We start from the raw sequence: 230,686 nt of genomic DNA on the forward strand, positions 1-230,686 counted from the left end.
TACTAATGCTAGCTTGTGCTCTGAAATCAGAGTTTCCAGTTCCAGTATTAATACCACTTGTAGCATCAAAATTTGCTCCTCCAATGTTAACTCCTCCAGCTCTATTATCAACTGCCCACAAATTACCGTTTTGAGTTAAAGCAGTAAAGTTTGTTGCAGAAGTTTGTAAAGCCACAGAAGCACTTCCAATATTACCAGTAGTGTTTAAAGTATTTGAAATTTTAGTAGCTACAGAAGTGGCTGTAAGCCTATTAGCTGCATTATCTTGTAAAATATTACTACCAGCTGTGGCTCCATTATTTTCAAGTAAAATGTGGTTAGCTGTAATATTAGCAACCGTAATATCCCCATTCGTAGAATTTGTTTTACCAGCACCGTCACGCATTATAATCTGAACATTTCCAGTACCTGCATTAAGGGTTGTGCCTGCAGCCATTGTTATTGCAGCAGCCCCTGCATCACGCTGTGCATCGACTACCCCATTTGCTAAAGTATCATTACCTATAATTGTTAAATTAGCGTTATCAGTTGTAATATTAGCATTTAATAAAACGCTTCTACCTGCCTGAAGTGTTAAAACCCCACCATTACCAGAAGCATTATTTACTGTAATTGCACTATTTACTGTTATATCATTATTAGCTTGTAATGTAACTGCTGTACCTGTATCTAAAGTATTAGTTAAAAAACTAGGATGCAAAGTTAAAGAACTGTTAGGATATCTACCATAAGTTAACCCATTTCCATTTACTACACCTAAATAAACTTTACCTGTTCCGTCATTTGGAAAACTTGCAACATATCCGTTAAGAGCATCTACTGCTCTAACTAATGATGAATTCCCTGCGCTAGCAGCTGTACCTATAATACTAGTTGCCGCACTAATTGTGCCTCGTGTTACACCGCCCGGGTGACCTAAAGTTACCGCTCCAGCATTAGACGTTGCTCCATTATCCCACCCCGCTGTTCTAACAAGGTAATAACCATTAGCTAAAGCTGTTCCACCCTGCAATCCATCACTTGCAGTTGATCCCATTAAACTATTTGAAGTACTAACCGCACCTATTGTACCAGTTGAGCCATTTCCCCAAGTTACTGCACCAGCGCCAGCAATTGCTCCATTATCAGTACCAGAACCGTAGGCAAGATAATTTCCATCTGTTAAAGCAATAGCCCCATTATTCATATAAAAATCACCTCCAGTACTACCGTAAAGGCTATTAGTTGTTCCAACTGCTTCACCAACGTTATTGTTTACAGTCCTTCCATTACTACCATTAATCCATGTTGCAGCACCAACATTTGTTGTTGCACCTCTATCCCAATTTGCTGAAGAAACCACATAATTACCATTAGTTAAGGCTGTAAGTCCATGCAAACTAACTTGGTCCCCAGCTGTTGCACCATATAAACTATTTGAAGTACTAACTGCTCCTATAGTTTTTGTTCCAGCTGTTGAACCGTCACTCCAAGTTACTGCTCCTACCTGTGAGGTACCACCATTCGCCCAAAAAATACTTCTAACAGCAAAATTACCATTAGTTAAAGCCACAACTCCACTAGCATAACCGTTGCCTCCACCAGTTTGATCTCCAGCTGTGGAACCAACCAGACTGTTTGTAGCATTTACAACATCTTTTGTATTTCCAAGAACATTTTGGCCATTACTACCATTAATCCACGTTGCAGCTCCCCTACTACCATTCCAGCTTGGACTTTTAATTACATAGTTACCATTAGAAAGAACTGTAATTCCACCTCCACCCACACCATAGCTTGCTGCGTTTCCATATTGAGTATTAGACATCCAGACTGAATTAGCTGAAGCGGAGGTTCCACTTGCCCATGTAACGGCTCCAGCATCCGCTGAACCTGCAAATACCCATTTTGGAGAAATTAGTACATAATTTCCGCTTGATAAAGCTGTTATACCTCCACTACTAGCATTATCGTTATTAGAAGTTCCATAAATACTATTAGTTGTACTTACTACTCCAACTGTTTTTGTTCCGGCAGTTGAACCATCGCTCCAAGTAGAAGCCCCTGCATCAAGTATTGCTCCATTATCCCATAAAGGACTCGATACAACAAAATTGCCATTGGTTAAAGCGGTTATTCCACCACTACTTACCTGATCATTATTTGTACTTCCAATTAAACTATTACTACTACTTAAGGTAGCACTTACATTTCCTTGAGAATTCTGACCATTCGCACCATTAACCCATGTTGCTGCACCACGAGCTGTACCTGATCCATTCCAATTCGGACTTGAAATAACATAATTACCGTTAGATAAAACTGTTACACCTCCGCTACCAACTTGACTGTTATTTTCATTACCAGTTTGAGAATATCCAAATACTGAACCAACATTTGCTCCATTTCCATCGCCCCATGTTACAGCGCCTGCGGCAGTAGTTGTAGCAGTATACCAATTTGGACTAATAATAACATAGTTCCCATTTGGTAACGCAACAACTCCTCCACTTCCTACATTCTGATTAGCTCTAGCACCATATAGAGAATTAGTAGTGCTAGTTATACCTACTGTACCCGTATTACCATTCCCCCAAGTAGTACCGCCGCCTTGAGTGAAACCTGCGCTATTCCATAATGGGCTTATTACAACATAATTGCCGTTTGTTAAGGCGGTAATACCGCCACTGCTTACCTGATCACTGGCAGTATTTCCTATTAAACTATTTGTACTACTTACAGTGCCGCTTACACCAGTTGTTCCACTTCCCCATGTAGCAGCTCCGGCATCGGTTACCGTAGCGGTGTTAACTAATGGACTTTTGATTACAAAATTATTATTCCCTGTTAAGGTTATAATGCCGCCGCTACCTACCTGATCACTTGCTCTTGCTCCATTAAAGGTACTAATTAATGCTCCAGAAGTGCCATTATACAAGTAAACCGCTCCTGCATCTGTGGCAATTGCATCATCATTTGGAACAGCAATTACTATATTCCCATTACCTAAAACGGTTACATTTGTGCCAAATGTATTGCCTGCAAGTGGTGAAGGGTCTACTAATTGATAATAAGCAATGCTACCTGTAGTAGAATCGATTGTAATATTCTTTGGATCTAAAAGTAATTTACCTTCGGCGCTACCGGATGCTGTAACATTTCCTGCATAAACAAGCTCATCTTTTGATGAAACTTCAACTAAACCACCTTTACTATTTTTACCTGTTCCATTAACTGTAATATTACCGCTAAATGATGTTTTATTATCTGACCAAACAACTACTTCTCCACCATCTCCTTCAAGTGTAGCATTCGCTGATATTGTAGTACTATGATTTATATTTGTAGTATTTGCGTTTGTTAATTCTCCTTTCCCATGAAAATCACCGCCAATTTTAATTTTACCACCATTATCACCACCATTTGCCTCGATATTAGCGCCATGCAATTCAACGTTACTAGCAGTTATTTCAATGCTTCCGCCTGTATTTTCTTTACCAATTACCTCAATATTACCTGAAGAATAATAATTACCTTTTTCTTCACTTATAACTTTAATTTTTCCACCATTAGCCTCGCCGTTTGCTGCAATATTACCTTTAATACTTTCAATATATTTATCAACAAAGTTTATCGTAATATCACCACCGTCTTTCTCTAATCCATTAGCTTTAATACTTCCTTGATTGATGATATTACGGCTATTAATCTTAATATTTCCACCTTTTATTCCACTTGCATCAAGAGTGCCGGTATTATAAACTCTATCGCTATTAACTGAAACCGATCCACCTTCACTCTGAATTATGCCTTCATTATTGATAAGCTCGCTTTCATAGCCTTCAAGAATAATTTGTCCATTTTTTTCAAGCAAGTTATTGGCCTGAATTAATCCTTGATTGTCAATTGTAGCTCCAATTAATTCACCCTTAGCTTTTCCTGCAATAATTATATTTCCACCATTTGCAATAATAGCAGATTTATTAATTATCATTCCATCAAGAGCTGCTTCATCAATTACTACATTAATTAACCCATTATTATCATAATTAAAGCTAACTTGTTCACCTGAAATTAGAGCTAATTTACCTTCATTAGCTTGAATTTTTCCTTCATTAGTAATTCTTTGACCAATTAGTATTACATTACCTTTTTCTGCTGAAATAATGCCTTTATTAATTATTTCTTTACTATCCCCTATTCCTGCCCATTTATGGTCAATTTGATTTAATGTTGATGCAACTAATCCGCCAACATCTATACGAGCATTTTCACCAAAAATAACGCCATTAGGATTAATTAAATAAACCTGACCATTGGCATTCAAGCGACCTTGAATATCCGATACTTCACTGCCGATAACTTTATTTATTGCAATAGAATCGTTACTGGGTTGTTGAAAGTTAACCGTTGCATTTTCGCTAATACTGAAATTCTGCCAATTGGTAACTAAAGTGTTTGTTTGCTGAATAACGTCCAGTGTTGTAGGTGTGTAATTTAAGGTAGCATTTCCCTGGACTATTTCGCTACCGGAAGGAAGAATATGAGATAAAGTTTCGTTAGCAGAACAAATATTATAATTTGATAGAATGATTGTAAAACCTAGTAAACTAGATAAAATAGTTTTACTCTGAAGTTTTTTAATCATCATATAATACAAATTAATTAATATTTTAACCTTTTAGAAATATTATTATATATTCTGGTTAAAAAGTAAACATTTTTACTAATTTAATTGATTAAAATTCAAAGAAATCTTGTTTTTTTATTTATAACTATTAATGTAAAACTTTAATTATATCTCTAATTTTCCTAAAGACTCGAAAGAATTGCTTTTAAAGAATAAAACGATTTAACCTACAATATAAATAACTTAAAAATGTTAAATACTTTATTTAATCTTTACTTAAAATTTACTTTTTTAAAATTAACTTACTTTTATTTGAGAAATTAAAAGATATAAGTTTATAAATTAATAAAGGTGCATTATAGTCAAATAAATTTTTTAAATGGATTAAGACATATGAAGTGGGTATTTCTAGGTAATATTTTAAATGCAACTGGTTTAAGTATTTTTAATTTTTCAAAATATAAAAGTCAAAATAGCGTAAGCAGGTTTAAAACAAACTTATTTAGTACTCACAATTACACTAATATGCATTTTAAGGCTAATGTTATTAGTAAAAATAATATAAAAGAATTCTCTACAAAAAGAATCTCTACTAATAAAAAAGGGCTTATTAGTAAGGATTTTCTATTATTACGTAAAGAAAATGAAGAATTAACCAATCAAATAGCTAATTTACCTCTGTCTACTCAAATGCAATCTTATTTAAAAATTGATAATAAAACCTTACAAACAATTTTTTATTGTTTTATAAAGCATAATAAATATCAAAATATAAAGGCTTTACTGGATATAAATGCAAATATTATTAATCTTCAAGATGAAAATGGTAATTCAGCTTTACATTATGCTGTCTTAAGTAAGAATACAAAAATAGTAAAATTGCTAATGGATAAAGGAGCTAATTTAAACCTATTAAATTTTGAAGGCTATTCGCCAATTCATCTAGCAGTAGAAAAATCTTTATTTTCGATATTAGAATTACTTTTTTGTTATAGTTTTGATAGAAATAAAATAGAAAAAACGATTAATCTTTTAGATATAGCTCAAAATTTTCATATCAGAGAATTAATTTATACTAAATTTAAAAAAGGGTTAAGCGACCAAAAGCAATATTTAAATAATTTTAAATGTCAAAGAGAGATTTATAATTTAAACTTGGAAAAAATCCATCTACGTTTTAGATGAAGATAAATAAAAAAGGGTTCATACTAAATTAATAAGAACCCTTTTTATAAATATTTTTTTTATTTTCTTTTAATCATCTACATCAAGATTATCATCATCGAACGTAACATCTGAATCTAAATCGCCTTCTTCAACAATTTGCTCCATGTCTTCAGCAAGTTCTTCACTGAGACTTTCCATCATTTGTAAAGCTTCTTCATCGTTATCATCAACCTCATCATCATTAATAAGGTCTCTTTGTAAGCGTTTTTGGAATGATTGAACTGCCATTTCTTTTAAAGATTCAACTTCAATAACTTTGTCACCAATTTCTCTAAGAGCTACTACAGCGTTTTTATCATTGTCTCTTTCAACAAGAATTTGTGAGCCAGAAGTAATTGCTTTAGCTCTTTGTGCCGCTAAAACTACTAGTTCAAATCTATTATCAACTACTTCCGCGCAATCTTCTACAGTAATACGTGCCATATTTTCCCTCTTGTATATATTTCAGGCTGAATTATACCCATTATTTATAAAATATGCAAAATAATTTTAACTAGTCTAGATTTATTTATTAATATGTGTTAAAGTACGCCACAAATTATTTAAATTATTCCTTTATAAAGCTGAAATATTTTATTTAAATTGTTGTAAAATAAAAGAATGGTAAAGTGTAAACGAGTTTATTTTTAGATTTACTAAACGAAGATGGATAAGTATAATACTTTTAAAAACTTATAATATCTTAATATATAAGAATTAATTACTTAATGAGATAAAAAATGCATCCAGAGATTTTTGATAACTCTTTTCCAGCGTTAGATTTAGATACTAAATATATTTTAAGAGAAGTTAACATTGAAGCTGATGCAGGTGAATATTTCATTTATATGAACCATCCTGAAGTTGCAAAATATCTTGCAGAAGAAGATATTCCTCGTTCAATTGAGCATGCAAAACATGAACTTAAATATTGGTATTCCCTTTTTACAGGTAAATATAGTATTTATTGGGCTATTGCAGTTAGAGAAAATGATCAGATAATTGGTACATGCGGTTTTAATAACTGGAATTACAGACATGATAGAGCAGAAATAAGTGTAGATATTAATCCTGATTTTTGGAATCAGGGAATTGGGACAAGATGCGTAAAACTTTTAAACGAATTTGCTTTTAGTCAAATGAAAGTTAAACGTATCCAAGCGACTATTGCAAAAGATAATCATCGCTCAATGCGTGTTTTTATGAAAAACCACTATCAAAAAGAAGGTTTACTTAAAAAATACGCTAAACTTCAAGGCGAGCAAAAAGATTTCTTTATGTTTTCAATGACGAAATAGATTTATTTTATTCTTTGATATTTAGTTGGCTCATCTTCACCAGTAATATCAACGATTTCTCTATTTGTTTTATTATTGTTATCTTGTCTTCTAGTGTATTTACGTTTATTTCTAATAGGTAATGGAATATTTAATTCTTCTTCTTTTATTCTAAAATTATTACTTTCACTATTCTCTAGCTCTTTTCTCATTGTTTTAATGGTTTCTAAATTATTTATACTTTGTGCTAATAATTGTTTAAGTTGTTCATTAGCTTGTCTATAAGAATCCTGTAAACTAATTATTAAATCTTTGCGTTTTAATGATTCTTCTTTTTGCTTTTCTTCATATTTTTTTGAAAGTTCTTTTGAAATAAAGTCGATTAAATTACTTTCGTGCGCAGGTAAACCTGGAAATAAATCTTCAATATTTAAAGAAATTGGATAATAATCATCATTATTATTTTTACTAGAATTTTCTTCAAGCTCTAAATCTTTTTTAATTAAACTCATAAAAATTACATAAAAAAATTATATATAAGAAAAGTATAAATAAATTTTAATAAAGGAAAATACTTTTATTTATATGTAAGTTGTCGAAGGTAATAATCCATTAAGGTTAACGCAAGCATTGATTCAACTACTACAACTGCCCTTATGGCCACACAAGGGTCATGACGACCTTTTACTAAAATTTCAGTTTCATTATATTGTGTATCAATTGTTTGCTGAATTTTAGGAATAGAGCTTGTAGGTTTAAAGGTAACGGTTACATCAATGGTATCACCATTACTAATTCCACCTAAAATACCGCCTGCGTTATTTGTAATAAAGTTTGGTTTACCATTTTGAATTGAAAGTTGATCATTATGTTCACTACCTTTCATTAAACTTGCATTAACACCACTACCTATTTCAATAGCTTTAGCTGCTGGAATGCTTATCATTGCTTTAGCAATTTCTGCATCAAGTTTATCAAAAACGGGCTCTCCTAATCCTATTGGAACTCCAGTTGCAACCACCCTGACCTTTCCACCAATTGAGTCACAATTTTTTCTAGTATTTTCTATTAATTCCAACCACTTAATAGTAATACTTTCATCTGAAGTAAAAAAATTATAATTAAAATACTGATTTGTATAAAATTCTTGTGATTTTAAATCTCCAATTTGAATAAGCTCAGCGTGAATATTTATACCTCTTTGCTTAAGGAAAAGCCTTGCCACACTTCCTGACGCTACACGCATAGCTGTTTCTCTAGCACTAGCTCTTCCCCCTCCATTATAATCATATATTCCGTATTTATGAAAATAAGTAAAATCTGCATGTCCTGGTCGAAAAATACTTTCTAAGTTATTGTAATCTTTAGATTTTTTATCATGATTTTCAATAATCATTGTTAAAGGGGCGCCAGTCGTTTGACCTTTAAAAACCCCTGAAACAATTTTAACTTTATCTTCTTCCTTTCTTTGACTTGTAAGCTTGTTCCTACCTGGTTTGCGTAAATCAAGGAAATATTGAATATCTTCTTCATTAATAGTGAATTTTGGAGGAACACCATCAATAACGCAACCAATTATTTCACCATGGCTTTCACCAAAACTTGTTACCTTAAAATATTTTCCAAATGTATTTCCAGTCATATTATTATTTTTAAAATAATTTTAATAAATATTATATAAGCATAATTTATTATAAAACAAATAATTAAAATATTATTAAAAATATATTAATTTACTTGTAATTTTTAACACAAGAGATTATAATGTACAAAAAATTATTGTAGGTAAAAAATGAGTAAATTAAAAAATATTCAAAGTTTTTATGGGTTAAATTTTAAGGTTGATGATGAAAGCAAACAAATAAAAAGAATATTTATTGGAAAAGATAAAGATGTAACCCTTGAAAATTTTAAACATTCATTAATACGTTAGCAGAATCTTTTAACATTATTCCGGGAGAAAACCCTGATTATGGGAGAATAATTAAGCTAATTAGCGTTCATTTACACCCTGATCGCCTTATCAATATAAATTCACAATTTTACCAAACTTTAAATTTGCCTCCTAAAAATTTAACTAGTGAACAGATAAATATATTTCGTAATGAATTATTTAAAATTCTATTACCACTTAAAGGGTTAAGCGCTGAAACATTTGATCAAACAGCAGAAATACTGGTATTGGAAGCGTTCGGTAAAGAATCTGTGCAACAAAAAACTATGAGAATGCTTCACTCAGTAATTGTTAAAATGAAAACTGATCCTAGTGTTGATCCTTCTGAAGAGTTATTAAGTTTAATAACTGATTTATTTAAATTATATGGTGGAAAGAAAATTAATCAAGAAGACAAGGATTATTTAGAAAAATATGTAAATAAAATCGCTAAAATACTTGAAGCAGATAGAAAGAAAAAAGCTCCTTCTAAATTATTTACTAATTTAGGCACTTTAATTTTTTCCTTAATACCTACAATAGCATTTTCTCAAGGAATATATAAAATATTTTTGTCACAAGCTGCTAGACAAGAAATGTCGCTTAATAGTTTTAGAATTGGATATAGCTTCATAATTTTTAATGTTTTTAATAGCCTTTTTAAAAATCTTAGTGAATATATATTTGAATCTTCAAAAACAAACTTAAATATAGCAAAAGTTTTAGAAAATTATTTTAAAACACTTATAAAAAAAGACGTCTCAAATGAGAGCTATACTGAGTTCCTTTATATGATGCAAGAAAACGCACCTTTTATAAATAAACAAGTAATGAAAGAAATGGATATGATTGGTAAAAAAGGAAAAGGTCCTCATTTACATACTGAAACATATGCAAGGGCAAAAACCTTAAAAGAGCTTAAAGAAAAATATAAAAATAATGAATTAGGTATTGATTATAATCTTTTAAAAGATGTTGTTATTCAGTCTGCAGTAATTTTGTTTGGTTTTTATACAAACGCTTTAACAGTTAACCGTAAAATGAATAATATTATAAAAATACTAACCCCAATTATAGTATACGCGGTAAATAAAACGGTTAAAAATTTAGCCCATTATGATCAATTAGGCTTTTTTAATTACGGTAGTGGAATGTCTCATGTTGATAATATAAATGAGGAAAAAGTTAACAAGTTTATTGAACCAAAAGCTCCTAATGCAGAACAAACTCCTGAACACGCATTATTTAATAATTTAAGAAAACGCGCAGTATATGTTGGTCCTAGTTCAAATAATATCTTATGTTCTCAAGCTACTTTTAAGCAAAAACTTAAAATGATGACTTTACCTGTATGTTATAGAACCAAAACCCAACAAGATGAAGCCTTTGTTTCTAATAATAAGAGCATTATCAAACCAAATTAATAGTAAATTTTAAACTAGGTAATTTATAAAATTGCCTAGTTTAAAATTAAAAATAAATTTCCCTTGCACTTCCCAAAACTTCATAGTAGCAATACGATAAATAATTAAAAGTTACTTTCTTTAAAGTTTAAGGGCTCTTACCTAATATGTATGGTTGGATAATATTTCAAAAGCTTATCGCTTTATACCTAAATATCTTTTTAGGCTTTATTTGTGCACGTTTTTTAAAAGTTGCAGCAAATGATATTGCAAAATTAATATTTTACTTAATTACTCCATTTGTAATATTTCAAGGGTTACTTAAAACAAATTTAGACGAAAACATATTATTATTACCATTTTGTATATTTATTATATGTTGCATTCTTTGCGGCTTATTCTACTATATTGCTGGAAAATATTGGCGTAATACAGTAAGAAATATAGTGGCTTTTTCAGCAGGAACTGGAAATTCTGGTTTCTTAGGCTTGCCTATTGCTATTGGAATTACAAATAATAACGATTATTTAGTTGGAACTTATATAACGGCAACCTTAGGGGTTAGTTTATACGAAAATACCTTAGGTTACTTTATTGCGGCGAAGGGAGAAAATACCGGTAAGGAATGTCTAAAAAGATTAGTAAGATTACCGATTTTATATGCATTTGTTATTGGAACCATTGCAAATTTATATGGATTAAGAATAAATAGCTTACCTGCAAATATGCTTGAGTTTTTAAATTACATGCAAGGATGTTATGTGACGCTTGGAATTATTATTATTGGCATCGCTTTAGGGCAAGTAGAAAAGTTTTCAATAGATTATAAATTTTTAGGCGTAACATTCTTTGCAAAATTTATTTGCTGGCCAATGCTAATGACATTATTTATATTAATGGATAAGTCATTTTTTCATTTATATAATGAGGATATATATGATTTACTCATGCTTATGTCTATTGTTCCACTTGCAACTAATACAGTTACTTTATCAATTTTATTTAAAGTACATCCAGAAAAAGCTGCAACAACTGTACTTGCAGGAGCAATTTTCGCAATGTTTTATATGTCAATAATGATTAATTATGTTATCAAATAATAATACTATAGTTTTAGGAAAAAACGGTAATCTTGCTAAAAGCTTACAAGCTTTAAACGGCAATTTTACTTATATAGGTCATGATCAAATTAATTTATTGGATATAAATAATATTCAAAAAAATCTGTCCATTTATAATCCAAAAATAATTATAAATACTTCTGCTTTTAGGAAAGTTGACCTTGCTGAAACTTGTAAGGAAGAAGCAAATGTTTTAAATCATTTAGCAGTCAAAGAAATAGCAAAATATTGCGAAGAAAATGATGCTACTCTTATTCATATTTCAACTGATTATGTATTTGATGGTAAGAGCCAGATACCATACGTGGAGACTGATCCAGTAAATCCTATTAATATTTATGGTATATCTAAACTAAAAGGTGAAGAAGCTATTCAAAATAATTTGAAGAAACACATTATAATTAGATCTAGTTGGTTTTTTAATGCAATACAAGGATGCCAGAATTATTTCTTTTTAATGTTAAACTTTATGAAGAAAGATAAAGAATTTAAAGCTATTAATGACCAACTCGGGAATCCAACATATACTCCTGAACTTGCTAAAGCAATTTGTAAAATAATTAATAAGCTTGATAATTATGGGATTTATCATTATAGTGGTAAAGATTATGTTACATGGCTTGAGGTAGCTAATAAAATTCATGAATTTGCTATAAAAAATAATGTAGAGCTAAAATGTAATAAAATAATACCAATTTCCACAAAAGACATGAATCAGACTGCTATAAGGCCTTTATTTACCGCATTAAATTGTTCAAAAATTGAACAAGATTATGAAATTCAAACCGTACCCTTTACTAATTCATTAAATGAATGTTTTAAAAAATACATTACGGAGAATGTATGATAAGCGCAGTTACAATTACCTACCACACAGGTCCAATACTTATAGATTGTTTAAAAAATTTATCTGATAACAAATATATAAGCGAGATAGTATTACTTAATAATGGTAATCCAGAAGGCTTTATTGAAACAGTCCCTGAAAAAGTTAATAGTGAAAAGTTAAAAATAATTTCTGGTCATGGAAATATTGGTTTTAGTAAAGGATGTAATTTAGGTGCTAAACATGCAACAGGTGATTATATACTTATAGTTAACCCTGATTGTATTGTAAGACCAGATTTTGATTTTAAAGCTTTACTTGATGCTTTAGATGACCCTAAAATAATGATGTCAACTTGCAGAATTTTTAATAAAGATGGTACTGAGCAAAGAGGAAGCAGAAGAAATATATTAAATCCATATAATGTTTTTTATGGTTTTAACTTAAACAAATCCCCTATTCCTACTGATCCTTTTTACGTAGAAGCTACATCCGGAGCTTTTATGCTCTTTAAGAAAGAAGATTATAATATGCTTGGTGGTTTTGACGAAAATTATTACCTACATGTTGAAGACATGGATTTATGTATGAAAATCAAGCAAATAGGAGGAAAAATTAAATATTTTCCTAAAGTAACAATTATGCACGCATTAAGTACAAGCGATGCACCTAAAAAATTTATTGAACAACACAAGCTAAATGGTTTAATATATTATTATAATAAGTATTTTGGTAACAATTTATTAACGCCAATAGTTCTCTTTCTATTAAAAATTAGATTTTATTTAAGGTTTTCCATTAAGTAACCTTTAAAGGTTAATTTTCGTCTTGCAATTTATTAACAAACAGTATACAAAGATCAACACGTTATTAAACAAATTTAAACCATTACTTTAAATGAATAAGATAGATGCACATGTTGGAAGCAAGCTAAGAGCAAGGAGAACTCTGCTTGGTATAAGCCAAGAACAATTGGGTAGTGTCACTGGCATTAGCTTTCAGCAAGTACAAAAATATGAAAAAGGTCTTAACAGAATTGGCGCCAGCAGATTATATGAATTTGCTAAAGCGTTAAGCGTAGAAGTCGCATATTTTTTTGATGGTTTTGAAGATAACAACTCTCAAAAGCCTAATAGTTTAGGCTCCAATACGCAAATGGGATTTTCTGATAATGATTCAGAATTTAAGTATGATACTAATATACAAATTAATTCTAAAGAAATTATGACTCTTGTAAGAGCTTACACTTCAATTAAAGATAATAAATTACGCAAAAAGATTTTTTCTTTAATTATTACCATCACTAAAAATGCTTTAGAAGAAGAATAGACATTATTTTACTTTATTTTAAAGTATTATAATTATATATTTTATTTCATTATTAATAATATATATATATTTACATGAAAAAAATTGGTGTAATTGCAGGCGATGGTAGCATACCTTTAACGCTTATAAATAATTTACGTAGTCAAAATATTATGCCTTTTGTAATCTCTCTTACGTATGGCAATTTATTATATTGTATTTTGAATTCAATCCCGCATTTGAAGTGCTCAATTGGTGAGTTAAGTAAAGCTATTGAGTTTTTAAAAATTAATTCTATAAAAGAAATAATAATTATTGGTAAAGTATTTAGACCTAATTTTTCATTATTAAAACCTGATAAAGAAGCTAAAAAATTACTTACAAAGATTATCGAAAACAAAGGTGGAGATAATAAAATATTAAGTACAGTTATTAATTTTTTAGAAAATGAACATGATTTACAAATTATACCTGCTCATGAATTCTTGAAAGAATTATTATTAAGCAATGACATCAAAAGTGAAACCGACTCTAATATCAAAGTTGATATAAGTATAGGAATAAATTATTTAAACAAGGCTAGTGAATTTGATATAGGTCAGGCAGTAGTTGTTAGAGATCAGCAAATCATTGCTATTGAAGCTTTAGAAGGCACAGACGAAATGTTAAAACGTTGTGTTAATTTGAATAAAAAGCATAAATATGGCGGCGTTTTGGTTAAAATGCCTAAACAAAATCAGAATATTAAAATTGATCTACCAACAATTGGATTAAATACTTTAAAACTAGCAGATAAAGCAAATTTGAATAGCATTGCTATTCAAAAAAATAAATGCTTCGTAGTTGATAAAGATAAAATTGAAGAATTTATTAGTGATAAAAAATTAAGTTTAATAGTATTTTAATTAATCATTCTATTAAAGTGTTATTAGAAATATATAAAACTTTTATACAATAAATTATAATAGTTTAGTAATTATTGATATCTTTCAACATGAAGCGTTGAGCTATTATCTTGTAGTTTTTCAAATTTTGCTCTAAGACAATGAGGAAATACCTTTGAAACTCGTTCAAAACAAATTCGTTGCGCAAATTCTCTTACTTTTTTATTAATTTCTAGGGTAGTTGAACCTGCATTCAATTCCTTTTCAATTAATAATGTTGAGTATGCTAACTCTTGTTTTAAGTTAGAACTTAAGAATTTTGCTTCATTAGTAATTTCTGATATTTCTTTCAAAACATTTAAAAATAAATGTCCTAAAAGTTGATATTTGTTTTTTATTTCTTTTTTATTAATTTTTTCCTTTCCTTCAACAATAATTTTGTAAGCTGCTATCAATTTTGCAATATCTAACTTATTTTGAAACAACATATACTCAAATGGTTCCGGCATTTCTTTAATTTTTTCAGTGCCATTAATAGGATATGTGTAAGTATTTAAATGAACACCGCTTTCTAATAAAAATTTTGCAACCTCAACTGATTTTACAAAATAAAGAGGCTTTAAAAAACTTACATAATGTTTTAGATTAACATTTTCCTCACTTAAAATTGCTTTCACAAGGTCTAAATTATCTACTTTTACAGCTTCTATTAAAGCATTGGTTCCTTCAAATTTATCATTGGAAGTTTTGGTAAAGGGTGAAGCGTTTACATAAACTTTTGAGGCACCTTTTTTTAATAATGACTTTGCTAATTTGAGATTATTATTTGCTGTAGCGTCAATTAGAGCTTTATTATTTTCTCTTAATGTCTCATAACTTAAGTTATCACCTTTTGACATATAATAAACCATTGTAATTAAAGCATTAAGCATATAATAATACATAATTACAATGATGTAAACTTCTTTATTATTATTACTTTATGATTATATATTTAACAATAAGACATAAACTTAATATTCAATTATAAATAATGTAAAACTTTAAGTTACTATTTCTTATAAGATTTTTGATTAGTAAGCATTTAATATTTCAAATGCTTACCATTAGAACATTAATAATTGCATGTTGCATTATGAATAAAATACTCTATCCACACATAAGGCGATAGCAATTAATACTATATTTAATATTCCTATCATTTTACTTATAAATTTATGCGAATAACCTTTTTTAACCATAATTTGAAAAAAATGTTTGGAATGAGCTTCCCAAAATTTTTCACCGTTAAATATACGTTTTAAAAGTGTGATAGTAGCATCTGTTAAATAATATAGGCACATAATGAATATTGGCCAAAAATACCCTTTATACCCAAGGTCTAAAGCTATAAAACCAACTATGTACCCTAATGAAATACTCCCAACATCGCCTAAAAATATCTTTGAAGGTGGCCAGTTAAACTTTAAGAAAGCTAACGTAGAGCCTACAACAATTGCTGCTAAATATATATTATTTAAATTTTCATTATGCAAATATGAAAGAATACTTATTCCTGTAAGAACTGTAAGTGTATTAATGCTTGAAATTCCATCAATACCATCCATAAAATTATAAAGATTGATAAAATATACATAAGCAAAAATAATTCCTGCTCTTTCAATTGCAACAGGTACAAATTTAGGAACTACTAAATGTATAGGTGGAAAAAAGTAATATACTGTAAAAGTTGCAACAGAAATGTGAATTAATAACCTAATGTAAAACACTATTGATTTAATATCATCTAAAAAAGAAATTAAAGCGAGCAACATTAAACAAGTACAAAAAACAAGCGTATTTGTAAAATTTGGAATATAATAATAATTTACCAAAGGCCAAAGTAAAAAAACGCAAAAAACTATAGCAAGCCCTCCACCTCTCGGAGTTGGACTCACATGATTACTTCTATCAACAGGTATATCAATAACCTTTTTTCTTTTTAAAAACTTTATTAAATAAAAAACTGCCCAAAATGAAATTATGAAAGAAATTAACAATAAACTAATAGCTAGCTCATACATCATTTATTTACTTTCTCCCAAATAATTTCTCAATATCATTTAATTTTAGCTTTATATACGTTGGTCTTCCGTGATTACATTGAGCCGAGAGAGGCGTTCTTTCAATATCTCTTAGAAGTTGATTCATTTCAGGAATACTTAAGCTTTGACCTGCTCTAATACTTAAATGACAAGCTAATGTCTCATAAAAATGCTCAAATGCTTTTTCAAGTGAAGTAATATTTCCCATTTCTTCAATATCTTCGGCGATATCTTTTACTAAATTTGCAAAATTCGCTTTAGTAAATTCTGCTGGCACTTCATGAATAGCTATTATCTCATCGCTAACTATTTCTAACGATAATCCAAGGTTCTTTATGGCATCTAAATTATCATTTAAAAGATGAATATATTTACTTTGCAATTTCACTTCAATAGGAAGCAATAATTTTTGCCTTTTTATGCCACCTTCCTGCAATTGAACTTTATATTTCTCGTATAATATTCTTTCATGAGCCGCATGTATATCAACAATGATAAAGCAATCTTCTGCTTCACTGATTAAATAAGTATTATTTAACTGACACTTAGCAAGGCCTAAAGGATAATTATGGGTAAAAATTGATATTTTTTGCTGTTCTGATATTGGCGGCTGTACGTAAGGTGAAAATATATCTTGTTCTATAGGCATTTTTTCAATTACCATTACATCACTATCCTTTTTTTGCTCTAAAACATTAACAAGTGTAGGTGTGACTTGTGTAATTACAGGAGCATCGGTAAAATTATTTGTCTGAGATTCATTAAAATTTAATTGTTGAGACGAAGTATTGTTTACATTTGTAGAAGTAAAATAACTACCTTGATAATTATTATTTGAAAATTTTATTGGCTTAGGAAATTCTGGCACATTGCTTTCTAAATAATTAAATAAATCATTAGAAAGAGTTGTTGAACTTCTATTTCCACTTTGTTTTAAAGCTTCCCTTACAGTATTAATAAGAATTTTCTTTATTAAATTTATATCTCTAAACCTTATTTCCGTTTTTGCAGGATGCACATTTACATCGATTTCACTATAAGGTAATTCTAAAAATATAACGACACTTGGATATCTATCACTTGCAAGCACATCTTGATATGCAATTTTTATTGCTGTATGTAAATTTTTATCTTTAATAGGCCTTCTATTTACATAAAAATACTGGTCGCTGCTCGTTCTTTTATTAAATGTCGGTAAAGAGATATATCCTGAGATTTTTATAGCTTCTATATCATTTTCAAAATGTATAGAATTATCTGAAAAATCTTTTCCTAAAACGTCTGTTAATCTATCTAATAGACTTAAATTATCTTTACTATCAAAAATAACTCGATTATCGCTTATTAACTTAAAAGCAATATGAGGGTTTGCTATAGCAATTTTATAAACAATTTCATATATACTTTGAGCTTCAGCTTTATCGGTTTTTAAAAATTTTAATCTTGCAGGGACTGCAAAAAATAAGTCTCTAACCTCAATATAAGTACCTATTGGCGAAGAACATGATTTAATTTCTTTTACCACTCCTCCTTCCACAGATAAATTGTTACCAAATTCTTCAGATCTAAGCCTTGAAGTTATAGAAACTCTTGAAACAGAAGCGATAGAAGGTAAAGCTTCCCCTCTAAAGCCAAAATGTAAAATTTTATGAATATCACTTTCATCAAGCTTTGAAGTTGCATGTCTTTCAATAGAAAGTAATAAATCTTCCTTAGACATTCCAATGCCATTATCCTTAATCGCAATAAGGTTTTTTCCACCACTTTCGATATTGATTTCTATTTTTGTAGCTTCAGCATCTATTGAATTCTCTATTAATTCTTTAACAACAGAGAAAGGTCTATCAACCACCTCACCTGCAGCTATAAGGTTAATAATATGAGAGGATAATATTTTTATTTTAGACATTACTTACCAAATATCTTATCCCAAACTGTCTTTTCCTTTTTTCTGCTAGCAATTTCGCCTTCAGTAATAGGTTTATTATCCTTTAGATTTCTTTCAATCCTTTTATTTTCTTCAACTGGACTTACAACTTCAGTTTTATCATTTTCTCTTCTTGCAATACCTTTAAGCTTATTAAACATTCCTGCGTTTTTTGTATAATCGATATGTTTTTGTTCATACAACATTACATCCCTGATATCAGGATTTTTTATTGGTAAATTAAGTTTATTTAAAAAAGATTTTTCACTTTCTGAAAATGAATTAACAGCAAATTCTGAAACTTCTGGCTTATTAATGTTAAAATTATAAGCATCAACAGGATATTGAGGGGGAATAAGGTCGAATTCAGGTGGAATGGTTAAGTCAGGCTGTGAAATCACCTTAAATTCGTCAGGAACTTCCCTTACTAAACCTAAATCTCTTCTTAAACTAGTAGAACAACTAGTAATTAAACAAATTGCACTAATAACAATCAAAACTCTCATTTTCTAACCTCAAATCTACACTTCAGTATTCTTTGTTTTTTTATTCCAAAAAAGATCATATAGGAGAATTATAAAAACACCAATAAAAATCCAAGAATCAGCTAAATTAAAGGCCGGCCAATGATACTCTCTATAATGAAAGTCTAAGAAATCTGCAACTGACCCATTTATAATTCTATCAATAACATTCCCTAATGCTCCACCTACAATTCCTGCAGTTGCTATTGTTAAAATCAATTTATTTTCTTTAATCATATTCCATATTAAATAAGCACTTATAATTAGAGCCAAAAGGGTAAAAATAATTTTTCCATATTCAGGGTTTTGGAACATTCCAAAACTAATGCCATGATTATTAACAGTTACTAAATTTAAAATTGGTAAAACTTCAACCATATTTCCCTTAGATTTTACATATTCAAAAGCAAGCTTTTTAGTATACAAATCCAGAAATGCAGTTACTATTATTATCGTAATAAAAACAATCCAATCTCTTAATTTAAGTTTTAACATAAACTCATCCTTATTTTTAAAATTAGTTTTTATTTTATTAAGTCTTTAGTGTCAATAAATAGAAGATGAAATCTTATTTATTTAAGGTTATAAAATATATTTTTTAACCATTTTTATTGCCTTTTAAGATAAGAAATGTTACGTTAATCATTAAAAAACAGTGAGGGAAATCGTGGCTAGTGATTTTAATGAAAAAGAATTTAAAGAATGTCTAAGTCACTATTCAACTGGTATTGTAATCGTTACTACAAAATATGAAGATAATTTATATGGCTTAACAGTTAATTCTTTTACTTCTGTTTCTCTTAAACCTCCTTTAATTCTCTTTTGTATAGACAAAAGCGCAAGCTCACTTGATGCTTTTTTAAAATCTGATTCCTTTGCAATATCAATTCTTTCTTCGTCGCAGCACGAAATTGCTCAAAAATTTGCAAATTCAAATAATGAAAAATGGAAAAGCGTTAAATATGTTTTTGGCGCAACGGGTTCTCCTATTATACTTCCTAATCTCTCTTTTATGGAATGTGAAAAGTTTGCTACCTATGAAGCTGGTGACCATTATATAATTATTGGTAAAGTTATTACTCTTGAAGTTGAAAAAAGCGAAAAAAAGAATCCTCTTATATATTTCCGTGGTATGTACCATCATTCACCAGAAGCCATTTAATTTTAAGGAGTTTGTATGAATATTATCGTAATTGGTGCAAGTGGCAAAACAGGTAGCCAAATAGTCGATTTTATTTATAAAAGTGAAAAACACAAACTTGTAGGTCTTATAGTTAGTGATAAAAGTGATTTTTTAAATAAAACCCATGAATCGGGCATTCCATATTCTTCTAAATTAGAAAACTACATTAAAAATGCTAATATTATTATTGATTTCTCTAAACCTGAATCAACGTTAAAGCATATTGAAACTATTGCAAAATTTAACAAACCTTTAGTTATTGGTACTACTGGAATTAATGAGAATAGTATGGAAATGATAAGGGAATACAGTAAAAAAATCCCTATTCTTTATTCTTCAAACTTTTCACTAGGAGTTAATTTGCTTAAGGAAGCTTTACAATTTATTTGTAAAAAGCTTGATAATGACTTTGATATTGAAATTATTGAAGCTCATCATAGACATAAAATTGATGCACCTTCTGGCACTTCGTTAAGCCTTGCGAATTCTATTATTGAAGTTATGCCTAATAAAAAAATTATTACAAATGAAAGATTTAACCCGCATAAGCGTGAAGCTAATGAAATTGGAATGGCGGTTGTTCGCGGTGGTAATGTATTCGGTGAGCATGAAGTTCGTTTCATTGGTGACGACGAAGAAATTTTCATAGGCCACACCGCATTTAACCGTAAAACCTTTGCAAAAGGCTCATTAATGGCCGCAGAATGGCTTATAAATCAACCTTTTGGGTTTTATAAATTTAAAAATATACTTTAAAATCCTCTTTCATTCTTTAAAAAACAAGCACTTAAATTAAAACACATTAAATTTTAGTTAATTAATTAATATTTATGCTATAATTAGTAATATATGAAGAAAGTCAAATATTACTAAGGAGCGTAAGCCATGCAAGATAAAAAAAGAAGTTATTTTGAATTGTTTGTAAATGATTATATGTTAAATAATATGATTGAACCTCATTTAAAACTGCATCACTATTACCTTGGTAATACCAAGGTTACACCTAAAGAATTTTTTGATAAAACAGAAAGCATAGATATGTCGTTTGATATACAGATAAAAGATTCTAACGGACAACCTCAAGCAATAACTAATCCAAGTTTTGAAGAATATAAACAATATATACCAGAATTCTTGAATACATTTAAAATAAAGAATCAAAAAGATTTAGATAATTTTAAAGATTTTGGAAAAAAAATAAATGAGTTGAAAAAGAAAGGTTTGAAATATGATGAAATTAAAAAGCATTTAGTAGAAGAAGAATTTAAAGCAATTCATAATGATTACCAAAAAATTGCAGCTAAGGGAGACGCAGCTTCTGCTCAAGAAATTAAAGACTTAGCTAATAGATTCTGTAAGTTTATGAAAGTTTGTAGCGGAAGATATAAGAACGAATTGTATCAAACAGATCAAAGTTTATCACTTGAAGATAGATTTGCCGATATAGATTTAGGCATGGTTCCTAAAGAAAAAATCTTATTAGATAAAATTAATAAGATTGAAGGGCAATTTAAAGAAGACTCAGCTAAACTTAATCAAAGAATACAAATAAATGAGAAAAGCGGCACTTCTTTTGGAGATTTCTTTGTAAAAATGTTTAGAGCCATTTTTGGTTTAAAAACTTTAACTTCAAAAGAATCAAAAAGAATAAAATTACAAAATGAAGCTATGGAATTAACTAAATCTGTACAAGCTAAATTTGAAAAAGCTTTTGATGAAATTACTAAACGTGAAGAAGAATTACAAACACATCCATACAGCATATTCTTCGATGCAGCAAAAAACTTAGATGAAATGTCAATGGAAGTAGGTGAAGGTGTGTTCAAACTTCTAGAATCAGAAGTTGGTAAACAAGCAAATGAGCTTTCAAAGAAAAATGCTAAAAAAGAAGCTAATTATTATCAAAATAAAATTAAAAGTCATACCTCTCCGGTTGAATATGATAAAGATGTAAGCACTATGCAAGATTTCTTTTTTGGACAAAAGAAAACTGTTAAAACTACTGAATTTTCTAACGACCAATTCGGTAAACAAATAAAAGATTTCGGTGAAGGGAAAGAAGCTTTGGAAAGAAAGAAACAAGAACTTATGACTAAATACAAAGTTGGTCAGAAAAAAGGTATGGCTCGCGGTGATGATTAATAATACGAGATCATAACTTAAAATAATAAAGAGCAAATTGTATATCTTTTATAGTTTGCTCTTTTAATTCTTTAAGCGAATCAAATAACATTTCAGGACGAATAAACTGCTCAATTTCAATTTTTACTTCTTTTTTATATAAATCTTCAACTGTTTTATCTAAAATATGAATTTTACACAATTCTTTGTTTAACTTTATTTGATTTATAGGAAGTCCGTAATGAATAATTGCAGGAAGTTTTTTATCTTGGCCTTTAATTTCAACTTTTCCTAAATAAATACCGTATCTTAAAGCTAAATTATCAATATTGTTTAAATTTACTGTTTTAACTTCCAATTCATCATCAAAATTATTCTTTTCTTTAACCACTCCGCTTATAGAATAATTATTACCTAAAAGGTTATTAACTTCTTGAATCTGCCCTAAGCTCAGATATTGCCTAAGTGTTGTTGATGAACAAATTTGGTTTTTCACAGTGATTTTCTCTATCACATCCAAATAAAAGCCATAATATGTAGCCATTGTAGAAAGAAAATCTATGTTTCCTCTCCTGCCCTTACCAAATACAAAATCATAACCCACTACTAAATGTAACACTTTAAGTTTTTCAACTAGGATCTTTTGTATAAAATCTTCTGCACTAATACTTGCAAACTTATTATTAAAGCGTTGAGCAAGTATAAAACTAGGTTTAAACTCTTTAAGCTTATTTATCTTTTCACGCAAACACAAAACTCGCTTATGAGTATGTTTTCCTCTCATACAAATGTTTGGATGTGGTTCAAAAGTAATGATAATAAAGGGTAATCCTTTTTCTTCAGCAAATCTTTGTGCTTTAGATAAAACCTGTTTATGGCCATAATGTATACCGTCAAAATTTCCGATAGCAATTACGGTATCATTATTTATTAACTTAGAAACAGATTCATAATCTCTATATAGCATCTAATTCTAACTATTTACCGTTTGAGCCTTGGTAAATCTTAGATTAAGAAGTACAGGAGCAGAAATGAAAATTGAAGAATATGTACCAATTAAAATACCAAAGAACATCGCAAAACTAAAACTTTTTACAACTTCACCACCAAATAATATAAGCGATAAATTTGCAAGAAGTGTTGTAGCAACAGTTAAAGTAGTTCTCGAAAGGGTATCATTAATACTTCTATTGATAATTTCAGGAAATGGAGTTTTAAAATATTTATGTTTATTATCTCTAATACGATCATATATTACTACTGCATCATTAACCGAATATCCGATTATTGTAAGAATTGCAGCAATTGAAGTTAAGTTAAATTCAAGACCTGTTAAACTATAAAAGCCCATAGTAGCAATTGCATCATGAATAAGCCCTAAAATAGCACCTATGCTATATTCTAAATCAAAACGGTTCCATAAATAAATTAAAATCCCTATAAAAGCCATAATTGTTGCTATAAATCCATTTTTTATTAACTCTGAACCAACTTTTGGGCCAACATAATCAATTTTTCTAAAATCAACATTTTTATACTTTTCCAGCATCATCTGTTTAATATCGGCAACAATTTTTTGCTGATTACCTTCTTTTTCTGTAGCTCCAACATTTATTACTACATCTTGTGGTGAAGAAGAATTGTAAATTGAAACATCTTTAACATTTAAATCACTTAAATTCTCTCTAAGGTTTCCTACGCTAAAATCTTTATCACTAATTTTCGCTTCAATTATTATTCCACCAGCGAAATCAATACCTAAATTTAAACCTTTAGTAAGCAATAACAAAATAGTAGAAATAACAATAAAGGCTGAAACAAAGTAATTAATATATCTATATTTTATAAAATTAATTTTTGTAGTATCTGGGATTAAACGTAGTGGAAATAATTGCATAAAATTACTCTAATTACTTTGTTGTGAATCAAATTTATTTACTTCTGTTATATATATTCTTAATACTTCAAAGGTAATAGCAAAGAAAATTGCTAAATACAAGCTCGACCTTGCAATTGTAACACCAATACCATTAAAAATTAATGAAATTCCTAATAAAGTAATTGTAGCTAAAGCAAGTACTCTAAAGGATTTATATTTATAAATAAGTTTTCCAAGTTTTCTTGAAAGAAATGTCATTATTATTACTGTCACTATTATTGCAATAACAACTAAATACATATAATCAGTAACTGCAATAGCAGCCATTATTGAATCAAATGAAAGTACAAGATCAATAAATACTATTTGCAAGATCACCCCTTTAAAATCGCTTTTAACTTTAACAATTTTAGGATTATTAATAGTTTTCTTAAGGTCATAAAGCTCGCTAAAGCCTTTAATAGTTAAAAATCCACCTCCTAAAATCATTAAAATTGAGGATAGTGAAATAGGCTGATTAAAAATAATAAATAAAGGCTTAGTTAAGTTTTTTATATAAAATGCAATAAATAAGGTAATTATCCTACAAAACATTGCTATTGTTAAACCTATATTTCTTGCTCTTTCACGATCAATTGTATTTAAATTGTGAACTGCAACAACTATAAAAACTAGGTTATCAATACCTAAAATAATTTCTATCCCTAAAATAGTGATAAAACTTAAAAAATTTTCAATGGTAAGAATCTCCATACTAAAATATACTACCAATAATTTTATATTTAGATTATATATCTTTAACGTGAGAAATTAATTTTGTCTATTGAGTTTTATGGATATTGACACATCAAATTTACTTGAGAACTTAAACCCTAAGCAACTTGAGGCTATCACTACAATTGATGGCCCTCTTCTTGTTTTAGCAGGTGCAGGAACTGGTAAAACTAAAGTTTTAACTACACGAATTGCCAATATTATTGATAAAAGGCTAGCCTTTCCAAATCAAATTTTGGCCGTAACATTTACAAATAAAGCTGCTAATGAAATGAAACATAGAATAGCGCAATTTGTTTCTGTAGATGGCCTTTGGATTGGAACATTTCACTCAATATGCGCAAAAATCCTTAGAATTCATGCCTCAAATATTGGCTTAAATACTGATTTTAATATTATTGATGCCGACGATCAAATTAGGCTTATTAAAAATATTATGGAGCAAATCCATGTTGACCCAAAAAAACATAATCCCAAATCAATTTTATGGATAATTAATTCATGGAAAGATGCAGCTTTAAACCCTAATGAAGTTGTACTTGATAAATATAATAGCTCAAATGCAAATCATAGAATTGCAATGCAGATTTATAAGCTATATCAAAATAAGCTTTTTATTTCAAATTCAGTAGATTTTGGAGATTTACTTCTTTACGTTGTAAATCTTTTTAAAAATAATTCAGAAATTTTAGAACATTATCAAAGTAAATTCAAATATATCCATGTAGATGAATATCAAGATACAAATCTTGCCCAATATATTCTTATAAAAATGCTAGCTGAAAGAACCCAAAATATTTGTTGTGTTGGTGATGATGACCAATCAATTTATGGTTGGAGGGGCGCAGAAGTTGATAATATTCTTAAGTTTTCTGAATATTACCCGAAAGCAAAACTTATTAGACTTGAACAAAATTATAGATCTACACAAAACATTCTCGCAGCCGCTTCAGAAATTATTGCAAATAATAAAAACCGTTTAGGCAAAACTTTATGGTCTGAAGGCAATGTCGGTGAAAAAATATTTGTAGCAAATTTATGGAATGACCAAGAAGAAGCCGATTTTTGTAGTAAAATTAGTAAGCATTTAATATATAATGGTCACGAATATTCTCATGCCGCAGTTCTTGTTCGTGCAGGTTTCCAAACAAGGTCTTTCGAGGAAAGCTTTGTTCGCAACTCAATTCCATATAAAGTGATTGGTGGACTTAAATTCTATGAAAGGTTAGAAATTAAGGATGCTTTGGCTTATATTCGTGTAACCATAAATAATAATGATGATTTAGCTTTTGAGAGAATTATTAATACACCGAAAAGAAGTATTGGAAATACTACCATTTCCCAAATTCAAAATTTTGCTCTTGTAAATAATGTCAGCCTCTTTAAAGCAAGTGAAATAATGATTAAAAATCTTATTATTACTGGTAAAACAGCTAAACAACTTGGTGATTTAATAAATTATTTTAAGAAATGGCAGCAAGAATTTGCTGAAAAAGACCATCATTTAGTAGTGGAAGATATTTTAAAGGAATCCGGCTATATTGAAATGTGGAAAAAGCAAAATTCCTTAGAAGCTCAAGGTAGACTTGATAACTTAAAAGAATTATATCGAGCTTTGCAGGAATTTAATAGTATTAGCGAATTTTTAGAACATGTAAGCCTTGTTAATGATAATAATGCTGATATTACAGGAAATTATATTAGCATCATGACTTTACACGCAGCGAAAGGGTTAGAATTTGAAGTAGTATTCCTTCCAGGATGGGAAGAAGGTATTTTTCCAAGTTTAAGAGAAGGTGACACTGCAAATGATCTTGAAGAAGAGCGACGCTTAGCTTATGTTGGGCTTACAAGAGCAAAACAAAAGGTATTTATTACCTTTGTGGCTAGAAGAAGAATTTATAATTCATGGCAAGATTCTGAACCTTCAAGATTTTTACTTGAATTACCTAAGGCAATTTGCCAAAGCTTAAATTATAATTCTATTAGTAATTTTGGGCTTAACAAACCTCAATCAACTACTGAGGTAGCCTCTCCTGAAACTTCAAGTAACACTTTAAGTAACACAAATAATGTTAACAACAACACTATAAAAATTAATCAACGTGTGTCACACAGCAAATTCGGTTTTGGTAGAGTAATTGCTATAAGCGGTGATAACGTTCAGGTAGTTTTTGAAAAGAATGGCATCAAAACAATTAAGCAAGAATTTCTTAAATTTGATTAAACTTATATAAGCTTAATTTATATAATTCGATTTTAAAGCTGGTAATTATTTAAAAGCCTTTGTATAAATAGTATAAATTAAAATTATATACTATTAATATGATGCCAGTTAAGAATTGGAACGTTGATTTTGAGAGTAATATAAATGCAAAACAACAGCCTATTTACGAAAATATTGATTTATTGAATGAAATTGCAAAAAAACTAGCCTCCTTTCAACCTATTGCAAGTTTTGATAAAATTCTAACATTAAGACAAAAATTAGCAAATTTGAATGAGGATAGTTTTATTATCCAAGGTGGGGATTGCGCTGAACCTATATTAAACGACCCTACAACCTATGGTAGAAAAACAGAAGAATTTTTTAATGAAATTACTGAAATTCTTAAAGCTAAATATAAAAAAACTATAAAAATAGCCAGAATTGCTGGCCAATTTGCAAAACCTAGATCTCAAAAATACGAAACAATTAATGGCACTACCTTTGAGGTTTATAAAGGAGATTTAATTAATGGATTCGAATTTAATAAAGAAGATAGAAAACCTGACCCGTTAAGAATGATTAAAGGTTATGAACATGCCAAAAAGATTTACGATTTAAACTTAGATTTTTATACTTCTCATGAAGGGCTACTTATTCCTTATGAAGCAAGCTTAATAAGACAAAAAGATAACCATTACTACTCTTCTTCAGGAGATTTTATTTGGATTGGTAATAAAACGCGTTTTATCAATAGTTATCATATTAAATTATTTTCAAAGGTAATTAATCCAATCGGTATTAAAATTGGACCCAGCACGACAAAAGAAGAAATTGATTTTATTGTAAATAAACTAAATCCTAATAATGAAAATAATAAATTAATATTTATCAGCAGAATGGGTGTTAAGAACATTCACAAGAAGCTCCCTAGCCTTCTTAAATATACGCAAAAAATGAATTATAATATTATTTGGATATGCGACCCACTACATGGTAACACTTATAAAGATGAAAACGATATTAAAAGAAGAAGCTTCAATGATATAATTAGTGAAGTAAAACTCTTTTTTAATATTTGTTCAGATAATAATATTTTACCTTCAGGCCTTCATTTAGAAATGACCTATGAGAATGTTAGCGAATGTGTTAAGCAAAATGAACCTAATGAAGAGCCTTATTTAAGTCTTTGCGATCCAAGATTAAATAAACATCAAACGCTTGAACTTTTAAAATCTTTATAAAAAGTAATTGATTTATTTTAGCAAATTACTTAAGTTTGATCAAAATTATAAATTATAAGGAATTTTAAATGATAAAAAATTTTGGAAATAGAAGTTTCTGCATTATTAAAAACCTTGCTAATTTTACTAAAGAATTTGTTATCGATACAAGTGATTTTATTACAGGTAAAGTCTGGGGTTTTACTAAATTAGAAGCAATAAAATTTACCTCTGCCATTAAAGCAGGATGGTACGAAGATTTAAATACTACCGATTCACCTGAAATCTCTATTAACATTAATACAAAAATAACTGAAATTGAAACCACTTATAATTAATAATTTATGAGCTTAAAAGACCTTGAAGAAGCCAATTCAAGTTTAATGGAAGAATTAGTTGAGCTCATTAAAGCACAAAATAATTATCCTAAATTGCTTGAAGAATATAGGGAAATAATAAAAGATCCCACTTTTGTTTCAAAACAAAATGAATTAGAGCCTAAATCGGATTCTTACTGGTTTCAAATTAATTATAAAGATAAAATAGTAACATTTGAATTAAAACCATCGCTAATTCCAGTTATAAACTCACCTTCTATTAATGAAAGTGATAACGAGTATTTGTTGTAATAATTAGACATAAGCCCTTGCGATGCATAATACACTAACTGAATTTGCACCTGCTTCAATTAAAATCTTAGCGCATTCATTAACTGTTGAACCGGTTGTTACTACATCATCAATTAAAAGAATATTTTTACCTTTTATTTTATTAGAAATTTTTTTATTAAATACAAAAACGTCCTTAACATTTATTTGTCTTTCAGTATATTTTAAATTATTTTGGGGTACAGTATTTTTCACTCTTTTTAAAGCATGAATAACTGGCATATTTATTAAGCGAGAAACATTCCTTGCAAGCAGATTAGATTGATTATATTTACGTTTTATAATTTTCAAATAATGTAATGGCACATAAGTCAAATAATCAAAATTTTTGAATTCGTTAGAAATCGATCTCACCATATAAGTAGAAAAGAATTTACTATAAGAGGTTTTATCAGTGTACTTAAATTTATGAACTGCCTCTTTTAAGTAATCGCCATAATAAAAGATGGCGTGCAGTTTATTATAAACAGGAGACGACTCAATACATCTTGCACATTCTATTTCTTCCCCATAATCATATTTAAGAGGTACTGCACATCTTTTACACTTATTTTTACCAACAAACTCTATTTCCTTAAAACAATCGCTACAAATGGTAAGATGATCTAAAATTATTTTTTGGCAAAATAAACATTTAGGTGGAAAAATAATATCAATAGCTTTAGAAAATATCTTAAAATAGAATTTAAAACTATCTTTAATATGCAAATCTTTGATCGAAAAAGCTTTATACTTCATAGAAAACGTGCTTTAAAAAACATTCAAAGCAATGATTATGATTTTTTGATTAAAATTGCAAATGAAAATATTAAAGATAGATTAAATGATTTTGAAACAAGAGTATTTGATAACGCTTTAAATATAGGCGCTCGATATAATTACTTTCTTGATCTTATTCCCAAAAAAATTAATAAATTAATTACAACTGAGTTTGATTATATTCTAGCCAAGCAAGCAAATTTAAATTTAGTATGCGATGATGAAGCTTTGCCATTTAAAGAAAATAGCTTTGATTTAATATTTAGCGTCTTGAATGGTCATTTTATAAATGATTTACCTGGTTTTTTAAGCCAAACTAAGAAAATCCTTAAACCTAATGGGCTTTTTATATTTATAATTTTTGGTGGTAGAACATTAGAAGAATTAAGAGAGGTTTTTCTAAATTTTGAAATGAACCATAAATCTGGAGTATCTCCTCATATTATCCCTATGATTGACATAAGAGATATGGCCGCCCTTATGCAAAGAGCGAACTTTTCTAAACCAATAGTTGATAATTTTTATATTGATATTGAGTATAATAATATTGTAAAACTAATGCACGATTTGAGATTTATGGGAGAAAGTAATTGCTTACTTAAAAAAGCAAATTACACTATAAATAAAAATGATCTGCCAATTTTAAATGAAATTTATCATAATTTACACGGAATTAATGGTAAGCTAAAAACCACCTTTGAAATAATAACAGCTACCGGATTTAAGGAGTAATAATGGAAAAGAAATACTTTGTACTTGCAAGAAAATATAGGCCTTTAAGCTTTAAGGATTTAAAAGGCCAAGATACAATGGTTAAATTCTTTGAAAGTAGCTTTGCAAACAATCGTCTTGCACATTCTTATTTATTTACAGGTATTAGAGGCGTTGGAAAAACAACAACTGCTAGAATTATTGCTAAATCTTTAAATTGTATAGGTAACGAAGGTGACATTAAATCACCCACAATAGACATTTGCGGTAAATGTATTCACTGTACTCAAATAACTGAAGATAGACACCCTGATATTTTAGAAATAGATGGCGCTAGTAAAACTGGTATTGAGGATATTCAAGATATTATAGATTTCACTAGATATGCTCCAATCTCTGCAAGATATAAAGTTATTATAATCGATGAAGTGCATATGATTTCAATTAAAGCATTTAATGCTTTACTTAAAACATTAGAAGAACCACCTGCACACGTTATTTTTATTTTTGCTACAACTGAACTTAGAAAAATTCCTATTACCATTCTTTCTCGCTGTCAAAAATTTGAACTTAGAAGACTTTCTACTGAAGAAATTAAAGAACATTTATCTAATATATGCGATAGAGAAAAAATTGAATTTGAAGAAAATGCCTTAATGATGATAGCTTCTAGTAGTGAAGGTTCGGTAAGAGATTCTTTGTCTCTTCTAGATCAAGCCATTAACCATAGCTATACTGACAAACGCTATTATATTACAGAGCAAGTAGTTCAAGAACTCATTGGCAGAACTTCTAATAAATTTATGCTTGAATTTTTAAATGAAATTTTAACTGGTAATGTAGAAAAAGTTTTTGAAAAAATTAAAGAATGTGCTCTTAAAGGTGGTGAACCTGTAAGCTTAATTGAATCATTACTTGAATTAACTCACTTTATTACTCTTAGAAAAAATGATTTAAATTCTGAAAACGCAGTTTATTTAAATGAGGATGAAAAGGCATTTGCAAATAATTTAACTGAAAGACTCTCAATGCCGGTTATAACTCGACTTTGGAATATGTTACTTAAAGGATTAGAAGAAGTTCGTAATTCACCACATGAATACATGGCTTTGGAAATGGTAATGGCACGTCTCTGTTTTGTTACCCATTACCCTACCCCAATTGATTTATTAAATAATTCTGAACCCTTAACCTTAAATGGCAATAATAATATAAAATCTACAATTTCCGCTAAAAGTGAAACAGTATCAAGCGCCGTACAGAGAACTAATATTATTCAAGCTAAGAAAGAATTTTCTTCTAATCCAACCTCCTATATCGAAATACTAGATTTATTAGCTAGTCAAAAAAATTATGATTTGCTAAACAATCTTAGGTTCTACGGTAGCTTAGTCAAATTTGATACAAATTATATTGAAATTAATTTATCAAAATTTGAGGAAGCTAATCCTGATGAAAAGCTTATTATTCACTTGCAATTACGTAAGTTTTTAAAGGATCATACTGGTGTTGATTGGGAAGTAATTAAATCAGAATCATTGGGCGATAAACCCATAGATGAACAAGAACAAATTAATTTAATGCAACAAATTGAGCATGCTAAAACTAATAAAAACATTAAAAGTTTGCTTGACAATTTGTCAGGTGCCGAGATAGTTTCTGTGAGTACCGAAGAAACAATCCAATAAATTGAAGGAGATTTAAATGAGCTTTAATATTGGAAAGATAATGAAACAAGCGCAAGAAATGCAAAAAAACATGGCGCAAATGAAAGATAAGCTAGAGCAAACCATTTATGAAGGTACTTCTGGCGGTGGAATGGCTAAAGTTACTATAAATGGTAATGGAATCATTAAATCAGTTAAACTTGATAAAAGTATTATAAATCCTGAAGATCCTGAAATGTTAGAAGATTTAGTAATGGCAGCTTTTAATGACGCTAAAAAGAAAGCTGATTCAGAAGCTGAGGGAATGTTGTCAGGCGCAATGGGTGGAATGCCTCTCCCTCCTGGAATGAAATTTCCGTTCTAGTTGAACTTTTTAACAAAGATTTTAATAATAAATATTAGTGATTTAAATCTGCAATGATTTGTTGATCGATGTTTTTTAATTTATTTTCTTCTTTAATTCTATTGTTTTCTAAAATTTCAATCTCATTAGGTTTTAATTCAAGCCGTGGAATAATATTTAAAGAAAAGCATCGATCAAATAAATTCCGACCGTTAATTGGAATACAAAATGCTGCCGTTAATAAAGACAATATTACAATTAACCCTCCTGCTATGGCAATAAAGATAATATAATCATCAACATTGATCTCATCATCTGGAACGATATCGCTCATAGAATTTCATTTTAAGTATTAGTTACCAATAATTAATACCTTAACCTTGAATTAATTTCAATTAATATTTTTTAATTCTTTACAGAATTTAATTTTTAGTGACATTTTTAACTTTATTATATAAATTTTAGAACTAATCTAAAAATTTAATTAACTTAAATTATTATATTAGCCATGAAAATTAATATTATTCCTAAAAATCACGAGATAAACAAACGTGATGACACAATTTTACAAACTATTAAATCAGGTAATTTTCAAGAACTTAAGTTATTAATTACATTTAAAAACTTAACGCTTTCGTACGATGAAATAAATATATTACATCTTGCCACTGAGTATAAAAAGTTTGAAGCAGTCAAACACATAATTGAGAGTAAAATTGTAGATATAAATTGTAAAACTTCTAAAGGAGTAACACCTTTACATCTTGCAGTAAAAAGTAGGGAAATACATATAGTAGAATTTTTATTAGAAAATGGAGCAAACCCAAATTTAAAAGATGATTTAGAATCAACTCCACTTCATTGTGCAGCTTTACAACCTTCAACAGAAATAGCTAAGTTATTATTAGACCATGGGGCTGACATTAATATTCAAGGTGGTAAGAAAAGAAATATTTTAGGAGATTATGTTTCAGCAAATCAAACACCGCTATATATTGCGGTAAATGCAGATAATAAAATAATGGCAAAGTTCTTTTTAAAGTATAAGCCTAATTTAGAACTTAGAAACTCAGATGAATTCACACCATTAGAAAGAGCAGTGCAAAGAAAAAATTTTCCAATAGTAAAACTTTTAATAGAACATTTAACAATTATAAAAGATCAAAACAGTTTTGAAGATGATCCCCATGAATCTCTCCTTCATAAAGTTGCCAAAATACATTATTCAGATATTAAACTAATAGAATTACTTATTGAAAATGGAGTTCACCCATTATCGCCTAATTCCAGTGGTAATTTGCCTATTCATTATGGCTTTTACTATGAAGCTCATGATTTCATACAAAATTTAATTGAATATGGCAAAAATAATAAACGTAATGTTGGTATTAATATACAAGATAGCATAGGAGAAACTCCTCTTAGTCTTGCTATTGAAAAAAAACTTTCTATTCCTTTTATAAAATTTTTATTAGAAAATAATGCTGATCCAAATATTGGCAATATGGAAAATATTTTTCCAATACACAAAGCTGTTAAAAATAATTTAATTGATAGTTGTATTTTATTACTAAGATACAAAGCTAATATTAATATTAACGGTTATAATTATTGCCAACAAAATAGCGATATACCTTTAAATGCTAAAATCACCCCTCTTCACCTTTTATTACTAAAAAAGCCAAAAAATAGGCTTAAAATGCTAAAAATCTTACTAGTCGCTAGAACAGATTTGAACGCTCAAGATTTAAATGGAAGCACTCCATTACACTACGCTATAAAGAAAAATAATATAAAGGCAGTTGAACTATTACTTACCAATAACCCTGACTTAGAAATTAAAGATAATAAAAATGATTCACCTTTGAAGCTTTCATTCAAATTAAGCGAAAAATATGGAGATAATATTTTTTCCTTAATATGCGCATATAAAATATTTCATAATAATAAAAATGAATATTTACCAGAGTTTTTTATAAATGCTGCACAAAATATTGAAAGTAACCTATTATTTACAAAAAATGATATAATTAAGTTACATAATATTTATGATAAGTGGTTAGAAGCAACAAAACCATTTATGGAAATTTTAAATAGATTAGACTTAAAAACTGATAGATTTGAAATTGCGGCAGATATTGATTCACACGAACAATTGAGTGAGCGTTTAATTTTTGCAAACTTACCGCGGCAAGAGATCCGTGAAACCTTTAAAATATATATTCAATCTAAAAATATTACGGTAAGTGATAAAAATTTTTATGATATTATTAGACAATTTAGTTCTGAATATCGCTTAAGAAAAAAGGATATTTTATTAGCTATATTACCAAAAACTTATATAGATATAATTGAAATAGATTCAGGCGAATTCATAGAAGATGATTTTACGATAATTACTCATAAACCTACTAAAGATATTAATAAAGATCCGAGAGAATTTACAAAAACATTATTTTATCAGTTTATAAAAGATACTAATTATAAAATTAACCCTGAAAATCTTATAGAACTACTAAATAAATTTGCTGAAGTAAGCGAATTGCAAGTAAAAGATGTATTAAAGTCCATTTTACCTGAGATTGAGCTGTTTAAAGTTTTAAATAATCCACAAGAAGATATAATTAAAGCTTTTCGGTATAAAAATGAACTAAACTCAATTAGTACAAGTAAAAATTATTTTGTAACATTAGAAAAATAATTTTTATAAATTTAAATAAGTTATATAATTTTTTATAGAATTATTTGAATAAAAATATTATAGAATTTATATATGATTTCGTTTCGGAGTAATTTTTGAATAACGACCTTGAAAAGTTAATAAATTTATTTTCAAAACTGCCTGGGCTAGGACCACGTTCAGCCAGGAGAATTGTATTACATTTAATAAAGCATAAAAATAAGCTTCTTACCCCCCTTATTTCTACTATGGATGAAGTATTAAATAATATTCAAAATTGTAGAGTTTGTAATAACCTTGATATTTCTAACCCTTGTAACGTGTGCCTTGACAATAGACGTACTCATACACAAATTTGTGTAGTGGAAGAAATTGGGGATCTTTGGGCTATTGAAAAAGGAGGTTTTTTTGATGGCACATATCATGTTTTAGGTGGCACTTTATCTGCAATTGATGGTATTGGACCAGATCAACTTGCCATAGATTCTTTAATAAGAAGAATTGAAAATGAAGGAATAGAAGAAGTCATTTTAGCGAATAATGCAACGGTTGAAGGTAAAACTACTGCGCATTATATTACCGAACGAATAAAAGGATTTAATATTAAAATTTCACGCTTAGCTTATGGAATTCCAGTTGGCGGTGAAATTGATTACCTTGACGAGCTTACTTTATCTGCGGCCATTTCCTCTAGACAAACTGTATGTAGTGATTAACAATGAAACTAGCGTTATTTAATTCTTTTGATTATTTTATTATTATTTTAGTAACCTTATCAGTACTTCTTGGCATTGTTAAAGGTTTCCTTCAAACTTTTTTATCTCTTTTAAGGCTTACACTTTCAATAGTTACAGCTACATATTTTTCTTACCTAGCATTACCCATTGTGCAACGTCATGTGACAAATAAAGATATCGCGGAATACGCAGCTTTTATAAGTACCTTTTTAGCTACTTTCATAATATTATCAATAATTAAATTTTATATAATACGTCTGCTTAATTTTATTAACAAAGGTGCAGTAGATAGAACCTTCGGTGGTTGGTTTGGATTGGTTAGAGGTGTTGTTTTAAGTTCATTCTTATATATTTCAATAATTAGCTTTACAGAAGCCTTACAAATTAAAAATCATGCTTGGCCTTATCAATTCAGCATTAACAATGAACGCTTACCAAAATGGATATTAGGTAGCCAATTAAATAGCCATTTATTTGAAACCTCAAAAAATATAATTGCTGTTTTACCAGAAAACTGGTGGAAGAAAATAGAAGGTTTTTTAATTACCAATCAAGCTCCTGTTAAAGAAACTCACAATGATTTTCAAAATAAACTTCTTGAATCAATATCCCAAATCGGCGAACAGGATAAAATAAAATCTTTAATGGACAGAATTAATAGCGCAAGTCCTGCAGAAAAAGAAATGTTAATGGATGAATTAAGAGAATTTTTTAGTAATGAAGATGTAAATAAAAAACTTTCATATACTAAATACAAGGAAATCCTACGTTTACTAGATAATATAGAACATCCAAAATCTGATTAAAAAATAGGAATATAATGAAACTTAAAAATAAAGTTGCTCTTATAACTGGTGGCACATCCGGAATTGGTAAAAGCGTTGCTATTGAATTTGCTAAAGAAGGTGCAGAAATTATTTTACTTGGTAAATCTATAAAAAAACTTGAAGAAATAGATGATGAAATAAGAAAATATAATTCTAATGGCGCAATTTTGGTTAAAGGAAATGTAAAGGATTTTAAAGCTTTCCCAAGCCTTGCTGAAAATATATTCAACCGCTTTAAAAGGTTAGATATTTTAGTTAGTAATGCAGGTATATTAGGTGAATTAATGCCATTGCAACAAATGTCAGAAGAAATTTTTAATGATGTTATGCAAACAAATTTTACTGCTAATTTTTATTTAATAAAATATCTTTATCCTTTAGTTAAATTATCTTCAAACGGCAAAATGATTTTTACAACTTGTGAACACGCTGTTACTAACGAAGCCTTCTATTCGATTTATGGAGCTAGCAAAGCTGCATTAAATGCAATGATTACAAGTTTTAGTAAGGAAATTGGGAATCCCAATGTTAAACTTCATTTAATTGACCCCGGCATTGTTGACACAAAACTTCGTCATAAAGCCATGCCTGGCGAAAATAAAGAATTACTTCTAAAACCTGAAAATATAGCAAGCAAATTTGTTGAACTTGCTTGCGAAGAAGTAGTTGAAGAACTAGATTATTAAATATAATAATCTAGTTCTTCAACACTTAATGTTTCATTAGCTTGAGTAAATTCTGATTCAGCTAAAGCTTCTTTAATTTCACTACTATCATTCCAGAAATTATCTTCTGTTAATTGAGTAATCTTATTAGCAACCAATTCCCTTTCATCTTCAGAAATATTTAACTTATCACTTTCTAATAATATTTTAATATTTTCGATCGTTCTATTTTCAACATGTATAAAATCTTTCCTATGTTCAGAAAAATAATTAGCGTATTGTCTGCCCAAATCAATGTCAGCGATAGCATTTTGAATAGGCGTTACACCTTCATTATTAGCTTTGTACTTAATACCTTTTTCAAGAAGCCAATTTATGGTTTGTTTACTGTTATTATTATAAACCATTGCATCAAATAAAAGATTATTGCCTTTTTCATTACAAACATTTATATCAAATTTATATATTTCATAAAGTTTACTTAAATGTTCTATTGGATAATCGGAATGATTTACCGTATTAAAAATTGTTTTTGGTAAAAGCTTAGCTCTATAACTATATAACACGTCAATTATTTCAGAATAATCTTCATTCCAAAATCCAAGCGCTTTAGCTATTCCGAACTCATTTTCTTCATCTAATATTGCACCATTATCCAGTAAAACTTTAATTCTGTTAATATGACCATTTTTCGATCCACGGCTTATTTCTTCTAATAAAAGTGTGTTTGTCCAATCATATTTTTTAAAATTTATATCTGCTCCGTTTTCAATTAACACCTTTACAGTTTCAGGAAAATTAGAGTTAAACTCGTTACAAGCATAATGAAGTGGAGTTATATAATTATTATTTAATGAATTTGAGTCGAAACCTAAACTTAATAAAAACTTTATATTTTCAATATTTCCGTTTATCGAAGCAAAATGTAAAGCATTTGCACCATTTTCACTTACAACAAATATATCGCTACCTTTTTCTATTAAAAAATCTAAATCCTTTTTATCTCCATATTGACTTACGATATGAAACAAAGTTTTACCTTGAAACTGCAAAACATCATTTACATTAAATGAATTATTTTCTAGTAATTCTCTTATTTTTTGGCTTAATGTGTGGTTATATACCGACTGCATTATTTCTTCATATAATTTTAAATTATAATTTTCCATGTTACCTCAAGAAACGTAATTAAATATAATAATCGATAGATGCACCTTCACTAATCTCTTCATGATTTAAATCATCATAACTTGAAGCAATTACTTCATCATTCTCAACTTGGTCATTTAAGAGTAATAAATCGCTTAATTTTTGCTGCGCGTTTTCTCTTTCAGCTAAAGATATACTTATACTTTCATCGCTTAAAATAGCTTTAATTGTTTCAATAATTTCATTTTCACGAATTTGATAGAAATCAGTACTTAAATCATTCTTTGCTTTTTCTCTTAAAAGCTGAATAAAATCAATTCCATGTTGTAATGGGGTAGCATTATCGAATCGTGCTTCTAAATTAGCTCCATTTTTTATTAGCCATAAAGCATTATCTTTATAACCATTATTTATTGCATGATGTAGTAAAGAATAACCATTACTATGTGCAGTATTTACATCAAAATTATATAAATCGAATAATTTATCTAAAGTCGTTGTTGAAGTAGTAACCGCATATAAAAGCTCATTCTCATTTATTTCAACATTATATTTATGCATTAAATCAATTAATGATTCATCATTTAATTGTACAATTCGTGAAAATACACTTGTACCATTTTCATCAATAGCATTAACATCAGCACCATTTTCAAGTAGTAATTTAAGCCTTTTATTTAATGAATTATCAATAAAATGTGCTTCCCATAATAAAGGTGTTTCACCAAAATTATTTTTTGATTCAATATTTGCACCGTGCTCTAATAATATTTTTATAGCATTTTCTTGAGCTTTATCAGCTGCATAGAATATGGGTGTTAAACCTAAAGCATCTTTAAATTCAGAATTAAAGTTATATGACAGTAAATATTCTATATTTTCAATGTTTCCTTCTCTTGCTGCCCAATGTAGTGGCGAGCTTCCATTCCAAGCTTCTGCCAAAAAATTTATTCCCTTTCTATCAAATAACCACTCTAATGTTTCTTTATTACCGTAAGCTGCAATTAATATAAAAGGAGTAATTTCTGTAATTCCAATTTTTATATTTACATCCATCCCTTCATTTATAAGATTTTTTATTACCTCATTTACATTGCCTTCATTTATTGCTTGCTGAATAATTGATTTATAATCAATAGAATTTTGGTTTACTGACATTATTTACTCCCACTGTTTTAAGCATTTATATTTAATATGGAATAATAATTTAAAGTTAATGTAAATCTTTTTTTTATTTTAGTATAATTATAAGAATTTACGTTAATAACTTCTTACTTGAATTATTTTTAACTATAAGTTAATGTTTAAAAAACAATATTAGGAATCATATGTTTTCTGAAGAAAGAATTATTTACGTAAATTCAAAAGCAGTTTCATGCGAAGGTGAAAACCCAAAAATAGGTCATCCTAAAATTTACATGAATATGGGTGAAGCCATTGAAGCTACTTGCCCCTATTGTAGTATGAAATTTATTCTTGAAAATCATAATAACGAAAAGAATCACTCATGAGTAGTAACATTCAAGTATACAGATTTAGAATTCGTTATATATTTTACTTCATAAGCATATTTCTTTTACTGCTCAGCCAAACCCTTTGGGTAACTGATTTAAAGAAAATTTTACCAAGTATTTTAAGTATTTTAATATTTCAAATAAGTTTATTTTTTCCAAGAGCAATACCTAGTTTATATTTACTTATATATGGGCTGGTTGAAGATGCAATTTATGGTAATTTATTAGGAACTTCTAGTATTACTTATCTTATTATTATGCATTTAGTTATTCATCATAAACGTAGATTTTTTACCTTTAATTTTCTATTCACTTGGTTAGGTTTTGCTATTTGCATTTTAATAACTACCTTGTTCAATTTATTAATATTCTTAGGTGTTCAGAAAAAAGCTGTTAATTTGGAAGCAATAACAATTTCACAATTCGCTACTCTTTTTATTTTCCCAATGTTTTTCTATATCTTCGACAAAATCATTCATTCTGAAAATCGCTAATTATTATTTTTATGGCTGATGAAAATAAACATTATCTTGGTCATCGTAAAAGAGTTAGAGAAAGGCTAATGAATTCAAGACCTGGAACAATTCCTGATTATGAATTACTTGAAATGATTTTATTTCTTTCAAAACCTAGAGGGGATGTTAAGCCACTAGCAAAAGAACTCATTAAAATTTTTGGCAGCATTACGAGAGTTTTGTGTGCCACACCAAATCAACTTATGACTATAAAGGGAATTGGAGAAAGTACTATTGCTTCTCTTAAATTAATGCATGAAGTTGCTGCCAGAATGCAAAAAGAAGAAATTATAACTAAACCGATCATTGAATCATGGAGCGCTCTTTTAGAATATGCACGTTTAACCATGGGACATATTTCAACTGAACAATTTCGTGTTCTTTATTTAAATAAAAAAAATATGGTAATAACTGATGAATTACAGGAAACTGGAACTGTGGATCACACCCCTGTTTACCCTAGAGAATTAATTAAAAGAGCTGTTACATTAGACGCGACGGCAATGATTTTAATTCATAATCATCCAAGCGGTAACTGCAAACCTTCAAAAACTGATATTATAATGACTGAGGAAATTAATAAACTTTGCAGTTCTCTTGGGATAAAACTTTACGATCATTTAATAGTTTCAAATAATTATCATTTTAGCTTTAAAAATAGTGGAATAATTTAAAATTAATCCACTATTTTAATTACAAAACTTAGGAAGCTTTAGTCATACCTGGGTTTAAAATCTTCGCTATAGTTTTTTCTATTTTCTGAATTTGTACATTTAATGTATTATTTAAAATCGGATGCTTATTTTTACCCGTTTTTAAGGTATCTTGCACTGAAGTAAGTGCTTTATTCAATTCAGCTTGCTCTTGTTTATTTAAACTTGTTTTAACAGTTCCAAATCCCTCGCATAATTTACTTACACTTTTAATAAATTCACTAAACTTAATTTTTCCACTTTTATATTGCTCTACTTTTTCACTTAAAGTTGCAACTAATGATGGTTTTAAAGTATTTTGACTATTTCCGTTTTTACCTACAGGTTTATAGGAATTAAGAGTAGACGTGTTAGAGGCTACATTATTACTTTTTTTAGCAGAAGATTGATCGGCGTTTTCTAAAGTAACATCTATAGCAGTGTATGCTTTAAAAGTTTCTTCTAATTGCTCAGCTAAAAGTTCTATTTCTTTTGTTCCGTTACTTAATGTATTTTTAAGCTCTTTAAAATTCATTTCGTCAATATCTATAGCATCATCAAAATGTTGTTTTGAAATTTTTTCTAAGGCTTCTGCTTCTTTTACATAAACTGCTAACTCTTTCGCATTTTTAACTTTTAAGTAACCATTATTTATAAACTTATTTCCGAGTGTAAAACCTGCGGCCCCTAAACCAATACTACCTACGGCTGCAGCAATTGCAAAAGGACTTAATCCAAAGGTCATGAAAGCAACTGCTGGGCCTGTAAGACCAGCTAATAATAAGGAAGTTGCATTTGCTGAAATTAAAGCACTTAAGGCTTCATTTTTTGCAAGAATCTTTCCAATGTTTCTATCCTGTTCTGAAGTTTTTATATTAATAAGAGTATTAATAAAATCTTTACTTTTTAAAAATTTATCTAAATCTTTCAATGCATCGTTTACAGCCTGTTGCACTAAATTATCATCTTTAAAGTAATTCCATGGCCCAGACTTTAAAGTATCTTTAATATTATTTGTAATAACGCCCTTAATTTGTTTCACAATTTTGTTATAATTTTCTAAATCAGTTATATTTCCTTTAGTGTCAATGCAATTAGCTAAATTCATAAATTCATCAGCTAATTCATCAGTTGAATTTTGTAAGGCAGAATTAAAGGTATTTAATTTTAAGAACTGATCTAAATATTTATATTTCATAATAGAGTGTGAAGGAAAATATTTTTCTTTTAATTTATTAAGTACCTTCAATTTATCCATATCATAAGAAACATGTTCAAGAGCTGCACCAAATGCATTTGAAGAAACAGTTATTAAACATTGCGCATGTAAACTTTTAAGTGTAATCGCAAACTTTCTTAAAAGTTCTTTTTCACCAGTTCCTGTTTTTGAAGCGTTTTCTAAAGCAACCTTTAAAATTTTAAATTCATTTTCTACGTTTCTCTCAAAGCTTTTCAATGATACGTGAGCATTCTTGTTAAATTGTAAGAAACTATTAGCATCGGTACTTTTCTTCATCATTTTAGTTACCATCATTAACGTTTAACTTGCACCTCTAATTTAATTGTAAATGAATTTAGCTTAAATAAAAATTAATTTTTTAACTAATTTTTTATTTTATTATTACTTACTGATCTTTATGGCAAAAAATTTATAACTTAATTAATTACTTTAAGTTTACAATTTTATATTCTGAAAAATAGTGCTTTATCTTATATATTAAAATTAACTTACTTATTTTAAGTAAATAATTTAAAAGTTTATTATAAGTGATTGAGATAATGTCACTTAATAGCTGATATAAATTTAAATATAAAACTTTATACTAATTTTTAGTAACTATTTTTACATTTAATTATAAAATCTATTTATATATTTTTATTTTCGCATTGACCCTTAATTAATTCTTGACAGGTAGCGAAAAAAACCTTAAATTTCCAACGGTTTAATTATATTATTTATATTTATAAATGTCTGGTAATTTTAGCATCCCTCAATTTTCGAATTCAGCACTTATTTTCAAATCTGGTGACGTGTTTTTTGGCAATGGAATTGGTGAAAAAGGTACAAAAATAGGCGAAATTTGCTTTAATACCGGGCTTACAGGTTATCAAGAAACTTTAAGCGACCCCTCTTATTCTGAACAAATAATCACTTTTACCTTTCCTCATATTGGTAACGTTGGATGCAATAAATTTGATAATGATGGTTTAAAAATTGTAGCTAAAGGTTTGATTTTACGCAATAAAATTACCGATCCTTCTAATTTTAGATCAGAAGAACATTTTGAAAACTGGCTTAAAAATAATAATATTACTGGGATATATGGTATAGATACCAGAAATCTTACTAAAAAAATACGTAAAGAAGGTTCGCAAATGGTGGCTATTGTTTATAGCGATAACCTAACTCAAGAACTATTAAACACCTCACTTTATGAACTTAAGGCTACTCCTGAAATGGATGGTAAAGAGCTTGCAAAGCCTGTTTCAACTAAAGAAACTTTTGAATGGAAAGATGGTCTTTACGAAGATGAAAAAATTAATAATGTGCAATTTGATTACACAATTGTCGTAATTGACTATGGCGTTAAGTTAAATATTCTACGCTGTTTAAAATCATTTGGTGTAAAATTAATAGTAGTTCCTGCTGACAGCACATTTGAAGAAATTAAAAAATATAACCCAGATGGTATATTACTTTCAAATGGGCCTGGTGATCCGGCCGAAACATTCAAATATACTGGCGACACAATAAAAGCTTTAATCGAAAACAACCTTCCTATTTTTGGAATTTGTTTGGGCCATCAACTTTTAGGTTTAGCGTTAGGTAGTAAAACATATCATATGAAACAAGGTCATAGAGGAGCAAATCATCCTGTTTTAAACCTTGAAAGCGGAAAAGTTGAAATAAGTAGCCAAAACCATGGTTTTGCAATTGATGAAGACACTTTATCATCTGATGTACTCATTACACATAAATCTCTTTTTGATGGTTCTATTGAAGGAATAAAGCTTAAAAACAAGCCTATATTTTCAGTTCAATATCATCCTGAAGCTTCTCCGGGACCACATGACAGTTACTATTTATTTACACAATTTTTTGAAATGATAAGTTTAAATAAAAAGCTATAAATTAAGGACATTATGCCAAAACGCACTGATATAAAATCTATTTTAGTTATTGGCGCTGGACCTATAGTAATTGGTCAGGCCTGCGAATTCGATTATTCCGGTACTCAAGCATGTAAGGCTTTAAGAGATGAAGGATATAGAATTATACTTATTAATTCAAATCCAGCAACTATCATGACGGATCCAAACGTTGCAGATGCCACTTACATTGAGCCAATTACCCCTGAATATGTTGAAAAAATTATTATTAAAGAAAAACCGGATGCTATTCTTCCCACCGTAGGTGGACAAACCGCTCTAAACTGCGCGCTAAAACTTTACTATAATGGTATTTTAGACAAATATAATATTAAATTAATCGGTGCTTCTCCAAAAGCAATTGAAAAAGCGGAAAACCGTCAGTTATTTAAAGAAGCAATGAGTAAAATTGGGCTTGAATGTCCAAAAAACATCGTAGTTCATTCACTTGAAGAAGCTTTAAAAGCAATTGATTACGTTGGGCTTCCTGCAATTATACGTCCTTCTTTTACACTAGGTGGTTCAGGTGGCGGTATTGCCAGAACTCTTGAAGAATATAAAGAAATAGTTGCATCAGGTCTTGCAGCATCTGCAAATACTGAAGTACAAATCGATGAATCCATAATGGGATGGAAAGAATTCGAAATGGAAGTTGTAAGAGATAAGGAAGACAATAGTATTATCGTCTGCTCAATTGAAAACATTGATCCAATGGGTGTTCATACAGGTGATAGTATAACCGTTGCCCCTGCTCTTACTTTAACTGATAAAGAATATCAAAAAATGCGTAATGCATCTATTGCAGTCTTAAGAGAAATTGGTGTAGACACCGGTGGCTCAAACGTGCAATTTGCTGTAAACCCAAAAGATGGAAGAATGCTTGTTATTGAAATGAATCCAAGAGTTTCACGTTCTTCTGCACTTGCTTCAAAAGCAACTGGTTTTCCTATTGCTAAAGTAGCAGCAAAACTGGCTATAGGTTACACATTAAATGAAATTATGAACGATTGTACAGGTAATACCCCTGCATCCTTTGAACCTGTAATTGATTATATAGTTACTAAAATCCCACGTTTTACATTTGAAAAATTTTCTGAAACAAAAAAAGAACTTTCAAGTTCAATGAAATCTGTTGGTGAAGCTATGGCAATTGGCAGGAGCTTTGCAGAATCATTACAAAAAGCGTTTAGATCACTTGAATATGGTTACAATGGTTTAAAATCGATTGAACCGAGTTTAAATAAAGATGTTATTCGTGAGAAGTTAAAACTACTTACACCTGAAAGATTACTATTAATTGCAGATGCATTAAGAAGTGGTATTTCCTCAAAAGAAATTCATGAAATAACTGAATACGATCCATGGTTTATCGGTCAAATTGAACAAATTGTAAAAATTGAAAAAGAAGTTCAAGCAAAAGGATTACCAACTGACGAGTACGAATTTAATGAAATTAAAAAGATGGGTTTTTCTGATTCGCGTTTAGCAGAACTTACTAATAAATCTGAAATTGAAGTTAGAAAACACAGAATTAACTTAGGTATAAAACCTGTTTTCAAAAGAATTGATACATGTGCAGCAGAATTTGAAGCAAAAACTTCTTATATGTATTCATGTTATGAAGGTAATGGAATCTCCAAAAATGATTGCGAATCAACTCCAACTAACCGTAAGAAAATTGTAATTTTAGGTAGCGGACCAAACCGCATTGGACAAGGTGTCGAGTTTGATTATGCATGCGTTCATGCCGCTTATTCTTTAAGAGATGCTGGCTTTGAAACTATTATGATTAATTGTAACCCTGAAACTGTTTCAACGGATTATGATACTTCAGATAGATTATATTTTGAACCTTTAACTTCAGAAAATGTATTAGATATCCTTGATAAAGAAAATGAAGCTGGAGAATTAATTGGAGTTAATCTTCAATTTGGTGGCCAAACCCCGCTTAAGCTTGCTAAAACTTTAGAAAATTACAATATTCCAATTATTGGCACCTCGCCGCATTCAATTGATTTAGCAGAGGACCGTAAAAGGTTCCAAGAATTACTAAATAAATTAAGTATCAAGCAACCAACTAATTTTACATGTGATAGTGAAGAAGAGCTTCTAAAAAGAACAGCAGAAATAGGTTTTCCAGTAGTTGTAAGACCATCTTATGTTCTTGGTGGCCGCGCTATGCAGGTTGTCGAAAATAAAATAGAGTTAGAAGATTATTTAAATCAATATAGAGAAATATTTGAAACCGGGCCATTACTTGTTGATGAATTCTTAACTGATGCAATTGAAGTTGACGTTGATGCTATTTGTGATGGTAAAGATGTTTATATCGGCGGTATAATGGAACATATTGAAGAAGCTGGAATTCATTCAGGCGATTCAGCGTGCGTTATTCCTCCTCATACATTAAGTCAAAATTTGATTGACCAAATTATTGAACAATCAACTAAACTTGCTTTAGAACTTAAAGTAAAAGGTTTAATGAACGTTCAATTTGCAATAAAAGATGACGTCATTTATGTTTTAGAAGTTAATCCAAGAGCAAGTAGAACAATTCCATTTATTGCTAAAGCTACTGGCGTTCCTGTAGCAAAAATTGCTTCATTAATTATGAGTGGTAAAACATTAAAAGAATTAGGAATTACCGATATTACATATAAAATGCCAGGACAATATACTGCTGTTAAAGCTCCTGTCTTCCCTTTCGCACGATTTTCAGATGTAAATGTTATATTAGGCCCTGAAATGAAATCAACTGGTGAATCAATGGGCATTGATGAAAGTTTCCCTAGCGCTTTCGCTAAAGCTCAAAATGCTGCTGGCGATGACATTCCGTTAGAAGGAAATATTTTTATATCAGTAAAAGATTCAGATAAACCTATAGCCGCTGAATTCGCTAAGACTTTAAGGGAACTTGGGTTTAAAATATATGCAACTACTGGCACGTCAAAATATTTTACTGAAAAAGGAATTAATAATATTTTAGTGAATAAAGTCCCTGAAGGTAGCCCACATATTGTTGAAATGATTGATAAAAAAGAAGTATGTTTAGTAATTAATACAGCTCAAGGTAAGAAAACTCTTGCAGATAGTTATTCAATTAGAAGAACTGCTTTAATGAGGAAAATTCCTCATTGCGTTACAATAACAGGCGCTAAAGCTCTTGTTGAAGCTATTAAATATTTAAAACTTGAGAGAAATAACCTTGGAGTCAAATCAATCCAGGAATATATAAAATTTAACTAATTATAAATATTGATTAATTTACTTGATATCAATTAATATTTATGTATAATTTGTTAAAATTTTATATGGTAGGTAGTTATGTCATTAAGTAAATCTGACGCTTTAATAAAGGCAGTTAGTGAAAACAATATTAAAGAAGCACAAGCTTTAATTGTTGATGAAGCTAATATATATAGTACTGATAACCTTGGTGACTCAACTTTACTTATAGCTCTTAGAAATAAAAACGTCGAACTGGTTTCTATCCTTTTAGCCGCTCATATGTTAAAGGAAAAAATTTTAGATATAAAATATAAAAGTGACTGGGAAAAAGTTTACACTAATTTTAACTTAAATAATCGTTATATAAAAGTTGAATCTTTTGATAAATATAAAGAAATAAAAGAAAAAATTGACGATTATAAAGATCTTTCTGTTCCTCCATCAAAATTAAATATTCAATATACATTAGAGAAAAACCTTCAGGAAAACTTTTTAATTTCTGTTGATGATTATCTAAAATTTATTAAGGTTAATCATGGAATTAAAAAGTTTGATAGTTTAGTAAACGATCAAGCTGCCGATTTAATTAGGTTACAAATATGCAAAAATAATCCTAATACTTCTAGTATAAGCTCAGCAAAAGGCCCTTCCAACACTAAAAAGGGTAATACTGCTACTGTCATTTTTACAAGTATTATCACATTATTAGGTTTATATTTAGCTGTAAGATATTCCAATGCTGCTTTTTCTTTTCCATCCTGCGTTAAGAAAAGATTTATTAATCATAGTGGTAACTTAAAGTTTACATGTGGACTTAGGTCATACTTTGATGAAATGAAAAAAACTTCTTTTCTGGTAAAGAAAATATAATATTGAAATAAGAGCTTTTTTTAGTTAATATCACTGAATTAAATAAGATTATAGTAATCATTAATGCACTAAATGGTTGCTGACATATTAATTTACGCTTACCTTTTTCTCAAATTTTATATTTTCTTGTTTATTTTCTCTATAAAATTTAGTAAAACAATAAGCTGATTGATTATATTATGAGGTTTTTACTATGGATAAATTTCCAATTACAGTTGAAGGGTTTCAAATGATGAACGATGAGCTTAAAGCTCTTAAGTCAGTTGAAAGACCTGCAGTAATTCAAGCAATAGCAGAAGCTCGCGCCCTTGGAGATTTGTCGGAAAATGCGGAATATCATGCTGCTCGCGAAAAACAAAGCTTTATTGAAGGTAGGATTCTTGAGCTAGAAGATAAAATTGCACGCGCTGAAGTTATCGACGTTAAGAAACTTTCTGGTGATAAAATAAAATTTGGTGCTACGGTTACTTTAATTGATGAAGAAACAGAAGAGGAAAAGCAATACAAAATTGTAGGAGAATATGAAGCAAACCTCACAGAAAATAAACTTTCTCTTGCTTCTCCACTTGCTCGTGCATTAATTGGTAAAACAGTAGGTGATTCTATTGAGCTTAACACACCAAATGGAATAAGAGATTATGAAATTTTAGAAGTTAAATTTCTTTAATATTTGTAAAGCTCTTGATTGACCTTTAACTATTTTTAAATTATATTCATATCTAAATATTTATGGAGCATTTATGTCAAATAATAAAGATTATAGCTTAAATTTTGATTTTAATTTAGCTAAAAAAGAGCTTACTGTTGAAGTAATGGATAATGTTAACCACGAAATAGGAAGAATTACATTAAATAATACTCATGTTGAAAATGCAGTTGATGGTAATGAACTTGTTAAAGCTTCAAATTCTCCGAGTTTATTCCTATTCAAACTTTTAAGCCTTAATCATGAAAATGTTTCTTTAAAAAATGAAGATGGTACTGAATTAACTCTTAGAATGGATATTGATAAAAATTTACCAGTCCATTTATTAGAAGATATTAATAATTTTAGTAAAGTATTCCAAAACCCTACTTTTTTAAATGAATATTTCAAAAACCCACATGAAAGTTTTTCTTTCAATGCAAATATTAAACTTGAAGGAAATTACCAAAATAATACTAATGAACTTTCTGAAAATGACAATTTAAACTCTACACTTACTGAGTTAAATTTAGATCATTCAACAGGCTCACCTGCGTAAATGTTATAAGGGCTAAATCCCAATTTAGCCCTAAAATCTTTTTCTAAAATAAAAAAATTACATTATTTAAATTAAATTGTACAAAAGTTATAAGTAATATATAATCAATTTATTATATAAATTAACAATTTAACAAAACTTACAAATATGAAACCAAAAGGTACTGTTGGAATTATTGGAGCTGGTGACATAGGTCTAAACGTTGCTGAGATAATGGCACTCAAAGGACATGATGTAATTATATATAACCGTTACCATGAAGTTGATGGTAAACCTAGCCCCTACTGGCTTTCTAAAATGGGTAAAATAATGGATATGAACGATTCATTACAATTACCAGGATCAGGTATGGTTACATTAACTTATAATCCTGAAGTTTTAAATGGGGTGAGTTATATTGTAATTACTGCCGGTGCAAAAAGAAGCAGTACAGAAGAAACTCGAGAAGAGCTTGCCGGTAAAAATGCTAAAATCCTTGAAGGATTTAAAGATATAATAATTAATAACCCTGAAGCATTAGTTTTAATTGTTACAAATCCTGTAGATTTTTTAACTACTTACCTAATAAAATCTGTTGCTTCACATTCAAATCGTCCTATTGAAAAAGTTGCAAAAAAAATTGTTGGCGTTTCATACGTTGATACAATGCGTTTAAAAAATGCTGTAAAAGAATTTTTAGAAGTTCATTACCCAAAACTTACTAATCCAATAATTGAAGGAATAGCGCTTGGTGAACATGGACCTGCAATGGTACCAATTATAAGTGAAGTAACGGTAAACGCAAAACCAATCACTGAATTCGCAAGTGAAGAACAAATTGAAAATATTCGTCAGCAAACTATCCTTAGAGGTAATGATATCATTAAATTAACAGGCGCATCTTCTGTAATGGGCCCTGCACATGCAGTAATTTATATGATTGATCAAATTGATATTAATCCTAAAGTACAATTACCATGTTCTGTATGGGATGGTAAAAGAGCAATTGGAAGATTAGTTGAATTTTTAGCGCAAGGAGCTCATCGTATAATTAATGTACAAAAGAATGAGCGCGAAAGACAAATGATGACTGATTGTGAGAAAATTCTCGATGAACAATACGCAAAAATAATAAGTCTTATCTCTTAAATTTTATCAATAATTATGTTTTATAAAACCTTAGGTAAAATAAAATGTTTTACCTAAGGCTGACAAACACTTTTTAGATTTTCTTCTAATTTATACTTTTACTTTTATCCGAATTATTAGGCTTTACAGATTTTCTTAAATTAGTATTTAATTTTGAGTCTTCAAGATTAGTTTCTTTCAAACTACCTCTTGATACACTATTTTGCAAAATTTCTTTAGCTTGATTTCCATTCATCGTTTTCTTTTTATCTTCCATTACTGGAATAGAAGGCAAAGGCTTTTTCCCTTTTAAATTTAATGATGGAATTGGAGGTAATTCATCAACAATTTTTGCTTCTGGTACTGCTTCAATAATTTTATTAGTCATTTTATTTAAAACAGTAGTTGGAATAGTTTTGCTACTACTAAATACTTTCTTTTTTAAATTACTTGCAAATTCTTGTCTAATTGCATTCTTTAATGCTACAACGTCTACATCAGGATTTTTATCAATAGCTTTAGTTACAATATTTGAAATATGTTCCTTTAATTTTTTATCATTAGAAAATGCCTTACTATTATTTTTAGGGTTTAAATCTTTTAAAATTTCTTCACCAATAGAATGATTCATAACTAATTTAAACATACCGTTAGTTTTACTTTGTAAACCTTTACTGTCATTGTTGTTATGGAAAAATTTAGCAGCTTGTTCCTGAATGTTTTTTGCATTCCCAATTCCCCCTTTTTGGAGATTGGTCATTTTATTAATAAAATTCATCTGTTCTTTTAATGGTAACTTATCAAAAACTTTTGTTGCTTCCTCTCTAATTTCCGCTAAATAATTTTTATCTGTGATTGGTAACTTGCCACCTATTCCACCATCATTACCATCAATATTTACATCAGATACTCTAGCATTTACAATTTGGTTCATATATTGGTCAATTGCCCAATTTTTCATATAACTTTTCATTGCTTCTTCACGTGTTTCTTTTCTTAAAACACTATCAACTATTTGTTCGTTTTGAATAATCAAGTTAACAATATCTTTATCAACTACTTTTAATACCTTTTGAAGCCTATCTTTATTATCTTTAATTAAAATGTATCTTTCATTTGGGGTAAGCTTTAATGAGTTTAATTTACTTTTATCAATTTCTTCAAAAAATTGCGGATGTTTATTTGCTAAATCTCTTAAACCGCTAAATAATAAATCTCTTCCCGCGCCAATTGCTTGTAAGTATTGTAACTTATTTTCTTCTTCTTGAATTACTCTTGGATTTCCACCAATGCTTGCTGCTTGAAAATTAACACTTGCATCATCAATTTCACGGTAAAGTTCTTGAAATTTTATAGGAAAATCAGGGATAGAGTCAAGTTTAGCGGGATCAATTAAATATCTATTAAATGAATTATTAAAAACTCCCTTTAAATTTTCTACTACTTTATTTTTATATTGATTTGCTGCATCTTTACTCATTTTCTTCTCCTTTATCTATTCCAATATTATTTCTTTTGTTGATAATGTATCCTTACTATCGATTGTTATTAATTTAGGTTCGGTATTTGTATATGACTGGATTTCTAAATATGCTTTTTGAAGATATTCAGATTTAATGTTTACTAAAATTTTTGTGCGTAAAAGCTTATGTTTAAGCTTATCTTTAAATTTCACTTCAAAAATTTGGCTAGCTGTATTAATGATTTTATTTATAAATTTAATATCAACTTTAATTCCCGTTTCAAAACCTTTTAAAATAGCTGCTTTAAAAAATTTTTCTATTTCATGAATTACTTTCAAAGGAAAAATATAAATTTTTGTATTATTGAATGAACTTCTTGCAATAACATTTGCAATTATCTTTTCTTCAAGCCCTATAACATTCATATAACTTTTGAATAAAAAGGTAACTTGATCATTTCTTATTTCTTTAGATGTAAGTAAAATCTCATTAGACTTCTCATAAATATAACTAAGACAATTCTTATAAAAAATATTTTTACCCGTAATTATTTCTTCACAATATATTTTATAAAATTCTACTAAATTAAGACTCGAGATTTTCTCAGTTAAATAATATCTATCGAATACTGATAAACTTTTAAATACTGGAATATTAATAAGAACATCATTAGCAATGTAAGTATTTAACAGATTTGCATATGCATATACTTTTTTAGTAAGCAAATCGTTTAAAAGTATTTCAACTTTTTCTGCTTCCATGAGCAAATCATTTTTCTTAGCTTCTAAAACAATTTTACTCGCGTTTTTTTCAATAATTTGTTCTGCAAATATTTTTTTAACAATATCATCAGTAAGTTTAGTTAAAAGTTCTTCAGGAGTTTTAGCTGCAAGTTTCTGCATGAGAGAAGCAATAACCTTCCCAGCGCTTATTTCAATAAGTTTTATATCATTTAAAAGTTCAGGGTTAGCTTGCTTAGCCATATTTTTCAATAACATTAATATATTAATATTATTATAGTACCATATTATATATGCAATCTCAATACTGAGTATTTCATATAAATATTAAATTATTGAAATATAGGGATAATTATAAAAATAATTTTATCTAGCAGGGCTTTTAAGTGATTGAGTAAGCATTTCATTCATGCCAGGGGTTAAAGGTGGAGTTTTTGGCTCAACTTGCTTAATCGGTGAAACAGATTCAGGATTTTGTATATTATCTAAAGCTCTTGGCACTGTAATAAATGGCTTTACACCGGGCATTGCACTAATTGGCCCCCTTAAATCATTCCAACCTTCAATCATTATGTTAAGAACATCCTTTTCCATGGATAAAAACTGAAGAGCACTTGTAAATTCTGTACCTAAAGTTAAAGCTCCGGTTACAGCAGGACCTTTAGCAATCTGAGAACTGGCCTGATTAAGTAATAAATTTGTTTGAAGTAATTGATTTGGATCAGCAACCATTCATTTTTCCTTAAAATACAAATTTCTTGCGAATTAATGAAATCCTAACTAAGATTCCATATATTTATTATAATATAAGTTTAAATATACCACAATGACAAGATATAAATACATAATTTTCACTGCTCTTTCAGGTCTTTTATATGGTTCAATTGGTTATTTCGGCCATCATATAAGAAATACTGGTATGAGTATTAGTGACATGTTATTTTGGCGATTTATTATATCTTCTCTGCTTATTATTCCTTTTATTGTTAAAATTAATTTTAAAAACTATAAACCTAGTGACATGTTAGGGTGTTTTATAATGGGAATGATTTTTTATGGTATTTCCACATGGTACTATTTCTATTCTGCTCATGAAATTGGCTCAGGCCTTGCAATGGTATTGTTCTATGCATATCCAGCTATTGTTGCTTTAATTAGCGTATTTTTTGGTAAGGAAAAAATTAGTGGCATAGAAATATTATCATTAATTTCTATTTTTATAGGATGCGTGTTAATTAGCGGAAAGTTTAATGATTCTTTAAATGCTGTAGGGATTAGGGCAGGTTTAATCAGTGCTTTCCTTTATTCACTATATATGTTTTTTAGTAAAAAATACGTAAACAAACTTGATTCATATCTTGCTTCATTTCTTGTATGCCTTGGAATTGGTTTTGCATTCTTTTTAAATAATATGATATTTGAACAAAAAATTGATTTTCCTGATAATAATAGTCAATGGCTTTTAGTAATTGCTTTTGCTTTAGTTGGAACAATCTTACCAATTGTATTTTTATTTATAGGAATGAAAGGAATAAGTGCTACTAAAGCTTCAATAATTTCAGTTCTTGAGCCTGTTACCACTTTAATTATTGGGATAACACTACTTAATGAATCTGTTACTGTAATACAATTTATCGGCTCAATAATAATATTAATTGGTGCAACATTAGTTGCTGTAAACCCACAAATAAGTACATTAGGTAAAAACGATGTTAAATAATAAAATTAAAATTGCTCCTTCAATTCTTTCCGCTGACTTTGCTAAACTTGGTGAGGAAATTGAAAAAATCACAGAAGCTGGAGCAGATTATATTCATATTGATGTAATGGATGGCAGCTTTGTACCAAATATAACTATAGGCCCTGACGTTATTAAACATTTAAAGAAGCACACTCACCTTCCCTTTGATGTTCATTTAATGATTGAAAATGTTGATTTCTTTATCCCAAAATTTGCGGATGCTGGAGCTGATATTATAACCATTCATATGGAAGCCTCAACGCATGCTGATAGAAGCTTAAATTTAATTAAATCATTAGGTAAAAAGGCTGGAATTTCAATTGTACCTTCGACACATGAATCAAGCCTTGAATATGTTTTACCACTTGTTGATTTGGTTTTAATTATGACAGTAAATCCTGGTTTTGGTGGTCAATCTTTTATAAATAGCCAACTTAATAAAATTAAGAATGTAAAAGAAATGATAACTAACTTAGGTAAAAATATTGAACTTGAAGTAGATGGCGGAATTAATGATAAAACCGCCAATCTAGTTATTGAAAATGGTGCAGATGTACTAGTTTCTGGTAACTATATTTTTACACATCCAAATGGGTATAAAGAAGGAATTAAAAGCTTAAAGTAGCACCACTCATATAAGCTTCTTCTAATCCATTTTCAAATTCCTCTTTTACTTTATTTTTTAATGCCATTACTCTTTCATCGCTACTAATGAATGGCTGTTTAGAGGTATTTTTAATTTCCTGACGTCTAACTTCTAAAACTGATAAAGTGTAATCTATTATTTGTTGTTTATACTCAAGAATCTCATGTTCTTTAAATAAAACACCAATTTTAAATCTTTCCATTAACTCAATCTGATTATCTTTCTGCTCATCAACCATTTCTTTAAGATTTTTAAAATCAATAATATCATCTTCAATTGAGCGAACATTATCATAAAGCTGGCTTAATTTATCTATTATACTTTTTCTAAATTCAATAATTTCCTTAGATAACTCTAAATTTGATTCATCAATGTGCTTACTTAAAGCCATAAATAACACACTATTATGCTCAGATTTATTGTTATATCTCCAAAGGCTTTCATCTACCTTCATTAATTGCTTAGCTATTAATTCTAAAGTTTCAATACGGTGATCATATATATTATTTGCATTAATAATAAATTCATAAATCGTCGCTAATATTTCTTGATGTTTTTCTTCTAGAAAAAATTTGTTATAATCTTTTTGTGATAATAAATCTTGAGCTTCACAATAAAATATAAATTTTTCATTTTGAAATTGTTGATAATAATATTCTAAAACTTGCTCAGAGAGCTGTTCAATTGACGAGCATTTATCTAAACTTCCTAATAACTCACATTTTATTCCTAAAGCTTTGTTAACTAGATCAATGACTTTATTAATAAACTCGAATCTCTCCTTAGTTTTTTCTTTTTGAATAGCTTCGCTTTTAATATACTCTTTTATAGCAAAAGCACGCTTTTTCATTTTCGCTTCAAGACGCCATTGTTTTAATAATCCATCATAAAGAGATGGCGGCCTATTTTCTAATTTTTCATCTCTTTTTCTTTGTAATTCTTTTAAGTAATTTACATCATCCATTACTAATGCTGCACTGCTTTCAACCGCTTGACGAAATAATGTTTTTTCAGCTTTTTTCTTAGATTTAGTCATAATATCTTACTCTTTTAAATACTAATTTGCTCTTTGATAAAATTGTGATTGATATTTATGCTGTTCGTCCGTATCACGAAATGATTTCGTATTAGTTTTTTGGAATTTCTCAAATCGAGTTACAGCATATTCCATATATTCAATTTTCTGACCTATGCATTTTAATTCTTCTGCTGCGCTTGAAATATTCTCAAAATATTCTTCATCTTTAATCTGCGCAAATTGTTTGTATTTTTTTAAGTTTTTATACAAATTACTATGTTCATCTATAGCTACTTCAATAGCTTGAGTAAAGCTTTCGATATATTCATTTACATCAATATCTGCATCACCAAATTTTTCTACTAATAAACTAATAAGATCTTTTTTAACTTCTGCAAGTTCAGTATTTGTACACATTAATATTGTATGCGTTAGTACATCGGTATCTTCAGCATTTAATTCATCAACGCTACCGCCATTATTTAAAACACTTTTTATTATTTCTAAAACACCCTGCGCTAGAACATAATTATTATTATTAAGTTGCATAAGGATTTCACATAAATTATGCAAAACAGTACTATTCTTGCCTTCCTTATTCACTACTCTAGGATTTATAGATATATCGTATGTATGACCATATTCATCTAAAATTCTAGCCATGTAACCTAAATTAAATGTAAAAAGCTTAACCCTGTTATGTGTGTTTTTTAAAAATTCTTTTATTAAAATATTTTTTACCTTAATCTCAGTTTCTAGCAATTTTCTGCTAAGGCTTGAAGCATCTTCAATATCTGCTCTTAATTGCTTTTTAATTTTCGACATACACTAACACCCACGATTTATTATAAAAAGGTTAATTATTGGTTAATAACTATCCTTATAACCTAAATCCAAACAAAAAACAACCATGATATTAACGCATTATTAATATTTTTGTTACATTATTGTAACTTTAAAGTTAAGTTTTTGAATTTAATGTATTTTTGATTTTTACTTAATTAAAGGGAACTCAAAGAAGTTTCAATTTGAATTGGTCCGCTAGTTAAGCCATTCATAAATTGATGTAAATATGGGTTATCAGTTCTTTCAATTTCTTGCTTGTCACCACAAAATACCATTTTACCCTTATAAAGCATACAAAGGTTAGTAGCGATATGTTTTGCACTTACCATATCATGAGTAATGGTTATGGCTGTAATGCCAAGTTCCTTAGTACATTTAATAATAAGGTCTGCGATTACATTAGTATTAATAGGATCTAAGCCTGAAGTTGGTTCGTCAAAAAATATTATTTCAGGTTTTGCCGCGATTGCACGAGCGAGAGCCACTCTTTTTTGCATTCCGCCAGATAATTCTACTGGATAAAGATCAGCTACTTCTGGCTGAAGACCCACTAAACTTAACTTTTCAATAGCAATTTCCTTAGCTTGTTTAGCAGGCATATTTTGATTTTGTCTAAGTACAAAGGAAACATTTTCCCAAACTTTAAAGCTGTCAAAAAGAGCCCCGCCTTGGAATAACACTCCAATCTTACCCATGATTTCACGACGTTTATCTTTATCTGCTTTATAGAAGTCAACGTTATCATAAAAAACTTTACCGCTATCAGGATGTATTAAACCTATAAGGTTTTTAATAAATACAGATTTACCAGTTCCAGATCCACCAATAATTACAAGGGATTCGCCTTTTGGTATTTCAAGATTAATATTATCTAAAACAACTTTTTCACCGAATGCTTTTGAAAGATTTTTAATAACTATATCAACCATTAATTAGCCTTTAATAAATATTTTAATTTTAAAATTATTTGTTATGATTATGCCCATTTTTAGGTTCATTTGCAATCTTATCTTGAAAGCTAACCTTTTCTTTAGCTATAACTTGATTTCCTAATGTTACCTCTAATGTCATTTCTTTCTTTTCAATTCCATTTTTTATAATTCGTTCTTCAGTTTGATGTAAAATGAAAGGCCCGACCGCTTTAAAATAATGAGTAATTGTATGTTGTGTATTTGCAGACTCAACTTTTACTTTTTTGTCTCTTTCAGAAAAATCACTTTTTTCTTGTTTCGATTTATCTTCATTTATTATATTAGGTTTAATTTCTATTCTTTCAGGTTTATTATTACCAATAAATCTTTCTAGAATTTGTTGATGAAGGCTCATTCTTATTCCATCTCTATTCGGTAAATCAACTCCATAACTTCTTGAAACTTCATTTTTACTTTCTACAGGCGTAACATTTTTAGATGATAAACCATCCATTTTGGTGAGAGATTCAATTGTTGATGCAAAAGCTTTATTCAAGCTATTACTAATTAAATGTGTAGGAATAATATTTTGTTCGATAATTCTACTAGTTAAGCGATTGTAATCAATTTTACTTTCAATATCGATAGATTTTAAGCGTATATTTTCTCTCATTTCTACTTGTAAGCTTTCTGTAATAGCACGAGTAAAAAGCGTTTCTTTTTGTTGAGTTAATCTTTGAGAATTTAAAGCTAAAACTTCTTGCATTCTATTTGTGAATAATTGAGCAAGTGCTTGAATTACTGATTCAGTAGCTTCCGGGTCTTTTATTGGATTTTGCCTTCTACCAAATAATTCATCTATAAAACCTCTTGGTTTAGCCTTCTCTTCTTCTATTTTCTTTTCATCAATATCAATTTTCTTATTACTTTCTTTCTTATTGTCACCTTGTGAAGCATTACCTGCATAAACACGTTTAATAAACCCAAATAAAAATATCTTTTTTAGAATAGATAAAGTTTTTCTAATTTTTGGGTATTTTTTAAGAATTTTTGTATCTATTAAAAATAGTAAATATAAAAGGATAAATAGAGTAAGAAGAGTAAGGAGGATAACAAATAATAATTCAAACATTTCATGACAATTTTTATATTACAAATTATCATTATAACCTTTTTTACGCTATTTGTTAAGATTTATAAATATTGATGAACTAAAAAATATGTCATCAATTTATACATAATATATAAATATCATAAGATTTTGCTAAGCACTTAAAGTAAAACATTAAAAAAAGGAGGGTAATTCCCTCCTTTACAAAATGACTAATCAAAATTATTCATCATCTTGGTTGTCGATTTTTTTGCCTCTACCACCGCTATGGCTATGTGAACCACCTTTAGATCCCATTTTTTTAGCTGCTTCTTTATCACCTTGTTTTAATTTTTTTGCTTCTTCAGAAATTTTTTTATCAGTCATCGTATCCTCCATAATATTGTTTTTTAATATTAGAAATTACAAATATACATGAAGTTAACCCTAAAAGAAGGTTAAGGGATACCCTCATAAAATTATACTTTTTTTGGAGAATCATATAAGAAAGGCAATGTTTAAAACTAATGGAATTGCTAAGAAAGCAAACTAGTTCAAACTTCTTAAGATGATATAATTTTATTAGGCTCACCGTCACCCCCTTTTATAGGTTAACTTATTCCCTAAGAGCTCTTTTATTAGCTACAAAAATAAATTTCGTAGCTAATAAAAGTTAGCTCCGCAAGAGACCAGCTAAAATAAAATTTTAGCATCCATCAAAACAAAGTTCTGAGCTCTCGCTAAATTATCATGCTTATGAATTAGGAAGGAAATAAATTAAAGAACATATGAATACTTACAAAAAATTTATTTCTTATATGTATATATATCTTTCTTTAATTATTTCCTCCTAATAATCATATGCTACACCCTAAAATTTTGATATTCAAGTATAATTTTGCATTTTTTTAAAAAAAATATTAACAAGATAAAAAGGTGTAAATGTTTAAGAAATTGTTTCCAATTTAACGCTTTAACTTCCATCAAAAAACTTAAGGTTTATTAAAGAAGTCTTCTTTAATTCTATATAACACATGAAGACTTAAAGGATGTTCAAGTGGTAATTTTGGGTGATTAAAATTTTCTTTAGGATCATGAGTCATTCCTAACTTTTCCATCACTCTTCTTGAAGGTAAATTTTTTGGAACAGTAAAAGCTAAAACTTCTTTTAATTTTAGATCATTAAATGCAAATTCAAGAACTCTTTTCGCACCCTCTGTTGCAAGCCCCTTTCCCCAATGATCTGATGCTAATCGCCATGCTACTTCCACACATGGAGTAAATGAAGCTTCAAAAGCAACGTTTTGTAATCCTATGTAACCAATAAATTTTTTAGTTTCTTTTAATTCGCAAGCAAACATTCCAAAATTATTATTTTTAAAATGTAATTTAATTCTTTCAATCCATTCATTAACTTCTTGTTTGGTTAAAAGCTTTGGCATAAATTCCATAACTTTAGGGTCTTGATTAATTTTAGCAAATGGCTCAACATCTTCTTCTTTCCATTCACGTAAAATTACTCGCTCAGCTTCTAATTTCATCATGGTTCTCAATTAAAATTTTATATTTCTAAAGTTTTATAGTTTTTAAAATTTATTCTATATAATACCTGTAGGCTTAAAGGGTGAGACTCAGGTAATTTTGGGTGATTAAAATTTTCTTTAGGATCATGAGTCATTCCTAACTTTTCCATAACTTTTCTTGAAGCTAAATTATTTCTAGCTGTGAAAGCAACAATTTCCTCTATGCCTAAGTCTTTAAAAGCAAATTCAAGAACTCTTTTCGCACCCTCTGTTGCAAGTCCTTTTCTCCAATGTTTAGAACTTAATCTCCATCCTATTTCAACGCATGGAGTAAAGTGGGCTTTAAATTCAGGGATATTTAAGCCAATAAAACCTATTAATTCTTTTGTTTCTTTAAGTTCTGCGGCCCATAATCCAAAACCATTATCTAGAATCCCCATATTAGCACCAATAATAAAAGCTTTAGCTTCTTCTAAAGTTAAAGCTCCTCTTAAAAATTTTATTACCTTAGGATCCTGATTAATTTTTACAAAGGCTTCAATATCTTGTTCTTTCCATTCACGTAAAATCAATCGTGGAGTTTCTAAATAAATCATAAAACTCTCCTAATAATATCAATAAATATTAATTTTATTTAGGTAAAATCAAAATAATAAGAAACTAATAGTTAAATTCTTTGTGTTTGCATTAAGAATTCAATAGCTTTTTCAAAGCTTCTTCACACATGCCGTATTTTTTCCATTCACATTCTTCGCAAGCTTTATGAAAAATGTCTAAAGTCATTTTATCTTTAAGGCGAGTTTTAACCTCTTTTGCAGTAAAAATATCACCGCTTTTTAAATCAAGTGCATCAATATAAGCATTATCAAGTTTTTCAATTTTTTCTTGAGTATTACATGAATTTAATGGCGTTTGATTTGGGCAGGCTTTACATATATCATCCAAATCAGTAACAACCTTTATTAATGTATTCTCATTTTCTTTTAAAAAATCTACTATTTTTCCAAAATTTTTTACGAAATGAGAAGAATAACCCTCACCTTTAAATGCGATATGACACATAAAATGGTGAGGTTTAAACTTAAAAATAGCCACGATTATTTTTTAAAAAATGAATTAGGTTTAAGATATCTAATTCCTAAAGCAAGAATTACTGCTTTAATAATTCCTGGAATAATAAAGGGTACTAAACCTAAAGTAATTCCTTTCTCAATTCCAATAAAAAATGAAAGCCAAGAAACACCAAATATAAATAAAATTACAGTTCCAATAAGACTATTGGCTATCATAAAGCCTAAATTATTTAGGTTAATTTTTTCTCTGATTGTAGCCATTAAATAAGCTGCAGCTAAGAAACCAAATAAATAACCACCAGTTGGACCTATTAAACTATGAAATCCGCCAGAGTAATTTGCAAATACTGGTAACCCTAGTGCACCTAAAATTAAATAAGATAAAACAGATTGAATAGCATTTTTGCGGCTATAGGTAAGACCAATAAACATTATACTTACACTTTGTAAAGTAATTGGTACTGGTTCTAGAGGTATCGTAATTTGAGAACATAAAAAAATAAGTAAAGTTCCCATAACAATTTGAGTTAAATTAGAACTAAATATTCTACTATAAGATTGCACTGCATTAATAACTTTACCCATGTGGAGACCTCCATTAAAGGTTTAAGATTTATGGCAATAAAATACCCCAACTTTATAAAAAGTTAGATCGGTAAAGTCAAGCTTTTATATTTTAAAAGAAATGTGACACTTCTAAATTAACTTAGTTTTTAATGTTATTTTTCATTAAAAATGGAAGCTGACAAAGTATAAATACAATTGTAAGTGGAATGGTCGCAAACACTTTAAATTTTACCCACATTTCATCAGAACAATTGCGCCAAATTACTTCATTCATTATCGCTAAAAACAGGAAGAAAATTGCCCACCTTTTAGAAAATTTTATCCAATTTTCTTGAGTTAATTCAAATGGACCCTCAAATATATATTTTACAAGCCCCTTATTACACAAAACCCCTACAGTTAAAACACCTGCTAAAAAAACATTTACAATAGTGGGTTTAAGTTTAACAAAATCAGTGTTCCCACTGAAATATGTAAAGGCCGAAAGAGTTATAAGAATAGTAGTTGAAACCAAAGATACGATAGGTACTTTTTTTGTATTAATATAATTTATTGTAAAACTCACAATAGCAGACACCGTTAAGGCGAAAGTAGCGTAGTAAATTCCATATAATTTAAAAGTTATAAAGAATATTGTTAAAGGCAAGGCTTCATTTATAAATCGAAAAAGATTGGACATTATATAAAACAACAAAAAAACATTGAAAAGAACTTATAAAAATATAAGCTTAACTTAATATACAATATATAAATTTTTTTATCAATAATTATTAGTTTTTAAGGTAAAAATGAAACTTGAATATGCTACTGCTATAAGAGACACCTTAAGCAGGGGTTATAATTTTAAAGACTTTGTAAAAGATTTAGGTGCGGGCGCTGTAGTTTCCTTAGTTTCCCTTCCCTTAGCTATGGCGCTTGCAATAGCAGTAGGACTAGATCCTGAGCATGGTGTTTATACAGCTATTGTTGCAGGTTTCATTGCTTCTCTCCTTGGCGGTTCATACGCACAAATTAGTGGCCCGACAGGTGCCTTTGTAGTTATCCTTGCTCCAATTGTAATTGAATTTGGAGTTAGAGGTTTAATTATTGCTCAAATACTAGCAAGCGTAATAATAATTGTTATGGCCGTATTTCGAGTTGGTTTTATTATCAAATATATTCCATATAGCGTTACAGTAGGGTTTACAACTGGTATTGCTTTTGTACTTTGTATTATTTCCCTTAAAGACTTATTAGGAATAAAAATAGATGGATTTAACGGTTATTTACCTAATAAAATTTTTCTCATTTTTCAAAATTTAAATAAAATTACTTTTGGCGATACTTTTATAGGAATATTAACAATAGCTATAATTAAATTATGGGATAAATTTAAAATACAAAAATTTAAAATTATACCAAGCATCGTTGTTTCTATTGTGACAGTTACCTTAATTACAATTTTTTTAAATAATGCCGGATTTAAAATAAGCACTATTGAATCAGATTTTTCCTACATTGATGATGAAACAGGTAAAAGTGAAAGCGGTATTCCTGACGAACCACCACAACTTCACTTTTTTAATTTTGATAATAGTGATCCAATTTATGCTTTCCCAACATTAAAAGAAATTGGTAAGTTATTGCCGGCGGCAATTATGATTGCGATTTTAGCTTCTTTAGAATCGCTTTTAGCTGCAACTATGGCTGATAATATGACCGGATCAAAACATAACCCAAATAGTGAATTATTAGGAATTGGAACTGCAAATTTATTTTCTGCCTTTGCTCTTGGAATGCCAGCAACAGGAGCTCTTGCAAGAACTGCCGCAAACATCCGAAGTGGAGCGCGCTCCCCTATTTCTGGACTTGCTTGTTCAATATTAATTCTTCTATATGTGTTAGTATTTCATGATCAAATCGATAAAATCCCATTAAGTGCCCTTTACGCAATTTTGATGCTTGTAGCTATTAGAATGGCTGAAATACATGAGTTTAAAAAAATTCTTAAAAGTAAAATTAAAGAAGACATCATTATATTAATTACTACGTTCTTACTTACTGCCATTTTTGATATGGTGATAGGTGTAACAATTGGAGTTATTATAAGTTTCTTTTTAATAATTAAAAAAATATCAGATCATAACCCCGTTTTCATTACAAAAACTACTGATGATAACCTTAAAATTGTTATTAAAGGACCTATCTTTTTTTCTAACACTAATAAAATTTTTAACCAAGATTTAACAAAACACTTGCAATTTAATAAATTAATTTTAGACTTAACAAAGGTAAATATTTTGGATGTTTCTGGTCTATCTGAATTAGAGGGTTTTATAGAAGCAAATAGTAATAAGAACATTTATATTATTGCAAATGATTATGTAAATGATATTATTAGTAAGTTTATAAACCTTAATAATGTTAAGATAATCAGAAACGAAAGTGAAGTGGTTTAAATATGTCAACGGATATAATTACAAGTCAACAGAGGCTTGCAAAAGCTTTAGAGATGCTGGAAACTTATACTAATAAAGCTATAATAAACGCTCAAAAAAAAGGGCAAGATTTTGCTTTTGAACAATTAAAAAGCGAAATAGTTTCTAAAAATAATGAAATAAATGCCTTAAAAGCGGAAAATGAATTGCTAACAAAGCAATTAGCAGACCTTACTGCAAATAAGAAAGAAATTGTAAATGATATTACTAATTCAATAAAACAACTCGATTTAATTATAGAAGCGAAGAAAAATGGCAATAGTTAATATTAAAATTCGTAATAATGTTTATCAACTATCATGTGGTGAAGGTGAAGAACACAGATTGCTCGCTTTAGCTGAAAAATTGAATAATAAAGTAAATGAATTAGCAACTAAATTACCTCGTTCAAACGATTTAATGTTAATGGTAATGGCAGGGTTACTACTTGAAGATAAAGTAGAAGAACTTGAAAACCAAGTTAAAAATTTAATTTCAAAAACACCAATTCAACCTAAAGAAGCTGTAAATGAAGACGCAGTTTCAGATTCAGTAGAAATTATTGCTGAATATATAGAAAACCTTGCATTAAAATTAGATAAAATATATAATCAGTAATGGGGCTGCTTTGATGGTGATTTCAATAGTTCCTGGAACCGATGCTTAACTCATTGGGAGCTGGCTCTTATATAGCTTTGGCTTTATAATATGGCGCCCACCTTAACTTAAGGGTTTGAGAGGTCTTTCGATTTTCACCTCTATAGCGGTCCTATTTTTTATAGTTCCTTACTTCCTAATTTTGCTGTTTCTTCATTAATTTTATTTTCATAATAATATCTAAAGATTTTTGCTGATATTTCATTTGGAAGAGTAGAATTATAGCCTTTTTTATTTAATTCACTAATTTTCTTACTACTTGTTTTTCTAAAGTTTTTTTTAGTGGGTGAAAGTTTTAGAATTCCTTGCTCGGTATTTTCTCGCATAGCTGCTATATTTTCTGAAATATTCCAATTATAGGCTAATAGATCAAGAAACTTTGATTTAAGCACTTGGTATTTTTCTTCCGAAATATTTATATAAGTTTTTACCACATTTTTAAATGTTTTTTCGCGTCCATAAATTATTAGCTTTTTTAACCAAAACAAATACTCCAGATTTTCCTTTTCATTGTCAGGCTTATAAATTCCAAGAAAAAAATCCATAAGTCCCTTAAATTTATTATCTTCCAGTTTTTCTGAATCATATTGCTCAAATTTCTTACCTTTATTTTGTGAATTTTGATGAAAACTAATTTTTTTAGCTACGTAAGAAAAAAAATTAAAATAACCAAAAACATTGAAAGTTTTTTTAATATTAAAATTTTCTTCCTTTGCCTCTAATTCTCTGAGTAACAAACTTTCAATTTTAGGGAATTTGCGTATTTTTTTTTATTTCATTAAATGGTAATATGTAATGCATTAAATCATAAAGCATTTTACCTTTTAAAAACCTTTCTACCACTTTTTCGTTAAGATTAATTCCATTCCTAAGTAATGAAACAAAAGCTAAATTTGGTTTTGAGAAAAGTATATTTGTAAGATTATTTTTATGAATATTAATCCATAAATATTGGTATATTAAGTTAAGTGCTGCAATATTATTGTTATTAGCAATAAATTTCTTAAAAGCTTTGAAGATTGCATTGTTTTCGCCTATTCCATTAAATACACTTTGAATTCTAATTTCAAATAAATCCAATTCTATTAATTTATTATTATTACATAGCTTATCAAACAAATTTACTAAAAAATATTGCGGGACATAACATTTTGCTAATTTAAGAATTCGAAGGTTTTTACTTAATATTGTATCAACAAAATTTTCTATTTCGTTTTTATATTTAATAAATTCAGTAGTTAAAATATTATTTGAAATATTTATATAGTTAAGTTTGTTAAAAGATGGCAAGGATAAAATATACGTAAAATCACTCATTCTAAAGGTTGAATCGAACAAATATAAACTAGTAATTTTTTTTAAACTCAGACTTTCAAAATCTTTTGCTTGCTTACTTAAAAATACACTATTCCATAGCGAAAGGGTTCTTAAGCCTTTACAAAAATTTAACGCTAAAATTAAATCTGAAAAAGCCCCTTCAAATAAATTATTATCAAACAATAATGCATGTGCTTTATTAAAGTTCTCAATTAGATTTATTAAATTATTATACAAGGGAACGCTAAAAAAATTATTGTTATAAATAAGAACTTTTTTAACCCTTAACCCCCACTTTAAAGAAACTATTTCCTTTGAACCTTTTAACTTAGCGAAATTTGTAGAAAACGACATCGCTAAAAGTTTTTGAATAATAATTTGAAAAGACTCTCGACTTTCTTCGGATTTAAAGTTTTGAATTAAAATAGTAATATCATTACATCTATTAGGAATTTTACTAAATTTATTTATAATATATTCTTCCAAATCTTCTATAGTCTTAATCTTTTCCTTTACAAGATTGTTATAATCGAAGCTCAATTCAGTTGAAAGTTTTTCTATAGCAATGCGTTTAGATTCTTTTGAAATTTCCTCATTTTTTGCTTGCATAAATATATTTCTTAAATAATTAATGTAATTTTCTGTTTATTTAATATTTTAATTTTTTTAAATTATAATTACAATAAAATAATAACGAGTGAGAAGTTTAAATAATTTGTATGAGGAAAATATGTTAAATCAGGAAACTTTAGATTTAAAAAACTTATTAGATAATTTTGCAAAAACACAAATTTTAGATGAAGCTACTGCAGAAAATCTAATTCAAAATGGAGCCGATATTGAAGTTATATCATCTGAACTAAATATATTAACTGCTGCAATAAAAGCTAAATCTCTTAATTTAACCCAGTTTCTAATTAATCATGGTGTCAACGTTAACAAATGTATTGATCAAACTAATAGTTCACCTCTATTTCATGCAATTTATAATAAATGCTATCCAATTGGAGAACTCTTAATTCAAAATGGAGCTAACGTAAATCATCAAGATATTGAAGCAAATACAGCCTTTTTCCACCTATTCTTTTTCCGTGACCAACTTGAAGATTGGGTCAATTTATTAATTAATAATGGAGCAGATGTAACAATAGCAAACAGATATGGTAATACCCCTTTACATGTAGCAATAAATTATCCAAACACCCCTATCCCACAGCTTTTAATTAATAATGGCGCAGACAAAGAAGCAAAAAATATTTTTGGAGACACTCCTCTTTTTACAGCAGTTAAAAATAAAAATTTAGCTGGAGTAGAGCTTATGTTAAATAATGGCGCTGAGCTTGATGTTGTGAATAATGATGATATAACCCCCTTGCATTTTGCCGCAGAAATTGGTTGCCCTGTAACCGTAGAAGCTCTTATTAATTTAGGGGCTGATGTTAATAAGCAAGATGATTTAGGAAGAACACCACTTTACAAATCTGCTTTAACAGAAAATTCAGCCGCAGCCGAAGTATTAATTCAAAATAATGCTGATTTAGAATTAACAGATGTTTTAGGTCAAAAACCTATTGAAATTGCTTTTATAATAAATAATGTAGATACGAAAGAAGTTTTTAAAACTTATGTTCCTACTGAAGAATATACTATTTTAGAAAATGAATATAAAGATGAAAATCCGCCAATAGAGAATATTGAAGGAGTAAATAATCTTGTTACTAAAGATTATTTACAATGATTTTTTTCTTTTAATAATTGCATTTCCTATTATAACTATAAATAGTAAATAGGTAAGAATAGAAGTAATTTTGTTTTTATTCATTTCCTGAGCGAAATAAGTAGGCTTACTTATTTCCTGAGGAATATTGGTATAAATAACATCTTCAGTATTAAGTTTTGTTTGTTTCAAAATTCTGCCATAACCATCAATTACTGCAGAAATTCCAGTATTAGCGGCTCTTATTAAAGGTTTACCTGCTTCAATCGCTCTAATACGCGACATATAAAAATGTTGATATGGACCTGAACTATTACCAAACCATCCATCATTGGTTATCATAACAATAAAATTAGCCTGGTTTATTCTTTCAAAATTTTGATGCGGAAAAATTGATTCATAACATATAAGGGGAATAAATTTTCTTCCTTTATCTAAACTTACTAAAGTTCTTGTTGGTTCCCCTTCTAAAAAATCAATTTGACCATCTGTTATTTTAGTTAAATTGATATATTTACTTAGTGGAATATATTCTGCAAAAGGTACTAAATGGCGCTTATCATAGTAATCAAATACATAACCATCGTTAGAAATTACAATTAATGAATTCCATAACTTTAAATCATCTTTTTCATTTTCTTGATGAAACCTAAGCGCTCCTGTAATTAAAAAACCGTTCTCAGGAATTACACCTGAAATATTAGAGGCAAAGCGATCTTGCAATGAGACTAAATATCCAAAAGCAGATTCTGGCCAAATAATAACGTCCCCTTTACTCGCCATTCTGCTTAGCTTAAGGTGCTTGATAACATTATTCATTTTTTCGTCAGCTTTCCACTTTAATTGTTGTGAAATATTTGCTTGTACAACAAGTACTTTAGTGTCTAAATATTTTACTTCCTCTGTTTTAAGACGATTATAACCAAAGCTAATATTTCCTATAAAAATAACTATACTAATAATAAGTGGAAGCAATTTAAATTCAGTAATAGAAATTGTAATTAAAGTAAATATAACAATTGTAATAAAGCTCAGGCCATAAATACCAGTTATAGAAGCTATTTGAGAAAAGTATATATTATTTGCCCAAACATAACCTAAAGCATTCCATGGGAAACCTGTTATTATAAATTCCCTCAATACTTCCATAAGTGTCCAGACACATGCAAAACCAATGGTAAAAGCAACGTAAGAAGGTTGAAATCTTTTTGAAAGTACTGCTGTAAGTGTAGGGTAAAGCGCTAAATAAGCAGGAAGTAAAGTTAAAGCGAAAGGTATAAGCCAAAAATGAGATTTTAAATCAATAGTTAGAGAAATGCATATCCAATAACATCCTCCCATAAAATGTCCTAGGAACATTAATAAATTGGAAAGAAAAAGCTTTTTTAAATTACTTTCAAATCTTATTGAATAAGTATAGAGCAAAAATAAAGGTAACAAAGCTAAAGTAAAAAATATTGGTGCAAAAGCTAGGCTACTAAAAAGCCCTGTTAAAAAATATCCTATATATCTATATTTACTATTATCAATTCTTTGAATCAGCTTTGTTATCATTCTCTACCACGACATGCTTTTAAATATTTATATATTAGGAAACACCAGATTACAATAGAACATAAAAAATAAGTATTATTCAATAATCAATTCTTGCCCTGGTTTAGGAGCTATAAATTCATCTTTTGAAATTTTATTTTTTGCTAATGCTTTTTCTAAATCAATAATTGGCTGGTTATATTCTTCATCTGCTAGATTACTTAAACAATTAAAATGGATTCCCATAGAATATTTACTTTTAAGAAGAATGTGAGCTTCAACTGCTTCTTCAGGGTTTATATGAGAATATTTCATAAACCATGTTGGCTCATAAGAACCAATTGGTAATAAACTAAGTTTAATATTTGAAAATTTTTCTGCAATTTGTTTAAAATGCTTACCTTGCCCAGTATCACCAGCAAAATAAACGCTTCCATCTTTCGATTCAACAACAAATCCACCCCATAATGTTTTATTACGCATGAAAGGCGCTCGACTTGACCAATGATGAGCTGGTACAAAATGTATTTTTAAATCTTTAAACTTTGTAATTTCCCACCAATCAAGTTCAATTACATTTAAATCTTTTTCAATATTTTTTATATATTCTCCAAGTTTTAAGCCCGTTATAAATACCGGCTTAAAAGTTTCATGAAGTCGTTTCATAGTAGGAATATCTAAATGATCATAATGATCATGAGAAATTAAAACTATATCAATTAAAGGTAGCTTCTCAAATTCAATTCCAGGAGCATGTATCCTTTTAGGCCCTATAAAACTTAAAGGACTTGCCCTTTCTGACCACAAAGGGTCTGTTAAAATATTTATACCATCAACTTGAATTAAAACCGTTGCATGATTTACATAAGTAGCTTTGATTTTATTTTGAACAGCTCTTTCTACTGAAGGTTTAATATTTTCGTTTGTCCATTCTGGCCATTCAGGTTTTTTCCTAGTAAATTGCCATTTTAGAAAATCTCCAAAAGTATTGGTATGCGGTTCTTGATTGTAAAAACGTTTTCCATCAAAATGATCAGTTATTTTATATTTATCTTTTTCCATTGCAAATGCATTAAAATTAATAATTAAGGCTAAAAAACTTAATATAAGTCTTAACATAAATAAAAAATTTCCTATAAACAAAAAAATTTCTTTGTCAAAATCAAATTTAATGATATAGAAGAATAAATTAAAGGCAATTCTTTATGTCTTAATGGAGACGTGGCCGAGAGGTCGAAGGCACCGGTTTGCTAAACCGTAGTACGGGTTATACCGTACCGAGGGTTCGAATCCCTCCGTCTCCGCCATAATAAAATACTCCATAAATAATACATTAAACCTAATAAACAAAATTTGACTTCTTGCTGTTGATTGACTTACTCAATTTATCATCATTATTATTCATACCTGTTAATAATATATACGCTTGAATTTTAATGCTTTTTTCATCCCCCCCAATAAGTATTGATATTTAATTTTTAACAAAATTTATTGACAATTATTAATAATAACATATATTATTAATAAATTTTTAAAATTATAATAATGGTTATTTTTATGAAACGATCCCTTGAAATTTTTAGTTACTATTTAACCAAAGCATTCGATTCAGTAATCGACAATTATTACATCTCATATTACTTTCCAAAATCTTTAGACTTAGCAATTTATTTAAGAGTAGTAAGAAATGGCACTGACATTAGTAATTACTCACGCTATGAACTAGCAGAAGGGCTAGGTTACCCTAACCATGCAAAAATTGAATATAATAACCTTCCAAGCGTTGTCGAAATTGAAAAAGCCAAACTTAATGGAAATATGCTTGATGCTATCATTTCTATAGCTCAAAATCCTAAAAAATATCTTTTATCTTCACAAGACCCAATTTTTGGAAATAATACTTACTTACCTCTAAAGGAAAAGGTTTATCTTAGTGAATGCGCTTGTATACATAGCGATAATTTTAATAGATTAGCTAATGAAAGAAGACAGAATATTGAAAATCAAATTATTAATGATAGCATTATACATTTCTCTAAAGAAACTCCTATACATTATTTAGGTTTTGGAAGCGGCAGGCTATTAGGTGAGTTATTTATTGTAGCAAGGTTAATTAAAGCTGGTTATAAAAACTTAAACCTCAATTTTATTGACAATGAGTACTACGAAGAAAATGAGAGTTTAGCAATTTTTAAAGAAATTTTAGAGACAATCGTAAGCCAAGAAAAAATTTCTATAAATATAGCATTCTATTCTGATCTTACCTCTTACAGGGTTAATTCTTCAGAAAATCCTAATATTATCACAGCTATAGATTTTGATGATAAAGACAAAATGTTTGATCAATTAATGGAGTTACATGACATATTATCAAGTAATGGTTTATTTTATTTATCATATTCTGATTATGATTTAAGCTTTAATAAACAAGGTTGTTTAACTTTTAATACTAAAGACCATAGTACACCGCTTTTTCTAAAAAATATTTCTGACCAAATAGAAAATATTGTTGGTAATGTGCAAAATGAAAACAATGAACCTATACGCATCGCTGCTTTAACCAATGAATTTGAAGTACTTCATCGGTATTATTTATTTACCTCCTTATTCAATCCTAGCAAAAAAATTGAACTCACCTTATTAAAACCAAAAGAAAAAGATTATTTTGGAAGCAATACTAAAAAAAATAATAAAGCTTATACAGAAGAAAATTTAGCAAAATTTATTAAATTACTTCGCTCTAATGGTGGTGAATTAAGTGTAATATTTATTGAGGATTTCGATGATTTTAGAAAACAAAACATCCAATCAATTACAAATTATAATATCATTCTTCATCTTGGCTCAAAAAGCAATTTCGCAGAAGAACAAATTGAGCAAATAAAATGGCTAACGTATACTTTCCCAAATGCTACCCATTATTATATGGTGCTAATTTATAACAGTAAGACACGTAACATAAATTTCCAGCATATTTGGAAGTGGGATCAAGTAAGTGGCGTAATATCTTTAGAATCAAAAGAAATACTTTCAATAGGAGCAGAACAATACTTACATAAATTCTATCCTTCGATTGATAAAAACAGCAAAAGATTTGAGATAGAAAATGAAGATAAGTCCGAGAATAAAAACCACGAAATAAATAAATAATTTTTTGGTTTAAATTTAATTATGTAAGCGTATTTTATATAATTTAGACTTTCTATACGAATTTAACTAATATATTATTAGTTAAATAGTAATAAATTAGGAAAATGCCATGTTGTCTCAAACCACTAACATATCCATAAAATTACCATCAAAACCTTCCTTTATAAATAACTCCAATTATTTTATCTGGAAAACACTAAAATTAATTGCTTCATTAGAAAAAGAAGGAATTATTGAAGAAGAAAAACTGAATGTACTAAAAGAGCAATTTAGTAATCTACAGGATGATTTAGAGCGAATTAAATTTGAATGGCAATTGGTAAAAGATAATATTGATAAATACAACTTAAATATTTATGCGGAATTTGAAGAATATGAATTATTATGTGAAACAGCATTAATAATAGGACCATACAGAAATGTTAGTTCTGACTGTTGTGCCAAGTCATTTGAATTAATTCGTTATGGTAAAGCCTCTAATATAGATGATCTATTTATATCTCAACAGACAATTTCTGTTAGAAGTATTGAAATATTAGCTGCAGCAATTGAAGAAAACACTAACCTTAAAGAAATCTATTTTGCAAATAATTGCTTTTCGGATATAGCCTTTTTAAACCTTTGTAAAAGCTTTGCAAATAATAAAAGTATAATAAAAATGAAACTTCCTGGCCTAGAAGAAGCTAAAATGGAATATTTATCTGCTGCTTTAGCATGTAATACTTCAATTCAATTTATAAGTATTTCAGGTTATTATAAAAACCCAGATAAAGTCATTACTGCTTTATCAGAAGCTTTGAAAAAAAACTCTTCACTAAAATATATTGATTTTAATATAGGCATCCTAAAAGATAATCATCTAATAATTTTAGCTGATGCTTGTAAAGATAATAAAATTGAAATTAATTTTAATTGGTTTTCAATTAATAATTCATACTATTCGAATAGAAGAAACCGAAACTATTATTTAATGAATACCGCAACTAATATAATTAATATTGAAGATTTAAAACCCTTTCAAAATAAAATTATAGCATTAGAAAATGAATTTTATAGAGAATCAGTTTTTCAAATTCCTGAATCTGGTGACAATGTATATTTTGCTTATCTTAGTAGTTATAAAAATGAAAAAAACAGTGAAGATGAATATATTTTCCAACCTTTATCCAATCCTTTTAATCGTGTATACAATAGCGTTATAACTAAAACAAGATTTTATTGGGACACTTCACTATTTAGAGAAAATAAAAAAACTAGAATACGCGTTGCTACACCTGAAGAAATTCTTATTATAAAGCAAGGGCTAATAAGCGGTAGAATTGTAATAAATAGTGACACCGATATAATTAAAAAATGTGATAAATTATTAAATTCTCCCTCACCAAAAAACATTACAAATGAGCATATTAAAGAGAGTAAGGGTTATAATTGCGCTATTCAATAATTAAATAATTTTGTAGAGAAATAATCATGCATACAATAACCAATGTAACTACCATTTTAAATCATGAATTCAATGATATTTTAAAAACCGATCCTACTCAGTATGGAATCTACGAGCTTGAAGCAGGTAAATTACTTGTAATGTATAATTCTCTTGGTGTATTTAGAGTCGATTTTCTTGAACACACAGATGTTAAAATTGAACTTAGAGACTTAAAACCTATATCAAATGAATTTTTAAATGACTTAAATCTTCTTTTAGTTGGAACTGATTTTCAAATTAAAATCTGGCAAGAACTATTAAAAATCCCCTATGGTTCCACTTCCACCTACTCAAAAATTGCAAAAGCCATTAACCATGAAAAAGCACACCGCGCTGTTGCGAGTGCTATTGGTCAAAATAAAATTGCTTACTTTGTGCCTTGCCACCGAGTAATTAGAAGTAATGGTGAATTATCAGGGTTTAGATGGGGAACTAACATTAAAAGTGCTCTCCTTCTTAAAGAAGGCGCCTAAAAATAAACCCTAATTGAAAATTTTTAAAACTAAGGTATAATTTATGTCAAAGCGTAAAGCAGAGAATGATGCTATCGATAAACCTTCTCCTAAAAAAAGGAAACTAGATTCTACTCCAAGAACCCCTTATTTACATGATGAATTATTATTCAAAGTTTTTAGTTATACTGACTCAAAAGATATTATTTCTCTTATTAAAACTACAAAATATTTTTTTAATAAAATAGTTAAATTTACAGATAAAGATAATTTTTCTATAACCTCACCTTTTTTTCCTATCTACTTAAAATTCGTTATCTTAGTTTATAATAATCCAAATTATAAAGAACACCTTAGTAATAAATTTTTTAATGAGATTAAGCTTTTAAGTATAGAAAATTTAATAGAACCTATAATCATTAGTATAACCAAAAATCCTAAGGATTTTTCAAGCGTTTTAAACAACATTGAAAGTAATACTTTAATAAAAAAAACAGATATTATTTCACTATTAATAGGCGATATAAATTTTTTAAAAACAATGAAAAAATTTAAAGCAAATTTTTCATTTGAGTCTTCCTTATTTCCTATTTACTTAAATTTTGCATCAGCAGTGGAAGGTAATCAACGCTATTGTGAATTATTTAAAAATAAGCGCTTACATTCTTATATTCTAAGCATGACTTCCCCCACTCTTTTTAAACATCTTTTAGTTTCACTAATAATTGCTTCAAGCGAAACCTTAAAAAATGTAAGCATACACTTAGATAAAAAGATAATTTTTCAACTTACAAAATATTTAGCCGAATATGACCCAATAATTTGTTATAACTTAATTAAAAGCCTAAATGCATTACATCTATTCAGCGATTTAACCTTTTTAAAAATTTTTATTGAAAGTGCTAAACATTCTGAACAAATAAGTTTAGATAAAATTAAAACTCTTGTTAAATGTAACATTTATTTTCCAACGGATTCTGATAGCTTAGAGAATTTTACTCGGGAAATAAGAAATTATTTACTTGATCAAAGAGATAAAGCTGAAGAATTTTTAATTAACCTTGAAAACGCTTCTAATCTCGAAACCGTTTTTGAGCTTATAAAACTATTAAGAATAGAAACCGAGGAAGAACGTTTTATTCAATTCTCAACCAATTTCCTTTTTAACAGTGGAGAGAATTTTAATGTTAATTACGTTATAAGCTTTCTTTTCAAAAATAGAAACTTAACTGATGAAGAAAAAAATCAGAGTATTATAAAGCTAATTGAAGACGGGCATAATTTTTCAGATTTTGAAATTATGGTTTTTGATCATGAAAATCCAGACAATGAACCATATAGAGTTAACTTTTTCACCTACATTTGCTTTACAGGTAATAGAGAATTATTTAGAGCAATTATAAATAAAATTGATAAAAGCTTGTATGTTAATGCATTCTTTGTAGCTATTAAAGAAAATCATATAAAAATAGTTGAAGCTTTTTTAGAAAATAGCATAAACCCAAGGCTTTGTTCAAATAAAGGTGAATCACTCCTTGATTATGCAAGAAAAAAAGAACGACATGAAATTGTTCAATTAATTGAGAATAAAATAAAGGAATTAGATGAAAATTATGCTAAAACTTACCTTTCTAAAAGAGGACAATTAGAACAGGAAAATAAACTTACCAAATGCCCTAACCTTTGTTAAACATTTTAGAAACATAATTTTATTGCGTTACAAATTATATATAATAAGCTTGCAAAGATTAGTATTAACTAAATATGGTAAGAGCCATGAAAGCTAACAATTCCACAATTTCATATTCTACTTCTGTGTCATGCAGCCCTTATAAATTATTTTTTTCTCAAAATAATCCTAACGTACAAATAGCTCAAGCGTTAAGGGAAAAGTATTGCGATGATTTTAAAAACCCTCAATTACGTAAGAGTATTTACACAACTGAAGGGGTATTTAAACAATTAATAGGATCATGCGATAACTTACAAAATTTAACTTTCGAACAAATTGAATTTATTGAGGCAAATTCTGAAAAAATTCATTTATTAATTGGCCAGGGCGTAAATTTTGCCGATATCAAAAATAAATTATTTCCTAAAAATTATCACTCAGATTTTTTTAGAAAAATTGTTAAAAACGCTAATAATATCGTTTGTTTAATTGAAAGCTTAGGTGAGCAAAGAGTTAATCATTTACTCCAAGTTGTAGACAATAACCTAGCAACTTTAATTATTGAAAATGCAGAAAGCTATATAAATTTCTTTAAAATAACATTTGAGCAAGGCTTAACAAATAATCAAGGTTTTTTAAGACCTGAAATTGACGCAATTTATCAATATAACCTTTTTATAGAAAGCAATTTTTACTCTCAATTTAAAATAATAATTCAAAATGATTGGCAGAAAACATTAAAGCTTTGTAAGCTATTTAATACAGATATAAACGGCTTATTAAAAATGAACCCTGTAAATTTAAGCACATTTTATAATAATGACATTTATTACCCTAACCTACAATATTTAACTAATGTATTTAGCGTTCTTGAATTAAATATTAAACCTGAAGATAATAACACCAAAAAATCGCAAAAAATGACTAAAATTGAAGATGCTACCAATTTACCATCGAAAACTTGGCTAGATTTCTTCGCCTATATGGGGAATCGCACTACCGATTCTTCATCTGTCAAAGAAATAATTAAATTAACTACAGAACCTTACATTTCCGCTAGATTAAACTTCTTATTTGAATACAAAGATATATTAATCAGGAATGGTTTTAGTGAACATTTCCTTAGAGATATATTTAAGTATGACAAAGCGCTTACCATTCCTCATGGTGTGTTCGATGGCGTATTATCAACCGATATAAATACTCCAGCCTATTTATTTAAGCTTCTCCCTAAATTTAGGGTTCTCCTTACAAAAGAAGAATTTGATCAAGATTTTAACACTACTTACGTGCATTTTTTTAAACCTGAAAATCAGCGAATAGGCGTAATATTAATTAGAAATTTTGATCTTTTTTATGAATTGAAAAAAACTGTTCCAGTAGAGGAAATTTTTAAAGCGAACCCAAAACATTTATTGGAATATTTTAATACTCAAAGAAAGAATAAAATTGAAAAAGCACCTCAAAATCGTGAATTAAGTTTTAGAGGGTTGCGTGATCAAGAGCAAGATGTATGTTTAAGCTATAGAAGATGAAGCGTATAGTAATCATTGGAACAAGTGGGTGTGGTAAAACTACGTTAGCTAAGAAATTAGGTAAGATAATAAATATTCCTTATTATGATATGGATGATTATTACTGGCTACCTAATTGGGTAGTAAGAGATAGCGAAGAATTTCCAAAAATCATAGATGCCATCACCCAAAATCCATCTTGGATAATCTGTGGTAATTATTCCAAAGTTAATAATATAACTTGGGAAAAAGCCGACACAATTATTTGGCTTGATTATAATATTTTTAGGTGTCTCTATCAGGCACTAAAAAGATCAGTTAAAAATATTATTTATTCAAGACCTCTTTGTGGTGGAAATTATGAAAATATTCGCCACACTTTCTTTTCAAAAAAATCTATTATACTTTGGATTCTAACTACATACAAAAAACGTAAAGCCACTTATACACTTGCTTTTAATAACCAAATTCCTAATAAAACCTATTTAAGATTTAATAATCCTAATAAAACCCGTGTGTGGCTAAATAAAATATAATAAAAAATTCTAAATTATTGATTATTAAGAAATAATTTTTTAACCTAGCTCCTTGACAGAAAATTTAAGATTTTATATTTTTTAAGTTCCCCCTCAACCAAGAGTTAATTTAATATGACAAATGCAATCACAACCCTAAATCATGACTCTATCAACCAGGCTGCAAGTAAGCTTTTAAGTGATTTAATTGAAATTATCCATAGTAATAACATGTCAGAATATTTAATCGAAAGTAAAATGGATAATATTCTAAAATATATTAATGCTTTAAATAAAATTAGTAGTATCTATTTTAAAACAACTAAAGCCTCTAATCTCAAAAACATCCTTCCAAACCTTGAAAAAATTCAAAAAAAACCTGAACCCTCTTCTCCTTCAAATTCTGAAAATGATATAATTGCTAGTACAATTGTTGATGAAATTAAAGAAACAAAAGGTAATTTAAATCCAAAAATTTTAGCAAAATCCGTAATTAATAAGTTACAGGAAAAGAAAATTGCTTATATTCCCTTTTCATACAAAGGCTTTGACGAATTAAAAATTAAGCTAAAAAACATAACTTCACTTGAAGAATTAGATAAAATTGAATTAGAAAGATACAAGCTCTTTCCACAAAGTAATTTTAAAGCATTACAAGACCTTTACGATGAAAAATTTAAAGAGTTAAATCATCTAAACTAATTAAATCATTGAAAACAGTTTAAAAGGCTTTTAAATTGTTTTTATGAATAAAAATATACCAGAAATAATTGAAGCTTTGCATTTTGCGAATGTAAAGGAACTAAAAGAAATTTCCCTTAATTTAGGTTTAAACCCTAAAGGTAAAAAAGGGGAAATAATAAGTAACATTAAACATTTCCTTGGAACTGGAAAGGAAAAAGCACTTAAACCCTTTCCAAAGGAATCAAAAGCTAATTCTAAACTTACTTATCCATTAAGCCCTGGCACCTTAATTCTTAAAGGTGCTTATAAAAATGATCTTAAAACTAGAAATTTTCTAAAAACCTTAATTGGAAATTATTTCCATTTCACAAGCTTTGGCATAGACTGGATTAATGAGAAATGGGAACAAGGTTCTCCTCCAACCTATCAAGAATTTGCCAATTTTTGGAAAGATGAATATCAAAAAAGAAAAGTTGAAAAAGCACCACCTAAAGATGAATGGGCTTATATTAATTTCATTCAAAAAACTCTTGTAAAAAATCCTAGCGCCTCTCATAAAGAAATTACAACTTCCTGGAAATTGCATCGTGAGAAAATGGTTGCAAATGCTTTGGCTTTGCTAAATATACAACTATAGGTTGCAAATATAAAAACTAGCATTTTACGATATTTACATTATTCTTTTAAAAAATATTTAGGGAAATTTGTATGGGAAAATGTATTATTCTTAATGGCACTTCAAGTAGTGGTAAAACTACTGTTTCAAAAGAACTACAAAAATTGTTACCTGAACTGGCACATGTTGAAATTGGTAACATGGCACATTTATATTTTGAAATGTTTAGAGAAGATTATAATCATACAGCAGAATGGGGAGAGAAAAGATATAATCGTCAGATAGTAATTAGAGAAATTTTACTTAACTCCGCCAATTTACTTCTTAAACAAGGTTTTGATGTATGTATTGATACGGTTCTTGATGGCCCTATGCAAATGAACATATGGAGCGTTATTTAAGCTATTTAAAAGATTATAATCCAATATTTATTGGCGTTATTTGTAATTTACCAGTTTTAGATGAACGCGAGAAAAACCGTGGCGATAGACCAATTGGTTTTGCACGCAGCCAGCTTGAAGAAGGAATTCATAATAACCGACCATACAATTTCACAATTGATAACACCAATCTCTCTGCTAATGAAAATGCTAAAACAATTTGCGAGAAAGTGTTTAAATAAATTACCTTATTATACTTTTAGGACAATTCTAGGATAAATTTATAGAATTATCCTAATTTTAGGATATTATAGTCATACACATTTAAATGTAACAATATTAAATTAATCCTATAAATATTATAGGAAAACTAACATGACAATTACTACTTACTTATACGATACATATAAGTTTAATGACATTGCACGCATAATAGACATTAGCAAAGATGAGCGGGGTAATTACCTACTACTTGATTCTACCATTTTTTACCCACAGGGCGGAGGTCAACCTTCTGATATTGGAACAATTTATATTCCTTCTCAAAATAAAGTTATCTTAATTTCTATTGTAAAGCTTATTAATAAGGAAATTAGACATTATACGAAAAATGAAAAATTACCCTTTTCTTTAATTAATCAGGAAGTTCAAATTACAATTGATAGTGATAATAGAATTACAAATGCCAAATACCATACAATTGGACATTTAATTGGTAATTTAGTTGAAGAAATTAACCCAGAAATTAAAGCAATAAAAGGGCATCAATTTCCTAACGAAGCATATGTTGAATTTAGTAACATCTTAAATGCAGAAATAATCCAAAATTTAAAAAAAGATTAGTTGAAATAATCTCTTATAATTTTCCAATTAATTCTACAGAAGTAAGCTTTAATGAACTTAAAGCAAAGCTACCAAATCTTCCTTATGAAGTTCCTGAAAACAAAAATTTAAGAATAATTCAAATAGGTAATTTAAATCCAGTTCCTTGCGGGGGCACTCACATTACTAATATTAATGAAATTAAAGAAGTAAAAATAATTAAAATAAAAAAAAATAAAATATTTTATGAGGTAATATGAAAAGTAATTTTAAGCAATTACAAGATAGCTTTACTAAAAACGTATTTACAATCGATTCTAAAGCTCTAACTTTTAGAATAAATATTGATGAAATAAATAAGGAAATTCGTTTAAAACCATTTCATGCAACATTACTGGGATTATTATTTAATAATCATCCTAGTCCCTTAACCTATGAATATATAGAAAAGGCCTTAAAATCTCATAAAATATCTTGCCCAGATGTTACACGTTTACACCGTAAAATGTCAGAACTTAGAAATATTTTAAGTAAAATGCATCCGTCACTTAAAAACATAATAGAAAACAACAGAGGAATTGGTTACAATTTACCTTTAAATTGGAAAGAACCCTCTACATCCTCAAACACTAATATTGTAAAAATAAAAAACTCTAAACTAGTTTCAGAATTAAAGCTTATTCAAGGTTTAATAGAACATTCTATAAATTTAACATCAAAAGCAAAAATCATTAAACATGATAATAGATTTATATTAAATCGTATTCCTTTTCATGACGATTTAACTTCACTTACGGAAAGTTTTAATAAATCTGAAGTGAAAATTTTAAAAGAATTAAAATCTCATTTTACCGATTTTCATTATATAAGAATTCAATTTATTCTTGCAAAGCTTAGAACATATATTTCACTATGTAGAATAAGCGAGTTTGCAATAACTAAAGATGAATGGTTAGATTGGCATAAAAATGAAGTACAAATAATTTTTCAAGAATTACAAAACTTAATTTTAATGCATGAAAATAAAATTTAACCAAGTCTATTAATTAATTCTCTTTTATTTAAATAAAAACCGATGAAGGCCCCTGCAATTCCACCGAAAATATGCTTTAAACTATGACCACTAATAAAATGGTCTGTTAAAGCAAAAATTTCTTTGTCATAAACTTCACCGATACGAGCAAAAACAAAAAGAATTAAGCTTAAAATTAAATAAGAAGTTTCATTAAATTTATTTGGATAAAACCATAACATTATAGGTACTAAGATTGGAAAAGCCTGAATAAAAATAATTGGCCTTAAATCTGATGAATTATGCGCTTCCGATAATTCCCACCAGGCAACGCAGGTTATGGTTGCAAGAATTACAACAACAATTAATTTGTCACCTAATTTATAGCTAACTCTTTCCAAATAAATTGCATATGTTAAAGCCATTAAAGTTAAGGTTTCAGGTAATCTATCAAAATATAAACTCTGATTATTAGGATGAGTATGATAATAAGCAGAACCAATTCCTGTAAAAACTAAAAATATGAAAAAAAAGGAATAAGCACTAAATTCAGCTTTACTAGCGAATTTTTCATACGTAAATTTTTTATATTTGTTAAAGTAATAAAACCAATAAGCACCAGGAATTATAAACGTTAAATTACTAATTACATTTAGGAAAAAAGGTATATTAAAGAATTCTCTTTTATCAGCAAAATTATTATAACCATGAGGTTGAGGAATTTGCCCGATAAAAAATAAAATTAAAAGTAATATTATAGGAAAAGAAATAAGCAAATAATCTGTTTTTCTAAGACGAATCATAAAATTCTCCTTTTTTAGAAAATTAAAGGGTCCTAAAATTTTAGAACCCTTTAATTTTTACGTGGGAGACGTAAAAAGGTTATTAGTGACCTAAAATTTCATCAAACCATGCTTTGTGATGTTTTTCATCTTCAAAGCCTTTTTTAATGATTTCTCTTGCATCATCCCACATACCTTCATGATCTAATAAACGATCATAAGCTGTATTAGTGTCAATTTCATTGCTTCTCATAGCCATTAAAATTGCTTTATCACCCATAAGGTCTGCGAGAACGACTTTACCTTTAGTCAACCATTGCTTACCGCTTGGTCCATCAGGTGCTTCTTCACCATGCTTTTGAACAAGATTTGTTAATTCTCTTGTATGACGATCATGGTCTTCTTTAAATTGTCTTAATTTTTCTTTGTAATCGTTATTTTCTAATCTATTAATTGCAGCATCATATGCTTCTGCTGCATCGTAATCTAACTCAATAAGATCTTTTACCGCATCTAAGAACTCAGTCTGAGTGCCAACAAGTGTTACCATTGTGTACCTCCTATTAAAATTTAAATTACCAAATGACTCTATTAAAATATAATTAAACATATATTAAAATTAATAATTATGAGCCACTGAATATTAAGTATATCCTCATAAATCTGTAACGCAAACATTAATTTAAAAAAAATGCATTTTTTCGCTTTTAATTATTATATTTTTAACTTTTATTTAAAGTTTTATCATTTTCAATAGGGTTAAAATACGTGGATAAGCTTGATTATCCAGGCTATTAGAAGTACTTGTGAAGCAAGTAAGAAAAAAGGTAGAAAGAATATTCTTTCTACCTTTTAAATTATTAAAGTTTGAATTGCGCTGATTTTCTAATTTCAATTTCTTCCATCTTTTCAACGTTTTCACGTGTAGAAGTAATATCATTATTATTTGCAGCAACTTTTTTCTCTGATGTTTTATCAAGAATTTTATTTAAATCACTTTCTAAAGCAATTAAATAATTATCATAAACTTTTTTAGCACTTTGAATATATTCTAAACTAACATTACCACTTAATAATGCTTTGTTTAATGATAATGATACGCTCTGATAGTGACTAGAATACTCCGCAAGTTTTGAAACTACATCAAAAAACTGTTGTCCTTCTTTACCAAATAAATTTGGTAGCTCATTTGTTTTATAAGCTTCAAGCAATTTACGTGCTTCATTAATATTTGGGTAGTTTACATTATCGATTGAATAACTTCCTAAAATTTCCTGATACCTTTTAATTAAAGTTTTGACATTTGACACAGTGTCTTTTGACTTATCTTTAATAATAAATTTAAGTGATTTTTGAAGAGCAGCACCTAAATGTGATAAAACATAATTATTAGTATCTTTAACAGCTTTAACTTGGTCGGCTGTAAAATCAATTTTAAATTGCTCTTTAATTTGTTTTAAAGCATTTTCGTTAATCATTTCTTTTGCATTTGTTTTATCAAGAGTAATAAGAACTTTTGCACTAGGATCACGATTAACTTTTAAATCAGCAATTGGAACTAAAACAAAACCAACACAATCGTCACCAGCTTTTATTGTGTTAATTAAGTTCTCATCTTTAGTAAATACGAGTGCAGGAACAATTGCATTATCTGGCCTTCTTCCATTAAACCCAGAAGTTTTACCAATAGTATTATCAAGCTTACCCATGAAAGTTATTTTAGTATTAGGATCTTTATTTAATAAACTTAATTTTAAATTTATTTCTTCTAAAGCTTCTCTAAATAAATTTTCTGTTTTAGATACGTCTTTATTATCTGGAAAATCAATTCCTCTTTGTTTTAATTTTTCTCTAATAACTTCTGCAGGAATGCTTTTAACAGCACTTACATTAAAGTTATTTTCTCTAATAACTTCAACCCAAATATCATGCATAGCTTGCGTTAATTTATGGGTATCAAAATTCATTCCCCTTTCTTGTAAATCTTTTGCAGTTGCAAAGCCAAAACATTCTTTAAATCCTGCGAATGGAGCAATATACGCAGTTCTATAATTTTTTGAAAGAGCAAGCCCTGCATAAATTGTCCCGGTTTTTTGATCTTCATAAACAACCCATCCCTCTTCTGAAATATCAGATTTTTCAAATGGATAAACGGATAATGTATCTGAACCTTCAAGTTCATTAAATAAATTTACTTTAGGAGTTTTTTCCGGCCTATTTCTATTTAAAATGCTATTTATTTTTTCAAGAGCCTCAGGATTTTTTTCTCTTAATTCTTTAATTTTACTTTTAAAGGTTTTTCCTTGAAAACTCATTCCCATATCGAAACTTAGAACTTCGGTTAAAGCCTCACGAACGCGCTCTTGGTCATTATTATAAATTTTGTTTAAAATGCTAAGTACTTCATGATATTCATGTAGTTGATTAACATCAAATAAAGTTTCTTTGTTTGGTAAACTTTCAAGCATATTTTTCTCCTGTTTCAAATTCATTGCCAAAACAGGATTAAAAATAGCGTTAAACGTGAAGAATATCAATAATAAAAAATTAAGCATACTATACCTTTTAATAACTTTTTAATTTTTATTAGTGATATTCTAATTCTATGCACTTGGCAAGTTTTGTATAATTCCCCACTTACGTCTTAGATACATTTCAATTTCTCTTCTTTCACCATGAGAAAGCGATCTATTAAAAAGGATAATCTCACCGACATGACATTGATAACATTTTTGAACTCCGGCGTTTGTCTGTGACCCTATTATATACCCTGTAAAATTAGTCAAATTACCTGCATATGCTGTACTTAACCAATTTTGTCTACCAGAACGAGATGGAGAAATTTCAACTTCAGATGAAGTACTAAATTGATAAGGGTTTAAATAATACTCTAATGAATTAGTTGTAGGTGCATTTACAGGAATTCGCCTTGCAACAAAAACTGCTAAATGAGTATCATTATTTATAGCAACATCTGAAGGGCCAGAATCAGTTAATGGTGTTACGGAGTTTGTTAAAGTAGGGTTGGTTGTCCCATCATTTACTACTAAATTTAAATTCATTGAACTTGCAGGTCTTACGACTTCAAAAACCGTTGTCCCACCATTATGTACTCTAAATACCGTTGAAGCAGTTGTAGGTTGAGTTGCAAACTTTACCACTACAAAAAGTGTAAATGCATTATTGAAATTATTTGATGCTCCATCTACAAGACTTCCTGACATATACTGCACTTCGCCAACAGCAGTATTTTGAAAATATAAAAATGGACGCGGATGCCCTTGTACACCATATTGATAAGTAGCGGCTTTTTGAATAAGCCATGGTCTATTCGCTACAACTGCTTGATTTGCATGATTTGCATACCCTGATCTATCAGTCCATGTACTAAAATATTCAGTATAAGCAGCACCAAAAGCGATTTGATCGTGCAAAGCATAATTTGAAATGCTAGGTTTTGCAGCATCAAGCCATAAAATTGGACCTGTATTATATTTAGTTATATCAAGTTTATAGGTATAATTATCTCTACAATTTCCAAGTTTAGTTTCTTGTGTGTCCATTCTAAAATTTAAATATTGCCCATCCGGACATGTACAATCATAACCGCTCGTACTATTTGTAGATCTTGGGTCAGAAATCAAATCTGTGGGACAAAACCTTCCCGCAAATGCCTCTTTCTGACAGAAAAATGCTAATATGATAGAAGTCTGTAATAAGAAATATATAGAATTTTTAAATAATAAAAAATACTTAGTTACAAACATTATTAAACCACCTGTTTGATAAATATTCATTTACTTGCGAAATTTCTTTATCAGTTAAAGCTCTATTATAAATTAGCATCTCACCTAAAAATGATGGCGATATATACATTCCAGCCGCATTTGAAGAACAAGCCATAGTATTTGCACCTCTATGCGATACTCTTCTTCCTGTTAAATATAAACCTTTTTTACTATAAAAATAAAGTGAAGTTCCAAGCATGTTATTTGGAGCAGGTGTAGTACATGTATAACAATATCTTCCTGCTGTTATTATAGGTATATCTTCAATATCATTTTGATCTACATAAAGTTCAAGGTCATAATTCCAGCTTGAAAAAATTAGCATATTATACATTGAAGTACCAACGCCACCAAAATTATTAGTACCGTATTTATATCTAAGGGAGGTATGTTGTGTTGCAGCAAAAGTTCCAGTACATGAAGAAGATATATTTATGATATTTCTATCGTATCCCATTTTTCCCATAAAGAAAATAGTGTAATCTCTTCCTACTCCTCCACTATATATTGCACTTCTTAAATCCACTAATAATTGTTGTGAAGTAGATGAAAAATCTAAACCTCTTTTAGTTGTTGGAATTTGTGTAGTAGTTGTATAAGTAGGTTGGTTAGCAACCGTTCCTTGAGTAGCGTTATAACTACTCCCTGCTTTATTCACTAGTGTTGCTACTCTACTTCCAGCTGCTGGCGCTGTTCCTGTTGCTGCTGGATCTGTTCCGTCATACCACACAACAAGATCTGAAACATCCGTAGGCCTAAATGAACAAATATTTGGTGGATTATCGCACATTTTTCCAATGGCAATAGCGGTACTTTTAATTTGATCAGATAAAGTAGAAGTAACAAAAGCTGTAGTAGAAACTGTATTACTTGAGAAATATTTTGCGTTACTACAAGTAAGTTTAGAAAATATTAAAGGAGCTCTTCCCTTTTTATTATTTAAAAAAGCCACTTTAGTTTTAAATGCTAAAATATCATCAAAACTTGATGTGCGAATATTTTGCATATAAATTTTATTTAATCCATGATCACTATTCTCGTATTCAACAGTGGTTGTTGGGGCAACAGGAGTTGTGGTGTTATTTCTGCGCCACGCATATTGGTCACCATTTGCACCATGGCTTACGATAACATATACAGCACCAAAGTTATTTGGAGGTGAATTACCGGTATTTGTAATTTCTGCACCATTTACATCTACAACGACTATATCACCTTTATTATCTGTATTAGAAAAATCTACAACTGAACTCATTCCGCGTGAAACACGGTAAGTAAATTTTCTGCCCCAGCCATCATAAGCGTAATCATCATCAATTTGTAGCGTCCTTACAGGAACTGCACCAGTATTATCGGTTAATCCTCCTTCACATTCAAGTGAAGTTGTATTGTAAGTTTCGCTTATTCCAAAACTTGCGTTTGTTTCTATTAAATTACCAATAGCAGGACATGGAATAAAACCTCTCTGGTTATAATAATCAAAAATAGCTTGTTCAATTACTTTTGTTTTTCTTAAAGTTTTTGAATAACGCTCTTCTAAATTGTCTTTACCAAGTGTTGCAAGTCCAATTGAGGTAAGTACACCTAGTATTGTAATTGATACAGCAAGTTCTGCTATGGTATAAGCTAATATACTTTTTTTCTTAACAAGAGCCATTCCAAGTCCCACTCGCACATCTACAGTTATTTTCTAAAGCATTATAAGTAGCGCCACCAGGGCACGATTTGTTAGTAGGCATATCACTTGGATATAAAATGTAACATGCTTCTTGTAAATTCCACATTAAGTCGAGTACAGCCTCATCAGCTCTATTTAATGTATAAGTTTGGTTAGTACTGTTTTCATCTTGTCTTGTTATAGTAACTTGTGTAGCGGTAATTAATCCTCTTAAACTTTGTACACCATTTGCATAAGCAATATTAGTATTCATCGCTGCAAGTTGCGTGCTATTATTTTGACATGTAATTAAATCAACAAATTTTATATTTGGATCATAGATTAGATTGTCTAAATCTGTTTTATTTCTGTAAAAGCTTAAATGCTGGTAAGTTGATGAAATTATACCCTGAGTATATATATTATCATTATCAAAATTTTCATCTTCAGAAGCTGTAACACCACCTGCTAACTGAACTCCACTTTGACCATACGCTCCTCTTCCGGCTGGCCCATGACTAATAAGTAAGTAAGCTCCAGTTGTTGAAATTGCTGTACCACTTGTTGCATCATTTATAGTTAGTAATGTTGCAGCTCCATTATTATAAGTTGTTACCGTACAACCAGTTGGGCCACATAAACTACTTGATACTGAATAGGTTATTTTTCTACCCCAACCATCTAACATCATATCGGGGCTTAGACCTAAAGCGGAGGTTGGAACTGACCCGAATGATGCATTACAATTCGTTCCGGTCATATTTTCAACAGCAAATGATCTACCTGTCACAGCATCTCTTGTTCCGAAAGCTTGAGAATTTAATGCAGGACAAGGAAGCCTGCCGAATGCACCGACAAATTTTTCTATTGCTTCGCTTATTTCGTTTATTTTTTGTTTAGTTTCCAAGTATTTTAATGAATGGCTTTTAGCTGAAGGCGCAATCCAAGTTACATATCCTGCCATGATCATTCCTGCAACCATAATAATCAAAGCAATTTCAACTAAACTGAAGCCTTGAGAAAACTTAATACGTTTATTTACTTTTAATAGAATGTTTGATATTATACGCATTGTTTCAAGGTTTAGAAATATAAATTACTCAAAATAAAGCATAATATTATATATTTTTTAAATCAAATATAATTTTTTAAATAAATGAGAATATAACATATGTTACCAAGCGAAATTAGAAATATTGCAATTATTGCACACGTTGACCACGGCAAAACTACTCTTATTGATTCCATGTTAAAGCAAAGCGGTACATTCCGTGAAAATCAGCAAGTTGCTGAAAGGGTAATGGATTCTAATGATTTAGAAAAAGAAAGAGGTATTACCATCTTAGCTAAATGTACCTCAATTAATATTAATGATACTAGATTAAATATCATTGATACTCCAGGCCACGCAGATTTTGGTGGTGAAGTTGAGCGTGTATTAAATATGGTGGATGGCGTAGTATTACTTGTTGATTCTGCTGAAGGACCTCTTCCACAAACAAAATTCGTTTTAACTAAAGCTTTAGGTTTAGGTTTAAGACCTATTATTGTAATTAATAAAATTGATAGATCTGATGCCCGTCCAGATGATATTTTAAATGAAATTTTTGACTTATTTGTTGCACTTGACGCAACTGATGAACAATTAGATTTCCCAACAATTTATGCTTCAGGACGCTCTGGCTGGGCAAAACTTGATTTAAATGAAGAGTCTGATTCATTACAGCCTTTATTTGATACAATTATTAAACATGTACCGGCACCGAAAGTTGATATTAATGCACCTTTTGCAATGCTTGCATCAATTCTTGAATCTGATCCATACCTAGGAAGAATTTTAACTGGTAAAGTTTATAGCGGTAGCATTAAAGTAAATTCAAGCGTTAAAACGCTTCGTTTAGATAATCAACAAGTTGAAACAGGAAGACTTACTAAATTATTCGTATTTAGAGGAATCGAACGTATTCCTGTCGATGAAGTTGTAGCAGGTGACATTGTTGCAATTGCAGGACTTGTTGAAGCAACTGTTGCAGATACAATTTGCGTTCCTGAATGTACACAAGCGATTAAAACAATGCCAATTGACCCACCAACAATGGCAGTAACAATTTCTGTAAATGATTCGCCAATTGCAGGCACTGAAGGAAACAAAGTAACTTCAAGACTTATTCGTGATCGTTTATTTAAAGAAGCTGAAAGTAACGTGGCAATTAAAATTAACGAATCATCAAATAAAGATGCATTTGAAGTTGGAGGTCGTGGGGAATTACAATTAGGCGTATTAATTGAAACAATGCGTCGTGAAGGCTTTGAGCTTTCTGTATCACGTCCACGTGTACTATTTAAGCGCGATGAAGAAACCGGCCAATTACTTGAGCCAATTGAAGAAGTAGTAGTTGACGTTGATGAAGAATATAGTGGCGTTGTAGTAGAAAAAATTTCCCTTCGTAAAGGTGAAATGACTGATATGCGTCCATCAGGTGGTGGAAAAACAAGAATTATTTTCCATGTTCCTGCTCGCGGTCTTATTGGTTACCAAAGTGAGTTTTTAACTGACACACGTGGTACTGGTATTATGAACCGTCTTTTCCATGGATATGCACCACACAAAGGTGAAATCACTGGTCGTAGAAACGGTGTGCTTATTTCTACAGAATCAGGTCAAATTGTTGCTTATGCAATTTGGAATTTAGAAGATCGTGGCATAATGTTTGTTAACCCACAAGAAAAAGTTTATGTTGGTATGATTATTGGCCAACATAACCGTGATAATGATTTAGAAGTAAACCCAGTTAAAAGTAAACAACTAACAAATTTTAGAACAACTTCTAAAGATGAAGCGATAAGACTTACACCTCCAAAAATCTTAACTTTGGAAGAAGCTATTTCATATATTGAAGATGATGAATTAGTTGAAGTTACACCAAAAAGCATTAGAATTCGTAAAGCGATTCTTGATCCTAATGAACGTAAAAAACTTTCTCGTCAAAAAGCGTCGGGTGAAGTGTAAATATAAAAATAATAAAGGCTTAGAGAAATTTAAGCCTTTATTATTTATTTTAAATATTAAAGAGTATAATTAATACCCTCTACTATTTTTCTCTGTACCTTGTACTTTATAAATATATTCAACGCTTTTCTTATTTTTTCCAGTTTTTTTAGTTTTTTCATTAGCTTTTTCTATTATTTTAGCTCTTAAAGCGATTTCTTTAGTATCATCCGTCCCAAGTTTAGCAATTTCTGCTTTATCACTTAATTTATTATCCAAACTTGAAAGCTGCTTTTTATTTTCTTTTAATTTATCGAAAGTTGAATTTAACTTATCTCCAACTTTAGCTAATTCTTCAAGTTTACTATTTAATTTTTCAGAATTAAGCTCTTTTTTAGCACCAAATAAATTAGCTATTGATTTAAAAAAATCTGAAATTTTAGCGGCTATACTTGTATATTCTTGAATAACTTGTTCAGCTTCTTTTTTTTGCAGTTGTGTAAACTTATCTAAGTTGTTTTTTTTACCTCTAACCATAGGATTTGTATCAAGATGTAATATATTACTGCATGCTCTTTCCTGAACACGGTTAAGCCTATCTACTGTTTTGATTAAACTTTTTAATCTATCACTGTCACCATCTGGAAGATTATTAAGTTGTGTCGTTAATTCCTTAGATAACTCACTTAAATTATCACTTACTTTACTCATTAAATTTAAATAAGTATACTCTTTAGATGCGGCTCCGAGAGGAGTGTCTAATTGTGAAAATTTTTTTATTGAGCTATATAATTTTATCGTATCTAAATCACCATTTATTTCTTTTAACTTTTCATTTATTTGTTCATTAGTTAACATAATCAACCTTTAATAATATTTATCTTTTGCCTTATACAAAAATTTATTTAAGAAATTAAAAAGGTCTAAAGACATAATCTTTGACCTTTTTTCTATATGTAACTTACATTTTTCTAGAAGCTGGTGAAGATTCAATTGCTTTCTTTTCAGATTGCATTTTTTCTTCCCACGATTCCTTGTTTCGACGAAATGAGACACCTGATTCTATGGTAATACTTTGCTGCTCCCAAAACTTTCCCTTTAATTTTAAAAGTTTGTTTTGAACGTTATGGTATTTCTGTGAATCTTTTCTCATCCGATTTATATTTGTCATAGGATCCAGAGCTTCGGTAAAAGATTTTATTGCGCTCTTTAAAAAACCCACTATTTTACTTATAATATTTAATGGATTTAATAGACTTTTCTCGGACACTTCCGAAAGCTTTTTGTTACTTTTATTTGATGCACCATTTTTATAGCCTTGTTTACTCGTTATAACCTCTCTAACACTATCATACAAATTTTTAATAGCTTCTTCACCTTTCATCACTTCATCAAAAAACTTACCCATTTCTGCTATTTCACTATCAAGCTTTTTTATTCTTTTATCTTCAAATGCACCGCTATTTATTTCTTTTACAAGAGCATTTATATTTGTTTGTAACTCACTGTAAGCATTTTCAATATCGTTATTAAGTTTTTCTAATGCTTCAAATAGGGTATATTCATTTTTATCAATAGGATTTAATTTTATTTTAGTCTTAGTTAATTCTTTAACCGATAAAAGATGGTTATCAGTCATAAATTTTTGTAATTTATTATATTGATCTTTAATGCTGCTAAATTTTTGATACATTTGTTTCATTTTATTTCTCTTTTGTAGTTATAATTTAATTATTACCTTTATTTATAAATTATTAGTTAATATATTAGATATTAACTAATAATTTATTTTAGATTATTGATTATTAAAGAAAAATAATTTTGAAAAAATTGGTGAATTATTAAAATTTAGATAAAACTTGCGCTAAATTAATTTAATTAGGACTGCATTTGGACATTTAAGATAATAAAAAGGTTTGAAGCTAATAATACAAACCTTTTTATTATAAAAATTAATAACAAATATTAGAGATTTTTGCTTGATAGATTAGGACTATTTACCTTCTCAGTTCTTTCGCTAAAATTTTGACTAGGATTTATAGATTTATCATTTCCTTTAGGGCTAATACTTAATACTTTCTCAAGTTCATCAATTTTAAAGCCATAATTTTTCATTATATTCAAATAGCGTGCGATGGTATGCTGTGAAGCTTTACTAAAATATTTCGCTACTAAATTTTGATTTAAATCTTCCTCACTTAATGTAGGAAGTAAGGTAGCAGCTAAGGTAACTAATATTTTTGATTCATTAATAGATTTAATCTCATTATTTTTATAATCAAGTGATGCAGTAAGTATACTATCAAATAATAATTCCAAAGCATTTAAATGAATAAATTGTGGAGCCTCATTAGGAGCTTTTCGGAACGCCGCATTAGTTAAAAACCCTTTATCAACCAAAAAATTAATAACTGATGTTATAACTATTTCACGATCCTTTCTAGTGAACTTATGCAATTTTAGAAAAATATTTCTTAATAAACCCATACAAAATAAGTGACTTTCATTATTGTATCCTGACTTTTTAAAATGCTCTTCAATTATTTCCTTAATAGCGTTTATTTTTTCATCGGATATTTCTTCTTTTAAAACTAATTTTTCAATTTCCTCAATATGTGCTTTCATAAGCTTCATCCTAAATATGATATTAATATTAATATGAATTTTATATACTAATATTATATTTAGATTTTTCAATATTTATAAATTTATGAGAATTAGAAATTTAAATTTTTATAAGTTAGTTATAAATAAAGAAATTTTAAGAAGGCCTGATTTTAAATTATTATTTAAATCTAGCTATTTAATAATATAATATATCACTTACCTTGCTTGTGACCTTCGCTTTTGCTTCTTTTTTTCTCAACTTCGTTTCTAGTTTGTTCTAAAGAAAGTTCCTTGGCCTTTTTTGCTTCTAAACCATCAATTATTGCTTTTTCTAAAAATGTAGTATCAACTCCCATTGTTTTTATATGTCTTACTAAATCTATAAAGTCTGTTTGAGTATGTGGATGTTTTAACAATGGATCAGCACCTAATTTTATTAATTTTGTTATAAGTTCATAAAAGAAATCTTTTTGTAAAAAAGTTTTTTTTAGTGATTGCTTTAAAATTTCTACTCTTTTAAATGTATTATCTACGGAAGAAGGATGTCCCATTAGCATTCCTGTTAATTCTTTTTGGTCACGCTGCCATTTTTCTAAAATAGGTGAAATAAATTTTATTAAAGGGCTTCTACCAATACTATCTAGCGAATTGAAATCAAATTCATTCTTTGCAAGTTCATCAATAATTGCTAAAATTTTTTCTCTATCCCTATTTTCAAAGTCGAAGTGTGCATGACTCAAAACAGCATTTAAAATATTATCATCACGTAAAGGATGGTATTTATTTAGATCAATTCCCTTTTCCTTTGCCTCACTAATAAGGTTTAAAAGTTTTTCAGTATTAATTTCAATAAAGCTTACACGTGAAAAAAAATTTGAGACAAACACTTCAAAATTATTATCAGCATTTTTTACTTCAAAAATATCTTTCACATGTCTTCTATTATTTGCCTCATTCTTTAACATATAATACCTAAGCTTTTAAATTGCCCTTTATTTAAGTTTAGAGATTTTAATAATTTTTGAAATAAAAAAAGGTGGCGTGAATAAACACACCACCTTAAATATGGGAATAAAAAATTATTAGCTTTTTACAGCTCTATTTTTTACTTGAGAGTCAATTTTTTGTCTTAAGTAACTTACCATTCCATCATAACCTTTTTGAGAGATTACTGAAGTAAATTCTGAACGATGAGTTGTAACCATGCTTATGTCTTCAGCAACTATATCATAGATTTTTGGGTCACCATTTTCAGATGGTTTAACTAAATAATCTACTTTAACGTCAAAATCTTTTTTGCGATCAATTATAGTAGATACTTTAAATCTATAATCACCTAATTCATGTACACCTAAAATCTTAATAACATCTTCATTAAACTGTTTGAATTTAGGCACATAATAATTTACTAAAAAATCTTTGTATAATTCTGCAAATTCTTTTTTTTGCACATCGTTAAGCTTTCTATAATGAGCACCAAGAACAAATTTAGAAATCCAATTAGTATCAACGTTACTAATGAATTTATTACATAACATATTAAACTTTTTTTCATCATTAAGTGAAGCATTAGTGATGATTACTAAAGTATCATGGCTTAATTGTTCAACGAATTCTTTTGCATTTTTACTATCAACAAATTTTGCCATTGCTGGATTTAAGCATGAAACTACTAATACACTTGCTAGAAATATTTTTTTCAACATAATTAACCCTTTCTTAAGTTCATATAATTAAGTATAACAACCTTAATTATTTTTAAAACATCTATTTTTTACAACCTTTTGAGAATAAACACTTTTTACCATCGTATATTCATCAAGTGCTATTGCACGAAGATCTTTAACTTCTTTTAAATGTAAATGCCTATTATGCACTATTCTTACTAATGACCTTGCTGTTACAAAGTCCTTATTTGTGATATATGTATAATTAAATGGATCTGCAAATGCATCAAACGCTAAACCAATTGTACCTCTACCTGAAGATGGCCCTAAAATTGGAATTACAATATATGGCCCTGGTTCTGCACAATAATGTGCTAAGGTTTCATTAAAACTGGCTTTAGCAGGTTGTAAATCTGGTTTCATTGATGCTATATCAAATAATCCAAATAACCCTACTGTTGAATTCACTAAGAACCTCATTAAATTTGTCATAGCGCCTTCAAATTTTCCTTGAAGTACGTTATTAACTAAATTAACCGGCTCACCTAAATTATTAAGCGCACTGTTAACTCTATCTCTTCCCCATAATGGCACAGCTGTTTTATAAATTCTTGCAGCTGGCTCTAATACAACAGTATCTATTGTTTTATTAAATGCATAGATCCCTCTATTAAAACCTTCTAATGGGTCCTTTAGTTCATGATAATTATATCCGTATTCATCACCTTCATAATAATTGAACACATCGTCACTTTTATAATCTTGTGGGGTTTCGTTACTTAACTTTGTTACTATAGAATAAGTAGAATGTGGCAAACCTGCGGCTTTAGACGAAGGAGCTGCAATTAACATTAAGGATATTGTTAACGAACCAATAATTTTTTGCATAGATTAAACAAATATTAAATTATTAAAACTTTTGAGCTAATTACTTTTAAATTTAACAAATAAAAGTTTATATAGCAAGTAAGATTTTAATCTGAAGAGTTTAAGACAATTCCATTACATCCTTCAATTTGTACAACAAATCAAGAGCTTGTCTTGGAGAAAGTTCATCAATTTTTAATCCTGACAGCTGATCATAAATTTCATTATTATTCAGTGTATTATTCGGAATGTTAAAATTTCTTTCTTTATTTTCTAATTGTTTAAGATATTCGTTTGAACGATTAATAACTACTTTAGGGATACCAGCTATATGCGCTACAAATATTCCATATGATTTATCAGCACTTCCAGGTATAACCTTATGCAAAAAGCTTATACTTTCATTACTTTCATCAACTTGCATTGTATAATTCTTTAATTTTGAAAGCTTTTCCTCTAAATTACTCAATTCATGATAATGTGTTGCAAATAAACACTTAGTATTAATCTTATCATGAATATATTCAACACAAGAAGCTGCTATAGCCATACCATCATATGTTGAAGTTCCACGCCCTAATTCATCAATAATTACCAATGATTTAGAAGTTGATTTATTTAATATGGTTGCCATTTCGGACATCTCAACCATAAATGTTGACTGGCCTTTAGCTAAATCATCTGCCGCTCCTATTCTTGCAAATACTGCATCAATGACTCCTATATGCGCAAATTCCGCTGGGATAAAACTACCGATTTGCGCCATAATTGCTATAATAGCATTTTGTCTTAAATAAGTACTTTTACCTGCCATATTTGGACCTGTAATTAAGGACACTCGAGTGTTTGCATCAAAATATAAGTCATTGCCTTGATAAATAGCAAATTTACCCTTGCTAATATTCTTTTCAACTACAGGATGTCTGCCATTTTTTATAATATAATTATCGCTTTCATCAACAATTGGACGAGTATAATTATTTTCCTGTGCAAGTTTCGAAAAACTTACATACACATCTAATTGTGATAAAGCATTTATAGAATTAATTATTGTCTCCGAGTGATTACAAATTTCTTCACATAAAGCATTATAAATTTCATTTTCTTGTGATATAAGCCTATCTTTTGCCTGCAAAATTTCTTTTTCTAAAACTGATAATTCTTCTGTTATAAACCTTGAACAGCTAACTAAAGTTTGCCTACGAATAAATAAAGAATTGTCGTCAAGTTTTTGACTTTGCTGAGGTGTAACTTCAATATAAAAACCCATATTTTCGTTATGAGCAACTTTAAGATTATTCACACCAGTAATTTGTCTGTATTTATCTCGAAGTTCCATGAGTAATTTTTCTGAGTTTTGAAGAAGATTTAGGTATTTGTCACATATTGCATCAAAACCTGGCTTTATAAAACCACCATCTTTTATAGTTATAGGCGGATCATTTTGAATAGCACTGTCAATTTCTTGCATTAACGAATAAATATTTGACGAAAAAAGAGCTAAAATTATATTAAATTCTTCAGGTATTTTCTCTCTTTTTTCCTCTAAAGAGTAATGAAGTTTCATTATAATTCCAATACTTCTTACTAATTCTCTTAACTCACGAGGTCCTGATTTTTTAGTTGCTATACGCGCTAAAATCCTTTCAACATCAGCTAATTGTTCTAATTCTTTTCTTATAAATTCAGAATCCTTCGGATTTTTATAAAAATATTCTACTAAATTTAAACGTTGATTTATTACAGTCGCATCAATTAAAGGGTGTTTTAAGATATTCTTTAATAACCTTGCTCCTCCAAAGGTAACCGTGATATCCATAAGTTTTAGAAGCGTATTCGCTTCATCATTATATGAAGACGTAATTTCCAAATTTTTAGCAGTTTTATAATCAATTTGCATAAAGTTATTTATTGCCTGTTTTTTAGGTAATTCTAACTTTGGTAAAATTGTTTTTTGAGTAATATATAAATATTCAATTAAAGCCCCGCATGCAGAAATTTCAGAACATAAAAAACCTTCAAAAAACTTATCATTATGCAATATATTAAAGTGATATTTTAACTTATGATTGGTTTTGAAATAATCAAAATATGTATCAGCAACTGTTGAAATTTTACTAGAAAACTGGGAAATTACAGGCTGCAAATATTCATTATTATATTGTTTATCGGAAATAAGAATTTCATTAGGCTCTATTCTATTAATTTCATCGAGCAAATTATTCATTGCAACTGTAACAACTTTAAACTCTGAAGTTGTTATATCAACATATGCAATTGAATATGTATTATTTAAAAAACTTATTGCTGCTAAGTAACTTGCACTTTTTGCGGTAAGAAGATTATCTTCAAGAATAGTTCCAGGAGTTATTATTCTTACTACATCTCTTTTTACAACTGCTTTATACCCTCTTTTTTTAGCCTCTTCAGGGGTTTCTAATTGTTCACAAATTGCAACTTTAAAACCAGCTTTAATTAATTTATCTATATATTGATTACAAGAATGAAATGGAACTCCGCACATTGGGATGTCTTGACCATTTTGCTGATTTCTGCGAGTGAGAACTATATTAAGAACTGGCGCTGCCGTTAATGCATCATCATAAAAAAGCTCATAAAAATCTCCCATTCTATAAAAGAGTAAATATTCTTTATATTGTTCTTTTATTGCATGATATTGCTGCATCATGGGAGTGTATGTTGGAAGGGTCATATATATTTTTTTATTTAAGTTTTGACAGGTATAATATTAGAATTCAGAAGCAAATAAAAGTATTTTATTAATTATATATTAATTTTTAATCTCTTAACAATTTTTCTTGTACTGTAAAAATATATTTAAAAAGATTATTAAAAGCACTTGACTAAAAAGTAATTTTGGATATTTTAAAAATCTACATAACTTGAAATGCCGTTATAGCACAGTGGTAGTGCAATCGCCTTGTAAGCGATAGGTCGGGAGTTCGAATCTCTCTAACGGCACCACTTTTCTCCATAAATTTCATTTATATAAGCATTAAAAGTTAATTTTTAGTTAATGAATATTAATACTATTAACATATAAATTGACATTTAGGTTAAAAATGTTATAATTTAATTAATTAATAATATGTATTAAAAATAAATTAAATTTTTAACTTATAAAGCAGAAACTTATGTTAAATTCATCACCAAACCAAGTTAAGCCTTCTTTTGAACAGGTAAAAAAAGATTTAGATACTTTTTCCAGCAAAATGAAGAAAACTTTTATTTCAGATAAATTTAACTCTGCTTTCAGACATTATGGGGTTGTAAACCCACAACTAATTAATGAAAATGATATTGAAAAAATTCATTCATTAATTCAAACTGATTATGATTTTTTAAAAAATCCTGAACATCCAAAGTGGGCTGACCTTTCTGGTAATTATTCATCTACAGTTATTGCTAATTTAAAGCAACTTGTAATAATATATAAAAAAAATACTACTAAAAATATGATATTCAATGAAGTTGTTTATAGTAGTAATGAGGAACTATTATATAATGCAAACATTGATTGGCTATTTTCTTTTATAAAACAAAATGGTTTTATACTTGAAGACAAAAATAATAAAGATTATAAAGCTAAATGGAAAGAAATTACTAATAGATATTCCGAAGAAATTGCTTTAGCTCTTAAGCCCTTAATAGACATTTTTGGAAAAGATATCCCAAAAGATCGTTTAACTCCTGAAAAATTAGGTCAACCATTAAAAGAAGCTTTACGCAAAAACTTTATAAAATACGCTGAAGATTATGAAAAATATAACGACCCTGAATATATTGAATCTATTTTAGAAAAAATAACTTATTTTTTACTTGTTAATAGTGGACAAAATTTACAAGGTGATGGCTGGGTCGAAACCTTAGGTGTTAATACACTCGCATCAGCAGGTTATGATTTAGTAAGTGGTATCGGAAACACATTCGGAAAAATAGGTAATTATTTCTCTCCTTCAAAAGCAGAAAAGAAAAAGGAAGTGCTAACTGAAGAGCAAATTTCTACAAAACAAATTTATGGACTACTTGCCACATACATTAAAAACCTTGATGGAAAATTTACATTAGCTAGAGGATTGTACTCTTTTGGATATGTGAAAGATAAGAATGATTTTGTAAAAAACCTTATTGAATCAAAAGAAGGTAGAGCCGTAATTGGCCAATTAGAAATTTTATTAAGAGAATTATTAAAAACAAATAAAGATAATTTAAAAGAATCGATTCCCTTAATACTTAAACATTATGGTATATTAGATAACATTGTTAATCTTCCTACCGACCCTGAAAAATTAAAAGCATTTGATCTAGAAGCTCTTGCGCGTTTTAAAAAAAGCACTGAACAATTAATAATTGAAGTAATTAATAAAGAAAAATTACTTACAGGAAAGACTTTGCCCAGAGTTTTAGAAATTTTAAATGACCTTAAAAGTGTAAAAAGTCTTAATGGGCGTCAGATTATACATTTAAAAAACAATATTCAAACTTTACTTGGCGAATTTAAAGCTGAAGGGCTCCGTAATGAATTAGGCAAAGTAATTGTTGATTATTTAAATATTGAAAACAAAGAAATTGTTAAAGATTTCTCGCTAGATAAAGATAATAATATTTTTGATATCCTTGATTTTACTCAAGCATTTCCTGAGTTAATTGAAGCAGCTCTTCATTCACATGCTATTAGAAATATTATTGATGCCACATTAAATAACAAAACTTTTGAAGTTGATGAAGAAGATAAAAAATTTATAGCGGATGAAGTTAATAAATTAAACATCGAAGAAAAGGATAAAAAAACTTTAATCGAAAAAATTAATGATAAACCAAATTTTGAGGAAGTTCAAAAATTTTTAATTGGTGAGTTTGAGAGATTAGGAATAAAAGAAGATATAATAAATAAGATAATTACCGATCTTAATAAGAAAAAAACCGAAAAGTTCATGACAAATGAACTTAATCGATTTGGCTCTGAACTTGAACTTAAAGGTGGTGAAGACGGATTATTAAATTATAAGCTTGATTTGGCGTTAAATACGCTACTTAAAGAAAATAACCGCCCTCTTTTTTTAAAACTTATTAATGGAACACTTAAATTCATTAGTAAACCTATTGAAAAGCAACAAGAAGAAGCAGCTCAAAACAATAACGTTAATGTAGATAAAGTAGAAGACAAAGAAGATAATGAAAAGAAAATAGAGAAAGATAAGGCAGAAAACAAATTTACTAAAGCTATTATTAATAAAATACTAAGTAGCTTTGCAAATAAAGGGGAAAATGCAGAATATGCTAGAAACATTATTGAAACACTAAAAGTATATTTATCAAATGATGAATGCAAAAATACTTTAAAAGATACTCTTCCAGTAATATTTGCAAATAATCAAATTTTAGATCTGTTTAAGCAAGAAATGGAAAGTGAAAAAAAAGGGCTTGAAATTGTAGTTGACGAAGAAGAAGCTCAAAAAATTGAAGAGCATAAAGCGCATAATTTCGCGCGAAATGCAAAGATTGAACATTTTAAAATAAAAGCAGAAGAACTAATTATAAAGCTAGTTGATTCTGGAAAATTAGTTGCTTTAATTGAAAATAAAGTTTTGGATGAAGAAACATTTGCAGTTTTAAAAGATATTATGCAAAACTCACCAAATATTAAAGAGTTTGATGCAAATAAATCTAAAAACTTTATATCAAAACTTCTTGCTATTCTTAATGTTATTAATGATAAAGAATTAAATTCTTTATTTACAGAAACAATTATAGCTTATTTAAGCGTTGAAAACTCAAACTTAGTAACCGACTTTAATTTGAATAAGAATTTAAGTATATTGTTTAAATTAATACAAAGTAATCCTGTTTTATTAGAATTAGTTTTAAGTTCAAAAGCTATTAGAAATATTATTGATGATTCTTTAATTACTAAAAAGAAAGCTGAAACAGAAGACGAAAAGAAAAAGCAAAAAGATGAAGCTGTTAAATTTATGCAAACTCAGTTAGAATTACTTGCTACTGAAATTCTAAAAAACCCTAAATTTATTGACTCTTTTGACCGTTCTCTTAAAGCTCTATTTAATGAAGATAATAATAAATTGCTAACCTCTGAACTTATTATTGGTTCTATTAAAATGGCCGTTGAAAGCTTAAAAGCTGAGCCTGAAGCTAAAGAAGAAAACAAACCAAAAGAAGTAATAAATCCTAACAAACCTGACATTGCAAAAGCTTTTGCAAGCAAATTACTTGTAGAACTTCAACGTAATGAGTTTATACCACAAGGATACGCTTTTAAAATGTTTGCCACAATTAAAGAAAGCGTTGTTACATATTTAAATGAAAATAAAAACTCTTTAAAAGAAAGCTTACCTAAAATTTTAGAGAACCTTAAAGTGCTTGAAATGGTTGAAAAGCCAAAAGAAAATGCAAGTGGTAAAGAAATTGCAAAATATTTTGAAAAAATTCAAAGGCAAACAATATTTAAAGAAGATGCTACCAATCTTATTTTAATGTTAGTTGAAAAAGATATTATTTCAAAATTATTCTCTAAGAACTCTCAAGCGCTTGATAACGATACTATTGCTTTGTTATTAAAAATGGTAAGTGAAGGTTTTGATTATAAAAAACTTAAAGCAAATGACATTTTAGTACTTAAAAATGTAGCTATTGAAATTCTTAAATCTACTGATGATGTAGAAGTTAAAGAAGCTTTAGTTAAAACTGTAATAAGTTACATTAACATTGATGATTCTTTATTAGACATTATAACGGTCACTAATAAAAATAAGAATAAGGTCGTTGAATTCAAAGAACGACTAAAGGATTTAATTTCTATTATAATTAATGGTGATACTTTAAATCAGCTTATAGATTCAAATATTTTAGATGAAAACTTAGCAACTATAGCTATTCAATTTATGAATGGTAAATTTCAATTAAGCGAAGAATTTCCTAATGAAGTAATTGAAACTAAAATTAAGCAATTATTGGAATTCTTAACTAAGAAAGTGAACGGACCAGAAACGCAGGAAAATAGTATTATTCAGGATGAATTTATTAACACTGTTATTTCTTACCTTAACATTGAAAATAATGATCTTGTTAAAGATTTCAAATTAAAGAAAAACTTATATGGGTTAGTTAATTACTCTGCTGAAATCCTGCCAGGTTTAGTTAATATCGCTTTAGCTTCTTCAGCTATAAGAGATATTATAAATAATTCTTTAAAAAACCCTTCAGTTAAACCTAAAAATGAAGCAGAGGCAAAAAAGCAAAAAGATAAAGCTAATGCTGATATTCTTAAACAATTAAAAACCCTTAATGATGAATTCTCTGGGACACAAAATGACAAAGTCATTAAAGTTTTTGATGAAGCATTAAATAATATATTTAATAGTAAGAACATAGATAAGAATCAAGAATTACTAAATCTTGGTTTAAACTACGTACGTAAAATGATGGCAGAACCTAAGGTTACAAATGACCAAGCAAAACAACTTACCGAAGCTGAAAAAGCTATAAATAATTCTTACACAAAATTAGGAATGACTATTGCTGCTAGATTCTTTGAAAAACTCGGTAATGGTGGCGATAATTACGCACGTAATTTAATTAATTTAATTAAAAACAATCCTGAAGCTAAAAAGCAGGTTACAAGTATTCTCGGTTCAAGCCTTACAGGACTTGGTATACCTAAATTTGTATATAATGATATCACCCCAATTCTTGAATTCGCTTCAAAACCAAGAAATGCAAGAGCTTTAAAGGGGTTAATTGATAGCCTTAACAGAGAAAGTTCATTCACTCAAAAACTCGCTATGGGCTTTAACGCTTTAAATATTGCAACCCATGCAGCTTTTGATTTTAGCTTTATTAGTTTTATATTTAATGTGATCATAAGCTTTATTGGTTTAATTATTACTTCAGTTTATGAATTTGTTATTGGTAGAAGCACTCTTGGTGAGAATTTAAGTGAAGCTCTAAAAACTTCAGTAAGCTCAAAAGAACTTGCTTTAGCTAACGCTCCAATTGCTGCATCTGTTACTTCACAAGAAGATGTTGGTTCTTTAATTCGTGATACAGATGCATATAAAAAATCTTCTCGTCTATCTCCAACTGGTTCAAGGCTTAGAAACCTTGACTTCAGAGGTGTTACAATAGATTTTGAAATAAATGATAAATCATTTGTTGGCTTTAACTTCAGCGATTCTACTATTGATTTTTCTAAAATGAATAACGTAACTTTTGTTAACACAAAATTTGATCGTGCAAATATTAAATTTGCAGAGTTTAATAAAGAGCAAGTGGTTAGTAAAATAATTAAAGCTATAACCGAAAATAAAATTAAATTCGATAAAACTTCTTTTGATTCACTAACCCAAGCGTGTAAAACTTTATCAAATAAAACACGTCAGAAAGATAGCAAAAGAGCTGAAATCGAGCAAAATGCTTCTATTGGTCCGTTAAGTCACTCTGGTAAAGGACAATAATATTTGAATAAGAAAGAATTAATTCCTCTTCCTTATTTCTTTCCGCATAATATTTTTCGTAAAAGCCACGGGTTTAGAAAAATTGTGGAAAAATAACCAGAAGGCTAAATAATTTATTAATTCTTATTTTACTTCTAATAGCTCATTCCACTCGGTAGTATACCTATTTGAGCGTTTCCCCGATTTCATTTGCCATTCACGTTTTATTCCTTGAGCGGCAAAAAATAAAACTTTCTTTTTCATATTAGAATTAACCTTATCCATAACCGCCATTAATTTTTCATTAGGTTTATGTTCACTAATTAGGGAAATTTGGACTTCAGATTTTGGAATAAAATCAAATAATAATATACCTGCTTTATTATATTTTAATCCTGCAACAAACAATTCTTTTAGTGCTTTTTTAGCGCTGGTTATCATGAATGAAGTATCATCCGTTGGATCAGAAAAAATAATAGTTTTAGACATATAAGAATGATTTACTTTAAATCTGTTAGTTCTAATGTAAATTTGCATAGCTCTCGCTAAACTTTTTTGCTTTCTAAGCTTTAAAGAAGCGGTTGCAATATAATTTGAAATAGCTTCTTCAATATCAGCAATATTCTCTAAAGCTTTTCCAAATGAACGAGTTGAGGCAATTGATTTTTTATTTGGTTCTTCTACATCATCGACTTTAAGGCACTGAATGCCGTTTAATTCTAAGTGTAGCCTTTCTAAAATCACATTATGAATTTTTCTAATAAATTTATTATCCATATTAGCCAAATCAAGCGCTGTGTGAATATTGAAAGCTTTTAATCTTTCAGCAAGCCTCCGCCCTACTCCCCACACTTCACCTACTGGAAATTTTGCTAAACATTCATCAATATTATCACCGTTAATTATGTATAAATAATTACAAACATGCTTTTTAGCAAAGTAATTAGCAGTTTTTGCAAGTACCTTAGTAGGTCCTACACCAATCGAAATAGGAAGACCTGTCCATTTAAAAACTTTATTTTGTAAATCTATAATAAATTCTTCAACGTTTTTAATAGAGCTTAAATCTAAAAAAGCTTCATCTATTGAGTAAATTTCCATTTTAGGACAGTTTTCATAAAGGATTTGCATAACTCTTGCTGACATATCGCCATAAAGTTCAAAATTAGATGAAAACATTTGGACATTATGCTGTGCTATTATGTCTTTAACTTTAAAAACAGGAACACCCATTGGAATATTAAGTGCTTTAGCTTCATTTGACCTTGCAATAACGCAACCATCATTATTTGATAAAACCACAACAGGTTGGTTATGTAGCTTAGGCTTAAAAACTCGCTCACAGGAAACAAAAAAATTATTACAGTCAACGAGGGCAAACATAATAGGTTATTAGAGATTTATTAAATACTAATCTTATTAATAACCAAAATAATCAATAAAATCTATTATTTATTTTCTTCCGAGTCCAGGCTCATTATTTGAAGAAGCAATTCTTGAGGCAAAGCTACCACTTGAACCTAATTGAACACTTTTTAATTTACTAGAAATATCATCAATCTCATTTCCTGTTTTTTCTTCACTTCTAGATTGAGCTTGAATAGTTTCCATACCTTGTTCAACAAGTTTCATAAATTCTTTTCCACCTTCATTGCCTTCAATGAAAAAAGCATCTTTAGTAATTACAGTACCGTTTTCATTTTTGATAATCACCCCTTTTTCTTCTATAATTTGTGTCATAATTTCAGCCTTAGGATCATTTAATATTTTTGCAGCTTTCCAACATTCTAGTGTTGTTTTCCCATATGGAAAAATACTAATTACATTATATCCTTCATTAGATAAATGTTTAGCTATTCCTGAAGAATGTAGCCCACCAACTTTTACAATTACATTTTCACCGTTAGATTTTTTCAATATTTCATTAGCCATAAACTTATCTCTTACATGAATTAATTCTTCTTCAGACATGGCGTTAGGATCTTGGATAATACTTTGTAATTCGTTTAATTTATATTTTAGAGTTTCAAACTCTTTATCGCTTAATGCTTTACTTTCTTCAATTTTTTTTAAAAAATCAGGTTGAAATATTGCGGTGAAGTTATTAAAAATTTTAGTAGGAGAGATAATTGCATAAATTTCCCCTAACAAGTTTTGAGCCTTTCCTTGTCTTTTTTCAAACTCTTCGGCAAGATTATGATTGCTATCAATTTTTAATTCAACGGTCATATCTAAGTCTTTTAACTTTTCTACAACATTTTTAACAGTAAGTAGTGATGTATATTGTAACCTATCAACCACACTTTTTTGAAATTCTATATCACTTTCCCTTATTTCTTTAGAAACATTTTCATATCCTTTACTAAGAAACTCTGTATTTAACTTCACATAAGCAGGGTCATCTATTGAAATTTTTTTTAACTCTTCCAGAGGATTTACTAATGAAGAATTTTTTAAATAATTTTGCTCGTACAATTCAAGACTATCAAAACGATCATGGTTTTCAAAATAAACTCTTTCAAAACCTTTACCTTTTAAATTTTCTAATTGTGAGGCAAAAACAGTTGAATTTTCAATATCATAATGCATTTCACCAACGATTATAGCTGTTTTATTATTTTTCATTTTATGGCCCCATTATTATTCTTTGCATATAATAATAGTAACATAAATTACATTAAGAATTAGTTAATTTGTTAAATATTTTTTAACTTATTGTAATTTCAAGATTTATAATTGTAATTAATTGAAAATAAGAATTATAACCTTCTAATAAATATATTTTTCAATTATTTATTAAAACTTTCTTACCATTCCTGTAACTACTCCCCATATTTGAAGCTGTTGTTCGTTTTCAAAAGTTATAGGTAAATAGTTTTCATTTTCAGGTATTAGCATAATTTTACCATTTTTTTTATAAAGCCTTTTAACTGTTAGGTCATTATCTATAATTGCTATTACTATTTTACTGTGAATAGCCTGAAGGGATTTATCAACAATTAATATATCATTTTCAAGAATTCCTGCGTTTATCATAGAATCACCACCTACCCTTACTAAAAAGCTAGAAGCAGGGTGATTTATAAGATAATCGTTTAAATCAAGTTTTCTTTCAATAAAATCATCTGCTGGCGAAGGAAAGCCTGCCGAGATTTTAGAAGCGCTTATTTCTATTTCAAGTGAACTTAAGTTATTTGTATCAAAAATTTCTTTAACAAATGTCATTTCTTTAATATTATAATAATTTAATATTCTTATTTTAGTTTTATCTTATTTAAATTCATAATACAACCAACTAAAAGTTAAGCAATTTTATTCCTAATATAACTAAAGTGGTTTTAATTGACTCTTAAACTAATACTTTAAATTCCCATTTACAAAATTTAATTTATCATTAAAAAGATATAATAGCATATTTATGAGATACAAATGGGCAAACTTTCTACATCACAATATTTAAAAATTGGTAAAGAGCTTGATGAAAACAATTCTGAACCATTTTATAAAATATTTAATAGCGACAATCCTATTGCGATACAGCAATTGGTAAATACTCATGATTTTTTAATATTTAAAACCGCGATAATACAAAAGAATTATAAGATGGTTGAGGATATTTTAGAATATCTACACAATAATAAATTTTATAAAATCAAGAACAAAGCTTTAGCATGTAGAGCTATATTTTATACTACAAATAACGGCGAAGACTTAAAATGTCAGTACTTTCCTTTTATTTTCGCCTGCAAGGAAGGAGATATAAAATTTTTCAATATTTTCTTACAATTTTGCGCTGATTTGGAAGAAATGCTTTCAACAGGCGAGTATTTAGGATTTGATTTAGTTTGCGAGTATAATCACTTTGAATTAGCCCAGCATTTTCTTAAGATCGCAAAAAACTTAGGCTTATTAAACACTATATTCAATAATAATCCTTATTTTTTTGCTCTTGCATGCAGGCATGGAAATTACGAAATAGTAGATTTACTTATAAAAGAAGCACCAAAAGAAAAAAAACAAATTCTATTTATTTCAAGAGATTTTGAAGGATTAATACTTTCAGTTATACATAAGCATTATAAAGTGGCTGATCTTATTATAAATAATATGAATATGACAAGTTTAGTAAGCTTTATTCATAATTTAGATAAATTTTTTCCAATTACAAAAAATGATAAACATAATTTTATTGAAAGTTTAAAATATATATTACCTAGTGTTTTTGTAGAGATAGAGTATAAGCTCATTAAAAAAAATTATACTATTACACAAATTGAAAACGAATTTCTTAAAATTGTTCAAAAAATAAAAAACTCAAAAGCTGGAAAAAATGTTTTTAAGGAATTTTTTAATTTAGCAGTTTTAAAATACGATATTAACTTTTTATTTGCTACACTTCCTAAGGAATTAAATTGGGAAATAATTTCAAAATCATTAAATTTTCCTAGCAGTTTAAGCTCTTCTCAAAAAGAAACGTTTATTAGGTATTTTATCCATTTTCCTGAAAAAAGAATGCTTGAAGATTCAATGGATTTAGAAAACACTCAAGAAATTCCTGATGATAATTTTAATTCACCTTCTTCGCTCGGTTGGCGTAATATAATAGATATTTCACTTCAAGAGATAGAAGAAGCCCTTTCTTTAAATAATAAATCTTCTTCACAAAAGAAAATTTAGCTGCTAATAAAATGAAAACTATATATAGGAACTTATGGACGATATTTTAATTAATTTTAGTCATTTGATTTTATCTTTAACTGATACACGTATTGTTACGTTAATTGCGACTATTGGATTCTTAGCAATTTCAAAAAAGACTTTTTCTAAAGCTATAATTTTAATTTTAATAACTATGCCTTTAAACGCATATTTAAAATCTATATTTAAAATACCTTTAAATCCTACAATAGGTAAAATAGGCTGGGCTTTTCCAAGTGGTCACATGCAAACCGCTTTTGTATTTTGGGGGATAATATTCTGGGAATACAAAAATATTATCATTCGTTTTTTCGTTGGCGCTTTAATGATTTGTATAGGTTTCGCTTTAGTTTACCTTAGATATCATAATATTATTGATATTTTAGGAGCAATTGGGTTTGGGTTAGTTGAGTTAATGTTATTCAAATTAATAACTAATCGTAAAGATGAAGCCATAGTTCCACTTTTAGGGTTTTTACTTGCCTGGGTAAGTTTATTTTTAATCAATGTAGCGTCTAAATCGCATAATAATCTTTGGCTTGCTTGTGGAGGATTATTCGGATTTAGCACAGGTTACTATTTAACGCTGGCTCAAAATCTCAAATCGAAAACATATATTACCTTACCGCTTGGAGTTGCAGGTGCTGTATTAATTTATTTATTTGCCCCTTATTTGTTAAAACAAGTATTCAAATCTAACGTAGCTATTTTTGCCCAATTCTTTATTTTAACTTTTTGGGTAAGTTTTGCCGCAGAAAAGATAGCTAATATAACAAATAAAATAAAAAATTAACTAATACTACGCGTTATTTATTAAAAAAATTGCAAAAATTAATACTTTAACCCCTATATGATAAATTTTTACTAATAAAATCTCATTAAGTAATTTATAATCATTGCTTTTAAAATCATTCTGAGTTATTTTTTATTAAAAGCGAGTTATGAAAATTGCTAAACTATTTTAAATGTTTGACATTTATGACAGGATATAACGTAATTTTCAAGCCAGGCTTAAATTAAAGAAATTAATTCTTTAGTTTAATTTTTGACTTACGCTCACTTTTTATACTTAACGCCGAACTTAGGAGAATATCGATGGCAGAAGTTAAAGGTACCGTTAAATGGTTCAATAATACAAAAGGTTATGGTTTTATTGCACCAGAAACTGGTGAAAAAGATGTGTTTGTTCATATTTCAGCTCTTCAATCAGCTGGGATTAGAACTTTAAATGAAGGTCAGTCAGTTAGTTTCGATTTAGAAAACAAACAAGGCAGAACTTCTGCAATTAATCTTAAAGTTGACTAAGATTATTAAGTAACACATTATAAAGAGCGTACGAAATCCTATCTCATAGATCAATCATAAATAGACTGTAAGAAAGTTTTAGCCGCGAGGCTAATAGAGGTGTATACTCAAAATTTGGGATTTGATAAAAAAGAAATTAAAGCAAATTTATTAAAAAAAATGTTTTAATTTAGTAAAATCAAATCCCAAACATTTTAAAATCTAAAAAATACAAATTTTCAAAAAGTTTATTTCGTTCTTATCGCTCCCAAAAATTTTTAAGCTTTACAAAAACATTATTTAAGTAAATTACTAATATTAAAAATTGGAAATATAATCCAATTTATCATTTGATGAGAAAAATTAATGGTTAATATTGTAATTAGAATATTTGAAGAAAAAGATATTATATCAATTGAAGAAATCCTAAAAATTACTGAGTGGGATAACCAATATATAAATGGTCAATTAGAGGCAATAAAAAACCTTTGCACACGTAATACAGGGGAAATTCAAGTTGCTATCAATAACGATGTAATTGTTGGCTTTATTCAAGTTGAACATTATAATTGGAATAGATTGAGTCATATACATGGGCTAATTGTACACCCAGATTTTAGAAGACTCGGAATTGCAAAAAAACTCGTTAAATCCATAGAAAACTCCTCTAAAGCTAACGATAACCGAGGCATTTTTGTAGATACTCCAATTAATAATTTTAATGGTAGAAAATTTTACACTTCTATTGGTTTTAATGAAGCATATATTATGCCAAATTTTTATGAAAATAATTTAGATGGCGTTACATTTCAAAAATTCTTTGAAAAAAATTATAAAATTGATTTGAATACAGTATTTGAGGAATTAAAATCTAGAGAACCTATATTCCACCATCCGGATAAATTTGGAAAAAATGAGCAAGATATTTTAGAACAAATGTGCGAAGGATTTTGGGAAGTAGGAGCATCAGGGAATGTATATACACAGCAGGACGCTCTTGAAATATTACCTATTCGTTACAATGACCCAAATTACCACGATATTTGGGAAGCTAAAGACTTTAAAATTATGCAAATAGCTCCAAACAATTATTTATTGACTTATATTCTTATTCAAAACAATACAAGAATTACAAGAAGATCAACAATTTGGCGTAAGCAAAATGATAAATGGAAAATACTTTATCATCAAGGGACTATCGTGTCCGAGACTAACCCCTGACCTGAATATAGAGTTTAAGCTAATAAATAATTACTTATTATGCTTATTGATTTCATCCTCAATTTTTTTTCATAAATTTATTTAAAAAATACTAGACTAGAAAAACTTTTCTTGTATAATCCCCTTTCAACTGGGCCTGTAGTTCAGTGGTTAGAACGCACCGCTCATAACGGTGTTGTCGTAGGTTCGAATCCTGCCAGGCCCACCACTTATGCTCAATTAATATGTTAAAACGCATTACAAATTTTTTCTTACACCTTCTCTTTTTATTTTTCCGTTTTATCTTAATCTTTTTTTCCTTTAACACTGCTTCAAATATTTGTGGAAAACTAGCAAAATCTATAGGTAAATTTCACAAAGCTTCAAAAATAGCTTATAAGAATTTAAAAAACATTTATCCAGAAAAAACAGATGAAGAAATAAAGGTAATTATAGAGAAAGTATGGGAACATTTAGGAAGGAATTTTGGTGAATTTGTTAAATTAAATTCATTATCGAAAGAAGAAATTTTGAATTTAGTTGAACATTCTGAGTTACAAAACTTACAAAAATACCTTAAAGAACATCCAAAAGTAATAATAGTTTCTGGTCATTTCGGTAATTGGGAAATAGCTCCTAAAGTTGCTAATTATTTTAACATACCTTTTTATCTAATTTATCGTCATGCCAATAACAAATACTTTGATCGTGAAATTAATAAAATTCGCTTAAAATATGTAAAAGGTTTATTCGATAAAGGCATACAAGGAGCTCGCAATTTAGTAAAAACATTACTTCAAAGTGAAAATTTCATTTTATGTATGCTGGTTGATCAAAAGTTAAACACAGGTATAAAATCTAATTTTTTAGGTAAATCTGCTAATACTTCTACATTTGCCGCAGAACTTTCATGTAAATATAAAATGCCAATTATTATGGCACGAATTGAGCGAATTAACATGGAACCAAAATTTAAAATTAAAATAGGCCCATATTTAGATGAACATTTACAAAAACCAACAAACTATAGCGATTTAACCCAACAGTTAAATGATATAATTGGCACCTGGATTCATGAATCACCTGAGCAATGGTTCTGGGTTCATAAAAGATGGTCTTAATAATTTTCTTCTTCGTATTCTTCGTCTTCCTCATCATCTTCTTCTGCCCCTACATCATGTAGAGGCTCATTGGGTATTTCTCTTGGATCTTCTTCTGGTTCATCATTTGGTTCTTCTACAGGAAATTCTTGCGGGATTTCTGGAGGTTCTTTAGGAGGCTGAAATAGGGTTTTATTTTTAATTATAGCAAAGATATTACTAAACATCTTTTCCTCCCTCACAAAAGGTTAAAATTCTGTTTATTATATATTTTTATTTTACTTCAATTGAATTAAATGAAAAGACTTTTTAACAATAATTTCAATTTTTAATTATGAACTATAAATTAATAAGTGGTCTCAATATATAATAAACTTATATAATATTCTTAGACCAAGCTTGACAACATAGGCTTTTTTTGTATAATCGCCACTCAATAGCACCCTTAGCTCAGCTGGATAGAGCATTTGACTACGAATCAAAAGGTCGGGCGTTCGAGTCGCTCAGGGTGCGCCATTAAACTCTTTCTTTATTTTTTACATTAGTTCTACTTAATATTTATAATCCTACCTAGCTAAATTTATTATTTAATTTACCTAATGGTTATTGATTTTTTTTACTTAATAACTATATATACCTTTAACAAAAGCAATTAGGTATAAATAGGTAATATATGACTGAAACAATTAATGAAACTAAACATCAATTTAATGCAGAAGTTGGAAAAATTCTTCAACTAATGATTCATTCTTTATATACCAATAAAGATATTTTCCTTCGTGAACTTATTTCAAACTCATCAGATGCTATTGATAAACTTCGCTATTTATCAATAACTAATCCTGATCTTTCAAAAGATGACCATAATTATAAAATTACAATTGAAACAAATGAGCAAGATGGAACCATTACAATTACTGATAATGGTATCGGTATGAGCAAAGATGAGCTTATTAATAATCTTGGTACTATTGCAAAATCAGGAACTCAGGCCTTCTTAGAGCAAATTACAGGTGATGCTAAAAAAGATACTCAACTTATTGGGCAATTTGGGGTTGGGTTTTATTCATCATTCATGGTTGCTGAAAGTGTAACTGTAAAATCGCGTCGCGCAGGAAGCGATGAAGCATGGGAATGGAAATCGTTAGGAGATGGTGAATTTACAATAAAAGAAGATAATTATGATAAACGTGGAACAAAAATAATTTTAAAATTACGTGAGAATTCTAAAGAATATTTAGACCGTCATAGAGTAAGTTATGTTGTCAAAACATATTCAGATCATATTTCAGCACCAATAACCTTTATTGATTCAGAAGGTAAAGAAGAAAACTTAAATAGCTCATCTGCTCTTTGGACAAAGAGTAAATCTGAAATTAGCGATGAGGAATATAAGAATTTTTATAAAGCGGTTTCACATCAATTTGATGATCCGTGGATGGTATTACATAATAGAAATGAAGGGTTAGTAGAATTTACTAATCTTCTTTTTATTCCAAGCCGTAAACCTTTTGACCTCTTTCATCCAGATAGAATGGCACGTGTAAAATTATATATAAAAAAGGTATTTATAACCGAACAAGTTGAATTAATTCCTGCATATTTAAGATTCTTAAGAGGGGTGGTTGATTCTCAAGATTTACCTTTGAATATTAGCCGTGAAACCTTACAACATAACGCAGTTTTAGAAAAAATAAAACGTGCAATTATTAAAAGAGTACTGAGCGAACTGAAGAAAAAAGCTGAAAATAATTTAGAAGAATATAAAGCATTTTGGGAAAACTTTGGAGCAGTACTTAAAGAAGGCTTGTGCGAAGGCGGTGAATTTAGAGACGATATTCTTGAAGTATGTCGTTTCAATAGTACTCATGATAATGAACAAACCGTAAGCCTTGCTGATTACATTTCAAGAATGAAAGAAGGGCAAAACACTATATATTATCTAACAGGCGATTCTTTAGAATCATTGAGGAAAAGCCCACAATTAGAAGGTTTTGTATCACGCGGCATAGAAGTGCTTTTATTTAATGATCATGTTGATGAATTTTGGGTAAATGTTGTTCAAGAATATAAGGAAAAAGAAATTAAATCGATTACACGTTCTGAAATTGACTTAGAAAACAATAACTTATCTGAAGAGGCAAAAAAAGACGAAGAAGACACTAAAGAAAGATTTACAAAATTAACTAATCATATAAAATCCCTGCTTGGTGATAGTATAAAAGAAGTTAAGCTTTCCAAGAAGTTAACAGAAAGTCCAACTTGTCTCTCTGTGCCTGAAGGTGCAATGGACATAAGAATGGAACGTTTCTTGCTAGAACAAAAACAGCTAAATAGTGGTTCAGCTAAGATTTTTGAAATTAATCCTAAGCATGATATCATTAACTATTTGGCAAATAAGGAAAGTTTTGGACCTGAAGATGATATGCTTATAAAAATCCTCTTTGATCAGGCATGCATCGTTGAAGGTGAACCAGTTAATGATGCTAGTGAATTCGCTAATTTTGTTACAAATGTATTAAAAAAAGCTTACTTGTAACAAATAAGTTTAATTTTTTATTAACCTTAAAAGGGTTAATTTGTAAAAAAATTGTATACACTTAATGTTTTGCTATTGCATTTTTTAAGTAAATTTGTTATTATTTAGATAACAAAAAGTTAATTTTGTTAAATCACAAGGAGTTACTACAATGTTGAATGAAAATACAGCAATTAGATCTGAAGATGAATTAGAAATTATGGGTGATGTTAACTACGTAAGAAAATCTTCTTCTTTAGTTTCTGAAGCTCTTAATAAAGGTTGCGACGTTATCCAGATGGCTAACGGTGACATTTATATTACTGAAACAAAAACCGTTACCTTTCATTATACCTATGATAAGAAAAAAGGTAAAATGATTCGTGTAAACAATGGCGGTAGAATGAAAAGAGTTAAAAAAGACGATTTTCTTAATAACGCTGATGAATTAGTTGATGACTTAGAAGGTGAAATGGCATAACTCCTGCCTTTTTTGCTAAAGAATCTATATATAAAAAAATGGCTTTAACAGCCATTTTTTTATATATATTTATACAATCATAAGTTGCATTATAGCGCGTACCAACATAATAAATTAATAATTATTAAAAAACATTTAGTTAATAGTTACTTTCAGTTGACACAACTTAACTTTTGTATAAAATTAAAGTTGTTATATTACTTAAATTCCCTCTCTTTGGAGAAATTTATGAGTAAATTAATGAGCCATTTATTAACTTATATGTCCACTACTTTTGCGAGTGCAAATAACTATTTCTCTCCAACAAAAAGTGAAATAGAACAAAAATCTATTACTTTAATTAATAAAGAAGTAGAAACCTCCCACCTAGAAGCCTTAGTCGATAAATTAAATTCCTCTGAATATATTACTCAAAAAGCTTATTTGTTAAAATTTCTTTTTGGAATAGAACTTGAAAAACTAACTGACCTAGAAGATGGACATCTTAAAGATGAAGATTATCCTGAACTAATAGAAATAATCAATGGACGCAGTAATAAAATTTTACCCGTTATTATGCAATCTCATGGAGATCACTGGATAACACTTATATTAAGTACTGAAATAATTAATGATAATAATATAATTTATAAAATTAAAATCTTTGATTCTTTAGGAACTGACTTTGAAAATTCTGAAAGAAAGTTAAAAGCAGAAAATAGAATAATTGATTCTATTAAGCCTTTTATAAAAAAATTTTCAGCAGATCATAGCAACCGGAATCCCGAAGTTGAAATTGAATTCATTAATAATAGATTAGCACAAGAAGATAAAATCTTTTGCGGCATAGCAAGTGTTTATAATTTATTGTTAGAATTATATGATATCAAATTAAATGATAAGATTTTTATTCAAAATTTTTCTAACAGAGGTACTTTAAGTAATTTATATTTGAGAATACTCTTACATGACATGTTGAATAAAAGCTCAATATCAGATAATGATAATATTGAAGCTAAAATAGAACATTACTTATATGCGTTATTAACAGCAAAAACATTTGGACTTAAACCCTCAGTTTCAGAGAACAATATAACTAAATTGTGTACATTGATTAGCCCTGACGACGAGCAATCTAAATTTATAACTGATATTATAAGAAATGATATTACCAAACTTTTAGATGAACAATTTAAAGAAATTAAAGAACTTGAAAAAGATAGATACAATTTATTACCAATATTTACATTGTGTTTAGTGATACTAACTGCCCTATTTAACTTAGTAACTTCATATACTGCTGCGCATTTAATGATTGCAATTCCTTCTTTATCGTTAGCAGGCAGTTATTTAATTCAAAATAGCTTAAATAATGCAAATGAAGAATTATTAAGCCATATTCTAGATAAAAAAATAGATGAGTTTGTTCCAGCTAAAATTAAAGATGAACCCTCAGAAAGCTTGAGGAAAAAAGAAGAGGATTCTTTAATACTATTAAAAGAACAAACAATTTACCGTAAGTCAAACTAATTAAATTTGGTACACCTGGGGCGATTCGAACGCCCGACCTTCACCTTCGGAGGGTAACGCTCTATCCACTGAGCTACAGGTGCAAATGATGATAAAATACGTTATAAAACTACCCTTTTCAAGCTAAAACTCATTATCTTTTAGATATAATTTATTAAAAATTCTGTAAATAAAATTAAAAATAATTATTTCTAATGTTAAATTATTAGTTGACCTAAAGAGACAAAAGATTAACAATCAGTCTATTTACTAGACGCTATTAATCTTGAATTAGGAGCGATATATGAAAAAATCAGAATATACTTCCTTTCATATAGAAAATTATAATTTAGATAATATCCACGAAATAAAATTAGTTAAAACCTATAATACTAATTTACATGCGGTATATAAATTAAAGGAAGAAGGGGATAAAGTAATAAACATTCCTTTTAAAGAACTATCAGATTTTTTAAGCTCGAAAAAAACTATCACTTATTTAGAAATTGATTTTAATTTAGGTGATCTTGATGACGAAGAATGCAAATCGTTTCTTAAAACCTTTAAAAATAAAATTATTTTAAGCCTTCATATTCCTCAAGTTAATTATTCTAATAATCAAACCGCTGATTTAATCTCAGCATTAATAAATAATAATTCCATTTACTACCTTAAAATTGATATAAAATATGCTTATTTAGATTTTAAAGCTAAAGATAAAATTATTTCCACCTTGAAGGATACTAATAATATTAAAGCTATCGATCTAGAATTTGAGAGATCTACATCAAATTTAGTAGAATTAATAATAAAAAATTCCTTATCAATTACACATTATCGTTTATATCCTTTTTCATGCGATGAAAAATATATAATTCCCTCTTTGGTTAATGTTTTAAAAATAAATAAAGTTATACGTAATATAGAAATATATTGTTTTGATGAAAGTTTTGAAGATTCTATTAAAAATCTTATTAAATATAATAATATTGAGCAAATAAACATTTATTATAACCCACATTACTCTTCAAAAAAACCGATTTCTATATATCGTAATCGTGATAAACAAAAATTACTAGGATATGAAAATGATTTAACACAAGAAGTTATAAAGAGTGAAGATCAAATAAACTTCAGTAATTTTGAAGCTCTAGCTTATGGATACTTATTATATTTCAAAAATATGCATGATAGTCAAGAAGTTAACGGTCAAAAGATTTTAAATCAAGATTTATTGAATAGCTTAATCTATAAAAATATTGAAAAATGGAGAGATAAAGGTTTTCAAAAAAAATTTTTTCCTTCAAATGTTTCAATAGTTTCACTTTATCATAAACGTAGATTTTTTTTAACTAATTATACGAGTCGTTTCCTATCAATTTTTAACAAAACCTTTTCTTATCATAAAGATAAACTTTATGATAATTTAAGAACTATTTTTATTTATGATTCTGTAAATTCTGTTTTAAATAACTTTTCTTTTTTTTGCACCCTCTACCCTATTGTTAAGGGAATATGTAAAAATGGATATAATGCCCTAGATGAAGATAGAACCAGAATAATACCTAAACAGAAAAACTTTAATTATTTTAATCCATTTAATATAATAATTAATTGCTTATTTAACAATAAACTAATGAAATATACCGGTACTGTTATTTCTAAATTAACTTCATATGATAAGTCTTCTAATGATGAAATTACTTCACCTTTGTCGTCTGATATCTTTTTTATGCATATTGTTCCACATTTAGTAGCTTCAGAACATCCTGAATTCCGACAGGGGTTTGAAAATGATTCATTAAAACAAAATCATGAATTAAGTTCAAAATATTCAAATGGAAAAAATTGTATTATATTATAACCCTGGCGTTGGAGTGTTAATTCCAAATTCATTACGTAGAGCACGAGTCATAATAAACATACCAATAGCAATCATTGGCATTGATAATAATTGACCCATTGTAAAATGAGAAATAATATAACCAATATGTTCATCCGGCTCTCTAAATACTTCCATTATTACTCTAAAGAACCCATACATAGCTAAAAAGGTTCCAGAAACAAAACCTCTTTTTTCATATAATTTTGTTTTTAAAAATAAATAGTTAAGCACAGAAAATAAAATTACACCTTCAAAAAATGCTTGATAAAGTTGACTTGGATGTCTGGGAATATTTCCACCATCTGGAAATACTACACCCCATGCGCCATTAGTAACTTTCCCATAAAGCTCGCCATTAATAAAATTAGCAATTCTTCCTAGAAATAAGCCAATTGGCACTGCAGGTGCTACTATATCACTTAAAGATAATAACTTTATTTTATATTTGCGGCAGTAAAGATACATTGCTACCACTACACCTATAAGACCGCCATGAAAAGACATTCCACCTTCCCATGTTTTCATAATTTTTATAGGCTCGCTAAAATATTCCATTGGTTTATAAACCAAAACATATCCTAAACGTCCCCCTATAATAATCCCTAAAATCGCATAAACTAATAAATCGTCTAAATCTTTTTCAGTAGCGAGATGAAGTTTTATATTAAGCTTTTTAATATACCATAAACCTATTAAGGCTCCTAAGGCATAAGCAATACCGTAATAAGTAACGCTTAACGGACCTATATTAAATAAAATAGGATTAATATTATGGAAAAAAACTGTTGTCATATTAATGATTCTCTTATACTATAACTAATAGTAACAATTAAAATTAGTTTTTTATATAAAAAAAGCATGTCTAGCAATAACTTTTTTGAAGAATTACAAAAACTTACAGCAAGTGCCTTCAATACTATGGCAGGTTCAGCCAAACATGTTGAGGAAGGCTTTAAGCATAACATGGAAGCAATTCTAAGAAAAATGGATTTTGTTAAACGTGAAGAACTTGATTTACTTCGCGAAGCTCTAACACAAGCCCTTCAAAAACAAAAAGAACTTGAAGCACAAATTAAAATTTTAGAAGAAAAGTGCAATGCTTTAAGCGTTTCAAACAATATTGAGATAGAAGAAGATAATCACATCAGCTCATAAAACCCTATTATAGGTTTTATTCTATAAATAACCCCGGAGAAATATATGTTTTTAAATAGTAAGATTAAACCTTATGCTATTTGGTTAATTCCATTGTTTTTTTTTGCATATCAGTTTATTTTACGTAACTCTCCAGCATTACTAATTGATGACTTAATGTTACATTTTAAAATTAATGCTAGCCAATTCGCTCTCTTTTCATCAATGTTTTATGTAACATATTCATTAATGCAAATCCCAACCGGTTTATTACTTGATAGATTTAACCCAGGAATAGTTCTCTCATCTCTTATTTTAACGTATACATTCGGTGCATATCTTTTTAGTATTACCGATAATTTTCATTTAGCAGTTTTTGCAAGAATGCTTATGGGTATTGGGGCAACTGCAGGCTTTTTAGGAGGGGCTAAAGTTATAAGCCTTTATTTTCCAAAGAGTAAATATAGTATTTTAATTTCTCTAACTTTTACTGCAGGTTTTTTAGGGGCCATTTATGGTGGTAAACCAGTTTCAATTCTTATGCAAGAATTTGGTTGGCATGAAATTTTTGCCATATTTACTACATTTGGTATTGTAATCGCATTACTTAGCTCCATTTTTATAAGAAAAAATATTGAGGAAAAAAATGATATTAAATTTAGAGATATCCTAAAGGATATAAAAGAAGTTTTCTCTAATAAAAATATAGTTTTAGTAGCATTGTTTGGTGGTTTTATGATGGGCTCTACCGAAGGATTTGCTGATGCCTGGGGGGTTAAATATTTAGTAAGTAATTATGGTTTTGATAAACATGATGCTTCTCTTGCAGTTTCAATGATTTATTTAGGACTTGCTTTAGGCGGACCATTCCTTGTTTTATTTGCAGAAAAATTCTCTAATTATTACATAACTACCTTTTTTTCAGGAATAATAATGGTAATTTGCTTTGGAATATTTTTACTTCCAATTAAACTTACATTTATTGCAGCTTTCGTTATTTGCCTTTTTATTGGAATTTCCTCAGGTTCCCAAGTACTTATATTTAGTATTAATGATACACTTACAAATAAAAACCATGCAGCATTAACTGCCGCATTAACCAATTCAATTGTTATGTCATTTGGATTAATTATTCATCAGACTATTGGGTTTATTATTGATTTTAGTTTTAAAAATGGCGAAAGTAATAACAGCAATTTTTCACTTGAATACTTTAAAATTGCTTTAAGCGTAATTCCTGTGCTTATGATTATTGGCTCTGTTGGGATTATTGCAATGAAAAGAAATAAACAAAATTAGTAGGCTGAAATATGATGGATAGTATACATATTATAACAAGAGCTATAATTACAAGTAATAACCACTTACTTGTTTGTTTTGACCCACGAAGACCTCAAAATGATATTTACTATTATTTACCAGGTGGTCACGTTGAGCATGGTGAAAGTGTTGAAACAAGCGTTATTCGTGAGTTAAAAGAAGAAACTGGTTTTGAATTTACTATTGAAAAATTTTTAGGCGTATTTGAACACTATTTTAATCCGATTAGTAGTGTAAAAGTGTGCCATAATCATGAATATAACTTTCTTTTTAAAGTTAATTCTAAAGAAATGCATTTTAAATCATTACTTCCACAAATAGAATCACATGTAAATTTTAAATGGATTAATTTAAATGAATTAAATAATATAAGGTTATTACCTTCCAAGCTTATAACCCTTATACCAGAATTACTTGAGCACAATCATAATTCAACTTTATATAGTGTTATAGAATAATATTTAAACTTTTAGTGTTAGCTATTCCAGTTTATTCCTTATTTAAAAGCCTTATTTTCTAATTTAGTTATTGCCAAATATATTTTTTTTGTTACAATGCCCTCTGTTAAGAATAACACGCGCTCTTAGCTCAGCTGGATAGAGCAACAGACTTCTAATCTGTAGGTCAGAGGTTCGAATCCTCTAGAGCGCGCCATTTCCCCCATATTTAAATTAAGTAAGGTTTTCGGCATGGACATTTCTAAGATCAGCGCAGGTGAAAAAATTCCAGAAGAATTTAATGTTATTATTGAAATTTCTCAAAATTCAGCTCCAATAAAATATGAATTCGATAAAGAAAGCGGAGCACTTTTTGTTGATCGTTTTGTTCAAACCCCTATGCATTACCCATGTAATTATGGTTTTATTCCAAATACCCTTTCGGCCGATGGCGACCCAGTCGATGTACTAGTTCATACACAAATTTCGATTATGCCAGGAGCAGTTATTAAAGTTCGCCCAATTGGCGTTTTAATTATGGAAGATGAATCTGGACTTGATGAGAAAATTTTAGCTGTACCGGTAGCTAAACTTGACAAATTTTACGATAATGTAAAATCATACAAAGATCTCCCGGAAATACTTATTAGTCAAATTAAACACTTCTTTGAACATTATAAAGATCTGGAAAAAGGTAAGTGGGTAAAGGTAAAAGAATGGCATGATGAAAATGAAGCTAAGAAAATTATTGAACAAGGCGTAAAAAACCATAAAGGTTAAATATGGAAAGTAAACAAGTTATAGTTGCATCTTTTTACACATTTGCCGATTTAGGTGATTTAAATAAACTTCGTGAAGACCTGCTCAATTTATTAAAATCTAATAATGTTAAGGGTACAATTTTACTTGCAACAGAAGGTTTAAATTCAACAATTACAGGATCAAGAGAAAACATTGATATTGTAAAAGCATATTTAACATCTGAATTAAAATTTGATTTAGATGAAATACATTATAAAGAATCAAAATCTGATTTTCTTCCTTTTAGCAAAACTAAAGTAAAAATTAGAAAAGAAATTGTAACTTTCGCTCAAGATGTTGATGTTAATGGCAAAAAAGGAAAATATCTTACATCTCAAGAGTGGGAAGACTTCATTAAAGATGAAAATAACGTGGTTATTGACACTCGTAATGAATATGAGTTTGAGGAAGGTCATTTTATTAACTCAGTCAATCCCCATATAAATAAATTTACCGAATTTGCTGAATGGTTAAAGAAGAATAAAGAAAAATTTAAAGATAAAAAAGTAGCTATGTTTTGCACAGGCGGTATTCGCTGCGAAAAATCAACAGCATATTTAAAGCAACTTGGTCATGATGAAGTTTACCATTTGAAAGGCGGAATCTTAAAATACCTAGAAGAAACTAAGAACCAAAACAAGCTTTGGAAAGGTAAATGCTTTGTATTTGATGATAGAACTACTGTTAACGATCAATTACAAACTGATTCAAGCAATCTTGATTCCTAAAAAACTATTTATAAGTTATATTAAATCCTTACTTCCATCGTTTTTTTATTTTCTGGTGGTAAAATAGGATCAATAATAGCTCGAGCTACTTTATACCCTATAACCCCGCCGATTAAGGCTCCTAAACCACCTGTTGCATCACCTACTTGTTTAGAATATGATTCTACAAATCTCTTTTCTAAATGCTTAGGGTCTTTCATATTAGCTAATAACTCAATACCCTTAATATTTCTAAGATAATTTACATCAAATTTAGCCTGTCCAATAGATAACCCTATAAAGGCTCCAAGTCCTTCAAAATATGTGCTAAGTATACAAGCAAACGCTATTATAAATGCTGCAATAATTAGATTTCTCATGATTTACAGTATAAAAGTTAACTTTATATTAAAATATAGCTTTTAAATTACAAGTCAAGCACATCGAAATTTTACTCATTATTAAAAATATATTCTTGTGGAGAGTTAACCAAACAAACTATATTCATTTCTTTTGGCTCTTGCAAAAAGCTTCCATCAAGTATTTGAGAATTTACTTCATTAAATAATTCATAAATATTTGAATCATCAAAATTTTCATCAAGGAAATAATATTCTGAATATAATTTCCCATTATTGCTAACTGCCATGTGATTTTTATAATTTGATTCTATAGTGTATTTAATGTCATCAAATCCTTCTCTTTTATCTCCAACTACTTCTAACCTAGGATCAACGCTATTTCTAATAGCTACAAACATTCTTTTATCATTTTGGTCAGTAATAACATATACACTTCCAATTTGATTGACTTCATTATTTTCATTATCTAAAGGCACAAATGCATGAGTTGCTTGAATGCTATATTTATTCATTTTTTTATTCTCAAATAATCGTATTATTACTTTACTCAAAAGTCCAATCTGAAATAAAAGTTAAAGCTAGTTGTTTACATCCTTCCATAAAATTAGCTTCCTCAGTTTGAGAATTAATTTTAGTTATCATTTCTAAAACATGTGAATCATCAAAATCATTTTCTTTATAAAAATATTCACAGAAAACTACGCCTTTATTAGTAATTTTCATATGATCTTTAAATTCTGATTTAATAATATATTTCTCATCTTCAAAACCATCTCTTTCATCACCTACTAATGGAATATTTTCATCGATTCCCATTTTACAGGTTAGTAAAAAATGTTTTCCATTTTGGTCAGTAATTCTATGAACAGTACCTTCATAAACCATATTAACATTCTGATTTTTACTATTCTCAATAATATTAAAAAAGGAACTTGAATTTAAATTATATTTTGTCATCTTTACACTCTCAACTAATAATCTACATTAAAATTATATATTAGTAATTTTAAGATAAAAGATTATTTAAGTATGAATCTATAATTATTTTAAAATTTGAATATATATAGCAGCCTTAAAGTTAATTTCTGTACATATTCAGAGATAAAGTATAAAAATAAGAGGTAAGTAAAATTTATATGTTTTTAGAAGGCGATAGTTATTGTAACATTACTTAATGCTAATTGCTGTTTAATCACTTCATGAATACGCTTTAATCCTTCCTTTGTATAGGATTCAAATCTGAGAACCAATGCAGGCTGAGTATTAGAAACTCTTAATAACCACCATCCGTCTTCGCATTCAACTCTAAGACCGTCAATATCATTATACTGGGCAGCTTGCTTATTTAACCTTTCTTTTATTTCTTCGATTACACCAAATTTACGTTCATCACTACACTCGATTCTAACTTCAGGCGTAATGAAACTTTCAGGTATTGTATCTACCATTTCAGATAAGGTATTATGTTGCGATATAAGTTCGATTAATCTTAATGCTGCATATATACCATCGTCAAAACCATAATATCTATCAGCAAAGAAAATATGACCACTAACTTCTCCACCAAATTTGGAGCCAATTTCTTTCATTTTTGACTTAATATGAGAATGTCCAGTTTTCCACATTAAAGGTACACCGCCAAGTTCTTTAACACGATCAAAAACTACCTGACTTGACTTAATATCCATTATAATACTAGCGTTTTTATGCTTTTTAATAATTTGCTCCGCAAATAAAAGCACTAATTGATCCCCCGGTATTTGCCTACCTAAATTATCAACAGCAATCACCCTATCAGCATCACCATCAAGCGCAATTCCAATATCACATTCTTCTTTCAATACAAAATCAATTAATTGCTTTAGATTTTTTTTAACTGTAGGATCTGGGTCATGTCCTGGAAATAATCCATCGACACGTCCATTAATAACAAAATGAGTACCAGGTAGAATTGCAGTAATAGTTTCAACTACAGGCCCCCCTGCTCCATTTGATGTATCCCATACTACTTTAATAATTTTATTGCCAAAACTTACTGAACTATAAAGGTTGGTTATATAATTATCAAAAGTTTGAGAATCATATTTACGTTGTCCTGGCTTAGCTAGCTTATTAAAACTACCGCTTTTAATAACTTCGTTAATTTTTACAATACTTTCGCCATAAAAAGGCTTTTGATTAAAAACAAATTTAAAACCATTAAAATCTGGTTGATTATGAGAACCTGTCACCATAATTCCATGCGGAGCATCGCCTGTTTGTGTAGCATAATAAAGCATTGGAGTAGGACAAAGTCCAATTTCTATTACATCTATTCCTAGTTGGGTAAGGCCATCTATAAGTTCTTTAACTAATGTAGGAGAACTAAGTCTACCATCATATCCTATATAAATTTGTCTTACATTGCTATTTTCGATTACATAAGAAGCAAAAGCCTTACCTATATAGTAAGCATCTTGCGCGAATAAAGTTTCACCGACAATACCACGTATATCGTATTCACGGAAAACAGTGGGATTAATATAATGACCGTACTGACTATTTAGCACAAATCCCCAAGACCTAAGAATTAAACAAAAATTAATGGGGCGAGCGACGAGAATCGAACTCGCGACCTCCAGAACCACAACCTGGCGCTCTAACCAACTGAGCTACGCCCGCCATAATTTTATTAGGTTCCAATTATATGATTTCAATGTCTAGAGTCAAGTCAAATTTAAACAAAAATTAACTGAAGATAATTATTTTGAATAATTATTAAGTTTTGTAAAATGAAACCCGTGGAATTCTATATCAAAATTGTTTAAATGTTTTTTTACTGAATCGATATTATATTCTAAATCATCTACAAATAATAATTTTTTAAATGCATATTGTAAATTTTGTTTCAATACTTCTTTTAATACCTCTCCTTTAGTATTATATTCACTGCAAAAAACTATACCTTCCACATGTTCTACTGGGTATAAAAGCTTTGATGAATCATAAGTAAAATTTAAAAAGTTATCAAATTTAATTTGAACTTGATCTAATTGCTTTAAGGTAACTTCTGCATGGTTATGCCTTCGTGCAGTAAGCCCCAATATTTTAGTTCCCTTTTCCTTTAAATCATCTATTAATTGTGGTAATAATGGATCTGTGAGCATAACCTCAATTGAATGCTGAGCTTCTTCCCAAAGAGGCATATAATATTGAACCGCTTCAATTCTTGAAATATTTTTAGTTTCTACATCAAATTTTACATTTTCAGTAAACCATTTGATGCTCCCATATCCAAATGTACTGAAAACCGTATCATCAATATCTAATATTAAGATATCAGTATTTGAAATAAAATCAATTAGCTGAGAATATTCATTAATTTTTATCATAATTAGTTCAATATATTGCTTCAGTTAAAAATAATCATTATTTTTCATTAAATTCCTTCCACCGTCCAAATGAATCACTTCCCCTGTAAGAGAATGATTGTTAACAAGCAGGTCAATAGTAGCTATTATTTCATTAACTTCAAGCTTTACTTTAAGTAAATTATCAATAGCAAAATCATTAAATTTAGATAAATCTTGGTTTTCGTGTCTTATAACTGGGCCTAAAGCCACTCCATTAATTCTTACATTTGGTGCAAGTGTTACTGCTAAAGATTTAGTGAGAGAGAATAGTAATGATTTACTTATTCCATATGAAAAGAAATTTCTCGTTGGTAGCTTATTATCAAAATAATCTAAAAGATTTATTACTATAAAATTTTCTTGAAAATCCTTTACTTTACTAATTAAATAGATGCATGATTTAAGATTTACATTAAGTGTGTAATCAAAATTTTCTAAAGTAAAATTATTAAAATTATCATTTATAAAAACTGCTGCATTATTAATAATAATTTTGGGAAACCCGTGGATTTTAAAAGCATCTAAACAATTATTTGTGAATTCCTTAACATTATTTTGATCAGTTTTAATCAAAAGAATGTTTTGATATTTATTTAATATTTCTTGAGCTTGTGAATCATTTAAGTTATAAGTACCTATTATATAGTAATTTAAGTTTACAAAATGTTCGACTAGGTATGTTCCTAGTTTACTGGTTACTCCGGTTATAAAACAAATGTTTTGAAAATTTTTATTCATAATATTATAATGTATTTGTATTTGTTTAAATTGATAGCAGTTAATTTTTAAAAAGTCTATATGCCCGAACTTAATTTAGAATTTCTTCCAAACGTTTTATACTTGCTCGCAGCAGCAGTTTTTGTAGTAGCAACTTTTAGACATTTAAAACTTAGTCCAGTACTTGGTTATTTTGTTGCCGGTTCTGCACTTGGGCCCTCTGGGCTTGCTTTAGTTGATCCAAAACAAACAATGGTATTTGGTGAGATAGGAATAGTATTTTTATTATTCGCTATTGGACTTGAACTTACCTTTTCACGTTTAAAAGCTATGCGCTTGCATGTTTTTGGCTTTGGTTCTGCACAAATCATTATAACAACATTAATTACTGTAGGACTTTTATCATTATTTAAATTTAATGGTGGAACTTCATTTATCGTTGCAGGTGCTCTTGCAATGTCTTCTACCGCAATAGTATTACAAGTTATAGCTGAAGATAGAACTCAATCTACTCAGGTTGGTAGACTTGCTTTATCCACCCTTCTTATGCAAGATTTTGTGGTAGTACCTCTCTTAGTACTTGTGCCTCTTATTGCTGAAGGCGGACATTCAAATTTTGCCGCATCAATAGTACAAGCTTTCTCAAGAGCAATTATTGCGCTTATTGGAATATTTACTGTAGGTAGACTTCTTTTAAGACCACTGTTTAATGTAATTAGTACTGAAAACGTTGCTAAAAATAATGAAATATTTGTTGCAACAACTATTCTTATTGCTCTTGCCTCAGCATTTATAACCGAACATTTAGGGTTATCTCTTGCGCTTGGAGCATTCGCCGCTGGGTTACTTGTGGCAGAAACAGAATATCAACATCAAGCTGAAGAAAGTATTGCTCCATTTAAAGGATTATTCTTAGGTCTATTTTTCATGACTGTTGGCATGAAAATGGATATTGATTTTATTTCTTTTAATTTTAAAAAAATCCTTCTCCTTTCTTTATGTTTAATTACTATTAAAGCTACAGTTATTGTGGTTCTATCTCTAATATTTAGATTTAGCATTGGGGTAGCAATTCATGCAGGTTTACTTTTAAGCCAAGGCGGTGAATTTGCTTTCATTTTATTTAAACTTGCCCAGGATAAAGGAATTATTAATTCCGAGATGTCTCAAACTCTTATGATGGTTGTGACAACAACTATGGCTCTTACACCACTTTTATCGGTTATCGGTAATTGGATATATAGTAAAGTTGATAAAAAAGCACAAATGAATTTACGTGAAATCCAAATGGAAACTGATGATCTTGAAAATCATGTTATTATTGTAGGTTTTGGTAGAGTTGGTAAAATGGTAGCGCGTCTTCTTGAAGCAGAATCAGTTCATTATTTAGCAACCGATATTGATGAACAAGTAGTGTCGGAAGGTAGAAAAGACGGTTTTCCAGTTTATCAAGGTGATTCAGGGCAATTACAAATGCTCGAAACTTTAGGTATTGCTCGTGCACAATCTGTAATTATTACAATTAAAAATGATGTTACATTAAACAAATCATTAAGAATAATTCGTGAAAAATATCCACAAGTTCCAATTATTGTAAGATCAGAAGATTTAAAACTTGAAGAAAAACTTATTAAAACTGGGGCAAGCACCGTTGTGCCTGAAACTTATGAAACTGGTTTGCAACTTGGTGGTGCAGTACTTAAATCTATTGGGTTTAGCGAATTCGAAGTTAGCCGTATTAAAAACAAGTTTCGTGCGGGTAATTATGAATATGCTAAAGAAGCTGAAGATTGATTATAGAAAATCAATTATCATTTAAAAATTCTTTACATCATTTGCCGCAATTATTTTTTTAAATAATTTTTCGATATTAAGAATGGTAATTATTTTTTCTTCAAAAGCATAGACACCTGTTACCACTTCTTGTAATTTTATAGAAAAATTTGCTGGATCATTCATAATATGACCTTTTGGTATTGATATTATATCTCCTACTGAATCTACTAATAAGCTATATATTTCCTGTTGCGATTCAATTACTACGCTCATTTTTTGATTATATGAATTGACTTTTTGCATATTTAACTTTGAGGTAATATCAAGTACTGGCATTATTTGACCATTCAAATTTATGAGCCCTAATACTTCTGCTGGAGCTAACGGTACTTTTGTAAGGTTATGTAGAAAAATTATATCTTTAACCATAGATAAAGAAATAGCAAAAATACTTCCATTTATCTCTATAGTTAAAAAATCTTCTTTTTCCTTTTCTTTACACAAATATTGTTTCATATGATTACCCTGATATATGTAATAACGCTTTATTAATAGCAATAATCAATTCATCGTAACTAGTTTTGTTAACTATAGATGTGAAGCCTAATTCATGAAATTTATTAGCTAAATTTTCATCGCTATTACTAGAAAGAGCTATGATAGGGATGTGCTCAAAATTTATATTATTTTTACAAATTTTTGCAAATTCTACCCCGTTAATAATTGGTAAATTTATATCTGCAATAATTACATCTATTTTTTTATCGCTTTCTAATATTTTAATAGCATGTTCAACGTTTTCAGCTACTAAAACCTCTTTTCCAGTTTTAGAAATAGTTGGAGGAATAAATTTTTTAAAAAATGGGCTATTATCAATCAATAGCACTGTGCCCGTTATATTACCTATATTATTGAAATTTACTAATTCGCTTTCTGTTAGATTAAAGGCTTCTTTAAATAAATATTTTAAATCAATTATTTCAACAATATTGTCATTAATTATAATCGAACCGATAGATTCTGGTTTATTATTTGACTCTATATATTCTACTTTAGTTTCAATAATATCTAATACATCTTCTACTACAAGTCCTAATATTTTATCCTTATCTATAAAAACTATTGCCTGTTCTTTTCCTTCTGCTTTTAGTTTATAAGAATTATTAACAGTTACTATATGCATTAAATTATTTTGATATTTAACTACATTTTTACCTAAAATAATTTCTATTTGATTTACATTAAATTCCTCAAGTCGAGAGATTAGATCTAAAGGAACTGCCTTGAATTTTTCATCACCTGCTTTAAATATAAGAAATTTAGCACTTGGTTCAGTTACTCTATTATAATTTATGTCTTTAACAAATGTATCATCAAAATTACTTATAGTTTTTGACAGTAATTTTAAAATACCTCCAGGATCAAGTATCATTATAATGCTATTATCACCCAAGAAAGTTGTTCCAGAATAAATCTCGATTGTTTTTAGCGCTTGTGAAACTGGTTTAACTACTATTTCTTCTATATTATGTATTTTATCAACAAGTATTCCATATTTGAATGACCCCACCTCACATATTATAACATCATAAGGTTTTGTAGAATCAAACACCTCTTTTTTTTCTATTGGATATAATATTTCTTTTAATGATATTAAAGGTAAAGTTGAACGCCTTAATTTTAATATTAATTTATTATCTATATGTTCAATTTTATAAAGTGGATTATTAGTTACTTTTATTACTTCAATAATATTTATTTGAGGAATACCAAATTTATTATTATTTATTTCTACTACTAAAACTGGCATTATAGTAAGCCTTAGCGGTATTTTAATAATAAAAGTTGACCCCTTTCCTTCTTTAGATCTTAATTCTATGGTTCCGTTAATTTTTTCTATATTATCTTTTATTAAATCCATTCCAATACTAGATTTAGATTCGTCTACATTTGAAAATCGAGTTTGAAATATGTATTGATAAATTTGATTATTACTAAGCTTATCTAATTCTTCTTCTGAGACGATATTTTGCTTTATTAATTTATCTTTGATATCTTGAGTTAGTACTCCTTTTCCATCGTCTGATATTTCAATAATAATAAAACCACCTTGATGGTAAGATTTTATTGTAATAATACTTATCTCTGGCTTACCGAATTGAACTCTGTCTTCTGGAAACTCAATTCCATTAATAATTATATTTCTAACTAAATGCGTTAAAGGCTCTTTAATAAGCTTTATTAATTCTCTATCTAATTCTATTTCTGAATCAATAATCTTAAGATCCACTTTTTTTCCTAACTCTTTACCAAAATCTTTTATAAATTTTGGTAATTGACGCAGTGCATTTCCGATAGGCTGCATTCTAGTCTTTATTATTTTTTCTTGTAATTCTGAAGTAAGAAGATTTAGTCTATGTAACGAACCAGCGAAATTATTATTTCCATCATCCTTTAAAATTTGTAATAATTGATTACGCGTTACTACTAATTCACTTACTACGTGCATTAATTTTTCTAATATCTCAATATTTACCTGAACAGTTGAGTTTGTTATAGAAGGTTTACAATCAATTTCTTTATCTAATATCTTTTGACTATTAATTTCATTAGGAAATTTCACCTGCGACAAATTTGCCATTTTCGCTTTCTCATTTTCAAAAAGCAATTTACCTCTACTTCTTCCTTGCTCAGGAGAAAGGGTTATTAACTTTTCCATATCATTTAAAATATTTTTAAACTCAGATTCACTTCCCTTTATAGATTCATTTTTTTCTTGAGATGATTTTTCGGTAATTTCTAAGTTTTCAATTTTAACATTTTCATTGGAATGTAATTGCTCTATTTTGGTCATTACATCTGAAATATTTATCTCTGGTTCAATACCATTTATACTTAATTGATTTAAAATTTCCTTGGTTAAATCAATAGCTTCAAAAATTAAAATTATAGCATTTTGTGAAGATTTAATTTTACCTTCCTTAATTTTAATTAAAGTACTTTCAACACTATGAGATAAAGATTCAAGTTTACCGAGACCTAAAAGACCACAACTACTTTTTATAGTTTGCATTATATGAAAAATGCTTTCTAAAGCTTCTTGATCATTTAGGTGGTGTTTTAATTTATCTAGTTTTGCATCTAAGTTAGATAAAGATTGCTTTGTTTCATTTATGAAATCGCTTAATAGCTCATCCATTATACTACCCTAAATTAACTATACATTTCAAAAAAGTTATTATATTAACTTATTTATATTAAACTTTTTTACTTTATAAATCAATGGGTTTTGGAAACTAACCTATTTATTAAATATTTCCCTTATATCTTATTTAAATTCTCTTTAATAACCATCGAGTTTTTTAATTGACTGTTAAGCTGTTTTCTATCATTAAATATCACTTAATGTTAACCAAATAATTTATAATAAGTTATGAAACGTAATCAAAATTTTCGATCCTCAGTCGAAGAACATTCAAGAGTATCAAATGTTATAGACACTTTTTCTCAAATTTTTACTATAGCTTTTCCTTCTGTTAGTATTTTATCTAACTATCTTTCTTTACCAACAAAAAAAGGCATATTAAAAGCTAAAAAAAATCTATTTATTTTATTAAAAAACGACCTTAATCAGGTGGAAAAATTTAACCATTTAATTAATATTTTAGGCTATTTAAATCATAAAAACATCCAAATATATTTTAGCTTTGAGTCATTTAAAAAAGTAATTAAAGCTCCTAATATTCAGGATAAAAATATTATATTACTATTTTTGATGTTTAATAATAACCCACAATTAATTTTTAATTATTTTGGCATTTATAAAGAATTTAATTTAGAAACTGATATTAAAATTATAACTTTATATTACCTTTTAGGTTTTAAGCTTGATTTATTAAATGTTGGGAAGGAAATTTTTGAGACTATTACTCAAGAATTTTTAAACAAAAGAGATAATGTAGAGCCTGAAAAGCAAGAATGTATTAACAATTTTAATAATTACTTAGTAAGCAAATTAGCTAATAAAGAATTAGATCATAAATTATTTAAATTTTTATATATTGTGGCTTTATCTAAAGAAATGTCTTTAATAGATGGTGAAATTTCAAAAGCAAAAAATTTATCTAATAAATTTAAATTATTTGAGGCTCAATTACCATATTATGAAAATCAATTAAAAAATCTTTGCACTGAGCTTAAAATACCGCAAAATTCTAATAAAAAAGAATTAGCAAAATTTTTTACAAATCCTAATTCACTACCATTAAACACCAATTTTTATTCTTATTTTAGAATTAGTAATCTTATAAGAAATTTAGAAACAACAAGAAAAAATATTGAAATAACAAAGAATGACCAAAATTTTAGTAATGTAGCTCTAATTTTATCTCTATTAAAATTTTCTACTGTAACAAGTGATATTACTAAAATTTATGAGCTTAAATTTATTAAATTCATAAACAATCGTATCAATGATATAATATTCAAAACTAAAGATTATAGTTTTAAACATTGTTTTAATTTTAAGGTTAGGATCTCTAATATTCTTAGTATAATGGCCACCGATCAAGAAACTCAAGATTATCCAACAATAGTCATATTTCAAAATGAACGGTTAAAAACAATTTTAACTAATTATTTATCTTATAATCATAAAATAGTATTTAATGGCGAGATTGGGTTTGTTGAAGGATTGCAACGAATGTGTTATACAATAATTTATAATACAACTAAAAGCGTGATTGAAAAGTAAGTAATGACTTTAGTTTAAAGCCATTACTTATTTTATAAGATTACAAAGTACTAAATGAAGCGTTTTCGATTTCATAAGTATTATTAATTACTTGCTTTAAATTACAAATAAATTTTACTTCGTTAGTGGTAAATTCCATTGAAAGATTAGCATTCATTCTTTCACATTGCTTTAATGCATATAGTGATACAACATTTTGACTATTAAACATTAGATCTAAATTGCGTTCACCAATTATTTGTACTGTATCACGATCAACCTTGATGCCATTTGCTGAAGTACCTTTTAAAGTAAACTCAAAATTTTCATTATTTTGATTTAGATGAACTTCAAGAGTACCACCATAAATCAACATGTTTGCTGCGATCAATGTTAGAACTAATAAAATTTTACCTGTGCCATTAGTAATTTTTATATCTTCACTTCTAGTATCATTAGTATGCCACTCGATATTAGTTTTGCTATTTTTAAAATAATTAGCAATTGCAGTTTGTAATCTACCAACGTTACTTTCAGCATTTAATGGAAGATATCCGTAAGCCATTTTATAGTATTGTACGCGCGCGACAGCTTGCGCTGAGCTCATTTCCATAAGTTCAATAGCTTTTTGAACAACATCATTTCTTCCTTCACGCAAAAATTCAGCACCATTACTTAATGCACCTATTGGGCCGGACAAATCATGAAATATCCTTGATTGTAACAACTCAGCAAGCTCAAAATCTGTTATCATTTTTATACCTTGTCCTAAAATTTATGAGTTAATAACCTATTTAAAACTTAAATAACAATAGTAAAAATATTTTTTAAAATACTATTGCTTTTTTTAGTAATTAGATCTATGTAAAATACTAGCAAAAAGTTAAAAAATGATTAAGAATATTAAAAAAAATTTTTAAAACTTTTAGTTGCTTAACAAATGAGTAATATACAACCATAGGTTGTATTATTATTTTTCATTCCAGTTTTTTCCCGAAATATCAAACGATTACTGGCATTGTCTAAAAGTTAATAAATTAGGCAAATTTTTACCTTACCCCAAATATTGTATTTAAGGTGTTCAAATATATGGATATCATATACAATAACTCGCATCGTACACAATATGTAGTAGTCAAGATAAAAATTACCACAATATATATATTTTTTATATAGACACATGTTAAAAACGATCTATCATGAATATTAAGAATTTGATTGATAAGAAAATTTTAATTTTGTGAAGTGAGGAGAGCTTATGACTACTATGGTTGCAGATATTACCACTGATAAAAGTAGAGATGAACTGCTAACCGATTTTGGTAAAGCTGTTTTAATAGACAGATATTTAATGGAAGGTGAATCTTTTCAAGATTTATTTGCCCGCGTTGCTTTATATTATGGTGATAATCCAGACCATTCACAAAGATTATATGATTATATGAGTAAACTATGGTTCATGCCTGCTACACCTATTTTAAGTAATGGTGGAACTAGCCGTGGCTTACCAATTTCTTGTTTCTTAAATGAAGCTCCTGATAGCCTTCAAGGTATCGTAGATTTATGGGAAGAAAATGTGTGGCTTGCTGCACGTGGTGGCGGAATAGGTAGTTATTGGGGTAATTTACGCTCTATTGGTGAAACAGTAAGAGGTAATGGAAAAACTTCAGGAATTATTCCATTTATTAAAGTGCAAGATACAATGACTCTCGCTATTTCACAAGGCAGTTTAAGACGTGGAAGCTCTGCGGTATATTTACCAATTGATCATCCAGAAATTGAAGAATTTATCGATTTACGTCGTCCAACTGGTGGTGATCCAAACCGTAAGGCTCTTAATATCCATCATGGTGTTGTAATAAATGATGCATTTATGCATGCAGTTGAAAATGATGGTGAATGGGAATTAAAAAGCCCACATAACGAAAAAGTTATAAGAACCATAAAAGCTCGTGAACTTTGGATTAAACTTCTCACTACTCGTATTGAAACAGGTGAACCTTATTTATTATTTATTGATCATGTCAATAAAGCTATTCCTGAGCATCATAAAAAATTAGGCTTACATGTTAAAATGTCAAATTTATGTAGTGAGATTACATTACCAACAGGCTTAGATCACCTTGGTAATGAAAGAACTGCGGTATGTTGCTTATCTTCACTTAATTTAGAATTTTTTGAAGCTTGGAAAGATGAACCACAATTCATTCCAGACGTTATGAGATTTTTAGATAACGTACTTGAAGATTTTATTAATAAAGCACCTGATAGCATGAGTAGAGCAAAATACTCAGCTCAGCGAGAAAGATCAGTTGGCCTTGGTACAATGGGTTTCCATTCATTCCTTCAGTCAAAAACTATTCCTTTTGAATCAGTTATGGCAAAGGTTTGGAATAAAAAAGTATATCAGCATATAAAAGAACAAGCAGACAAGGCTTCTTATGATTTAGCTGTTGAAAGAGGTCCATGTCCTGATGCTGCTGAATGTGGCGTTATGGAACGTTTTAGCAATAAAATTGCTATTGCTCCAACCGCTTCTATTTCAGTTATTGCTGGTAATTCATCACCTGGTATAGAACCATATGCAGCAAACGTTTTCATTCAAAAAACTTTAAGTGGATCATTTACAGTTAGAAATAAGCATTTAACTAGATTACTTGAAAGCAAAGGTATGAATAATGAAAATGTTTGGTCTTCAATTACTACACATGAAGGTTCAGTGCAACATCTCGATTTCTTAAATAAAGATGAAAAAGATGTATTTAAAACTGCAACTGAAATTGATCAAAGATGGCTTATTGAACTTGCAGCAGACAGAACACCTTTTGTTTGCCAAGCTCAATCGCTTAATATATTCTTACCTGCAAATGTACATAAACGTGATTTACATCAAATTCATTTCCAAGCTTGGAAGAAAGGGGTTAAAAGCTTATATTATAGTAGATCAAGCTCATTACAAAGATCTGATAAAGTCTCGCATAAAGTTGAAAAAGTTGAGCACAAACCATCAGAGGGAAGCTCATCTTCAAATTATGATGAATGTTTATCTTGTCAATAAAACTATAGAGGAATTTTATGCCATTACTTGATGCAAAACCTATTTACAAACCATTCTCATACCCATGGGCGTATGAGGCATGGCATTTACAACAAAGAATTCATTGGTTACCTGAAGAAGTACCACTTGCTGATGACGTGAAAGATTGGAAATATAATTTATCTCCAGGTGAGAAACATCTTCTTACACAAATTTTCCGCTTCTTTACACAAGCTGATATTGAAGTGAATAATTGCTATATGAAAAATTATTCACAAGTATTTAAACCAACTGAAGTTCAAATGATGTTATCAGCATTTTCTAATATGGAAACTGTTCATATTGCTGCATATTCTCATTTACTTGATACAATTGGTATGCCAGAAATCGAATATCAAGCATTCCTGAAATATAAGGAAATGAAAGATAAATATGATTATATGCATAAATTTGGTGTAGAAACTAAGAAAGATATTGCAACAACTTTAGCAGTATTTGGTGCCTTCACTGAAGGATTACAATTATTTGCTTCGTTTGCTATTTTGCTTAACTTCCAACGTTTCAATAAAATGAAGGGTATGGGGCAAATCGTTACTTGGTCTGTAAGAGATGAAACATTACATACCAATTCTATCATTAGATTATTTAAAACCTTTATTCAAGAAAATCCAGAAGTATGGACAGAAGAATTAAGAGGAAATTTATACGAAGCGTGCGCAACAATTGTGCATTTTGAAGATGCGTTTATTGATCTTGCATTTGAAGTTGGAGATGTTCAGGGCTTAACTGCACGTGAAGTTAAACAATATATTAGATATATTGCTGATCGTAGACTTATGCAGCTTGGACTTAAAGAAATTTACATGGTAGATAACAACCCTCTTCCATGGCTTGATGAAATTTTAAATGGCGTTGAATTCGCTAACTTTTTTGAGCAAAGAGTTACAGAATATTCGAAAGCTGCTACAACAGGTTCTTGGGAAGAAGCTTTTCAATAAAATGAAATTTCTTCTAAATAAAAAAGGGGAGTTTAAAACTCCCCTTTTTTATTACATCATAATACAATCTTTTTTCTCAGTAAAAAGATCTTCAGGATTTTTAAAGATTGAAGATCTTTCTTTATTCTCATCATCCTTCTTCTCATTATCTTCTCTAAATGTAGTGGAATTAGAGTTTGAAGATTTATTTTTTTCTTCCTTTTCTTTTTCTGCTAAAACTTTTTCCTCATTAAAAGTTTCTGTAATTTCTTTAAGATCAATAATCTTTGTTGCAGAGGCTTGATTATTATTATTTACCTTACCAGTATATGCTGCATATTCTTCATTTATTTTTTGAACATAATTTACAATTAATTCAAGTAATTTATGATCTTCTTTTAATTCTTTTTTAAGAAATTCAAAATCAATCTCTTGTAAAAATTCTAAGAAAAATAATTTTAATAAAGATGCATGGTTTGTTCTACGCCACAATTCATTATTAAAATTATTGTCTGGCGCTAAAGTGGAAGCCGCAAACTTATTAAAATTGCTAATAGTTTCTTCACTAAAAATAGAGCGATAAATATGACTCATTAAACTTCTAAATAAAGGCGTTTCATTCATTATAATATTTAAACAATGGATAGTTTTAGGAGCATAAAGGTGAATTTGTTCTTTCATTGCCTTAGCCATTAGAGCCAATAAGTCTTGAGGAAGCTCTTCAATTTCTCCAATCAAAATATTTTTCATTGATGAAGGTAACATCTTAGCAGCTTCTAATAAAAGCTTTTTATCATCTATATCTTCAAGGTTAGTATCAGATGAGTTTATAATAACATCAAAATTTCGCTCAATATTTAAAGGTAAGTTCCACTTATCAAGTCCTACAGAATATAAAAGCCTTAACTTTTTTTGTTCCGTTTGTTTTTCTAAAAAAATTGTAAATTGATTACATAATTGGCCTTTAAGTGCTATATCAATTTTTTCGCTATCTAAAAACTCTTTAGCCTTATCGAAAATTTTAGTTTCAATTTCAAGAATTCTATTTTTATTAACTAACTGAAATTGATAATTAATATTTGTAACACTTTCATACTGAGAAAATATATTTGCATATTTAAAAGCGATTATAAATTTTATATCTGTTAGATTATAAGAATCGAATGATTCAATAATTTCTTGAAGGCTTTCTACAACTGCCGCTACACTTTTCTCTCCTTTTACAAGATTAATTAATTTTTCATTAGATACAAATTTAATTAATCTTTCTTTTATGTATTCTTTTATTTGAGTAATATCATTAGGATTGATTAAAAGTAATTCATAAAAAGATTGCTTATTTCTTAAAGCAAACTTTTGCAGTCTTTCATTAGTTTTATGTTTTAAAGCTAATGAACTAATAATTTTTGTATTTCTCTCCTCAACAAAACTTGCATTGTTTAAATCAACTTCAGTAAGAACGCCAGTATTAAATGATTCATTTAAATAAGAGAAAATTATATAAAGATATTCATCAATATTATCTTGTGTAAGTTCAATAAAGTGCTTTTTTAACTCTTCAAGTAAATTATGAATCAATTCCTCACCTTCAAGACCTTGACTACTAAAATTTTGATTTACTTCAGTTAAATTATTTCCAAGCTTTGTATAGTTTGAATCAAGTTGATTAAATAGCTCTTCTAAAAACTTTTTTTCATCTTCAATAGTTTTTCCTTCTGCATTTATATTATCAAAATTCTGTAAAGCTTGAGTTAATATCTCATTATAATCATCTTCATTAAAATCTTCTTTAGTCGGCTGATTTTTTTCATTATGTAAGCCCATTTTATTTCCTTTTATTAAATTAATTCAAAATCATTCATATCAATAGATGTTTTTTCTCTTTTTTCTATAGTCTTATCTCTAAAACCTCTTTCTATTTGATAAATTTTATATAAATTTTCCGTATTATATTGAGTAGCTTTTAAACTTCTAGATATAGGAAATAATGCTATAGTTAACGCAGCACTTAATTTAAAAATATTATTTTGTAAATAAGGAATAGATGCTAGTTTATTATAAATACTTGTACCTATTTTAAAATAACTACTGCTTAAATTTAATATTGAGATTGATAAGCAAACTGCAAATAAAGCTTTTATAATAGGTAAACTTGGTTGTTTAATAGTTTGGTTAAGAAACTCCTTAACTTCTTCTCGTTCTATTTCCGAATTAAAAGTGTTTTCAATCAAATCATTTAAAAATTTTTGAAAATTAAAATCACTTGTGTTAGTGAATTTATCTTGAAAAAAATTATCAAATTCTGCTTCTAAACTTTGTGAGGAAATTTTATTTAATAAAGAGTTTAATTGCTCTGCTGTAATAAATTGGTTTCCAGGTTCCTCACAAATTGTTTTCGCTAATGAATTTAAATTAAGCTCTTTTTTATTCAAATAAAATAGCTTACGTACAATATTAGAATTTTTATACGCATTAAATATAGCTTGTAAATAACTAATAGCAAAGTCATTAACAATTTCTTTAGGCTGTTTAGGCATTATTTCACCTTATAAAATTTTATATTAAACCCTATCTGTATAGTAAGATATTGTCAAATATTTATTAATAACTTATTTTTATCTTACTTATTACTAACTTATTTTTTTGCAGACACTAATTTTTCAGATAAGGGAGTTCCCTTACTCGCTTCATAATTCGCTCTAAATCTCCTTTCAGATGATGGAGAAGAAATAATATTATTGCTTGAAGCAGACTTAGTTTCTTCTAGAAATTCTGGAAGAAATGCAATTTTAGTTTTTAAATTTTCCAAAAATTCTTTATCGGAAGATATTTCAGTAAATAAATTATATAATTTAGTTATACTTTCAATTGAACTTTTAAAGTTTTCTTCTGTAACTTTCTTTTCATTTTTTAAACGCTTCAATTGTACTACTAGCTGATGCAAATTATTTATAATTAAATTAATATTTGAAATTAACTCTGTAGGATTATTAAGTACTGCGGTTTTAAAATCTTGAACTTTTGTTTCATCTATATACCCGTTATTATTATTTAAACTTCCTTGCACCTTACAATTATAATATTTTGAATTAGGTAGGTTTTCAATGGCCTGATAAAAACTATAAAGGTTGCAAACTAATGAAAGCCAATTAAAACCTGCCATAACAGCAGGGCTACTGTATTTTAAAGTTTTACTTTTATTAGGATAAAATACTAAAGCGATACGTGTTTTATTTGCTTCAATTACCTGCTCAATTACATATTTCCAATCCAAAATTTTACTTTTTTCTAAATTTAATGAATCTTCAGCACATTTATTTACTATAAGCTCTAAATTACTGAGATAAAAATTTGCTGTTAATTCAATAAATTTATCGGTGAAATTTCTTTCTTCATACTTTACTACACTACTTGCTTTTCTAGGAGAGGTTGGTGAATCCTCTCTAGGTGAAAGAGGGGTTTTATTAGAAGCGTTACTCGCCGCTCTAATTCTTTTAAATAGATTAAGTGGTGAGCTAGACTTTTTCTCTTTTTCTGCACTTTCTTTACGTGGCGAAGTTGGAGATGCGCTTAAAGGAGCTTCACTTGTAACATTTTTTTCAATCGGGATTTCTTTATCTTCTTTAGCATTAATTTTACTAATTTTTTTAATTGAAGAACTAGATTTAGAGCGTGTTATACTATTTTTAATTTTATCAGCACTATCCTTAAGCTCTTCTTTAATTTCTTTAACTTTAGCCGTTATTTTTTCTTTAGTTGTTACTTTCTCTAATGCCATTTTATTTTATTTAACCATTTTATTTAAATATTTAACTTATAGCTTATATATATTAATTTTATCTTAATATCAAGACGGGCTTTTATATTAAACTTGTGAATTTTGAATTAATTTGAAGTTTTGTAGTTAGATCAAGAAGTTATGATTATTTTAAATTATAAGATAACAGAAATTAATAATTATATTATATTAATAATGCCCATTAAGCATAAATAATAGCATTATAATCTTTAATATTATAATTTTAAGATAAACAACTCCATGTAAATGGTCAATAAAAACCGTTACTTAGAGTAAAAAAATAAACTAAGAGTTAAAAAACTTTTAAAAAATATTGACTAAAAATAAATTAGTGCTATTCAGTAAGAATAATAAAAAATTAATTTTTAACTTGATTTAATATAAGTAAATAAAATTTAAAATTATAGGTAATCTATGGATTTTATCAACCCTATAAAACTTTCATATATTGATTTAGGTATTATTTCCTTTTACCTAATTTTTACCCTTATTTTAGGAATGTATACTGGGCGAAAAATTAAAGGAATTCGTGATTATGCTGTAGGTGGAGCTGATTTTATAACACCTGTTCTTGTGGCAACAATTGTGGCAACATGGATAGGAGGCGGATCCACTTTAAGTCTTGCAGAAAAGGTATTTAAATATGGTTTTTGCTATGTAGCTATCTACTTATGTGAAGTAATATCGATGTTACTAACCTCTGAATTTTTAGTATCAAAAATTTATAGGTTTCGAGGGCTTATTTCAGCAGGTGAACTTATGGGAGAATTATTTGGAAAACCTGCTCGAATAATTACAGGATTTGGAGCTGCTTTAAATTCCGCAGGTATTGTTGGAGTACAAATTGCTGCTATTGGTCAATTATTTCAAGCATTTTTAGGAATAGACCCTTTTGTAGGTGCTATGATAGGATGCGGAACTGTTGTAATTTACTCTTCATTTGGAGGAATAAAATCTGTTACTTATACAGACGTCATTCAATTTGGATTCTTAATAATAGCAATTCCTATTGTTTGTAATATTGGACTTAGTAAAGTCGGAGGATATACCGGTTTAATAAAAAAACTTCCTCCTAATCATTTAAAACTTTTCCCAAATTATTTCTCTGACTGGAAAATAATTTACTATATGTTGCTATTTAGCATTCCTTTTGTCAGACCCACATTAATTCAAAGAATTTTAATGGCAAAAGATGTACAACATTCAATAAGATCATATAGATATACTGCCTTATTGCTTATTCCTTTCTATTTCGTAGTAGGAACAATTGGCTTAACAGCATTTGCAATCAACCCAGAAATTAAACCTGCTCTCTCCCTTCCCTATTTAATTGATTATATTTTACCGACTGGTTTAAAAGGTATTGTAATGGCAGGAATGTTTGCAATCATTATGTCTACTGCCGATTCCCTGCTTAATATTACAAGTATTAGTATGGTACACGATGTTGTAAAACCACTATTAAAAAGAGAATTATCTGGAAAAGCAGAGTTAATTTTAGCAAAAATTGTAACTCTTACTTTTGGATTTAGCGCTATTTATGTTGCTACATTAAACATTAGTTTAATTGATTTAATTTTTAAATTTAAAAACTTTTGGGGGCCTTTTGTAACCTTTCCATTAATTTTTGGGATATTTGGATTTAAAGGTAGTACTCGAACATTTTTAATAGCAGGTATAATAGGATTTGGAACTACATTTCTTTGGGAACAATTAAATCTTGAGAAAGTAGCTAAAATTGATGGTTTGTTACCAGCTTGTCTAGTCAATATAATTTTATATGTTATAGGTACAACACTTGATAGAAAATTTAACCGAGTACAGCAACCTCAGCAAATAAAAAACAAAACTTCTAAGATTATAAAATTTAATAGTAAATTTAATGAGGCTAAAGATTTTATAAAAACTCTTTTACCAACTCCTAAAAATATAATGATGTTTTCCTCAAGAAGAGTAGAGTATTTTGGCGCTCAATATGCAGTATTTGGAATATTTGCTGTGCTTAATTATATTATCCCCTATTTCATGTGGACGCCATCTGCTGATATAGAAAAATTTAAAATTGAACTTACCATACGAATTACTTCAGGTTTACTTTGCGTATTACTTATTATGCGTGATTATTGGCCAGAAAATTTACGTAAGTATTTACCAATGTACTGGCATTTTACTTTAACTTTCTGCTTACCATTTAGCACAACTTACATGTTTTTAAATAATAACGCCTCAACAATTTGGCTTGTAAACCTTGCTTTAACGCTATTTCTACTTGCAGTATTAGTTGATTGGATAAGCTTCGGTATTTTACTTGCAGTTGGAAGTGTTGCTGGCTACAAACTTTTTGCTCTAACTCATGATATTAAAGCTACTCTACATATAAGCTCTGATATTAAATTTATTACTTTTTACATAGCTTTATTTTCTATCATGATAGGTATCCTTTTCTCAAGAAATCGTGAATATATTCAGCAGCAAGTAGTGCTTCTTCTTGAAGACAAAATTCGTGAACGAACTTTAGGATTACAAAAAGCACTTTCCGTTAAAAGAGAGTTTTTAAATAATCTTAGTCATGAAATAAGAACTCCAATCCATGGCGTTACAGCGTTTTCAGAAGCATTATATGAAAATTGGGATAAGTTCACTGAAGATAAAAAAAGAGAAATTGTAAGTAAAATTTATAATAGTACAGAAAGATTGTTTGGATTTGTAAATAATATTCTTGATGTTTCTGTTATGGATTCAGGTAAATATGAGTTAAAACCTACATTTTATGATTTTAACAAACTTGTAAGCCAAATAATTGATGATTTTGCAGGAATTGCTGCGAAGAAAAATTTAACTATAATCTTTCATCCAACAGAAATATTAAGTTTTAAATTCGATAAAATTCGTATTCAACAAGTAGTGTCTAATTTAATTGATAATGCAATAAAATATACTAATAAGACAGATACAGAAATTAATGTAACAATCGATAAATATATTGAAAAAGATAAAGAATATGCTCAATTTACAATTAAGGATCAAGGAATTGGAATTCCGCAAAATGAAATCAATGAAATTTTCTCCCCATTTTTCCAAAGTTCCCTTACAAAAACTGGAGCTGGTGGAACTGGTTTAGGGCTCAGCATTTGTGCAAGTATTATTGAAGCTCATAAGGGTAAGATATGGGCTGAAAATTACCCTGGTGGAACAATATTTAGGTTTATACTACCTCTTACACAGTAGAGTTTTTAAAATAAATAATCTTCATTTAAATCAATCACCTTAATATTATATCCATCCATAAGGTAGTTGTTTATTTGATATTCAGATACATTTTCTGAAACAACTTTAATTTTTTCTTTTGAACAATAATATTCTTCTTTTGATATTTGGTATTCATATATTGCAGTTTCATAATCTGTAAAATTAAATTCATTATCAATTGATAATATATTTTGAATTCTATTTAAAACTTCCTCTTTTGACTCATTTCTTAAACATTTTAAAGCTTTTTCTAAATTATTTAAACTCGCTTCTAAAATAGAAAAATTGATTTTTTTTACGAGTTGCTTATCGCTAATTGGATTATGACCGTAATCAACAATAATTGTTTTATTTTCTAAAATATTAGATGCATTTAACCCAGGTTTAAATTCAGGATTAGACAATTTATTATTTAGTTTTTCTAATAAGCTAACAGATTGAAGATGTTTATAATATATTAGATTGTTCTTAACGATTTCGCCAGAATTCGCTTCCTTTATTAAGTCATCTACTGTTTTTTGGTTTAATGTTTTAGCACCATTTTTAAGTAAAGAGATTGCAAAAGAATAACATGAATAAATATCATTTTGCGTATCCAGGGGAAAAGTGTAAGTTTTTATTTCAGTATTTAAATTGTTCTTTTCTAAAATTTGTTTAGCGTAGTACCATAAATATTTTTCATAAACGAGTGACCAAATATCATCAATATCCTGAATACTTTCATTTGCATGAACTTTTATTTCTTTTAATCCATCTTTATATTTTACCTGAATATAATCTAAATTTTTAGTGTTAAGATAGCTGTTAAGTCTTTCAGAAAGAAGAGCGTATTGTTTACCCATTATAGAATCAAAAGTAAGTACAGATAAAGTTTTTCCATTATATTCTAAATTATTTGCACAATAATGTACTTGACTGTTAATTTTATATCTAAGTAAAACACTTATTTTAAATGGTTCACCAGATTTTATATGTGTAATTATATAATCTTCTAATCCCTCTGCATTACTATAGTCACTTTCCTCTTTTAAAGTATTGTAATTATTTTCAAGTAGAAAAAATTTTTCTTTTAAATCAAACTTTTGGTTAAGCTCATCATTTCGTATACTTGTAATTAAACTTGCTAAAAATTTACTTGGGACGAAGCGCGCAGTTTTTGAAAATTCATTAAAATGACATTGAAGTTCTTTTTTTTCTTTAGGGGTTAAAGTTTCGATATAGGTATTAAAATCATCAACTGATTTAATATTATTTGTAGTTTCAAATTCTTTTATCCATTTAATAGCTTGGCTTATTTTTAGATGTTGATTATAAGCAAATTTAGCTTCTTTTGTAAGTATATCATAAATTTTTTGATTATTAATGGAATGGTCATTTGCTAGGTCACAATTCATAAAAGTTCTCAAAATTACTAATAATTTAATTTTTAAGAACTTTTATGAATTTGTAAATAGTTTTTTAAGCTGCTATTGAATGATCGTGTTCTATCTGAGCTAACTGAGGAGTAACATCGTTTAATGGTTCGCTAGGCTCATTTAATGTATTATTTTTAACATACCATTCTTGCTGATCTTTGATGTCTTGAATAGTTAAAGGAATGGTAGTCCCATAAGGATATTTGGAAATAAAAGAATTTACAAAAACAATGTCACGTCCATCCATTAATAAATCATCTACTTCTTTAGGATCCATACCTAAACCCACCCTGTATAAACATGAAATATTATGAATAGATTCATAATATTCAATTTCTTGTGCTAAAAGCTTATCATATATATTCAATGTTTCAGGGGTAATTACTTCCTCTTTTTCAAGACTGAGGCTATTCACAATTCTTTCAATAATTTTATCTTCGCTTTCATTTTCTATTTTTTCTAAAGTTTTTTTATAAATGCTTAAACCGGTATCATATATTGAAGTATTTACTTTTTTAACTAAATATTCGCCGCGTAGAGGGTTTAAACCAAATAATACAACTGGCGCTTTATTTTCAATGAATTCCGAAATTTTAACACCTGGTTTTATTTCAGGATCATTTTTTTCAGCTTTAATTTTTTCTAATCTTGAAACAGATTGAGAATGTTTATAGTAAATCAAATCCTTTTTAACTTCGTTTGTTTCTTCAGCAAGATGTTTAAGATGTGAAATAGCAAAGCTATAGCATGAATCCCCGTCCTTTTGAGTTCCCAAAAGTTTACCGGTATAATTTATTGGGGTTTGAATGTTATTTTCTATTAATGATTTTTTGATTAAAATTTTCATATCTTGAGAAAATTCTTTTTCAAAATCTTCTTCATTTTCATAACTACCCACTTCTTTAGATAACTCTTTAAAAATTTCCTTTAATTCATCAATGTTATTTTTATTAAGTGCGGTATTAAGCTTAATATAGAAATTTTTAAAAATTTCTTTTTCTTCGCTACTACCTAAAGATTCAATCTCATAAAAATTTAAAGTTTTTCCGTCATATCTAATGGCTTCCGCAGTATAATGAGCGCAATTATTTTCAATACTCGCTTCTCTTTTATCCCTATGAATATATGCTAACTTAAAGGGTTTTCCTTCTTTAATATTAGTTGTTACATAATCAACTATTTCTAAAACTTTTTCTGAAAGAACTTTTTGACCTTCTTCCAATAGAGTTGTCATAGTTGTGTGACCTGTAGTAGGATCAACAACGCTATTTACAATTTTTTTATCAGCTTCCCTATAATTATCTTCCAAAATAAAAAACTTTTCCTTTATTTCGTGCTTTGCATTATATTCTTCATTTTTTATATTTAAAATTAAACTAGCTAAAAACTTACTTGGGGTAAATGTGCCTTTATCTTTAGCAAAATTCTTAAATTTACCTAAAAGTTCAACTTTTTCTTTTAAAGGACATTTAGAAAAATAATTTAATAAATCTTCTTTATTATGAATATTATGATCTTTTTGAAAATTTTTTAGCCAATCAATTTCTTCTTTTAATTTACTATGGACTTTATAAGCAGTTTTTACTTCTTTAACTACATTTTCATATAATTTCTTCTTTGGATTTAATAGTTCATTAGAAACCTTTAATTGATTTATTACCTTATTGTCAGTGCTTTTTCCCATGCAAACCTTACTAATAAATTGTTAACGTATATTAATATTTCAATGGATTATACATTTTTTATTAATATATTCAATACAAACATATATACTTTCAACTTTACAAACTTCATTTTAAATAATATCAATATCTTAAAATAAAAACTTAAATGGAATAAGATGTTATGGCAGGTCATTCCCAGTTTAAAAATATTATGCACAGAAAAGGTGCACAAGATAAAAAACGTGCAAAATTATTTACAAAAATTATTAGAGAGATAATAACAGCTTCTAAAATCAATACTGATCCAAATTTTAATCCAAAGTTAAGAAAGGCTATTGATAGCGCAAAAGAAGTTAACATGCCTAAAGACAAAATCGAAAATGCTATTAAACGTGGTTCTTCCTCAGGTGCTGGAGATAATTATGAGGATATGCGCTATGAAGGTTATGGCCCCGGTGGAATAGCCATTATTGTTGAAGCTTTAACAGACAATAGAAATCGCACAGCTTCAGAAGTACGTGCTGCTTTTACAAAATCTGGTGGTCAAATGGGGGAGACAGGTAGTGTAAGCTATATGTTTGATAGGATAGGTTTAATAGTTTACCCTATCTCTAAAGCCTCAAATGATGATATGTTAGAAGCTGCGGTTGAAGCAGGAGCAGATGATTGCATTTCAGATGATGAAAATCATGAAATTATAACCTCTGTAGAAAACTTTTATTCAGTTAAAGAAGCAGTAAAAGCTAAATTTGGAGAGCCTGAAAACGCGGAAATTATTTGGCGCCCACAAACTTTAAATAAAGTTGAAGGAGAAAATGCAGAGAAGTTACTTAAACTTATTGATACACTAGAAGATAATGACGATGTACAAAATGTTTACGGCAATTATGAATTTAATTCAGAATTCATGGCGAAAATAAACTAATAGTATAAATTTTAAATTATTCTCGTTGATTTTTATCTAAATGAAGTTTAAAAAAGGTTATATAACTTAATAAATTACAAAATTATGAGAATTTTAGGTATTGACCCTGGGCTAAATAACGTTGGTTGGGGCATAATTGATAAAAATGGTAGCAAAATAGTTTTTGTCGCGTCTGGAGCTATTAAAACCTCATCTAAAGAATCTCTGGATAAACGTCTTCTTCATATAAGTGAAAACATTAAACAAGTTATTGAAGCCTATACTCCTCAAACTGTAGCTATTGAAGAGACATATGTAAATGTTAACCCTAAATCCTCCTTAGTTTTAGGTATTGCAAGAGGAGCAATAATATTAACAGTAGCTTCTCTAAACGTTCCTTGCTCATATTATGAACCAATGTTAATAAAAAAAACTATCACCGGTAGTGGGAAAGCTGACAAAGAACAAATTCAAAAAATGGTAAGGCTGTTACTACCTACCGCTGATTTCGCCACTCATGATGCTGCTGATGCATTAGCAATAGCTTTTTGCCATAGCAGCTTTTGTCGTTAAATATTTATAATTTTTCAAATTTCTATAAATATCAATATCTTAATATTTACTTCAAAATTAAAAACTAAATTTATAAGTGAAAAAGGTATAATATACCCCTACCCTTAGTCGTTAACATTTTTACCTCATTATAAATATTATTTACATTTAGTTAATAGTATGTTATTATGTATAGATCATGTTAATAATATTTATATATATAATAAAATGCTAGATAGTAATTTAAATAAAGAAGAAATGGCGGAAAAGGCTTTTGAAAAATTAGCGCAGGATTTTCTTAACCCTAATAAATCTTATGAGAGTAAAAAAGAGGCCTTCGATTTAATTGTGAACGAAGCATTAGAAGAACGATATGACCATAAAATATTATTTTATTGTAAAAATGATAAAATTACCTTTTTCCATATGGCAGCTTATTATGGAAATAAAACAGTATTTGAAAAAGAAATAATCATTCCAAAAAGTTATCTTGTAAAAAAGAGGCCTCTTCCTCTTAATGTTAAATTTAAACACATTAAAATTAAAAAAAATACTCCTAATAATAAAGCTTTATTAACAAAAGAAGGTTTTACTATTTTAGAATATGGTGTTTTAAGCAAAAACTTGGAATGTATTAATTTCATTCTTAGAGCCTATAGTATATATAAAGAATTCAGTAATAATCAGTTAAAGATAATTAATCCCGTTATTTTAGCTTGTGAAATCGGTGAAGAAAATTTTGCTATGCAAATCTTACAAAGTAATTCTCATTTATTAAAATTAAAGTCAAAGCCTGGAAATTCAACTCCATTAGTATATTCTATTCAACATGGGCTAATTGAATTGTTTAACAAAGTTAAGTTTCATACGTATCAATCTTCAGATTTAAATTTTAAAAACTCTAGTGGTGAGAATTGCTTAAGCCTTGCTATAAAATCCGCTTATAAAAAAGGTGAATGCCATTTTTTAAAAAAGATTATTTTAGATGTTTCACAAAACGTTATTGATAAAAAAATAACATTTAAGGATAATGTATTAAGCCAAGAAACCTTTACTTCTGTATATCACTTTTTAACGGCTAAAGTAGTACCTTTATATCCTGAAGATCGTGAGTTAGCAAATCTTATTGAGGCTCAAAAAGATATTTTAATAAAAATTACATTTAAAACTCTAAAGAATAATAGTTTACTTACAGAAAATGCTTCTAACATTTCTGTAAACATAAATGAAGAAGATAAAAAAAGCGTTTCATTTCATTTAGCAATTGATAAGTTAAAAGAATTAACTAGCCAAACTCCTACCAATAAACCATGGACCATGAAGATTGACCTAACAACCAATACTGTTCAATTTATCTCACCAAGCCCTATAAAGGAAACTTCTCCTAATAGAAGTCTTTTTAATTCACTTAACTCAACACCTATAAAACCTTCTTCTCATACTCCACCTGTATTGTCCCCTGCTTCAAACTGGAGAGAAGAAATAGGTGGTAATAATACAAATGTAAGACAAGGAATAAAAAGAAAGCTTTTTATTGATCCAGAAGAAGATAAGTCTCCTTCGAAAAAACTTAGAAGCGAAATTTCTTCTAATATAAATCAAAAAAACTCACCTAATAAGTAAATCTAATACATTACTAGGGTTTAAAATATATTTATTTTTAAACCCTTTTATTTTTAAAAATCCTTTTTTCTTAATATATTTTAAAAAAATCTTATCTCTATTACTTTTATTTTACAAATATTATTAAAAAACTCTTAATACTTCCAAGAAATTAAGAAATAATGAATTTTTCGTAAAAAAATGGTTTACATCGAAATTTATCGTTATAGACTTATTAATATACAACACTATTTGGAGGTTATGTATGAATAAAACAAATTTACTTAAACATTTATATTTTTCGGTTGCAGTGACTACATTGACCGCCAGCATAAGTACTAATGCTTATTCTTGGAGTTTATTTTCTAGTGACAGCGAAAAAAAATATGAAGATGTAAAAGAAGATATTAAAAATAAAGCGCATGATGCTAAAGAAACAGCAAAAATAAAAGCTCATAACGCTAAAGAATCTGTAAAGGATACTGCAGATAAAACTATTGATAAAATTAAAGACAAATCACATGACGCTAAAGAAAGTATCCAAGAAGGTGCTGATAAAGCAGCTAATAAAGCTTATGATGCTAAAGAATTCGTTAAAGAAAAAGCTCATAACGCAGCTGATGTAACTGCTGAAAAAGCTCATGATGCTAAAGAATTCATTAAAGAAAAAGCTCATGACGCAGCTGATGTAACCGCTGAAAAAGCTCATGATGCTAAAGAATTCGTTAAAGAAAAAGCTCATAACGCAGCTGACGTAACTGCTGAAAAAGCTTATGATACTAAAGAATTCATTAAAGAAAAAGCTCATGATGCTAAAGAATTCATTAAAGAAAAAGCTCATGACGCAGCTGACGTAACTGCTGAAAAAGCTCATGATGCTAAAGAATTCATTAAAGAAAAAGCTCATGACGCAGCTGACGTAACTGCTGAAAAAGCTCAAGCTGATGTAACCGCTGAAAAAGCTCATGATGCTAAAAAAGCAGTAAAAAATACTATAAATGCTAATACCCCAACTAAAATGGAAGTATTAGATATTAGTAAAGAAGGCAATGCAAAATTAGTTAAGATAAAATTAACTAAACGCTTAACTGGTAAACCAGTTATTCCAAAAGAATTAAAAGAAACTTATGCTCATAAAGTTCATCTTTTAATTGTTGATGATAGTTTAGATGATTACGCTCATGTACATCCAAAAGCATTAAATGAAAATGGTATATATCAATTTGTGTGGCATCCAAAAAAAGAAGGTAATTATAGAGTCTGGGCTAATATAACTCCTTTGGATACCAATATTGAAGAATATGTTATGGGAGATTTAATTCAAAGAACTGATCTTCAAACTCAGCCTTTAGAAAGAAGAATTGACCGTACTACTACATTACATCAAGAAGTAAACGGTTATAATTTTGATTTAACATTTAATACTGCAAATGTTAAATCTGGTAAATCAGTTATTGGTGTTATAAAAGTAACTGATTCAAATGGAGCTTATATTTCTTCATTTGAGCCAATTATGGGGACATATAACCACTTAGTTGGTTTTATGGAAGATTTTGCAACAGTAACACATGTTCATCCTCTAGCTACTAAAAAAGTTTTAAGTAAATCTGACCGTGGCGGTCCTGATTTCAAGTTTCAATTTCAACCTGAAAAAACAGGTTTTATGAGACTTTTTGCACAATTTAAAATTAATGGTGAAGAAATTTACGTTCCATTTGGTTTTAATATTGATTAGCCCATTTAATTTTAAGGATATAATTAAGTAGTAAACTTTATTATATCCTTAAAAAAGTGTTCAATTAATTATTGGAGAATTTTTATGAGAAACGTCGGTGATTTTGATAGATATAACCATACAACTCATAGTTACCATGGTTATGATTACACAATTAAAACAGGTATTAGAAAATATTACCCTATTCTAGTAGTTTTTATTCTTGCTACACTCTTTTCTTTATCTACTAAAGTTACATCTATTGATGCCATTCCTTACGTTCCAGAAGAATTTTTAAATTTTACTAATGGAATTATGGGATTCACATTTTGTCTACTTGCTATGTTTAAATTATTTGATATAGCATCCTTTGTAGAAGGATTTGAAAGTTTTGATTTTCTTACAAAACGTGTAAAAATCTATGGTCTTTTATATCCATTCATTGAACTTTATCTAGGCGTAGCTTATCTAAATAACTTTATGCCTTTAGAAACTAATATTACTACTTTAATTATGATGTCTATTACTTTAATAGGTATTGGCGTTACAACTATGGTAGAAAAAGATTTAAAATGGGAAGCAATTGGAACAGGCTTAAACACACCATTGATTACCATAACTATAATGGAAAATATCGCAATGATAGCTTTTTCATTAATTAATATTATGACTATTCTAAAATAGATTGTAAAATAAAGCACATCATTGGTTTTTAAATGATGTGCTTCATTTTACAATTTAATACTTAACTTTTACTGCAGCTTTTCCATTACAAGTGCCGGAAGAAGTTACTAGATTTCTCATACTACTACCGCTAATTTCTTGATTTTCATCTGTAATATTTTTTAGTCTTTTACTTGAATGCCTTTTATATAATTCTTTTCGAGCTTCAAGATATCCTTCAGATATTTCACTAGTACTCCTAGCAACTTTTCTATAAATAGGTTCATCTCTTCTTTTATGCTCCATATGCTCTTCATGTGAAACCCATTTTGTAAATTTTAAAGGAACTTTTTTATTTAAATCAGAGTTTTTATCTAAATCCATATGATAAAAAAAACCTTCGATACTAAGCTCTGAAGACTCAATATCGCTATCAGTATTTTGGGTGGCGCTACTTTCTATAATATCTATTGCTTTATTAGGTTCTTGCTTGGTGAATAAACGTTTAAAAAATCTCTGTGCTTTTTTCATAAAAACGCCCTCATTTTAAGTTAAAGGATAAACACAAGTAAACTTATAACGCCACCTTAAGTCTTATTTAATTATAACTCAAGGTTTAAATTAAATATTTAAAATAAATTTTAAATTAATTATATATATTGAAAAGTTAATAAGTAATAATTTACAACCTTTATCAAAATTTACTACTTTATATAAATCACTATTGATTTACTAAACCTAATATTTCATCAACCAAATCAGTTTTTTCCCATGAAAAATGGCCATCCGCCTCTGGTATTCTGCCAAAATGACCATAGGAAGCTGTTTTTGCATATATAGGTCTATTAAGCTTTAAATGAGTTCTAATTCCTTTTGGTGAAAGATCCATTACTTTTTCTAAAATTTGAGAAAGTCTTGTTTCATCAACATTCCCAGTCCCGTGCGTATTAACATATAAAGCTAGTGGTTTTGCAATACCAATTGCATACGCAATTTGAATAGTACATTTCTCAGCAATACCTGCAGCCACAACATTTTTTGCTAAATATCTTGCAGCATATGCACCGGATCTATCTACTTTAGAAGGGTCTTTTCCAGAAAATGCTCCACCACCATGCGGCGCCGCTCCCCCATATGAATCAACAATAATTTTTCTTCCGGTAAGCCCTGTATCACCAACAGGTCCCCCTATAACAAACCTACCTGTTGGATTAACTAAAAATTTGTCATCGTTACACATCCAATCTTTTGGTAAAGCTTCAATAACTAATGGCCGAATTATATTTTTAACATCTTGTTGATTTAAATCAGAACTATGTTGAATTGATACTAAAACATTATTAACACGAACAGGTTTCATATTTTTATATTCAACGGTAATTTGGCTTTTAGCATCAGGTCCTAAATTTATAATTTTCCCTTTATGAATTTGCTCAAATATTGTGTACAAAATTTTATGTGCATAATGAATTGGTGCAGGCATTAAAACATTTGTTTCATTACTTGCATAACCAAACATAATACCTTGATCTCCTGCTCCTTCTTCTTTATTTGTACCTTCATCTACTCCCATAGCAATATCTGTAGACTGACGATTTAAATTGATATCAACATCAATTTTTGCCCAATGAAATTCATCTTGTTCATATCCAATTTTCTTTACAGTGCTTCTTACAATTTCTTCAATTTTTTGTTTACTAATTTCAGGGCCTCTAACTTCTCCTGCAATAATAATTTTATTTGGGATAGCAATTGATTCAACAGCCACTCTAGCCATAGGATCAAGGCTTAAAAAGGCATCAACTATATTATCAGAAATTGCATCACATATTTTGTCGGGATGTCCTTCTGAAACTGATTCACTTGTAAAAAGATAATCTTTAATCCGTGATTGACTAAAAGGCATATGACTCTCGAAAATATTATTTTTGAAAAGTCTATATTATTGAAACTTATATCACAACTGAAAGTTTAAACTCTTATTTACTTGGATATTTAGCAAAAAAATTTTTCATTTGTGCCAAATGACTTTGAGATAAATTATTCTTTAAATAGCCCCATACTCTAGGTAAAAATTGTAAATAATTCGGGTTATTATCTCTAAGGTTTTTACGGTTAAAAACTCCTACAATTTTTAAATTTCTTTGCATAGCCCATATGTTATATTCATACATGAATTCGTCTTTATCAACATTTATGCTTTTAATAAAGCGCGAAATAGCTTTATTTGCAATTTCTGGATTCACATCTCTTCTAGCATCTTCAATTAATGACATAAGATCATATGTAGGCGAACCTAAAACTGCATCTTGAAAATCAATTAACCCTACTGCTTTAATTCCATTCCTTTCTGGTAAATAGTGCAAATTATCTACATGATAATCTCTATGAACTAATATTTTTTTGGCTGATTTTGGTAATAAATTAAAAATATCTGTTATAATTTCTTTATATTCATCTTGTAAAGATTTTAAATGTTGCTTATTGTTTGCAAAATTTTCTAAGCCATATTCGGCAAATACAAGTGCTTCTTTTAAGAATTTATCATAATTATATTCTTCAAGATTATAAGTAATAGATGATCTGTATATTTCAACTAAAACATCAACTGCTTGAAAATATAATTTTTCTTCTTCTATTGGATTTTTTATTAAAAATTTTCTAAAGCTTTCATCTCCAAAATCTTCTAAAAGCAAGAAACCATTTTCTTCATCTTTATCTAAAACTTTTGGTGCAGAAAGCCCCATATTATTTAATATGCTACTTACATAAACAAATGGTCTAACATCCTCAAATTTTGGTGGAGCATCCATTATTACTAAAGTTTTATTATCGTCCAAATGAAGCCTTGAATAAGATCTAAATGAAGCGTCTTGGGGAAAGTTTTCGATTTTCGTTAATTTTAGATTTTGTTTTTTTATAAATTTTTCTTTTAAAACTGCTCTATCCATATTACTTGCTAACATCCTTTATCCTTTCAAGCCATGACCCATGAGTAACAAATTTAACAATTCGACTCTCTAAATTATCTTCCATATAATCTAAATAAATGTCCAGCCTGTTTTCTGGAAGGTATTCTTCTATAATTTCTGGCCACTCAATTATACATATATCTTTTTCTAAAAAGTCTAATAATAACAATTCTCTTATCTCACGTTTATCTTTAAGCCTGTATAAATCATAATGCCATATTTTTCCTTTAGGTGATACATATTCATGTACAAGTGTAAAAGTAGGGCTTTGTACCTCGATTGATTTATTAAAAAGGGAATTAATAAGAAACCGTGTAAAAGTTGTTTTACCAGCGCCTAAGTCACCACGTAAGGTAATAGTGTCACCTTGCTGCAGTTTCTCAGCAATTTCCAATGCTATTTTTTCTAATTGGGTTTCAGAAGAAATAAGTAGTGAATGAGCAATCATTTTATTTTATAAAGATTTTATTGTATTTAAAACTTCTTTAGCGTGATTAGTTACAGATACCTTATTCCATATTTTCTTTATTATACCGTTTTCATCAATAAGGAATGTTGTTCTTTCAATACCCATATATTTTTTTCCATACATAGATTTTTCAACCCATACTCCATAATCTTCACACATTTTACCTGTACTATCTGTAAGTAATGAAAATGGTAAACAATACTTTTGTTTAAATCCTTGATGAGATTTAGTACTATCTTTAGATACACCTAAAATTAATGTATTTAACTTTACAATTTCTTCATTTAAATCACGGAAATCTTGAGCTTCGGTAGTACATCCTGGCGTATTATCTTTTGGATAAAAATATAGAACTAATTTTTTTCCTTTAAATTTACTTAAACTAACTGTGTTCCCTTCATCATCAATAGCTTCAAATTCTGGGGCTTTACTATTTTGTGTAAGCATATAAACTCTTATAAAATTTAATTTTATTCAGGTGAATTAGTTTTTTTCAAACTTTCTAAATCATTAATATTAATACTTGTTGCTGATTTATTTTCCTTAGAAATTTTTTCAAAGACTTCTTCTCTAAGAACAGTAATGTTAGGAGGGAATTTAAAACCTAACTTTACATTTTTACCCTTTATTTCAGTTATTGTAACTGTAACATTATTACCAATTATAACTGATTCACCAATTTTTCTTGTAAGGTATAACATTTTAAAACTTTTGAAATATTAAATTATTGACATGTTTTACAAAACTTTGCATTATCAATTTAAAAGGAGTTTAACAAGTTTGCAAACAAAAAGCTATGGATATGAGTGTTCCATTATGAAAAAAATTTTTATCACACTTACACTAGTTTGTTTGACAATAAGTAACTCATTAGCTTTAAAAGTTAATGATAATAGTGAATATAATATAAGACCAAACTTTAAATCATTAAGAAATAAAAAAGTTGATGTAATTAAAAATCTTGAATCCATTATGGATTATTCAACTGAAAAACAAAAAATAATTGCAGCAAATATTGCACAAGCTAACGTTCCACATGCACGTGCTAAAACACTTAAAAAATATGACTATAAAAAGCAATTTAAAAAAATGAAAGCTGAAAGTTTTCATTTAAACACTACTTCCTCAAACCATATTCCAGGAAGCCAACGTAGTAGTAGGTTCCAAGCAATTAATGACCCAGAGGCTAATGAATTTACTCCAACGGGTAATAACATTGTGCTCGCAGATCAAGTGAAAAATGCATCTGATAACAGTATAAATTATCAAACCTATACTAAGTTATTGGCAAAAAATTATGCACTTTTAAAAACTGCAATTAGTGGTAGGTAATATGCGTAACTTATTTTTTACACTTTCACTTTTTATATTTCTAATACAGGAAGCATATAGTATTAGTGGCGGCCTTAGAGACTCAATGGAAATGTCGGCTTCAGGTATGAAGGCTCAAACAAAAAGGATGCAAGTAATTTCACAAAATATTGCAAATTCAGAATCTACTGGCTTATATCCAGATCAATTACCGTATAGAAGAAAAACTATTATTTTTGGTCTCACTAAAGATAAAAAAAAGGGTATGAATTTAGTTAAAGTAAGAAAAATTGATGTTGATAAAAGTAATTATAAAATAAGATTCGACCCAGATCACCCTGCAGCCAACGCTCAAGGTTATGTGCTATATCCGAATGTTGACAAGACCGTAGAAAACATGGATGCTAAAGAAGCACAAAGAAGTTATGAAGCAAATTTAACAAGTTTTGAAATTTCTAAAAATATGGAATTAAAAACACTGGATATTTTAAGGTAATATTATGGCAAAAGAAATAGATTTATTAAAAGTTGCAAGTCAAGCATATCTAAGAAACCAAAGTATACCTGTTAGTACTTCTTCAGAAAGTGCAGCTGCAAGCGACAGTGTTTTCGCTTCTTTTGTAAAAAAGAATCTAACTAGTACAATTGATACAATCAAACAAGCTGAAGAAATTACTGTTAAGTCTTTACAAGGTAAAGCTGATACTACTCAAGTAATTACTGCAATGGCAAGTGCGGATGCCGCATTACAAGCTATGGTAACAGTTAAAGAAAAAATAATTGAAGCTTATAAAACTATATTGAGTATGCAAATCTAATGGAAGGTCAGGAGATTGTTGCAATAGCAGGTGACGCTATTTTTGTATTTTTAAAAATTTCTGCACCTGCACTCTTAATTGCATTAACTGTTGGTCTTGTTATTTCATTAATACAAGCCTTAACACAAATCCAAGAAACTACAATTTCATTCGTACCAAAAATGATTGCTATCTTATTATGTCTATTACTTGCCTTTCCTTTCATGGGAAATCAACTCAAAACTTTCTCAGAAAGAATTAATGAGAAAATTATCGCTCTACCTTAAGTAGATACAAATATAACTCAAATACAACTTATTTAAGAATTTGGTAAAAAATTCCTTAATTTTTTTTCAATTAGAAGTTTACATTTAATCTTTTTTCAGTTTAAAATAGATTTGTCTCCTATTTTGAACAACACACCATTCGGGAGGTTAAAATGTCTACTCAACCATTTACTGAAATTGAACTTAACGTAGAATCTACCGAGGATATAAAGAATAATGTAATTGAAGGAAGCATAAAGATTAAGCATGTCAAAGACCCTAGACATCATTTTGATCTTTTAGCAATAGCACTTAAGCAAAATAATAAAATTAAAGGGTTATATCTAGAACAATTACATCATGAAAAACTAGCCGAAGTCTTTGACGTGCTTAATCAAACAAAAACTATTTCTAGTTTAGTTATTGATGAGTGTTTTTTAAGTAAGAAAACTTTTGTTTCAATACAAAATTTACTTCTTAATGATCACTTAAAAAGCTTGGAGCTTAGAAATTATACTTTTCATTTTGAAAGTAATGAATTTAATATTCCTTTAAATGAGACTTTAAAAGCTATAGAAAATAATACTTCACTTGAAGAACTAAGTTTAAGCGGGATAAAATTTAATGATAATGTTAACATAATTTTAACTATAGCTAATATTCTTGCTAAAAATAAGCACATAAAGAAATTAAATATTGAAAATTGCGAGCTTAGTAGTACTCAACTAAATTTACTAAAACAAGGGCTTTTAAAGAATACAACACTTACTCATTTCTCCCTTAAAAACTCCAAAATTGAAGTTGAAGCATCAGTAGATCATTTAATAAACATGTTCGATAAAGAAGGAAACCTATCCGTAACTCATCTAGATTTTTCTTTTATACTTATTGATAAACTTAATAATTCAGTTCCTCTTAATAAAAAACAAGCAATAAATTTAGGTAAAGCTTTAGCGAATAATAAAAAGCTTATTAGCTTAAAAATGAATCAATTATCTTTTACAGGAGTAAAAGATTATCCTGAAATTAGTAAAAACTTTTTTACTAACCTTGCCTTTAGCGAAAGTTTATTAAATTTTGAGTTAATAGGAGAATTTGCAGATCCAAGTGTTATAGTAGAGTTTCAAAAAAACTTTACAGAAAATAATAAAAGCGTGATTAAGGCACAATATCCTAAACTATACGGAGATGCCGAAGAGCAAAAACTTGAAAATGTTATTCAAAATAATTTGAAAATAAATGTTAAAAAACATTTATACACAAAATTACTAGTACCCCTTATTACTTTTTATATTTTTAAGCGTCCAATGAAAACGGAATATTTTGAAAGCTTAAAAAAGAAAAAAGAAACAGAAGATAAGAGAAGAAATATCAAAGATTTACTTGATGTATATTCCTTGGCAGGAGCACAACCTATTTTTGCTCTTTTTGACTCTGACGCAAGAAATGATGAATTTTATTTTAAAGTGGCGGTTGTAGATACTTATTATTACTTAAAAACTAAAATTAATCCAACGGATGTCCCAGGATATCATTTAATAAATGACGATTTGATATATAAAATTATTACTTTAACATATCCAGAATTTAGCAATTTACTTTTAAGCAAAATTCAAGAATATACTAAAAATTATCCTATTCATCCTTTTAAAGAGAATGACGATTTATCTCCCTCAGGGGAAAAAGAGTTAACTACCGAAGAAAAACCACAATTAGAAGGTCTAAGAAAATTTGAGTTATTACTTTCTTCATATAAAGCAATGAATAAGGCAAAAATTCCTCTAGATAAAATTATAAAATATATGGAATCATTTAAAAAATTATTCAATATAGATTCTAACTATATGAAACAGATGTTTTTACAATTTGAGTTAAAGGACAAGGAAAAGAAACCGTTTCAAAAGGAAACTAAGGAAAATGTAACGGGATTTAGAAATGCACTAAATGTAGGTACGGATAAAACACAAACTAATAAAGATACGAAAATAAGTATATTGTATGAAAAAATAAAAAATAATAGAGATGATGTAGAAAGGTTTATCCAATTTAGAACTTTACAAAAAATTCTTAAGCATGAAACTTTAAGTAAAATTTAATTATAAAGGATAAAAATTATAACCAAACATTATAATTTTTATCCTTTATTCAATAAACTTCTTTTCAAATATTAAAATATTCTCCTATACTATTTCAAGTAAATATTTAATGTTTTAAAAAATGCTTAACTCACTAAGCGATATAACTAATCAATTTCTTTTATCATATTTTTTAGTTTTTTGTCGCGTTGGCTCAGCTTTAATGACAATGCCTGCAATTGCAGAAGTATATGTTGCTGTAAGAATTCGGCTTATAATAGCTCTTATTCTTTCCTTCATTGTACAACCAATAGTAAGCAGTAAAATTGACGTACCAAGTGAAAATATATTGAAATTAACCATACAAATTTTTAGTGAAGTAATTATAGGCATTGGTATTGGTATGCTAATTAAATTCCTTTTATCTGCAATTTACACCGCTGGAACAGTAATAAGTTCACAATCAGGATTATCATCAGCAATGATGTTTGACCCGAACAGTGGAGCTCAAGGATCTGTTGAAGGAAATTTTTTAGGTGCTATAACAATTGTTTTAATTTTTGCAACTGACTTACATCATCAATTTATAGCTGGAATAATAGAAAGCTATACTATCTATAATTCATTTAGCACTTTAAATTTTAAAGATATAGTGGAGAGTTCTTCTTATATTTTAAATAAATCTTTCCAAACTGCATTTAAGCTTTCAGCCCCACACTTAGTAGTTGGAATTATATTAATGTTCTCAGCAGGTATTCTTTCAAGACTTATGCCTGCTATGCAAATTTTCTTCATTATTATGCCAGTTCAAATTTTGATTAGTTTCATCATTCTAATGTTAACTGTGGGCGGTGTAATGATGTGGTACGTTGATTTCCTACATGAAGGTGTAGGGATGATATTTATGAAATAATTATAAAAAACAAAATAGGTTTTGAATGTCAGAAGATGATGTAGATGACAGCCAAAAAACGGAAGACCCCACGCCCCGGCGGTTGGAAGAAGCGTTTAAGAAAGGACAAGTAATATATTCAAGGGAAGTTACAAATTTCTTTGTATTCTTATGTCTCATTGCCATTGTCTGGAAAGGTATTCCTATAATGGGAGAAAAAACTTATCTAAATTTTGGCTATTATTTTTTAAATAGCGATCAAATACAAATAAACGATAGTGTTTTAATGAAAATATATAAGGATTCAAGCTTATATTTTTTATTACTAATTATCGTACCTTGTAGTTTAACAATTATTGCGAGTATATTATCAAGCTTCATTCAAAATGGTCGGTTTAGCTATTCGGGTGAACCATTAATTCCAAAACTTGAAAAAATTTCTATTTTAAAGGGTTTAGGTAGATTATTTTCTCTCAAATCAGTAGTAGAATTTTTAAAAGGCTTAATTAAAATCATCGTAATTGGAGTTGCTAGTTATTTAACAATTTCTCACTCAATTAATAAAGTAAAAATCATTCATGACTACGAAATAATTTCGATAATTTCCTTTATTCATAAGTTAGCTAAAGATGTTTTAATCGTTGTTTGCTCTATATTATTTGTTATAGCAATTCTTGATTATTTATACCAGCGTTATGAGTTTTATAAAGAATTAAAAATGTCTCGTCAGGAAATTAAAGACGAATATAAAGAAACAGAAGGTAGCCCGGAAATTAAAGCTAAAATTAAGAAAATGCGTGCTGAAAGAGCAAAAAAACGCATGATGGCAAATGTTCCAAAAGCAGACGTGATAATCACAAACCCAACTCACTTTGCAGTAGCTTTGCAATATGATAAAAGTGAAATGACAGCACCAATTGTTGTAGCAAAAGGTACAGATAAAGTAGCTTTAAGAATAAGGGAAATAGCTAATAAACATGAAGTTCCAATTGTAGAAAATCCATTTTTAGCACGGGAATTATATAAGCTTGTTGATATTGAAGAAGAAGTTCCATTCGAGCACTATCAAGCAGTGGCAGAAATCATTAGTTACGTTTATAAGCTTAAAGGAAAAACAATGGAATAATAAAAGTGCAAGGGTTTTAACCGATGCACTTTTAAAATTTTACTTACTGATTAGTCCATCTTCCAAATAAACTTTTACCAGCCTTTGCAGCATCACCAAAATTACCTTTTAATAAACTTTCAACTACTTGGTTACCGTCTTGCCTATTTCTATAGTTATTATATGCAGAAACTGGACCAAGGTTGTCAAGATCATTTAATACTCTACCAGCTTCTTGAACTTTTTTCTCAACAGTTGTAGTTACTTTGTTAGCTACTCTATTAAGACTAGAAGGTTTACTTTCTCCAGTATTTGGATCAATACCAAATGTACTAATAACTGGGTCCATAATACCATCTACACACTTTTCAAAGCCAGTTTTTGGTTTATTTTTTTCTTCCTCAATTTTAGCAGCAAATTTATCGTTCCAAAAAGTATATTCTTCCCTAATTGCTTCGTTAACCAAAGTTGATTTAAGTTTATCATTTAAATAACTTTTATTATTAATTTTTTGCTGATATCTTTCTAAAATATTTTCTATCATCATGTTTTTACGGCTGTTCATAAAAGACCAAGATACTAATTCTTTACAAGTTTCATAGGCTTCTTTAAACAATGGACTAGCTTTTATTTGTTGCTTTATATTAGCTATTTCAGCTTCTTTTGCTTTAGCAACTCTTTTAGTTTCTTCTTCTTTTTGTTTTTTTAAAGCTGATTCCTGTTTTTTGCTAGCCTCTTGTTCTTTTTTATTAGAAATGGCGTTTTGCTTAGTATCATTTTGTACTGGTGAGGTACTAAATAAATTTGGAGCAGCTTTTCTATATTGTGATGCCTGTTCTGCCAATTCATCAATAATTTTATTTTGTTCTGCAACTCGTTTTTGTCGGTCAGATACTATTCTATTATAATCAAAATTTTCGTAATTTCCAATATTCACCTTTTGAGTGGATTGTTCAACTACAGGCACCGCTTCTTTTAGAGATTTTACTTGTTTTTGAGCCTCACTACTTGCTCTTACTTCCTTAACTTTGTATTCTGTAATTAATTGAATTGCTTCACTAACAGCTTCAATTTCTGAATTTCTATCAGTTTTTACAGCTTTATATTTATCTAAAATTATATTTAAGCAAACATCTTTTTCATTATTAAAATATGTTTTACATAGAGTTTTAAAATTTTGATTTTCCTCTATTGATTTAATTATTCTCTCTTTTTCTTTTGCTCCTTCGTGCGCAATTACTTCTCTAACAGCTTTATCAACTCTTTCATCTTGTTCAATACTCTTCCTAACTTTTTTATATTCTGCATATATATTTGCTATTAATGCTTCTCTATTGTTATTATAAAATTTTGTTAATAATTCATTGAAATATTGGTGAGATATAATTTTATTTGTTATTAAACGTTTCTTTTCTTCTTTACCTTGTTTTTTTGCTACATCTTTATTTTCAGCTTCTTGTTGTGGTCTATTTTGTACTGGGTTTTGGATTGGAAGATTTTGACTAACCTCAGTTACAGCATCTTCAACATTATTTAGAGCTTTTCGCATTTTATCACGCTGTTCTTCTTGAGAGGAAATATTATTTGTTAAAGTTTTATAAATCTTATAACCAATAAATCCAAATAAACTTACAAAAGCCGATCCAAACAAGCTTTTTGTACCAACCTGACTAGTTACTTGCCTAATAACTTTCTTTAAAAATTCTATCATAAAAAAGCCTCAATTTTATTATTAAGCACATATTAATACTTTTTTAAGATAAAGTTAATTATTAGTTAACATGTTAACTAATAATTAATTCTTTAATTTTCAAGCAATTATGTCGGGGTAAATGAAAGATTCAAGATAAGCAATACGATCTTTAAGCCATAATTTACGCTTTTTAAGCCTCTGAACTTTAAGGTTATTAAAGTCGTATTCATGAGATTCAATTAATGATTTTATAGTTTCTTCAATGTTAGAGTGCTCAGCTTTAAGGAGCTCTAACTCCTTGATTAATTGGTCAATTTCGTTCATACCTTCCTCAGTCAGGTAAATTAAGTAGAGTTTTGGCACTATTTATAATTATATCAAGTTTTTTATTAAATTACATTACTTTTTTATAGATTTTTAAATTATTAATTAATTAAATTTGCATTTAATGTTAAACATTATAAATTTAAATTAACTTATTGATTAAAAAAAAATTTTCAATAATATTAACAAAACTTAAAGAGTACTGAATTCTTATGTTAATTAATGATATTAATAGCTTTAAACACACCTTTAACAATCAAAACTTTTTTCTTTCATTAATAATTAATGAAGAAATTACTACTAAAAATATTGAGCTCGTTAAAGATTTTATTCTTGCTCAACCTAAAGCTGAGGTTATTATTTTTACTAAGCCGAATTTAGAGCCGAATTTATTATTTGAAATACTCGCATCTTTAGAAAAGGAAGAAAGACCTACACTTTTTAATTTTGTCGATGAAGCTACCTACAAATCTTATGATGTATATTTTAATATAGTTTTAGGAAGTCATCTTAAATTTTGTAAATTATCTAGGGAAAAATGCTTAAACGTTATTTTAATCGACGAACCATATTATTTTTCTTTAACTATTTTAAAAGACTTTACCTTTGAAGTAGCGGCTGAGGTTGCTAGTAATTTAAACGATAAAGTTAAAGAAATAATTTACTGCGGTTCCTTTGGAAACAATTCAAATAACCCTAATTTAAGCGTTAATATTCTGACTCATTTCAAGATTCTTATGTGTTACCTTAACAATTATTGCAATGTAAATGTAGTTAGATTTAATAATCAAAAAATTACAAATGAGCATTATCAAAATATTGTAGATTATATTGAAAGTTTGAAAGTACCTTCTACAATAAAACACACTTATATGGAAGATCTATATGTTGAGCAAAATTTTGAGCCCACACATGGGTATTCAGTTAATATAGATAATCTTGTAAATAATCTTTTTACTAACCCTAACTATCCAAATTTATTACTTACTTTAAAACAAACTGTAGTTAATAATGAAACTAATTTAAACACACCTTTTTACAATCAAATTTTACAAATTATTTACATTAATTTTAACTCATTTGAAAATGAGTATAAAAACGCAATTCTTATAAGCTTAGCACGTTTTAAAGCTTTTACTTTAGAACATATTAGAGAAAGATATGGTAACGTTATTCCAATATTGCTTACCAAAACTATTAATTCTAAATGGTTTCATGAAGAATTAGTTCAAAATGGAGTAGCTACCTTAATTAATGAAAATAATCCGCCAAAATTAAGCAATCTTATGTTAAATAATGAATTTGAAAAGGTTAATTTATGCGTACAGTTTAATAAAACCGCTTTCCCTCTTGAGGTCACCCCTATCCAAGCCAAAGCAAAAAATTTTAGACATAAAAATGGTAAAGATTCAATAAGTACTAACCTAAAAAATAGAGTTATAAAACCTGTAAGAACGAAATTTATCGAGTTAACTGAAAATTATATTGAAAAATCACGAATAAAATAAATAAAAAAAGGTGCCGAAATTACTTCGACACCTTTAATTAACACTCGTAAGTTACAGGGTATTAGTTACATACCTTGTTGATTACCTTGTGCTTGAACTTGAGATTGTTGTAATTCAACACTTTTTCTTAAGTTATTGTTGTTTTCAACACCGTTAACAATAGGGTTTGCTTGAACGTTATTATTGTTTTGACCATTACCAAGTAATTGACCAATTCTACCACCAAGTAAACCATCTAAGTAACTTGCAGCTTGTGCAATCTTTTCAGATACATATTTTTTACCAGCGCCGTTAAATTTACGGTTATCAACTTCATTTGCTGCATAAACAGCTGCAGCACCTAAACCTAAACCAGCACCAACTTTAGCAGCAGTTTTAATTTTGCTATTGTTCTGAGCAGGCGCAACAACTTCATTAAATAAGTCAGCTAAACCATCAACATCTGCTTCACCCCAATTAACTTCTTGTACTACTCTTGGTTGAACGTTGTTATTGTTAACTACAGGGTTTACTACTGGAGCAACTACTACTGGAGCTGGATTTAAAATTTCTACTACTTCTGGCTTATTGATACCTGCACCTTGTATAATTTTTGCAATCCCTGCACCATTTGCAGCTAAAATCATACCATCTCTTGAAACTTCCATTTCTAAACCTTTTAAAGCTTCATAATTTGCTGCATTGATTTCTGCTGCAGAAATTGGAAGATTATTTTGTTGAGCTAATGCACGAACGAATGCTTTAATAACTTCAGGTGAAGTTTGTTTATTAATTCTAATTTTTGCAATCGAACCAACACCATAATCCATTCCTGAGGTAACTATATTACCAGCAACATCTAATACTTCTAATTTAATTTTATCAGCGGGCTTTGTAATACCAAAATCTCTTGATAAATCAATCATCCAAAGTGGAGCATTTGATCCAGAAGTTCTCATTGAAGCGTTGTCTAATCTTACATTAAATTTCATATAGATTCTCCTTTGTTTAAAATAATTAATACGGATGGTTAATAATCCGTTAACTAAATAACACTATATAGTACATTATTAACTTTGTCAAGGAAATGTTAAAATATTATTAAAATAAATTAATTTTCTTTAATAATCAGCCACATAAATTTTAACGATTTAGATTTCAAAAATAGTTGCAAGGGAGGCTAACTGACTTATAAGGCTATAAACGCTTATTTCATCCTTATTAAATTTATCATTTATAAAGAACATACCCTTAGAATTTAAGTTTCCTGTTTCATCTTGCTCAGAATTTACACGCAAAAACAATGAAATAGGTTTCCCTCCAATTAAATAACTCATAGGCTCTGCAGGATTATTATTATATTTATTTTGAGTTGGAATGCCTTCTTGAATAATAACGCTCGTATTTTCCATACCTTCTTTAATTACCGCCATTTTTTTACGGGTATCTTTATTAAGGTTCAAAATTTCTTCTGCTGAAGTAATTGACATTATTCCCATACCATAAGTACCTTGGTCTGCTTTTATAAACAAATAAGGATCGTAAGGAATTTTCATTTCTTTATATTGAATTTTCAAATTTTGTAATAGTTCTTCTGCTTTAGAAGTTAAGCATTCAAGGCCTGTTTTTTCTTTAAAATTTACATATCCACACGCTTTAACCTGAGTTGTAATAAAAAATGGATTAATATTAATAAGCTTTGAAAGCTCCTCAACTAAATTATAATAAGCTTCAAAATGTTTTACTTTGCTTCTATTAAACCAACCATGTAGAGGGTTTGGGATTATTGGATTATTTGCATTTTTAATTAATTCGTTGTATCCACTACTTAAATCATTATTTAGTATCACTAAATCAAATTTATTATCATTTTTATCTACTAAAAAATTATCTTTAAGCTTTATAGGAGTATATTTTAATTCATGGCTGGAGTTACTAATTAAAATTTCTTCTTTTTCAAATAGTAAATTTGAAATTTGTAATTCAAACCCTTCAAAAACTTTTGTTAAAGCGTATACATTATCCAAATAAAATAAATTACGCGTATGGTTTTCGGTAATAAGTAAAATATTTTTAGTATTAGGATAATAAGTGCTAATATAATTTTTAAATTCTTGATTAGTTTTTTTAATTTCTTGATCTGATAAATTATTAAATCCCGCAGGAAATATATTTGTATCAACAGGGGCCACTTTGAAGCCTGAATCACGAATATCAACAGAATTATATAATGTTGGAACTAAATTTTGGAGTTTAAATTTAAAAAAATCATCAATTGTAAGCCTGTTTTTCTGTATTACACTATTCAAATAATTGATGATTTCCATTAACTACCTAAAGCTTACAATTAATAGACGATAACAAACAACAAACCGCTGTTTCTGCTCGTAAAATTCTTGGTCCTAAATTAACAGGTTTAACATTGGATTGTGATAATAAAAGCTGTTTCTCTCTTTCACTAAACCCACCTTCCGGCCCTACTAAAAGAACAACTTTATCATTATCAAGCTCAAAATCAAAAGGTTTTGCATCCACACTTTCAATGGCAGCAAGTATTGTGTGGTTTTTATATGAAGTTATAAATTTTTCTATTTTAATTTGTTCATGAAACTTAGGCGTCACAATTCTACCTGATTGTTCACTTGCTTCTTTACCGGTTAGAAACAACTTATCTATTTTTACATTTCTATTAATTGTTCTTTCAGTAATAACAGGTTGAAATTCGGTAACACCAAGCTCCGTTGCTTTTTCTATTAAAAAACATAAGCGATAATGCTTTATTGGCGCAAACCCTAGAATGATAGATAGTAATTTTTCAGTATCTTTTAATTTTTCTAAAATCTTAATTTCGCAGGCCTTATGGTAGGAACTAACGATCTCAGCTAAAAATTCACCATATTTTTCATTAAAGATTTTTAATTTAGCACCATTTTCCAAACGTAAAACATTAGCTAAATAATTAGAATCTTCCTTGCTTAGTTTTAAAATTAAGCCTGGTTCTAATTTTTCATCTATGAAAATTCGCTGAATAGTAGAACTCATTTCCCTTCAAATCCACATACTCTAAATGTTTCAATTAAATGAGGATGTAATGGCGCAGTTACATCAATTAACTTACCTTTATCTTTAAAAATAACCCTTCTTGCATGTAAATGTAATTTAATATTTATTCCATCAATAAATGCGGCTTCGCCACCATATTTTCCATCACCAACAATTGGGGTATTTAAAACTTGGCTTGCATGAATTCTAATTTGATGTTTTCGACCCGTAATAAGCTTAAATTCAATAAAAGATGCTCGTTTATGTAAATAATCAATAAGTCTATATTCAGTAATTGCTTCTTTCTTTTCCCCATCAACTATTATAGGGTGATTTATAACACCCATTTTATGTTTGGGTTCGCCAGCACAAACAGCCCAATAAAATTTTTGAATTTGATCAGTTTTAAAATATTCAGCTATTCTTTGCGCAGCTTTTCTATTTCGAGCTAGAATTAAAACGCCGCTTGTATCCTTATCAAGCCTATGAGTAAGCTTTGGACGTTCCTCTTCATCAAATTGCAAATAATCAAGCATATCATCAACACTTGTGTGAATTCCACTTCCACCTTGAACGGAAAGGCCAATAGGTTTATTTATGATAATAATATCGTCATCTTTATAAAGAATTGAATCAATTAAAAACTTACGTTTCTTTTCAGTAATTTTAGGTTTACTGTTTGTTTGTTTTTCTTCTTCAGTTCTATCATTTACAGTTAAAGAAATTGGAAGAGTTATTTCATCACCTTCCTTAGTTCTATCTTTTGATTCAGCTTTTTTACCATTTAGTTTTATTAAACCCTTGCGTAAGGATTTTTCAATACGACCTTGTATAAGATGTGGATAGGTATTTCTTAGAAATCTATCCAATCTCATATCAGAATCTTTTAAGGTAATTTGATGAGTGATGTACTCCACGTTTTCTCGGCATTTTGTGTGTTTAAACTTTAGCACTATTAACATTAAATAAGGCTACAATCAAGAGCTTATTTTTATATTGCAATTAGGGTTAAATTATCTTGTAAAAGAAGAAATTTTTCTACCTAAAATTTTTATTTCATTTTTCATATCATTTGAAAAATTATAAGTATTAAAGTTGGCTTTCCAGATAACTTCAAAAGTTTTTTCAAGCGAGCCATCTATATCTCCCTGCCTAACTTCGTTTACTACTTCGCCTACTGAGGAGATTCTATTTTTAACTCTATTAAAAAAGCCTTTTACTCCTGTTTTGTTATTTTGTTGACTCTCATGCGAACATTTATATATATAATAATCAAAGTAAGTAATAACCGTATATGCAGCTTGGAAAAAAAGCGCTATAGACCCAACATTTTTTAAAAATTTTAATGTAGTTTTTGGTAAGCTTTTCGTTGTTAACATACCTAAAACCATAACAATATTAAATTTAAGCATTATAGGATTTGTAAGCGTTTCCCAATAATTGCGAAATGCTGCAGCAATAAAGTTATGTGAACCGGTGTTATCTGAAACATTTTTATTATAATTAATAAATTGATCAATAGCATTAATCGAAGATTTAATTATATAAGTACCGGTTGCGTTTAAAACATCATTTTGCTTTTCATGCTTTGACTTTCTTTTATTTACAATTTTATCATTAAGCCAAGATAAAAAATCATTAAATGTAATTGATGCTTTTATCTCTGCTAATTTGATTTGGATTTTTGTTAATTCAGCTTGGACTTTAGCTATAAGCATAAGGATTACCTTAAATTAATTTCATAATTTATAAAGGTAAGATATAGAAGCTTCTATTAAAAATCAATAAACATTTAAACTTATTTAACTAATAAAAACTATTTTCCTTACCTTTCAATAACTTATTAATACTTACAGTATAAATTTCGATAAATCCATATTATATGTAATATCTTTTAGTTGAGATTTAACATAAGTTTCATCAATAATAATTTCTTTCTCACAAAGAGAATTATCATCACCTGCTCTAAAGCTAATATCTTCAAGAAGTTTTTCTAAAATAGTATGCAATCTTCTTGCACCAATATTTTCTACTTCTGTATTAATGGTGGTAGCAATTTCAGCTAAAGTTGCAATACCATCATCAGTAAATTTAATATTCACATTTTCAGTTTTAAGTAGCGCATCATATTGCTTTAATAAACTATTTTCAGGATCTTTCATTATTCTAATTAAATCTTCTTTAGTTAATGGATTTAATTCAACCCTAATTGGTAATCTTCCTTGTAATTCAGGTAATAAATCAGAAGGTTTTGCTAAATGGAAAGCACCTGATGCAATAAATAAAATATGATCCGTTTTAATAACTCCATATTTAGTAGAAATAAAAGTACCTTCAATTAAAGGTAAAAGGTCCCTTTGGACTCCTTCTCTGCTTACATCACCACCGCGTGCATCACTTCGAGCAACAACTTTATCAATTTCATCAATAAATACTATGCCATCTTGTTGAGTAACTTCTATAGCAGCTTTGATAACCTTTTCTTCATCAATAAGTTTATCGCTTTCTTCTTTAATTAAAGCTTCCATAGCATCTTTTAATTGCATTTTTTTAAGCTTAGTTTTTTTATCTAAACCAATAGCTTTACCAAGCATATCGCTTATACTTATAACACCAACACCCATTTGACTTCCTGGCATTCCCGGAATATCCATCATTGACATGTTATTTGAGGAAGGATTATCAGAAACTTCAATTTCTATTTCTTTATCATCTAGCTTTCCTTCATGTAAAAATTCTCTGAATTTCTCACGAGTATCTTCAGAAGATCCATCTCCTACTAAAATATCTAAAATCTTTTCTTCAGCAGTTTTCTTAGCTATTTCTTCTACATCTTTAAATAATTTTGCTCTAACTAAATTAATCGCATTTTCTAACAGATCTCTAATGATTGAATCAACGTCTTTACCTACATAGCCAACTTCAGTAAATTTAGTCGCTTCTGTTTTAATAAATGGCGCACCAACAATTTTTGCAAGTCTTCTTGCGATTTCGGTTTTACCGACACCAGTAGGTCCAATCATAAGAATATTTTTAGGTACAATCTCTTCTTGCATTTGAAGATCATCTACATTTCTACGTCTAATACGATTTCTAAGAGCAATTGCCACAGCTTTTTTAGCGGCATTTTGACCAACAATAAATCTATCTAACTCAGCTACAATTTGCTTAGGTGTTAAATGGAATTGGGAGTCATTATTTAGTTTTTGATTCTTCATTTTCTAAAACTTCCATTATACAATTATGATTACTAAATACACAAATATCAGCAGCAACTTTCATTGCTTTTTTTGCAATATCTTTAGCAGTTAAATTCTCTTGATCGTAAAGCGCTTTTGCAGCAGCAAGCGCATAATTTCCACCAGATCCAATAGCAACAACTCCTTCTTCAGGTTCTAAAACATCCCCATTTCCGGTTAATACTAATGAAATTTTGGCATCTATAACTATCATCATAGCTTCTAAACGACGTAGATATTTATCAGTACGCCAATCTTTAGCAAGTTCGACACATGCCCTTGCTAATTGATTTGGATGCTTTTCAAGCTTTGCTTCTAAGCGTTCAAAAAGGGTTAGAGCATCGGCAGTTGATCCTGCAAAACCAGCAAATATTTTACCGTTACCTAACGTTCTAAGTTTTTTTGCATTGGATTTCATAATAGTATTTCCAAGTGAAACCTGCCCATCTGCAGCAATAACTACTTGATTTCCTTTTCTAACTGAAAGGATAGTTGTACCATGCATTGATTCTAAAGCCATTTTTTACCTTATTTTTTAAATCGAATAGCTTTAAGATAATTATTTGTAAATAGAATTTCAAGGGGAGATATGGAAATTAATCCTAAATTAATTAGAAATTAACCCTCCCCCTGATTTTAACAAGATATAAATTTACTCTATATGTTACTTAGTTAATTCAGCTTCGCTATTTTTTGCTCTTCTATCATTTTCAGCTTGTCTTAAACGTTCGTTATCTATTAAAAATCGAATTTTATAATCTTTTGCGTGCCCTATTTTTCTATGATTAGAGTTTTCTATAACTAAATCACTTTGTACTTCAGAGGCTCTTCCTAAAATTTTTACAGCATCAAAAAATCTTTTATAAGTTTTTTCATGAGCTTTTCTTTCTGCTTCTAATTCTTGTCTTAATTTACTATCTTCTTCGATTGATTTTTGTTTATCTTCTAATTCACTGTTTAGTTGTTCTGCTTGGTTTTTTAATTCTTGTTGGTTTTTTAATTTTTGTTGGGTTTTTAATAATCTATTTATTTCTAATTTTTGATTATCATTTTTCTTTTTTAAATCTGCTACTTCCTTATTAGTTTTCTCAATAGTCTGCAAATTACCTTCAACTTGTTTTCTCAAAGATTCTGTTTCTCCTCTTAAATATAAAATTAAATTACCCATTTGAGTCTGCACTTGCTCTAACCGCACATTTTCATTTTTAAGTTCAGTTTTTTCTTTATTCAAAGTTATAATTTCCTTTTGCGCCTTACCCACGCTTTCTAAAGTATTTCCAATACTTTCAGTCAACTTAGCTACCAATTCATTTAAACTTTTATTTTCTATCTGTAATTGTAAATTTTTAATTTTAAGTGTTTCTAATGCCTGATCTGTAGTTTGAGTTAATTTTAATTTTTGTACTGCAAGATCAAGCGTTTTTTCACTAAGCTTAGCATATTTTATTAATTCTTCACGGGTCATTTCCTCGAAAATAACTTTACTTGAATCAATAGAATCCTGTATTTTTTCCTGTTTTGACATATTTACCTACAAAAATATTAATTTTGTATATGTCATTAACACATTATGAATTATTTTTCAATGTTAAGAGAGCTACTCTATTTAAATTGAATGTAATAATATATTTGCCATTAAATCAATTTTTTATAATTGATTTTGCTTCCTCAAATCTTGGCGCTAAATTAAGATTTATATCAACATGCAATGTTTTTGATAATTTTAATATTGTTTCAAGCTTTGTAAGAATATGATTCTCTTGCTGGTCTTTTGGTAACTCATTTATTTTATCTTTTATTTGCTGAAATATTTCTGAAGTAGCAAATGACCCTAAATCATTAATCGCTGTCTTAAAACTTTCAGCTTCTTTAATGTCTAAAGTTTTCCCTTCACTAAATATTTTATCTAATAAAGACTGAAGACTTTCACAAGCTATTCTTACTTTGTCTGTATTTAATCCTTTAATTGAAATGTCTTTTAAGTCTTCTGTATTAAAATTTTTAATATTAAATGAAAGCTCTTTGACAGTCGCATGTCTAAACATTTCATTTGCAATATAAGCTTTCATTTGTTGTAAATTGTTTATATCAAGTGCCTTACTTTCTTTAAACCTTTGTACAAATGTTTTATCATCTTTTAAATTATTTGATTCTTCAAATGAATTTAACGCTCCTAACACTAAACCCCCTGCTGGTAACAATGGAGCAACCGCAATTGAAACAGGGGCGAGTAACCCTACGCCACCGCATATAAGTAAGCTTGCACCTGCAGTTACAGGAGCAAGTTGAGCGCCAATATATAATCCGCCTGCAGCAATACTTCCGCTAAATGCTGCAACTGAACCAACTACTCCTCCAAGTGCTGTTCCAGCAATTGCTGCGGAAATTAAAGGTACATACACATAAGCTATAGCTAATGTAGTTGCAACAATGGCAGCAGCTACTGCAACAATCCCTAAAGCTAATAAAATATCTTTTTTAACATCTCTATTTTTTGAAAATTTTAAATAATTTTCTCTTAAATCTTTAAATTCTTGCTTTAATTTGTTTTTTTGTTCTTGAGTAAGGTTTATTTCATTAGTAAGTTGAGTGATGATTCTATCGCTTTCTTCTTCAATATTTTCAGATGTAATTATTTTATCTAAATCATCATCATTTAACAGCTTTTCATTATTTAAGAAAAATTTTTCTATCTCATCTAATTTTTTTATTAAAACTTCTTGTTCTTCTTTGTTTAGTTTATCAAATTCATTTTTTAAAGGTTTTAATAATTCTACTAACTCCTGAGTATTTCCTCTTATATCAGCTCCGCTTAAAATAAATTTATGTATACGGATAAGATCCGATGGAATAAATCTATATCCATTATCTTTGAACCATTCTTTAATTTTTTCAAAATCGCTATCCCATGTATATTTTAAATTTTCAATAGCATTACTGGATTCTTTATCCATTAGATTATTACTTACTAGTAAATTTTCTACCGTCCTTTCTAAATTTTCTTTACCTATAAAAGCCAGATTTAGGTCATTTAATATTTTTGCAATTATTGAAGTTTGTATATTATTCAAATTATTTAATGTCCCAGTTCTATTCTGTGTATTCTTAGCCATATTGAAAACCTTTATAGTTAAATTTAAATAATTATAACATATTAATTAACTTTTTAAAACATGGCTAACGTGCTGATTTTTTCATCTTTTATAGAAAACGATAAAATCTCCTTGTAAATATCACCAATTTATTTTAAATTATAATTACTTTTTAAAATCAGAGGCTTATAAGAAAGTTAATGTTTTTTGACCTTGAAATCTTACATAAATACTTACCAATTTTAATCTTTTTAGGTATTGCAATTGGGTTATCATTTGTAATAACTGTTTTACCATTTATTATAGCAAGTAATAAGCCTGACAAAGAAAAACTTTCCGCTTATGAATGTGGATTTGAAGCTTTCGGCGATGCGCGTGGTAAATTTGATGTAAGATTCTATTTAGTAGCAATATTATTTATAATTTTTGATCTTGAAATAACTTTCCTTTTTCCATGGGCAATTTCTTTAGGTAAAATTGGTGTTTTTGGGTTTTGGTCTATGATGATTTTCCTAAGCGTTTTAACTATAGGTTTCATTTATGAATGGAAGAAAGGCGCTCTTGAGTGGGAATAAAAATAATTGGAGAAAATTATGTCTTTAGCATCATCTAACAATTCGGATGAAATTTTAGGGCAAATTGCAGAAGAAGCAAGTAATAAAGGTTTTGTTACAGCTAAACTTGATGACCTTGTTAATTGGGCAAGAACAGGTTCGCTTTGGCCAATGACTTTTGGTCTTGCATGTTGTGCAGTTGAAATGATGCAAACAGCAGCAAGTCGCTATGATCTTGATAGGTTTGGTTTAGTATTTCGCCCTAGTCCAAGGCAATCGGATGTTATGATTGTTGCAGGAACTCTTTGCAATAAAATGGCCCCGGCGCTTAGAAAAGTATATGATCAAATGCCAGAACCACGTTATGTAATTTCTATGGGAAGTTGTGCAAATGGTGGTGGTTATTATCATTATTCATATTCAGTTGTGCGTGGATGTGACCGCATAGTACCAGTCGATGTATATGTTCCAGGTTGCCCACCAACAGCAGAAGCTCTTCTTTATGGAATTTTACAATTACAAAGAAAAATTAAAAAAACTGGCTCATTAAAATTAACTAGAGACTAAATAAATGGCAAATAATTTAAGTAACGAAGCATTAGAAAATCATATTAAAACTTCGCTTCCTTTTGCTGAAGAATTAAAATTTAGAGAAGATATTAAAACAATTCTTTGCCGCGTTCCTGCTGATAAAATTGAAGTTGCACTTAAATTTTTTAAAGATGATGCAAACATAAATTGTAAAGTTTTTGTTGATTTATTTGGTGCTGATTTTCCAGAACGTGAAATGCGTTTCGACATTATTTATAACCTACTTAGCCTTACCCATAATTTACGAGTTGAAATTAAAGTTGCAGCTGATGAAACAACTATTATTCCATCTGCTATAAATGTTTATAACGCAGCCTCTTGGTATGAACGTGAAGCATGGGATATGTATGGGGTTATGTTTGCAAATAATCCTGACTTAAGAAGAATTTTAACCGATTATGGTTTTGAAGGCCATCCGCTTCGTAAAGATTTCCCATTAACAGGTTTTGTTGAAGTTCGTTATGACATTGAAACCAAACGTGTAATTTACGAACCAGTTGACCTTCGCCAAGAATTTAGAAGTTTTGATTTCCTAAGCCCTTGGGAAGGTACTGATTATGTTTTACCAGGCGACGAAAAAGCTGTAAAATAATAACTTATTCTCTAACTTGATTTGAAGATTTTGTATTAGTATTATTAGTTAAATATATTAAATTTCAACATCAACAACGTCTATTTGTTGCTGATTTGCCTATTCGTAGCGTTACCTTTTTTAAAACTTTAATCAATACATTCAATCGTTTTATTGAATTTATTTCATTTTTACAAAGCAATTCCCTTATTAAATAACGCTTCTGTAGATTTAGTTTCGCTTGTAATTACATTGATTTGATTTCACTTTATTATTAATTGTTAAATTTATAGTTTTTTTCAAGTTTTGAGGCTAAGTTACAATCAATTTAATTTACAAGCGCTATAGTTAACAATTAGTTAATTACCAAATTAAATTTTAATTTCAAACACAAGCCTTGTGTTTAAAAGATTTTTCAAATATGCTAGATTTTATGTAGAAGTTAATAGAATAAGGAGAGATAAAATGGCTAGCTCTATTTTAAAGTTTATGCAGGAAGCATTTAAATGCGCAAGTAAAGGGGAATGCAGCAGCTTATTCAAGCTTACAGGTAACTTTATTTTAAATACTTTCAAAACAAAAGGGCTTGCAGGCGGTTTAAGATTTTTCTTTAAACTTTGGATTTTTAAAATTCTAGCAGTATTTGCTCTTAAAAATATTAAATCTATTTTCGGTTTTTTCAAGTCAATGATAAGAAAATTCTCGCCTAATTCAAATAACAGAAATATTCGCTAATTAATTTAAATTTGGTTTATCATTTTTATTATTTGCTAATTTGTTTTTATGATCACGCGTAAATGAAGGTGCTTTATCATCTAAATCATCTTTAGCTAATTCATTTTTCATATCTTTTGATACTTTTTCAAATACAGCCTTTTCTTTAATACCAAATATAGATTTAAATGAACTAATAAACCCTGCTCCACCTTCTCTACTTTTTCTTATCGATTGAACTTTAGGAATAGAAAGCTGTTTAAATAATTCTTTCATTTCACCTTTAGCATAATCAATCGCAGTTTTTCCGAAACGATCTTTCATTTCTATTTTTGCACCTGATTTAACTAACTCTTTTACTGTTTCCAAATGTCCATATTTAGTTGCACTAATTAAAGCTGTTTGACCACTAGCATTATGAGTATTTACATTAGCTCCTGCCTTAATTAATTCTCTAACTATACTCACATTGCCAATTGTGGCCATTTGAATTAATGGGGTCTTGCCATTTGGAAGAGTGACATTAAAATTATATTTTTTCTCAATAAGTACGCTTATAATTTCCATTTGGTTATTATTTAATGCCCATTCTAAAACAAGATCTTTATCACTTAAATTATCCGCTACTTTAGCTAACGGTAAAATTAATGACTCCATTTCTTTTGCTATAGCAAGCTGCAAAACATTATGCCCTTTTATATCGGTAACATTTAGATCGATACCATTATCTATTAACTCAAATGCTTCTTGCTCTTTACCTTTTTTTACTAATTCAATTAATTTCAGTGTATTTTTTTGAACTTCACTAATTTCTCTATTTTCTTTAAAATATTTTTCTTGCAATGGTTTTATGTAATTATCAATATACCCCTTTAAAGGTGCAAATATTTTATATACAATTTCTTTATTTCCCCTTGCTAATTGCTCATTAAATCGCACAATTAATTCTTTATGTTGGTCTTTTGTGGAATAAACTTCATTATCATATACATTGCCAATAGTTCTAATAATTGACTTGATAGTGCCTAATTCTGTAGATTGATTTTCACCTTTTGGGTCAATTTTTAAATAATTATCATTTATAAATTTTATTAATTCTTCTTTAGATAAACCTATTATAAATTTTATTATTTCATCTTTAGACAACTTATCTTTATCTCTAGAAAACTCATTAACAAGTTTTGCGGCTTCTATAGCGACGTTACGTAAAACTATTAATTCAACATTTTCAAAAGCATTTTTTTCTTTTTCATTATTAACACTATAAGGATAAGCTTCATTACTAAATAACATTTGCATTTCATAATGTGTAGCTTCGTGCATTAAGGTTCCTTCAACTCTTTGATTTACCCAATCTAAATATCTACCTGCAACCACAATGCTATTTTTTAAATTGTAATAACCTAAGCTACCATCCATTTCTGGATTAAAATCTTTTACATTTCTTTTATCAGAAATTACTATATTCATTTTATTATTAAGACTATAAGTATACAGGGTTTTAAGTGTATTGAATAAATATTGATTACTAGTAAGCCTTTCTATAATGTCGCCAAGTAATCCTGTTGCCGCAAAATTACCCTCTACAAAAGATACTTTTAAAATTGAATCAACCACTTCTTTTTGTTCAGACGTTAAAGCCCTATATTTTTCTAGCGATTCAGCACTTTCTTCTTGTAAACGTGAAAATAAAGTATCTTTTTTTGTTATTAAAGCATTTTGCTTATTTACTCTGTATGTAACTTTATTTTCAAGTTGCTTATTAACTTGTGCTTCATCGACTTTTTCTTTTAAACTTAAGGCTTCTTTAAATTCATCTTTTGCTTTTTCAAATTCGCCTATTTTGTTGTAAGCATAAGTCAAAGCCATTTTTATATTATATAATTCATTTACTGAACCTTCTAAATTTTCTAAAGCTTCTTTTTTTCGCTTTAGAAAATTTAACATAGCAATTTTATCTTCAGCTTTTCCAATATTTTTAAAGGTTTTAATAAAATTTTCTGAAATAAATTCTTTACTAATATTGAATAATTTCTCTTCAAAAGCTTTTACTTTAGGTTTTAAGCCATTTGAGTTTTTCAATGTATGAGTTAATTTTAAATCAGTAATTTTACGCTCTAGAAAATCAATTAAATTAATTTGATTTTCCATCGTTAAATTACTAATATCAGTCTCATGTGGGGAATTTGCTATATTATCATATAACAGAATATTTTCACTATACATAAGAAATCTTTTAGCTTCAACGTATGCTATTCTTGCTTCATCAAAATTTTTTAATGTTCTAAAGTAATCACCTTGTAACTTTTTTATTATCGCAAGTTGTTTACAAAAATCTTGAGATAAGTTTTTTTCAAAGTTTTTAGCTAAAATACTTTCTTCTAAATCTTGTAAAAATTTTACTATTTCCTGAGGGGAAAGATTTGGGTTCGGTAAACTTTCTAAAACTTTTTTCTCTTCATTTTGCATTGGAGCAAACATTTGAATTATTTCTTTCATAAATCAATTACCTTAGAAATCTTATGTACTTATATTAATTATAAAACTTCTAGGTTAAATAGTTATTAATTTTTTAATTATTTCTTAATTGAGTTTTAAATATTACAATTATCAATAACTTATAGATTTATCCGCATTTATTTAGATTTAATATTTCCTTAAACCTTTCTACTTTTAGTCCTTGAAATATATAAATATTTTCGTTACAAATTAGGTTTGTAATAATTTAAGCCTTAGGGAAGATATGACTCAGCTTGATATTAAAAACATGACCTTAAACTTTGGTCCGCAGCATCCTGCAGCCCATGGAGTTTTAAGGCTAGTTCTTGAAATGGATGGTGAAGTAATTGAAAGAGCTGATCCTCACATTGGTCTTCTCCATCGTGGTACTGAAAAGCTAATGGAGCATAAAACTTACTTACAAGCTCTCCCTTACTTAGACCGCCTTGATTATGTTGCTCCAATGAATCAAGAACATGCATATTGTTTAGCGGTTGAAAAATTACTAGGCTGTGAAGTACCGAAACGCGCTCAATATATTAGGGTTTTATTTTCTGAAATATCAAGATTACTTAATCATATTTTAAATGTAACTACACAAGCACTTGACGTTGGTGCAACCACTCCACTTCTTTGGATGTTTGAAGACCGTGAAAAAATGATGGAATTTTATGAAAGAGTTTCAGGTGCAAGGTTACACGCAGCTTACTTCCGACCAGGTGGAGTTAACCAAGACTTACCTAAAGGTTTACTCGAAGATATTGCTGAATTTATTGAAGAATTTCCAAAGCATTTAAGTGACATGGAAAACTTACTTACTGAAAACCGTATCTGGAAACAACGCTTAGTAGACATAGGTGTTGTAACACCAGAACAAGCAATGGATTGGGGATTTTCTGGTCCGATGCTTAGAGGTTCAGGCATTGCATGGGATTTAAGAAAATCGAGACCTTATGATGTATATGATGAAATCGAATTCGATATTCCAGTTGGAAAAAATGGTGATTGTTACGATAGATATTTAATTCGCATTGAAGAAATGTATCAATCAGTAAAAATAATAAAACAATGCCTTCAAAAAATTCCTGAAGGACCAATAAAAACACTTGATCGTAAAATTGCTTCCCCGCCACGTGCTGAAATGAAAAATTCAATGGAAGCATTAATTCATCACTTTAAATTATATACAGAAGGTTACCATGTTCCAAAAGGTGAATATTACGCAGCTGTAGAAGCACCTAAAGGAGAATTTGGAGTTTACATAATTGCAGATGGAACAAACAGACCATATAGAGCACGTTTAAGAGCACCAGGATTTGCCCATCTTCAAGGATTAGATTTTATGTCAAAAGGACACATGCTTGCAGACGTTGTTACAATAATCGGTAGCCTTGATATTGTATTTGGTGAAATAGATAGATAAGTTTGGAGAATTGTTTTAATGAGCACAGAAAATACATCAACTTGTTTTGAACAACCAAAATCATTCAAGTTTACTGATGAGAATTTAAAAAAAATAAAAGAAATTACTAAAAAATATCCTGAAGGAAGACAGCAAAGCGCTGTTCTACCCGCTTTATATATTGCTCAAGACCAGAGTGGCGGATGGATTTCAAAAGTAGCTATGGATGAAATTGCGCAAATATTGAATATTCCTAATATAAAAGTTTATGAAGTTGCTACATTCTATAGCATGTTCAATTTACAACCTGTAGGCAAATATCATTTACAAATTTGCGGCACCACACCTTGTTGGCTAAGAGGCTCTGATAAGCTGTTTGAAGCTTGTAATTACAAATTAGGAATTAAAAAAGGTGAAACCTCAAGTGACGGTTTATTTACATTAAGCGAAGTTGAATGTCTTGGCGCGTGCGTTAATGCTCCTGTCGTTCAAATTAATAATGAAAATTACTACGAAGATTTAAATGAAGAAAATTTTATAAAGCTTCTCGATAATTTAAAAAATGGTAATGCGCCTAAAATTGGATCACAAATAGGCCGTCAGGGATCATGTCCTGAAGGTGGGTCTACAACCTTAAAAAATAAATAATACTTATACTAATAAGATAATAGATAAGTCCTTACCTGCAGCTGAAAAACTTTTTCGGGCCCAATAATATTAATGATCTTATTTTGCCAACTGATTTAGATATTGAAATTGGTGAGCACTAGGTCGCCAGCAAGTGCTCTTTGGTTGTTTTCTTTATACCAATCTACTTTTTCAAAATTTTTAAAATTCTCTTTTATGTATTAAAAATAATTACTTTTATTACAACCAATAATAGAAAAATATCTTAATCTTAGTTTTAAGTATCTGAATTTTATTATTAAATTAAAACATACGAATTAAAAATTGACTTTTTTCATTTTATTAACTATTATTTAACTAATTTTTAATTTAATTTATTAATTTACATTTAGGTAATAGAATGAAGATTACAGAGGAAAGCTTAAATAAAGATGAAAACTCAGCAGATGAAAGCTTAACTGAAGTCGAAGCTAGAACTCCAATTATTTCTAGATCACCTGCTGTACCAGCTAATACAACAATACGACAAATACCAATTAATTTAGCGCCAACTTCTTTAATAAGCTCAAATAATATACCTACTAATTATTCAGGAGCTCCGCAAAACTATATACCCATAATGCCTCGGGGACAATTCTTTACTGTCGACTTACCATCGCAACCTGTTGCACCCCAAATTAATAATACTACTATAACTGATGTAAAACCATATCTTACTATTAACATAGATCAAGCAACTGCTAATAAAATTATACCTTTATTATTAAAAGTATATCATGATGATAAAAAACAAATAATAAATAACCCTGCTTTAGCAAGCTTCCAATCTTTTTATAAAGATAAAAAAAATACACAGAAAATTATAAATTTCCTAGAGAAGCTGGCTTTAGAAGATCAAATTAACATAATTTTTGCTAAAAATCATAAAACTAGTAATTTATTTACTATGGCCGCTATTAATCCTCAATTATTTAAGTGGATTATTGATAATGTATTTGTTAAAGCTGCTAATAGTTTAGAAAATTATAATTTAGCTAGTAATTTAGAAAAGCGTGAAAAATATACATTATTTAAAACTACTAAAATTTCATACACAATTTTAAAGGAATTGTTAAGCGCTGATCCGAATTTAGAGTTTTATAAAATATTATTTAGTTATTGTAATTCTGATAATTATATTAAAAAAGTAATCGAGCCTTTTAAGACATATTTGTTATCTAAAACAAAAACAAATAAAGTTGCAGATAAGCGCACTTCGATTACAATAATAATTGACGAAGCAAACACTATTTATATTCAAAACTTGCTAGATATATTACCTAATTGTTTCTGGAAAGATCAAAAGTGGGTTGATGCGCTTGTAAATATATATCATAATATTACTGATCAAGCCAAAAAAGATATTATTATTAATATTCTACAACGCAAAAAGGAAGAAATTGGCCTAACTTTTGAAATCCTACCGCAGTCACAAAATGTACTGCAATCTCCTACAAATTATTCAGGCGCTGCTCAAAACTCTTTACAAGCAGATACCCAAGATCATATTTTATCAACTTCAAGTTTACAAATAATTCCGCAAACAAATAATGAAGTTACAAATGAAATTATATTCCACCTTTCTTGCAACAATATTGATCAAGAAACTGCTATTAAAATTAAAAACATTTTATTAAATATTAGTTATAATGATAGAAAAAAACCATTATATAGCTATAATTTAGAAACTTTTCAACTTTTTTACAAAGATAAAAAAAATACTAAAAATGTTATAAATTTTTTGGAAAAGCTTGATTTAAGAAGCCAAATTCAGATTATTTTTACAAATAATATTAATTCAAGTAACTTATATACTATTTCAGCTACTAACCCTGAGCTATTTAAATGGATTGTGGATAATATATTTGTTAATGCAGTAAACAGCATTCATTCTCATAATTTAACTACAAATTTAATAAATTATGAAAAATATTTATTTTATATCTCAAATAATGATTCATTTAGTGTATTAAATGAATTATCACATACTGATCCTGAATTAAAATTTTATAAAATATTATTTAGTCATATTAATTCTAATATTTATGTTCAAAAAGTAATCGAACCTTTTAAGACCTATTTATTATCATCTCCTAAAACTAAAAAAAATTCAAAATCAAAAAATGATCAACCAATAATTCACTTATTAATTGATGAAGCAAGCGTTGAATATATTCAAGGATTATTAAATTTAATACCTGAATACTTTTGGGAAGATCAAAACTGGATTAATGCACTTGAAAATAAGCGTAACAATATTACTGATCAAAACAAAAAAGCTGCTATCAATGAAATTCTTCAACGTAAAAAAGAAAAACGAAATAGAACTATTTTAATGCCAAACTTTTCATCTCAGCAAAGAGATGCAGGAGCAACCTATGTTCCACGAATAAATATTCCTAATACAAGGTTGTCATTTAATCCAGCTAATAATGCACCTACTAATTATTCCGGTAACCCATCTCAACACCCTTCTAACTATTCTATTACACCAAAAGGCTATATGGTTTCTCAGAATAATCCACCTATTGCTGTAGGTCCAAAAGCAAATGCGCCAATTTCTCGTTTACCTGGTCAAAGAATATTTGTGCAGTCTCACAATCAATCATCAATTCAACCTTCAATTAGAGGAGGCAATGTTTATATTACCCAATTGATTTCAGATAATAATTTAAATAAAGAAACAGCAATAGAAGTTAGAGATTTGCTATTAAATATTCAAAACTTACCTGAAAATGTTCCTCACTTACAAGCTTTTAACAAATTTAGTGAATTTACAAGTAATGCTTATTTCATTATAAATTTTTTGGATAAACTTGATTTGCAAGACCAAATTAAAGTTATTTTTAAAAGATATAACTCAATTTGTAGTTTATTCACTAATTCTACTTATATCCCTAAATTATTTAAGTGGATTGTTGATAATGTGTTTGTTAAGGCGTCAAATAGTGCAGAAGCTAATATTTTAAGCAATCATTTAGCAAACGTTAACCAGTATCCTGCAAAACATGGGGCGCTTTTACTAAAATTTTTATTTTCAATAGATAAAAATTTAGATTTTTATAAAATATTGTTTAGTCATTCAAATGAACCAAATTACGTTAATAATGTAATTAATCCTTTTAAGGTTTATTTAATGTCTCCTGTAACAATTATTAAAGCGAATGGATTAGAAAAAATTCCTGTAAAATATGATTATACCATTCAATATTTAATTGAAGTGGCAGATACAAAATATCTTCAGGATCTATTTAATATATTACCTAATTGTTTCTGGGAAGATCAAAACTGGGTTAATACACTTGTAAATAAGTGTAACAATATTACTGATCAAAACAAAAAAATAGCTGTTAATACTATTATTGAGCAGAAAAAGAAAGAAATAAATAAATCAGTTCAAACGATCAATTCCAATATACCATCAAAGAATATTGAAGAAAACTTAGTTATAGATCTTGAAGCACACTCTCCAACTTCAAATGTATTATCAAATAATAACCCTGTAGAAATGAATTCTACTCAAGAAAAAGAACAGGAAAATGATATATTAAACGCTAATACTAAAATAAATAATAATGTTCATAATAAAACCTCACGTATTATAATTAATGAAGAGGAAAGTGAAAAAGGAAGCGGAAGTGAAACTGAACCTTTAACTAATGAAGAATCTAGTGATAATGAAGAAGAATTAATTTTAAATTTATCTATTAACCAAAATACTAATCTTGCCTCACATACAGCACGTCCAGCATTCCTGCCAACTCAAGACCTTGTAGTCGATAATAATTATTCAAGAACACAGCTACAAGTTCAAAATAATTCTTCTGTAGTTAGTCAGAATATAAATACAGTTAAAACTAGTGAAGAAATAAGTGCTGTTAACATTTACCAATTACTTAGTGGTGAATTAAGTAAAGAAATAGCTGTAGAAATCAAAAACATGTTATTGGAATGCAGTAAAAATAATAAGAAAAAAATGCCTTTATTAATTGTCTTTAATAAGTTTTATAAGAATAAAGAAAATACTGAAAAACTTATAAGTTTTTTAGAAAAACTTGAATTAAGTGACCAAATTAAAATTATTTTTATTAGTAATGGTAATTCCAATACATTATTTACTACTTCAGTTATCAATTTTCCATTATTTAAATGGATCGTTAATGAAATTGTTGCAAAAGCTGCAAACGATGAAACCCATGCTGAATTTTTATATACAAATTTGAGAAAAATAAGAAACTATAATATATATATTAAAAATACTCCTTTAAGTCTTTTAAAAGAATTAACAGAGGTTGATAAGGAGCTAAATTTTTACAAAATATTATTTCATCATATAAGGTCTGATAAATATGTTAAAAATGTGATTGAACCTTTTAAGAAATATTTATTAACGCCTGTAAATAAAGTTCGAGGTAAAGAAGGTAAAGGAGCTCTAAAGCAACCTATTACTATTAAAGTAATAATTGATGCAGCAGATATTAGCTATATTCAAAATTTATTAAATTTGTTGCCAGAATGTTTTTGGAGAGATCCAAACTGGTATAAAACTCTTAAGGAAATTAATATTAGTTTATCAGATCAAGATAAAAAGGCAGCTATTAATGCAATTCTCCAACGTAAAAAAGAAGAACTAAAAATAGAGATTCCTGATTTAATGATAGTAGATGAAGGTGAACAAATTACTGAAATGGTTGCTCCTGTAAGACAGCGTCAAAAAGTTAATAAACCAATGACTATTGAGGAAAGGGAAGCTGCACTTGCTACAGCTAGTTTTGCGATAAATAACACTGCCAAAACAAAAATTTCTGAGCAACCAGAGCAAAATTCTAAAACATTTAGTTCATATATGGACTCACTTTTAGAACAAACACTTGATTTAGTTAATTACTATTTATATGTAAGATTGTGCACACTACTAGTTCTTATGGCAAATGGAAAATCAGTTGTAATTCCAGCTTTCCATAAGAAAAACACTGAATCTACTTCATCGGTTATCGAAATTCCAGATGATGAAGATATACAGGTAATTAATAGTAATGCATTACCAACTCAGAATAATATTGTTTCAAATAGGGCAAGAATTGAGATAAGTAGAGGAGTTGAACACAATATTGAAGAAGAGAAATCTGGTGAAGAAAGGCCTAATAAAAGAAGTAAGCTTAACGATGGCTCATCTCAAGCTAAAAAATAAAAACATTTAAAGTTAGGTAAAAGCTTAAATTTTTACCTAACAACCTATTACGTAACTTTACTATTAAAAAATTATAATAACCTTATGCAAAAAAAATGAAATCCAAAAAACTTAAACTATTTTAAAAATTTCTCTTATTATTTATAGGTAAAATTTTACTTCAATAATTTGTGGAAAGCATACTTACAAAAACTAAAGTATTTTTTAATGCTTCGTCCACTTTACCCATATCGCTTGTCATAATATGTAAATAATAAGAAAAACATCCTTTATCAGTAAATATTTTAATTAATAAATTCTTTCTAAACCAATAGCTTAAATTTTACTAAAATTATATTAATATTTAATTGACTTAATTCATTGTGTTAACTATTCTTTAACTTAATTTTAATGAATATTTTATATTAATATATTTAAGGAATTTAAATGTCAAAATCTAACAAGCCTGAATTTAGTAAAAATTATTTTAAATTTAAAATATCTGACCTCATCCCATCCAACACTAAAAATAATAAAAAAACTATTGACCAAGCGAAAAGTTTACAAACTACTTTAAGTTTAGATAATCAATTAAACAATGAAAGGGCTTTTCCAAACATAGTAACACCGTCAACGAGTCATTCAACTCAAATACTAAATTGGGAAGAAGTAGAATTAAATTTATTTAGTAGAATATTATCTTCTATTAAATTTAATTCATTAGAAGAAAAGGCTGTTGAATTGCTTGGTGAATCGATGATAAACTCAAAAGATAATAATTCAAATAAATCAAAAAAGAAAAAATCTTATAACACTTATGATATGAGAAATTCTATTTATAAAGACATTGATAATTACATGTCACAGGATTTGAGCGATGATCAAATAAGCACTCTTAAAGAACTTTTATTTAAAATTCACAAGAATACAAATAATCAAAAAGCCATAAATCCACATTTAAAAACCTTACTTGCTTACTGCCTTAATCCTTCTAATAATAAAAAAGTTTTGGATTTTTTTAATAAATTAGATTTTAGCACTAAACTCAAATTAATTTTTGAAAAAATTAAAGATAATGGCAATTTATTTTCAAACTTAATTAAAGATAATTTTAAGTTATTTGAAGAATTAATGCAGCCTATTTTTGAAGTTGCATCAACAAATTATGAATACGCATGTATCCTCTCTAAATATTTAGCTAACTTAGAAAAATATACTTTGCCTATAAAAGAATTAAAATATACAGCTATTTCAATTTTACAATTTATAGCTGATAAAAAAAGTGGGTTAGAATTTTATAGTTTAATATTTAAATATTCAGACTCAAATTTCTCTAAAAACCACATTTTAGAAGGTTTTAAAAGTTATTTATTAGGTTCCCCATTAAGTCTTAGAGGAGGTCCAAAAAATAAGAAAGATAATGATTCATTAATAGAATTAATTATTAGAAATTCTGATCAAGAATATAGTAAAAAATTATTAAACCTCTTCCCAAATTATTTTTGGTCAGATGAAAACTGGCTTAACGCTCTTAATAAAATTTGTGAGAAGCTTGACGCGGCAATGAAAAAAGTTATTACAGATATTAGCAATTCTAAACAACAATCTTTAGCTCAAGAAACGCAAGAAAAAAGTAACCTTTCTGCTAATCCAATGGAAATTGAAGACACTTTAAGTCAAACCTCGAATGGCGATAATTCTCCTGTTCAATCAATTAATTTAACAAAAAGAAGATTACACTCTCCATTTTTATCTTTAATATTTGATAAAAATACAAGGCAAATAAAAAATAATTCAGGCACAGTAGTTGGCAATTCTGAAGATACCCTACCTTCTAATCAACCTAAAAATTTACCACTTCAATTTACAGAATATAATAATCCTAATACTTCTAAAAGATTTAGAGAAAATTATGATCTTAATGAAGAACCTAAAAACAAAAAGCAAAAATTAATTAACAGCGAATTTATTAATAAATAATAAATAATAATTTATACATAACAGCAAGCTGGGAAAGTTCATAATATCTTAGCTTGTTGTTACATTACTTTTTCATTTATCTATCTTGTTTTACTATTATTACTTTGCTGAACTAATCCTTCGGTTTTAATTTCTTTAACATAATTATTATGTAATTCTTTTAATTCTTTATATTTAATTCCTATAGCCTCAGCGCATGTTGTTAAGTAATTTTTAAATGCTCTTTTCTCAAAAAAATCTAATTTATTATCTTTCAAATGCTTTTGAGTTAAAACTTGAATTCCTCTTATCGCTTCTTGTATTACAGCTGATTTAGCGACAAAAGGTCCTTTTTTAATTGTAATTTTATCTTCAAGTAAAACCTTAATATCTTTTATTTTGGGTTTAGCAGTCTGCTTTTCTGTATCAATTTTTTGACGTTTATTAATTTCTTTTGTCGAGGTTTTAACAGACGAATTACTATTAACAGTTATTCTTTGACCTTCAACTTTATTTTTTTCTGTTACCTCAGCAAAATTATTTACTTTAGACTTAGAAATAAGTTTAGTACTTCTTTTAGTAGTTTTCTCTATTTGTTCAAGATTTATTTCATACTTTTTTAAGAGATGTGAATATTCTTTTAAATGATTTTTTAGAAATCTAATTTCTTCGTAAGATAAAGGTATATTATTTTTTTTGTGTACTAAAATTAAAGTCATAGGGTCATATTTTATATCATCTTCTTTTCTTTCAAGAATTAATTCTTTGCTTTTAATATTTTCTTCTTTCCAGGATTTACTATTTTTAACCTTTATTTTTCTAGTTATATCTTTTTCCTGCTGTTTAATTTCTATGCTAATTACTTTTCTTTTATTATTAAGCGCCCATTCTAAAGGATTCATCCCTTCTATTAAAATATCATTATTTGCAGCAAATATTATAGGGTCTCTATACGTTGAATTATAAAACTCTTTAATCCAACCACCTTTTTTAAATTCTGGTTTTACATTACTAAACTTACTAATAACTTCTATATCTTTAGTAATTTGCTCGATACTTTTTAAGCTAGTTATTAGAAGTTGTTCATATACATTTACTAAATAACCTAAATCTTTAACAATGATTTTCTGAGACTGAAATTGCGATCGTTCGATCTTAGATTTATTTGATTTAGTAGGTTCACTTACTATAAATTTTGATTCAAACCTAAAATTAGCATCTAGGTTTTTAAAGTCAAATCCTGCTTTCTGAAGCTCACTTATTTTTTTATTAAGTATAAGACTAATTTTCTCATTATCAATTTGCTTGAGCATTTGTTTTAATGCAATTAAATATTTCTCTACATCAAAAGACAGATTACCTACTTCTATTGCATCCAAATATTTCTTGCTAGTAAAACTATTGTAAATAGTAGTTATGAATGCATCAAAATCCTTATGAAACACCATTAGACTTCTACCATGATCAATTTTAGTAACTACATATATTTCTTGCCCTTCTTCATTATGGTCAGTTTGTACCAATAAGTTACCTGCATGATAATCACCATCTCCCAATATATGACAAGCTGCCGCAGCTTTTTCAAATCCAGTTAACAATCTTAATTTAGGATTTTTAGGGTTAATATGCGTACCTGTAGTACCACTAAAAATACTAAGCTCGGTTACGTTATTTAAAAATTTTGAACGAAGATATAGTAAAAAATTATTGTTTTTATTTGGTAAGACTAAAGCAATTTTAGGTACACGATTATTAAGTAATAATTCATATAATGAACCTGTAATAAACTCGTTAACTCCATCTCTTCGATTTATATAATCTTCGCTACTAAGACAGTTCTCATCGCTTTTTATAAAAGCTTTTATCATGAAAGTATTATTTGTATCTTCTTCTTTTGCAATATATCCTAAGGATTTTCCTGCCTCTTTTTTACCACTTTCTAAGAACTCAAATTGTGAAGCAATATTTTTATTTTTTATCATTGAAGAAAGTGAAGAGTCTAAACTATCACTATTGACTCTTTTTCTATCATTTAATTCTTTCTTCTCTTTCTCGATTTGCTCTTGTTGGCTTCTACGAACAAATTCCTCAAGCTTTCCTTCATTTTCTTTTGACATAATAAACAAACATTAAAATATTAACTATTCTTTAATTTAATCATGAATTTAAATTATTTACAAGCTGTACTGACCTTGTGAAGTGATAATCATCTGAATTTTAAAGAAAATTTATTTTTGCTTTTTTTATAATCAAAATTTTCTTTTTTGACTATTAATTAATTTAACCTATTGTTAATTTAGGTATTTTATTGTATTAATAGCTAATTAGATCAGAATTTTGGATATAAATCATATGCTTAAAGATGAAGACAGAATTTTTAAAAACTTATATGGTCAAGATGACTGGACTTTAGAAGGTGCTAAAAAAAGAGGCATTTGGAGTAATACAAAAGAATTACTCGCTAAAGGACAAGATAATATCATTGAAGAAGTTAAAAAATCTGGACTTCGTGGGCGTGGTGGCGCAGGGTTTTCAACAGGTATGAAATGGTCATTCATGCCAAAATCTCATGCTAAGCCTTCATATTTAGTTGTAAATGCTGATGAAAGTGAACCTGGTACATGTAAAGATCGTGAAATTATTCGCTTTGATCCACACATGCTTTTAGAAGGTTGCTTAATTGGTAGCTTTGCAATTCGTGCACATGCTTGTTACATTTATATTCGCGGAGAATATTATAATGAAGCTAAACACCTTCAACATGCAATTGATGAAGCTTATAAAGCAGGGTTAATTGGTAAAAACGCGTGTGGTTCTGGTTGGGATTTAGATATTTACTTACATCGCGGCGCTGGTGCTTATATTTGCGGTGAAGAAACAGCTCTACTTGAAAGTCTAGAAGGTAATAAAGGTCAACCAAGGCTTAAACCTCCCTTCCCAGCTGGAGTCGGTTTATATGGTTGCCCAACTACAATTAATAACGTGGAATCGATTGCTGTAGTTCCAACAATTTTACGTCGCGGCGCTGATTGGTTTGCTGGCATCGGTAGACCAAATAATACCGGAACAAAAATTTTCTGCATTTCAGGACATGTAAACAAGCCATGTAATGTTGAAGAAGAAATGGGAATTCCATTAAAAGAATTAATTGAAAAACATGCAGGTGGCGTTCGTGGTGGCTGGGATAATTTACTTGCAATAATTCCAGGTGGCTCCTCTGTTCCACTTTTACCAAAATCAATTTGCGATGAAGTCCTCATGGATTTCGATAGTTTAAGAGCAGTGCAAAGCGGCCTTGGAACTGCTGCTGTAATCGTTATGGATAAATCAACTGATATTATCTACGCTATCGCAAGATTAAGTAAATTTTATATGCATGAATCATGTGGCCAATGTACGCCATGCCGTGAAGGAACTGGATGGATGTGGCGCGTCATGATGCGTATGGTAGAAGGTAATGCAACTATTGATGAAATTGATCATTTACTGGATGTAAGTAAACAAATCGAAGGTCATACAATTTGTGCACTTGGGGATGCTGCAGCATGGCCAGTTCAAGGTTTAATTAGGCATTTCAAACAGGAAATGATTAACAGAATTGAATCATACAGAAAGAAAGTCGCTTAGTCTTTTTATATATATTCAAAAATTTCCCATCCATATACATTTAATGTATTTCAAATTAATTATTGATTCATTACTTTAGTCCATGCTAAATTATGATAAATTAATAATGCAATGGAAATAATATTATGAGAGTTATAAGATATGATGTTGGAGCATTAACTGGAGCTCTTTTAACATTACTTGGCGCAAACTACCTTGGTGATAAATTAACTGACGCTTTTAACCTTGATAAAAATACCGGAAAAATACCTGCTATAATTGGCTCTACTATAGTTGGAGCATTTGGCGGCGTAATTACGAGCTTCTTTATTAATACATTCTTCAGCGCTTGTGTTTTCGCTGTAAAACACTTTACCTTACCTATATTAGGAGCAACTCTCGCAATTCTTGAAGATGGCAAACCTCATTTAAGAAGAACATCAGAAGAATCAGCCGTGCGTATTGCCGCTGGATTCTTAGGTGGTGTAATATTAAATGTTGCAGCTCGTGCTTGCTTTAGAGCAATATTTGGTTCTAATCCTCCTAAAACTGACCTTAGCAAATAAATTTACTTATAAAAAAATAATAAAAATATAAAATTTTTATAAGTAAGCATTTGAAAGATTTGCATTTATTTAAGCAAAACCTTGCTTATTAATTTATATGTTTTATGTTCAATAATAAATTTTAATCTTCTGACCGTTTTAAATTTTTACAAAGTAATGAATCATCCTCTTTAGTTGTACATTGCCCAAAAGGTCAAAAAGGCCCTTTAACTCGCCCCCTTAACGCCATTAGATCTAATGGCAGGTTGTGGAGATAAATTTGAAGATTGGAGATTAAGAGGATGGGAAAGGTGTAATCATGAAACACTTTACCCTACTAACGATGAAAAATTTTGGGGAGCAAATTTTTTTAAATTTGAAGGTAATAATTATCAAGGAAGTGATCAGCCATATATAGTTTATGAATCTCCATATAAAACTGAGCATTTTTATAACATGATAGTTAAAACTAATATGAGAGTTTTAGTAAATGTATCAACTAAGAATGACAATATTGCTTATAGAAAAGATTATCCACTTAACCTTCATTTTCTTAATTTAAACCAAACGTTAAACCTTGAACAAAATGTTTCTGTAACTTGTTTTAAAGAAGAAAATCACAACTTAAAAAATGATGAAAAGGTTTTAATTAAATATTTACGCATAAATAATGAAACTCAATCTTACGAATGTCGTCAATTAATTTATCAACATTGGGAAGACGGAGAAAAGTATAAAACTCTTGAAGATAGGTTTAAAGTTAACCAAAATACTATTGAAAGTTTATTGGAGCTTGTTGAACTTACTGATAATAACTTAAAAGAACTTTCTCCTAATTCTTCATATTCACAAGGATTAGCGGTAACTGGTAAGTATGGTTTTGGTAGATCTCCTGCCTTTATCGTGATGTTTGAAATCTATAAACAAATTAAAAGTGAAATATCTAAACAAAAGAATATTCCAATTAATGACATAAAAAGTATTTTTGATTATTCAGACGTAATTACAATTTTAGATTTAGACGCCAATTCATTTTTAGCTGCTATGTCTGAAAAAGTAATGACAGGGGCTGGTGAAATTCACTTACAAGAAGTTATTGGTTTATTTAATGCTATAAAACAAAAAGCAAAGAATATAACTAAACCTCATGATCCAGATTCATTAAGAAATAAATTCGAAGAATCAGAAAAAAGTTTTGCTATTCATAAATAGATTTAAAAGCGGTCTAATCATTAGGCCACTTTTCTATTTTTTACACTTTACATCTGCTTTTAAAAAACAAGTAAACACTGAACTAAAGTAAAATTATAAACAAGCTTTAAGCCAATAGAATTCCATAGGCAAAACTCATGGGTTTATGCCTATGGACAAATCAAAAGAAATAATTAATATAATCAGATATTTTAAACTAACGTCCCTGAAAGTTTTAAATAACTGATTTTTAAATCCAATTTATACTTAAAATACTTAAATTTTATCTGTATTATATTTACTTAATTCAAATTTAAATCTTTTGGCCAAACAAAACTTTAATTGGCGCTGATTTGTGAAAATCAACAGGAGAAACCTTTTCAATTTTAAGTATAATTGGATTAAAGCTAAGCTTGGCCAAAGCCATTTTATTTAAGTTAAGTAAAAAGTATTACTTAAAAACTTAAGTAATAAACAATATAACATATGGAAAAATTTCTGGTAAGTGGGTGCTTAGAATTTTCTTCACCTATAAAATCAATAGGTTAGGATTTTTTATTTTTTACGAACGAAAAAGGAGAGAAATTTATTTTTAAAACTTACCCCCTTTTTCATTATAAATTTACTTTGAATATTCTATTTCTTTACAAACACCTTTTACAGATTCATTGAATTCATTAAATTTCTTTCTAAAATTCCCTTTTTCTTCCCAATCTTGGACACTTTGATCATATTTAATAGTTTCTCGAGTACTATTTTTAAGGCTCTTTCTGAAATTATTAGCTTTATATATATTAAATTCTTCTTCTGATGTAAGTTTCTCACCTGTATTTTTTTTCTCATAATAAGGCTTAAGAGCTGATACAATCGCATTAACTTCTTGAGTTTGATCAGTATTTAACCATTTCTGAATAAGATAATTGGCACTTTCATCCAAATTTTTCTTTTGCTTTTGTAAATTAGCAGTAGCTTTTTCTAATTTTTCTCTCTCAAATTCTTGTAATTTATTAGTAACTTCCTCTAATTTTCTTCCTTGCTCTATGAAGTTAAATTTAATTTTATCAAGTTCTTGTTGAAGCTGCTGGTTAATAATAGGATTTCTATCTGCTTCTTGATGTTCTCTACCTTCTTTTAAACTTTTAAAATAATCTGTAAAAAGCTTATTATAAGTATATTTAAATACATTTATTTTCTTCTGAAATTCTTCTTCACTATTTTTAAATTTAGAAAAAAGAATATTTGTGGCAATGCCCGCTATTCCTAAGCTAAAGGTTTTAGCATATTCTTTTTTAAAGAAATTAGTGGTAAGATCGGCAAAATTATTTTTAGATAATTTATTATAAATAATTGCACCAATACACACGCTAAGCAATGTTAGCGCGATCATTTTAAAAGCAATCATATAATTTTTATTGTTCGAAGCATCCTTTGTAGCTTCATTAATAATATTTTGTAAATGAGGGTCATTTTGTAGCAAATTTGTGATTGCTGTAATTTCTTCATCAGCCTCTAATTCTCTTCCAAATATTTCATCTTTATTTATACCAGAATTATTAATAAACTGTATAATAGAGCTTGCGAGTACCTTTCTAAAACTTTCTTCATCATTTTTAAAAGCTTCAGAAGCAAACGCACTAGAAAATGTGTCGAGAGCAATTTTTATTTCGTCTGAGTTAAAATCAAAGCGTAAGTTTAGAAATTTTAAATAATTGCTAACTTTAGGAAATTTAGTTTTAATTTTTATATTATTTTTGCGTGCTTCAAATAAAAAGGTATTAAGTTTATTATTTAAATAATTTGAATTACCCGGGGTAAATACAGCAAAATTATTTTCAAGATAATTAGTAGTTTTTTTAGAATATTTTTCAAAGATAAGACTTAGCTTATTTAATATTATAACTTCTGTATTTGAATTAACATCAAAGTCATCTTGAGGATTATTAAGCGCTTGTTCAAGTGATTTAAAAAACTCATCAACATCTCTTTTAAACTCTATACTTACATTCATTAAATCCATACTAACCTCCATTAAATAAGTTAACAGAAGGATAATACAGTTTTAATCAATTAACAAGACTTAAAGGTTTATTTTTTCATTTAATAGTAGTTCAAACTCTTCTCTTGATAAACCTTCAGGTAAGGGGTCATGAAATTTAACCGTAATAGTTCCAGGGAATTTTAAAAAGCTATTTTTACCCCAGAATTTACCAGAATTAAGAGCAACTGGTACAACTTTTGCTCCAGTCTCTTTATATAACACATAGGTTCCAACTTGAATTTTTCCTTTCTCACCATGTTTAATGCGTGTTCCTTCTGGAAAAATTACAATTTGCCTATTATTAATTAAAGCTTCTTTGCTTTCCTTAATCAATTTTTTAAGAGCACTGACCCCTGCCTTACGGTCAATAAATATCATTTTCATGCCGATAAAATACCATCCAAAAACAGGTATTCTTACTAATTCCCTTTTGAGTACATAAGCAGGTTTATGGGCAAGAAGAAAGAACATTATTGTTTCCCATGCTGATTCATGTTTGCAGGCATAAATCACATTTTCTCTTATAGCATTTTCTTTATTAATAATTTTATGCTTAATTCCGCAAATAACTCTTAAACCTATTTCAATTACTTTTGCCCAAATAATTCCTACCATCATTGCTGAGCGAACATTAATGAGCAATGGCGAAAGAAGAGCGGCGATGAAAAATGTCCAGGTAATATAAAATATATTAAAAATTAAAGAACGTATGTAAATCATAATAAGTCCAAAATGCCTATAAAACTAAAAAGTACTGTAAAAATAAATTTATTATATTCAGTAAAAATAAGCTCAAATGTACCTGGAAAATCCCACCATTTATCTATCTTAAAATTACTTGCATTGATAGCATACATATACATTTTCTTATCAACTATTTTATTAAATAAAAACTTACTTCTAACAGCGTGATAATCAGATGTGACTAGTATATAGCTTTTTAAGTTATGATATTCAAGCCAAATGTCAGCTTCAACTGCATTAAGCCTTGTGCTTGTTGCCATTTCACTTAAAGTAATTTTATCTTTAGAATTATTAATAGTTTTACGCGCTTTAGTTGTGACTTGTTTTTCCAAACTCTTAAAATCTACAGCCTTACCAACTCCTGAAATAAGCATTCTTTTTGCTTCTTTCTCTTCAAAAAGTTTAATACCTTCCTCAATTCTTCCCTTACCTCCAGTAATTATAATTACTGCATCGACTTTTTTAGGTATATGCATATGTTCTGTGCGATTTTTGACTTGGCCAACAAACCATAGGAAACCTAAAATCCAGGAGATTAATAAGATTTGACTAAAATAAACAAAAACTTTAGTTTTAAAACTGATAATTTTCATGCATTAGCTTACGCTTAGTTTTAATAGAATATATGTCATTATTTTTTATCACGCCACAAAATAATTTTATACCTTCAGTAATTGAAGGGTGCAAAACTCGTTTGAAGATAGAAAATAATGATTTCAAACATATTATAATTCTTGTGCCAAGCCGAAGAATAGCAAGGTTTTTTGAAGAAGAATTTTTAAAACAAAGTGATAAATATAAATTACCAAAAATATTACCGATTTTGGATGCATTTGGCTTATATGATAGATTAGTTAGCGAGCACAAACTACCTGACAGAGCAGAACAACAATTAATTTTTGCAGAAAAATATTCTAAGCATTTTAACGTTAACTTTCGTGAAGGATTTGAGTTATACGACCTTTATGATAAATTACTTAATGACTGTTTTATTAGCAATGTAACTGTAGAAGAACTTAATAAAATTGAAGCAAGTGAGCTTGCACTTCATGCTCAAAATTCAAAAAACATTTTAGAATTTATCCTTAAAATATGGAGAGAAGACCTAAAGGGAAGAAATAAATATAATTACCCTGACTTCATTGAGTTACAAATAGAAGAACTTAAGAAACGTTTAGAGAATTCTAAACACCCTATTATCTTTGCAGGATTCTCAATAGAATATAAACCCCTTGAACCTATTTTAAAATACGCAGCTCTTTCAAAAAAGCATATGTTAATTCTTCCCTTTGACGAAGAAGAAGTAAATAATTGGGAGGATAATTTAAAACCTTTCGCACCTTTTTATAATATTTATAATTTTATTTCAGAAAATAAGTTAAGTATTGAAAATTTTATTATAACAAAAAAGATTAATAGACCACATATTTCGTATACCGAACTTGCAAATGTGAGAGAAGAAGCAAATTTTATCGTTCAGGAAGTCATTAAAAACAAGGATAAAAAAATTGCTATAATTTGTGGTGATAAATTGCTTCAAACATATTTAGTAACTAAGCTTAAAATAAAAGGCTTAAACCCTGATGTAACCGAGGGCATTCCATTTACTCAGCACGATTATTTTTTATATTTACTTAATTTTGCCACAATAATTTCTAATGAATTTGATATTATAAATTTACTTTCCATTTTAAAATCAGGCTTTACTACTTTAGACTTTGAAGATTATTTAAGTGAGGTATATCTATTTGAAAGCGAAGTTTTAAGAGGCAATTTTAGAATTAACTCATTTGAAGATTTACTTTATTCTGCACATGAAGTTGGAAAAGAATCCCATGTTAAATTTGCAACTCTATTAAATGAATTATTTTCTCCTCTTAAAAATATTAGTAAAAATAGTAATTTTAGAAATATTATTGATTTACACCTCGAACTTATAAGTAAATTTGAAAATATTGATATTATAAGTGAAGATATAAAAGAAATAAAAGACACGATAACTAACATTGTTAATATATTCGATAACTATCACTTCAGAGTAAATCCAAAAGATTATGTAAATATTTTCTATAATCTATTTGTCGATAAAAAACTTTATAATAGCGAAGCTAATAAAAACATTAGAATTATGTCTATTAATGAAGCTAAATTAGTTTCTGCAGATATGGTTATTTTATCTTCTTGTAACGAGGAAAATTGGATACCAGATATTAATTCTAGGCTTGTGAATTCCCATATTAGGAAAATTTTAGGTTTAAGCTTGAATGATCATGAAATTACAAAAGTTGCAACTCTCTTTTACCAGCTTATAAATTCTCCAACAGTCCTTTTAACTAGAAGTCTTCAAAATAGTGAAGGTATAACAACAAGATTAAGATGGATTCATTTAATTAGCCTTAAACATGATATAAATTTAATTAATTACAATAAAGAACAAATAAAAGATGTAGTAGAATTAAGTACTCCTGAAGATTTTAATCCACCAATTGCATCTCGCCCTAAGAAGCTTTCTGTTACAAAATTAGAAATGTATATTAAAGACCCTTACACTGTTTATGCAGAAAATATTCTTAAACTTAAACCACTAGGTAAATTAATAAAAGAAACTACTCGTCAGGACTTCGGCATATATGTTCATGCAATGGTTGAATATTTAGTCAAAAACTTCAGTAAAATAGCTGGAAAAGAGCATTTTTTAAAACTAGTAAATTCATTTGGCAAACGAATGTTGGATGAAGTCTCTCTTTCGATTTACGAACCTAAAATTAATAAAAACTTTTCTTGGATTTATGATTATTTTTACGAAGCAATTAATTCAAGTAGAAGTGTTTCAAGTGAAATTACAGGGCAAATTACTCTTAATGATTTTATTATAACAGCACGCGCTGATATAATTATTGTTAAAAATGATCAAGTAATTGTTATTGATTTTAAAACTGGTGCTTTACCAAGTGAAAAATCTATTAAAGAATTTCAAGTGTTACAGCTTGCTGTAATATCTTTAATTGTAAAAAAGGGTATTATCGGTTCGCTTAAATTAAATTCTAAAAATGATAAAATTGAATGTAAATATCTTAAGTTTAATCAAACTAGTGAAGATATGGACGAAAAAAGTTTTGAGATAACTGAAGAATTATTTGAAAAATTAGAAGATACGTTAAAAGACATAATAAACAAATTTTTATATGAGCCTTTTAGCGTTAATGGTAAATATTATAAAGATTATCCAAATTCTCCATACATACATTTAAGTAGAAGTAAAATTTAGTAAAAATAAAAGCATTAAATAATAGCATCTTATAAAAAATTAACAATATAAGCATTTTTATTATTTGTTCGTTAATAAATTCTATGAGATAATTATAATTAGTTAATTTTTTAATGTATTTATATGTCAAAAGTAAAAAAATTATTTATAAAACATTCACTTAATGATGGTGTAATGTTATTAGCTTATCCTAATTTTGCCAGGGAAGAAGATAGAAAGGTTTTCATAGCAGAATTAAGGGATTTATACGATAAAGTAAATTCAACCTCCGGGCCTGGCGTTTCTAGTGCTTATCAAGGTGATTTAGAAGTAATTAGAAATTCCTTATTAAATTACAGAGATGAAAACTTAACAGCTTTAGTTTTATCACTTGAAACCAATTATCATTTAAAAGCAGAGCTTTTTAAAAATCAACCACTGATATTTAGGGAAACCCTTTCAAAGAGCTCTCTTATCATAAATCATAATAACAATAATGATTTACATACCATTCAATTAAGTAAAACAGAAAATAAAACTTTAAAATCATTATCTAAAAAAAATGCAAGTAAGCCTAAAGAAAATTCATATGAAAAGTTAAAGGCTAATATAATTGAAAAAAGTAAAAAATTATATCAAATAAGAAAAAATTTTAAAAATGACGAGGCTTTCTTTTCTGTAATAAAAGAAATTGGAGTAGAAGGTGCAATCAACATATTTTCTAATAAACTAATGCTTAATTATTATACCCCTGATCAATTGGTCAAGATATGTAACAATGCTGAATCAGTCATTGAACTTAAGTTACTCGCTATGAATTTGGAAAGCTTATCGACTGCATGTAAAAATTTCTATGAACAAATGTTAGACAAATTTCCACCAGAAATATTGGAATTAATTATGAAAGAAGCATTAGGTAATGCAATTCATGAATTAAACCCTACACTTAACAGAGAAAATATTAATCAATCTCAGCGATAATAATTTAAGCTGGTAAAATAATACGTGCAGTTTTTACATTTCTTGGATCTGCATCTAAAATTTCAAATTTTATACCTAATGGATGATTTATAATTTCACCTTTAGAAGGAACATGTCCTGCGAGCACAAATATTAAACCTGCCAAAGTTTCACAATCCTCTTCGTCACCGTCAAAAATATTTCTATCTAAAACTTCTTCGAGTTTTTCAATTGAAATACGGGCACTTGCTTCAAAAACTTTTTCAGATACTTTAACTATTTCTGGCTTTTTAATATCATGGTCTTCTTCGATATTACCAACAATTTGTTCAAGTAAATCATCAATAGTTATAAGTCCGTCAATTCCACCATATTCATCAAGTACGAGAGCCATGTGAACACGCGCACTACGCATTTTTACAAGTAGATCAATTATATTCATAGTAGGTACTACAAATATTATTTCTCTAATAATCTTTTTTAAATTGAAATTACTTTCATCTGTGAGAAATAGGGTTAAAAGATCTTTTATATGAACAAAACCAATAACATTATCTAAATCTTTTTCAAAAATTGGCATTCTTGAATGATTATGTTTAATAAAAGATTTAATAATGTCATCTTTATTGCTATCTACACTAAGCGCAACGATATCAGAACGAGGTATCATAACATCACTTGCAGTAAGAGCTCCAAATTCAAGTATATTATGTAATAATACTCTACCCTCAATACCCGATAGTTTATTAGTAGCATCATGGTCTTTGATTATTTCTATGATTTTATCTTCAAAATTTTCATCTTCATCGTCTTCCTGTGTTTCTAAGCCAAATAATTTTGCCCAAAAACCTGTAGAAGAAGGTTTTTTATTTTTTGAATGGTTTTTGATTGTTTCTATATCTAATGAGGTATCACTCGATCGGTCGGTCATATGAGTTTAATTAAACACTCCTAAAAGTTAGGTATATAAATACCCATAGTTTTAAATTATACCATAATATATCTCCATTTGGCTAGAGATTTTTGAAAGACAAGAAATCTACTATGTATTTCTAGTTTATTATAATAATGTCTATACATAATTACAGGCTTAAATTGTAATAATTTCCATATTAGTTAAGTACATTAATTTTATTCGTGATTTAATTTTTATTGACGATAAAGATAAACAGATCAATACTTTAATAGAGTATTTTTAATACTCTATTAAAGTATTTTTTAATTATATTAAGGAGAGTGAATTATGCTTAGAAAATCTCTAGATAAATCTACCCCTGAATTTATTAATAAACCTCTTCCAAATGTTAAATTAGAGGCTGTAAAAATTGGCAATTCAATTGAAGCTATAACCATTAATTTAAATGAATTAAGAGATAAAATCCTTTTTATTCAACCTGGAATAACTCCTCCAAATGAAGTAAACACCTTGTCGGAAGCTTATTTAAAACATTCAATTCTTGCAGGTTGTACCGGTGAAGCAATCGGCGCTTCAAAATATATATGTAAATATAATGAAGAAAATTCACGCCTTAGAAGTTCTTCTGCAGATGAATATGTTTATATCCTAAATGGAAATGCTAATGATAAAAATTTAAGAGCAGCTACCGCAAAACAAGCGGAATTGCGCAATGTAATTTTTATTAGTGATCCAGAGTTAGTGTTACAAAAATACCTTGGAGAGAAATTTAAAATTTCTTTTGAAGATAAAGATCGTTATGCACGTTTTTCATTAAAAATTAATGAAAAAGGTAATATAGAATCTGCAAACTTCTTTGACCCGGAAGCACAAAAAACTAAAGCTGAAGTGGTTGAAAACACATTAAATGAGTTTTATAGTAAAGGTCATAGCATAGTATAACTTTATTTATACTAAGGGGTAGAAATTTAATCTATCCCCATTTTTCTCTCCACTCATTTTTCTTTTCTTTATACATTAAATTATTTTCAGCTTCTTGCCATTTTTCATAAAAATAAAGTGAGCTTTGCATTTTCTCAGGGTCACCGGTATTACGCTCAAACATTTCCCCTGAACTATCCCTATATTTTTTACCACCCTTATAATTGTAATAACGTCTGCTGCGAGTAAATCCCATTTGAAGAAATTTCCGCGCCATATCTGCACCTATAAAATCATCATTTTTTAAATATTCTTCAAATAAAGAATATATTTTTTCAGAACTTTCTTTAGCCGTTTCAGGTTTTGCAAAGCGCCAATAAGGTAAAATTTCACTTTTATAAGGTTCACAGATTAAAACCCCCTGCTCTCCTTTAGCAACTCTGTATGCTTCAGGGTTCTGACGATAGTTTATTTCTGCCTTAAATATATATTTTTTTCTGTCAAAATTATCATATGGACGAGGCATAATTTACCTCTAACTAAGTTCACTATGAAGCTTAACTATTTGCGAGCCGTTTTCTTGCTCAATTAAATAAGCCGGGTTATCTTTTGATCCATTTCTAGTAATTTGATGCCCTTTAAGGCTTTTTTTAATACTATCCGTATAAATTTCTTTTATTTTACCTTCAGCAGTACCTTTTCCCCATTTCCAGGAAACTTTAGAACCTTTTCTATATTTTGACATTTAATCCTCCTAGTAAAAGGTTAACAATGTAAAATCTAATTATTTATCAAGAACTTCTAATACTTTAGTTGTTTAAAGTATTATTTTGCTTAGAAGATTTGTGGTTAAATTAATCATAACACTATTTAGCATTGAATCAAATAAAACCTTTGTAAACTTATTAACATTACTCTTGACATTTGCACTGTATTAACTTAATTTTAAATAAAATTTAATAATTAATAATGCGAACATTTATTATGTCAAAAAAGAAAAGTATTAAACAATTTCTTGCTGATAAACAAAGTGCTATAGCAAGTGATGCAAGTTTAAATTTTACAAAGGTAAATAATTTATTTAATAGCGATACGGAATATAAGCTTATACTATTAAATAAATCTGAGGATTATTTAAAACATTTAATTAAGGCTAAACTTACAAAAGCTGAAGAACTTTATTTTCACATTTTGGTATTTGGTGATTTGATTCATACTCTTAATATTCAAAATGAAAAAGAGGTTACTGCTATAAATAATTTAGAAAACATTATAAAAAAATCTTTTGAAGAAACGTACGCTAAAACCACCTTTGAAATTTTACACCCAATTTATTTAAGTAACGTTTTACAATATAAATTTAAATTAGTTACTCATCCTTCTTCTAATAAAGAAAAAGAAATTTTAGGAAATTTTGATGATTTTGAGAAAATTTATAGAAGCTTTGTAAATAAAAAATATACAGTAACTATATTTATAGAGTATTGGCGTATAATTTCAAATCTCAGAATTTTAAAACTAAAAAATGCAAAATATAATTTTCAAGACTCAAACAAATATTTAATTACTATAAATAATATTTTAGCTGAACTTCCCAATAGGCCTACTGCACTTGATAATTTTAATAGTAAACCTCTAGATGAATTAGTAAAAAAGGAAATTTTATTATTAATTCCTATGTTTAGACTTTTCGCAAATATAATTTCTTTAGATATTTCTGATAAAAGTAATAGCAATAAAATTAAAGATCTTTATGAGGAAGCTATAAAGTTTGAAGATAAATCTTTAAATCAGTTTACCAATGATAATGTTAAACATGAAGGAATATTATTAATTTTAGAGATTAAAGCAATTTATTATATTACTACATATAATAAAAAAGCTTTCAGTTTAATTTTAGAATATTTAAAAAATAACAAGTATCTAAACGCAAGTTATAATCATTTTAAATATCAATTTGATTTGTTTTTTGAAGGGGTTAATGTTACGCCTTCTAATAAAAAATCAAATTTAACTGAAGAACAAGGTATAAAACTATTATTTCAAAACAAATTATTATATAATGTTATTTCGATTCATCAAAAAGGTTTAAAAAATACGAATTATAATGAATGTGATAAATATATTGAGCTTTTAGAGAAGGAAAAAAATAAAAATATCTTTCTTGATAAAACTAACATGATTGATTTATCGCAAGCAGAACTTCTTTTACATAAAATACACCTTATAGCGCGTGATTCTTCTTTTAATAAAATAATAAAAAATCAAGTTATTCAAATATTATGTCAAATCAGAGGAATACTAAAGACGTGTGATTTACAAATAAAATTGAATGAGACTCTAGGAGCTAAAATAAGGCTTTCTTTAATAACGAATTATAATATGGGATTATTAAACCCGGAGCTTATTAATTATACTGAAACTGAAAAATTAATTGAGCAAGCAAGGGAAATTTATGATTCTTTATCTTTAGAAGCAATTATTTTAATTGAAGAACAAGCTTATAAATTGTTTTTACTTTTAAATAAACCTGAGCGAGTTTTAGAGTCTTTAAAGTATTTACATAAATTTACTAAACATCCTGTATACGCCTACAAACTGGGAGCAATGTATGATTTCATAGGTAATCACCCTATTAAAAGTACATGGTATTTTAGGATAGCGGCTAAAGACCCTTTTTATAGACAAAAAGTAAAAGAATTTTTTGGAATAAGTACTTCTACTCAAATTGAAAATAACAGTAAAGCAAAAGAAGGAAGCACTCAACTTGAACCAAATGAAGCTCTAAATAATATGCCTTCGTTTACAACTGTTAAGGTAGAAGAAATTATTGAAGAGGAAAAAGATGTTCCCACTCAAAAAAAAGCTTTTATTGGAAAAAGTAACGAACAACGTAGTAAAGAAAAAAACGCGAGAGCAAAAGCCATATATGAAAAATGGAAAGATAGCGCTTTAAAAAAGTTAAGTTTATTTAGTGGTAAAGAAACTAAAATTAAATGGACATTAAAAAATGGGAAAGAAGTTTTTTCCACTGATGAAAATGTAATTAAAATTGAAGAACAAAATCCCCATCGTTTATTTTACGTTTATATAGATGACAAAAAAGTAGATTCATCTTTTAGAGATGTTTTACTTAAAAACCTTAGAATAACTAGAGAAACCATACAATCAGGATTAAAATTATTAACTTTAAATAACGAATTATGGGCTGAAATTAAAGAAACTACTGAAGATAAAAGGGCGTGTGGTAGGGTAGTTAAAGGAATAAACGTGGAAACAGGTAAAAAATCAAGTAATCTTGCTTATATTAATAAGGTAAGAACTCACGGTAATTTTAAAAGTTGACCATTAGATATTTGTCTTACTAATAAATATGTTAAGTAAATCTTTAGTAAAATATTTAATATATTATTTGACATTTAACAATTTATTAATATAATATTAATTAAAATTTAATAATTATAGAGTTAAATGTTATGAAAAAAAGAACAACAGCCCAAAAGTCTCAAGCATTTTCAAATATTACAGATTATAATAAAGTTAATAAATATTTTGAAGGTTATGTTAAAATCAGTGCTTTATTAAAAGACGAGAATTTTTTAACTGCTTTAGAAAAAATTAGTCAAAACCGTAATGACGAAGAAAAAAACAAATATGCACAAGATAAATTAAATGAAACAGTAAATGATTTAAGAGAAAAACTAAAATATACAGATGGTGAGATAATATATTTCTTAATAACATTAGCAGGACATTTAGCCAATAACCATGAAAATAATTTTGCAACGAAAGTTATAAAATTAGAAGTCCTATATTCATATATGGACAACTTTTTCAAAAAATCAGATAATTCCAGTGTTTATTCACTTTGTTATAAGATTTATTTAAATAATAAAAGTAATTATTATTATAACCAAGTCATAGGAAAGGGAAACGAGGAAAAATCTTTAAATTATTTTGAAAGTGCTGAAAGTAGCTTTCTTGAACTTAAAAGAAAGTTTAAACCTACTATTAATACATTATATTTTCGCATAAAGACAATCCTACATATTATTGATGAATTATCTTCTACAAAAAGGTCTAAAGAAAAGTATTATAATAATTTAGAAGTAATATTTAAAGAATTAGAAGAGTTAAAAACAGAAACAAGTAAACAAAAACCTGACTTTAGTAATTTAATTGAATTTAGAGAGCAAGATTTACCATTACTTAAAGAAATATTAATTGCTTTACCTCTATATAAATTAGCAAATAAATTTTACGCTTTAAATTATGTAGCTAACCCAGCAGATGCTAAAAAATTAGAGGGATTGGTTAAAGAAGCTGAACAACTTAGTGATACTGTTTTAAAAAAAATAGCAGACCCTGAAATTTTTTATCAAGTTAATTTAATTATAGCTACTATTAAATTTTCTTATTATTTAAATACTAATGATAAGACAAGTTACGAAAAGCTTCTTGAATATTATAAAACTAATAAAGAAATTTCAAATATTAGTAAAATATTCCAGAAAAAATTTGATATAGTTTTTAGTAATAAAAAGATAGATGGTGAACACCTACAACCTCTTTCTAATATTAGTGAAGAACAATATACAAAAATGATTGCAGAGAATGAGGTACTTAGTAAAGTTAAGCAAATATATACTGAATCTTTATCAAGTATAAACATTAGTAAATGCGATTCTTATATAAATGAATTGGAAAATTTAAAATCAAAAAACCATTTTATTCAAAAAACAAACTTAATCGAATTATATCAAGCACAAATTTTAACTGAATATGCTATAGTTTTAATTAATAATACAAATATAAATAAAGCTATTTCTTTCCTTTTAAAAGCAAATGAGATTTTAAATACGTGTGATTTTAAAATTTCTTCAAATATGCTTTATGCTAATAAAATTAGCATGCAATTAAAGATTACATATAATTTAAGTACTATAAAATTTCCAAATACAAATTTTGGAAATATTGAGGAATTAATTAGCCAAGCTAGAAAGCTTTATAATTCTTTAGAAAAAGACGAAATAATTGCAGTTGAAAATGAAGCCTTTAAATTATATACAGTTTTAAATCAGCCTAATAAAGCTATAGAAGCTTTAAATCATTTATATGACATCACAAAAAGTCCGGAATATGCATATCATCTTGCAATAACTTATGACTTAATTGGCAATACTGAAGCGAGTAAAAATTTCTATAAAATTGCTTCTAAGGATCCGGTTTACAAACACAAATTATACAAAATACTAGGTATTGATGAAGTTAATGAATTAGAATCTAATCAAACCGATGTATTAGTTACTAATAATACAAATGCTATTACCAAAACTGAAAATGACATTGTAGAAAAAACTGTTGCAGTAAATTTAGAAAGTGAAATTGAAAAACCTTTAACCGCTAACCAACCTGAGGTAATAAAAAAACCAAGTAAATTTGAAGGAAAAACTGCTAAACAAAAAGCAGATGAAAGACATGCAAAATTAGCTTTCCTTCTTGAAAAATATCAAACAAAGGTAAAAAAGGAACTTTCATCAGGAAAAGCTAATCATGGTGTAATAAAATGGACATTGGAAAATGGGAAAGAAATTTTATCTACTGATGATGAAGTAATGAAAATTGAAGAACAAAATCCACAACGTGTATTTTACGTATATATAGATGAAAAGAAAGTGGGCACTACTTTTAGGAAAACTTTAGAAAATTACCCTAGGGTTACCAGAGAAAAAGTTCAATCAGGCCTTAAAATCCAATCAGATAATAACGGATTACGAGCTAAAGTTAAAGATGCAAATATTGATGCAAGAGCTGAAGGTAAATCTTACAAGGGAATTGATCTTGCAACCGGTAAAAAAACTGGCACTCTATTTGTTATAAACCAAGTTACAAAGCATAGAAGTAAATAATTTTAATTTATAAATTAAAATTTCTATTAATGGAACTACCTTTATTTGATATTTGTTCTCGTCTAATTTCGGTAGTTTCATTAATATTATATACTTCCTCTTTTTCAATAGAAGAAGGCACAAATTCTAATAACCTTAATTGTCTAGTACTAAAAAATCTATTAATACTAAAGACTGTAACCCCGAACATTGCTATAAAACTCCCCTGCTTTATTAATTTAGGATAATTTTTTACACTATAATCTGTAATACGACTTTTTAATATTTGTAGGGCTTTTTTATTAAAAAGGGGAATTTGGAAATCATCATATGGAATAATATTCCCATTTGTTCTACTATCTTTTCTATATTCATGATAAATTTTTATTTTATCAATTTCACTAAAATTTATAAAAAATGAGGTATAGGGATTTTGATTTTTTATTCTTAAACTTTTTGCTTCTTCAAATAGTTTATTTTGCTCTAATAATTTTATCAAAATATTTAAATGCATTTGTACATTTGAAAAAATTTTTTCACACTCTTCCAGGCTAAACTCTGCATCCTCAAATTTCTTTTCCTCCAGTTTTTTGTGCCAAGTATTTTTATTAGAAATAAACATTTTATTTTCACTTAAAATAATACTATGGGAAGTCAAAAATTTTTCATACTCTGCTATATTAAAGAAGTATTTAAAGCGTTCGCTTTGTTCTATTGAATAAAAATAATTTTTTTTCATATAATAATTGGAAAGTTATAAAATAATTAATACAACTATAGGTAGTTATATATTATTAATTTTTATTATACAACTAATTAAATTAAATAATAAAAAAGAGCCTAAATTTCTCTAGGCTCTTTAAAATTATAAACTAATAGTTTGTAGCTTTTAACTTTCTACTAATTTGACTTTATTCATGTTGTTAATATCAATTTTCACTTTACCATCGACATAATCAACATACACTTCACCACCTTTATTTAAACGCCCAAAGAGGATTTCGTCTGCAAGGTTTTTCTTAATTGTCGAATCAATTACTCTTTCAAGCGGTCTTGCACCATTGGTTGGATCATAACCTTCTCTTGCAAGATAGGCAAGAGTTGCCGGAGAAAGAACTAAATGAACATCTTTTTGTAATAATTGTTGTTTAAGTATATCAACAAATTTGTTAACGATATTAGATAGAGTAAATGAGTTAAGTGGATCAAATGGAATTATTGCATCTAAACGATTCAAGAATTCAGGAGTAAACACTCTATTAATCGCAGCTTTAGAATCATTTTGTGTCACATCACGAGTAAAGCCAATTGGAGTTTTACTTACTTCAGATGCACCTACGTTTGATGTCATAATAATAATTGTATTACAGAAATTTATATGCTTACCATTATGATCAGTAAGTTTACCGTAATCCATTACCTGTAATAATAAGTTATAAATATCTGGATCAGCCTTTTCAATTTCATCGAATAACACTACAGAATAAGGAGTTTTATCTACAGAATCAGATAATAAACCACCTTGGTCAAACCCTACATAACCTGGAGGGGTACCAATAAGTTTAGAAACTGAATGTTTCTCCATATATTCTGACATATCGAAACGAATTAATTCCATATCAATAAAATGAGCAAGTTGTTTTGCAAGCTCTGTTTTACCAACCCCTGTTGGACCAGAGAATAAATAACAACCAATCGGTTTTTTGCTATGTCTTAAACCTGCACGTGACAATTTAATTGCAGAACATAAAGCTTCAATTGCTTTATCTTGACCATGAATTGTACGTTTAAGATTTTGTTCAAGAGACATAAGTTTTTGTGACTCATCACTTGAAAGCGATTGAGTTGGAACGTTAGCAATTTTAGATACAATTTTTTCAATATCAGAAACTGCGACAACTTTTTTCCTTCTTCCTGTATGTGTAAGCTTAACTTGTGCTGCTGCCTCATCAATTACATCAATAGCTTTATCTGGTAATTGTTTTTGATTAATAAATCTGTCAGCAAGGGTTACAGCAGCTTCAATTGTACCTGCTTCATAAGTAACTTTATGGAATTTTTCATAATATGTTTTAATTCCGTATAAAATCCTAATTGTTTCAGGAATTGAAGTAGCTTCAATAATAACTTTCTGGAATCTGCGAACAAGCGCATGATCTTTTTCAAAGTGATTACTATATTCTTTAAATGTTGTAGAACCAATACATCTGAATGCACCACGAGTTAAAGCGGGCTTTAAAAGATTACTTGCATCTAATGAACCACCCGATGTTGCACCTGCACCTATAATTGTATGAATTTCATCAATAAAAAGTATAGCTTCAGGAATTTTTTCAATTTCTCTAATTACTGATTTTATTCTTTCTTCAAAATCACCACGATATCTTGTACCTGCAAGTAATGAACCCATGTCTAATGAATAGATAACAGATTTTTGAAGTGGACCCGGAACTTGTTTTTTAACAATTTTTAAAGCAAGTCCTTCAACTAAAGCTGTTTTACCAACTCCAGGATCACCTATAAATAATGGATTATTCTTCCCTCTTCTTGAAAGAATTTCAATAGTTCTTTCAATTTCTTTTTCTCTACCGATTAAAACATCAATCTCACCACTTAAAGCCATTTTATTTAAATTAATACAATATAAATCTAATGGACTTACTGCACCTTTATTTTCTCTAATTGGTGGAGGTGTAACTGATTCAGGTTTAACTTCATGACTTTTGTTACTATTATTATTTGTATTATTAGAGTTATTATTATTTGGTAATTGTGGATTATTATTCCCATTATTTTCAAAATTATGGCCAAAATTAACATTGTAATTATTTGGAATAGAATCGTGTTTAGTAACTCCATGCATGATGAAATTTAACACGTCTAATTTAGTTAAATTATGATCTAACAAACAATTCACTGCGAATGCATCATGTTCAGAAAAAATTTCTGATAAAACAGTTGCACAATTAACTTCCTTTAAACCAGAAGTTTGCGCACTCATTGTTGCTTTATGAATAATTCTTTGTAAACCTTCTGATAAAATTACATGCGCTGGTGATTTAAGACCTGATGAATTTGGATGAAGATTGGCAAGAAATTGTTTTAATCTTGCAATAATACCTTCAGGCTTAACACCACATCCACGAAGTACGATAATCACTTCCGGATCTTCCATTAGAGCTAATAGTAAATGCTCAACGGTGGCACTAGTATGTTTAAATTCTCTTGCTATTTGGGTCGCACGATTGAGTATAATTTCTAGACCTCTTGAAATCATGATTTATAATCCTTGTTTCAAATGTGTTATAATTTTAATAATACTACCTAAGTTTATATTATGACAAGAGTTTTTTTCTATAAAATTAATATGTTAAGTATTTTGTACACAATGGTAAAAAAATTTATTTTTATAAATATTTGTATTATTATTTGTATTATATAATTATTAATTTTGTTTTATTTTAATGCTTAATCTTTAAAGATTAAAGAATAAATATATCAAAAGTTGAATAAACAATGTGTTTATAATTAATAAATTTAAGTAGAAATTAATCACTAGTTAAACAGCAGTTTTTAATAAGAAAGAAATTAATGGATCAAGAATAATATTCTCAATCCATTAATAGTATTAAATTAAGTAAATAATCTGTTTAATTCTCTTAATAGTTCATTAACAGTTTTAATAATTTGAGTATTTGCTTCATAACCACGTTGAGCTACTACTAGCTTTGTTAATTCATCTGCAAGCTCTACGTTCGCTTGTTCAAGAGCGTTTGATTGTAGCGTACCTACACTTCCACTATTTGGTTTACGTAAGTTGAACGCACCAGCTTCTTGGTTAGATGCATATACGTTACCATCCTTTGCAGCCAATCCATCATAGTTAGGAAATTCACCTAATGGAATTTGGAAAAGTTTTTGTGAAAGACCATTACTATAGTTTGCGATTATATAACCGCTGCCATCTATATCAATAGTACTTAAAAGTGCTGCGGACACACCGTTTTGCTCTACGAATTGTACGTTATAATCAGCATGAACTTGACTTAAACCGTCACGTAAACCGATTACAGTAGCACCAACAGTACCAGCTGGTAAACCTGCAGTACCTAAATCTAAATTAATAGTACTTGCGATCGCACCATTAGTCCATGTAAGTGTAATTGGCGCAGTTAATTGAGAAGTTACGTTTCTTAAACTACCATCACCGTTAAATGTAATGTTACCATAAGCTACCATTCCGTCAGTTCTACCTGAAGAAATAACGATGTCATCAGGATCAAGAGCATAAATTTCTGCAGCCCAAACGTTAGTTGCAACTTTTACAAAACTTATCCTGAAATCGTGACGCGCACCTAATGGATCGTAAACTTCAAAGTTACGGCTAAATTGTGGAACAACATCACCACCGGCCATATTATCTGCTGTAATACCAAGTGGATCATAAGCAGGCCCTGTAGGAGCAATTGTTGCAACACCTTTAGCAAGATCAGTATTAGATGCAAGCGTATCAACGTTACGAACCAAACCAAATTCAGTTAAAGGGTTTGTTGTAGCATTTGGTAAAGGATACCCATAGTCATACATAATGATACCTAATGGGTTTTTATTATAAATATATAAACTCGCATTTGCACTTGATGAACTTACTGTTGTTGCTGCAATTGTATCAGTATCGTTAATCATTGTACGAAGACCCTGCAATGTTGTAAATCTTTGTACGTTACCAGGAAGCGCTGTTGCATCAGCTAAACCAAGTGTAGTTGGGAAGTCGGTACCAGTATACCCAAAAGTAATAGTGTCAGTATATGTATCAGATGAAATTGATAATCTACCGTTTAAAATATTTGCATTTAAACCAGCTGTTGCGTTAATTGCTGTTGCAAGAGTTGAAAGTGATTCAAATTGTCCTGCACCTGGAGGGCTGTTAAATGTGAAAGTAGACGTACCGCCAGATGGTGTTGTTATTGTTAAAGTGTCAACACCCGCTGTAGGACCAACAAACACACCAGCAGCTGTGTTTTGACCAAACATCGGTGTTGCTGTAATATCCTCAGATGTTACTACACCATCACCTAAAATAGCCGGAGCTGAAGCTGCAACGTTAAATAGACCTAAGCTACCTACCATTGTCGCTGCACCTACGTTTGCAAAAGTCATATTATCATTTGCATCAATTGGACTTACCCATAATCTGTTGTTTTGAACTCTCGCTGTCATTCCTTGTGTGTTACTAATAGCTTGAGCAAGTGTTGCTAAGTTATTAAAGTAACCACTTGTAACATCTGGAGTACTTGTAGTAAATGTATAAGTTAATGTTCCTAAATTAGAAGTCGAAATAGTAAATTTATCACCATTAGTTAAGCCTGTAGTAAATACTTGAGTTGCGTTTGTTGCACCCATAATACCAAGAGTAACGTCATTACTGTATGATAAACCACCATAGGTGTACGTATATGTATTTGCAGCATCATTAATTTTTAAAGTTGCACCAATAGGTAGATTTGCATTAGGCACTAATATGTCTGACATATTAACAGCACTATTTTGAGTAGAAGTAGAAGGTATGCGAATAGTTTGACCTGCACCTTGTAATACTCTTTCACCTGCATCTAAGTTCATTGAAAAGTCAACTTTAGTTGTTGCTGCTACCGCACCGCTTAAAGATCTTAAGTTAACCGGGGTTAAACTGTCTAAAAGAGCGTTTGAAATTGTGTTAATATTACCTGGCTCACCCGGAATTCTTCCTTCGTTGTCAAGTTGCCATGCCATAAGTGTGTGACCTGCTGCATTTACGAAGTTACCAAGGTTATCCTGTCTAAATGAACCAGCACGAGTAAATAAGAAGTCACCGGTACCATCATTTCTACTATTTACGACAATCATACCTTTACCAGATACCGCAATATCTGATACCACACCGGTAGATTGAATCATACCTTGATAATCAACTAGTTTTCTGTTAACGATTTGAACACCACCACTTATATAGTTGTTCTTAGAGCTAGAACCTGTCACCATTGTTTTAAAGCTAACAGAACTAGCTTTATAACCAACCGTGTTACTGTTTGTAATGTTATCTGCGGCAGAGGCGATTGCCTGGCTTGTACCATGCATACCTGAAAGACCCGAGAAGAAAGCTCCATATAAAGCCATAATAAATCTCCTTAATTAGTTGCTTCTGTTGTTTGTTGTTGCGCTAAATAAATACCTTGAATTTCATCTAATCCGATTTTATTGCCGTTACTTAAAATGAAATTGTATTTTCCTAATTCTTCTACCATTCCTAATACAGTAGCTCTTGATGTAGTAATTGCTTGCATAGGAGATCCAGTATCTTTATAAGCTTCTATTTCAATGCGATATAAACCTTCTGGCAATCTTTGACCGCTATTATTTCTACCATCCCATTCATATGTATGCACACCAGATTTACGCTGAGCAGGGTCAACACCTGCAGTCTTTACAACTTCACCGGATGAATTTATTATTTTAACTTTTAATCTTTCAGCATCATCTTGTATTCCGTAACTAAATTGCACGTTACCAATACCGAGCGCTTTAACAGCTTCGCTATAATCAACGTCTTTACCGATGTAATTAACAAGCGCAGCTCTTTCTTTTGCTTCTTCCATTTGAACTAGTTTTTCAATATTTTCATTCATACTTATTGTTTGCTCAGCTTGAGAAATAGCTACAATTTGTTGTGTCATTTGATTAGTATCAGCTGGGTTTTGTGGACTTTGGCTCTTTAATTGAGTTAATAATAATTGTAAGTAAGCATCCCTATCTGCCATTAATTGCTCTTTTTTACCAGAACTTGAATCTTTTTTAATCGGTCTCATTGATGTCTGATGTGGTGTTGTGGAAGAATTAAGTCTTGCTACTGCACCTGGCTGATTAATTTCACTCATATTTTTTCTCCTATACCCTTATATCTAAAACGTGATCACTTATGTAATTTCGAATTATCAAATTATCTTGTTTCGCATCAATTCCAATATCATCTAAAGATCTCAAGAATTCCTTTTTATCTTCTAAAAATTCTCTGTTATCTTTTGCCTGCTGATTAGTATCATTACGCAAGTTAAAGCTAATGTTATCAGAAGCAATTTTTATGCCATTTTCACTTAAAGATTTTTCTAAATGTTTAAAATCTCTTTGAATAAGTTCTAGAGTTTCTATTTTTTCTACTGCTATAGAAATTCCGCTAATTGATTCTTCATTCATCTTCATAGTAATTTCAACTTTACCTAATTCTTTTGGTTCAAGTTGAACTACAACTTTACTATTATTACCTTGAATATTTTTGATTACACTTAATCTGATTTGTTCGTGCGCTGGTAAAGTAGCTTCTGAAATTTTATCAATAGCATTTAAATCATTTTTTATATCATGCTTTAAAAAACGATGATCATCTCTAACAGCATTTAAATTTGTAACACTATTTGATTCTTGTACTTTAGAAACTTCTTCATTATCAATTTTGGAAATTTCATTTTGAGATTTTTCAATTTTACTATTTATGTTTTCCTTTACCACATTCTCTACTTGGCGAGCTGAAACGTTAGCAAATTCGATTTTATTATTTTTTGTGTTTAATTCAGTTTCTTGATTCGGTATTGACTCTAAACTATTACTTTTCTTATCAATATTTTTATTATCACCTAAAACATCTTGTTCGTTATTCTGTATTTTAAATTCATCACTTACTTTAAGCGCATTACCCTCTTCAGCTTGATATTTACTACCAACTTCAAGGTTAGAATCGGCACTTAAAATAACTGGTAAAACTTTTTTAGTTGGAGTATTTAAAGCTAACTCACCTGTATTATTTAAAGCTAAATCACTTGTATCATTTAAAGCTAAATCACCTATTTTATTACTTTCTATTTGATTTACTTTACCTACTTCAACTGCACTATCTTTAGCTTCATCTACATTTATTTTTTTATTATTTACATCAAGCAAACCTTCAAATTCTAATACTTCACTTGTAGTTTTTTCATTTAAATCGACATCTAGATTATTACCATGAGCATTTCTATTAATTTGATCTCTCACTGCATCTTCTAAATTTATTTCATTAAATGAAATTTTACTTATTTCACCGTTAGAAGCTTCTAATTGATTACTTATTTGCTGCGCAACAATTTCCGGATTAACAACAAGACCATATTGAATTGGAACTTCAATAACATCGTTTTTAGCTTCTTCTGCAATTAATTTATTTTGCTCTTCCAAACTTTCAGAAGAAAGTATAACCTCACCTTCTTTAAGTTGCTTTAACGCCTCAGTAAATAAATTTTTAGGCTTACTATCTAAAATTTCAACATTTGCATCAACAGGAACAATTCCATTACTACCAATACCTACGTTTACTTGTTGTCCATTAGGTACTTGCGTAATTTGCTGATTAGCGGTTATTACACTTCCTGTTGGCGCTATTAACATTTAACCCTCGTGTTAATATAAATTTTATGCTAAAAGTTAATAAGCAAATAACGTGCCAAATTTAATAAATTACTGAAAATGAATGACTTTAGCTTTCTATTTGCAAATATAGATACCCTAAGAGGGGTAGGTGAAAAAACAAGAGATGCTTTACTAAGGCTTGGTATTGAAAAGGTAAAAGATTTACTTTTATATAAACCTCTTTGCGTTGATAGAAAAAAATATTTTACAGAAAATGAAAAAGTTGATCCATTAACAACTTATATTGTACCTATTAAAATTACTCATATACCTGAAACAAGAAATTTTAAGGTTAGTAAAAAAAATAGACTTATAATTAATGGGTTGAGTTATTCAACACCTATAATGCTTACGTTTTTTAATTTTACTCCCTACCATATTATTAATAAAATTAAGCTTAATGGTGAATATTTTTTTGTTGGCAAAATTACAGTTTTTAATAATAAATTACAACTTGTACATCCTGATTTTTATAACCAAGAACAATTAAGTATTATAAGTCAGCTTGACCCAAAATATTCTTTAACATATGGCATAACTTCTAAAATGATTAACAATTTAGCAGAGCAAGCAATTATTAAAATTGCAAATTTGCCTGAATGGTTGCCACAAAGAATTTTAAAAAGTCTAAATTTTCCTGATTTTGCAACCTCATTAAAACAATTACATTTTTTAGAATATGAAAATAGTGAAACTCATGCAAAAGCAATTGAAAGGCTTATTTTCGACGAACTTCTTGCTCATCATTTAACAATTAAAATTAGTAAATCAATTTCACAAACAAGCGTAAAATCTTTAAACAAAATTGATCATCAACTTATTGAAAAAATAAAATTACATTTATCATTTAAACTTACTGTGGATCAAGAAAAGGTATTAGATGATATATTTAAAGATATTTCCAAACCTCATCCAATGTTTAGATTACTTCAGGGTGATGTAGGTAGTGGCAAAACTATAGTTGCATTAATTTCAATGGTTGCTTCAATTAGCCAGGGTGGTCAGGCAGTCATAATGGCACCTACTGACATTTTGGCAAAACAACATTTTGAAACTTTTAAACAAATTTTGGATAAATTTAATATACCGGTAGGACTTTTAAAAAGTGCAATGCCTGGAAAACAAAAACAAGAAACAATTAAACAATGTGAAGACGGCAGCATTAGAATTGTTGTAGGGACACATTCATTAATACAAGACAATATTATATTTAAAGATTTGAAATTTGTAGTAATTGACGAACAACATCGTTTTGGTGTTAAACAACGTTTATCTTTAAGCCAAAAAGGTGAAGCAGTTGACACAGTACTTATGACTGCAACCCCTATTCCACGCACATTAATGCTTGCAAATTATGGTGATATTGATGTTTCAGTAATTGCAGTAAAACCTGAAGGAAGAAAACCTATTGTAACTTCCAGCATGAGCATTGAACGATTAGAAGAACTTACTATTTCACTTAAAAAATTTTTAAATAATAAACAAAAAATTTATTGGATCTGTCCACTTGTTGAGGAAATTGATACAGATGATTCTTTAACTTCGGTTAATGAAAGATTTGATTTTTTAAAAAAACATTTTGGTACTGAAGTTGCCATGGTACATGGACAAATGAAGAATTCGGAAAAAAATGAAATCATGGATCAATTCGCTTTTTCTGATCGTGTTAATATACTTGTTGCAACAACAGTAGTTGAAGTTGGCGTTAATGTTCCAAGCGCGACTTGCATTATTATTGAAAACGCTGAAAAATTTGGCCTTGCTCAGCTTCACCAACTTCGCGGACGTGTAGGTAGAAGTAGTCTAGAATCTTTTTGTGTATTATTATATGGCCCTCACGTTTCCGAAACCGCAAGAAACCGAATAAAAGCTATGAAAGAAAGTAATGATGGCTTTTATTTATCCGAAAAGGATTTAGAACTTCGCGGCGGGGGAGATATTTTAGGAACTAAACAAAGTGGAGATATGAGCTTTAGAATTGCTGAATTCCCTCGTGATTCACATTTGCTTGAAATTGCTCAACATGAAATTAATAATTACCCTCCGCAACATACTGAAAATTTAAGACTTTTATTAGAAATTTTCGATTATCAAGGCAGTTTAGAGCTTAAAAATGGGTAAGCACATTATAATTATTGACAAATAATTAACTTTTTAGTAATAATACAGAAATTTAATTTTACTTATTATTTCATGTATACTTTTAACGATTTCATTCAACCAATTTTACAATTTACCGTTGATTTTACCTCGCAAGTATTAAGAACATTTGGCGAATCTTTTGCGCATAAATTAATAAAAGAATATAATTCTTATGTTAAAGAAAAAATTGTTTCAAAAAATCATCAACATATTCATCTGCTAAAAAAATTAATAGCCTTAAAAGAAAAAAATAATGATGAACAACCTTTACTTAATTTTGATTTTTTAAATGAATACGTTAAGAGTATTATAATGAATGAGTCAGAATTATCTGCACAATATAAAAATGCTTTAGATAAGTTTTATAAAAATTTTAGATTAAATATTAGAAATAATATTAAAAATACTATTCCTTTCAAAGAAACTTTAGAAAATGATTTAAAAGAATTTTTAAAAGTTACTTTTAATAATGCTAATGTTGATAATAATTTTATTAAAGAATATATAACTCAGATATGTGGGAAACAATTCTTAAATATCGAAGACAAAAATGGAAAAGCAGCTTTAAAAAACCTTATAGATTCCCATATTTTATATAAAGCTTTCTTATTAGTGATTGTTTTTTTCATTAGTAAGTACGCTTTAAATTTAATTAATAATGTATTTACACAAATATATGGAAAAGTTAGCGAGATTGAAAACCTTCAACCTTTACTTCAAAAATTAGAAAATTTCTATGATCATACCTCTAATTATGGTCTACAATATTTTTTCAAGCTAATGCCTTATCTATCATCCATTTTAACTCAATTTTATTCTTCTTATCATTCTAATTTGAGTAATTCAAGTAATGCGCTAACAGCAAAAGATATTAAAGATGAAGAAATTATTGAAAAATTATCTTATGCAATCGCAACTGAAGCCTTTGCTTATACAATGTTTCTTCATTACAATTTAAAAGATCATACTATCTACACTAAATATAAATTAGAATCTCAAATTAGAGAACATTTAATTAGGGTTGCTGAGAATTTTAATGAGCAAAAGAAAACACTAAGTTTAGTATATGATTCTATACCTGAATATTCAAGCATGGTATTTAGCAATATATTTAACGAGTTTTTTATAACCCACCATAATTATAGTGGTAACAAACAATATTCAACAATTTGTTTAAGAAACTCAACAAATTTTGTAAAGCATTTAGAAATTCCTGAAGGTTCATATAATAAAATAAATGATTTAAACTTTTTTTGTTTTGCAATTAGTAAAAAAGGTAAATTTAGAACCATCATTTCTAATAACAATCCAAAATATGAAGGAAAAGCTGTATTTTCTTTTAGAGAACTTGATAAACTCGTAATGAGTAACCCTCCAAAAGCAACAATTCTTTATCCTTTTTAACAAAATTTGATCATTTTATTAAGCTATTGATTTAATGAATATAAAAATCGGCCTGTGCATTTGACAGAAAATTTTTAATTCATTAATATACCTTTATGTATAAATTTTTACTGGAATTTGAGTTTATACATAAATCTTATTAAAATTTTTGCGCAAAAAAATTAAGGTTTTAATTTAATTAAAATAGGCTAGCCTATACTAATAATTATCTTATAAGTTTTTAAAATTTAATTTTAAATCAACAACTTAAATTTTTATTTAACCCTTTACCACTTAATATACTACATAAATTTTGAAGTAAACCTTATTTCAAAAAACCAAGGGGGTATTCTTTTTATTTTAAATATTTAATTATATCGAAATCATAACATTATATTGCTCATATTTTAAACTTAAGTTAAAATATTAATATATACATAAATATATGAGTACATATCATGTCAAAAAAGAAAGAAATAGATGATTCATTTATTAATACAATAGTTGAGCAAACTCTTTATACTATAAAGTACATAACTGAAAATGAACTTCAAAATTTACTTACTAAAGGTTTAGAAGCGCAATTTCAACATGTACCACCAACATCTAACTGGCAAGATATAGCTATACAACATAAGATTAATGAAATTCAATCGGATACTGCTCATTTATTAAGTGATTTATTAAAAAGCGACCCTGATAATCAACTTGTTTCATTTTTAAATTTATTTAATAAGAAACAATTAGAATCTAACCTTAAATATAACTTAGCCTTAAGTAAATTCGTAAACCAATTTAAAGACTGTATTATAGAATCTAAAGTAGGGAAAGATAGTATCGATGTTTTAGCTTTCCAAAATAATTTAGAACTAGCTTTAATAGATTTTATAAAAGAAATAAAAGGCTCAAATTTAACAAAGGAAGAAAAAGAAAATATTAAAGAAGCTGCTGAAGAAATAACCTTTACAACTTTAAATCTTAGTGAACCTTTAGCACAAAAGCACTTACTTCAGTTAAACCATTCAAATTTAAAAACTTTTGCAATTATTGCAACTAGTATTGCCCTTTTCGGAGTAATAACACTTGTATGTGTAAAATTTGGCCTACTTGCTACAGCAACATCAGCTATTGCAAATTCTCCAGCTTTCATATCAGTTGTTAATACATTAGAGGCAGGATTAGTAACAATTGCCCCTCATCTCGATAGCTTTGTCGTAAAAACTTCAATGGTTTTAGTACCCCTATTTGTAAATTTAGTTGTAGATGATATCAGAAGTGGGTCTTTAAAAAATAGGTTTTTTGAAGTATTTAGTTCGATAAGTGGCATGGAATTCGCTCAAACTAGTAAAAAACTAACTGTTAAAGATATCACTGAAGCTAGTGTAACTAGCGCATTAAATAAGGTTGTAAATAATCAACCTCAAAATAAAGGTAAAAATTTACTTAGAGATAAAGCTATATTTAATAGTTTAAATATTATAGTAAACACCTTAAATGGTATGCAATTACCTGAATCAAGAATTAATAATTCGGATTTACATGAAATATTTTATGGATTTAAGGGTAAGGAAAGCAAAAACACTTGTTTAGAAGCACTATTTAATATTGAAAGTAATAGTAAAGATATAATGAATTTTTCTTTAAAAGAAGAAGCTGTATGGAAAAATATTACAGTTTTAAGTAAAGTACTTCCTACTCTTCAAAAACTTTCTCATAACAATAAAATTAGCTTTCCTATGAAACATACTCATTCATATCAAAATGCTATTGCAGTAATAAAAAATTTATTGGTAAATGAGATAGATATTTCTAAAGGAATGAATTAGGAATGGTACCCGCGGCCGGACTTGAACCGGCAAGGGCGTAAAGCCCCACGGATTTTAAGTCCGTTATGTCTACCATTCCATCACGCGGGCAACACTCCACATACGTATAAATAACATTTTAAAAATTAGCAAGTATTTTTTGAAATTTATTTTGGAAATAAAGCATGTTTTTATTAACAAGCTTTATCTATCCATAATTTGACCTTTATTTTTATCTACAGGCTTTAGGAAACCAAATCTTCTCTCACCCTTTTTATTTAGCTGCCCCATACTACCTTCAAAGTCTTTTTTCACGCGGTTCATAAGCTCTTTTTCAGCTAAACCATTTATATCTTTATATTTAGCACTATCACTTTTAAACTTTTCTTTTAAATTGTTAATTTGCTCTTCTTCAAGCCTATTACCAATATTATCCTTTAATGTCACTTGTTTAATCTTAAGGATAGTGGCAAATTGATTAAAATTAACCTCATGCCCCTTGTATTCACGACTTAAACCTTTTTGTGCAGATAGAGGTATCTGGATACCTTCATCACTTAAAGCTTTAAACCAATGTTCCATAGGATATTTGTAGGCATTAAATTCAACTTCTTGTTTTAACACGCCAGGCTTAGTATGATAATTAAATAATTCTATATTTTCTGCTTTTAAAAGATGGATAAAATCAGCAAAATATAGGCTTGCATTTTCGCCGCCTACTCTTTTAAGAATATTTTCTTTAACTTCAGGTGATAATTTAATATTATTAGACTCAAGAATTATAAAAACCTCTTTAATTGGCTTTCTAAACATTTGGTTATCAAGAGCTTGGATTATATTTTGATTAATATTTATATTATTATGCTTTAAAGCTCCTAAGAACGATTGTAGAGACTCTTTATCACTAAATTTAATAGCTCCTGAGAGAAGCTTATTTTCAACCACTTCTTTTAATCTGACTAAATCTTGAGTTTTTGCGTTCGGATTTCCAATATAAAAACTAGCTTTATTAAAATTACATCCTTCACTAAAAAGCACATTACTCCAATCTTCAATATTAATTTTAGCTTTAGCAAAATTGAAACCAGCAAAATTTAAATTTCTAACATCAGTTTTAAAAACAATTTTTCTAAAATCTCTTTTATCAAGAATTGATCTAGTTGGAGATACTGTAGGTAATTTGTTATAGTTTGGATTTTCTGCAATAAGTTGCCCAAGATCGTATTTAGTATTTCCACCATTAGATAATTTTTCAGCTTTATTAACGGCAGCACTTAAAAAATCTGAGTTAATGCTTTTTCCAAACACCCTATCTTTACCACATGCTGCAGCGAGTTTTTCAAAAACTGCACCAATCTTTGAGCCAATAGCTTTTAATGTATAAAATCTTATATCAGAATCAACAGTTGCTATTTTAAGAGCTTTGAAAACCCCTTTAGCTGTAACATTGTTTTCATCTACAAATTTAGTATAAAGTTCATTTATTTCTTTTGCTTTTTCTGGTTTAGATAAAGCCTTGAATAAATTGCCACTGGTAATACCTAATTCTCTGATTGGTTTTATACTTTTAATAAATCCATCAACAATTTTAGCCTTATTAGGGTCATTAAGGACATTGATAAGGTTTTTAACACCATTATTATCTTCTGCCGATAATTTTTTAAGGAAGGTACCTACAATAGGTTTCCAGAAATCACTATCATAATCCATACGATCAATGTTATCTATAGATTCACCCAAATCTGCTAATGCCTCAACTAATACTGGTAACAATTCTTTAAAATCATTTTCTTTAAATTGTGGATTTTTGAAAACATTAAATTGGAATACATCGTTAGTAAATACTACCTTTTGCAATAAAACATATACATGGTCTTGCATAGCTTTCTTTTCTTTTTCAGGTACATTTTCAACTGATTTTAAAACATTATTAACTATTTCAAGTAGATTTGATTTTTTTAAACCTCTATTATTTTCTGGGTCCTTTATTCCCTCTATTAGTTCTTCGGCTAATTTCGCAAAATTATTATTAGAATTATTTGAAGTAAGAAGGTTTTTTGTTACATAATCAACTAATGGAATAAGATGATTATTAATATCATCTTTACTTAAATTATTATAAATTTTATCAATAACGCTAGCGTCATCGTTATAATGCGTTCCTCTAATCTCTTGTTCGGCTTCAAATTTATTTTTATTATTTAAAATAAAATCTTTAATCAATAAATTTACTTTAATTTCATCAGCTGGTTTAACATCAGTAGTTTCTTTAATCACTCCTTGAATAGCTTCCATAACCTTTTTAGCTTTTTTCTTAACGTCTTTATTTAAGCCAATTTCTAGTGATTGATTATTATTAATTTCAATACTAATAGGTTCATCAATTAAAGCTGCCTTCTTTTTATTAGATTTACTTGGTTTTTCCTGAGTTGGAGTAATTGTAGCCCTACCTTTTTCTTTAATTTCAAAATCAAATAAATCTACAACTTCACGAATTAAATTTTCACGAGCTTGTTTTATTTTCTCATTTTTAGTTAAATCATCTGATGAAGCAAAAGAGTTGATTACAAGATTAGTACCTTGAGCAGCTAAAAGAGAAGAATCTATACCAAATTGTTCTTTAAATTTATTTTTTAAGCTTTCTAGGTTTTCATTAGTATCTGGAAATGCTTGTAGTAAAATTTGAGATTCAATTAATTCCTGAATTACTTCTTTATATTCATTATTTTCATCATTAAATAATATTCTAAATTCATTATTATCTGTAAGTTTTCTATCTAGTCTTAAATCAGCAAGTATATCAAATACTTGGCCAATTGTAGCTTGTACATTCGCTTTTAGAACAGCATTTGTAACTTCGGTTTTTTTACCAGTGACTGATTTAGCTATTTCACTCAATCCATTTAATACAGAAAAAAGCTTTTCATTTGTAGCGGTTTCAGGAACCAAATCAATTATTAAGTCTACAAGCTTTTCTTCATTATATTTTGAGTTTTTTGATAATTTAAATAACTGAAGCTCTTTAATTTGAGGAGCAATAGCATGTTTTTGAAGTTTAATAATTTGAGTTACAAATTCTTTATTTTCACTAATTGTTTTTTTCAAATTTCCATCATTTAATATTTCACCTACTAGGGTAAAAACATCTCGGTCTTCTGTATGAATCAGTTTATTAATTATTTCAATAGTATTACCGATATTATCAGCATTTATTACTTGATTCTCAAAAAAATCATTAACAAACTTTCTAAATCCTTCTTTTAATTTTGTTTTATCCTCTTCGCTCGTCAATCCCTTTTCAAATGCTTTTTCTAAATTTGGATAACCAAAATCTGTAGCAAGTTCAACAAATAATTTTCTATTAGTTGTTAGGAAATTTGCAAATGCTCCGCCTGTAATTTTAGCAGCTTCTTTAAACTCTTCTGATTTTATAGCTTTTAAGAAACCATTTACTAAATCTATCCCTTGTAAAGCTGTTATAGCTTTATGCGTTTCATTATTTTCACCATTATAATATTTAACGCTCACCGCATTATTGGCTGTTAAACGTAAAAGTTCTTTTAAGCCAACAACATTTGTTAAATAATTCCCATATTTAGTTGCAAGATCAATTCCTTCATTTGCAACATTCGCGTATTCTTGAACCTGTTCAGCGGCTTTACCAAGCATTTCTTTAGGAGGAGCAAAGAAACTTGTCCAAAAACCCTTTGTAGTTAAAACAGTACCAACACCTTCCGCAATGTCAGCCACTCTATCAAGAGCATCAAGGGGCGCATTAACAAGCGTAGAAATTAATCCACCTTCTTTTTCTACTCCTTGAACTATCTCACCTTTTCTCAAGGTATCTGTAACAAATTTTGTTGCTTTATTTCCAGTTTGAAGCCCTTGTTGTATTAAACTAGCTCCCTCACCTACAGTATTAGATGCTTTATTACTTATCCAATTTGCAGCTTTTTTAATTATTCCTGGAGTATTAGAAGAAGTTTGTTTAACTGTTTCAATAGCGCTACCAACCATTCCAACGGCAGAATCTTTAGCTGCTTTAATACTAGGTAATATACCTTTATCGATATTTTCTGATAAATCATTAAATTGGTTTTTTATAAAAATATTACTAATTAAGCGAATATTTTCAGCAATTTTATTTGGATTTAAAAGGTTATTCCGTGCAATATATGCCTCGCGATATTTTACCATGTTATTAAGGCAAATTTGACTCATAAGAGTGTTTTCAAAGGCAGATGTAACTTGAAATTGATTGCCTTTAGTTTTATTTTCTTCAATTTGCGAAGCAATAATATAACTGATTTCTAATCCATATTTCTCTTTTAATTCATTCCATTTAGGTGATTCAAATAATGGAAGAGCCTGAGCTTTAAAAGAATATTTTACTAAATTATTTTGTAGTGATTCACCTACTCTATCATATACAATATTTGAAAGCTCTTCATAATTACTGTTAACAAAATCTAATATTTCATCATATTGTTTTTTATTTTCTTCCATTAATCCAAGATTACTTTTTGTCTTTTTAATTATTTCGACAACTTTTTTATCATCTTCTGAGAGAGGTTTACTTGCATCTTTTAAAATCACTTCTTCATTTGCAAGTAATTTATCTAAGGTAGCATTTAATTTATGATTACTTTCAGGAAGATAAACCGAAAATTCAGGCAAATTACTTAATGTGGCAATAGGAGAATTTTGTAATCCTAAAAATGAATTTAAACCATTATTACCATTTAATAAGGTAAAATCTAATCCTAATCTTTTAAGTGCCATTGGCCCAATTATTGGAAACACATAATCCTTAAATATATTCCATGCTTTTCCTGAACCTTTCCTATTATCACCTAAATTAAAACCTTTATTAATTTGCTCTTT

General features: G+C 28.5%; 201 protein-coding genes, 8 tRNA genes and 1 other RNA gene (2 of these 210 running past the window's edge). 110 read left to right on the forward strand and 100 right to left on the reverse strand.

What is annotated here, in order from left to right; translation table 11 throughout:
- A protein-coding gene (locus J0H68_03000) for a hypothetical protein (GenBank protein MBN8827657.1) crosses the window boundary here: on the reverse strand, window positions 1-4,630 show its 5' portion. It extends 4,232 nt beyond the left edge of the window; the window shows 4,630 of its 8,862 coding nt (coding positions 1-4,630); the start codon lies at window positions 4,628-4,630; its stop codon lies beyond the left edge, outside the window.
- A gap of 372 nt (window positions 4,631-5,002) precedes the next feature.
- Here J0H68_03000 and J0H68_03005 point away from each other — a divergent pair, with 372 nt between their 5' ends.
- The gene (locus J0H68_03005) at window positions 5,003-5,794 is read left to right on the forward strand and encodes an ankyrin repeat domain-containing protein (protein MBN8827658.1); all 792 of its coding nucleotides are present in this window, start codon (window positions 5,003-5,005) and stop codon (window positions 5,792-5,794) included.
- Window positions 5,795-5,863: 69 nt separating this feature from the next.
- Here the strand turns inward: J0H68_03005 and J0H68_03010 are convergent, their stop codons facing one another.
- The gene (locus J0H68_03010; protein MBN8827659.1) at window positions 5,864-6,259 is read right to left on the reverse strand and encodes a DNA-directed RNA polymerase subunit omega; all 396 of its coding nucleotides are present in this window, start codon (window positions 6,257-6,259) and stop codon (window positions 5,864-5,866) included.
- 296 nt (window positions 6,260-6,555) lie between these two features.
- On the opposite strand from J0H68_03010, the gene J0H68_03015 reads away from it, so the two are divergent.
- Window positions 6,556-7,113, forward strand: a complete 558-nt coding sequence (locus tag J0H68_03015) for a GNAT family N-acetyltransferase (protein MBN8827660.1) — start codon at window positions 6,556-6,558, stop codon at window positions 7,111-7,113.
- Between the two features lie 2 nt (window positions 7,114-7,115).
- Here the strand turns inward: J0H68_03015 and J0H68_03020 are convergent, their stop codons facing one another.
- Window positions 7,116-7,604 carry a hypothetical protein gene (locus tag J0H68_03020; GenBank protein ID MBN8827661.1) on the reverse strand — a complete coding sequence of 163 codons (489 nt, stop codon included), beginning with the start codon at window positions 7,602-7,604 and terminating at the stop codon, window positions 7,116-7,118.
- A gap of 65 nt (window positions 7,605-7,669) precedes the next feature.
- Window positions 7,670-8,734, reverse strand: coding sequence for a chorismate synthase (aroC, locus tag J0H68_03025; protein ID MBN8827662.1), 1,065 nt, complete (start codon window positions 8,732-8,734; stop codon window positions 7,670-7,672).
- A gap of 150 nt (window positions 8,735-8,884) precedes the next feature.
- Here aroC and J0H68_03030 point away from each other — a divergent pair, with 150 nt between their 5' ends.
- From J0H68_03030 to lpxI, 7 genes are all read left to right on the forward strand, one after another.
- Complete coding sequence (locus tag J0H68_03030) at window positions 8,885-9,025, forward strand: hypothetical protein (GenBank protein ID MBN8827663.1); 141 nt, start codon at window positions 8,885-8,887, stop codon at window positions 9,023-9,025.
- A 125-nt stretch (window positions 9,026-9,150) separates the two neighbouring features.
- A complete protein-coding gene (locus J0H68_03035) occupies window positions 9,151-10,449 on the forward strand; it encodes a hypothetical protein (protein MBN8827664.1) in 1,299 nt (432 codons plus the stop codon).
- A gap of 146 nt (window positions 10,450-10,595) precedes the next feature.
- Entirely contained in the window at window positions 10,596-11,528 is a 933-nt protein-coding gene (locus tag J0H68_03040) for an AEC family transporter (GenBank protein MBN8827665.1), read from the forward strand.
- Window positions 11,515-12,396 (forward strand): dTDP-4-dehydrorhamnose reductase, encoded by an 882-nt coding sequence (rfbD, locus tag J0H68_03045; protein MBN8827666.1) that lies wholly within the window; start codon window positions 11,515-11,517, stop codon window positions 12,394-12,396. The genes J0H68_03040 and rfbD overlap by 14 nt, the downstream gene beginning before the upstream one ends.
- Window positions 12,393-13,181: a glycosyltransferase family 2 protein gene (locus tag J0H68_03050; GenBank protein MBN8827667.1), complete on the forward strand. Its 789-nt coding sequence runs from the start codon at window positions 12,393-12,395 to the stop codon at window positions 13,179-13,181. The genes rfbD and J0H68_03050 overlap by 4 nt, the downstream gene beginning before the upstream one ends.
- Window positions 13,182-13,272: 91 nt before the next feature.
- Complete coding sequence (locus J0H68_03055) at window positions 13,273-13,704, forward strand: helix-turn-helix transcriptional regulator (protein MBN8827668.1); 432 nt, start codon at window positions 13,273-13,275, stop codon at window positions 13,702-13,704.
- Between the two features lie 74 nt (window positions 13,705-13,778).
- The gene (gene lpxI, locus J0H68_03060; protein MBN8827669.1) at window positions 13,779-14,588 is read left to right on the forward strand and encodes a UDP-2,3-diacylglucosamine diphosphatase LpxI; all 810 of its coding nucleotides are present in this window, start codon (window positions 13,779-13,781) and stop codon (window positions 14,586-14,588) included.
- A gap of 71 nt (window positions 14,589-14,659) precedes the next feature.
- Here the strand turns inward: lpxI and J0H68_03065 are convergent, their stop codons facing one another.
- The 5 genes from J0H68_03065 to lspA all read right to left on the reverse strand — a co-directional run bounded on the left by J0H68_03065 (window position 14,660) and on the right by lspA (window position 19,597).
- Window positions 14,660-15,466, reverse strand: coding sequence for a hypothetical protein (locus J0H68_03065; protein MBN8827670.1), 807 nt, complete (start codon window positions 15,464-15,466; stop codon window positions 14,660-14,662).
- A 234-nt stretch (window positions 15,467-15,700) separates the two neighbouring features.
- A complete protein-coding gene (locus tag J0H68_03070) occupies window positions 15,701-16,633 on the reverse strand; it encodes a glycosyltransferase family 4 protein (protein MBN8827671.1) in 933 nt (310 codons plus the stop codon).
- 4 nt (window positions 16,634-16,637) lie between these two features.
- Window positions 16,638-18,560 carry a DNA mismatch repair endonuclease MutL gene (gene mutL / locus J0H68_03075; protein MBN8827672.1) on the reverse strand — a complete coding sequence of 641 codons (1,923 nt, stop codon included), beginning with the start codon at window positions 18,558-18,560 and terminating at the stop codon, window positions 16,638-16,640.
- Window positions 18,560-19,084, reverse strand: coding sequence for a DUF3035 domain-containing protein (locus J0H68_03080; protein ID MBN8827673.1), 525 nt, complete (start codon window positions 19,082-19,084; stop codon window positions 18,560-18,562). Before J0H68_03080 ends, mutL begins: the two co-directional genes overlap by 1 nt.
- Before the next feature lie 15 nt (window positions 19,085-19,099).
- A complete protein-coding gene (lspA, locus tag J0H68_03085) occupies window positions 19,100-19,597 on the reverse strand; it encodes a signal peptidase II (protein ID MBN8827674.1) in 498 nt (165 codons plus the stop codon).
- A gap of 172 nt (window positions 19,598-19,769) precedes the next feature.
- On the opposite strand from lspA, the gene J0H68_03090 reads away from it, so the two are divergent.
- The 3 genes from J0H68_03090 (at window position 19,770) to J0H68_03100 (ending at window position 22,427) form a co-directional block, all read left to right on the forward strand.
- A complete protein-coding gene (locus tag J0H68_03090; GenBank protein MBN8827675.1) occupies window positions 19,770-20,264 on the forward strand; it encodes a flavin reductase in 495 nt (164 codons plus the stop codon).
- 15 nt (window positions 20,265-20,279) lie between these two features.
- Window positions 20,280-21,041: a 4-hydroxy-tetrahydrodipicolinate reductase gene (locus J0H68_03095; GenBank protein ID MBN8827676.1), complete on the forward strand. Its 762-nt coding sequence runs from the start codon at window positions 20,280-20,282 to the stop codon at window positions 21,039-21,041.
- A gap of 129 nt (window positions 21,042-21,170) precedes the next feature.
- Entirely contained in the window at window positions 21,171-22,427 is a 1,257-nt protein-coding gene (locus tag J0H68_03100) for a hypothetical protein (GenBank protein MBN8827677.1), read from the forward strand.
- 10 nt (window positions 22,428-22,437) lie between these two features.
- On the opposite strand, the gene ribF is transcribed toward J0H68_03100, so the two are convergent.
- Genes ribF through J0H68_03115 form a run of 3 tightly spaced genes read right to left on the reverse strand, consistent with a single transcriptional unit; the run spans window position 22,438 to window position 25,038 of the window.
- Window positions 22,438-23,373, reverse strand: coding sequence for a riboflavin biosynthesis protein RibF (gene ribF / locus J0H68_03105; GenBank protein MBN8827678.1), 936 nt, complete (start codon window positions 23,371-23,373; stop codon window positions 22,438-22,440).
- A 6-nt stretch (window positions 23,374-23,379) separates the two neighbouring features.
- The gene (gene secF, locus J0H68_03110) at window positions 23,380-24,303 is read right to left on the reverse strand and encodes a protein translocase subunit SecF (protein MBN8827679.1); all 924 of its coding nucleotides are present in this window, start codon (window positions 24,301-24,303) and stop codon (window positions 23,380-23,382) included.
- A 9-nt stretch (window positions 24,304-24,312) separates the two neighbouring features.
- Window positions 24,313-25,038, reverse strand: a complete 726-nt coding sequence (locus tag J0H68_03115; GenBank protein MBN8827680.1) for a hypothetical protein — start codon at window positions 25,036-25,038, stop codon at window positions 24,313-24,315.
- 79 nt (window positions 25,039-25,117) lie between these two features.
- On the opposite strand from J0H68_03115, the gene J0H68_03120 reads away from it, so the two are divergent.
- The 4 genes from J0H68_03120 (at window position 25,118) to J0H68_03135 (ending at window position 29,117) form a co-directional block, all read left to right on the forward strand.
- Window positions 25,118-27,286 carry a UvrD-helicase domain-containing protein gene (locus tag J0H68_03120; protein ID MBN8827681.1) on the forward strand — a complete coding sequence of 723 codons (2,169 nt, stop codon included), beginning with the start codon at window positions 25,118-25,120 and terminating at the stop codon, window positions 27,284-27,286.
- Between the two features lie 98 nt (window positions 27,287-27,384).
- On the forward strand, window positions 27,385-28,509 hold the full coding sequence (locus J0H68_03125) for a 3-deoxy-7-phosphoheptulonate synthase (protein MBN8827682.1): 1,125 nt from the start codon (window positions 27,385-27,387) through the stop codon (window positions 28,507-28,509).
- A 68-nt stretch (window positions 28,510-28,577) separates the two neighbouring features.
- The gene (locus tag J0H68_03130) at window positions 28,578-28,826 is read left to right on the forward strand and encodes a hypothetical protein (GenBank protein ID MBN8827683.1); all 249 of its coding nucleotides are present in this window, start codon (window positions 28,578-28,580) and stop codon (window positions 28,824-28,826) included.
- Window positions 28,827-28,832: 6 nt separating this feature from the next.
- Window positions 28,833-29,117 (forward strand): hypothetical protein, encoded by a 285-nt coding sequence (locus J0H68_03135; protein ID MBN8827684.1) that lies wholly within the window; start codon window positions 28,833-28,835, stop codon window positions 29,115-29,117.
- Window positions 29,118-29,120: 3 nt separating this feature from the next.
- Here J0H68_03135 and J0H68_03140 read toward each other — a convergent pair whose 3' ends face one another.
- Window positions 29,121-29,894: a ComF family protein gene (locus tag J0H68_03140; protein ID MBN8827685.1), complete on the reverse strand. Its 774-nt coding sequence runs from the start codon at window positions 29,892-29,894 to the stop codon at window positions 29,121-29,123.
- Here J0H68_03140 and J0H68_03145 point away from each other — a divergent pair.
- From J0H68_03145 to J0H68_03155, 3 genes are read left to right on the forward strand one after another with little or no spacing between them, the layout of a single operon-like run.
- Window positions 29,859-30,647: a methyltransferase domain-containing protein gene (locus J0H68_03145; GenBank protein ID MBN8827686.1), complete on the forward strand. Its 789-nt coding sequence runs from the start codon at window positions 29,859-29,861 to the stop codon at window positions 30,645-30,647. The genes J0H68_03140 and J0H68_03145 overlap by 36 nt on opposite strands.
- A 2-nt stretch (window positions 30,648-30,649) precedes the next feature.
- Window positions 30,650-32,314: a DNA polymerase III subunit gamma/tau gene (dnaX, locus tag J0H68_03150; protein MBN8827687.1), complete on the forward strand. Its 1,665-nt coding sequence runs from the start codon at window positions 30,650-30,652 to the stop codon at window positions 32,312-32,314.
- 16 nt (window positions 32,315-32,330) lie between these two features.
- Window positions 32,331-32,657 (forward strand): YbaB/EbfC family nucleoid-associated protein, encoded by a 327-nt coding sequence (locus tag J0H68_03155; GenBank protein MBN8827688.1) that lies wholly within the window; start codon window positions 32,331-32,333, stop codon window positions 32,655-32,657.
- A gap of 34 nt (window positions 32,658-32,691) precedes the next feature.
- On the opposite strand, the gene J0H68_03160 is transcribed toward J0H68_03155, so the two are convergent.
- Window positions 32,692-32,970, reverse strand: a complete 279-nt coding sequence (locus tag J0H68_03160) for a hypothetical protein (protein MBN8827689.1) — start codon at window positions 32,968-32,970, stop codon at window positions 32,692-32,694.
- Between the two features lie 174 nt (window positions 32,971-33,144).
- Between J0H68_03160 and J0H68_03165 the strand changes: the two genes are divergently transcribed.
- From J0H68_03165 to J0H68_03180, 4 genes are all read left to right on the forward strand, one after another.
- The gene (locus J0H68_03165; GenBank protein MBN8827690.1) at window positions 33,145-35,337 is read left to right on the forward strand and encodes an ankyrin repeat domain-containing protein; all 2,193 of its coding nucleotides are present in this window, start codon (window positions 33,145-33,147) and stop codon (window positions 35,335-35,337) included.
- Window positions 35,338-35,432: 95 nt separating this feature from the next.
- Window positions 35,433-36,032 carry a recombination protein RecR gene (gene recR, locus J0H68_03170; protein MBN8827691.1) on the forward strand — a complete coding sequence of 200 codons (600 nt, stop codon included), beginning with the start codon at window positions 35,433-35,435 and terminating at the stop codon, window positions 36,030-36,032.
- Window positions 36,033-36,034: 2 nt separating this feature from the next.
- Window positions 36,035-36,859, forward strand: coding sequence for a CvpA family protein (locus J0H68_03175; protein ID MBN8827692.1), 825 nt, complete (start codon window positions 36,035-36,037; stop codon window positions 36,857-36,859).
- Between the two features lie 14 nt (window positions 36,860-36,873).
- Window positions 36,874-37,566, forward strand: coding sequence for an SDR family NAD(P)-dependent oxidoreductase (locus tag J0H68_03180; GenBank protein MBN8827693.1), 693 nt, complete (start codon window positions 36,874-36,876; stop codon window positions 37,564-37,566).
- Here J0H68_03180 and J0H68_03185 read toward each other — a convergent pair.
- Together J0H68_03185 and J0H68_03190 are read right to left on the reverse strand one after the other, a co-directional pair.
- Complete coding sequence (locus J0H68_03185; GenBank protein MBN8827694.1) at window positions 37,563-38,714, reverse strand: ankyrin repeat domain-containing protein; 1,152 nt, start codon at window positions 38,712-38,714, stop codon at window positions 37,563-37,565. The genes J0H68_03180 and J0H68_03185 overlap by 4 nt on opposite strands.
- A gap of 19 nt (window positions 38,715-38,733) precedes the next feature.
- Window positions 38,734-39,852 carry an ankyrin repeat domain-containing protein gene (locus J0H68_03190; GenBank protein ID MBN8827695.1) on the reverse strand — a complete coding sequence of 373 codons (1,119 nt, stop codon included), beginning with the start codon at window positions 39,850-39,852 and terminating at the stop codon, window positions 38,734-38,736.
- 170 nt (window positions 39,853-40,022) lie between these two features.
- Between J0H68_03190 and J0H68_03195 the strand changes: the two genes are divergently transcribed.
- From J0H68_03195 to radC, 3 genes are read left to right on the forward strand one after another with little or no spacing between them, the layout of a single operon-like run.
- On the forward strand, window positions 40,023-40,205 hold the full coding sequence (locus J0H68_03195; protein ID MBN8827696.1) for a zinc-finger domain-containing protein: 183 nt from the start codon (window positions 40,023-40,025) through the stop codon (window positions 40,203-40,205).
- Window positions 40,202-40,702, forward strand: a complete 501-nt coding sequence (mreD, locus tag J0H68_03200; GenBank protein MBN8827697.1) for a rod shape-determining protein MreD — start codon at window positions 40,202-40,204, stop codon at window positions 40,700-40,702. Before J0H68_03195 ends, mreD begins: the two co-directional genes overlap by 4 nt.
- An 11-nt stretch (window positions 40,703-40,713) precedes the next feature.
- Window positions 40,714-41,397, forward strand: a complete 684-nt coding sequence (gene radC, locus J0H68_03205; protein MBN8827698.1) for a DNA repair protein RadC — start codon at window positions 40,714-40,716, stop codon at window positions 41,395-41,397.
- Window positions 41,398-41,425: 28 nt separating this feature from the next.
- Here the strand turns inward: radC and J0H68_03210 are convergent, their stop codons facing one another.
- Window positions 41,426-42,934 carry a hypothetical protein gene (locus tag J0H68_03210; GenBank protein MBN8827699.1) on the reverse strand — a complete coding sequence of 503 codons (1,509 nt, stop codon included), beginning with the start codon at window positions 42,932-42,934 and terminating at the stop codon, window positions 41,426-41,428.
- Window positions 42,935-43,383: 449 nt separating this feature from the next.
- Here J0H68_03210 and carA point away from each other — a divergent pair, with 449 nt between their 5' ends.
- The 6 genes from carA to J0H68_03240 all read left to right on the forward strand — a co-directional run bounded on the left by carA (window position 43,384) and on the right by J0H68_03240 (window position 51,035).
- On the forward strand, window positions 43,384-44,547 hold the full coding sequence (carA, locus tag J0H68_03215; protein ID MBN8827700.1) for a glutamine-hydrolyzing carbamoyl-phosphate synthase small subunit: 1,164 nt from the start codon (window positions 43,384-43,386) through the stop codon (window positions 44,545-44,547).
- A gap of 12 nt (window positions 44,548-44,559) precedes the next feature.
- The gene (carB, locus tag J0H68_03220) at window positions 44,560-47,811 is read left to right on the forward strand and encodes a carbamoyl-phosphate synthase large subunit (protein ID MBN8827701.1); all 3,252 of its coding nucleotides are present in this window, start codon (window positions 44,560-44,562) and stop codon (window positions 47,809-47,811) included.
- 78 nt (window positions 47,812-47,889) lie between these two features.
- Window positions 47,890-48,663, forward strand: a complete 774-nt coding sequence (locus J0H68_03225) for an ankyrin repeat domain-containing protein (GenBank protein ID MBN8827702.1) — start codon at window positions 47,890-47,892, stop codon at window positions 48,661-48,663.
- 193 nt (window positions 48,664-48,856) lie between these two features.
- Entirely contained in the window at window positions 48,857-49,330 is a 474-nt protein-coding gene (gene greA, locus J0H68_03230) for a transcription elongation factor GreA (GenBank protein MBN8827703.1), read from the forward strand.
- 73 nt (window positions 49,331-49,403) lie between these two features.
- Window positions 49,404-49,907 (forward strand): hypothetical protein, encoded by a 504-nt coding sequence (locus J0H68_03235; GenBank protein MBN8827704.1) that lies wholly within the window; start codon window positions 49,404-49,406, stop codon window positions 49,905-49,907.
- Between the two features lie 147 nt (window positions 49,908-50,054).
- Window positions 50,055-51,035 carry a hypothetical protein gene (locus J0H68_03240; protein MBN8827705.1) on the forward strand — a complete coding sequence of 327 codons (981 nt, stop codon included), beginning with the start codon at window positions 50,055-50,057 and terminating at the stop codon, window positions 51,033-51,035.
- 85 nt (window positions 51,036-51,120) lie between these two features.
- Here the strand turns inward: J0H68_03240 and J0H68_03245 are convergent, their stop codons facing one another.
- From J0H68_03245 to J0H68_03255, 3 genes are all read right to left on the reverse strand, one after another.
- Window positions 51,121-52,494, reverse strand: coding sequence for a hypothetical protein (locus J0H68_03245; protein MBN8827706.1), 1,374 nt, complete (start codon window positions 52,492-52,494; stop codon window positions 51,121-51,123).
- Between the two features lie 15 nt (window positions 52,495-52,509).
- On the reverse strand, window positions 52,510-53,460 hold the full coding sequence (locus tag J0H68_03250) for a hypothetical protein (GenBank protein ID MBN8827707.1): 951 nt from the start codon (window positions 53,458-53,460) through the stop codon (window positions 52,510-52,512).
- Window positions 53,461-53,583: 123 nt separating this feature from the next.
- Complete coding sequence (locus J0H68_03255; GenBank protein MBN8827708.1) at window positions 53,584-53,949, reverse strand: hypothetical protein; 366 nt, start codon at window positions 53,947-53,949, stop codon at window positions 53,584-53,586.
- A 94-nt stretch (window positions 53,950-54,043) separates the two neighbouring features.
- On the opposite strand from J0H68_03255, the gene J0H68_03260 reads away from it, so the two are divergent.
- On the forward strand, window positions 54,044-54,937 hold the full coding sequence (locus tag J0H68_03260) for an EamA family transporter (protein ID MBN8827709.1): 894 nt from the start codon (window positions 54,044-54,046) through the stop codon (window positions 54,935-54,937).
- On the forward strand, window positions 54,927-55,583 hold the full coding sequence (locus tag J0H68_03265; GenBank protein ID MBN8827710.1) for a ribulose-phosphate 3-epimerase: 657 nt from the start codon (window positions 54,927-54,929) through the stop codon (window positions 55,581-55,583). The genes J0H68_03260 and J0H68_03265 overlap by 11 nt, the downstream gene beginning before the upstream one ends.
- Here J0H68_03265 and J0H68_03270 read toward each other — a convergent pair.
- The 10 genes from J0H68_03270 to J0H68_03315 form a co-directional block, all read right to left on the reverse strand.
- The gene (locus J0H68_03270; protein MBN8827711.1) at window positions 55,567-56,640 is read right to left on the reverse strand and encodes a hypothetical protein; all 1,074 of its coding nucleotides are present in this window, start codon (window positions 56,638-56,640) and stop codon (window positions 55,567-55,569) included. The genes J0H68_03265 and J0H68_03270 overlap by 17 nt on opposite strands.
- Before the next feature lie 21 nt (window positions 56,641-56,661).
- On the reverse strand, window positions 56,662-57,447 hold the full coding sequence (locus J0H68_03275) for a hypothetical protein (GenBank protein MBN8827712.1): 786 nt from the start codon (window positions 57,445-57,447) through the stop codon (window positions 56,662-56,664).
- 176 nt (window positions 57,448-57,623) lie between these two features.
- On the reverse strand, window positions 57,624-58,397 hold the full coding sequence (locus J0H68_03280) for an ATP-binding cassette domain-containing protein (protein ID MBN8827713.1): 774 nt from the start codon (window positions 58,395-58,397) through the stop codon (window positions 57,624-57,626).
- Between the two features lie 34 nt (window positions 58,398-58,431).
- Window positions 58,432-59,511: a hypothetical protein gene (locus J0H68_03285; protein ID MBN8827714.1), complete on the reverse strand. Its 1,080-nt coding sequence runs from the start codon at window positions 59,509-59,511 to the stop codon at window positions 58,432-58,434.
- Between the two features lie 201 nt (window positions 59,512-59,712).
- Window positions 59,713-59,856, reverse strand: coding sequence for a hypothetical protein (locus J0H68_03290; GenBank protein MBN8827715.1), 144 nt, complete (start codon window positions 59,854-59,856; stop codon window positions 59,713-59,715).
- Window positions 59,857-60,461: 605 nt separating this feature from the next.
- Window positions 60,462-61,013, reverse strand: coding sequence for a GNAT family N-acetyltransferase (locus J0H68_03295; protein ID MBN8827716.1), 552 nt, complete (start codon window positions 61,011-61,013; stop codon window positions 60,462-60,464).
- Window positions 61,014-61,030: 17 nt separating this feature from the next.
- The gene (locus tag J0H68_03300) at window positions 61,031-61,588 is read right to left on the reverse strand and encodes a GNAT family N-acetyltransferase (protein ID MBN8827717.1); all 558 of its coding nucleotides are present in this window, start codon (window positions 61,586-61,588) and stop codon (window positions 61,031-61,033) included.
- Window positions 61,589-61,679: 91 nt separating this feature from the next.
- A complete protein-coding gene (locus tag J0H68_03305; GenBank protein ID MBN8827718.1) occupies window positions 61,680-62,081 on the reverse strand; it encodes a DUF1284 domain-containing protein in 402 nt (133 codons plus the stop codon).
- A gap of 8 nt (window positions 62,082-62,089) precedes the next feature.
- Entirely contained in the window at window positions 62,090-62,638 is a 549-nt protein-coding gene (locus J0H68_03310) for a biotin transporter BioY (GenBank protein ID MBN8827719.1), read from the reverse strand.
- 133 nt (window positions 62,639-62,771) lie between these two features.
- Window positions 62,772-63,311 carry a septation protein IspZ gene (locus J0H68_03315; GenBank protein MBN8827720.1) on the reverse strand — a complete coding sequence of 180 codons (540 nt, stop codon included), beginning with the start codon at window positions 63,309-63,311 and terminating at the stop codon, window positions 62,772-62,774.
- A gap of 109 nt (window positions 63,312-63,420) precedes the next feature.
- Between J0H68_03315 and J0H68_03320 the strand changes: the two genes are divergently transcribed.
- From J0H68_03320 to ssrS, 4 genes are all read left to right on the forward strand, one after another.
- Complete coding sequence (locus J0H68_03320; protein MBN8827721.1) at window positions 63,421-65,070, forward strand: STAS domain-containing protein; 1,650 nt, start codon at window positions 63,421-63,423, stop codon at window positions 65,068-65,070.
- Window positions 65,071-65,072: 2 nt separating this feature from the next.
- On the forward strand, window positions 65,073-65,375 hold the full coding sequence (locus tag J0H68_03325) for a hypothetical protein (protein ID MBN8827722.1): 303 nt from the start codon (window positions 65,073-65,075) through the stop codon (window positions 65,373-65,375).
- Window positions 65,362-65,706, forward strand: a complete 345-nt coding sequence (locus J0H68_03330; GenBank protein ID MBN8827723.1) for a cell division protein ZapA — start codon at window positions 65,362-65,364, stop codon at window positions 65,704-65,706. The genes J0H68_03325 and J0H68_03330 overlap by 14 nt, the downstream gene beginning before the upstream one ends.
- A non-coding RNA gene (gene ssrS / locus J0H68_03335) (6S RNA) lies at window positions 65,706-65,862 on the forward strand. The genes J0H68_03330 and ssrS overlap by 1 nt, the downstream gene beginning before the upstream one ends.
- 2 nt (window positions 65,863-65,864) lie before the next feature.
- On the opposite strand, the gene J0H68_03340 is transcribed toward ssrS, so the two are convergent.
- Entirely contained in the window at window positions 65,865-66,482 is a 618-nt protein-coding gene (locus J0H68_03340; protein MBN8827724.1) for a hypothetical protein, read from the reverse strand.
- 10 nt (window positions 66,483-66,492) lie between these two features.
- Window positions 66,493-67,671, reverse strand: coding sequence for a hypothetical protein (locus J0H68_03345; GenBank protein MBN8827725.1), 1,179 nt, complete (start codon window positions 67,669-67,671; stop codon window positions 66,493-66,495).
- Between the two features lie 121 nt (window positions 67,672-67,792).
- On the opposite strand from J0H68_03345, the gene J0H68_03350 reads away from it, so the two are divergent.
- Window positions 67,793-68,800, forward strand: coding sequence for an ankyrin repeat domain-containing protein (locus J0H68_03350; GenBank protein ID MBN8827726.1), 1,008 nt, complete (start codon window positions 67,793-67,795; stop codon window positions 68,798-68,800).
- Here J0H68_03350 and lnt read toward each other — a convergent pair.
- Both lnt and J0H68_03360 read right to left on the reverse strand, forming a co-directional pair.
- The gene (gene lnt, locus J0H68_03355) at window positions 68,792-70,333 is read right to left on the reverse strand and encodes an apolipoprotein N-acyltransferase (protein ID MBN8827727.1); all 1,542 of its coding nucleotides are present in this window, start codon (window positions 70,331-70,333) and stop codon (window positions 68,792-68,794) included. The two genes, J0H68_03350 and lnt, sit on opposite strands and share 9 nt — an antisense overlap.
- Before the next feature lie 75 nt (window positions 70,334-70,408).
- Window positions 70,409-71,431: an MBL fold metallo-hydrolase gene (locus tag J0H68_03360; GenBank protein MBN8827728.1), complete on the reverse strand. Its 1,023-nt coding sequence runs from the start codon at window positions 71,429-71,431 to the stop codon at window positions 70,409-70,411.
- Between the two features lie 96 nt (window positions 71,432-71,527).
- Between J0H68_03360 and J0H68_03365 the strand changes: the two genes are divergently transcribed.
- The 14 genes from J0H68_03365 to J0H68_03430 all read left to right on the forward strand — a co-directional run bounded on the left by J0H68_03365 (window position 71,528) and on the right by J0H68_03430 (window position 82,636).
- A tRNA-Ser gene (locus J0H68_03365) sits at window positions 71,528-71,619 on the forward strand.
- Window positions 71,620-71,869: 250 nt separating this feature from the next.
- On the forward strand, window positions 71,870-73,462 hold the full coding sequence (locus tag J0H68_03370) for a hypothetical protein (GenBank protein MBN8827729.1): 1,593 nt from the start codon (window positions 71,870-71,872) through the stop codon (window positions 73,460-73,462).
- A 109-nt stretch (window positions 73,463-73,571) separates the two neighbouring features.
- Window positions 73,572-74,906 (forward strand): hypothetical protein, encoded by a 1,335-nt coding sequence (locus tag J0H68_03375; protein MBN8827730.1) that lies wholly within the window; start codon window positions 73,572-73,574, stop codon window positions 74,904-74,906.
- Between the two features lie 26 nt (window positions 74,907-74,932).
- Window positions 74,933-75,421, forward strand: a complete 489-nt coding sequence (locus J0H68_03380) for a methylated-DNA--[protein]-cysteine S-methyltransferase (protein ID MBN8827731.1) — start codon at window positions 74,933-74,935, stop codon at window positions 75,419-75,421.
- Window positions 75,422-75,464: 43 nt separating this feature from the next.
- Window positions 75,465-77,090 carry a hypothetical protein gene (locus J0H68_03385; protein ID MBN8827732.1) on the forward strand — a complete coding sequence of 542 codons (1,626 nt, stop codon included), beginning with the start codon at window positions 75,465-75,467 and terminating at the stop codon, window positions 77,088-77,090.
- 86 nt (window positions 77,091-77,176) lie between these two features.
- Window positions 77,177-78,607 carry a hypothetical protein gene (locus J0H68_03390; protein ID MBN8827733.1) on the forward strand — a complete coding sequence of 477 codons (1,431 nt, stop codon included), beginning with the start codon at window positions 77,177-77,179 and terminating at the stop codon, window positions 78,605-78,607.
- On the forward strand, window positions 78,604-79,122 hold the full coding sequence (locus J0H68_03395) for an AAA family ATPase (GenBank protein ID MBN8827734.1): 519 nt from the start codon (window positions 78,604-78,606) through the stop codon (window positions 79,120-79,122). Before J0H68_03390 ends, J0H68_03395 begins: the two co-directional genes overlap by 4 nt.
- Window positions 79,123-79,236: 114 nt before the next feature.
- Window positions 79,237-79,803, forward strand: a complete 567-nt coding sequence (locus tag J0H68_03400) for a hypothetical protein (GenBank protein MBN8827735.1) — start codon at window positions 79,237-79,239, stop codon at window positions 79,801-79,803.
- Between the two features lie 43 nt (window positions 79,804-79,846).
- On the forward strand, window positions 79,847-80,422 hold the full coding sequence (locus tag J0H68_03405) for a hypothetical protein (protein MBN8827736.1): 576 nt from the start codon (window positions 79,847-79,849) through the stop codon (window positions 80,420-80,422).
- A gap of 71 nt (window positions 80,423-80,493) precedes the next feature.
- Window positions 80,494-80,802: an AAA family ATPase gene (locus tag J0H68_03410; GenBank protein MBN8827737.1), complete on the forward strand. Its 309-nt coding sequence runs from the start codon at window positions 80,494-80,496 to the stop codon at window positions 80,800-80,802.
- Window positions 80,787-81,023, forward strand: a complete 237-nt coding sequence (locus J0H68_03415) for a hypothetical protein (protein MBN8827738.1) — start codon at window positions 80,787-80,789, stop codon at window positions 81,021-81,023. Before J0H68_03410 ends, J0H68_03415 begins: the two co-directional genes overlap by 16 nt.
- Window positions 81,024-81,156: 133 nt before the next feature.
- On the forward strand, window positions 81,157-81,624 hold the full coding sequence (locus J0H68_03420; protein ID MBN8827739.1) for a hypothetical protein: 468 nt from the start codon (window positions 81,157-81,159) through the stop codon (window positions 81,622-81,624).
- Between the two features lie 5 nt (window positions 81,625-81,629).
- Entirely contained in the window at window positions 81,630-81,863 is a 234-nt protein-coding gene (locus tag J0H68_03425) for a hypothetical protein (GenBank protein MBN8827740.1), read from the forward strand.
- Window positions 81,860-82,636, forward strand: coding sequence for a winged helix-turn-helix domain-containing protein (locus J0H68_03430; protein MBN8827741.1), 777 nt, complete (start codon window positions 81,860-81,862; stop codon window positions 82,634-82,636). Before J0H68_03425 ends, J0H68_03430 begins: the two co-directional genes overlap by 4 nt.
- Here the strand turns inward: J0H68_03430 and J0H68_03435 are convergent.
- The 6 genes from J0H68_03435 to J0H68_03460 form a co-directional block, all read right to left on the reverse strand.
- Window positions 82,633-83,418, reverse strand: coding sequence for a hypothetical protein (locus tag J0H68_03435; GenBank protein MBN8827742.1), 786 nt, complete (start codon window positions 83,416-83,418; stop codon window positions 82,633-82,635). The genes J0H68_03430 and J0H68_03435 overlap by 4 nt on opposite strands.
- A gap of 82 nt (window positions 83,419-83,500) precedes the next feature.
- Window positions 83,501-83,947: a DUF2383 domain-containing protein gene (locus J0H68_03440; protein ID MBN8827743.1), complete on the reverse strand. Its 447-nt coding sequence runs from the start codon at window positions 83,945-83,947 to the stop codon at window positions 83,501-83,503.
- Between the two features lie 310 nt (window positions 83,948-84,257).
- A complete protein-coding gene (locus tag J0H68_03445; protein ID MBN8827744.1) occupies window positions 84,258-85,865 on the reverse strand; it encodes a hypothetical protein in 1,608 nt (535 codons plus the stop codon).
- Window positions 85,866-86,000: 135 nt separating this feature from the next.
- Window positions 86,001-87,194 carry a hypothetical protein gene (locus tag J0H68_03450; GenBank protein MBN8827745.1) on the reverse strand — a complete coding sequence of 398 codons (1,194 nt, stop codon included), beginning with the start codon at window positions 87,192-87,194 and terminating at the stop codon, window positions 86,001-86,003.
- Entirely contained in the window at window positions 87,151-88,842 is a 1,692-nt protein-coding gene (locus J0H68_03455; GenBank protein MBN8827746.1) for a hypothetical protein, read from the reverse strand. Before J0H68_03455 ends, J0H68_03450 begins: the two co-directional genes overlap by 44 nt.
- A complete protein-coding gene (locus J0H68_03460; protein MBN8827747.1) occupies window positions 88,829-89,914 on the reverse strand; it encodes a hypothetical protein in 1,086 nt (361 codons plus the stop codon). Before J0H68_03460 ends, J0H68_03455 begins: the two co-directional genes overlap by 14 nt.
- A 99-nt stretch (window positions 89,915-90,013) precedes the next feature.
- On the opposite strand from J0H68_03460, the gene typA reads away from it, so the two are divergent.
- A complete protein-coding gene (typA, locus tag J0H68_03465) occupies window positions 90,014-91,852 on the forward strand; it encodes a translational GTPase TypA (GenBank protein MBN8827748.1) in 1,839 nt (612 codons plus the stop codon).
- 69 nt (window positions 91,853-91,921) lie between these two features.
- Here typA and J0H68_03470 read toward each other — a convergent pair whose 3' ends face one another.
- The 7 genes from J0H68_03470 to mutS all read right to left on the reverse strand — a co-directional run bounded on the left by J0H68_03470 (window position 91,922) and on the right by mutS (window position 99,685).
- A complete protein-coding gene (locus J0H68_03470; protein ID MBN8827749.1) occupies window positions 91,922-92,689 on the reverse strand; it encodes a hypothetical protein in 768 nt (255 codons plus the stop codon).
- Window positions 92,690-92,792: 103 nt separating this feature from the next.
- Window positions 92,793-93,533: a hypothetical protein gene (locus J0H68_03475; GenBank protein MBN8827750.1), complete on the reverse strand. Its 741-nt coding sequence runs from the start codon at window positions 93,531-93,533 to the stop codon at window positions 92,793-92,795.
- A 263-nt stretch (window positions 93,534-93,796) separates the two neighbouring features.
- Window positions 93,797-94,456, reverse strand: coding sequence for a hypothetical protein (locus tag J0H68_03480; GenBank protein ID MBN8827751.1), 660 nt, complete (start codon window positions 94,454-94,456; stop codon window positions 93,797-93,799).
- A gap of 194 nt (window positions 94,457-94,650) precedes the next feature.
- Complete coding sequence (locus J0H68_03485) at window positions 94,651-95,403, reverse strand: hypothetical protein (GenBank protein ID MBN8827752.1); 753 nt, start codon at window positions 95,401-95,403, stop codon at window positions 94,651-94,653.
- Between the two features lie 117 nt (window positions 95,404-95,520).
- Window positions 95,521-96,144, reverse strand: a complete 624-nt coding sequence (locus J0H68_03490; protein MBN8827753.1) for an ABC transporter substrate-binding protein — start codon at window positions 96,142-96,144, stop codon at window positions 95,521-95,523.
- 42 nt (window positions 96,145-96,186) lie between these two features.
- The gene (locus tag J0H68_03495; GenBank protein ID MBN8827754.1) at window positions 96,187-96,993 is read right to left on the reverse strand and encodes a VacJ family lipoprotein; all 807 of its coding nucleotides are present in this window, start codon (window positions 96,991-96,993) and stop codon (window positions 96,187-96,189) included.
- Between the two features lie 100 nt (window positions 96,994-97,093).
- On the reverse strand, window positions 97,094-99,685 hold the full coding sequence (gene mutS, locus J0H68_03500; protein MBN8827755.1) for a DNA mismatch repair protein MutS: 2,592 nt from the start codon (window positions 99,683-99,685) through the stop codon (window positions 97,094-97,096).
- 197 nt (window positions 99,686-99,882) lie between these two features.
- On the opposite strand from mutS, the gene J0H68_03505 reads away from it, so the two are divergent.
- Together J0H68_03505 and J0H68_03510 are read left to right on the forward strand one after the other, a co-directional pair.
- Window positions 99,883-99,957 (forward strand) — tRNA-Thr (locus tag J0H68_03505).
- Between the two features lie 170 nt (window positions 99,958-100,127).
- Window positions 100,128-105,464 carry a hypothetical protein gene (locus J0H68_03510; protein MBN8827756.1) on the forward strand — a complete coding sequence of 1,779 codons (5,337 nt, stop codon included), beginning with the start codon at window positions 100,128-100,130 and terminating at the stop codon, window positions 105,462-105,464.
- Window positions 105,465-105,587: 123 nt separating this feature from the next.
- Here J0H68_03510 and J0H68_03515 read toward each other — a convergent pair whose 3' ends face one another.
- The 3 genes from J0H68_03515 to umuD form a co-directional block, all read right to left on the reverse strand.
- Window positions 105,588-106,826: a Y-family DNA polymerase gene (locus tag J0H68_03515; protein MBN8827757.1), complete on the reverse strand. Its 1,239-nt coding sequence runs from the start codon at window positions 106,824-106,826 to the stop codon at window positions 105,588-105,590.
- Window positions 106,827-106,895: 69 nt separating this feature from the next.
- Window positions 106,896-108,068, reverse strand: coding sequence for a hypothetical protein (locus tag J0H68_03520; GenBank protein MBN8827758.1), 1,173 nt, complete (start codon window positions 108,066-108,068; stop codon window positions 106,896-106,898).
- A gap of 171 nt (window positions 108,069-108,239) precedes the next feature.
- Entirely contained in the window at window positions 108,240-108,668 is a 429-nt protein-coding gene (umuD, locus tag J0H68_03525; protein ID MBN8827759.1) for a translesion error-prone DNA polymerase V autoproteolytic subunit, read from the reverse strand.
- A 204-nt stretch (window positions 108,669-108,872) separates the two neighbouring features.
- Here umuD and J0H68_03530 point away from each other — a divergent pair, with 204 nt between their 5' ends.
- From J0H68_03530 to J0H68_03555, 6 genes are all read left to right on the forward strand, one after another.
- Window positions 108,873-110,120 (forward strand): hypothetical protein, encoded by a 1,248-nt coding sequence (locus J0H68_03530; GenBank protein ID MBN8827760.1) that lies wholly within the window; start codon window positions 108,873-108,875, stop codon window positions 110,118-110,120.
- 34 nt (window positions 110,121-110,154) lie between these two features.
- Complete coding sequence (locus J0H68_03535; GenBank protein ID MBN8827761.1) at window positions 110,155-110,934, forward strand: phosphatase PAP2 family protein; 780 nt, start codon at window positions 110,155-110,157, stop codon at window positions 110,932-110,934.
- A 302-nt stretch (window positions 110,935-111,236) separates the two neighbouring features.
- The gene (locus J0H68_03540) at window positions 111,237-111,446 is read left to right on the forward strand and encodes a cold-shock protein (GenBank protein ID MBN8827762.1); all 210 of its coding nucleotides are present in this window, start codon (window positions 111,237-111,239) and stop codon (window positions 111,444-111,446) included.
- Between the two features lie 345 nt (window positions 111,447-111,791).
- On the forward strand, window positions 111,792-112,646 hold the full coding sequence (locus tag J0H68_03545; protein ID MBN8827763.1) for a GNAT family N-acetyltransferase: 855 nt from the start codon (window positions 111,792-111,794) through the stop codon (window positions 112,644-112,646).
- Window positions 112,647-112,778: 132 nt separating this feature from the next.
- Window positions 112,779-112,854, forward strand: a tRNA-Ile gene (locus J0H68_03550).
- A gap of 16 nt (window positions 112,855-112,870) precedes the next feature.
- Entirely contained in the window at window positions 112,871-113,746 is an 876-nt protein-coding gene (locus tag J0H68_03555; protein MBN8827764.1) for a lysophospholipid acyltransferase family protein, read from the forward strand.
- Here J0H68_03555 and J0H68_03560 read toward each other — a convergent pair.
- Complete coding sequence (locus J0H68_03560; protein MBN8827765.1) at window positions 113,743-113,952, reverse strand: hypothetical protein; 210 nt, start codon at window positions 113,950-113,952, stop codon at window positions 113,743-113,745. The genes J0H68_03555 and J0H68_03560 overlap by 4 nt on opposite strands.
- A gap of 212 nt (window positions 113,953-114,164) precedes the next feature.
- Between J0H68_03560 and J0H68_03565 the strand changes: the two genes are divergently transcribed.
- The 4 genes from J0H68_03565 (at window position 114,165) to J0H68_03580 (ending at window position 118,233) form a co-directional block, all read left to right on the forward strand.
- Window positions 114,165-114,241, forward strand: a tRNA-Arg gene (locus tag J0H68_03565).
- A 157-nt stretch (window positions 114,242-114,398) separates the two neighbouring features.
- On the forward strand, window positions 114,399-116,264 hold the full coding sequence (gene htpG, locus J0H68_03570) for a molecular chaperone HtpG (protein ID MBN8827766.1): 1,866 nt from the start codon (window positions 114,399-114,401) through the stop codon (window positions 116,262-116,264).
- A gap of 151 nt (window positions 116,265-116,415) precedes the next feature.
- Window positions 116,416-116,724 carry a DUF2671 domain-containing protein gene (locus tag J0H68_03575; GenBank protein ID MBN8827767.1) on the forward strand — a complete coding sequence of 103 codons (309 nt, stop codon included), beginning with the start codon at window positions 116,416-116,418 and terminating at the stop codon, window positions 116,722-116,724.
- A gap of 228 nt (window positions 116,725-116,952) precedes the next feature.
- Complete coding sequence (locus J0H68_03580) at window positions 116,953-118,233, forward strand: hypothetical protein (GenBank protein MBN8827768.1); 1,281 nt, start codon at window positions 116,953-116,955, stop codon at window positions 118,231-118,233.
- Window positions 118,234-118,240: 7 nt separating this feature from the next.
- Here the strand turns inward: J0H68_03580 and J0H68_03585 are convergent.
- Window positions 118,241-118,316: transfer RNA gene (locus J0H68_03585), tRNA-Arg, on the reverse strand.
- A gap of 200 nt (window positions 118,317-118,516) precedes the next feature.
- Between J0H68_03585 and J0H68_03590 the strand changes: the two genes are divergently transcribed.
- Entirely contained in the window at window positions 118,517-120,076 is a 1,560-nt protein-coding gene (locus J0H68_03590; protein MBN8827769.1) for a hypothetical protein, read from the forward strand.
- Here J0H68_03590 and J0H68_03595 read toward each other — a convergent pair.
- Window positions 120,071-120,889, reverse strand: a complete 819-nt coding sequence (locus J0H68_03595; GenBank protein MBN8827770.1) for a prolipoprotein diacylglyceryl transferase — start codon at window positions 120,887-120,889, stop codon at window positions 120,071-120,073. The genes J0H68_03590 and J0H68_03595 overlap by 6 nt on opposite strands.
- 66 nt (window positions 120,890-120,955) lie before the next feature.
- Between J0H68_03595 and J0H68_03600 the strand changes: the two genes are divergently transcribed.
- The 6 genes from J0H68_03600 to J0H68_03625 all read left to right on the forward strand — a co-directional run bounded on the left by J0H68_03600 (window position 120,956) and on the right by J0H68_03625 (window position 124,517).
- Window positions 120,956-121,252 (forward strand): accessory factor UbiK family protein, encoded by a 297-nt coding sequence (locus J0H68_03600; protein ID MBN8827771.1) that lies wholly within the window; start codon window positions 120,956-120,958, stop codon window positions 121,250-121,252.
- A 45-nt stretch (window positions 121,253-121,297) separates the two neighbouring features.
- Window positions 121,298-122,530: an MFS transporter gene (locus J0H68_03605; protein ID MBN8827772.1), complete on the forward strand. Its 1,233-nt coding sequence runs from the start codon at window positions 121,298-121,300 to the stop codon at window positions 122,528-122,530.
- A gap of 11 nt (window positions 122,531-122,541) precedes the next feature.
- Complete coding sequence (locus J0H68_03610) at window positions 122,542-123,009, forward strand: NUDIX domain-containing protein (protein MBN8827773.1); 468 nt, start codon at window positions 122,542-122,544, stop codon at window positions 123,007-123,009.
- A gap of 119 nt (window positions 123,010-123,128) precedes the next feature.
- Window positions 123,129-123,205, forward strand: a tRNA-Arg gene (locus J0H68_03615).
- 35 nt (window positions 123,206-123,240) lie between these two features.
- Window positions 123,241-123,768, forward strand: a complete 528-nt coding sequence (ppa, locus tag J0H68_03620; GenBank protein MBN8827774.1) for an inorganic diphosphatase — start codon at window positions 123,241-123,243, stop codon at window positions 123,766-123,768.
- Between the two features lie 2 nt (window positions 123,769-123,770).
- Window positions 123,771-124,517, forward strand: a complete 747-nt coding sequence (locus J0H68_03625; protein MBN8827775.1) for a hypothetical protein — start codon at window positions 123,771-123,773, stop codon at window positions 124,515-124,517.
- A gap of 20 nt (window positions 124,518-124,537) precedes the next feature.
- Here J0H68_03625 and J0H68_03630 read toward each other — a convergent pair whose 3' ends face one another.
- From J0H68_03630 to J0H68_03660, 7 genes are all read right to left on the reverse strand, one after another.
- Window positions 124,538-124,876 carry a hypothetical protein gene (locus J0H68_03630; GenBank protein MBN8827776.1) on the reverse strand — a complete coding sequence of 113 codons (339 nt, stop codon included), beginning with the start codon at window positions 124,874-124,876 and terminating at the stop codon, window positions 124,538-124,540.
- A gap of 71 nt (window positions 124,877-124,947) precedes the next feature.
- On the reverse strand, window positions 124,948-125,370 hold the full coding sequence (locus J0H68_03635; protein MBN8827777.1) for a hypothetical protein: 423 nt from the start codon (window positions 125,368-125,370) through the stop codon (window positions 124,948-124,950).
- A 31-nt stretch (window positions 125,371-125,401) separates the two neighbouring features.
- On the reverse strand, window positions 125,402-125,815 hold the full coding sequence (locus J0H68_03640) for a hypothetical protein (protein MBN8827778.1): 414 nt from the start codon (window positions 125,813-125,815) through the stop codon (window positions 125,402-125,404).
- A gap of 185 nt (window positions 125,816-126,000) precedes the next feature.
- On the reverse strand, window positions 126,001-127,380 hold the full coding sequence (locus tag J0H68_03645) for a phosphomannomutase/phosphoglucomutase (protein MBN8827779.1): 1,380 nt from the start codon (window positions 127,378-127,380) through the stop codon (window positions 126,001-126,003).
- 62 nt (window positions 127,381-127,442) lie between these two features.
- Window positions 127,443-127,519: transfer RNA gene (locus J0H68_03650), tRNA-His, on the reverse strand.
- 80 nt (window positions 127,520-127,599) lie between these two features.
- The gene (locus J0H68_03655) at window positions 127,600-128,229 is read right to left on the reverse strand and encodes a DUF2608 domain-containing protein (protein ID MBN8827780.1); all 630 of its coding nucleotides are present in this window, start codon (window positions 128,227-128,229) and stop codon (window positions 127,600-127,602) included.
- Between the two features lie 24 nt (window positions 128,230-128,253).
- On the reverse strand, window positions 128,254-128,988 hold the full coding sequence (locus J0H68_03660; protein ID MBN8827781.1) for an SDR family oxidoreductase: 735 nt from the start codon (window positions 128,986-128,988) through the stop codon (window positions 128,254-128,256).
- 60 nt (window positions 128,989-129,048) lie between these two features.
- Here J0H68_03660 and J0H68_03665 point away from each other — a divergent pair, with 60 nt between their 5' ends.
- Complete coding sequence (locus J0H68_03665; GenBank protein MBN8827782.1) at window positions 129,049-130,761, forward strand: cation:proton antiporter; 1,713 nt, start codon at window positions 129,049-129,051, stop codon at window positions 130,759-130,761.
- A gap of 21 nt (window positions 130,762-130,782) precedes the next feature.
- Here the strand turns inward: J0H68_03665 and J0H68_03670 are convergent, their stop codons facing one another.
- Window positions 130,783-131,259, reverse strand: coding sequence for a chemotaxis protein CheW (locus J0H68_03670; protein ID MBN8827783.1), 477 nt, complete (start codon window positions 131,257-131,259; stop codon window positions 130,783-130,785).
- Window positions 131,260-131,263: 4 nt separating this feature from the next.
- On the reverse strand, window positions 131,264-133,942 hold the full coding sequence (locus J0H68_03675; protein MBN8827784.1) for a chemotaxis protein CheW: 2,679 nt from the start codon (window positions 133,940-133,942) through the stop codon (window positions 131,264-131,266).
- 234 nt (window positions 133,943-134,176) lie between these two features.
- Here J0H68_03675 and J0H68_03680 point away from each other — a divergent pair, with 234 nt between their 5' ends.
- Complete coding sequence (locus J0H68_03680; GenBank protein ID MBN8827785.1) at window positions 134,177-135,496, forward strand: hypothetical protein; 1,320 nt, start codon at window positions 134,177-134,179, stop codon at window positions 135,494-135,496.
- Between the two features lie 40 nt (window positions 135,497-135,536).
- On the opposite strand, the gene J0H68_03685 is transcribed toward J0H68_03680, so the two are convergent.
- On the reverse strand, window positions 135,537-136,229 hold the full coding sequence (locus J0H68_03685) for a hypothetical protein (protein MBN8827786.1): 693 nt from the start codon (window positions 136,227-136,229) through the stop codon (window positions 135,537-135,539).
- A 504-nt stretch (window positions 136,230-136,733) separates the two neighbouring features.
- Here J0H68_03685 and J0H68_03690 point away from each other — a divergent pair.
- Complete coding sequence (locus J0H68_03690) at window positions 136,734-138,533, forward strand: ribonucleoside-diphosphate reductase subunit alpha (protein ID MBN8827787.1); 1,800 nt, start codon at window positions 136,734-136,736, stop codon at window positions 138,531-138,533.
- 17 nt (window positions 138,534-138,550) lie between these two features.
- Window positions 138,551-139,510: a ribonucleotide-diphosphate reductase subunit beta gene (locus tag J0H68_03695; GenBank protein MBN8827788.1), complete on the forward strand. Its 960-nt coding sequence runs from the start codon at window positions 138,551-138,553 to the stop codon at window positions 139,508-139,510.
- 51 nt (window positions 139,511-139,561) lie between these two features.
- Here J0H68_03695 and J0H68_03700 read toward each other — a convergent pair whose 3' ends face one another.
- The 3 genes from J0H68_03700 to J0H68_03710 form a co-directional block, all read right to left on the reverse strand.
- Entirely contained in the window at window positions 139,562-141,313 is a 1,752-nt protein-coding gene (locus J0H68_03700) for a hypothetical protein (protein ID MBN8827789.1), read from the reverse strand.
- 14 nt (window positions 141,314-141,327) lie between these two features.
- On the reverse strand, window positions 141,328-142,026 hold the full coding sequence (locus J0H68_03705; protein MBN8827790.1) for a hypothetical protein: 699 nt from the start codon (window positions 142,024-142,026) through the stop codon (window positions 141,328-141,330).
- Between the two features lie 98 nt (window positions 142,027-142,124).
- Window positions 142,125-143,267: a hypothetical protein gene (locus tag J0H68_03710; GenBank protein ID MBN8827791.1), complete on the reverse strand. Its 1,143-nt coding sequence runs from the start codon at window positions 143,265-143,267 to the stop codon at window positions 142,125-142,127.
- Between the two features lie 435 nt (window positions 143,268-143,702).
- Here J0H68_03710 and J0H68_03715 point away from each other — a divergent pair, with 435 nt between their 5' ends.
- On the forward strand, window positions 143,703-146,516 hold the full coding sequence (locus J0H68_03715) for an ATP-binding protein (protein MBN8827792.1): 2,814 nt from the start codon (window positions 143,703-143,705) through the stop codon (window positions 146,514-146,516).
- Between the two features lie 5 nt (window positions 146,517-146,521).
- Here the strand turns inward: J0H68_03715 and J0H68_03720 are convergent, their stop codons facing one another.
- Both J0H68_03720 and J0H68_03725 read right to left on the reverse strand, forming a co-directional pair.
- A complete protein-coding gene (locus J0H68_03720; GenBank protein MBN8827793.1) occupies window positions 146,522-147,931 on the reverse strand; it encodes a hypothetical protein in 1,410 nt (469 codons plus the stop codon).
- Window positions 147,932-147,995: 64 nt separating this feature from the next.
- On the reverse strand, window positions 147,996-149,636 hold the full coding sequence (locus J0H68_03725) for a hypothetical protein (GenBank protein ID MBN8827794.1): 1,641 nt from the start codon (window positions 149,634-149,636) through the stop codon (window positions 147,996-147,998).
- A gap of 161 nt (window positions 149,637-149,797) precedes the next feature.
- Here J0H68_03725 and J0H68_03730 point away from each other — a divergent pair, with 161 nt between their 5' ends.
- The 5 genes from J0H68_03730 to J0H68_03750 all read left to right on the forward strand — a co-directional run bounded on the left by J0H68_03730 (window position 149,798) and on the right by J0H68_03750 (window position 155,072).
- The gene (locus tag J0H68_03730; GenBank protein MBN8827795.1) at window positions 149,798-150,541 is read left to right on the forward strand and encodes a YebC/PmpR family DNA-binding transcriptional regulator; all 744 of its coding nucleotides are present in this window, start codon (window positions 149,798-149,800) and stop codon (window positions 150,539-150,541) included.
- 84 nt (window positions 150,542-150,625) lie between these two features.
- The gene (gene ruvC / locus J0H68_03735; GenBank protein MBN8827796.1) at window positions 150,626-151,093 is read left to right on the forward strand and encodes a crossover junction endodeoxyribonuclease RuvC; all 468 of its coding nucleotides are present in this window, start codon (window positions 150,626-150,628) and stop codon (window positions 151,091-151,093) included.
- Between the two features lie 207 nt (window positions 151,094-151,300).
- Window positions 151,301-152,695, forward strand: a complete 1,395-nt coding sequence (locus J0H68_03740; GenBank protein MBN8827797.1) for a hypothetical protein — start codon at window positions 151,301-151,303, stop codon at window positions 152,693-152,695.
- A 244-nt stretch (window positions 152,696-152,939) separates the two neighbouring features.
- A complete protein-coding gene (locus J0H68_03745; protein MBN8827798.1) occupies window positions 152,940-154,409 on the forward strand; it encodes a hypothetical protein in 1,470 nt (489 codons plus the stop codon).
- Window positions 154,410-154,493: 84 nt separating this feature from the next.
- Window positions 154,494-155,072, forward strand: coding sequence for a hypothetical protein (locus J0H68_03750; protein MBN8827799.1), 579 nt, complete (start codon window positions 154,494-154,496; stop codon window positions 155,070-155,072).
- A 54-nt stretch (window positions 155,073-155,126) separates the two neighbouring features.
- On the opposite strand, the gene J0H68_03755 is transcribed toward J0H68_03750, so the two are convergent.
- The 6 genes from J0H68_03755 to csrA form a co-directional block, all read right to left on the reverse strand.
- On the reverse strand, window positions 155,127-155,582 hold the full coding sequence (locus J0H68_03755) for a hypothetical protein (GenBank protein ID MBN8827800.1): 456 nt from the start codon (window positions 155,580-155,582) through the stop codon (window positions 155,127-155,129).
- Window positions 155,583-155,772: 190 nt separating this feature from the next.
- The gene (locus tag J0H68_03760) at window positions 155,773-156,957 is read right to left on the reverse strand and encodes a methionine adenosyltransferase (protein ID MBN8827801.1); all 1,185 of its coding nucleotides are present in this window, start codon (window positions 156,955-156,957) and stop codon (window positions 155,773-155,775) included.
- A gap of 73 nt (window positions 156,958-157,030) precedes the next feature.
- Window positions 157,031-158,017: a phosphotransferase gene (locus J0H68_03765; GenBank protein ID MBN8827802.1), complete on the reverse strand. Its 987-nt coding sequence runs from the start codon at window positions 158,015-158,017 to the stop codon at window positions 157,031-157,033.
- Entirely contained in the window at window positions 158,004-158,471 is a 468-nt protein-coding gene (tsaE, locus tag J0H68_03770; protein ID MBN8827803.1) for a tRNA (adenosine(37)-N6)-threonylcarbamoyltransferase complex ATPase subunit type 1 TsaE, read from the reverse strand. The genes J0H68_03765 and tsaE overlap by 14 nt, the downstream gene beginning before the upstream one ends.
- Window positions 158,472-158,477: 6 nt before the next feature.
- Entirely contained in the window at window positions 158,478-158,939 is a 462-nt protein-coding gene (gene bcp, locus J0H68_03775) for a thioredoxin-dependent thiol peroxidase (GenBank protein MBN8827804.1), read from the reverse strand.
- A gap of 23 nt (window positions 158,940-158,962) precedes the next feature.
- Window positions 158,963-159,193, reverse strand: coding sequence for a carbon storage regulator CsrA (csrA, locus tag J0H68_03780; protein MBN8827805.1), 231 nt, complete (start codon window positions 159,191-159,193; stop codon window positions 158,963-158,965).
- Between the two features lie 115 nt (window positions 159,194-159,308).
- Here csrA and J0H68_03785 point away from each other — a divergent pair, with 115 nt between their 5' ends.
- The 7 genes from J0H68_03785 to flhB all read left to right on the forward strand — a co-directional run bounded on the left by J0H68_03785 (window position 159,309) and on the right by flhB (window position 164,959).
- On the forward strand, window positions 159,309-159,824 hold the full coding sequence (locus J0H68_03785; GenBank protein ID MBN8827806.1) for a hypothetical protein: 516 nt from the start codon (window positions 159,309-159,311) through the stop codon (window positions 159,822-159,824).
- Between the two features lie 85 nt (window positions 159,825-159,909).
- A complete protein-coding gene (gene flgC / locus J0H68_03790; GenBank protein ID MBN8827807.1) occupies window positions 159,910-160,299 on the forward strand; it encodes a flagellar basal body rod protein FlgC in 390 nt (129 codons plus the stop codon).
- A gap of 4 nt (window positions 160,300-160,303) precedes the next feature.
- Window positions 160,304-160,621, forward strand: coding sequence for a flagellar hook-basal body complex protein FliE (locus tag J0H68_03795; protein MBN8827808.1), 318 nt, complete (start codon window positions 160,304-160,306; stop codon window positions 160,619-160,621).
- Entirely contained in the window at window positions 160,621-160,887 is a 267-nt protein-coding gene (gene fliQ, locus J0H68_03800) for a flagellar biosynthesis protein FliQ (protein MBN8827809.1), read from the forward strand. The genes J0H68_03795 and fliQ overlap by 1 nt, the downstream gene beginning before the upstream one ends.
- Before the next feature lie 152 nt (window positions 160,888-161,039).
- Entirely contained in the window at window positions 161,040-162,962 is a 1,923-nt protein-coding gene (locus tag J0H68_03805; GenBank protein MBN8827810.1) for a hypothetical protein, read from the forward strand.
- Between the two features lie 121 nt (window positions 162,963-163,083).
- Window positions 163,084-163,854 carry a flagellar biosynthetic protein FliR gene (fliR, locus tag J0H68_03810; protein ID MBN8827811.1) on the forward strand — a complete coding sequence of 257 codons (771 nt, stop codon included), beginning with the start codon at window positions 163,084-163,086 and terminating at the stop codon, window positions 163,852-163,854.
- A 25-nt stretch (window positions 163,855-163,879) separates the two neighbouring features.
- A complete protein-coding gene (gene flhB / locus J0H68_03815; protein MBN8827812.1) occupies window positions 163,880-164,959 on the forward strand; it encodes a flagellar biosynthesis protein FlhB in 1,080 nt (359 codons plus the stop codon).
- 43 nt (window positions 164,960-165,002) lie between these two features.
- Here flhB and J0H68_03820 read toward each other — a convergent pair whose 3' ends face one another.
- A complete protein-coding gene (locus tag J0H68_03820; GenBank protein MBN8827813.1) occupies window positions 165,003-166,649 on the reverse strand; it encodes a hypothetical protein in 1,647 nt (548 codons plus the stop codon).
- A 99-nt stretch (window positions 166,650-166,748) separates the two neighbouring features.
- On the reverse strand, window positions 166,749-166,955 hold the full coding sequence (locus J0H68_03825; GenBank protein ID MBN8827814.1) for a DUF465 domain-containing protein: 207 nt from the start codon (window positions 166,953-166,955) through the stop codon (window positions 166,749-166,751).
- Between the two features lie 212 nt (window positions 166,956-167,167).
- On the opposite strand from J0H68_03825, the gene J0H68_03830 reads away from it, so the two are divergent.
- Window positions 167,168-168,463, forward strand: a complete 1,296-nt coding sequence (locus J0H68_03830; GenBank protein ID MBN8827815.1) for a hypothetical protein — start codon at window positions 167,168-167,170, stop codon at window positions 168,461-168,463.
- A 65-nt stretch (window positions 168,464-168,528) separates the two neighbouring features.
- Here J0H68_03830 and J0H68_03835 read toward each other — a convergent pair whose 3' ends face one another.
- From J0H68_03835 to J0H68_03875, 9 genes are all read right to left on the reverse strand, one after another.
- Window positions 168,529-169,434, reverse strand: a complete 906-nt coding sequence (locus tag J0H68_03835) for a hypothetical protein (GenBank protein MBN8827816.1) — start codon at window positions 169,432-169,434, stop codon at window positions 168,529-168,531.
- Window positions 169,435-169,593: 159 nt separating this feature from the next.
- Window positions 169,594-170,769 (reverse strand): glutamate--cysteine ligase, encoded by a 1,176-nt coding sequence (gshA, locus tag J0H68_03840; protein ID MBN8827817.1) that lies wholly within the window; start codon window positions 170,767-170,769, stop codon window positions 169,594-169,596.
- Window positions 170,770-170,776: 7 nt separating this feature from the next.
- Window positions 170,777-171,484: a 16S rRNA (uracil(1498)-N(3))-methyltransferase gene (locus J0H68_03845; GenBank protein MBN8827818.1), complete on the reverse strand. Its 708-nt coding sequence runs from the start codon at window positions 171,482-171,484 to the stop codon at window positions 170,777-170,779.
- Window positions 171,481-172,401, reverse strand: a complete 921-nt coding sequence (locus tag J0H68_03850; protein ID MBN8827819.1) for an RluA family pseudouridine synthase — start codon at window positions 172,399-172,401, stop codon at window positions 171,481-171,483. Before J0H68_03850 ends, J0H68_03845 begins: the two co-directional genes overlap by 4 nt.
- A gap of 96 nt (window positions 172,402-172,497) precedes the next feature.
- A complete protein-coding gene (locus J0H68_03855) occupies window positions 172,498-173,202 on the reverse strand; it encodes a hypothetical protein (GenBank protein ID MBN8827820.1) in 705 nt (234 codons plus the stop codon).
- Window positions 173,203-173,334: 132 nt separating this feature from the next.
- Entirely contained in the window at window positions 173,335-174,702 is a 1,368-nt protein-coding gene (hslU, locus tag J0H68_03860) for an ATP-dependent protease ATPase subunit HslU (protein MBN8827821.1), read from the reverse strand.
- Entirely contained in the window at window positions 174,680-175,228 is a 549-nt protein-coding gene (gene hslV, locus J0H68_03865) for an ATP-dependent protease subunit HslV (protein ID MBN8827822.1), read from the reverse strand. The genes hslU and hslV overlap by 23 nt, the downstream gene beginning before the upstream one ends.
- Before the next feature lie 159 nt (window positions 175,229-175,387).
- On the reverse strand, window positions 175,388-176,248 hold the full coding sequence (locus tag J0H68_03870) for a hypothetical protein (GenBank protein MBN8827823.1): 861 nt from the start codon (window positions 176,246-176,248) through the stop codon (window positions 175,388-175,390).
- A gap of 115 nt (window positions 176,249-176,363) precedes the next feature.
- Complete coding sequence (locus J0H68_03875) at window positions 176,364-177,836, reverse strand: hypothetical protein (GenBank protein ID MBN8827824.1); 1,473 nt, start codon at window positions 177,834-177,836, stop codon at window positions 176,364-176,366.
- Window positions 177,837-178,015: 179 nt separating this feature from the next.
- On the opposite strand from J0H68_03875, the gene J0H68_03880 reads away from it, so the two are divergent.
- The 4 genes from J0H68_03880 to J0H68_03895 all read left to right on the forward strand — a co-directional run bounded on the left by J0H68_03880 (window position 178,016) and on the right by J0H68_03895 (window position 180,266).
- On the forward strand, window positions 178,016-178,390 hold the full coding sequence (locus J0H68_03880) for an NADH-quinone oxidoreductase subunit A (GenBank protein MBN8827825.1): 375 nt from the start codon (window positions 178,016-178,018) through the stop codon (window positions 178,388-178,390).
- Window positions 178,391-178,408: 18 nt separating this feature from the next.
- Window positions 178,409-178,936 carry an NADH-quinone oxidoreductase subunit B gene (locus tag J0H68_03885; protein ID MBN8827826.1) on the forward strand — a complete coding sequence of 176 codons (528 nt, stop codon included), beginning with the start codon at window positions 178,409-178,411 and terminating at the stop codon, window positions 178,934-178,936.
- 4 nt (window positions 178,937-178,940) lie between these two features.
- On the forward strand, window positions 178,941-179,552 hold the full coding sequence (locus J0H68_03890; protein ID MBN8827827.1) for an NADH-quinone oxidoreductase subunit C: 612 nt from the start codon (window positions 178,941-178,943) through the stop codon (window positions 179,550-179,552).
- A gap of 444 nt (window positions 179,553-179,996) precedes the next feature.
- Window positions 179,997-180,266 (forward strand): hypothetical protein, encoded by a 270-nt coding sequence (locus tag J0H68_03895; protein MBN8827828.1) that lies wholly within the window; start codon window positions 179,997-179,999, stop codon window positions 180,264-180,266.
- On the opposite strand, the gene J0H68_03900 is transcribed toward J0H68_03895, so the two are convergent.
- Window positions 180,267-182,744, reverse strand: a complete 2,478-nt coding sequence (locus tag J0H68_03900; GenBank protein ID MBN8827829.1) for an ankyrin repeat domain-containing protein — start codon at window positions 182,742-182,744, stop codon at window positions 180,267-180,269.
- 244 nt (window positions 182,745-182,988) lie between these two features.
- Between J0H68_03900 and J0H68_03905 the strand changes: the two genes are divergently transcribed.
- The 4 genes from J0H68_03905 (at window position 182,989) to J0H68_03920 (ending at window position 191,962) form a co-directional block, all read left to right on the forward strand.
- Window positions 182,989-184,167, forward strand: a complete 1,179-nt coding sequence (locus tag J0H68_03905) for an NADH-quinone oxidoreductase subunit D (GenBank protein ID MBN8827830.1) — start codon at window positions 182,989-182,991, stop codon at window positions 184,165-184,167.
- Window positions 184,168-184,185: 18 nt separating this feature from the next.
- Window positions 184,186-184,794, forward strand: coding sequence for an NADH-quinone oxidoreductase subunit NuoE (gene nuoE / locus J0H68_03910; protein ID MBN8827831.1), 609 nt, complete (start codon window positions 184,186-184,188; stop codon window positions 184,792-184,794).
- A 379-nt stretch (window positions 184,795-185,173) separates the two neighbouring features.
- Complete coding sequence (locus tag J0H68_03915) at window positions 185,174-190,003, forward strand: hypothetical protein (GenBank protein ID MBN8827832.1); 4,830 nt, start codon at window positions 185,174-185,176, stop codon at window positions 190,001-190,003.
- A gap of 426 nt (window positions 190,004-190,429) precedes the next feature.
- Window positions 190,430-191,962, forward strand: a complete 1,533-nt coding sequence (locus tag J0H68_03920) for a hypothetical protein (protein ID MBN8827833.1) — start codon at window positions 190,430-190,432, stop codon at window positions 191,960-191,962.
- A gap of 80 nt (window positions 191,963-192,042) precedes the next feature.
- Here J0H68_03920 and J0H68_03925 read toward each other — a convergent pair whose 3' ends face one another.
- Complete coding sequence (locus J0H68_03925; protein MBN8827834.1) at window positions 192,043-194,058, reverse strand: hypothetical protein; 2,016 nt, start codon at window positions 194,056-194,058, stop codon at window positions 192,043-192,045.
- Between the two features lie 235 nt (window positions 194,059-194,293).
- Here J0H68_03925 and nuoF point away from each other — a divergent pair, with 235 nt between their 5' ends.
- The 3 genes from nuoF (at window position 194,294) to J0H68_03940 (ending at window position 197,304) form a co-directional block, all read left to right on the forward strand.
- The gene (nuoF, locus tag J0H68_03930; GenBank protein MBN8827835.1) at window positions 194,294-195,568 is read left to right on the forward strand and encodes an NADH-quinone oxidoreductase subunit NuoF; all 1,275 of its coding nucleotides are present in this window, start codon (window positions 194,294-194,296) and stop codon (window positions 195,566-195,568) included.
- A gap of 125 nt (window positions 195,569-195,693) precedes the next feature.
- Window positions 195,694-196,113, forward strand: coding sequence for a hypothetical protein (locus tag J0H68_03935; protein ID MBN8827836.1), 420 nt, complete (start codon window positions 195,694-195,696; stop codon window positions 196,111-196,113).
- Between the two features lie 237 nt (window positions 196,114-196,350).
- Window positions 196,351-197,304: a hypothetical protein gene (locus J0H68_03940; protein ID MBN8827837.1), complete on the forward strand. Its 954-nt coding sequence runs from the start codon at window positions 196,351-196,353 to the stop codon at window positions 197,302-197,304.
- Window positions 197,305-197,905: 601 nt separating this feature from the next.
- On the opposite strand, the gene J0H68_03945 is transcribed toward J0H68_03940, so the two are convergent.
- The 3 genes from J0H68_03945 to J0H68_03955 are packed head-to-tail and all read right to left on the reverse strand — an operon-like array spanning window position 197,906 to window position 200,658.
- Window positions 197,906-199,300 (reverse strand): hypothetical protein, encoded by a 1,395-nt coding sequence (locus tag J0H68_03945; protein ID MBN8827838.1) that lies wholly within the window; start codon window positions 199,298-199,300, stop codon window positions 197,906-197,908.
- Between the two features lie 60 nt (window positions 199,301-199,360).
- On the reverse strand, window positions 199,361-200,041 hold the full coding sequence (locus tag J0H68_03950) for a 1-acyl-sn-glycerol-3-phosphate acyltransferase (protein ID MBN8827839.1): 681 nt from the start codon (window positions 200,039-200,041) through the stop codon (window positions 199,361-199,363).
- Entirely contained in the window at window positions 200,038-200,658 is a 621-nt protein-coding gene (locus J0H68_03955; GenBank protein MBN8827840.1) for a YdcF family protein, read from the reverse strand. The genes J0H68_03950 and J0H68_03955 overlap by 4 nt, the downstream gene beginning before the upstream one ends.
- Before the next feature lie 32 nt (window positions 200,659-200,690).
- Here J0H68_03955 and J0H68_03960 point away from each other — a divergent pair, with 32 nt between their 5' ends.
- Both J0H68_03960 and J0H68_03965 read left to right on the forward strand, forming a co-directional pair.
- Window positions 200,691-203,333, forward strand: a complete 2,643-nt coding sequence (locus tag J0H68_03960; protein MBN8827841.1) for a PD-(D/E)XK nuclease family protein — start codon at window positions 200,691-200,693, stop codon at window positions 203,331-203,333.
- A gap of 123 nt (window positions 203,334-203,456) precedes the next feature.
- The gene (locus J0H68_03965) at window positions 203,457-204,293 is read left to right on the forward strand and encodes a hypothetical protein (GenBank protein ID MBN8827842.1); all 837 of its coding nucleotides are present in this window, start codon (window positions 203,457-203,459) and stop codon (window positions 204,291-204,293) included.
- Between the two features lie 4 nt (window positions 204,294-204,297).
- On the opposite strand, the gene J0H68_03970 is transcribed toward J0H68_03965, so the two are convergent.
- The gene (locus J0H68_03970; GenBank protein MBN8827843.1) at window positions 204,298-205,203 is read right to left on the reverse strand and encodes an HlyC/CorC family transporter; all 906 of its coding nucleotides are present in this window, start codon (window positions 205,201-205,203) and stop codon (window positions 204,298-204,300) included.
- 312 nt (window positions 205,204-205,515) lie between these two features.
- Here J0H68_03970 and J0H68_03975 point away from each other — a divergent pair, with 312 nt between their 5' ends.
- Window positions 205,516-206,130 (forward strand): hypothetical protein, encoded by a 615-nt coding sequence (locus J0H68_03975; protein MBN8827844.1) that lies wholly within the window; start codon window positions 205,516-205,518, stop codon window positions 206,128-206,130.
- A 31-nt stretch (window positions 206,131-206,161) separates the two neighbouring features.
- Here J0H68_03975 and J0H68_03980 read toward each other — a convergent pair whose 3' ends face one another.
- Both J0H68_03980 and J0H68_03985 read right to left on the reverse strand, forming a co-directional pair.
- Complete coding sequence (locus J0H68_03980) at window positions 206,162-206,635, reverse strand: DUF4385 domain-containing protein (protein ID MBN8827845.1); 474 nt, start codon at window positions 206,633-206,635, stop codon at window positions 206,162-206,164.
- 9 nt (window positions 206,636-206,644) lie between these two features.
- Window positions 206,645-206,854: a DUF2945 domain-containing protein gene (locus J0H68_03985; GenBank protein MBN8827846.1), complete on the reverse strand. Its 210-nt coding sequence runs from the start codon at window positions 206,852-206,854 to the stop codon at window positions 206,645-206,647.
- A 239-nt stretch (window positions 206,855-207,093) separates the two neighbouring features.
- On the opposite strand from J0H68_03985, the gene J0H68_03990 reads away from it, so the two are divergent.
- Both J0H68_03990 and J0H68_03995 read left to right on the forward strand, forming a co-directional pair.
- Complete coding sequence (locus J0H68_03990) at window positions 207,094-209,454, forward strand: hypothetical protein (protein MBN8827847.1); 2,361 nt, start codon at window positions 207,094-207,096, stop codon at window positions 209,452-209,454.
- A 131-nt stretch (window positions 209,455-209,585) separates the two neighbouring features.
- Entirely contained in the window at window positions 209,586-212,018 is a 2,433-nt protein-coding gene (locus J0H68_03995; protein MBN8827848.1) for a hypothetical protein, read from the forward strand.
- Between the two features lie 7 nt (window positions 212,019-212,025).
- Here J0H68_03995 and J0H68_04000 read toward each other — a convergent pair whose 3' ends face one another.
- From J0H68_04000 to J0H68_04020, 5 genes are all read right to left on the reverse strand, one after another.
- The gene (locus J0H68_04000) at window positions 212,026-212,736 is read right to left on the reverse strand and encodes a hypothetical protein (protein ID MBN8827849.1); all 711 of its coding nucleotides are present in this window, start codon (window positions 212,734-212,736) and stop codon (window positions 212,026-212,028) included.
- A 150-nt stretch (window positions 212,737-212,886) separates the two neighbouring features.
- Window positions 212,887-215,274 carry an AAA family ATPase gene (locus J0H68_04005; protein ID MBN8827850.1) on the reverse strand — a complete coding sequence of 796 codons (2,388 nt, stop codon included), beginning with the start codon at window positions 215,272-215,274 and terminating at the stop codon, window positions 212,887-212,889.
- 356 nt (window positions 215,275-215,630) lie between these two features.
- Window positions 215,631-218,153: a flagellar hook-basal body complex protein gene (locus J0H68_04010; protein MBN8827851.1), complete on the reverse strand. Its 2,523-nt coding sequence runs from the start codon at window positions 218,151-218,153 to the stop codon at window positions 215,631-215,633.
- Between the two features lie 11 nt (window positions 218,154-218,164).
- Window positions 218,165-218,911 carry a flagellar hook assembly protein FlgD gene (locus J0H68_04015; GenBank protein ID MBN8827852.1) on the reverse strand — a complete coding sequence of 249 codons (747 nt, stop codon included), beginning with the start codon at window positions 218,909-218,911 and terminating at the stop codon, window positions 218,165-218,167.
- Between the two features lie 10 nt (window positions 218,912-218,921).
- A complete protein-coding gene (locus J0H68_04020; protein MBN8827853.1) occupies window positions 218,922-220,451 on the reverse strand; it encodes a flagellar hook-length control protein FliK in 1,530 nt (509 codons plus the stop codon).
- A 78-nt stretch (window positions 220,452-220,529) separates the two neighbouring features.
- On the opposite strand from J0H68_04020, the gene J0H68_04025 reads away from it, so the two are divergent.
- From J0H68_04025 to J0H68_04035, 3 genes are all read left to right on the forward strand, one after another.
- Window positions 220,530-222,593, forward strand: a complete 2,064-nt coding sequence (locus tag J0H68_04025; GenBank protein MBN8827854.1) for an ATP-dependent DNA helicase RecG — start codon at window positions 220,530-220,532, stop codon at window positions 222,591-222,593.
- 72 nt (window positions 222,594-222,665) lie between these two features.
- On the forward strand, window positions 222,666-224,018 hold the full coding sequence (locus J0H68_04030) for a hypothetical protein (protein MBN8827855.1): 1,353 nt from the start codon (window positions 222,666-222,668) through the stop codon (window positions 224,016-224,018).
- A 437-nt stretch (window positions 224,019-224,455) separates the two neighbouring features.
- Window positions 224,456-225,823, forward strand: a complete 1,368-nt coding sequence (locus J0H68_04035; protein MBN8827856.1) for a hypothetical protein — start codon at window positions 224,456-224,458, stop codon at window positions 225,821-225,823.
- Between the two features lie 3 nt (window positions 225,824-225,826).
- Here the strand turns inward: J0H68_04035 and J0H68_04040 are convergent.
- Together J0H68_04040 and J0H68_04045 are read right to left on the reverse strand one after the other, a co-directional pair.
- Window positions 225,827-225,913: transfer RNA gene (locus J0H68_04040), tRNA-Leu, on the reverse strand.
- Window positions 225,914-226,006: 93 nt separating this feature from the next.
- Window positions 226,007-230,686 carry the 3' portion of a hypothetical protein gene (locus J0H68_04045; protein ID MBN8827857.1) on the reverse strand. The gene runs 912 nt beyond the window's last position, so 4,680 of the gene's 5,592 nt are visible here — the last part of the coding sequence; its start codon lies off the right edge, out of view; the stop codon is at window positions 226,007-226,009.

The organism is Sphingobacteriia bacterium (assembly GCA_017304685.1).
In the GTDB taxonomy this organism is placed as follows: Bacteria; Pseudomonadota; Alphaproteobacteria; order Rickettsiales; family 33-17; genus JAFKLR01.

Coding starts and splice junctions, on each gene's coding strand:
- J0H68_03005 (MBN8827658.1), top strand. CDS start 5,003: ATGAAGTGGGTATTTCTAGGTAATATTTTAAATGCAACTGGTTTAAGT.
- J0H68_03010 (MBN8827659.1), bottom strand. CDS start 6,259: ATGGCACGTATTACTGTAGAAGATTGCGCGGAAGTAGTTGATAATAGA.
- J0H68_03015 (MBN8827660.1), top strand. CDS start 6,556: ATGCATCCAGAGATTTTTGATAACTCTTTTCCAGCGTTAGATTTAGAT.
- J0H68_03020 (MBN8827661.1), bottom strand. CDS start 7,604: ATGAGTTTAATTAAAAAAGATTTAGAGCTTGAAGAAAATTCTAGTAAA.
- aroC (MBN8827662.1), bottom strand. CDS start 8,734: ATGACTGGAAATACATTTGGAAAATATTTTAAGGTAACAAGTTTTGGT.
- J0H68_03030 (MBN8827663.1), top strand. CDS start 8,885: ATGAGTAAATTAAAAAATATTCAAAGTTTTTATGGGTTAAATTTTAAG.
- J0H68_03040 (MBN8827665.1), top strand. CDS start 10,596: ATGTATGGTTGGATAATATTTCAAAAGCTTATCGCTTTATACCTAAAT.
- rfbD (MBN8827666.1), top strand. CDS start 11,515: ATGTTATCAAATAATAATACTATAGTTTTAGGAAAAAACGGTAATCTT.
- J0H68_03050 (MBN8827667.1), top strand. CDS start 12,393: ATGATAAGCGCAGTTACAATTACCTACCACACAGGTCCAATACTTATA.
- J0H68_03055 (MBN8827668.1), top strand. CDS start 13,273: ATGAATAAGATAGATGCACATGTTGGAAGCAAGCTAAGAGCAAGGAGA.
- lpxI (MBN8827669.1), top strand. CDS start 13,779: ATGAAAAAAATTGGTGTAATTGCAGGCGATGGTAGCATACCTTTAACG.
- J0H68_03065 (MBN8827670.1), bottom strand. CDS start 15,466: ATGTCAAAAGGTGATAACTTAAGTTATGAGACATTAAGAGAAAATAAT.
- J0H68_03070 (MBN8827671.1), bottom strand. CDS start 16,633: ATGATGTATGAGCTAGCTATTAGTTTATTGTTAATTTCTTTCATAATT.
- mutL (MBN8827672.1), bottom strand. CDS start 18,560: ATGTCTAAAATAAAAATATTATCCTCTCATATTATTAACCTTATAGCT.
- J0H68_03080 (MBN8827673.1), bottom strand. CDS start 19,084: ATGAGAGTTTTGATTGTTATTAGTGCAATTTGTTTAATTACTAGTTGT.
- lspA (MBN8827674.1), bottom strand. CDS start 19,597: ATGTTAAAACTTAAATTAAGAGATTGGATTGTTTTTATTACGATAATA.
- J0H68_03095 (MBN8827676.1), top strand. CDS start 20,280: ATGAATATTATCGTAATTGGTGCAAGTGGCAAAACAGGTAGCCAAATA.
- J0H68_03100 (MBN8827677.1), top strand. CDS start 21,171: ATGCAAGATAAAAAAAGAAGTTATTTTGAATTGTTTGTAAATGATTAT.
- ribF (MBN8827678.1), bottom strand. CDS start 23,373: ATGCTATATAGAGATTATGAATCTGTTTCTAAGTTAATAAATAATGAT.
- secF (MBN8827679.1), bottom strand. CDS start 24,303: ATGCAATTATTTCCACTACGTTTAATCCCAGATACTACAAAAATTAAT.
- J0H68_03115 (MBN8827680.1), bottom strand. CDS start 25,038: ATGGAGATTCTTACCATTGAAAATTTTTTAAGTTTTATCACTATTTTA.
- J0H68_03120 (MBN8827681.1), top strand. CDS start 25,118: ATGGATATTGACACATCAAATTTACTTGAGAACTTAAACCCTAAGCAA.
- J0H68_03125 (MBN8827682.1), top strand. CDS start 27,385: ATGATGCCAGTTAAGAATTGGAACGTTGATTTTGAGAGTAATATAAAT.
- J0H68_03130 (MBN8827683.1), top strand. CDS start 28,578: ATGATAAAAAATTTTGGAAATAGAAGTTTCTGCATTATTAAAAACCTT.
- J0H68_03135 (MBN8827684.1), top strand. CDS start 28,833: ATGAGCTTAAAAGACCTTGAAGAAGCCAATTCAAGTTTAATGGAAGAA.
- J0H68_03145 (MBN8827686.1), top strand. CDS start 29,859: ATGCAAATCTTTGATCGAAAAAGCTTTATACTTCATAGAAAACGTGCT.
- J0H68_03140 (MBN8827685.1), bottom strand. CDS start 29,894: ATGAAGTATAAAGCTTTTTCGATCAAAGATTTGCATATTAAAGATAGT.
- dnaX (MBN8827687.1), top strand. CDS start 30,650: ATGGAAAAGAAATACTTTGTACTTGCAAGAAAATATAGGCCTTTAAGC.
- J0H68_03155 (MBN8827688.1), top strand. CDS start 32,331: ATGAGCTTTAATATTGGAAAGATAATGAAACAAGCGCAAGAAATGCAA.
- J0H68_03160 (MBN8827689.1), bottom strand. CDS start 32,970: ATGAGCGATATCGTTCCAGATGATGAGATCAATGTTGATGATTATATT.
- J0H68_03165 (MBN8827690.1), top strand. CDS start 33,145: ATGAAAATTAATATTATTCCTAAAAATCACGAGATAAACAAACGTGAT.
- J0H68_03175 (MBN8827692.1), top strand. CDS start 36,035: ATGAAACTAGCGTTATTTAATTCTTTTGATTATTTTATTATTATTTTA.
- J0H68_03180 (MBN8827693.1), top strand. CDS start 36,874: ATGAAACTTAAAAATAAAGTTGCTCTTATAACTGGTGGCACATCCGGA.
- J0H68_03185 (MBN8827694.1), bottom strand. CDS start 38,714: ATGGAAAATTATAATTTAAAATTATATGAAGAAATAATGCAGTCGGTA.
- J0H68_03190 (MBN8827695.1), bottom strand. CDS start 39,852: ATGTCAGTAAACCAAAATTCTATTGATTATAAATCAATTATTCAGCAA.
- J0H68_03195 (MBN8827696.1), top strand. CDS start 40,023: ATGTTTTCTGAAGAAAGAATTATTTACGTAAATTCAAAAGCAGTTTCA.
- mreD (MBN8827697.1), top strand. CDS start 40,202: ATGAGTAGTAACATTCAAGTATACAGATTTAGAATTCGTTATATATTT.
- radC (MBN8827698.1), top strand. CDS start 40,714: ATGGCTGATGAAAATAAACATTATCTTGGTCATCGTAAAAGAGTTAGA.
- J0H68_03210 (MBN8827699.1), bottom strand. CDS start 42,934: ATGATGAAGAAAAGTACCGATGCTAATAGTTTCTTACAATTTAACAAG.
- carA (MBN8827700.1), top strand. CDS start 43,384: ATGTCTGGTAATTTTAGCATCCCTCAATTTTCGAATTCAGCACTTATT.
- carB (MBN8827701.1), top strand. CDS start 44,560: ATGCCAAAACGCACTGATATAAAATCTATTTTAGTTATTGGCGCTGGA.
- J0H68_03225 (MBN8827702.1), top strand. CDS start 47,890: ATGTCATTAAGTAAATCTGACGCTTTAATAAAGGCAGTTAGTGAAAAC.
- greA (MBN8827703.1), top strand. CDS start 48,857: ATGGATAAATTTCCAATTACAGTTGAAGGGTTTCAAATGATGAACGAT.
- J0H68_03235 (MBN8827704.1), top strand. CDS start 49,404: ATGTCAAATAATAAAGATTATAGCTTAAATTTTGATTTTAATTTAGCT.
- J0H68_03240 (MBN8827705.1), top strand. CDS start 50,055: ATGAAACCAAAAGGTACTGTTGGAATTATTGGAGCTGGTGACATAGGT.
- J0H68_03245 (MBN8827706.1), bottom strand. CDS start 52,494: ATGAGTAAAGATGCAGCAAATCAATATAAAAATAAAGTAGTAGAAAAT.
- J0H68_03250 (MBN8827707.1), bottom strand. CDS start 53,460: ATGGCTAAGCAAGCTAACCCTGAACTTTTAAATGATATAAAACTTATT.
- J0H68_03255 (MBN8827708.1), bottom strand. CDS start 53,949: ATGGTTGCTGATCCAAATCAATTACTTCAAACAAATTTATTACTTAAT.
- J0H68_03260 (MBN8827709.1), top strand. CDS start 54,044: ATGACAAGATATAAATACATAATTTTCACTGCTCTTTCAGGTCTTTTA.
- J0H68_03265 (MBN8827710.1), top strand. CDS start 54,927: ATGTTAAATAATAAAATTAAAATTGCTCCTTCAATTCTTTCCGCTGAC.
- J0H68_03270 (MBN8827711.1), bottom strand. CDS start 56,640: ATGACTAAATCTAAGAAAAAAGCTGAAAAAACATTATTTCGTCAAGCG.
- J0H68_03275 (MBN8827712.1), bottom strand. CDS start 57,447: ATGTCGAAAATTAAAAAGCAATTAAGAGCAGATATTGAAGATGCTTCA.
- J0H68_03280 (MBN8827713.1), bottom strand. CDS start 58,397: ATGGTTGATATAGTTATTAAAAATCTTTCAAAAGCATTCGGTGAAAAA.
- J0H68_03285 (MBN8827714.1), bottom strand. CDS start 59,511: ATGTTTGAATTATTATTTGTTATCCTCCTTACTCTTCTTACTCTATTT.
- J0H68_03290 (MBN8827715.1), bottom strand. CDS start 59,856: ATGACTGATAAAAAAATTTCTGAAGAAGCAAAAAAATTAAAACAAGGT.
- J0H68_03295 (MBN8827716.1), bottom strand. CDS start 61,013: ATGATGAAATTAGAAGCTGAGCGAGTAATTTTACGTGAATGGAAAGAA.
- J0H68_03300 (MBN8827717.1), bottom strand. CDS start 61,588: ATGATTTATTTAGAAACTCCACGATTGATTTTACGTGAATGGAAAGAA.
- J0H68_03315 (MBN8827720.1), bottom strand. CDS start 63,311: ATGTCCAATCTTTTTCGATTTATAAATGAAGCCTTGCCTTTAACAATA.
- J0H68_03320 (MBN8827721.1), top strand. CDS start 63,421: ATGAAACTTGAATATGCTACTGCTATAAGAGACACCTTAAGCAGGGGT.
- J0H68_03325 (MBN8827722.1), top strand. CDS start 65,073: ATGTCAACGGATATAATTACAAGTCAACAGAGGCTTGCAAAAGCTTTA.
- J0H68_03330 (MBN8827723.1), top strand. CDS start 65,362: ATGGCAATAGTTAATATTAAAATTCGTAATAATGTTTATCAACTATCA.
- J0H68_03345 (MBN8827725.1), bottom strand. CDS start 67,671: ATGCAAGCAAAAAATGAGGAAATTTCAAAAGAATCTAAACGCATTGCT.
- J0H68_03350 (MBN8827726.1), top strand. CDS start 67,793: ATGTTAAATCAGGAAACTTTAGATTTAAAAAACTTATTAGATAATTTT.
- lnt (MBN8827727.1), bottom strand. CDS start 70,333: ATGATAACAAAGCTGATTCAAAGAATTGATAATAGTAAATATAGATAT.
- J0H68_03360 (MBN8827728.1), bottom strand. CDS start 71,431: ATGTTAAGACTTATATTAAGTTTTTTAGCCTTAATTATTAATTTTAAT.
- J0H68_03370 (MBN8827729.1), top strand. CDS start 71,870: ATGAAACGATCCCTTGAAATTTTTAGTTACTATTTAACCAAAGCATTC.
- J0H68_03375 (MBN8827730.1), top strand. CDS start 73,572: ATGTTGTCTCAAACCACTAACATATCCATAAAATTACCATCAAAACCT.
- J0H68_03380 (MBN8827731.1), top strand. CDS start 74,933: ATGCATACAATAACCAATGTAACTACCATTTTAAATCATGAATTCAAT.
- J0H68_03385 (MBN8827732.1), top strand. CDS start 75,465: ATGTCAAAGCGTAAAGCAGAGAATGATGCTATCGATAAACCTTCTCCT.
- J0H68_03390 (MBN8827733.1), top strand. CDS start 77,177: ATGAAAGCTAACAATTCCACAATTTCATATTCTACTTCTGTGTCATGC.
- J0H68_03395 (MBN8827734.1), top strand. CDS start 78,604: ATGAAGCGTATAGTAATCATTGGAACAAGTGGGTGTGGTAAAACTACG.
- J0H68_03400 (MBN8827735.1), top strand. CDS start 79,237: ATGACAAATGCAATCACAACCCTAAATCATGACTCTATCAACCAGGCT.
- J0H68_03405 (MBN8827736.1), top strand. CDS start 79,847: ATGAATAAAAATATACCAGAAATAATTGAAGCTTTGCATTTTGCGAAT.
- J0H68_03410 (MBN8827737.1), top strand. CDS start 80,494: ATGGGAAAATGTATTATTCTTAATGGCACTTCAAGTAGTGGTAAAACT.
- J0H68_03415 (MBN8827738.1), top strand. CDS start 80,787: ATGGAGCGTTATTTAAGCTATTTAAAAGATTATAATCCAATATTTATT.
- J0H68_03420 (MBN8827739.1), top strand. CDS start 81,157: ATGACAATTACTACTTACTTATACGATACATATAAGTTTAATGACATT.
- J0H68_03430 (MBN8827741.1), top strand. CDS start 81,860: ATGAAAAGTAATTTTAAGCAATTACAAGATAGCTTTACTAAAAACGTA.
- J0H68_03435 (MBN8827742.1), bottom strand. CDS start 83,418: ATGATTCGTCTTAGAAAAACAGATTATTTGCTTATTTCTTTTCCTATA.
- J0H68_03440 (MBN8827743.1), bottom strand. CDS start 83,947: ATGGTAACACTTGTTGGCACTCAGACTGAGTTCTTAGATGCGGTAAAA.
- J0H68_03445 (MBN8827744.1), bottom strand. CDS start 85,865: ATGCTTGAAAGTTTACCAAACAAAGAAACTTTATTTGATGTTAATCAA.
- J0H68_03450 (MBN8827745.1), bottom strand. CDS start 87,194: ATGAATATTTATCAAACAGGTGGTTTAATAATGTTTGTAACTAAGTAT.
- J0H68_03455 (MBN8827746.1), bottom strand. CDS start 88,842: ATGGCTCTTGTTAAGAAAAAAAGTATATTAGCTTATACCATAGCAGAA.
- J0H68_03460 (MBN8827747.1), bottom strand. CDS start 89,914: ATGCGTATAATATCAAACATTCTATTAAAAGTAAATAAACGTATTAAG.
- typA (MBN8827748.1), top strand. CDS start 90,014: ATGTTACCAAGCGAAATTAGAAATATTGCAATTATTGCACACGTTGAC.
- J0H68_03470 (MBN8827749.1), bottom strand. CDS start 92,689: ATGTTAACTAATGAACAAATAAATGAAAAGTTAAAAGAAATAAATGGT.
- J0H68_03475 (MBN8827750.1), bottom strand. CDS start 93,533: ATGAAACAAATGTATCAAAAATTTAGCAGCATTAAAGATCAATATAAT.
- J0H68_03480 (MBN8827751.1), bottom strand. CDS start 94,456: ATGAAAGCACATATTGAGGAAATTGAAAAATTAGTTTTAAAAGAAGAA.
- J0H68_03485 (MBN8827752.1), bottom strand. CDS start 95,403: ATGTTAAAGAATGAGGCAAATAATAGAAGACATGTGAAAGATATTTTT.
- J0H68_03490 (MBN8827753.1), bottom strand. CDS start 96,144: ATGTTGAAAAAAATATTTCTAGCAAGTGTATTAGTAGTTTCATGCTTA.
- J0H68_03495 (MBN8827754.1), bottom strand. CDS start 96,993: ATGCAAAAAATTATTGGTTCGTTAACAATATCCTTAATGTTAATTGCA.
- mutS (MBN8827755.1), bottom strand. CDS start 99,685: ATGACCCTTCCAACATACACTCCCATGATGCAGCAATATCATGCAATA.
- J0H68_03510 (MBN8827756.1), top strand. CDS start 100,128: ATGTTAAATTCATCACCAAACCAAGTTAAGCCTTCTTTTGAACAGGTA.
- J0H68_03515 (MBN8827757.1), bottom strand. CDS start 106,826: ATGTTTGCCCTCGTTGACTGTAATAATTTTTTTGTTTCCTGTGAGCGA.
- J0H68_03520 (MBN8827758.1), bottom strand. CDS start 108,068: ATGAAAAATAATAAAACAGCTATAATCGTTGGTGAAATGCATTATGAT.
- umuD (MBN8827759.1), bottom strand. CDS start 108,668: ATGACATTTGTTAAAGAAATTTTTGATACAAATAACTTAAGTTCACTT.
- J0H68_03530 (MBN8827760.1), top strand. CDS start 108,873: ATGGGCAAACTTTCTACATCACAATATTTAAAAATTGGTAAAGAGCTT.
- J0H68_03535 (MBN8827761.1), top strand. CDS start 110,155: ATGGACGATATTTTAATTAATTTTAGTCATTTGATTTTATCTTTAACT.
- J0H68_03540 (MBN8827762.1), top strand. CDS start 111,237: ATGGCAGAAGTTAAAGGTACCGTTAAATGGTTCAATAATACAAAAGGT.
- J0H68_03545 (MBN8827763.1), top strand. CDS start 111,792: ATGGTTAATATTGTAATTAGAATATTTGAAGAAAAAGATATTATATCA.
- J0H68_03555 (MBN8827764.1), top strand. CDS start 112,871: ATGTTAAAACGCATTACAAATTTTTTCTTACACCTTCTCTTTTTATTT.
- J0H68_03560 (MBN8827765.1), bottom strand. CDS start 113,952: ATGTTTAGTAATATCTTTGCTATAATTAAAAATAAAACCCTATTTCAG.
- htpG (MBN8827766.1), top strand. CDS start 114,399: ATGACTGAAACAATTAATGAAACTAAACATCAATTTAATGCAGAAGTT.
- J0H68_03575 (MBN8827767.1), top strand. CDS start 116,416: ATGTTGAATGAAAATACAGCAATTAGATCTGAAGATGAATTAGAAATT.
- J0H68_03580 (MBN8827768.1), top strand. CDS start 116,953: ATGAGTAAATTAATGAGCCATTTATTAACTTATATGTCCACTACTTTT.
- J0H68_03590 (MBN8827769.1), top strand. CDS start 118,517: ATGAAAAAATCAGAATATACTTCCTTTCATATAGAAAATTATAATTTA.
- J0H68_03595 (MBN8827770.1), bottom strand. CDS start 120,889: ATGACAACAGTTTTTTTCCATAATATTAATCCTATTTTATTTAATATA.
- J0H68_03600 (MBN8827771.1), top strand. CDS start 120,956: ATGTCTAGCAATAACTTTTTTGAAGAATTACAAAAACTTACAGCAAGT.
- J0H68_03605 (MBN8827772.1), top strand. CDS start 121,298: ATGTTTTTAAATAGTAAGATTAAACCTTATGCTATTTGGTTAATTCCA.
- J0H68_03610 (MBN8827773.1), top strand. CDS start 122,542: ATGATGGATAGTATACATATTATAACAAGAGCTATAATTACAAGTAAT.
- ppa (MBN8827774.1), top strand. CDS start 123,241: ATGGACATTTCTAAGATCAGCGCAGGTGAAAAAATTCCAGAAGAATTT.
- J0H68_03625 (MBN8827775.1), top strand. CDS start 123,771: ATGGAAAGTAAACAAGTTATAGTTGCATCTTTTTACACATTTGCCGAT.
- J0H68_03630 (MBN8827776.1), bottom strand. CDS start 124,876: ATGAGAAATCTAATTATTGCAGCATTTATAATAGCGTTTGCTTGTATA.
- J0H68_03635 (MBN8827777.1), bottom strand. CDS start 125,370: ATGAATAAATATAGCATTCAAGCAACTCATGCATTTGTGCCTTTAGAT.
- J0H68_03640 (MBN8827778.1), bottom strand. CDS start 125,815: ATGACAAAATATAATTTAAATTCAAGTTCCTTTTTTAATATTATTGAG.
- J0H68_03655 (MBN8827780.1), bottom strand. CDS start 128,229: ATGATAAAAATTAATGAATATTCTCAGCTAATTGATTTTATTTCAAAT.
- J0H68_03660 (MBN8827781.1), bottom strand. CDS start 128,988: ATGAATAAAAATTTTCAAAACATTTGTTTTATAACCGGAGTAACCAGT.
- J0H68_03665 (MBN8827782.1), top strand. CDS start 129,049: ATGCCCGAACTTAATTTAGAATTTCTTCCAAACGTTTTATACTTGCTC.
- J0H68_03670 (MBN8827783.1), bottom strand. CDS start 131,259: ATGAAACAATATTTGTGTAAAGAAAAGGAAAAAGAAGATTTTTTAACT.
- J0H68_03675 (MBN8827784.1), bottom strand. CDS start 133,942: ATGGATGAGCTATTAAGCGATTTCATAAATGAAACAAAGCAATCTTTA.
- J0H68_03680 (MBN8827785.1), top strand. CDS start 134,177: ATGAAACGTAATCAAAATTTTCGATCCTCAGTCGAAGAACATTCAAGA.
- J0H68_03685 (MBN8827786.1), bottom strand. CDS start 136,229: ATGATAACAGATTTTGAGCTTGCTGAGTTGTTACAATCAAGGATATTT.
- J0H68_03690 (MBN8827787.1), top strand. CDS start 136,734: ATGACTACTATGGTTGCAGATATTACCACTGATAAAAGTAGAGATGAA.
- J0H68_03695 (MBN8827788.1), top strand. CDS start 138,551: ATGCCATTACTTGATGCAAAACCTATTTACAAACCATTCTCATACCCA.
- J0H68_03700 (MBN8827789.1), bottom strand. CDS start 141,313: ATGGGCTTACATAATGAAAAAAATCAGCCGACTAAAGAAGATTTTAAT.
- J0H68_03705 (MBN8827790.1), bottom strand. CDS start 142,026: ATGCCTAAACAGCCTAAAGAAATTGTTAATGACTTTGCTATTAGTTAT.
- J0H68_03710 (MBN8827791.1), bottom strand. CDS start 143,267: ATGGCATTAGAGAAAGTAACAACTAAAGAAAAAATAACGGCTAAAGTT.
- J0H68_03715 (MBN8827792.1), top strand. CDS start 143,703: ATGGATTTTATCAACCCTATAAAACTTTCATATATTGATTTAGGTATT.
- J0H68_03720 (MBN8827793.1), bottom strand. CDS start 147,931: ATGAATTGTGACCTAGCAAATGACCATTCCATTAATAATCAAAAAATT.
- J0H68_03725 (MBN8827794.1), bottom strand. CDS start 149,636: ATGGGAAAAAGCACTGACAATAAGGTAATAAATCAATTAAAGGTTTCT.
- J0H68_03730 (MBN8827795.1), top strand. CDS start 149,798: ATGGCAGGTCATTCCCAGTTTAAAAATATTATGCACAGAAAAGGTGCA.
- ruvC (MBN8827796.1), top strand. CDS start 150,626: ATGAGAATTTTAGGTATTGACCCTGGGCTAAATAACGTTGGTTGGGGC.
- J0H68_03740 (MBN8827797.1), top strand. CDS start 151,301: ATGCTAGATAGTAATTTAAATAAAGAAGAAATGGCGGAAAAGGCTTTT.
- J0H68_03745 (MBN8827798.1), top strand. CDS start 152,940: ATGAATAAAACAAATTTACTTAAACATTTATATTTTTCGGTTGCAGTG.
- J0H68_03750 (MBN8827799.1), top strand. CDS start 154,494: ATGAGAAACGTCGGTGATTTTGATAGATATAACCATACAACTCATAGT.
- J0H68_03755 (MBN8827800.1), bottom strand. CDS start 155,582: ATGAAAAAAGCACAGAGATTTTTTAAACGTTTATTCACCAAGCAAGAA.
- J0H68_03760 (MBN8827801.1), bottom strand. CDS start 156,957: ATGCCTTTTAGTCAATCACGGATTAAAGATTATCTTTTTACAAGTGAA.
- J0H68_03765 (MBN8827802.1), bottom strand. CDS start 158,017: ATGTTAGCAAGTAATATGGATAGAGCAGTTTTAAAAGAAAAATTTATA.
- tsaE (MBN8827803.1), bottom strand. CDS start 158,471: ATGATTGCTCATTCACTACTTATTTCTTCTGAAACCCAATTAGAAAAA.
- bcp (MBN8827804.1), bottom strand. CDS start 158,939: ATGCTTACACAAAATAGTAAAGCCCCAGAATTTGAAGCTATTGATGAT.
- csrA (MBN8827805.1), bottom strand. CDS start 159,193: ATGTTATACCTTACAAGAAAAATTGGTGAATCAGTTATAATTGGTAAT.
- J0H68_03785 (MBN8827806.1), top strand. CDS start 159,309: ATGAAAAAAATTTTTATCACACTTACACTAGTTTGTTTGACAATAAGT.
- flgC (MBN8827807.1), top strand. CDS start 159,910: ATGGAAATGTCGGCTTCAGGTATGAAGGCTCAAACAAAAAGGATGCAA.
- J0H68_03795 (MBN8827808.1), top strand. CDS start 160,304: ATGGCAAAAGAAATAGATTTATTAAAAGTTGCAAGTCAAGCATATCTA.
- fliQ (MBN8827809.1), top strand. CDS start 160,621: ATGGAAGGTCAGGAGATTGTTGCAATAGCAGGTGACGCTATTTTTGTA.
- J0H68_03805 (MBN8827810.1), top strand. CDS start 161,040: ATGTCTACTCAACCATTTACTGAAATTGAACTTAACGTAGAATCTACC.
- fliR (MBN8827811.1), top strand. CDS start 163,084: ATGCTTAACTCACTAAGCGATATAACTAATCAATTTCTTTTATCATAT.
- flhB (MBN8827812.1), top strand. CDS start 163,880: ATGTCAGAAGATGATGTAGATGACAGCCAAAAAACGGAAGACCCCACG.
- J0H68_03820 (MBN8827813.1), bottom strand. CDS start 166,649: ATGATAGAATTTTTAAAGAAAGTTATTAGGCAAGTAACTAGTCAGGTT.
- J0H68_03825 (MBN8827814.1), bottom strand. CDS start 166,955: ATGAACGAAATTGACCAATTAATCAAGGAGTTAGAGCTCCTTAAAGCT.
- J0H68_03830 (MBN8827815.1), top strand. CDS start 167,168: ATGTTAATTAATGATATTAATAGCTTTAAACACACCTTTAACAATCAA.
- J0H68_03835 (MBN8827816.1), bottom strand. CDS start 169,434: ATGAAATTTAATGTAAGATTAGACAACGCTTCAATGAGAACTTCTGGA.
- gshA (MBN8827817.1), bottom strand. CDS start 170,769: ATGGAAATCATCAATTATTTGAATAGTGTAATACAGAAAAACAGGCTT.
- J0H68_03845 (MBN8827818.1), bottom strand. CDS start 171,484: ATGAGTTCTACTATTCAGCGAATTTTCATAGATGAAAAATTAGAACCA.
- J0H68_03855 (MBN8827820.1), bottom strand. CDS start 173,202: ATGCTTATAGCTAAAGTCCAAGCTGAATTAACAAAAATCCAAATCAAA.
- hslU (MBN8827821.1), bottom strand. CDS start 174,702: ATGAAGAATCAAAAACTAAATAATGACTCCCAATTCCATTTAACACCT.
- hslV (MBN8827822.1), bottom strand. CDS start 175,228: ATGCATGGTACAACTATCCTTTCAGTTAGAAAAGGAAATCAAGTAGTT.
- J0H68_03870 (MBN8827823.1), bottom strand. CDS start 176,248: ATGTCAAAACAGGAAAAAATACAGGATTCTATTGATTCAAGTAAAGTT.
- J0H68_03875 (MBN8827824.1), bottom strand. CDS start 177,836: ATGGCTAAGAATACACAGAATAGAACTGGGACATTAAATAATTTGAAT.
- J0H68_03880 (MBN8827825.1), top strand. CDS start 178,016: ATGTTTTTTGACCTTGAAATCTTACATAAATACTTACCAATTTTAATC.
- J0H68_03885 (MBN8827826.1), top strand. CDS start 178,409: ATGTCTTTAGCATCATCTAACAATTCGGATGAAATTTTAGGGCAAATT.
- J0H68_03890 (MBN8827827.1), top strand. CDS start 178,941: ATGGCAAATAATTTAAGTAACGAAGCATTAGAAAATCATATTAAAACT.
- J0H68_03895 (MBN8827828.1), top strand. CDS start 179,997: ATGGCTAGCTCTATTTTAAAGTTTATGCAGGAAGCATTTAAATGCGCA.
- J0H68_03900 (MBN8827829.1), bottom strand. CDS start 182,744: ATGAAAGAAATAATTCAAATGTTTGCTCCAATGCAAAATGAAGAGAAA.
- J0H68_03905 (MBN8827830.1), top strand. CDS start 182,989: ATGACTCAGCTTGATATTAAAAACATGACCTTAAACTTTGGTCCGCAG.
- nuoE (MBN8827831.1), top strand. CDS start 184,186: ATGAGCACAGAAAATACATCAACTTGTTTTGAACAACCAAAATCATTC.
- J0H68_03915 (MBN8827832.1), top strand. CDS start 185,174: ATGAAGATTACAGAGGAAAGCTTAAATAAAGATGAAAACTCAGCAGAT.
- J0H68_03920 (MBN8827833.1), top strand. CDS start 190,430: ATGTCAAAATCTAACAAGCCTGAATTTAGTAAAAATTATTTTAAATTT.
- J0H68_03925 (MBN8827834.1), bottom strand. CDS start 194,058: ATGTCAAAAGAAAATGAAGGAAAGCTTGAGGAATTTGTTCGTAGAAGC.
- nuoF (MBN8827835.1), top strand. CDS start 194,294: ATGCTTAAAGATGAAGACAGAATTTTTAAAAACTTATATGGTCAAGAT.
- J0H68_03935 (MBN8827836.1), top strand. CDS start 195,694: ATGAGAGTTATAAGATATGATGTTGGAGCATTAACTGGAGCTCTTTTA.
- J0H68_03940 (MBN8827837.1), top strand. CDS start 196,351: ATGGCAGGTTGTGGAGATAAATTTGAAGATTGGAGATTAAGAGGATGG.
- J0H68_03945 (MBN8827838.1), bottom strand. CDS start 199,300: ATGGATTTAATGAATGTAAGTATAGAGTTTAAAAGAGATGTTGATGAG.
- J0H68_03950 (MBN8827839.1), bottom strand. CDS start 200,041: ATGATTTACATACGTTCTTTAATTTTTAATATATTTTATATTACCTGG.
- J0H68_03955 (MBN8827840.1), bottom strand. CDS start 200,658: ATGAAAATTATCAGTTTTAAAACTAAAGTTTTTGTTTATTTTAGTCAA.
- J0H68_03960 (MBN8827841.1), top strand. CDS start 200,691: ATGTCATTATTTTTTATCACGCCACAAAATAATTTTATACCTTCAGTA.
- J0H68_03965 (MBN8827842.1), top strand. CDS start 203,457: ATGTCAAAAGTAAAAAAATTATTTATAAAACATTCACTTAATGATGGT.
- J0H68_03970 (MBN8827843.1), bottom strand. CDS start 205,203: ATGACCGACCGATCGAGTGATACCTCATTAGATATAGAAACAATCAAA.
- J0H68_03975 (MBN8827844.1), top strand. CDS start 205,516: ATGCTTAGAAAATCTCTAGATAAATCTACCCCTGAATTTATTAATAAA.
- J0H68_03980 (MBN8827845.1), bottom strand. CDS start 206,635: ATGCCTCGTCCATATGATAATTTTGACAGAAAAAAATATATATTTAAG.
- J0H68_03985 (MBN8827846.1), bottom strand. CDS start 206,854: ATGTCAAAATATAGAAAAGGTTCTAAAGTTTCCTGGAAATGGGGAAAA.
- J0H68_03990 (MBN8827847.1), top strand. CDS start 207,094: ATGTCAAAAAAGAAAAGTATTAAACAATTTCTTGCTGATAAACAAAGT.
- J0H68_03995 (MBN8827848.1), top strand. CDS start 209,586: ATGAAAAAAAGAACAACAGCCCAAAAGTCTCAAGCATTTTCAAATATT.
- J0H68_04000 (MBN8827849.1), bottom strand. CDS start 212,736: ATGAAAAAAAATTATTTTTATTCAATAGAACAAAGCGAACGCTTTAAA.
- J0H68_04005 (MBN8827850.1), bottom strand. CDS start 215,274: ATGATTTCAAGAGGTCTAGAAATTATACTCAATCGTGCGACCCAAATA.
- J0H68_04010 (MBN8827851.1), bottom strand. CDS start 218,153: ATGGCTTTATATGGAGCTTTCTTCTCGGGTCTTTCAGGTATGCATGGT.
- J0H68_04015 (MBN8827852.1), bottom strand. CDS start 218,911: ATGAGTGAAATTAATCAGCCAGGTGCAGTAGCAAGACTTAATTCTTCC.
- J0H68_04020 (MBN8827853.1), bottom strand. CDS start 220,451: ATGTTAATAGCGCCAACAGGAAGTGTAATAACCGCTAATCAGCAAATT.
- J0H68_04025 (MBN8827854.1), top strand. CDS start 220,530: ATGAATGACTTTAGCTTTCTATTTGCAAATATAGATACCCTAAGAGGG.
- J0H68_04030 (MBN8827855.1), top strand. CDS start 222,666: ATGTATACTTTTAACGATTTCATTCAACCAATTTTACAATTTACCGTT.
- J0H68_04035 (MBN8827856.1), top strand. CDS start 224,456: ATGTCAAAAAAGAAAGAAATAGATGATTCATTTATTAATACAATAGTT.